Source organism: Brevibacillus sp. BD137, assembly GCF_041644655.1.
Classification (GTDB): Bacteria; Bacillota; Bacilli; order Brevibacillales; family Brevibacillaceae; genus Brevibacillus; species Brevibacillus brevis_D.
Genome location: NZ_JAOTNO010000013.1, coordinates 1 through 163,725 on the forward strand (window position 1 = coordinate 1; position 163,725 = coordinate 163,725).

General features: G+C 49.1%; 147 protein-coding genes, 2 pseudogenes and 1 riboswitch. Of the genes and pseudogenes, 105 read left to right on the plus strand and 44 right to left on the minus strand.

The annotated features are described in order from the left end of the window. Positions 1–118 precede the first annotated feature (118 nt). Entirely contained in the window at positions 119–670 is a 552-nt protein-coding gene (locus tag ODZ53_RS22980) for a nitroreductase family protein (RefSeq protein WP_372680316.1), read from the plus strand. A gap of 41 nt (positions 671–711) precedes the next feature. On the opposite strand, the gene ODZ53_RS22985 is transcribed toward ODZ53_RS22980, so the two are convergent. After that, positions 712–1,194, minus strand: a complete 483-nt coding sequence (locus ODZ53_RS22985; RefSeq protein ID WP_087346193.1) for a DinB family protein — start codon at positions 1,192–1,194, stop codon at positions 712–714. A gap of 145 nt (positions 1,195–1,339) precedes the next feature. Between ODZ53_RS22985 and ODZ53_RS22990 the strand changes: the two are divergent. Further along, positions 1,340–2,261: pseudogene (locus ODZ53_RS22990) on the plus strand (LysR family transcriptional regulator). Here ODZ53_RS22990 and ODZ53_RS22995 read toward each other — a convergent pair. Further along, a complete protein-coding gene (locus ODZ53_RS22995) occupies positions 2,193–2,345 on the minus strand; it encodes a hypothetical protein (RefSeq protein ID WP_372680519.1) in 153 nt (50 codons plus the stop codon). The pseudogene ODZ53_RS22990 and the gene ODZ53_RS22995 overlap by 69 nt on opposite strands. An 85-nt stretch (positions 2,346–2,430) precedes the next feature. Here ODZ53_RS22995 and ODZ53_RS23000 point away from each other — a divergent pair, with 85 nt between their 5' ends. Beyond that, positions 2,431–3,201 (plus strand): ANT(4')-I family aminoglycoside nucleotidyltransferase, encoded by a 771-nt coding sequence (locus tag ODZ53_RS23000; protein ID WP_372680318.1) that lies wholly within the window; start codon positions 2,431–2,433, stop codon positions 3,199–3,201. An 88-nt stretch (positions 3,202–3,289) separates the two neighbouring features. Here the strand turns inward: ODZ53_RS23000 and ODZ53_RS23005 are convergent, their stop codons facing one another. The 5 genes from ODZ53_RS23005 to ODZ53_RS23025 form a co-directional block, all read right to left on the minus strand. Beyond that, on the minus strand, positions 3,290–3,664 hold the full coding sequence (locus tag ODZ53_RS23005; protein WP_372680320.1) for a YybH family protein: 375 nt from the start codon (positions 3,662–3,664) through the stop codon (positions 3,290–3,292). A 534-nt stretch (positions 3,665–4,198) separates the two neighbouring features. Further along, positions 4,199–4,933: an amino acid ABC transporter ATP-binding protein gene (locus tag ODZ53_RS23010; protein ID WP_015892560.1), complete on the minus strand. Its 735-nt coding sequence runs from the start codon at positions 4,931–4,933 to the stop codon at positions 4,199–4,201. Between the two features lie 17 nt (positions 4,934–4,950). Next, on the minus strand, positions 4,951–5,646 hold the full coding sequence (locus ODZ53_RS23015; protein WP_015892559.1) for an amino acid ABC transporter permease: 696 nt from the start codon (positions 5,644–5,646) through the stop codon (positions 4,951–4,953). Beyond that, positions 5,633–6,463: a transporter substrate-binding domain-containing protein gene (locus ODZ53_RS23020; protein WP_199927944.1), complete on the minus strand. Its 831-nt coding sequence runs from the start codon at positions 6,461–6,463 to the stop codon at positions 5,633–5,635. The genes ODZ53_RS23015 and ODZ53_RS23020 overlap by 14 nt, the downstream gene beginning before the upstream one ends. Before the next feature lie 109 nt (positions 6,464–6,572). Then, on the minus strand, positions 6,573–7,400 hold the full coding sequence (locus tag ODZ53_RS23025; protein WP_173607447.1) for an amino acid ABC transporter substrate-binding protein: 828 nt from the start codon (positions 7,398–7,400) through the stop codon (positions 6,573–6,575). A gap of 810 nt (positions 7,401–8,210) precedes the next feature. Here ODZ53_RS23025 and ODZ53_RS23030 point away from each other — a divergent pair. The 4 genes from ODZ53_RS23030 to abc-f all read left to right on the plus strand — a co-directional run bounded on the left by ODZ53_RS23030 (position 8,211) and on the right by abc-f (position 12,846). Continuing rightward, positions 8,211–8,612, plus strand: a complete 402-nt coding sequence (locus ODZ53_RS23030) for a hypothetical protein (protein WP_016743057.1) — start codon at positions 8,211–8,213, stop codon at positions 8,610–8,612. Between the two features lie 13 nt (positions 8,613–8,625). Further along, the gene (locus ODZ53_RS23035; protein ID WP_372680323.1) at positions 8,626–9,564 is read left to right on the plus strand and encodes an AEC family transporter; all 939 of its coding nucleotides are present in this window, start codon (positions 8,626–8,628) and stop codon (positions 9,562–9,564) included. 99 nt (positions 9,565–9,663) lie between these two features. After that, complete coding sequence (locus ODZ53_RS23040; RefSeq protein ID WP_372680325.1) at positions 9,664–10,461, plus strand: stalk domain-containing protein; 798 nt, start codon at positions 9,664–9,666, stop codon at positions 10,459–10,461. A 456-nt stretch (positions 10,462–10,917) separates the two neighbouring features. Continuing rightward, positions 10,918–12,846 (plus strand): ribosomal protection-like ABC-F family protein, encoded by a 1,929-nt coding sequence (gene abc-f / locus ODZ53_RS23045; RefSeq protein ID WP_372680327.1) that lies wholly within the window; start codon positions 10,918–10,920, stop codon positions 12,844–12,846. Positions 12,847–12,910: 64 nt separating this feature from the next. Here the strand turns inward: abc-f and ODZ53_RS23050 are convergent, their stop codons facing one another. After that, complete coding sequence (locus tag ODZ53_RS23050) at positions 12,911–14,248, minus strand: MFS transporter (RefSeq protein WP_372680503.1); 1,338 nt, start codon at positions 14,246–14,248, stop codon at positions 12,911–12,913. Positions 14,249–14,270: 22 nt separating this feature from the next. Here ODZ53_RS23050 and ODZ53_RS23055 point away from each other — a divergent pair, with 22 nt between their 5' ends. From ODZ53_RS23055 to ODZ53_RS23065, 3 genes are all read left to right on the plus strand, one after another. After that, positions 14,271–14,669: a hypothetical protein gene (locus ODZ53_RS23055; protein ID WP_016743052.1), complete on the plus strand. Its 399-nt coding sequence runs from the start codon at positions 14,271–14,273 to the stop codon at positions 14,667–14,669. Continuing rightward, complete coding sequence (locus ODZ53_RS23060; RefSeq protein ID WP_015892550.1) at positions 14,666–14,872, plus strand: YqgQ family protein; 207 nt, start codon at positions 14,666–14,668, stop codon at positions 14,870–14,872. Before ODZ53_RS23055 ends, ODZ53_RS23060 begins: the two co-directional genes overlap by 4 nt. A 189-nt stretch (positions 14,873–15,061) precedes the next feature. Beyond that, positions 15,062–15,649 carry a DedA family protein gene (locus ODZ53_RS23065; protein WP_372680329.1) on the plus strand — a complete coding sequence of 196 codons (588 nt, stop codon included), beginning with the start codon at positions 15,062–15,064 and terminating at the stop codon, positions 15,647–15,649. 157 nt (positions 15,650–15,806) lie between these two features. Here the strand turns inward: ODZ53_RS23065 and ODZ53_RS23070 are convergent, their stop codons facing one another. Beyond that, positions 15,807–16,262, minus strand: coding sequence for an NUDIX hydrolase (locus tag ODZ53_RS23070; RefSeq protein WP_372680331.1), 456 nt, complete (start codon positions 16,260–16,262; stop codon positions 15,807–15,809). 16 nt (positions 16,263–16,278) lie between these two features. Then, positions 16,279–16,434: a hypothetical protein gene (locus tag ODZ53_RS23075; protein ID WP_235442425.1), complete on the minus strand. Its 156-nt coding sequence runs from the start codon at positions 16,432–16,434 to the stop codon at positions 16,279–16,281. A 129-nt stretch (positions 16,435–16,563) separates the two neighbouring features. Between ODZ53_RS23075 and tkt the strand changes: the two genes are divergently transcribed. The 4 genes from tkt to ODZ53_RS23095 all read left to right on the plus strand — a co-directional run bounded on the left by tkt (position 16,564) and on the right by ODZ53_RS23095 (position 25,266). Beyond that, complete coding sequence (tkt, locus tag ODZ53_RS23080; RefSeq protein WP_015892539.1) at positions 16,564–18,570, plus strand: transketolase; 2,007 nt, start codon at positions 16,564–16,566, stop codon at positions 18,568–18,570. 166 nt (positions 18,571–18,736) lie between these two features. Next, positions 18,737–21,253 (plus strand): PBP1A family penicillin-binding protein, encoded by a 2,517-nt coding sequence (locus ODZ53_RS23085; RefSeq protein ID WP_372680334.1) that lies wholly within the window; start codon positions 18,737–18,739, stop codon positions 21,251–21,253. A 101-nt stretch (positions 21,254–21,354) separates the two neighbouring features. After that, positions 21,355–21,705, plus strand: coding sequence for a hypothetical protein (locus ODZ53_RS23090; RefSeq protein ID WP_015892537.1), 351 nt, complete (start codon positions 21,355–21,357; stop codon positions 21,703–21,705). Between the two features lie 243 nt (positions 21,706–21,948). Continuing rightward, on the plus strand, positions 21,949–25,266 hold the full coding sequence (locus ODZ53_RS23095) for a collagenase (protein WP_372680336.1): 3,318 nt from the start codon (positions 21,949–21,951) through the stop codon (positions 25,264–25,266). A 144-nt stretch (positions 25,267–25,410) separates the two neighbouring features. Here ODZ53_RS23095 and ODZ53_RS23100 read toward each other — a convergent pair whose 3' ends face one another. Further along, positions 25,411–26,835, minus strand: coding sequence for a L,D-transpeptidase (locus tag ODZ53_RS23100; protein WP_372680338.1), 1,425 nt, complete (start codon positions 26,833–26,835; stop codon positions 25,411–25,413). A gap of 96 nt (positions 26,836–26,931) precedes the next feature. Between ODZ53_RS23100 and ODZ53_RS23105 the strand changes: the two genes are divergently transcribed. The 8 genes from ODZ53_RS23105 to ODZ53_RS23140 all read left to right on the plus strand — a co-directional run bounded on the left by ODZ53_RS23105 (position 26,932) and on the right by ODZ53_RS23140 (position 35,249). After that, positions 26,932–27,642, plus strand: coding sequence for an AAA family ATPase (locus ODZ53_RS23105; RefSeq protein ID WP_372680340.1), 711 nt, complete (start codon positions 26,932–26,934; stop codon positions 27,640–27,642). Between the two features lie 101 nt (positions 27,643–27,743). After that, on the plus strand, positions 27,744–28,292 hold the full coding sequence (locus tag ODZ53_RS23110) for an RNA polymerase sigma factor SigX (protein ID WP_142497827.1): 549 nt from the start codon (positions 27,744–27,746) through the stop codon (positions 28,290–28,292). Further along, the gene (locus ODZ53_RS23115) at positions 28,289–29,464 is read left to right on the plus strand and encodes an anti-sigma factor family protein (RefSeq protein ID WP_372680342.1); all 1,176 of its coding nucleotides are present in this window, start codon (positions 28,289–28,291) and stop codon (positions 29,462–29,464) included. The genes ODZ53_RS23110 and ODZ53_RS23115 overlap by 4 nt, the downstream gene beginning before the upstream one ends. 89 nt (positions 29,465–29,553) lie before the next feature. Then, the gene (locus ODZ53_RS23120) at positions 29,554–30,516 is read left to right on the plus strand and encodes an ABC transporter ATP-binding protein (RefSeq protein WP_372680344.1); all 963 of its coding nucleotides are present in this window, start codon (positions 29,554–29,556) and stop codon (positions 30,514–30,516) included. Next, positions 30,488–31,354, plus strand: a complete 867-nt coding sequence (locus ODZ53_RS23125) for an ABC transporter permease subunit (protein ID WP_372680346.1) — start codon at positions 30,488–30,490, stop codon at positions 31,352–31,354. Before ODZ53_RS23120 ends, ODZ53_RS23125 begins: the two co-directional genes overlap by 29 nt. A gap of 179 nt (positions 31,355–31,533) precedes the next feature. Then, positions 31,534–32,841 (plus strand): CitMHS family transporter, encoded by a 1,308-nt coding sequence (locus ODZ53_RS23130; RefSeq protein ID WP_372680348.1) that lies wholly within the window; start codon positions 31,534–31,536, stop codon positions 32,839–32,841. 100 nt (positions 32,842–32,941) lie between these two features. Next, positions 32,942–34,573, plus strand: coding sequence for an ATP-binding protein (locus ODZ53_RS23135; protein WP_483862222.1), 1,632 nt, complete (start codon positions 32,942–32,944; stop codon positions 34,571–34,573). Then, the gene (locus ODZ53_RS23140; RefSeq protein ID WP_372680352.1) at positions 34,551–35,249 is read left to right on the plus strand and encodes a DUF977 family protein; all 699 of its coding nucleotides are present in this window, start codon (positions 34,551–34,553) and stop codon (positions 35,247–35,249) included. Before ODZ53_RS23135 ends, ODZ53_RS23140 begins: the two co-directional genes overlap by 23 nt. Before the next feature lie 345 nt (positions 35,250–35,594). Here ODZ53_RS23140 and trmB read toward each other — a convergent pair whose 3' ends face one another. Then, positions 35,595–36,239 carry a tRNA (guanosine(46)-N7)-methyltransferase TrmB gene (gene trmB, locus ODZ53_RS23145; RefSeq protein ID WP_016743027.1) on the minus strand — a complete coding sequence of 215 codons (645 nt, stop codon included), beginning with the start codon at positions 36,237–36,239 and terminating at the stop codon, positions 35,595–35,597. Positions 36,240–36,686: 447 nt separating this feature from the next. On the opposite strand from trmB, the gene ODZ53_RS23150 reads away from it, so the two are divergent. Continuing rightward, positions 36,687–37,187 (plus strand): C40 family peptidase, encoded by a 501-nt coding sequence (locus ODZ53_RS23150; protein WP_015892523.1) that lies wholly within the window; start codon positions 36,687–36,689, stop codon positions 37,185–37,187. A 140-nt stretch (positions 37,188–37,327) separates the two neighbouring features. Here the strand turns inward: ODZ53_RS23150 and ODZ53_RS23155 are convergent, their stop codons facing one another. The 3 genes from ODZ53_RS23155 to ilvD all read right to left on the minus strand — a co-directional run bounded on the left by ODZ53_RS23155 (position 37,328) and on the right by ilvD (position 41,120). Beyond that, entirely contained in the window at positions 37,328–38,584 is a 1,257-nt protein-coding gene (locus ODZ53_RS23155; RefSeq protein WP_372680355.1) for an MFS transporter, read from the minus strand. A 120-nt stretch (positions 38,585–38,704) separates the two neighbouring features. After that, positions 38,705–39,307 carry an ArsR/SmtB family transcription factor gene (locus ODZ53_RS23160; RefSeq protein ID WP_372680357.1) on the minus strand — a complete coding sequence of 201 codons (603 nt, stop codon included), beginning with the start codon at positions 39,305–39,307 and terminating at the stop codon, positions 38,705–38,707. Positions 39,308–39,443: 136 nt separating this feature from the next. Beyond that, positions 39,444–41,120 carry a dihydroxy-acid dehydratase gene (ilvD, locus tag ODZ53_RS23165; RefSeq protein WP_372680359.1) on the minus strand — a complete coding sequence of 559 codons (1,677 nt, stop codon included), beginning with the start codon at positions 41,118–41,120 and terminating at the stop codon, positions 39,444–39,446. A 221-nt stretch (positions 41,121–41,341) separates the two neighbouring features. Here ilvD and ODZ53_RS23170 point away from each other — a divergent pair, with 221 nt between their 5' ends. Further along, a complete protein-coding gene (locus ODZ53_RS23170; protein WP_372680361.1) occupies positions 41,342–41,830 on the plus strand; it encodes a PaaI family thioesterase in 489 nt (162 codons plus the stop codon). A gap of 46 nt (positions 41,831–41,876) precedes the next feature. Here ODZ53_RS23170 and ODZ53_RS23175 read toward each other — a convergent pair whose 3' ends face one another. Next, positions 41,877–42,254 carry a hypothetical protein gene (locus ODZ53_RS23175; protein ID WP_016743021.1) on the minus strand — a complete coding sequence of 126 codons (378 nt, stop codon included), beginning with the start codon at positions 42,252–42,254 and terminating at the stop codon, positions 41,877–41,879. Between the two features lie 142 nt (positions 42,255–42,396). On the opposite strand from ODZ53_RS23175, the gene ODZ53_RS23180 reads away from it, so the two are divergent. The 13 genes from ODZ53_RS23180 to cysC all read left to right on the plus strand — a co-directional run bounded on the left by ODZ53_RS23180 (position 42,397) and on the right by cysC (position 53,797). Continuing rightward, positions 42,397–43,173 carry an inositol monophosphatase family protein gene (locus tag ODZ53_RS23180; protein WP_016743020.1) on the plus strand — a complete coding sequence of 259 codons (777 nt, stop codon included), beginning with the start codon at positions 42,397–42,399 and terminating at the stop codon, positions 43,171–43,173. A gap of 109 nt (positions 43,174–43,282) precedes the next feature. After that, the gene (locus ODZ53_RS23185; RefSeq protein ID WP_016743019.1) at positions 43,283–43,729 is read left to right on the plus strand and encodes a hypothetical protein; all 447 of its coding nucleotides are present in this window, start codon (positions 43,283–43,285) and stop codon (positions 43,727–43,729) included. A gap of 10 nt (positions 43,730–43,739) precedes the next feature. Further along, positions 43,740–43,994, plus strand: a complete 255-nt coding sequence (locus ODZ53_RS23190) for a hypothetical protein (RefSeq protein ID WP_372680364.1) — start codon at positions 43,740–43,742, stop codon at positions 43,992–43,994. Positions 43,995–44,004: 10 nt separating this feature from the next. Then, positions 44,005–45,246 carry a glutathionylspermidine synthase family protein gene (locus ODZ53_RS23195; protein ID WP_372680366.1) on the plus strand — a complete coding sequence of 414 codons (1,242 nt, stop codon included), beginning with the start codon at positions 44,005–44,007 and terminating at the stop codon, positions 45,244–45,246. A 21-nt stretch (positions 45,247–45,267) separates the two neighbouring features. Beyond that, entirely contained in the window at positions 45,268–45,705 is a 438-nt protein-coding gene (locus ODZ53_RS23200; RefSeq protein WP_372680368.1) for a DUF350 domain-containing protein, read from the plus strand. Positions 45,706–45,852: 147 nt separating this feature from the next. Next, positions 45,853–46,620 carry a potassium channel family protein gene (locus ODZ53_RS23205; protein ID WP_199927965.1) on the plus strand — a complete coding sequence of 256 codons (768 nt, stop codon included), beginning with the start codon at positions 45,853–45,855 and terminating at the stop codon, positions 46,618–46,620. Positions 46,621–47,050: 430 nt separating this feature from the next. Then, positions 47,051–47,863, plus strand: coding sequence for a sirohydrochlorin chelatase (locus ODZ53_RS23210; protein WP_372680370.1), 813 nt, complete (start codon positions 47,051–47,053; stop codon positions 47,861–47,863). After that, complete coding sequence (locus ODZ53_RS23215) at positions 47,829–49,445, plus strand: nitrite/sulfite reductase (protein WP_372680372.1); 1,617 nt, start codon at positions 47,829–47,831, stop codon at positions 49,443–49,445. The genes ODZ53_RS23210 and ODZ53_RS23215 overlap by 35 nt, the downstream gene beginning before the upstream one ends. A gap of 38 nt (positions 49,446–49,483) precedes the next feature. Then, positions 49,484–49,723, plus strand: a complete 240-nt coding sequence (locus ODZ53_RS23220; protein ID WP_173627394.1) for a DUF3906 family protein — start codon at positions 49,484–49,486, stop codon at positions 49,721–49,723. A gap of 55 nt (positions 49,724–49,778) precedes the next feature. Continuing rightward, a complete protein-coding gene (cobA, locus tag ODZ53_RS23225; RefSeq protein WP_372680374.1) occupies positions 49,779–51,257 on the plus strand; it encodes a uroporphyrinogen-III C-methyltransferase in 1,479 nt (492 codons plus the stop codon). Further along, positions 51,254–51,970 (plus strand): phosphoadenylyl-sulfate reductase, encoded by a 717-nt coding sequence (locus ODZ53_RS23230; protein ID WP_372680376.1) that lies wholly within the window; start codon positions 51,254–51,256, stop codon positions 51,968–51,970. Before cobA ends, ODZ53_RS23230 begins: the two co-directional genes overlap by 4 nt. Before the next feature lie 42 nt (positions 51,971–52,012). Then, the gene (gene sat, locus ODZ53_RS23235) at positions 52,013–53,152 is read left to right on the plus strand and encodes a sulfate adenylyltransferase (RefSeq protein ID WP_372680378.1); all 1,140 of its coding nucleotides are present in this window, start codon (positions 52,013–52,015) and stop codon (positions 53,150–53,152) included. Between the two features lie 39 nt (positions 53,153–53,191). Next, positions 53,192–53,797, plus strand: coding sequence for an adenylyl-sulfate kinase (gene cysC, locus ODZ53_RS23240; RefSeq protein ID WP_015892508.1), 606 nt, complete (start codon positions 53,192–53,194; stop codon positions 53,795–53,797). Positions 53,798–53,861: 64 nt separating this feature from the next. On the opposite strand, the gene ODZ53_RS23245 is transcribed toward cysC, so the two are convergent. Next, entirely contained in the window at positions 53,862–55,136 is a 1,275-nt protein-coding gene (locus ODZ53_RS23245; protein ID WP_372680380.1) for a hypothetical protein, read from the minus strand. Between ODZ53_RS23245 and ODZ53_RS23250 the strand changes: the two genes are divergently transcribed. Together ODZ53_RS23250 and ODZ53_RS23255 are read left to right on the plus strand one after the other, a co-directional pair. Then, on the plus strand, positions 55,030–58,242 hold the full coding sequence (locus tag ODZ53_RS23250; protein WP_372680382.1) for a DNA translocase FtsK: 3,213 nt from the start codon (positions 55,030–55,032) through the stop codon (positions 58,240–58,242). The genes ODZ53_RS23245 and ODZ53_RS23250 overlap by 107 nt on opposite strands. 111 nt (positions 58,243–58,353) lie before the next feature. Beyond that, a complete protein-coding gene (locus ODZ53_RS23255) occupies positions 58,354–58,749 on the plus strand; it encodes a hypothetical protein (RefSeq protein ID WP_372680505.1) in 396 nt (131 codons plus the stop codon). Between the two features lie 56 nt (positions 58,750–58,805). Here ODZ53_RS23255 and ODZ53_RS23260 read toward each other — a convergent pair whose 3' ends face one another. After that, positions 58,806–60,344 (minus strand): glycosyl hydrolase family 28-related protein, encoded by a 1,539-nt coding sequence (locus ODZ53_RS23260; RefSeq protein WP_372680384.1) that lies wholly within the window; start codon positions 60,342–60,344, stop codon positions 58,806–58,808. A gap of 192 nt (positions 60,345–60,536) precedes the next feature. On the opposite strand from ODZ53_RS23260, the gene ODZ53_RS23265 reads away from it, so the two are divergent. The 17 genes from ODZ53_RS23265 to ODZ53_RS23345 are packed head-to-tail and all read left to right on the plus strand — an operon-like array spanning position 60,537 to position 78,556. After that, the gene (locus ODZ53_RS23265) at positions 60,537–61,520 is read left to right on the plus strand and encodes an NAD-dependent epimerase (RefSeq protein WP_372680386.1); all 984 of its coding nucleotides are present in this window, start codon (positions 60,537–60,539) and stop codon (positions 61,518–61,520) included. Next, positions 61,513–62,793, plus strand: coding sequence for a nucleotide sugar dehydrogenase (locus ODZ53_RS23270; protein ID WP_372680388.1), 1,281 nt, complete (start codon positions 61,513–61,515; stop codon positions 62,791–62,793). The genes ODZ53_RS23265 and ODZ53_RS23270 overlap by 8 nt, the downstream gene beginning before the upstream one ends. 40 nt (positions 62,794–62,833) lie before the next feature. Beyond that, positions 62,834–64,729 carry a polysaccharide biosynthesis protein gene (locus tag ODZ53_RS23275; RefSeq protein WP_199927974.1) on the plus strand — a complete coding sequence of 632 codons (1,896 nt, stop codon included), beginning with the start codon at positions 62,834–62,836 and terminating at the stop codon, positions 64,727–64,729. After that, positions 64,726–65,814, plus strand: coding sequence for an LCP family glycopolymer transferase (locus ODZ53_RS23280; protein WP_372680390.1), 1,089 nt, complete (start codon positions 64,726–64,728; stop codon positions 65,812–65,814). Before ODZ53_RS23275 ends, ODZ53_RS23280 begins: the two co-directional genes overlap by 4 nt. Further along, a complete protein-coding gene (locus tag ODZ53_RS23285; protein WP_015892499.1) occupies positions 65,807–66,559 on the plus strand; it encodes a YveK family protein in 753 nt (250 codons plus the stop codon). Before ODZ53_RS23280 ends, ODZ53_RS23285 begins: the two co-directional genes overlap by 8 nt. Further along, positions 66,534–67,229, plus strand: a complete 696-nt coding sequence (locus ODZ53_RS23290; RefSeq protein ID WP_372680392.1) for a CpsD/CapB family tyrosine-protein kinase — start codon at positions 66,534–66,536, stop codon at positions 67,227–67,229. The genes ODZ53_RS23285 and ODZ53_RS23290 overlap by 26 nt, the downstream gene beginning before the upstream one ends. A gap of 23 nt (positions 67,230–67,252) precedes the next feature. Then, positions 67,253–68,650 carry a flippase gene (locus ODZ53_RS23295; protein ID WP_372680394.1) on the plus strand — a complete coding sequence of 466 codons (1,398 nt, stop codon included), beginning with the start codon at positions 67,253–67,255 and terminating at the stop codon, positions 68,648–68,650. A gap of 15 nt (positions 68,651–68,665) precedes the next feature. Beyond that, on the plus strand, positions 68,666–69,493 hold the full coding sequence (locus tag ODZ53_RS23300) for a CDP-alcohol phosphatidyltransferase family protein (RefSeq protein ID WP_372680396.1): 828 nt from the start codon (positions 68,666–68,668) through the stop codon (positions 69,491–69,493). Continuing rightward, complete coding sequence (locus ODZ53_RS23305) at positions 69,438–70,154, plus strand: phosphocholine cytidylyltransferase family protein (protein WP_372680398.1); 717 nt, start codon at positions 69,438–69,440, stop codon at positions 70,152–70,154. Before ODZ53_RS23300 ends, ODZ53_RS23305 begins: the two co-directional genes overlap by 56 nt. Next, positions 70,155–71,357 (plus strand): O-antigen ligase family protein, encoded by a 1,203-nt coding sequence (locus ODZ53_RS23310; protein ID WP_372680400.1) that lies wholly within the window; start codon positions 70,155–70,157, stop codon positions 71,355–71,357. Next, positions 71,317–72,555, plus strand: coding sequence for a glycosyltransferase family 4 protein (locus tag ODZ53_RS23315; protein WP_372680507.1), 1,239 nt, complete (start codon positions 71,317–71,319; stop codon positions 72,553–72,555). The genes ODZ53_RS23310 and ODZ53_RS23315 overlap by 41 nt, the downstream gene beginning before the upstream one ends. After that, positions 72,522–73,532: a polysaccharide deacetylase family protein gene (locus ODZ53_RS23320; protein ID WP_199927981.1), complete on the plus strand. Its 1,011-nt coding sequence runs from the start codon at positions 72,522–72,524 to the stop codon at positions 73,530–73,532. The genes ODZ53_RS23315 and ODZ53_RS23320 overlap by 34 nt, the downstream gene beginning before the upstream one ends. After that, positions 73,516–74,163 carry a sugar transferase gene (locus ODZ53_RS23325; protein WP_372680402.1) on the plus strand — a complete coding sequence of 216 codons (648 nt, stop codon included), beginning with the start codon at positions 73,516–73,518 and terminating at the stop codon, positions 74,161–74,163. Before ODZ53_RS23320 ends, ODZ53_RS23325 begins: the two co-directional genes overlap by 17 nt. Further along, complete coding sequence (locus ODZ53_RS23330; protein WP_372680404.1) at positions 74,132–75,160, plus strand: GNAT family N-acetyltransferase; 1,029 nt, start codon at positions 74,132–74,134, stop codon at positions 75,158–75,160. The genes ODZ53_RS23325 and ODZ53_RS23330 overlap by 32 nt, the downstream gene beginning before the upstream one ends. Then, positions 75,160–76,332, plus strand: a complete 1,173-nt coding sequence (locus tag ODZ53_RS23335; protein WP_372680406.1) for a DegT/DnrJ/EryC1/StrS family aminotransferase — start codon at positions 75,160–75,162, stop codon at positions 76,330–76,332. The genes ODZ53_RS23330 and ODZ53_RS23335 overlap by 1 nt, the downstream gene beginning before the upstream one ends. Continuing rightward, complete coding sequence (locus tag ODZ53_RS23340; RefSeq protein ID WP_372680408.1) at positions 76,325–77,596, plus strand: type III PLP-dependent enzyme domain-containing protein; 1,272 nt, start codon at positions 76,325–76,327, stop codon at positions 77,594–77,596. Before ODZ53_RS23335 ends, ODZ53_RS23340 begins: the two co-directional genes overlap by 8 nt. Continuing rightward, positions 77,597–78,556: an ATP-grasp domain-containing protein gene (locus ODZ53_RS23345; RefSeq protein ID WP_372680410.1), complete on the plus strand. Its 960-nt coding sequence runs from the start codon at positions 77,597–77,599 to the stop codon at positions 78,554–78,556. A gap of 196 nt (positions 78,557–78,752) precedes the next feature. Here the strand turns inward: ODZ53_RS23345 and ODZ53_RS23350 are convergent, their stop codons facing one another. Further along, complete coding sequence (locus tag ODZ53_RS23350; protein ID WP_372680412.1) at positions 78,753–79,292, minus strand: NAD(P)H-dependent oxidoreductase; 540 nt, start codon at positions 79,290–79,292, stop codon at positions 78,753–78,755. Positions 79,293–79,555: 263 nt separating this feature from the next. Between ODZ53_RS23350 and ODZ53_RS23355 the strand changes: the two genes are divergently transcribed. The 4 genes from ODZ53_RS23355 to ODZ53_RS23370 all read left to right on the plus strand — a co-directional run bounded on the left by ODZ53_RS23355 (position 79,556) and on the right by ODZ53_RS23370 (position 82,555). After that, positions 79,556–79,909, plus strand: coding sequence for a winged helix-turn-helix transcriptional regulator (locus ODZ53_RS23355; RefSeq protein ID WP_142497791.1), 354 nt, complete (start codon positions 79,556–79,558; stop codon positions 79,907–79,909). Between the two features lie 410 nt (positions 79,910–80,319). Then, positions 80,320–81,177, plus strand: a complete 858-nt coding sequence (locus tag ODZ53_RS23360) for a putative RNA methyltransferase (RefSeq protein ID WP_372680414.1) — start codon at positions 80,320–80,322, stop codon at positions 81,175–81,177. Positions 81,178–81,310: 133 nt separating this feature from the next. Continuing rightward, positions 81,311–82,063, plus strand: coding sequence for a sigma-70 family RNA polymerase sigma factor (locus tag ODZ53_RS23365; RefSeq protein ID WP_372680416.1), 753 nt, complete (start codon positions 81,311–81,313; stop codon positions 82,061–82,063). Positions 82,064–82,141: 78 nt separating this feature from the next. Then, positions 82,142–82,555 (plus strand): VOC family protein, encoded by a 414-nt coding sequence (locus ODZ53_RS23370; protein WP_372680418.1) that lies wholly within the window; start codon positions 82,142–82,144, stop codon positions 82,553–82,555. Positions 82,556–83,341: 786 nt separating this feature from the next. Here ODZ53_RS23370 and ODZ53_RS23375 read toward each other — a convergent pair. From ODZ53_RS23375 to ODZ53_RS23385, 3 genes are all read right to left on the minus strand, one after another. Then, positions 83,342–85,588, minus strand: a complete 2,247-nt coding sequence (locus ODZ53_RS23375; protein WP_372680420.1) for a M56 family metallopeptidase — start codon at positions 85,586–85,588, stop codon at positions 83,342–83,344. Between the two features lie 45 nt (positions 85,589–85,633). After that, complete coding sequence (locus tag ODZ53_RS23380; RefSeq protein WP_015892481.1) at positions 85,634–86,035, minus strand: BlaI/MecI/CopY family transcriptional regulator; 402 nt, start codon at positions 86,033–86,035, stop codon at positions 85,634–85,636. A gap of 210 nt (positions 86,036–86,245) precedes the next feature. Further along, entirely contained in the window at positions 86,246–87,466 is a 1,221-nt protein-coding gene (locus tag ODZ53_RS23385) for a hypothetical protein (protein WP_372680509.1), read from the minus strand. 762 nt (positions 87,467–88,228) lie between these two features. Here ODZ53_RS23385 and dpaL point away from each other — a divergent pair. The 9 genes from dpaL to ODZ53_RS23430 all read left to right on the plus strand — a co-directional run bounded on the left by dpaL (position 88,229) and on the right by ODZ53_RS23430 (position 99,976). Beyond that, positions 88,229–89,473 (plus strand): diaminopropionate ammonia-lyase, encoded by a 1,245-nt coding sequence (gene dpaL / locus ODZ53_RS23390; RefSeq protein WP_372680422.1) that lies wholly within the window; start codon positions 88,229–88,231, stop codon positions 89,471–89,473. After that, positions 89,470–90,630, plus strand: coding sequence for an ArgE/DapE family deacylase (locus tag ODZ53_RS23395; RefSeq protein WP_372680424.1), 1,161 nt, complete (start codon positions 89,470–89,472; stop codon positions 90,628–90,630). Before dpaL ends, ODZ53_RS23395 begins: the two co-directional genes overlap by 4 nt. Positions 90,631–90,704: 74 nt before the next feature. Beyond that, positions 90,705–92,486, plus strand: coding sequence for a sigma-54-dependent Fis family transcriptional regulator (locus ODZ53_RS23400; RefSeq protein ID WP_372680426.1), 1,782 nt, complete (start codon positions 90,705–90,707; stop codon positions 92,484–92,486). 98 nt (positions 92,487–92,584) lie between these two features. Beyond that, a complete protein-coding gene (gene lepB / locus ODZ53_RS23405) occupies positions 92,585–93,142 on the plus strand; it encodes a signal peptidase I (RefSeq protein ID WP_015892475.1) in 558 nt (185 codons plus the stop codon). A 98-nt stretch (positions 93,143–93,240) separates the two neighbouring features. Continuing rightward, positions 93,241–94,737 carry a helix-turn-helix domain-containing protein gene (locus tag ODZ53_RS23410; RefSeq protein WP_372680428.1) on the plus strand — a complete coding sequence of 499 codons (1,497 nt, stop codon included), beginning with the start codon at positions 93,241–93,243 and terminating at the stop codon, positions 94,735–94,737. Positions 94,738–94,900: 163 nt separating this feature from the next. After that, entirely contained in the window at positions 94,901–96,571 is a 1,671-nt protein-coding gene (gene hutU, locus ODZ53_RS23415; protein WP_372680511.1) for a urocanate hydratase, read from the plus strand. A gap of 5 nt (positions 96,572–96,576) precedes the next feature. Next, entirely contained in the window at positions 96,577–97,851 is a 1,275-nt protein-coding gene (hutI, locus tag ODZ53_RS23420) for an imidazolonepropionase (protein WP_372680430.1), read from the plus strand. Between the two features lie 72 nt (positions 97,852–97,923). Beyond that, complete coding sequence (locus tag ODZ53_RS23425) at positions 97,924–99,264, plus strand: YjiH family protein (protein ID WP_372680432.1); 1,341 nt, start codon at positions 97,924–97,926, stop codon at positions 99,262–99,264. A 73-nt stretch (positions 99,265–99,337) separates the two neighbouring features. Then, positions 99,338–99,976, plus strand: a complete 639-nt coding sequence (locus ODZ53_RS23430; protein WP_372680433.1) for a pyridoxamine 5'-phosphate oxidase family protein — start codon at positions 99,338–99,340, stop codon at positions 99,974–99,976. Positions 99,977–100,030: 54 nt separating this feature from the next. On the opposite strand, the gene ODZ53_RS23435 is transcribed toward ODZ53_RS23430, so the two are convergent. The 3 genes from ODZ53_RS23435 to ODZ53_RS23445 are packed head-to-tail and all read right to left on the minus strand — an operon-like array spanning position 100,031 to position 103,549. Beyond that, positions 100,031–101,467 carry an eCIS core domain-containing protein gene (locus ODZ53_RS23435; RefSeq protein WP_372680435.1) on the minus strand — a complete coding sequence of 479 codons (1,437 nt, stop codon included), beginning with the start codon at positions 101,465–101,467 and terminating at the stop codon, positions 100,031–100,033. Between the two features lie 2 nt (positions 101,468–101,469). Continuing rightward, positions 101,470–103,143 (minus strand): MORN repeat-containing protein, encoded by a 1,674-nt coding sequence (locus tag ODZ53_RS23440; protein ID WP_372680437.1) that lies wholly within the window; start codon positions 103,141–103,143, stop codon positions 101,470–101,472. 19 nt (positions 103,144–103,162) lie between these two features. Beyond that, on the minus strand, positions 103,163–103,549 hold the full coding sequence (locus ODZ53_RS23445) for a DUF4280 domain-containing protein (protein WP_015892467.1): 387 nt from the start codon (positions 103,547–103,549) through the stop codon (positions 103,163–103,165). A 170-nt stretch (positions 103,550–103,719) separates the two neighbouring features. Between ODZ53_RS23445 and ODZ53_RS23450 the strand changes: the two genes are divergently transcribed. The 22 genes from ODZ53_RS23450 (at position 103,720) to ODZ53_RS23555 (ending at position 132,961) form a co-directional block, all read left to right on the plus strand. Further along, positions 103,720–106,476, plus strand: a complete 2,757-nt coding sequence (locus ODZ53_RS23450) for an adenylate/guanylate cyclase domain-containing protein (RefSeq protein ID WP_372680439.1) — start codon at positions 103,720–103,722, stop codon at positions 106,474–106,476. Positions 106,477–106,494: 18 nt separating this feature from the next. Continuing rightward, on the plus strand, positions 106,495–108,651 hold the full coding sequence (locus tag ODZ53_RS23455) for an AAA family ATPase (protein WP_372680440.1): 2,157 nt from the start codon (positions 106,495–106,497) through the stop codon (positions 108,649–108,651). A gap of 130 nt (positions 108,652–108,781) precedes the next feature. Further along, positions 108,782–109,336, plus strand: coding sequence for a Pvc16 family protein (locus ODZ53_RS23460; protein WP_372680513.1), 555 nt, complete (start codon positions 108,782–108,784; stop codon positions 109,334–109,336). Beyond that, a complete protein-coding gene (locus ODZ53_RS23465; protein ID WP_372680442.1) occupies positions 109,336–110,142 on the plus strand; it encodes a hypothetical protein in 807 nt (268 codons plus the stop codon). Before ODZ53_RS23460 ends, ODZ53_RS23465 begins: the two co-directional genes overlap by 1 nt. 181 nt (positions 110,143–110,323) lie before the next feature. After that, positions 110,324–112,081, plus strand: a complete 1,758-nt coding sequence (locus ODZ53_RS23470; protein ID WP_372680444.1) for a phage tail sheath subtilisin-like domain-containing protein — start codon at positions 110,324–110,326, stop codon at positions 112,079–112,081. Positions 112,082–112,121: 40 nt separating this feature from the next. Then, positions 112,122–112,553, plus strand: a complete 432-nt coding sequence (locus ODZ53_RS23475; RefSeq protein ID WP_372680446.1) for a phage tail protein — start codon at positions 112,122–112,124, stop codon at positions 112,551–112,553. A gap of 88 nt (positions 112,554–112,641) precedes the next feature. After that, positions 112,642–113,019 carry a hypothetical protein gene (locus tag ODZ53_RS23480; RefSeq protein ID WP_007721338.1) on the plus strand — a complete coding sequence of 126 codons (378 nt, stop codon included), beginning with the start codon at positions 112,642–112,644 and terminating at the stop codon, positions 113,017–113,019. After that, complete coding sequence (locus ODZ53_RS23485) at positions 113,016–113,207, plus strand: DUF6760 family protein (protein WP_015892461.1); 192 nt, start codon at positions 113,016–113,018, stop codon at positions 113,205–113,207. Before ODZ53_RS23480 ends, ODZ53_RS23485 begins: the two co-directional genes overlap by 4 nt. A 5-nt stretch (positions 113,208–113,212) precedes the next feature. Continuing rightward, positions 113,213–113,677 carry a phage tail protein gene (locus tag ODZ53_RS23490; protein ID WP_016742059.1) on the plus strand — a complete coding sequence of 155 codons (465 nt, stop codon included), beginning with the start codon at positions 113,213–113,215 and terminating at the stop codon, positions 113,675–113,677. 33 nt (positions 113,678–113,710) lie between these two features. Then, a complete protein-coding gene (locus ODZ53_RS23495) occupies positions 113,711–117,712 on the plus strand; it encodes a hypothetical protein (RefSeq protein ID WP_372680449.1) in 4,002 nt (1,333 codons plus the stop codon). 57 nt (positions 117,713–117,769) lie between these two features. Continuing rightward, on the plus strand, positions 117,770–118,405 hold the full coding sequence (locus ODZ53_RS23500) for a CIS tube protein (protein WP_372680451.1): 636 nt from the start codon (positions 117,770–117,772) through the stop codon (positions 118,403–118,405). Positions 118,406–118,412: 7 nt separating this feature from the next. Further along, the gene (locus ODZ53_RS23505) at positions 118,413–119,528 is read left to right on the plus strand and encodes a phage late control D family protein (protein WP_372680453.1); all 1,116 of its coding nucleotides are present in this window, start codon (positions 118,413–118,415) and stop codon (positions 119,526–119,528) included. Beyond that, on the plus strand, positions 119,525–120,250 hold the full coding sequence (locus ODZ53_RS23510; protein WP_372680455.1) for a phage baseplate assembly protein V: 726 nt from the start codon (positions 119,525–119,527) through the stop codon (positions 120,248–120,250). The genes ODZ53_RS23505 and ODZ53_RS23510 overlap by 4 nt, the downstream gene beginning before the upstream one ends. A 16-nt stretch (positions 120,251–120,266) precedes the next feature. Further along, positions 120,267–120,668 carry a GPW/gp25 family protein gene (locus tag ODZ53_RS23515; RefSeq protein WP_015892455.1) on the plus strand — a complete coding sequence of 134 codons (402 nt, stop codon included), beginning with the start codon at positions 120,267–120,269 and terminating at the stop codon, positions 120,666–120,668. Between the two features lie 46 nt (positions 120,669–120,714). Then, positions 120,715–123,789: a putative baseplate assembly protein gene (locus ODZ53_RS23520; protein ID WP_372680457.1), complete on the plus strand. Its 3,075-nt coding sequence runs from the start codon at positions 120,715–120,717 to the stop codon at positions 123,787–123,789. A gap of 17 nt (positions 123,790–123,806) precedes the next feature. Next, positions 123,807–126,050, plus strand: coding sequence for a putative baseplate assembly protein (locus tag ODZ53_RS23525; RefSeq protein ID WP_372680458.1), 2,244 nt, complete (start codon positions 123,807–123,809; stop codon positions 126,048–126,050). Between the two features lie 33 nt (positions 126,051–126,083). Further along, complete coding sequence (locus ODZ53_RS23530; protein WP_372680515.1) at positions 126,084–128,183, plus strand: phage tail protein; 2,100 nt, start codon at positions 126,084–126,086, stop codon at positions 128,181–128,183. A gap of 36 nt (positions 128,184–128,219) precedes the next feature. Continuing rightward, positions 128,220–129,851, plus strand: a complete 1,632-nt coding sequence (locus tag ODZ53_RS23535) for a hypothetical protein (protein ID WP_372680460.1) — start codon at positions 128,220–128,222, stop codon at positions 129,849–129,851. An 84-nt stretch (positions 129,852–129,935) separates the two neighbouring features. Further along, positions 129,936–130,760, plus strand: coding sequence for an aldo/keto reductase (locus ODZ53_RS23540; protein ID WP_372680462.1), 825 nt, complete (start codon positions 129,936–129,938; stop codon positions 130,758–130,760). 186 nt (positions 130,761–130,946) lie between these two features. Further along, positions 130,947–131,693 carry an IclR family transcriptional regulator gene (locus ODZ53_RS23545; RefSeq protein ID WP_015892448.1) on the plus strand — a complete coding sequence of 249 codons (747 nt, stop codon included), beginning with the start codon at positions 130,947–130,949 and terminating at the stop codon, positions 131,691–131,693. A gap of 122 nt (positions 131,694–131,815) precedes the next feature. Beyond that, on the plus strand, positions 131,816–132,448 hold the full coding sequence (locus tag ODZ53_RS23550) for a TetR/AcrR family transcriptional regulator (protein WP_372680464.1): 633 nt from the start codon (positions 131,816–131,818) through the stop codon (positions 132,446–132,448). Between the two features lie 9 nt (positions 132,449–132,457). After that, positions 132,458–132,961, plus strand: coding sequence for a DUF4188 domain-containing protein (locus tag ODZ53_RS23555; RefSeq protein ID WP_015892444.1), 504 nt, complete (start codon positions 132,458–132,460; stop codon positions 132,959–132,961). 83 nt (positions 132,962–133,044) lie between these two features. On the opposite strand, the gene ODZ53_RS23560 is transcribed toward ODZ53_RS23555, so the two are convergent. The 5 genes from ODZ53_RS23560 to acnA all read right to left on the minus strand — a co-directional run bounded on the left by ODZ53_RS23560 (position 133,045) and on the right by acnA (position 139,712). After that, positions 133,045–133,368 (minus strand): DUF3892 domain-containing protein, encoded by a 324-nt coding sequence (locus ODZ53_RS23560; protein WP_372680466.1) that lies wholly within the window; start codon positions 133,366–133,368, stop codon positions 133,045–133,047. A gap of 70 nt (positions 133,369–133,438) precedes the next feature. After that, complete coding sequence (locus ODZ53_RS23565) at positions 133,439–133,894, minus strand: hypothetical protein (protein ID WP_372680468.1); 456 nt, start codon at positions 133,892–133,894, stop codon at positions 133,439–133,441. Next, entirely contained in the window at positions 133,891–135,483 is a 1,593-nt protein-coding gene (locus tag ODZ53_RS23570) for an alkaline phosphatase family protein (RefSeq protein WP_372680470.1), read from the minus strand. The genes ODZ53_RS23565 and ODZ53_RS23570 overlap by 4 nt, the downstream gene beginning before the upstream one ends. Positions 135,484–135,562: 79 nt before the next feature. Then, on the minus strand, positions 135,563–136,744 hold the full coding sequence (gene alr, locus ODZ53_RS23575; RefSeq protein WP_372680472.1) for an alanine racemase: 1,182 nt from the start codon (positions 136,742–136,744) through the stop codon (positions 135,563–135,565). Between the two features lie 238 nt (positions 136,745–136,982). After that, positions 136,983–139,712 (minus strand): aconitate hydratase AcnA, encoded by a 2,730-nt coding sequence (gene acnA, locus ODZ53_RS23580; RefSeq protein WP_372680474.1) that lies wholly within the window; start codon positions 139,710–139,712, stop codon positions 136,983–136,985. Positions 139,713–139,999: 287 nt separating this feature from the next. On the opposite strand from acnA, the gene ODZ53_RS23585 reads away from it, so the two are divergent. The 3 genes from ODZ53_RS23585 to ODZ53_RS23595 are packed head-to-tail and all read left to right on the plus strand — an operon-like array spanning position 140,000 to position 143,496. Continuing rightward, the gene (locus ODZ53_RS23585; RefSeq protein ID WP_372680476.1) at positions 140,000–141,757 is read left to right on the plus strand and encodes an ABC transporter ATP-binding protein; all 1,758 of its coding nucleotides are present in this window, start codon (positions 140,000–140,002) and stop codon (positions 141,755–141,757) included. A gap of 3 nt (positions 141,758–141,760) precedes the next feature. After that, complete coding sequence (locus tag ODZ53_RS23590) at positions 141,761–142,435, plus strand: response regulator transcription factor (RefSeq protein ID WP_142497758.1); 675 nt, start codon at positions 141,761–141,763, stop codon at positions 142,433–142,435. Beyond that, complete coding sequence (locus ODZ53_RS23595) at positions 142,432–143,496, plus strand: sensor histidine kinase (RefSeq protein ID WP_372680478.1); 1,065 nt, start codon at positions 142,432–142,434, stop codon at positions 143,494–143,496. Before ODZ53_RS23590 ends, ODZ53_RS23595 begins: the two co-directional genes overlap by 4 nt. A gap of 71 nt (positions 143,497–143,567) precedes the next feature. On the opposite strand, the gene ODZ53_RS23600 is transcribed toward ODZ53_RS23595, so the two are convergent. The 5 genes from ODZ53_RS23600 to ODZ53_RS23620 all read right to left on the minus strand — a co-directional run bounded on the left by ODZ53_RS23600 (position 143,568) and on the right by ODZ53_RS23620 (position 147,485). After that, the gene (locus ODZ53_RS23600; RefSeq protein WP_372680480.1) at positions 143,568–144,593 is read right to left on the minus strand and encodes a ThiF family adenylyltransferase; all 1,026 of its coding nucleotides are present in this window, start codon (positions 144,591–144,593) and stop codon (positions 143,568–143,570) included. Between the two features lie 4 nt (positions 144,594–144,597). After that, entirely contained in the window at positions 144,598–145,305 is a 708-nt protein-coding gene (locus ODZ53_RS23605; protein WP_016742078.1) for a molybdenum cofactor biosynthesis protein, read from the minus strand. Between the two features lie 103 nt (positions 145,306–145,408). After that, positions 145,409–146,227, minus strand: coding sequence for an SPL family radical SAM protein (locus tag ODZ53_RS23610; RefSeq protein ID WP_372680482.1), 819 nt, complete (start codon positions 146,225–146,227; stop codon positions 145,409–145,411). A 12-nt stretch (positions 146,228–146,239) separates the two neighbouring features. Beyond that, positions 146,240–146,953: a 2OG-Fe(II) oxygenase gene (locus tag ODZ53_RS23615; RefSeq protein WP_372680484.1), complete on the minus strand. Its 714-nt coding sequence runs from the start codon at positions 146,951–146,953 to the stop codon at positions 146,240–146,242. Beyond that, positions 146,946–147,485 carry a methylated-DNA--[protein]-cysteine S-methyltransferase gene (locus tag ODZ53_RS23620; RefSeq protein ID WP_372680486.1) on the minus strand — a complete coding sequence of 180 codons (540 nt, stop codon included), beginning with the start codon at positions 147,483–147,485 and terminating at the stop codon, positions 146,946–146,948. The genes ODZ53_RS23615 and ODZ53_RS23620 overlap by 8 nt, the downstream gene beginning before the upstream one ends. A gap of 172 nt (positions 147,486–147,657) precedes the next feature. Here ODZ53_RS23620 and moaC point away from each other — a divergent pair, with 172 nt between their 5' ends. From moaC to ODZ53_RS23645, 5 genes are all read left to right on the plus strand, one after another. Further along, positions 147,658–148,140: a cyclic pyranopterin monophosphate synthase MoaC gene (gene moaC, locus ODZ53_RS23625; protein WP_015892432.1), complete on the plus strand. Its 483-nt coding sequence runs from the start codon at positions 147,658–147,660 to the stop codon at positions 148,138–148,140. A gap of 3 nt (positions 148,141–148,143) precedes the next feature. Beyond that, on the plus strand, positions 148,144–149,400 hold the full coding sequence (locus tag ODZ53_RS23630) for an MFS transporter (RefSeq protein WP_372680488.1): 1,257 nt from the start codon (positions 148,144–148,146) through the stop codon (positions 149,398–149,400). A gap of 60 nt (positions 149,401–149,460) precedes the next feature. Further along, a riboswitch (SAM riboswitch) is annotated at positions 149,461–149,575 on the plus strand. 82 nt (positions 149,576–149,657) lie between these two features. Next, complete coding sequence (locus tag ODZ53_RS23635) at positions 149,658–150,839, plus strand: pyridoxal phosphate-dependent aminotransferase (protein ID WP_372680517.1); 1,182 nt, start codon at positions 149,658–149,660, stop codon at positions 150,837–150,839. Positions 150,840–150,993: 154 nt separating this feature from the next. Beyond that, entirely contained in the window at positions 150,994–151,464 is a 471-nt protein-coding gene (locus ODZ53_RS23640; RefSeq protein ID WP_016742085.1) for a hypothetical protein, read from the plus strand. Positions 151,465–151,660: 196 nt separating this feature from the next. Then, complete coding sequence (locus tag ODZ53_RS23645; protein WP_015892428.1) at positions 151,661–152,869, plus strand: aminotransferase-like domain-containing protein; 1,209 nt, start codon at positions 151,661–151,663, stop codon at positions 152,867–152,869. Between the two features lie 54 nt (positions 152,870–152,923). Here ODZ53_RS23645 and ODZ53_RS23650 read toward each other — a convergent pair whose 3' ends face one another. The 3 genes from ODZ53_RS23650 to ODZ53_RS23660 form a co-directional block, all read right to left on the minus strand. After that, a complete protein-coding gene (locus ODZ53_RS23650; RefSeq protein WP_372680491.1) occupies positions 152,924–153,742 on the minus strand; it encodes an alpha/beta fold hydrolase in 819 nt (272 codons plus the stop codon). Positions 153,743–153,885: 143 nt separating this feature from the next. After that, entirely contained in the window at positions 153,886–154,734 is an 849-nt protein-coding gene (locus tag ODZ53_RS23655; protein WP_007721249.1) for a family 1 encapsulin nanocompartment shell protein, read from the minus strand. A 37-nt stretch (positions 154,735–154,771) separates the two neighbouring features. Further along, positions 154,772–155,371 (minus strand): IMEF encapsulin system ferritin-like cargo protein, encoded by a 600-nt coding sequence (locus ODZ53_RS23660; protein WP_372680493.1) that lies wholly within the window; start codon positions 155,369–155,371, stop codon positions 154,772–154,774. A 330-nt stretch (positions 155,372–155,701) separates the two neighbouring features. On the opposite strand from ODZ53_RS23660, the gene ODZ53_RS23665 reads away from it, so the two are divergent. Both ODZ53_RS23665 and ODZ53_RS23670 read left to right on the plus strand, forming a co-directional pair. Next, on the plus strand, positions 155,702–155,983 hold the full coding sequence (locus ODZ53_RS23665; protein ID WP_016742090.1) for a DUF2325 domain-containing protein: 282 nt from the start codon (positions 155,702–155,704) through the stop codon (positions 155,981–155,983). Between the two features lie 63 nt (positions 155,984–156,046). Next, positions 156,047–156,193: a hypothetical protein gene (locus ODZ53_RS23670; RefSeq protein WP_015892424.1), complete on the plus strand. Its 147-nt coding sequence runs from the start codon at positions 156,047–156,049 to the stop codon at positions 156,191–156,193. A 29-nt stretch (positions 156,194–156,222) separates the two neighbouring features. Here ODZ53_RS23670 and ODZ53_RS23675 read toward each other — a convergent pair whose 3' ends face one another. The 3 genes from ODZ53_RS23675 to ODZ53_RS23685 all read right to left on the minus strand — a co-directional run bounded on the left by ODZ53_RS23675 (position 156,223) and on the right by ODZ53_RS23685 (position 158,404). Next, positions 156,223–156,501, minus strand: coding sequence for a S1C family serine protease (locus ODZ53_RS23675; RefSeq protein WP_015892423.1), 279 nt, complete (start codon positions 156,499–156,501; stop codon positions 156,223–156,225). Between the two features lie 22 nt (positions 156,502–156,523). Continuing rightward, positions 156,524–157,972, minus strand: coding sequence for a recombinase family protein (locus ODZ53_RS23680; RefSeq protein ID WP_372680496.1), 1,449 nt, complete (start codon positions 157,970–157,972; stop codon positions 156,524–156,526). A 111-nt stretch (positions 157,973–158,083) separates the two neighbouring features. Continuing rightward, the gene (locus ODZ53_RS23685) at positions 158,084–158,404 is read right to left on the minus strand and encodes a winged helix-turn-helix transcriptional regulator (protein ID WP_016742092.1); all 321 of its coding nucleotides are present in this window, start codon (positions 158,402–158,404) and stop codon (positions 158,084–158,086) included. Positions 158,405–158,605: 201 nt separating this feature from the next. Between ODZ53_RS23685 and ODZ53_RS23690 the strand changes: the two genes are divergently transcribed. Further along, positions 158,606–159,700 (plus strand): YheC/YheD family endospore coat-associated protein, encoded by a 1,095-nt coding sequence (locus tag ODZ53_RS23690; RefSeq protein ID WP_372680498.1) that lies wholly within the window; start codon positions 158,606–158,608, stop codon positions 159,698–159,700. Between the two features lie 16 nt (positions 159,701–159,716). Here ODZ53_RS23690 and ODZ53_RS23695 read toward each other — a convergent pair. Next, positions 159,717–159,968, minus strand: a pseudogene (locus ODZ53_RS23695) (S1C family serine protease); the annotation flags it as partial. A gap of 450 nt (positions 159,969–160,418) precedes the next feature. On the opposite strand from ODZ53_RS23695, the gene ODZ53_RS23700 reads away from it, so the two are divergent. After that, complete coding sequence (locus tag ODZ53_RS23700; RefSeq protein WP_047071910.1) at positions 160,419–160,952, plus strand: PadR family transcriptional regulator; 534 nt, start codon at positions 160,419–160,421, stop codon at positions 160,950–160,952. Between the two features lie 53 nt (positions 160,953–161,005). Here ODZ53_RS23700 and ODZ53_RS23705 read toward each other — a convergent pair whose 3' ends face one another. Beyond that, on the minus strand, positions 161,006–162,118 hold the full coding sequence (locus ODZ53_RS23705; RefSeq protein WP_015892417.1) for an aminopeptidase: 1,113 nt from the start codon (positions 162,116–162,118) through the stop codon (positions 161,006–161,008). A gap of 173 nt (positions 162,119–162,291) precedes the next feature. Then, a complete protein-coding gene (locus tag ODZ53_RS23710) occupies positions 162,292–162,384 on the minus strand; it encodes a YjcZ family sporulation protein (protein WP_017250455.1) in 93 nt (30 codons plus the stop codon). A 226-nt stretch (positions 162,385–162,610) separates the two neighbouring features. On the opposite strand from ODZ53_RS23710, the gene ODZ53_RS23715 reads away from it, so the two are divergent. Further along, positions 162,611–162,844: a hypothetical protein gene (locus tag ODZ53_RS23715; protein ID WP_015892416.1), complete on the plus strand. Its 234-nt coding sequence runs from the start codon at positions 162,611–162,613 to the stop codon at positions 162,842–162,844. 444 nt (positions 162,845–163,288) lie between these two features. Beyond that, on the plus strand, positions 163,289–163,687 hold the full coding sequence (locus ODZ53_RS23720) for a hypothetical protein (RefSeq protein ID WP_372680501.1): 399 nt from the start codon (positions 163,289–163,291) through the stop codon (positions 163,685–163,687). Positions 163,688–163,725 lie beyond the last annotated feature (38 nt).

Consider the following 163,725-nt stretch of genomic DNA (forward strand, 5'->3'; position numbering starts at 1 on the left):
TCATGATGGTGTGCAGTTTCGTTTACTTCTTACTTGATTTTGCCGAGTGTACACGATAACATATGTTCTAAATAAGAGTGATAACCATTATCAAAGTGTGTAAGTCTAAGAGAAGAGGGTGACCGTTGTGTCCATTGCCAAAATCATTCGAGAGCGCCGCTCTATTAAAAAAGACTATAAACCAGATACTGTGTCCGAAGAGCTTGTTCTGGAGCTGTTGAATGACGCCGTATACGCGCCAAACCATTGTATTCGTGAGCCATGGAGATTTATGTTTGTATCTTCAGAGAAAAAAGAAGCGTTTGTCGAGAAGTTGATCACCTGCTATCCGCCAGAAGCCCATCAGGCGCGCAGAGACATGTACAACCAGCCAGCAGCTTATTTGGTTGTTATTATGAAAGAAGATCCGCGCCAAAAACAATGGGAAGAAGATTTCAGTGCGACGGCTGCTCTCATTCAAAACTTCCAGTTGCTCGCATGGGAGCGTGGACTAGGCGTCGTCTGGAAAACAAACGCGCACAACTGGGACCCGAAGGCACACGCTATTTTGGGTGTTGCGCCAGGAGAGAAAATCGTTGGTTTCCTGCACCTCGGTTTTTTCGATCAGGAAAATGTACCAGCAGCACGCACACGCACACCTGCCGAAGAAAAGTTCACTCGGTTCGAATAAACGAAAAAACGAGACCATTCGAGGGTCTCGTTTTTTTGTAACTACTTTGCTGCGGCTTCCTGTGCGATGACTTTTACCATACTGGAAATGATTCCTAGATGGATGGACTCGTGCATGAGGGCAAAGTTAAAGACTTCTCCTACCGTCGTAAACTGGAAGGGACCCATTGTAATGGGGGCAGGCAAAGCTGCTTCTAGCTGCTCAGGGGTGACGGAGGCCAGCAGATCTAGCTGTACGGACAAGTAGTGAATCAGTTCATCTTTCGAGGGAGGTGCAGTCGTCCAGTCAGAAGGCTTCGTTCCCGTCTGAAAAAGAGTAGCGTAAGAAGCGGGCAGGTCAGATTGGTAAGGCAAGCCGATGGACAGGAAATGCTGAAAACAAAAGACGATATGCCCGATATTCCAGCGAAGTGTATTTGAAAAAGCGGGGGATTGAACATCCAATAGCTCCTCAGGAATCATGGGAATCTGCTGCAGACCAATTTGACGAACGGATGTGGCAGAAGTGATCATGCTTTGAGACATGAGACAAAACCTCCCTATTATTTTCCTATGATTGACAGCGCTCTTACCGTCATCTAAAGTGTACGTCGAAGGGGAAAACGCAACAATCATGCTTTTCCGATTAGAATGATTAGTAAAAATGATCATGGGCGCAAGGGGTGAAGCAATGGAGCTCAGGCAATTGGAGTATTTTATGGCAATATGTGAGGAAATGCATTTTTCCCGGGCCTCAGAAAAGCTATGTACCTCTCAGTCCAATCTCAGCCAGCAAATCAAGTTTTTAGAGAATGAGCTGGGTGTCCCGCTGTTTGACCGCTTGGGCAAGCGAATCACGCTGACAGAAGCAGGAAAGGTATTGCTGGAACAGAGTCGGCATGTTTTTTCCCATATCGACTACGCACGTGAAGCAATTGCAGCCATGAAAAACAACGAAGGGGGCACGCTCACGATCGGTGTCCTGCCTGGTGATGCCGATTTGTTGTTTGATGCTCTTCTTGTAGAATTCCACCGCTTGTATCCGAAAACATCCTTATCCGTCATAGAGTCTACACGAATCGTGGAGCAAATCACATCCGGCGAGATTGATTTGGGCGTGACGGTGTTACCTGAGCCGGATGAGAGAATCACTGTCATTCCGCTATTTCACGAAGAGTTCGCGCTTGCCGTTCATCGCGCACATCCACTCGCCAAGGAAAAGGCAATCAAGTTTGGGCAGCTTCAAGATGTAAAAATGGTGATGTTTCCGCCGGATCATCAAGCGAGACAGCTCATCAATCGCTATTGCATACAGGAAGGCTTTCGTTTGCAGCCTCATATCGAAACAACTACACTCCAGTCTCAATTGAGTCTTGTAAAAAAGGGGATCGGGGGCTGTCCTGCCTAGCTTACTGCTGCAAAACGTAAACGACGACGAGATTGCGATCATCAATCTCTTGCATCCGACACCCAGCCAAGACATCTGTCTGGTTTATCGCAAGGACAAATATATGGGGTTCGCCGCTCGTACCTTCATCGATACGCTACAAGCGTATATTCAATCGGCCATCGACAACGCCCAGGCTTCCGCCATCAATAATAATCACTCGTAAGATTTTCCTTTCCTTGGTAAAATAAATGCATATCATGACGAACAGTACGATCTGGTCGATGGGAGGAAGTTCACATGCATCCAAAAAAAGTCCCCCGTTAATCCCGAGGTCCTCCATTCATGTATTTGTGTCAGCTCACCTCTAAAAATATCAAGGGAGATGTACGTAAATGAACATGAATGGACCTGTAAAAACGTCTCGAATTGAACGATTTCAAACCTGCCAAGAAATTGCTGCGAGATTGCATGACGTGTACAAAGAAAAGATTCTGGCCATTGGGGTGTATGGTTCTATTTCTCGTGGGACAGACGGCCCTTATTCGGATATCGAGATGTTTTGTGTACTAGAAGAAACAGGGGAAGAAATAGAATTTAGCTACGAATGGTCAGCGGGACCTTGGAAGGCGGAAGTGAATGTGTGCAGTGCAGATGTTTTGCTGAACACTGCGTCTACTGTCGAGGATGATTGGCCGCTGACACATGGCCCATTCTTTTCTCCGCTGAGTCTGTACGATCCGAAGGGCTTTTTTGAAACGCTCAAAAAAGCAGCGGAATCACCGTCGCAGGAAGAGTTCACAGAGAATATCAACGGTATTCTCGTAGGGGAAATGTACGAGTTTATTGGCAAGTTGCGAAACGTAAATCTAGACGGCCCACATACCTATCTGCCTTACTTGGCTATGGAGTTTGCCCAATATGGTGCGATGTTGATCGGGCTGCATAACCGAAAGCTGTACTCGACAGGGGCCAAGGTTTTTCCAGAAGCGCTGGAATTGCCGCATCGCCCGGCTGGATACGATCAGGTAGCCAGATTGGTAATGGCGGGGGATCTGACTGATCCAGTAAAAATCGTTACCGCTTGCGAAGCATTCTGGGATGGTCTCCAAGAGTGGGCTGCACAGCATCACTATGTGATTCATTCAGAGCGAATTCCTTTTTAATGGATAAAAAACAAATGAGACCCCTTGTACGTAGGGGTCTCAACTTTCCAAGAAAGCCTTGCTTCCTAGCGAGGCTTTTCTTTTTTGCTTACTCAACTTTGCCGCTCAAATGCTCATGAATGAGTTTCCATTCATCTGTCTCTGTTTTCGTGAAAATATTCGTGGCTCTGCCACTTCCCTTGACGAATTCCCCGTTGTAATAGCCTTGGTATTGATACGTATATAAACAGCTAGCGGATCTTTGATCGACAGCAATCCACTGGACATCCGTAGCCGCATAGACTTCATCCTTGATCAAATGCCATGCATTTTCAAAGTAAGCGCGGATCTCACTCATGGATGTACAAGTCTTGTCGGAAAACCAGTAAATAGCATTCGGATGAAGCACTTTCTCTACATTGGCAAAGTCATGTGTATTAGTAGCATCCATATATTGCGCGAACGCCTGTTTATACCCTTCCACAAATGATCCCTCTTCCGCTGAAAATGGTCTATTTATCCATATTTTATAGGTTTGCGGCAAAGAAAAAAAGCCCGCCCGATGTAGAAGGGGGCTATTCGGGCGGAAATGGAGGACGTAATGTCCATCGTAGGGTCTGACACATTCATGATAGTTGTCTGATGTTAAGGAAGAGTAGAGAGAACATGAAGCATTTGTTAATTTTTAGGTTTTTTATAAATGCCGAGGGGCAAGCACCCGTTTTTTTTCTTTTTGATTGCGGGAATAGACAGGCATCCATACAGGGGAGATGCGACTGTCATAAGCTGAATGCAGTACTGATCCTTGCCAGCAGGTCGGTGCTTCCATCTGATCTCAATGAGAGGAGGAGAGAAGATCATGGGTTGCAATCGCGATGGTTTCGGCTTTTTTGGTGGCGGGTTCATTTGGATTCTCATTATTATTTTTCTAGTGATTTGCTTCTTTGATGATTAAGGTACGATTGCAAAGAAAAGACTCTGTGCTCTTATACGAGAGACAGAGTCTTTTTTCTGGTTACTACTTCAAATGCTGCAAAAACTGACGTGTGCGTTCCTCACGCGGCTTTGCGAACAAATGGGAAGGGGTATCTCGCTCCACGATGACGCCTTGGTCCATGAAAATCACCTCGTCGGCTACTTCACGGGCGAACCCCATCTCGTGCGTGACGACGATCATTGTCATTCCTTCCTGGGCTAGCTCCTTCATCACCTTCAACACTTCGCCAACGAGCTCTGGGTCGAGAGCGGAAGTAGGCTCGTCAAATAGCATGACTTGTGGGTCCATCGCTAGTGCGCGGGCAATCCCTACGCGCTGCTGCTGTCCGCCAGATAACTGTGCAGGAAAATGGTCCAGCTTGTCACCGAGACCAACCTTTGTCAGGAGAGCAGCGGCTTTCGCACGTGCTTTTTCTTTGTCTTCTTTTTTGACAGTGACGGGCCCCTCCATCACATTTTCAAGGGCTGTCATGTGCGGGAACAGATTGTAGTTTTGAAACACCATTCCGGTTTGCTTCCGTAGCTTCGGAATACTTGTTCTCTCTACTTTTTTGGAAAAGTCCAGCTTGACGTCCCCGATCTGGACGCTGCCGCTGGTCGGAACCTCAAGTGCATTCAGGCAGCGAAGCAAGGTTGTTTTCCCAGAGCCAGAAGGACCGATGATAACGACTACCTTTCCTTTTTCCACCGAGAGGGAAATGCCTTTGAGCACATGTAAGGTGTTGAATTGTTTATGCACATCCGTGATCGTAATCATTCGTTTTCACCTGCTTTTTAGACATAACGGTCCAGCTTGTTTTCGATGCGATCCTGGATAATGGAGAGTACGAAGCAAATCACCCAGTAGATAAGGGCCGCTTCCGCATAGACGAGCAACGGCTCATATGTCGCAGCAACGACTTCTTGGGCTTTGCGAAACATCTCCGGTACGAGAACGACCGAAGCCAGCGATGTATCCTTGACCAAACTGATAAACGAGTTGGACAAAGGAGGAATGGAGACCCGAGCTGCCTGAGGGAGCACGACCCTGCGCAGTGCTTGCCAGTAGGTCATTCCCAGAGAGTAGGCTGCTTCCCATTGCCCTTTTTGAATGGACAAGATCGCGGCACGTACTACCTCGGAAGAGTAGGCACCGACGCTGAGAGAGAAGCCGATGATTGCCGATGGTATCGGATCGATCATCAAGCCGATGCTCGGTAAGCCATAAAAAATGATGAACAATTGGACTAATAAAGGAGTACCGCGAATGATCGATACATAAAAGCGGGCGATGCCAATCAGCGGCTTAATGCCGGATAGTCGTGCCAGCGCAGTGAGAACGGCAAGGATCAGACCAATGAAAAAGGCAGCGATGGCGATTGTTAAAGAATAGAGCAAGGCTCCTTTCAACAGAGGAAGAAAGGAGCTTTGCGCGATATCGATCCATCGGTTCAGGCGTTCTGGGTTTTCAAAGAAGCTACTTAGAGACATCTGCACCAAACCATTTCTCTGATATTTTTGCGAGGGTACCATCTTTCGTCATGTCATCCAGTGCTTTGTTGAATGCATCAACCAGCTCTGTGCTGCCCTTGCGGAAGAGGAAGCCGTTTTTCGCTACGTTCGGATCTTTTGCGATAATTTTGATCGGAACATCAGGCTTTTGCTTCATGAAGTCTAACAGGGAAATCCCATCGTTGATCGTAACGTCTACACGCTTGGAAACAAGCAGGTCAATCGCTTGGTTAAAGCCTTCCACACCGACGATTTCCGCTCCGTTTTTCTTCGCGATATCTGTGAGGTTGCTCGTCAATGTTTGCGCTGCCTTCAGACCTTTAATGTCCGCAAAGCCTTTTACGGTCGTGTTGTCTTTATGGGTCACAAGGACTGCTGTGGAAACGGTATATGGATTGGAGAAATCGTATTTTTCCTGACGATCAGGGCGAATGCCTACCTGATTCGCTACGACATCAAAGCGCTTGGAGTCAAGTCCAGCGAACATGGCATCCCATTGTGTTTCTTGAAACACAGGTTCGACGCCGATGCGCTTCGCTACCTCTGTCACGACCTCCACATCATAGCCTGTCAGCTTGCCAGACTGATCGTGGAACGTAAAAGGCGCGTATGTGCCCTCGGTTCCGATCAGCATTTTACCGTCAGCTTTTACTTTTTCCAACAAGTTTTGTTCTTTTTTCTCTTCTGTTGGGGCAGGAGCGGCACTATTTTGCGGCTGTCCTGTTGAAGACGACCCGCAACCTGCCAATGCGACTAACAGAGTGGAAGCGAGAAGGGAAAATAATAGTTTTTTCATAAAGTAACCCCCACTAAACCGATGTGAAATTGAATAGGATCATACTAAAAGGGACAGACAATTTTGTCAACGAGTTTTCCTCGATAAAGGTTTTCTTCATGAGTAAGGATTACTTCGTGATATCCTCGCCGAACCATTTGGTGGAAATTTTGGAAAGGGTACCGTCCTGCTGCATTTCATCGAGCACCTTGTTAATCGCGTCAGTTAGTTCTGTGCTTCCTTTACGGAACATGAAAGCGGTTGGTTGACCCTCTGTATTTTTGGCCACGACTTTGATTGGCGTATCCGGCTTTTGCTTCAGGAAATCAAGCACCGACAAATTATCATTAATCACAACGTCCACGCGTTTTTGCGCGATCAGGTCAATCGCTTGATTGAAGTTGTCTACACCGACGATTTCTGCTTCATGGGAGCGTGCGAGATCAGCGTAGTTACTGGTCATGGATTGTCCGGCTTTTAAGCCTTTAATATCCTTGAAGTCTTTGACGGTGTTATTGTCCTTGTGCGTAACCAAAACCGCACGGGAAATCGTATATGGCTTGGAGAAATCGTATTTTTCCTGACGATCAGGACGGATTCCTACCTGATTGGCAATGACGTCAAAGCGCTTGGAGTCGAGTCCCGCAAACATGGCATCCCACTGGGTTTCCTGGAACACAGGCTCTACACCAAGTCGCTTGGCAACCTCCGTAATTACTTCCACATCATAGCCAGTCAATGTACCCGACTGATCATGGTACGTAAACGGAGAGTATGTACCTTCCGTACCAATGACGAGTTTCTTCTCGGCTTTCACTTTTTCCAGCAAATTTTGCGAAGCTGCTTGATCAGCAGGCGGAGTCGTATTATTCGGCTGAGAAGGAGAACCGGAAGTGCTGCAGCCAACCATTCCCAGTAGTAGACAAGAGAGCAAGGTAGAAAGAATGACTTTTTTCATGTTGTAATCCCCTTTATGTTAATCGGATTTCATGGATTCATAGTAGTGGTCGTTCATGCCTTTGTCAATCTTTAAATTACTAAATCCTATTTGATTACTTTGAATTGAGGTTTATGCCGCTGCGGTGAAGAGAAGAATATTTCCAGTCTAGGCTCCAGGCTACGTCCTGCTGGGGGTAAAGACTGTCCGCTCCGAAGGGATTCGCGGGGAAACGCAAAAGTGGTAGCCGCTACGTCGCGTGGGCACGGTTGCGTTTCTTTTGCCCGCAAATCCCTTCTCCGCTTGGTTGGACTCCACAAGTCGCTACGTCTGGAAATATTCTTCTCTGTCGTAACTGATGACATTTCTTCCATTCTTTTAAATCTCTAAAAGCCTGTTTAAACACGGAAAGCTTCGTAGAGGAAACAGGAGAAAACAGCGAAGATCTTTGGTACACCGACCTAGACGGAATGCAAAAAGCGAAACACGCCTTTAAGCGTCCACCTCTGAAATACATCCTGAAAGGACCACTTTGGACGCGGTTTCGCTTTTTGCATGGAGGCGGGCAGTTCAACCCCACAGCGGGTGGGACAAGAATCTGAGCGTTTTCTCCTGTTTCCTCCCCACCACTACAGTACCTTTACACTTTTTATCCCTTTTAAGTTTCTCCATTCAGGCAGTAGCTATGTGCAAGAGACGAAAACTTGGAGCAGAAGAAGAGGTTGAGGTTCCCCGTCAAGAAGCGTACAATTAGTACGAATTGAAAGGCCTACAAGCAATGACGTGCTTGTTCTTCATAGGAGAGCGCACCGACAAAAGGAGTCAATCAACATGTTAAACGACTGGCGTATGTATACAGATGGAAGTGGAATCGAGCAAAAGCATGTAGCCTGGCATGAAGTGCTGAAGGAAATCGCTCAATTGGATGGAGTAACCCGAACGTTGGTTCACGCAGCGTATGGAGACCATGTGGATTTAGTCGTAGCAGGCGGGAACAACGGCAAAGTATTGGTGCAATGGAAAGAACACGAGCCGGCTGAGCAGCACTTTGTCCTTGCGGCAGACAAGCAATCGGCGGTGATGTCCACACTCGTCATTGAGGGTAGTGAGGTTGCCTTTCCCCTTTCCTGGTGTGTTCCGCTTGAGCAGGTTGTTCCCTTGTGCGGGGATTTGCTCCGAACATGTGAAAAAGGGGAGCCGACAAAACTCGAATGGCTTCCGGTAGAAATGTAGGCAGGAGGGCAGCATGGAACTACAAACGTTGCAGCAGTCCATCCTCATCATGGCCGTCATCATTGGGATCGGTAGCTTAATCGGCTACCGACAACCCTTGACTACGGACTCACGCCAACTCGTCATCACGATTATTATTAACGTAGCCATGCCGTGCATTATTTTAGACGGGATCTTTCAGACAACCATTGATCAACAAATTTTATACCAAATTTTTGCAATATTCTTCATTTCTATTATCCTGAACTGCTTGGGTATTTTCATCGGCTGGTTAGGTGCGCGTGCTCTTCCGCTTCCTGTGAAAAAACGCCGGGAAATCGCGCTCTTGTCTGGCTTGGGGAATACAGGCTTCATCGGTTTACCGCTTTGTGCGGCATTGTTTGGGCCAAAAGGGGCACTTTTGGCAGCGATTTTTGACGCAGGTGTGGATGTTGTGCTATGGACAGTAGGGGTGATGATGCTCCAGGAAAAAGGAAGCTTTTCCTTAAAAGGGCTCAAGACACTCATCAACATCCCGATGATCGCGATTGTATTTGGACTCGGTTCTGCCATCATCGGGTTTGTGCCGCCTGAGCCTGTGAAGCAGCTGTTTGGAACGCTGTCCAAGCTCGCCTCTCCGCTAGCCATGATGTATATTGGTATGCTCTTGCCGATGTTTTTGCGCAACAAACCGCAAGTATCCTTGAAGCTTTTGAGCATGCCACTCACGTTTAAACTAGTTGTTTTTCCGCTGATGACGGCGTTTCTTTTGTCCGTTTTTTCAATCGACAGCGATATCGTCAGCGTTTCCCTTGTGCAAGTAGCAATGCCCACCCTGACATTGGCCTCGATTTTGTTCGGGCGTTATGCGGCGGATGAGGAGATGGGTGCCATGACGACGGTTTGTTCCACCTTGCTGGCGCTCTTGTCCATCCCGGTTGTTCTGGTCATGGGAAATTGGCTTTTGCACTAATCCCTCACAAATCTCAGTCATAGTGAAACGAATCAGAGGTAACCTATGTCTAACAAGTAAAGAATGACGAAAATGATGATTAGGGATGGAGGAACAACAATGAAAGGCAAATCGATTTTGGCTGTTGCCCTGACACTGCAAGTGTTGGCGGCTTATCCGGTGCAGGCGGCAGTGACTAGCACACCACAAACAACGACAAATGCGATACTGGTAAACGGAGAGCAATCTTCCTTGGCAAAAGCACCGATTCTCGTCCAGCAGCGTACCTATGTATCTGCCGAGGATGCGAGCCGGATTTTAGGAGGCACTTGGAAACAGGATGCAACGAATGGAGAAATGAAGCTGGCAAAAGGGACGCTGACGTTCCAACTCGTTACAGGAAAAGTAGCGTTGAATGGCAAGTGGCTGTTAGATGGGCAGGGCGCAATCGTGCGTGACAAGCAAGTGTATGTGCCGTTGAGATGGATGGCAGAGCAGGCCGGACATCAAATCACGTGGAATGCCGAGAAAAAGGCGGTGGAAATTGTGATGGCTGGGGAAGAGAGTGCCTTTACGCTTGTCGATGCCGATAAGCTGACAGAACAGGAACGTACGTTTATTGAATCGGTAAAAGAACAGCAAGGCATTCACAAGCAGGGAGATCTTTATGTCATCGCACGCGGGTCCTCACCGAATCCTGGCTACGGACTGCAGGTAACCAAAGTCGAGCAGAGCTTGGAGCAGCTTTTTGTGTATGTCAAACAAACGCAACCTGAGCCGGGCAAAATGTATCCGCAAGTGATTTCCTATCCGTATTTGGCGGCAAAAGTGAAGCTGCCACCTTACACAACGATTACCTTTCTAGATGCAGAGACGAAGAAGCCGCTGTTCCCCACAGAGGGCAACGGAAGCCGATAAATAAATCGAACAAACGACGCAGAGGGCCTGCTAACGAGGAGAACGTAGCAGGCCCTCTTGTTTTTATGTGACTCCTGATGTAAGATTATGGTTGTGATTTCCTATCCCTTGAGAAATGGAGGTGTGTGTACGTGTCCGGAACTCTTCAAGCATGGTTTGTGGTAGAAACTTCCAGTATGACGCATGATTTTACATTCAACGGGACCAGTCTGTCCTTTTTTGCGCATACAACTGAACGGAGTTTCCATAGGCGTACCATGCATCGATCAGGGGCGGTTTGTTCTTGTCTATAATGGGTAACTGACGTAAGGTCGGTCCCTTTCACGATGCCGCAGGTAATGGCCTGCGGCTTTTTTGCGTCCACTCGTACGTGCGGTGTGGTCTCAAAATTGTGCCGGGGCCACCAGGAAATCCATTATTTTGAACCGTTACCAACATTTCGAGGAGGAAACAATCATGATTATTGTCGCGACACAGCAATTGCAGAAATCGTACGGAGCTGATCCGGTTTTACAAGATATCACATTGGAAATCAAAGCTGGAGAACGCGTCGGGATCGTCGGACCGAATGGAGCAGGCAAAACCACATTGTTCAAGCTGTTGGCAGGTATCGAAAGCCCTGATTCTGGTGAGCTTTTTCGGGCAAAAGGAACGATATGGGCGTACCTGCCGCAAACGCCGAAGTATCCGGCGGAGTGGACGGGGGCGGATGTTGTAGCCAGTGCTTTTGTGGATGTCATCAAGCTGCAGGAGCAGATGCGCGAACTCGAGCAACAGATGGGTTTGCTTTACGAAAATGAACAAGAGCTAAACCGCCTCATGCTACGGTATCAAAAGCTGCAAGATGAATTTGAACAGCGGGATGGTTATCAGTGGGAGACGAAAATGACCCAGGTGACACAGGGCTTGGGAGTTAGTTCGGAGCTGTTAGCGACACCTTTTGCCCAGCTCAGTGGTGGGGAAAAGACGAAGGCTGGCCTTGCAAAGCTACTCTGCCAACAAAGCGATGTTCTGCTCTTGGATGAGCCGACCAACCACTTGGATGTGGAATCGATGGAGTGGCTAGAGGAGTTTTTAAAAAATTATCAGGGCACAATCCTGATCATCTCCCATGACCGTTATTTTTTGGATGCGGTCGTCACGTCTGTCTATCATGTGGACGGAGGGGAAGCCGAATTTTATATCGGTAATTACAGTGCATTCGCTACGGAGCGTGAAGAGCGCTTGCTGCGCCAGTTTGCCGCTTATCAGGAACAGCAGAAACAAATCAAGAAAATGAAAGAGACAATCAAACGGCTCAAGGAATGGGGCAATCGCTCCAATCCGCCGAACGAAGCCTTTCACCGAAGGGCAAAAAGCATGGAAAAAGCGCTGGCCCGGATTGAACGTATCGAGCGACCGAAAATGGAAGCGGATCGCATGGGCTTGCAGTTTATGAAAACCGACCGAAGCGGGCAGGATGTGCTAAAAGCGACGGGGGTACAGAAAGCATTTGGCGGGAAACAGTTGTTTGCGGACGCTAGCTTTTTATTGCGCTACGGGGAGCGAAAAGCGCTGCTTGGACCAAATGGCTGCGGTAAATCCACGTTGATTCGCATGCTGCTGGGAGAGATTGAGCCAGACGCAGGTACGCTCAAAATTGGCAGCAGCGTAAAGGTTGGCTACTTGTCACAGCAAGCTTTGGAAGGGGACCAAAACCAACGTCTGATTGACGTTTTCCGCGAGGTAGCCAGCGTGACGGAGCCGGAAGCACGACATTTGCTGGCGCGGTTTATGTTTTACGGCGAACAAGTTTTCAAGCGGATCGGGCAGTTGAGCGGCGGAGAGCGGATGCGGCTGCGCTTGGCCCAAATGATGCATCAGGAAATCAACCTGCTCATTCTGGACGAACCGACCAACCATCTGGATATTGAAGCGCGAGAAACATTGGAGGAAGCCTTGGCAGATTTCCGAGGGTCGTTGTTTATCATCTCGCATGATCGCTATTTCCTGCAGAAGATGGCAGATGGTGTGTTTTGGGTAGAAAATAAGCGACTGGTTCACGATGTGGGTTCCTATCAGGAAGCAAGGGAGAAGCAAAAACAAAGGATGGCTGCTTGTGCGGGTAAGCCAGAAGAAGAAATAGAGCGAAAGCAGTCAGTAGTCAAACAAGTCCAAGAGACGGCCGTGACGAATGCGACAGCAAAACGTCCAAATCCTTACAAACTAGCAGAGCTTGAACAAAAAATAGCCTCGTTAGAAGGAAGAAAAGGCGAACTGACGGCCTTGCTCCAAAGTGAAGGGGCTGATTACGAGCAGTTAATGGCTTGGCAACAGTCGATTGACCAGGTACAGCAGGAGATAGAGGTAACCTTTTCAGTTTGGATGGAGCTACAGGAACAGTAGGCTGCGATAAAAATAGCACCGCCAGCAACTTGTTGAATGCTGGCGGTGCTTCTTTTTGTATGACTTACGATTGCGCATGTGTGCTTGGTTCTGGAAGGCGGCGATAGCTGCTTACGAACCATAGGAGGAGGAGCACCATCAAGACCCCTCCGAGGAAGAACGGACCGCCGTGGGAGACCTGGTAAACCGCTCCACCAGCTAATGGACCCAAGATACGTCCTAGGCTGTCCATCGAGCTGATTGCTCCACTTGTCACGCCTTGGCCTTGCGTGGTTCGCTGGGTGATCATTGCGGTGGCTGTCGCTCTGATCATGCCTTGTCCCGCCCCGAATAAGGAGAGGATCAGCGCTAACACCCAAAAATTACCCGATAACGGAATGGCGAAAAATCCAATGCCGTAAAGAATCATCCCGATGACGAGGACACTTGCTTCCCCTAGCTGCTTGACCATTCTTCCGATCAGCCCGCCCTGTACAGCGGCAGCGATCAAGCCCATGACGAGAAACATGTAGCCGAGGTCTGTGGAGGTAAAACCGTACAAATCACTTATGTACAGGGCAAAAGTCGTTTCCAGTCCGGAAAAAGCAAAGGAAACGGTGAACAAAATACCGTACAGCAAGGACATAGAACCGAACAAAGAGACAAGCGGATTTTGCCGCTGTTCTTTTTGCAGATTCGCCCGTTTTTCTTTCGGCAGGCTTTCTGGCAAGGAAAACAGGATCAGGAAAAATGTAAGCAACGCCACGATACCCGAAGCGTAGAAGGGAACGGCAAAGCCGAATTTGCTGAGCAGTCCACCAATGACCGGACCGAAGACAAAGCTAAGTCCAATCCCTGCGCCAATGACCCCCATCCCTTTTGCCCGTTCTTCTGAAGGGAAGAGATCCGCTACCATTGCGGTTACGGTTGGCAATGCGGCAGCCGAGACGATTCCACCCAAAATGCGATACAGGAGCATTTCTGTATAACTGTCAGCGAGTCCAAACAGGATAAAGGTGATGGAAAAGCCGAACAGCCCAAATGATAGGAGTGGCTTTCGCCCGATTCTATCTGAAAGTGCCCCCCAAATCGGTGCAAACACCAGCTGCATAATATTGTAGCTGGCAAAAAGTACGCCGATTTGTAACGAAGTCGCACCCAATTTTTCCGCGAAAAAGGGAAGAATGGGGATAATGATGCCAAAACCGAGCATGATGAAAAAAGCAATAAAGAACAAGAGGGCAAGGTGCTTCTTATTCACTACGTCTACCTCTTTTCGCACAGAAATCTGTTCAAGCGAATTGTTTGCTTTTTCCACCTTACGTGAAGGAAATGGCGAAGTCAAGCCAGCAGCGTGGGCAGTTATAGCGAGACGTGCTATAATAGAAAAGAAACAAGAATGGCTACCTATATTGTCAAGTATATATCCATGAGGTGTTTGTTACATGTCTACTGCGATGCTTTACTACCTGGCCTGGCATGAAGATGATTGGCTGGATGAAGTGCTCGATCGTTTTCCTGAGATCAATGCCATTGTGCCTTCGGTCAAAACGTTTGAGTTGCTAGCTAAACAAAGAGAGTCCGGAGAAGTTGAGCGAGCTGTCCTCGTTCTGAATGCGGCTGTCGAACAGGAGAGATGCAAAGAGTTTTTACGCTTGTGTCAAGAACACCCGCAGCTATCCGCGGACCCTTTGTATATCGTCGGATTGAAACCGGAAGAGGAGGAGGCGTGGCAAGAAGCGTATCCACACGCGAAGATCATCGTCATTACCGGCTTTGCTGTCGAGTTTGATTACGATGCCGTCCTCGCAAGGATGGAGATCGATCTGGAGGGAGCTCATTGAAAATAAACCCGAATGAATTCGATTTGAAGGCGTTTCTGCACCGTTTCGGATTGGTTATTTATACAGGTGATCCTGAAGGGGATTTGCTGTTGATAGAAGATGAAATTCGGGAGCTATATGAGCTGAATGTCATTGACAAGGAAGAGTTCATTGAAGCCATGTCAGCGTTGCGCAGCAAGCGTAAGGCTGAGGGAAGAGAATAGAGCGTAAGAACGTGTTTGCCAAGCCGTGTGTAAGCGGTAGTTGGTGAACACGTTTTTTTGTTTGGGCATCTCGAATTGTATTTTGTAAGAAATTCTTCAGAAATACTTATCCTTTTCTTAAGGATTTCTGTCTTCTTTTGAAAGGTTTACCCGTTAGGATAGAGTGCAGAGAGAAAGGAGGCGGCACAGGTGGAGTTTACAGGGTATTACGAGCTATTCTGGGAGATGGTTACAGGCATGCTGGGAAAATTTATTCCTGATGAGATTATGGTCATGACCATGGGGGCACAGGTTGCCAATACAGGAGCGGACTTTTTTACAGCATTTGCCGTCATATACCCCGTTTTTTTCATCGTTTCTTGCGTGGGATACTTGCTGGGAGCGAAGGCATTTGGCTGGATGACCCGGAGGCTGGGCTTGCGTACTGATAGACTGTCGGTATTGCGCGGGTCAATGGGCTGGCTGCTTGCTTTTGGTATCTTTCTTCCGATTATTCGTCATACCGTGCCTATCCTCGCTGGTGCCAGCCGAATGTCGTTTCGGCAGTTCCTTCTATTCTTTTTGCCGAGCAGTATCGTTTGGACCTTGCATTACTATGTGGCAGGCTACTTGTTCTATGATCAACTGGAAATAATGATTGCGGGCGTTTATCAATATAGCAAAATTACATTGACGATTGTTTGTTTGGCAGGGTTTTCGTTCCTCCTGATTCGCCAGTTGCAGCGTCTTGGTGGAATGAAAGGACCTCGAACGAATAAGCAACCACCTGTGTCATAGATTCCCATTTTAACCTGAGCAGGTGGAAGCAGTAGGTCTGGCTAATCAGGGGGAAAAGGTCCTCTTCTGAGATTCGGTAAGCGAAGGGTAACGTAAAAAAGCAACCAACTGCCAAAGCGGGCACAAGGCGCCTGGCGGAGGGGTTGCTTTTTATGATTTATTCCACTCGAATGGAACGCTCCCAGCCAAAGCTGTCAAACCACTCTTTACGTCTAAAGTTCAAGAGAGCTTGTCTCACATATGGAATGACGTTCGGGGGTAATTTATCCATGTCCACCCATACGAGCTCATCGCATTTATTCGGCTCGGCATTGATAATTTCTCCGCGCCATTCGGTTGTCGCAACAAAAAAGTCAATGCGTTCATCTGTAGAGCGACGATGCATGACGCCTACCATCTCCAGGCTTGCTGGATCGATGTCAATTCCGCATTCTTCTTTGGCCTCGCGGATCGCGGCTGTCTTCACTTCTTCATTCCCATCGAGATGTCCGGCGGGAACACTGTAATTGCCGTCTTCGTAGCCGGTATTGTAGCGGCGTAATAATAAGACTTGCGAATCTTTTACCAGGAAAAGGTGAACGGCTACCCGCATCGCGAAGCGCTCTTTCAGCATGGGAATTCTCCTCTATTTAATGATACTCTTCCGGACGATGATTCTCGGCAGCCTGTCTCCGGCGTTCCAGTCTGTTTTTTTTCAAAATAGGAGAACTGGTCATCGCGAAGAGCAGCATTCCAATTCCAGCAACCCCTAAAACGATCCCGATAGTAAGATACAGCGAATTCATTGAAAAAGACCTCCTTAATTCATGCAAAGCGAACATGATTATGAATGGGAACTATGCTATAATGGCACAGTGTGTTTTTACCTGATTCTCGGTAGTAATTTCTAGAAAACGCAGGGAGGATTTTGCGAGATGACTCAGCATACGTCTGTTGATCAGCTATCCATTAATACCATCCGCACGCTGGCGATTGATGCCATCGAGAAGGCGAATTCCGGTCACCCGGGAATGCCGATGGGTGCAGCCCCTATGGCACATGTACTGTGGAGCCGCTTTATGAAAGTAAATCCGAGCAATCCAAAATGGATTGACCGTGATCGTTTTGTCCTCTCAGCAGGACATGGCTCTATGCTATTATACTCGATGTTGCATCTGATGAAATACGATGTTTCACTGGAAGACCTACATAATTTCCGTCAATGGGGCAGCAAAACGCCTGGTCACCCTGAGTTTGGACATACAGCGGGTGTTGACGCGACAACGGGTCCTTTGGGACAAGGGATCGCGATGGCTGTCGGTATGGCGATGGCTGAAAAGCACATGGCAGCTGTTTACAACCGCGACAATTTTGACATCGTTGACCATTACACATACGTAATTTGCGGCGACGGTGACCTGATGGAGGGTGTATCCAGCGAGGCTTCTTCCCTGGCTGCTCACCTGAAACTGGGCAAAATGATCGTGCTCTACGATTCGAACGATATCTCTCTGGATGGCGAGCTTTCCCGTTCCTTCTCTGAAAACGTTGCGGGTCGCTACCAAGCGTATGGTTGGCAATACATTCGCGTAGAAGACGGCAATGATCTGGCTGCGATTGACGCGGCTATCGCAGAAGCGAAAAAAGATTTGGACCGTCCTACCTTGATCGAAGTAAAAACTGTCATTGGATACGGTAGCCCGAACAAAGGCGGCTCCAGCTCTTCTCATGGCGCTCCTCTTGGAAAAGACGAAGTGAAGCTGACAAAAGCAAACTACGAGTGGCATCATGAAAGTGAGTTCCACGTACCACAAGAAGTGACGGATTTCTTTGCAGGCTTGGCTGACGCTGGCGAAAAAGCAGAAGCTGCTTGGCGCGACCTGTTTGCTGCATACGCAAAAGCGTATCCGGAACTGGCGCTGCAATTTACGACTGCAGAAGAAGGTCATCTGCCTGCTGGTTGGGACAACCATATGCCGACGTATGAAGCTGGCGCAAAGCTGGCGACACGCGTTGCTTCCGGTAATGCGATCAATGCATTGGCAAACAGCGTTCCGTTCTTCCTGGGCGGCTCTGCTGACTTGGCACATTCCAACAACACGGTGATTAAAGAAGCGGGCAACTTCCTGCCAGGTTCTTACGATGGCCGGAACATTTGGTTTGGTGTTCGCGAATTCGCGATGGGTGCAGCCCTCAACGGTATGGCTCTCCACGGTGGCGTTAAAGTATACGGGGGTACATTCTTCGTGTTCTCCGACTACGTTCGTCCGGCAATTCGCCTCTCTGCACTGATGAAGCAGCCAGTTGTCTACGTATTTACACATGACTCGATCGCAGTTGGTGAAGACGGACCGACGCATGAGCCGATTGAACAGCTCGCTTCCTTGCGTGCAATGCCAGGCTTGACCATTCTTCGTCCGTCTGATGCAGTGGAGACAAACGAGGCTTGGAAATATGCTGTATCCCGTACAGATGAGCCAGTCGTTCTGGTACTGACTCGTCAAAACCTGCCAGTTCTGCCTGAAACCATTGAGAAAGCGGCAGAAGGCGTGAGCAAAGGTGCGTATGTTCTCGCAGACGCTCCAAGCGGCAATCCGCAGCTCATCCTGCTCGCAACAGGATCTGAGGTATCCCTCGTGATGCAGGCGCGTGAGCAATTGCTTGCGAAAGGTATTGAAACACGCGTTGTTTCCATGCCGAGCTGGAACCTGTTCGAGCGTCAGCCAAAAGAGTATCGCGACGCTGTGATTCCACCGTCTGTCAAAGCGCGTGTGGCGGTAGAAATGGGCTCTCCAATGGGCTGGGAGCGTTATGCTGGTGATAACGGTACGGTCATCGCAATCGATCAGTTTGGCGCATCTGCACCAGGTGAGCGTATTATGAAGGAATACGGCTTCACGGTAGAAAATGTTGTAGCTGAAGCAGAAAAACTGCTGAAATAGTAAACCTTTAGGAAAAAGCCTATCTTCTGTTTCAGGAGATAGGCTTTTCCAGTGACAAACGGAATTTTGTATGGAATGATAGACTACAACCCAAAACAGAAACTTTTTTGAAATGGGACCGTCTATATAAGATGTGGGGGAGAGAGAGAATACCAGGAGGTAAATAATGGCAGCAAAGGCCAAGAAGAAAGTCAAGAAGAAAAAGAACAACTTGCTGATGATTGCCGTATCGTTTGCAATTTTCCTTGTCCTTAGTGTGATTGGGGGCTACTTCGCCCTGTTGTATGCGGGAGACCGGATGATTGAGCAAAACGTACAAAAGCTACAGGACTTAAAAGCAGAACCAACTGTCATTTACGACAAAAACGGGAAAGAGATAATTAGTCTGATTCGTCAGAAGAACCGTGTATACAAACCGATTAATGAAATGCCAAAGACCCTGATCGATGCGTTCCTCGCTGTAGAGGATAAGCGCTTTTATGAACATAAGGGCGTGGATATGGTTCGGATCGGTGGCGCCATAGTCAATGACATCAAAAAAGGATCGCTGGCTGAAGGGGGAAGTACGATTACCCAACAGTTGGCAAGAAACGTCTTTCTCACCCTAGATCAAACATTCTGGCGCAAAACAAAAGAAATGAGTATTGCGATTGGCTTGGAGCGTAAGTACTCCAAGGATCAAATTTTAGAGATGTACTTGAACCGCGTTTATTTGGGCGAAGGGGAATTTGGGGTAGCGGATGCTGCCCAGTATTACTTCGGCAAGTCGGTAAGCGATGTTACCGTTGCAGAAGCAGCGATGCTGGCGGCGATTCCAAAAGCACCGAGCACCTATTCACCATTTAACAATCCGGAAAAAGCCAAGCTACGTCGAGATACTGTTATACGTCTAATGTCTGAGCAAGGCATTATTACCAATGAACAAAAGGATGCAGCTCAAGCAGAGGCGTTGCCGACCAAACCGCATGAAGTGGCCGGTGGCAGCTTGAAAAAAGGCTATCGCGCGTTTTTTGACAATATGTTAAAAGAGTCCGAAGCAGAGTTCGGTGTAACGGAAGAAGAACTGTACCGCGGAGGCTGGGACATTTACACGACCTTTGATCCGAAAGTACAGGATGCTATGGTAGAGGAATATGCCAATGCCAAAAACTTCCCGAAAGACGGCGCCAAGCGCGGTGTAGAATCATCGATGATTGTCATCGACGCGAAAACGGGCGGAATTGCCGGGATGGTGGGCGGACGCAACTATGCGCCAAAAGGCTTTAACTATGCGACAGACATGAAGCGTCAGCCGGGCTCCAGCTTTAAACCGATTGCTGTGTTTGCTCCGGCAGTCAATAAAGATATCAACAAATGGAACGCAAATTCGCAACTGAGCAACAAAAGGCAGAGCTTCAATGGCTATGAGCCGCGCAACTACAATAACCGCTACACTGAATCAGTCAGTATGAGCCGGGCGATGATCGACTCTGCAAATATCCCGCCTGTTTGGCTGTTAAATGAAATTGGGGTATCAGAAAGCTTGGCATACCTCAAGAAAGTCGGCATAGAGCTGACACCGAATGACCGAAACCTGGCGATTGCTCTCGGGGGATTGAATCAAGGTATATCACCGAAGCAAATGGCTCAGGCCTATACACCTTTTGTGAATGCAGGGGTAGTTTCCGAGGCACACTCGATCAGCAAGGTCGAGAATAAGGATGAGGGTGTCGTCCGTGAATACCAGCCAAAACAATCTGAAGCACTGAAGCCGGAAGCAGCTTGGGAGATTCATACCATGCTGGAGAAAGCGGTTCAGGAAGGGACAGGGAAGGCAGCGCGTATCTCTGGCCGCCATGTTGCGGGTAAAACCGGTACGACCCAATCGATAGCAGGGGACAGCAAAGCAAACAAGGATGCTTGGTTTGTGGGCTATACTCCGGAATATGTCGGTGCCGTTTGGATGGGCTTCGATCCGGAGGACAAACAGCATTTGATGCACCAAGGAAGTAGCATGACAGCGCAAATGTTCTCCAAAGTGATGGGAACCGCCTTAAAAGGTGTGCCGTCATCGGACTTCGTTCGACCAGAAGGCGCCGTACAACATAAAAAAGAAGAAGTTGAACCAGAAATCCAATTGGCTGCAGACATGACATTGGACACAAGTACGAATAAATTGATGGTCGTGCTTAGCTGGATTGGTGGGCCTGACGGCGATACGTACGATCTTTACCGCATTAGTGAAAGCGGCGAAAGGAAACTCATCTCTGCGGGTATGAAGGAAACCTCTTATGTAGATGTGTTGGATAGTCCGAAACAGTATCAGTATCAAGTCGTTCCACGAAATGCACAAGGCGAAGAAGGCACGCCTTCAAAAACAGTCCCAATCGATTCCAAGAAGCTGGAGAATATGATCAATCAAGATCCAGGTCATAACGATGAAAGCAGCAATCAGGGACAAAATCCGGATGGTACGGGAAATGGCAACGGGGAAATTCCACCTGACCAAGGTACCGGAGAAACTGGTGAGCATACTAATAATGGAGGCAGTAGCCAACCGCCAAATCCGGGAACAGGTGAGGTTCCACCGGACATCATGAATCCAGAGCCTGGTCAGACAAATGGTTCTTCCAATGAAATTCAATTACCACCACCTCCACAAGAGGATGGGCAGAACCAGTCCCCAGATGCTTCAAACGGCTAAAGATTAGCCCAGCAAGAACGATTCAAAACCGATTCGACTATTTGCACAGCTTCTTTCGCGTGGTACAATACCATTAAATCGGGAGACAGGGGGGACAGTCCATGTCTAGCTACGCACAAAGGGATCTACCCACATTTTTCAAAGAACAGTTACGCCAAACCAAGGTGAATTTTGAGCGAGCACTTGACTGTAAACACACCGATTTCGATGATCTTTACCCATACATGAACGAGCAGCCACAGTTCTTCTGGTACAAACGTTACGTGGCTTGGTCAGAACTGTTGACCGTCGTACGTCTAGCTGAACAATTGGGTATTGAGTGGACAGAGGATTTCAGTGAGCAGCAGGTAGAATTCATTCAAGGCAAGGTTCTGCAAGGAAAAGTGCTCGATTATTGGAACCCAGAAGAAGAACAAGAAGAATCGATGAGGGAATTGGAAGAAGAAAAATAAATGTGATCGTAAAAACATGGCGCGTTCCCATTGCGGGAACGCGCTTTTTTGCGTGCGCGAAGCTAGGCTCACTTTTGAAAGGAATAGTGTCTAATATTACATACATGTTTATGTATTTTTGTAAAAAAAATGTATACACCCTTGCTCTTCTTTTCTGTTATATGCATTGGCACCATAATTGCAATTTCTAACAGCGTGTCATTTATCTCATTCCGTTACCATTCAAAGGAGGTTTGCTCATTCATGAAGAAAAAGCGCCACACGGTACACACAAGCCGCATGATGGCTGGTGTTCTTCTCTCAACATCCTTTCTATTGGGGACAGTTGGTACTCCTGCCCAAGCCTTGGCAGTCAAGGATTACTCGAGTGCGATCGGAAGGGATGCACATCAAAACGTTCCGCCTTCTGGGAAATATGTAGAGGGAAGGCTGGACCCAGTCACCTCGTTTCAGCATCAATCCAGTGACAAAGCAGGGGAATATCCCCATCCAGTGGAGCCGACCTGGCGTGTAGAGGAGCAAGAGTCTTCGAACAAACAGCAACGGAGCATAAAGGCAAATGCCGAAAAGTACGCGATGTCCGATTTGAACAAGCTCAGTTATGACGAATTAGTCAATGTACTGGTGACGGTCAGCTGGGAGCAGATTCCTGAATTATTCGATTTTACCCCCGATTCGTATGCCTTTTACAATGATCGGCAGCGCGTTCAGGCCATCATTGACGCATTGCAAGTCAGAGGCACACAATACTCCAGCAGCGATTCTAAAGGAATAGACACCTTGGTAGAGGTTCTTCGCTCTGGATATTACCTCGGCTACTACCACCAGGAATTATCCTATCTTAATCAGAGAAGCGAGCATGAAAAAGTGTTCCCTGCTCTACAAGCCATTGCCGACAATCCGAATTTCAAATTAGGGACAGATGCCCAAAATGAGGTGGTAGGTGCATTTGGTGGACTTATTGGAAACACGTTTGTAAGCGCTTCCCTTGTGGAGAAAGCTGCACCGATCATCCGTCAATACGAAGAACAAATGGATACGTTCATCACGCAGCGGAGTGCGGGAGATGCTGTATTCCGCATCATGAGCCAGTTTAGCTATATTCTGATGTGGAAAGTGGATGAACCAACCAAGAAACAGGAGTTTTACGGCAAAATCGATACGTATCTGAACGAGTTGGGAAAACTCGCGTTGCATGGCGATACGGATGAAGCGAAGGAATGGGTCCTCGACAATGGGTTTTATCATAGTGCGTATTTGGGAGGATACCATTCCAATCCGAATAAGGGCAACGAGGTCCTCACAGAAGCATTAGAGCTTTATCCGTATGTGGGACTCCAATATATGCAGGTAGCGAAGCTGATCCAGACGGTCTATGGCGGAAAAGACGCTAAGGGAAGGGACATCCAGTTCAACAAGATTCGTGAGGATGCCATGGAAAAGTATTTGCCCAAAGAATACACATTTGATGACGGAAGCATCGTCATGAAAACAGGAGCGGATGTCACAGAAGAAAAAGTCAAACGGTTATACTGGGCGGCAAAAGAGGTAAAAGCGCAGTTTCATCGGATGGCAGGGCGAGATGAACCGATGGAGGAAGGGAACCCCGACGATATTTTAACCATGGTCCTTTACAATAGTCCTTCAGAGTACAAGATGAACAACCCCCTGTATGGCTATGAGACGGACAACGGGGGCATGTATATCGAGGGGAAAGGAACTTTCTTCACCTACGAACGAACACCGCAGCAGAGCACGTACACACTGGAAGAATTATTCCGCCATGAATTCACGCACTATTTGCAAGGGCGCTATGCCATACCTGGCTTGTGGAATGAAGGACCGATTTACAGAGACGAGAGACTGTCGTGGTTTGAAGAAGGAGGAGCGGAACTGTTTGCAGGCTCCACGCGAACAACAGGCGTTTTGCCTCGAAAATCCATGGTCAACAATCTGATTCGCTTTGGACAAAATAATTGGTATACAGCCTCTCAAACTTTGCATGCACGCTACGGCACGTGGGATTTTTATACGTATTCATACGCCTTGCAGTATCACATGATGAAAGAGGACTGGAACAAGCTCGATGATATCATGGATTACATAGAGGCCAATAACGTGGATGGTTATGACCAGTTCATCCGTACGCTCAGCAATGATTCAGAGCTAAATCGGGATTACCACCGAACAATGGAATCTTTGGTGGACAGCTATCCTGATCTGACCGTGCCGCTGGTGTCAGATGATTATTTGGTCACACCATCCCCCAAAGCAAGTGCAGAAATCTTCCAAGAAATTGAGGATGTCGCTGGATTGAAAAATGTGTCTACAGACAGGCATGATTCAGAGTTTTTCCAAACCTTTACGTTAACCGGGACGTACACGGGTACGCAGGCACAAGGGGAGAAGCAAGACTGGGAAACGATGAGTCGCATGACAGACGAGTTTCTAACTACACTTACTTCCCACCCGTGGAACGGCTACAAAACCGTAACCGCCTACTTTACCAACTATAGAGTAAATGCGTCCAATCAGTTTGAGTATGATGTCACGTTCCACGGAGTACTTCCAGAACAAGGGGATGGTGAGAACAAGCCGCCTGTTATTGTCATGAACGGACCGTCAAAAGCAGCTGTAAACGAGGAGGTTGCATTCAGTAGTAACGGAAGCTCCGATCCGGATGGGAGCATCGTATCCTATCTGTGGGAATTTGGAGATGGCACAACTAGCAGTGATGCCAACCCTACGCATGTCTACGAAAATCAGGGAGAATATACCGTAAAACTGCGAGTAACGGATGACAAAGGAGCGGTTACTGCGAAATCGATGACGATCGCGATCGAGGAGCAGGGTGGAGAAATCGGGGAAAAGGAACAGGAGCCAAACAACAGCTTTTCAGAGGCAAATCCGTTGAAAAGCAATGTGGAGCTGAGTGGTCAAACAAGTAAACAGGACGACAAGGACATTTTTGCCTTGAAGGTATTGGGCAACGGAACAGTGAAAATCAACGTAACGAGTGAGCATAATACTGGTTTGAACTGGGTCGTTCATCACGAGGATGATCTGAATCATTATTTCGCTTACCCCAAAACCTCAGGAAAAACGCTCTCTGGTGAGTTTGAAGCAACTCCGGGTACCTATTATTTGTCCGTGTACAACTTTAACGGTGAAACCATTCCATATAAAGTAACCGCGGAATGGCCAGAAGAAAATACAGAACCAAGCGAAACGGAGCCAAACAATTCATTTGATGACGCTAATACGCTACAGTTGGGCGAAGAGATAAGTGGTCAAACCGATCGTACAGATGACAAGGACACGTACATGATTCAGGTCGAAGAGGAAGGAGTCGTTCAAGTTACGGTAAGTAGCGAGAAGGACGAAGGCTTAAACTGGGTGGTGTTCCATGAAGATGATCTCGAAACGTATTTCGCCTACCCCAAAACCACAGGTAAGAAACTGACTGGAGAATTTGAGGCAAAACCAGGGAAATATTACTTGTTAGTCTACAACACTAACAACACGAAGATTCCGTACAAAGCTATAGTGAACGCAGAGTAATCCCCTATTCATAGGAAGAAAAGCCCTTTCTACCCCTTTTTAAAAAGGATAGAAGGGCTTTTTTTCGCTTGATAAGCGTCTGGTAAAAATCAGCGCGTAACGTTGTGACGTTCCGCACGTCTTTTCTTTACGTAGCTGAAAGAATCAATGGAGCCAATTGTAAATGACTTGTGGCGTCTCTTCCTCAGGACCAGCCGGGAGGACGAATGGAACAGGGTTGCTCCAAGGCTGGGCAGGGGACGGGGCATTGGAGATCATGAATTCTGTCCCCAATGAAACAAAGCTGTACAATTCCTCGATAGCGGCATTGTACAAGCGAACACAGCCGAGTGAAACGGATGAGCCAATGCTCTCGGGATGGTTTGTCCCGTGGAGGGCATAACCGTTCTCCTGAAAGACCATGCCCCTCGTACCATAAATATTGTCATGTCCGCGAGGCTGATTGATTTTTTGTTGAATGGTATAGTAGCCTTCGGGTGTAGAACCGTTTTTTCCTATGGCGACCGGATAGCTGCGTACCAGATGGGAACCGCTGATGAGCTTCATCGTATGTGTCGATGTAGTCAATTGAAGCTGTAACGGTTCGAAAGGCGCAACTGGCTCCGGATAGCCGGGAAGCGGCAGTACATTGCGCAAGCTGTCCCATGCGGACTCTGGCAAGAAGGCCTTGGGATGATACGGATAGCTTTTTAACAAAAGTCTTTTTGGCGGTACTGGAATCTGCGGCAAATAATTGCCTGGATAAGCGCCGGCCAGATCAGACAGCTGGGCAGGCAATGTACCCGTTTGCTGATAGTAGCGATACAAGGCGTTTCGCAAGATCAGTACATGCTGAAGGGTTAGCTGCTCATCCGTGAGTTCTGCCTTACTTTTAGCAAGCGTCGGTTCTCGTTCCAATTGCACAGGTTTATCCCACCATTTTTCACTGAGAACAGTTCGACTCGTCGGATTGTAACGCAAGATGCCTCGGACTTCGCGAGGCTGATAAAACAGCAAGGGACGGAATAGCGGTGAACCAGGTACTTCTGGGACAACCATCACTGTAAAAGGCTGTGTCAGAGCTGGACGCCGGGACTCAACATACCGCCGGACCTGTTCAGATAGCTCACGGGCACTGAGTGTAGGAGGGACTGCAATGACCTCTACATGTGGCTGTGTTTGAGCTGTTGTCGGTACGGGCTGTTTGGAAGCCAGCGGTATTGTCTCGGATGACGCATCTCTCAACGGTCCGGGCGAAAAAGCGAATTGAAAATAGAGAAACAAGAGCGAAGCCAAGAGTAAACGTGTTCGACTGCCCAAGGAATGGCGCTGTCGCTCACGCAGCAGTCTGTGATAAGCGTCACGCGTCTCGTTGTAATACGGGCCTTGCTTGGATACGAGACCACGCCTATACGCTTCGAGAGCTTGTTCCGAGTTTCCTTGTGCTTCTCGTTGTTTGCCAAGGTGAAACCACCCAATGGCTTCGTTTGGATACTGAGTCGTATACCACCGGTAAAAGGCGAGGTCGCTCTGATCCGGATATTTCATATGAAAGGTACTTTTTTCCTGAAGAAAGGAAACCTTGTCCACGGATGCTTCTCCCCCAAATAAATGAGCGTTTAAAAAGGCGCCCTTATTAGGATGTATCGGCGGGAGACGGGAAAATAATGAGAGTGGAGGTCAAAAATGGTTTACTTACGAACGATCAAGCTGCTGCGGGAGAAATTTCCCAACACGAAAGAATATCCATTTCACTTGCCTTCCTTGCGCAAGCTGGAAGAGATTGAGCTTGCGAGCAGTGTCACTTTTTTTGTAGGAGAGAATGGCTCGGGTAAATCTACCTTATTGGAATCCATTGCTTATCAATGCGGTTTTAACACGGCTGGAGGATCACGTCACAACTTTTATGCGGTGCATCGCTCGGAGGCGATTCTGGGTGACTACATACGCCTTTCCTGGCTGCCTAAAATAACGAATGGCTTTTTCCTACGAGCGGAGAGCTTCTATCAGTTTGCCAGCCATATCGATGAGATGGGCCCGAAAAGCTATCAACATTACGGCGGACGCTCGCTGCATGAGCAGTCGCACGGAGAATCTTTTTTCTCGTTGTTTGCCAATCGCTTCAATGGCAGGGGAATCTACCTGCTGGATGAGCCTGAGGCTGCTCTTTCACCGAAGCGTCAAATTGCTTTTTTGTACATGATGCGTGATTTGGTGGAAGAAGGAGCACAATTTATCATTGCGTCGCACTCGCCGATTCTATTGGGCTATCCTGGAGCGACTATCCTTAATTTTGACGAATCGCCGGTACAAGAGGTGAATTATCGCGATACAGAGCACTATCAATTGACGCGCCGTTTCTTGGAGAAGCCCGATTTATTTTTAGATGAAAAATAATTTTCATTCTTCCTGTCACAAAAATCCCCTTGGCGGTTTCTATTAGATGAACGAAGCAGTAGAGGCATTCGTTAATGGCGCACGCGGGAAGGAGGAATCCAGTGGAGGTGCAAGCAAACCTGGTGATGAACCATGCTCGAGTAGAGGATCATACAGATTCCTTTCAAGAATTGTTTACGACTTATTATCCGTTTGTAGTCCGACAGATCATGCGAATTGTGAAAGATCAACAAACGGCAGAAGACATTGCACAGGATGTATTTCTCTCCTTTTACCATACCGATCGCACAGTGATCGAACATATCCCGGCATGGCTGTCCAAGTCCGCGCTCTACGCAGCGTACAATTATCTTCGTTCAGAAAAACGCAGGTACGCCAGACAAGAGCGAAGTGCATCCGAGCAAGAACACGTCAGCCCTTCTTCAGAAGAGATGTGGCTTGCAAAAGAGTCCCAGAGTATCGTCCGCGATGTGCTAGAGGAGCTAGACGAGCGGGAACGAACCTTGCTGGTCATGAAATATTCCGGATTTCCTTATGCGGAATTGGCGAAAGCGACTGGCACGCAGATCAGCTCGGTGGGAACACTCCTCGCGAGAGCGAAAAGTAAATTTCGTACCATATATGGCCGGATGAGGGGGGAAGAGGAATGAAATGTGCCGATACAGGCTTTATCCAGACGTTCTTGGATGGGGAATGCAGTTCAAAAGAAAGTAAGCAATTCCTGCTTCATCTGGAGTACTGTGAAACCTGCCGCACACAGCTGAACGAACTGTCCGCGTTGGATAGCTGGACTCGTGAGAAGATGGAGCATGCTTTTTCCGAGACAAACGGTGGGAAGGTCAATACGGAAGCAGCGTGGCAGCGATTTTCGCAATCCATCGAGAAAACAACTGACACCTATGCACAAGAGCGACAAATGATAACCAATCGAGCAACAATGAGAAGGAGCTGGAATCAGATGAACAAGCAAACAAAAAGATGGGTAACAGGTGCTTCGGCAGCAGCAGTATTGGCTGTGTCCCTTTCTTTCCCCCAAGTACAAGCAGCAGCGAACGATTTTCTGTCCATTTTCCGCATGGATAAAGTAGAGTTTGTCAAAGTGACGCAAGAGGATCTGCGAGAGGTCGAACAATGGATCGCTAACGGCAATTGGGGCGAGACGGAACTGCCTGGGATCGGGAAAATCTGGATGGATAAAAACGATCAAGAGAAACTTGAGCAAAGAAGCTACTATTACAACAACAAGGAATCCGCTGAAAAGGCGGGCGTGAAGCTGCCACAGCTGCCGCAGGACGTCACGGTGGATAGTGTAGAGATCCAATCACCTTTTACTATGCACATGGAGATCGATGCCGATCGTGCAAACAAGCTACTGGCCCAATTGCAGGTAGAGGCGCGCTTTGATGAAAAACTGAGTGGCAAACGCTTCTCCTTGAAGATTCCACAGATGCAGCAGGTCAGGATGCTTATCGGAAAATATAATATTAGCTACTTTGTCGTAGACGCTCCTGAGCTAAGCGCACCAGAGGGAGTCGATCTGGCACAGCTTCGCGAGACAATCTTGGCCCTGCCGTTCATTCCTGATCAAGTGAAAAAGCAGATGATTAGCATCGAAGACTGGCAGCATACCCTCCCTGTACCATACATGGCAGACGGCGAGAGTAAGATGAAGGAAGTAAAAGTGAACGGTCAAAACGGAATGCTGATCACAGGTAAATACAATGCGCATCTGATGTGGCAGCAGGATGGACAGATTCACATGCTGGAAGGCAGCGAAAAGAGCGCCGATGGGCTGTTGGATTTTGCCAATCAACTGAAATAAGGAAATAAATAGTTGGGAATTGGCAGAGTTTTCCTGAAAAGGGAGGGCTCTGCTTTGTCCCGTTTGTCATGGAGAAAGTGAGGTTAGCGATGTCAGATTATGTGATTGAGACCTGGGACTTGACCAAGCAATATAACGGCAAGGCCGGCTGCAAAAATATTACGCTACAAGTACCACGTGGCTCCGTATTTGGTTTCCTCGGGCAAAATGGAGCGGGTAAAAGTACCTTTGTCAGGACGATGCTCGGGTTATTGCACCCAACGAATGGCAAAGCAGTTATGCTTGGGCAGCCGATTGGTAGTGTCGAATCGCGAAAAAAGGTAGGGTACTTACCAGAGCTATTCCGCTATCCGGATTGGTTGACAGGTCAACAGCTTTTAGAGCATCATGCCGAGTTGTGTGGATTAACACATCGCGAGAGTAAAACAGTCATAAAAAATGTCGTTGAGCTGGTCGGAATGGCTGGACGTGAGCGTGAACGCATCCGTGGCTATTCTAAAGGCATGCAGCAGCGTATCGGGATTGCCTGCGCCCTCTTATCCGATCCAGAGCTGATCTTCCTCGATGAGCCGACCTCCGCACTGGACCCAATCGGGCGAAAAGAAGTGCGTGAGCTGATCGCGCGGCTTCGTGACCAAGGAAAGACGGTCTTTCTCAACAGTCATCTCCTGAGTGAAATGGAGAGCGTGTGCAACTACGTCGGGATCATTCACAGCAGTGAGCTGGTCGTACATGGCGACTGGCGCAAGCTGAGCAGCGTCCAACCGCAAATTGAATTGACTGTGGAAAAGGATAGCGCTGGCTTGCCTAACGAGCTTCCTTCTTTCGTCACAGAGAGTCGTCTCGTTAGACAAGAGGAAGACCGTGATACATGGTTAATAACGCTGGATCAGGACAATCGGGTACCCGCTCTGTTGCAACAATTGGTTGCATCCGGGGCTGGAGTACATGAAGTCGTGCGCAAACAGCAATCACTGGAAGACGTATTCCTGTATTGGGTGCAGAGAAAGGAGGGAGAACGACATGTGGCCGATCATCAAAATCACGTATAGAGAAATGATCTCCAAGCGTATTTTCACGATTACGCTGATCATGTCGCTGGCCTTCTTGCTGCTGTTTGGACTTGCCACAGGCTATGCCGTCAAGGAAATGAAGGACTCATTCGGGGGCGCAGGTCCAGAAGCTTTGCTGCAAAAAAACTTTTTTTCCACGCAGCTCTTGGGAATGGGCTTGTACTTTGGCTCCGTCATTACGGCACTCCTGGCGATTTTGAGCAGTGTCGGGAGTATTGCATCTGAAATCGAGAGCCACCAAATCGACACGTGGCTAGCCCGTGCCCTTCCTCGCTACAAATATGTATTGGGGAAATTTTTCGGGTTGGCAAGTATGTTGGGGCTTTACGCACTCCTGATGTTTGCCGGACTTTTGGCGATCAACCAATGGGTGGGTGGCGGTGCGTTGGCTGTTCAGGTAAGTGGAGCCCAAATCCTGAAAGCAGCAGCTTTCTTCGTAAGTATGCCGATCATTCTTGTCTGTGTAGCCATGCTCTTGAGCAGTATAACTACAACAGTAACAGGCGGTATTATCCTGATCATTTTGTACGGGATCAGCTTCATCGGTGGCTTTATCGAGCAGCTTGGTGTTGCCTTTAGCAACAGCTCACTCACGAACATCGGGATTATTTCCAGCCTGGTTTTTCCAACCGATTCGTTATTCAGGCAAATGACGCTCTCACTATTTGACACGGCAGACGATCCGTTGTCCTTTGCTTCGCAAGGAATTTTCGGGACGACATCTCCTCCGAGTACTGCCATGCTCATCTACACCGTTCTCTATGGCATTGTGGCGTTGGGGCTGTCCATCCGGGTGTTTCAAAAGCGGGATGTATAAAATACAAGAAAGAACGGCTTGATTCGTGCCGTTCTTTTTCTTTTCCCTTGATTTTTATGACGTTAATAGAGGAAATGCGGTTAAAACAGTTTATGCGCATATTCTATTCGGATTTTTACGAACATTGCTATAATGACAGCACAATATGAAAGCGCATTCTTGCAAGGGGGAACTCGCGTATGCTGGCATTACTTGGATTTCTCATGGTAGCCGTTTTTATGTACTTGATTATGTCGAAACGGCTCTCGGCATTGGTTGCTTTGATTGTTGTTCCTGTTGTATTTGCGTTGATTAGCGGATTCGGTACAGAAATTGGCGACATGATGCTTGCAGGCATCAAGAAAATTGCGCCTACGGGAATCATGCTGTTGTTCGCCATTCTGTACTTTGGAGTCATGATGGATGCAGGTCTGTTTGATCCATTAATTAAAAAAATCGTAAAAATGGTGAAGGGTGACCCACTGAAGGTGATTGTAGGTACAGCGATTCTCGCTACCTTGGTCGCACTGGATGGAGATGGAACCACGACTTATATGATTACCGTTACCGCGATGCTGCCTTTGTATCGTAAGCTGGGAATCAGACCGATGATTTTGGCAGCCATGGCGATGCTCTCACTCGGTGTTATGAACATGACGCCTTGGGGTGGACCGACTGCACGTGTTATGAGTGTACTCCATATGGATGTTTCCGAGATTTTTGTCCCTGTGATTCCTATGATGATTGGCGGAATTGCGTGGGTGATGATCGTAGCCTGTATTCTGGGCAAACAAGAGCGTAAGCGTCTGGGGATTATTGAGATACCAGATGAAGATTTGAAATCGCTTGCAGGACAAGAAGTGGCGGCGACGGATGAGACCGCTGCACTGAAACGTCCGCGCTTGATCTGGTTCAATCTGTTGTTGACCGCAGCCCTGATGATCGGCCTGATTACGAGCTTTTTGCCACTGCCGACGCTGTTCATGCTCGCTTTTGCGATTGCCCTGTTTGTGAACTATCCGAAAATGCAAGATCAGAAAGAGCGAATTGCCGCCCACGCTGCTAACGCACTGGCTACCGTGTCCATGGTTTTCGCGGCAGGTATCTTTACAGGCATCCTGACTGAAACGAAAATGATCGATGCGATGGCGAGCACACTCGTTTCCTGGATTCCGGATTCACTTGGTTCCCATATGCCTCTACTCGTAGCGTTGACAAGCATGCCATTCACGTATTTCATGTCGAACGATGCGTATTACTTCGGGATCGTTCCAATCCTGGCAAATGCAGCAGCCGCTTACGGAATCGATCCGGCGGAAATTGGTCGCGCTTCCATCCTGGGTCAACCGCTGCATGTACTCAGCCCGTTGTTTGCAGCACAGTACCTGCTGATCGGAATGGTTGGGGTCGATTATGCAGAAACCCAAAAGTTCATCCTGAAATGGGCGTTTGGAACATCGATCGTGATGATTGCGCTTGCTCTTCTTACCGGAGTTATCTCATTTTAGTCAAAGATAAGAAGGAAAAAAGGAAAAAGAGGCCTACTCATGGCCTCTTTTTCGTCATCGAGCGAAATGAGATACAATGAGAAGAAGAGGAGGGAACGATGTGCGTTTTCACAGCAAGCTGATGTTGATTATTTGTTCGCTCCTTTTTGGTGTGACGGTCATACTCGGTACAATGTTTGAGCAGATGCTGGCGGGCGTATTGGAGCATGAGATCGGGACGCGCGCACTGCATACCGCCAAGACCGTCGCGCAGATGTCCGAGATCAAACAGGCGTTTGACACAGAAGATCCCGCCAAGATTATCAATCCAATCGTGGAAAAAATACGCGTGGACACAAATGCGGCTTTTATCACAGTAGGAAATTTGCAAAGCATTCGCTATTCCCATCCTGATCCAGAGCAGATTGGCAAAAAGATGGTGGGAGGCGACAATGAGGCAGTATTTAAAGGGCAATCTATTATCTCTGAGACAGTCGGTTCGCTTGGCCCTGGACTCAGAGGAAAGACACCGATCTATGATGAGGAAGGAAAGGTGATGGGGGTCGTTTCGGTCGGCTTCTTGTTTGAGGATATAAATGAGACGATCGAATCGTATCGCAATCGAATCTTCGTCATCGGCATCGTCACCTTGCTCTTGGGTGTGGTGGCTACGCTCATTCTTTCACAAAATGTAAAAAAAGCCATATTTGGTTTGGAGCCTGAACAAATCGGGCGATTGTATCAGGAAAATCAAGCCGTGCTGGAATCGATTCGCGAAGGCATTGTGGCGGTCAATAAGGATGGAGCGATCACACTCGCGAATCAGACCGCTCTCCATATGCTGGGGCAAGCGAAGAATAAAGACAAGATCATGGACAAACAGGACGAGCTGGTTCGGTCGTTGGGCCTTCATGAGGTGATTGAGACAGGGAAAGCCGAATTTGACCGCGAAACGAAAGTGGACGAGCACATATTAGTGGTGAACCGGGTCCCGATTATGGATAAGGAGCGCCATGTTTTGGGCGCGGTAGCGAGCTTTCGCAATCGGTCCGAGCTGTTCGAGGTCACACAGGAGCTGTCACGAGTGAAGGAGTATGCGGAAGTCCTTCGTTCCCAGACGCACGAGTATTCCAACAAACTACACCTCATATCAGGACTCATCCAGCTCGAATCGTATCAGGAAGCCATTGAAACGATCTCTTCTGAGTTGAATGTACATGTCCACAATACGACGTTTATTATGCAAGAAGTCCCCGACCCACTGATAGGTGGCTTATTGCTCGGGAAGCTGAATCAAGCCAACGAACGCAAAGTGGAATTGAAAATTGATCCAGAAAGCAACTTCCGTGACATTCCTGCCTCGATTGATCGCTCACAGCTGATTGTCATTCTTGGCAATTTGATAGATAATGCGATGGACGCTGTAAAAGCTCCGGGTGCATTTGTACCAGAAATCACCATCTTTTTGCTCAATATGGAAGAGGTCCTGCTCATCGAGGTAGAGGATAGAGGGCCAGGCATCTCCGAAGAAAATGCTGAACGAATCTTTGAGCTGGGCTTCTCTACCAAACAACAGCCGAATCATGGCTACGGACTGCACTTAGTCAAACAAGCTGTTTTACATGTACACGGCAATATTACGCATACAGGTAATCCGGTAGGTGGAACAATTTTTACTGTGACGATACCAAAGGATGCACACACGGCAGAATGGAAGGAGGCCGTACTAGATGATACGGGTACTCATTATTGAGGACGACCTGAGAATCGCAGAGGTAAACCGACGCTTCGTGGAAAAAGTGGAGGGGTACGAGGTGATTGGCATTGCCACGAATGGACAAGAGGCCAAAGACCAAATGGAAATTTTACAGCCCGATCTCGTGTTGCTCGACATTTATTTTCCGGATATGGACGGCCTCGATTTTTTGTCGATCATAAAGGAGCAGTTCCCTACAACGGATGTCATCATGCTGACAGCTGCCAAAGAAGTAGATGCAGTTGTAGAGGCGATCCGCTACGGCGTATTCGATTTTATTACCAAGCCGCTTATCTTTGCACGCCTGCAACAAACATTACGGAATTACCAGGAGTTCAGGCAAAAGGTCTGTGATTGGAAAAAAGACACCGATCAGATCAGTCAAACCCAAATCGATGAACTCATTGCCCGGACAGGCCAAAAGAAGACACCCGACACAAAGGCAGTCAAAGGAATTGATCAAATTACGCTGGACAAGATCTCTGGCTTTCTCATGCAGACACAGGAGGCCACAACGGATTTAGTCAGCAAAGAAACAGGCATTAGCCGTTCAACAGCAAGGCGATACCTCGAATATTTGGTTGCCAAAGGAGACGCCATCGCAGACCTTTCGTACGGTGTCGTCGGACGTCCAGAACGCGTGTACAAAAGCGTCGGGCGGCCAAAAGAATAATAAAAGACCCTCCGTGCCCACAAGTAAGCTTCAAAACCTACTTGAGAGTGCGGAGGGTCTTTTTGTATTAAATAGGCATTTAAAAAGTACCGATGAACCAACAAAGCTGGCGAGAAGAAAAAGCACAGATCTCGCAGACCTTGACAACGCCTACCCAGTCGGAACTTCCAAAAGGGGACCCGATTGTCGAACACTTCTTCTATGGGAAACTTCCGCCCGTAGGGTGGCTTTGGCTCGACGGTCCCCTTTTGGAAGTGGAGACGGCCAGTCAATCCCCCTTGCGGGTGTGTCAGAGTCGAAGAGAACTGTGCTTTTTCTTCTCCTCCCCTATGTTGACTCAAACGCTTATTTAATCACACAGCTCGCTTCCACCCGATAAATACGCTGCCCACGAGAAGAAAAGCGCTCCTCGTACTCCGTCATCACATTATCCGCCGCCAGCTTGGACTGGTGCAGGTCAAAGGTGATATTGCGCATCTGGAAACGCTCCGCAGCAAATTGGTTGAGTGAAAACTCAAAAAGGTTCTCATTGTCTGTCTTCATATGAAGCTCGCCGTCTGCCACAAGCACCTGACGATACGTGTTCAAGAAGCTTTTGTAAGTAAGACGGCGTTTCGCATGACGGGTTTTTGGCCACGGATCACTAAAGTTCAGATAGATGCGAGAAATTTCATGATCGGCAAACAACTCGGTCAACTTGGAAGCGTCGTACTGAACAAAAGCCAGATTCGGAATAGCTTTGTACTCCGTACGCTGGACAGCGCGCAGAACGACCTCCGCCTTCAGTTCAACCGCAATGAAATTGATGTCAGGGTGACGCTCGGCCAATGTATTAATGAAACGTCCTTTTCCACAGCCGATCTCCACGTGAATCGGATTGTTATTCCCGAAGCGTTCCTTCCAATTTCCTTTATAGGAAAGGGGATTGTCTACGAACGTCGGATATTCTCTCAGGGCCGCTTCGGCACCTGGAATGTTACGCAGTCGCATATGTGCCTCCTTCAAAACGAACTCCTATCTACTTTACGATGACTCCCTGCTAGTTGCAAGTAGAGAGAGAAGAAAGAGAAGCGAGATTCCGGAGGCAGATTACGTTAGAAAGGTGCGAAAAGGGGTTTTTTGTAAAAGGTACTAGGACGAAAGTCGCATACATCGCGGATTTTAACATAGGATGGCTGGATAAATTTTGCCAATTTGAGAGGGACATTCTGGCAGGAAAATAGACTGAAAATTTGAGGAATGCCTGTTAAATCAAGCGCGAAGGCGTCAAGCGGTAATCGTATCCAGTTGAAAAAATCATTTTTGGCAAGTTTTTGGTAATTTCATAGTGTGTGGGCTTTGGTAAAGTAGAGAACAAGTGAGAGGTCAGCCAAACTTTGCATAAAATGGTCCCCTGAGAGAGGGATCTTTTTCAAAAGAAAAGGGAGGATGAACAGCATGAAATTACATAAAGCCCTCATAGGAATCGTAATGGGAGTAGCATTGGGAGTCACAGCGATTGTCGCTCCGCTGCCAGGAGAGAAAAATGTAGCTGAGGCGGCATGGACGCAATCCAAGGCGGACAAAGTCATTGCCACGGGAAGAAAGTATATGGGTACTCCTTATAAATTCGGTGCGAGCAGCAATACCACAGCCGTTTTTGATTGCTCTTCCTTTACAAAGCGCGTATTTAAAGTCGCAGTCGGCAAGAGCTTGCCACGCACTTCTCGCGATCAAGCCAAGGTAGGAACGAGTGTGTCCAAGTCGAACCTGAAAAAAGGAGACCTGGTGTTCTTCAAGGCGAGTAAAACGACGACGTCCAAACGGATCACACACGTGGCGATCTATGCAGGTAACAACAAACTCCTTCATACATATGGAAAACCAGGAGTGACGTATTCGACCTTTAAGGGCACGTCCTGGGAGAAACGCTTCGTTTCGGCACGGCGAGTCTTGTAATCTACCCGTCTGGCTCTCTACTTACTAATACGTCTCGCACGCGGTAAAGTTGCGATGAGCGAATAGGCAAGTTTTGTAAATAGGATAGGGGAAAGGGATGATCCATTGCAGATCATCCCTTTTTTGCTGTCGCGCGAAACTCAATCGAATCTCTTTGCAGGCCGAGCATACTTTTGCCGCCAATAAAAGAAACAGGAAGCAAGAAAGAGGGGGATGGAGGCAAGCAGCATCACTTCCTTGGCCGTAAGTCCGCATGCGATCAATAGACTCGTTATCGCCTGTGAAATCGGCTGCAAGCCTAAAGAGGAGAGCGAAACCAAACTCATGACTTTCCCCAGCGAGGCTTGTGGCACCTTTTCCTGAACAAAAGAGAGAATCGGAACATTAATGAGAGAAAACGTGACGCCGAGCGTAAATAGAATAAGCAAGCTGAGCCAGAACTGTTGGGTGAGACTAAAAGCAAAAAAGACAAGTGCTTGCATGATCATGAAAAGAAAGGCGATCTGCAACCTGTTTTGGCCTAGTGTCGTGAGTGTGAGCACGATTGCCCCAGCAAGCATGCCAAAAGCGAGTGCCCCTTCCAAAAAGCTGTACTGCAGCGTAGAACCAGCTAGCACCTGATCTACAAAAATCGGCAAGCCGATATATAAGGGGCCCATCAAAAATACGTTCAAGCAGATGATGGAGGTCAATAGCAAGGGAAGGAAATCCGATTGTTTGACATAGCAGAAGCTTTCCTCTATAGATTCCTTAAGCCGTTGCTGTGGTTTGGAAGGAACTGCTGGTTCCTGTTTCGGCATGCACCATGCAGATACACCTGCAACCAGCAGAAGCAAGCCAACAAAGCCGTATAAAAGGGGGTAACTTCCCCACTCAATTACAAAACCGGCAAGAACAGGACCGAGCAGTTGTGAGGTTTGGTTTGTCGTTTGTAGCACAGAATTCGCTCGCAAAAGGGAGGAAGAGGGTACGATTGACGGAATGAACGAATTTTGAGCTGGCCAATAAAAGGCATCAATGGTACCGAAGAAGAGAGCGAACCAAATAAATAGCGCCAACGAGGAATACCCCCACCAGATGATTCCTCCAAGCAACAGCATCAAAAATGCTTTCAACATGCTTGTGATCGACAGGATTCTCTTTTTGCTCATCCGATCAGCGAGCGTTCCGCCTATCAGCATGAAGACGATCCTGGGAATGGTTGCCGCCATAAATACGATGCCTAATGAGGCCTCCTGAGATAAAACCTGGATGATATACCAGGTTTGCGAGAAAAGAAAGAGTGAGATGCTGAGTCCGGAACAAAGGGCGGACATCCAAAGAAGGGTAAAAGGTTTCGTAAACAAGCGGGATGTATCCGCTGAGGGAAGGCTAGATTGCTTGGGGACAGCTTCCATGGAAATTCACTCTCCTTATTATTAACCGGTTAAAAAATATTAACCGTATGTCTGAAAGAAAAACCTACTCGAATAGGCTTTTCATACACATGTGGACTTATCGGATTACATGTTCCTTTGTTACTCCTGTCTATCCTTTTTAAATAACGGTTCATCAATTTGAAATCCCGTAATCATCAGGTAGTAATCCTGCTTCGAAGATGGGTCATCCAAGGAGCTTTGCTGCAATTCGTGGAGTAGGCTCCGGTATTTTTGCAAAAAGGACACAAACGCTTGCTCACTGACTCTGACTTCAGACTGTAGGGAGATGCGCGGCCATTTCTCGACTTCCGTTGATGTCAGTGCAAAGGCTTCTTCAGGAGCACTGAGCGCTCTTGTTTTCGCCCGTTGCAACACTTCGACATAGGATTGTCTGGTAGCCTCCTTCGACTCCGTATACGTGAGCAGATGATCAGCGGGTATGAAGCCTCTTGCCACCGCCTGATAGTATTTGAGAATGTTGCCGCCCTTCTCTTCCTTTTTAACCAACTGGATGATGCCATGCTTCTCCAACTCACGCAGGTGGTACAGAATCTTCGCACGAGACAGTCCAAAAAGCTGGGAAAGCTGTTGCCCCGTGTGCGGCTTTTCCACCAGATGCATCAGCATTTTCGTGCGTAACGGGTCACTGATCACTTTTAGCTGATCGTAGTTTTCGATGATAAAAATCGACTTTTGTTCCAATATGTATCACAATCCTTTTAACCAGTTAAAATTTATTAACTCGATTGTATAAGGGGATATATGGAAAAGTCAATACAAAAACCCTTCCTGAGTGACGGTGATTCACAAAGGAAGGGTTTTGGCTTTACTTGCAACACTAGATTTTCAAAATACCACCCATGCTCGCATTCGTTACCAGCTTGGAGTAACGAGCCAGATAGCCTGTTTTTACTTTCGGCTCGAATTCTTTCCAGCCTTCTTTGCGGCGAGCCAGCTCGGCTTCATCCACGAGCAGATGCATCGTGCGCTCCTCGAGGTCAATCGAGATGATATCTCCGTCCTGTACGAAGGCAATTGGACCGCCTTCTGCGGCTTCTGGAGACACGTGACCGATACTGATTCCGCGAGAAGCACCGGAGAAGCGTCCGTCTGTAACGAGCGCGACTTCTTTACCGAGACCCATACCCACGATTTGCGAGGTAGGAGCCAACATTTCTGGCATACCTGGTCCGCCTTTAGGACCCTCATAGCGGATGACGACAACATGACCAGATTTGATTTTGCCAGCAGCGATTCCTGCCAGAGCTTCCTCTTGGGAGTCGAAGCAGATGGCTGGACCTTCGTGCTTTTTAATAGAAGGATCGACACCGCCTGTTTTGATGATCGAGCCTTGTTCCGCCAGGTTACCGAACAGAACTGCGAGACCGCCAGAAGCGCTGTACGGGTTGTCGAGGCGACGAATGACTTGATCGTTTTTGATTTCAGCGTCAGCGATGTTTTCGCCAAGGGTTTTGCCCGTGACTGTGATACGGTCCGGATGGATCGCGCCTGCTTTTTTCGCGATTTCTTTCAGAACCGCAGATACGCCGCCTGCCTCGTGGCAATCCTCGATATGATAGTCGGAGGAAGGAGCCAGCTTGCAAATATGTGGAATGCGCTTTGCTACTTCGTTGATGCGCTCGATTGGGTATTCGATACCTGCTTCTTGTGCGATAGCCAGTGTATGAAGAACTGTATTGGTTGACCCGCCCATCGCCATGTCGAGAGCGAATGCATCGTCGATTGCCTCGAGTGTCACGATGTCGCGTGGCTTGATGTCGCGTTCAATCAGATTTTTCAGTTTTTCAGCAGATGCTTGTACCAGCTCGCGACGTTCAGGAGAGACAGCGAGTACGGTACCGTTGCCTGGCAGAGCCAATCCGATGGCTTCGAGCAGACAGTTCATCGAGTTCGCTGTAAACATACCGGAACAAGAACCGCAAGTCGGGCATCCATATTGCTCCAGCTCTTCGAGTTGCTGGTCGTTGATCAAGCCTGCTTGGTGAGCGCCGACACCCTCGAATACGGAGGAAAGCGAGATGGAGCGGCCATCACTCGTTTTTCCGGCTTTCATAGGACCGCCGGTTACAAATACGGTTGGAATGTTGACACGAAGTGCGCCCATGATCATCCCAGGCGTGATCTTGTCACAGTTTGGAATACAGATCATGCCATCAAACCAGTGAGCAGCGACAACGGTTTCCAAGCTGTCTGCGATGATCTCGCGGCTCGGGAGGGAGTAGCGCATCCCGATATGTCCCATAGCGATTCCGTCGTCAACACCAATCGTATTGAATTCGAATGGAACCATGCCAGCAGCGCGAACGGCTTCCTTGACCAGTTTTCCAAACTCCTGCAAGTGCACGTGACCTGGAATAATGTCGATGTACGAGTTGCAAATAGCGATAAACGGTTTATCGAAATCCTCATCCTTTACACCTGCTGCACGAAGCAAGCTACGGTGTGGTGCGCGGTCGAATCCTTTTTTGATCATATCACTTCGTTGTCTGGCCAATTTGAAAAACTCCCTTCCAATACGGTTCATGCCTGTCTTATGTTTTGAACTATCTTATCAATTTTTAATTACAGAAACAACCGTAAAAGTCTGAACATTCGCTCAGCCCCGGGTGGTTCGGACAGCTGCTCTCGATTGGGATACGTTTAGGAATCATAGCGAAATCAGCTTGTTTGGGATAAAATAGAAGAATCGACTCTATTTCGGTTGGAGTGAACAAAATGTTAGATGAGTTAAAAAACATCTGGTCGGACGGGAATGAAGAGGAGCGGCGCATTCTCGAGCTGGCTGTTGCTGCCATTCGTCAAAAGCGGGAACGGAAAAGTGCGTTTATCTCTGGGTTTCTCGGATTAAAGGGAGAGTTTATAGACGAAGAAAGACAGTCATATCGCTTTGAATTGCCTCTAACCCCTTTTATGCACAATTCAGGGGGAGTTGTTCATGGAGGAATTCTTGCCACCTTGATCGATTCAGCGATGGGCTCCTTGATCAATCGGTCCTTGCCATCCAATCAGTATGCAGTGACGACAGAGCTAAAGCTCAATTATTTGCTTCCGGGAATAGGGGAGCGGCTACGCGCTGAAGCGAGCTTTTTGCATCGCGGACACACATTGGTCGTCATGGAGGGCAGTGTTTACGATGATCGGGATAGGCGGATCGCCCACGGTACAGGAACGTTCATTGTTCTCACCAAAAATGGACGGAAATAAAACCCCTCGCTCTACACCAAAAAGGTGAGAGCGAGGGGTGACGGCGTTATTTAATGACAACGAGACCACTGTATTCCGAGATATAGGTGAGCATTTTGGTGGAAAGCGGCACGATAAACTCCATGTCTTCTTTTTCTGCGATACCGGATCGTGAAACGATCCGCGCCCACTTGGCGGTCAGCTTGTAGTAATCGGAACCAAACGAGGCGTGAACCGTCTCACTCCGATGCCGAAACGTGACTGGGCTTGTGTCCAGCTTCATCGGGACCATGCTGATGATATCCTGCAAAAACAAATGGTAGGTTGTGTGTGGCTTGAAAAAAACGAGCTCCTTTGTGGTAACAGAGAAGCCGTAGCTATTGTTCATTTGGGTGAATTTGAGTTCACCTTCCATATTTTTCAGCCGAATGAAGTCGGTGTTCATGTTTATCCCCCTCCTTCGGGTATCTCTCTATGATAGTAATCTTTCCTATACAAGTGCAAGTGGAAGGTTGTTCAAAAAGTCGTCTTTTGACATCGAATATTATTTAGGAAGTTGTTCCAAAGGGAAAAAGGAGCGAAATGTCATGATCGAAATTGCAAAAGAAGCAGCAAGTGTCGCGGGTGCGTTTTTGAAGGAACGTTTTCTCGAACAGCTCGTGCCCGATGAGGAATTGCATAACGACGTGAAGCTGCCAGAGGATAAAGGCAGTGAACAGCGCATCATCGAGGTACTGCATCGCCACTTCCCGACACATACTATTTTTTCTGAAGAGGTTGGAATGGTTTCCCGCGAGGAAGAGTATCTGTGGATTATCGACCCTTTAGATGGAACGAATAACTATTTTATCGGCTATCCGTATTTCTCGATCTCGATTGCGTTGCAGCATAAGGGCGAGCTGGTGCTGGGCGTCGTCTACAATCCGGTAGCAGGTCAAATGTTTTGGGCGGAAAAAGGAAAAGGAGCCTATTTGAACGGAAAACGATTGAATGTCAATAACCGCCAAGACCTCACACGTGCAGTCGGTACGTACATCCGTGGACGCAACACGGTAACGAAGGAAGAAGAGATGGCTTTTACGGAACCATTCGTATTCCAGACCAAGCGACTCATGCGAAATATTGCGCCTGCACTGGACTGGTGCTTGCTGGCAAACGGATGGCTCGATTATATCGTGATGCAACGCTCCAATATTATGGATGTGGCCGCCGGAATTGTTATCGCCCAGGAGGCGGGGGCAACGATTACGGACTGGTCTGGAAAGCCGTATCAGCATGAACCATTCCAACAGGATCACACTCCTTCATTCGTGGCGAGCAACGGACATTTGCATGAAACCATTCGCGGTATGATTCGACAGTAACGGGAACAAAAGAAGCACGACTTATGTAGTGCAACCAAATGTTTCGGCTCACGTATAAAAAAGTTGCGAATGATTTGTTATTCTGGGATAGGTAAAAGAGGTGAGAAAAATGGCACGATTGGAATATCGGCTGCTGGATGAGGCGCGGGGATACCCTGTTCAGTTTTACTACGACAACGTGGACAAAGATGAGGTCTCCTTACGTTTTGCTTGCGATTATTTGGTGAAAGGGCATGTCGTTTATGAAAAGACGTCCTGTGCAATCGAAAACGGTACGTATGTCATTTACGTCAAGCGCTCAACAGAAGAGCAAGCTGTCGATTATGCGGAGGCAGTGTCTGCACGCTGGGGCAGCATCCAGATCGAAATGCGTGAATATCAAGAAAATGCAAGCGTTTATCCGCTCGTTCACACGTTTTATTTCAAGGACGATGACGATGCTCTCTTGCATTTGCAAAGCGACTACTTGTATGTGAATGGACGCGAATGGGAGAAGACATCGGCTGAGGTGGATGAAGATCGGCAGGTTTATGTTTACTACGCGAAGCCAGTGTAGGAGGAAAAAAATGGCACAAACGAAATCGAAGAAAGTAGTCGGTCTGTTCGTCGCAGCAGCACTTGCGATCAGTGGTTGTTCTTCTGAGGACGACTATAATGATTGCTACGATAATGACAATGACGGCTATTGTGACGATAGCAGCAGTGGGGGTTCGAGCTCTACTTACAGGTCTTACAAGAGCAAATCCGGAGTATCGAGTGGGATAAGCACGAGCAGCTCCAAGGGCGGTATCGGCAGCTCGGGCTATTCCAGCTCCGGGTGAGGTGAGGGAAGTGGAAGCCCATAACCAACGAGAACGTGAGGCGCTGTACGGCCCGATGCGGGAAGAGGGCGTATTTACCTGGGATTGGATGTATGGCGAGGAGTATGCTCTATATGATATCCACCTGATCTCTCCCGCTTTTCGAGAAGAAATCGCGATGGCAACCGAGCGGCTTGGGCAAATCTTTACCAAGGTCGTTCCCGTATTGCAGCGTGCAGAGGACTCCCTGTTGCTAGAGCTAGGAGTGCCAAAGCAGGCATTGCAGGCAGTCAGGGTCGTCGTTTCCCAAACGGTGCCGACTGTGATTGGACGCTTTGATTTTGCCCAGACGACAGAAGGATTGAAGATGCTCGAGTGCAACAGCGATACCCCTACCGGAATCGTCGAGGCTTTTTATGTGAACGGCCGTGCTTGTCGCCATTTCCTGCGCGAGGACCCGAATGAAGGGATGGAGCGGCAGTTGCGTTCGGCATTCAGTAAGGTGTTCGACGCCTATCGGGTGCAAGGCTATGATACAGATTCTATCTGGTTTAGCTCACTCGACTGGCATGAGGAAGACAAGGGAACGACGTTGTATTTACTGGACCAATCAGGTCTGCCTGCCCGGTTTGCTGCTTTGGAGCATTTGCGTGTTTGGCAAGATCGTCTCTATGTAAAGGAGAATGAGGAGCTATTGCCAGTCGATGTGCTGTACCGCCTGCATGCTTTGGAAAAACTGGCGGTAGAACAGGATGAAGATGGTTATCCGACAGGTGAGCATGTGCTCTCGCTGATTGCCCGCAAAAAGCTGGCCATTATAAATCCTCCTTCTGCGTTTCTCATTCAGACGAAGGCTTTGCAGGCGCTCATCTGGAACTTACATGAGGCGAATGAGTTTTTCACCGAAGAAGAGCACGCGATCATCGAAGCTTACATGCTGCCGACTTATTTTGAAAATCGGTTTGCAGGCAGGGAGGACTACGTCACGAAGCCGATTTTTGGGCGGGAAGGTGGCGGTGTCATGCTGTTTGCATCAGATGGTACGCTGCAAGAGAAGGATCAGGAAGAGTTTTACTGGGAGCAGCCGATGATTTATCAGAAACGGGTAGAGCTTCCAGAGATAACGGTTCAGACGATGAAGGGAGCATATGCTGGACGGCTGCTCTGGGGGTCCTTTTGGATCGGTACAGAGGCATCGGCTATTGTAGCTCGTGTCGGGGGACCGATAACAAACAACCTATCCTATTATTTGCCGATCGGCATAGACAAGTAGTGAAAGGAGAGGACAACGTACATGTTGGGACAATTGGATTACGTAGTAAACTTTTTATTGTATTTGGCAGTGACCATTCCCATATTGGCTGTAGGGATTTTTGTATTTACGATTACGACTCCTTACAAGGAGTTTGATCTGATCAAGCAGGGAGCACAGACTGATGATCCGAAGAAAATGGCAGCGGCAAAAGCAGCCTCGCACGATTTGGGAGGGAAAATCATCGGTTTGGCAATCGTCCTCGCTTCGGCTGTATACCACTCGGTTAACTTGTGGGATTTGGTCATCTGGGGTATTGTAGGAATGGTATTTCAAGTCATCGTTTTTTATTTGTTCGAATGGGTCACACCATTTAAAGTCGTGTCTGAAATTCCGAATGGAAACGTATCCGTCGGTATTTTCGCTTCGCGGTTGAGTATTGCCGCGGGCTTGCTGATGGCTGCGCTGATCAGTTACTAAGCATGGAAAGAGGCGTTCACCTTCGAAGTCTGGTGCTCATGTAGGTTCTCTACATTTGGCTCCTCCCGCTTCAGGTTTCCGCCTCTTTTTCGATGCGGAAGCGATCCTATTTTGAATAGGCACTTATGAGCACAGGGAGGAGTCTTTTTGTTCTGGCGCGTCATGTATGAGATTTTTATCATTATGCTAGTGATTACGTATGCGATCCTGTTGTTCGCAGACTTCTCTAATCATCCTCTCTTGACGGATGAGCTGATGGACAAGGTAGACACTTGGCTGATCATCATGCTGATTGTTGAGTATTTGGTCCGGCTATGGAGGGCGGAAGACAAGCGGAAATTCGTCTTGGCCAACTGGTTCGATCTGATTGCAATGATTCCATTGGACTCTTATTTGTATTTAGCCAGAATCATGCGCGTGCTTCGGCTGGTGCGCATCGTGCGCGCTTCACCGTTTTTGTTGGGAATCATTCGTTCAGGTCCGATGCGTCAAGTATTTGGTGTCGTCACGATTATCATGTTGTGGAGCTCGACTGCGATTTATTTGCTGGAATACGGTGTAAACGAGAACATCAAAAGCTTCCCGGATGCGTTGTGGTGGTCGATTGTGACAACTACGACAGTCGGCTACGGTGATATTTCGCCTGTGACGTCAGGTGGAAGGATCATGGCGGCGATCTTGATGATCACGGGGATCGGAATGCTGGGAGCCTTGACGGCAAATTTTGCTACGCATTGGACAGAGACACATGAAAGCAAAAGCCCAGATGAGAAAGATCGTTTGACCGAAGAGATCAAAAAGCAGACGATCACAAATATCCGACAGATCGAAAACTTGACCGAGCGAGAGTATGAGACGCTCAAAGAAAGTATGGATTTGCTGTATCGTCGAACGAGGAAAAAGAGTGAAGAATAAGCGGAGGCAACTAGCTGTCAGGCATCAGGCTTGGCAGCTTTTTTCTTCTCCATTTTGAATCACTTTCATAATGTTTACAAAGGCTGCGTAGGAAGAAGTTCATTTCCAGTCCAAGCGCCTCTGGAGCCCGACCAAGCGTAGGAATAAATGGCGGGGGTTTTCAGCTTCACTTATGGAATACCTCTCCGAAACTTCTACGTTTGAAGCGCTCCCGCCATTTATTCCGAAGCGGACAGTCAATCCCCCTTGCGGGGCGTAGGCCGAAGCGCAGACTGGAAATGAACTTCTTCCCTTCACAACAGCATCGTCCCAAACCACTATGTTCAAGTGAAATATGATTTTGTTATTGACGAGGCAATCCATCCCAATTATAATTCCGAGTAAACATATATGAATTACAAAAAATAAGTTTGGATAAAGGGGTTATCCGATGGCGAAAACAGCGGTTTTGGTAATTGCTCACGGTTCACCCGATCCTGACTGGTTGGCGTTGGTGGAATCAGCCGTATGGCAGTGCCGCACTGATTTGCCAATTCGGGTAGCTTACTTGGGAGGAGTAGAAGGACGAAGCATCAGCGACGAAGTGAATCGTCTGGAAGCATCAGGAACCACAACAATTGTCGTCGTTCCCCTATTCGCCACGGCAGGAAGCAATCACGTAGGGGAAATCCGGGCGATGCTTGGACTAGACCCGTGGCCTACAGGAGAGACAGACCTGATTCGCGTTCCGGTTCAGGCAAGAATTCTCTGGTGTCCGCCATTGGAGGATCACGGAAACGTCGAGCAGATCGTGGCGGAGCGAATCGCAAGTCTATCGCGTGTGCCTAGTCGGGAGGCTTTGTTGCTCGTCGGGCACGGCAGTGACTTGCCTGGATGTCATGAGCGCTGGGAAAAGCTGCTCTTGCGTCTGACATTCCGCTTGCAAAACCGCTATGCATTTGCTGCTGCCGGATATGCGACACTGAGGCCCGATACACTGTACGAACAAGCCTGTTCACTGGCACAAAAAGGGGATGTCCTCGTGCTTCCTTTGTTCGTCAGCCAGGGCTACTTCACGCGACAAGCAATCCCGAAACGGCTCGCTGGCTTGGCTTATCGCTATGAGGGCAGTGCGTACTTGCCCCATCCACTGATTGCGGACTGGATGAGCCAATCGATTCGAATGGCATTGGTAACGGACATCTTTACACAAAGGAGCATGTACGAGCATGGCAGAGAGAAAGCAGTGGAAGTGGGCTGCTGATCCATCCCTCAACAAAATGGAGTTTACGAAGCTGGAAAAAGACGGACTGGATGTCATCGGAACGATCGTAAACACCTATTCAAAAGAAGAGTTTGCACCGATTGAATCTTCTGACATGGATCGATTTAAATGGGCGGGCGTCTATCAGCAGCGGCCAAAGGACGGACACTTCATGATGCGTGTACGCATACCTGGAGGCATTTTGAATAGTGAACAAGCGCGGGTGCTCGCCAACATCGCGGAAGATTATGGACGTAATCTGGTGGATGTCACCACGCGTCAGGCCGTGCAATTTCACTGGCTCACGGTAGAATCGCTCGCTGACATTTTTGAACGGCTCGCATCAGTCGGACTCTCCTCTTTTGAAGCATGTGGAGACTGCCCGCGACAAATCATGGGGAACCCACTGGCAGGAATTGATCCTTATGAAGTGTTGGATACGCGTCCTATCGTAGCCGAGTTAGAAAAATTTTTCTTGCTCAATCGCGACTTCTCCAATCTGCCACGCAAGTACAAAATATCGGTTTCTGCCAACATCCATAACGCCGCGCATGCGCAAATCAACGACCTAGCTTTCACCCCGGCCCAAAAAGTCATAGCTGGCGAAGATGTGATCGGCTTTCATGTATGGGTAGGTGGCGGCTTGTCAGCGAAGCCATACTTGGCGAAGCAACTCGATGTTTTCGTGCGACCAGAAGAGGTCGTCAAAGTAGCGGCAGGAGTTACGACGCTGTTCCGCGATTTCGGCTACCGTCAAAAACGTACGCATGCACGTCTTAAGTTCTTGGTCGCTGACTGGGGACCGGAAAAGTTCAAGGAGCAATTACTAGAGCTGGTGGGCGAGCTTGAGCCCTGTGGTACCGATTTAACCTCGGGCTGGAATGGTGGATATTTTTACGGCATTCACGAGCAGCGCCAAGCAGGACGATACTACGCAGGCTTGTCTGTTCCCGTTGGGCGGATGAATGCAGGGGAACTAAATGAGCTTGCCCGTCTGGCGGACGAATATGGCGATGGGACAATTGGCACCTGTAACACGCAAAATGTCCTGATACGCAACATTCCCGAAGCGAAGGTAGCAGCTTTCCGCCATGAGCCGATGATTGTGAACCGCTTTAAATTGCAGCCCACTACGTTTGTCGGGTATGCCGTATCGTGCACAGGTATGGAATTTTGCAATCTAGCAATCGTGGAGACCAAGGAGCGGATGCGTTCGCTGGCTCAATATTTGGATGATACGGTTGTTCTCGAAACACCGCTGCGCATTCATGTGATTGGTTGCCCGAATTCTTGCGGTCAGCGCCAAATTGCGGATATCGGCCTGCAAGGTGCATTGGTCAAGACACCGAACGGGATGGTTGAGGCGTTTGACATCTACGTAGGCGGGACACTGGAGGAACCACAATTCAACCGCAAGCTCAACGCGCGGATTACTGTGGACAGACTCGGTCCCTTCCTTGCCCAATTGATCACACTGTACAAGGCGGATCGTCAGGAAGGAGAACCATACTGGCGCTACGTGGAGCGGGTAGGACTTTCCCATATCCAAGCACAGGTAGACTCCATCCTGCAACCAGCGTAATACTCGTGCAGGTAGGGCTAGATTAAGGGAGGAATGTCATGGCAGAGGAACATGCAGAGAGCTATCTTTATAAGCTGGAAGCCGTGCTAGAGGAAGGGCGGTTACTGACGGTTGTGGTGATCGCCCAAACGGATGCGCGAGCCTTCTCTTCCGCCGAGAACAATCTTTTGCGACATACGATAGCGCCACCTCGTATCAGAGAGCTGAGCTTGGTGGAAAAAAAGCCGCTCGGACGCCAAGGAGTCGGGTTCGTAGTGGAAACCTCTACGTTTGCTTAAAACGGCCAAGACTCTTCCTGTGAAGGAACAATGCAGCAAGGAGGACGGATTCGCAATGAACGCAGGCAGAGTCGTTTTTGTCGGAGCAGGGCCTGGTGACCCAAAGCTGCTGACGATTCGCGGCATGGAGTCGCTTCGTCTTGCGGATGTGATTGTGTACGATCGTCTAGCAAACCCGCAGCTTCTCTCGTACGCAAAAAAGGGAGCCACCCTCATCTATTGCGGGAAAGAGGCCGATCATCATACATTGCCACAAGAAGAGATCAACCTTCTGCTCATCCGGGAAGCCCAAAAAGGGAAATACGTCGTTCGTCTGAAAGGCGGCGATCCGAGCATGTTCGGGCGGGTAGGAGAGGAAGCGCAGATGTGCCGTGACTATTCTATTCCGTTTGAGATCGTCCCAGGGATTACTTCCGGGATGGCGGCTCCGCTCTACGCAGGTATTCCGCTGACGCATCGTGACTACAACTCTTCCGTCGCTTTTGTCACCGGTCACCTGTGTGAAAAAAATGCAGGAAAGGAGCCGGACTGGGCAGCCCTCGCTTCGATGGAAACGTTGGTCATCTACATGGGTGTGAAAAATCTGCCTCGCATCAGGGAGCGCCTTCTTGCGCATGGAAAAGACGCCCATACGCCCGTTGCTCTCGTGCGCTGGGGGACGGTGCGTGAGCAGGAGACGTTGATCGGCAAGCTTGGGACGATAGATAAGGAAGTCGAGCAGGCCCGTTTTACCGCACCTGCCATCATTATCATAGGTGAGGTCGTCCGTCTGCGGGAATCGCTGAACTGGTACGAATCACGCCCCTTGTTCGGACAACGGGTAGCCGTTGCAAGAAGAGCAAGCGATGAAGGAAATAGCGAACTCGTGATTGCCTTGGAGCAGTTGGGCGCCGAAGTCATGCCGATTCGTTTGGTCGAGCACTGCACGTTTGACACACCATTGACGGAGCTTGCCACTTATCGTTGGCTCGTCTTCGAGAATGAGCAGCAAGTATCCTTTTTTACTTCTGCCTTGCGACAACAACGTTATGATGTACGGCGCTTGACGAGCAAGCTGGCTGTTTGTGGACAACGGGCTTCTGAGGCTTTCGAGAAACAGGGGATTTATCCGGACTTGATGCTGGATGAAAATACATCTCTGCTGGCACTCCCCGACCTGCTTGCCTTGGAAAAAGAAGAGCAGGTGCTTTACGCAGGGGAGCGGAAGCCGCAAAAAATCACGCTGGACCACGGCAAGGCGATTCACGTGATCCAAGCCGGCACGCTCGTATGGGATGGGAAGGACCTTAGTGCGAAAAAGGAGGGATGGTCATTTGACTCGCTAGCGACGGATGATGTCTACACGCTGTCAGCGCTGGCTCAATTCGCTGGCGATGCCTGGTCACAGACACCGATTGTATGTATCGGAAAGGAAACAGCAGTTGCAGCGAGAGAAATGGGCTGGCAATCCGTGAGCAGTCATGAAGATCACGCGATCAATATAAACGAGCTGAAGGATGTTCGTACGCTGAATGATCAAGGAGGGGGCACATGAGCCAACTGAATTTTGCGTCAGCGACAGAGGAAGAACTCGCTTCCATCAATAATCGTCTCGCAAAGGGTGACACCATAGACGTCATCAAATGGGCATACAAGACGTTTTCGGATGATTTGATTTATTCGTGTAGCTTTGGGGCCGAAGCCATGGTGCTGCTCGATATGATCAGCGATGTGAAAAAGGATGCCAAGGTCACTTTTTTGGATACCAATCTCCACTTTTTCGAGACGTACAGCTTGATTGAGCAGGTGAGAGCGAGGTATCCCGCGCTGCGGATAACGGTCAAGCAGCCGGACATCACGCTGGCCCAGCAGGCAGACCTCTATGGCGAAGAATTGTGGAGTAGGCAGCCGGATATGTGCTGCCATATCCGCAAGGTACAGCCGATGGAAGATGTGCTGACCGGAGCGGTTGCATGGATGTCAGGACTACGCAGAGAGCAGTCTGCCACGAGAGCGAATGTCGCGTTTATCAACCGCGATGAAAAATTCCAGTCACTAAAAATTTGCCCACTCATCCATTGGAAGTCGGAAGAAGTGTGGCAATACATCCGAGCATTTGAATTGCCGTACAATCCCCTTCACGACCAGAGCTATCCCAGCATCGGCTGCGCTCCTTGTACCCGCCCTGTAAAAGAGGGCGAGGATTCGAGGGCAGGGCGCTGGGCGCAAGCAGGGAAAACGGAATGCGGCCTGCATCTCGCAAGGTAACGAGAAAGAGAAGAACAAATCAAGGATAGGAGGGGCTTTTGTATGAGTGGGAAACCTCACGGGGGAGAGCTGGTAAACCGTTTTGATCCACAGACAGACCTGTCGGTGACTACGCATGAGGTGGAGATAGATGCATTTGCACTCGCAGATCTGGAGTTAATCGGGATTGGGGGCTATAGTCCGCTTACCGGATTTTTGAATCGGGAGGATTATATATCCGTCGTTGAGCAGATGCGGTTGGCAGATGGTACCGTTTGGAGCATTCCAATTACACTTCCGGTCTCGACCACTGTCGCAGGAGCCTTGCAGATCAAAGACAAGGTGCAGTTGAGCCATCAAGGCTCGGTCTACGGTATTCTTGAAATCACTGATATTTATTCACCTGACAAAGAGAGAGAAGCCCGCCTCGTCTATGGCACCGACGATACGAATCATCCTGGGGTGAAAAAGCTGCTGGAGCGTCCCGCTGTTTATTTGGCTGGCCCGATTACGCTGGTAAAGCGCACCGAAAAAGGGCGTTTTGCCAGCTATCACTTCGATCCGGCACAAACGAGAGAAAGATTTGCCGAGAAGGGCTGGAAAACGATTGTCGGCTTTCAGACACGCAACCCAGTCCACCGTGCGCATGAATACATCCAGAAGTCAGCTCTCGAAATCGTCGATGGTCTGTTTTTGAATCCTCTTGTGGGCGAAACGAAGGCAGATGACATTCCTGCTGATGTGCGGATGAACAGTTATCAGGTATTGCTGGAAAAATACTATCCGGCTACCCGGGTAGAGTTGGCTGTTTTCCCGGCTGCCATGCGTTATGCGGGACCACGGGAAGCGATTTTTCATGCTTTGGTGAGGAAAAATTACGGCTGCACACATTTTATTGTAGGTCGGGACCACGCTGGTGTTGGCAACTACTACGGGACGTACGATGCCCAGCATATTTTCCGCCAATTTCAGCCGGAGGAGCTAGGGATTACGCCATTATTTTTCGAGAACAGCTTTTATTGCAAGAGCTGCGGAAACATGGCCTCTACCAAAACGTGTCCGCATGATAGCGAGCATCATGTCGCGCTGTCCGGGACGAAGGTGAGGGAAATGCTGTCGCGCGGAGAGGCGCCGCCACCTGAATTTAGCCGTCCTGAGGTTGCGCGGGTATTGATCGAAGGGCTGAGACCTGTGTCCGTTTAATCGGCGAGAAGAAAGCGGTTGATAGAGAGGAGAGAGACGATGAGTAGAGAGGGCACCGCGAATATCGTATGGCATCCGACGACGATAACCAAACAAGACCGTCAGAAGCGTGCAGGCCACAAAAGCTGTGTCTTATGGTTTACGGGGCTGTCTGGTGCTGGCAAATCGTCGTTGGCCAATGCAGTCGAACACGAACTGCATCAAAGAGGGCTAGCCAGTTACGTGCTGGATGGTGACAATATACGCCACGGCTTAAACCGCGGATTGGGGTTTGGGGCAGAGGACAGACAAGAAAATATTCGCCGAATTGGCGAAGTCGCGAAGCTATTCGTGGACGCAGGAGTGATTACCTTGACCGCGTTTATCTCTCCGTATCGGGAAGACCGGGAGCTTGCGCGTAATCTGGTAGAGGCGGGAGAATTCATCGAGGTATATGTAAAGTGTTCATTGGATGAGTGTGAGCGCCGGGATGTGAAGGGACTGTACCGAAAAGCGAGAAGTGGAGAGATTGGTCAGTTTACGGGGATTTCAGCACCGTATGAAGAGCCTCTTCGAGCGGAGTTGGTCATTGAGAGCGACAAGCAGACGATTGAAGAATCTGTCCAGATGGTCCTTACATACCTGGAAGAGCTCAAGATTCTCTAGTTCTATGGATAGGTAAAAAAGCACGACGCGAGAGGCGCCGTGCTTTTCTTCGTGAGGAAAAATATTACTTCGTAGTGGTCGCTGGTTCTTCAGCTTCCAGATCCTCAGCCCATTCTTCCATCCATTTTTGTTGATCAACCATGTTTTCAGCGATTGGACGAACAAAGCCTTTGTCGCTAAAGCTGTTGATTGCTTTTTCATCTTTCACCAGCTGTTCTACAGTCAGACTAGCATCTTTTGCTGGCGCACTGAACTTGGTTGCTTTTCCGAAGTTGTATGCATATTGATCAGCAGACAGACCAATTGTTACAGGTTGCTTCATTTCAGGCGCTTGGAAAGTTACGCTCAGATCGCTTGTTTGTTTTACAGGCATTTTGTTGCTGTCGATGTAGAAGTCGAGGTTCCAAGCGAGCTTGTGGAAGCCTTCTTTTTTCATTTCTTCTACGATTTTTTCAGGTGTGTATGCTTTACCTGTTTCTTCCAGCCATTTTTTCGCTTCAGCCATGCCTTCGTTTACCATTGCTTCTGCATTTGCGCGCTTCTCAGCTTCTGTGGTTTTCTTGCCCATTTCCGGATACAGATCTTCTGTCATGGAAGTGGTCAGTACCATCATATCGATCGCAAAATCTTTTACTTCTTTGCTAGCTACTGCATCGTTAGCTGTGAAGAAGAACATTTTTACCAATTCTTTTGCGTCGATTTTTACAGTTACATGAGTTGCTTCTACCTTATCACCGTTTGGCAATGTAACGGATTGTTTGCCATGGTTTTTCGCGTCTGCCAATGTATAGCCATATTTACTTACATACTTTTTCACAAAGTTGAAAGTAAGATCGTTCATTTTGTCTTGGTATTCTTTCAGCTTCGCAGCGTTAGCAGCATCGGAGCCGCCAAGCTCAGCCATGAAAGGATTGGATGCGTTCGAATCGAGTACCAAGTACTTGCTGTCCAGTGGAGACTTCACGTAGACTTTATCTTCGTCAACGATTGTTTCTACGGATGCTTTTTTGTCACCTGTCCAGAGCTTGTTGTCGCGCAGGAGCTTGTCGTCTTTTACTTCTACTTCAAACTTCACAGTGTCCAGATCCAGCTGGGAGCCTTTTACTGTTACGCCTGCTTTCAAAGCAGACAACAACGCTTGCCCTTCTTTGTCAGCCGGTTCTCCGAATGCTTCAGGCAATTTCTCAACGTCGCCTGTCAGCTTCAAGGAGCCTTCAAAATCATAGTTTGGCTTGTCAATTGTCGCTACGATAGAATCACGCACCAGGGATGCCTCGCCTGCACAACCGGTGAGCAGTACCGTACCTGCTACCAGAAGAGCGCTACCTTTTTTCCACATGATGTGTTCCTCCCCTATGTATATTATTTTTTATTCCCCCTTTGTTCTACGCACAAATAGAGAAAAGGTTTCGCAAAAACGGAAAAAAATCACAATCCAGCTAATTCTGTCCCACTTTCATGGTAAAATGAAGGGGAAAAGATGGTTAGTGAAGAAAGGGCGTTGCAACATGTGGTCGTGGCTTCAAAAGCTGATGAACTTTTTTCAGGGAGAAAGAGAAGAAGAGATAGAGGAAGAAGGCCGTCCAGCAGGTAGCGGTAACCAAGCAGATAATCCTGTTCCCCGTCAGCCCCAGCCTCAAGCGAGAACAAAAAGCATATACCCAAAAGAACGGGTAGACAATCGAGATATAGAAGACAATGTGCGTCAAAGAAGAGAGCGTCAATTTCGTTTTCCAGTTGTCCCGGATGACTATTTGGAGAAGAAGCGCAATCGTAGCGAGAATCCTGCCGAATCGAATGATCGCAGTCGCCAGCAGGCACCTCGTGAGCGATTCGAGCCCAAGCGTGAAACGATGCGACCAGTAAATGATCGCGGGTTGGAAGCAAAGACAGAGCCCGTCTTCGAGAAAAAGAAGCCTGAGCTTGTTAAAAACAACATCGAGATACCGCAGCGTCCAAACCGTGCGCCGCAAAAAGAAGCGGAAAAAGTAACGAGACCCGTTTTTTCTACAGAAGAAAAGCGTGCCTACCAGCCGTCTGAAATCGTTTCTCCTGTTTATGGGAAAATAACCCCGGCGACGCGTGAGGCAGAGCATCGGATTCATACGACTGCGGGAATCATTTATCCGCGTCAGGAGCAAGAAGAGCATTTGCAGCAGATGAAGCAGTGGGAACAAGAGATCAGCGAGCGATATTTTCCAGAGGAGCAAGAGGCTGCTTTTTTTGAGCAAAATGAACCGCAGCATGTTGTTATTGCGAATGATTCTGTACATAACGAAGGAGAAAATACTGTTGCAAAGACTGTCGTGGTAGAAGCTCTTGATTCAGAACGAGAGGTTGCTGCTTCCGTACAAGTGGAAGAGACAGTAGTAGAAGAAATAGAAGAAAAAACGCTGGTGGATACGGAGCCAAAAGCCGAAGAGACGGTGGCTGAAGTGCATCAGAATGAAGAGCCACAAATAGAAGTAAGCGAACTCGTAGAACCAATGACGAGCGTGGATGCGGAAGAAGAGGTATCGGAGTCTCAAACGATGGAAGAGCGACTAGCCGATGAGGAAGCCGAGCATAGAATGATTCCTACACTTAGTGCGGTTGTGCAGGTGGAGAGCGAGAATGATGGCGATACCGTGCAGTCTCCTTCCGTGGGGGAGGAGAATCAAGCAGTCGATACGGAGCTAGAGAGCGATGACGTCGAAGAGCCTGCCTATGCATCTGCTATCAGCCGTTTGCTAGAGAGAGCAGAAATAGATTCACCACAGGAGCTCAGTTCAGCAGGAGCGGGTTCAGGTTCCGAAGAGTCGCCTGAGCACGCAGAACCAGCAGAACCAAGTGAGTCTGAATCTATTGCTCAACCAATTGTGATATCCGTTGTGGAACCGATTGAAGAACCAGTTGCAGAAACCGTACCAGTCCCTGTTTCATCCGCAACACAGTCCGTGAACCTGTCTCAGGCATCCAAGTCGATGCAGCCTGTGTCAGCTCCGGTAAAAGACTCGTCCAATGAAGCGGACCAAGGAACAGAGCTCGCACAGCCGCCATACGCCTTGCCGGATTTGGGACTGCTGAATCCAAGCCCACCGGTCAGTGATGATGACGATGAGCATACGCAAATTCAAAAGCTATTATTGGAAGAGACGCTCGTGAATTTCAATGTCAGCGCTCAAGTAGTAGGGATTGTCAAAGGCCCATCCGTGACACGCTTTGAGTTGCAACCGGCTCCGGGCGTAAAAGTGAACAAGATTACAGGATTGGTTGACGATATCAAGCTGAATTTGGCTGCCAAAGATATTCGTATCGAGGCACCGATTCCAGGACGCAATGCCATCGGAATCGAAGTCCCGAATATGTCCAGCCAACCTGTATTAATCGAGAAGATTATCAGTTCAGACAAGTTTCAGGAGCATTCCTCTCCGTTGGCAGTCGCACTTGGTATGGACATCGGGGGAGAGCCGATTATTGCGGATATTAAAAAGATGCCGCACGGTTTGATTGCCGGCTCGACAGGCTCGGGTAAAAGTGTCTGCATCAACTCGATCATCGTCAGTCTGCTGTACAAGGCGACTCCTGAGCAGGTGCGATTGCTCTTGATCGACCCGAAAATGGTAGAGCTCGCCCCTTATAATCATTTGCCGCATCTGGTTACGCCTGTCGTGACAGAGGCCAAGCAGGCAACGGCATCTCTCAAGTGGGCCGTGGAAGAAATGGAGAAGCGCTATGCGTTGTTCGTAGATGCGGGTGTTCGCGATATTGACCGCTACAATCAGACGACAGATGATCAACTGCCTTATATCGTGATCGTCATCGATGAGTTGGCTGACCTGATGATGGTTTCGCCGCAGGATGTGGAGGATTGCATTATCCGGATCGCTCAGAAGGCACGTGCTTGCGGTATTCATTTGCTTTTGGCGACACAGCGCCCATCTGTGGATGTCATTACCGGAAACATCAAGGCAAACGTACCGACTCGTCTTGCTTTCGCCGTGTTCTCCCAAGTTGATTCGCGTACGATTCTCGATCAATCTGGGGCAGAACGACTGTTGGGTAGAGGGGACATGCTGTTTCTTGAGAGCGGTACGACCCCGGTTCGTCTGCAAGGGAACTTCGTCTCGGATGACGAGATCGAGCGAATCACGCACATGATCAAAAAGCAAAGAAAGCCTGCGTACATTTTCAGCAAAGAAGATTTGGAGCAGCAAGTTGCATCGTTTGACAGCGGAGATGATCCGTTGTATCAGGAAGCCCTTGTGTTCGTAGCCGACCAGGGTCAAGCTTCTGCATCTGGATTGCAACGCCGTTTCCGCGTCGGATATAACCGTGCTGCCCGTCTCATCGAAATGATGGAGGCAGATGGGTACGTCGCAGGACAAAGCGGCGGTAAGGCTCGCGCCGTCCTTATTTCCAAGGAGGACGCCCAAGCCGTAGTGGAGGGATCGACTCTCCTGTAAAATACGAGGGTCTTGCATGGAGCAAGGCCCTTTCTATACGGACGAGTTGCCTAAATATTCAGTAAGGTAGTATGCTATAAAATAGATGTGAAATGGAAAGGAACGATGACGATGAATCCGCTGGCGAAAAAGTATCAGGAAATTGACGACAAAATTGTCTTGTTCAATGAAGAGTATTATTTGAGCGTGGAGAAAATTGACATTACCGCACTGACGCAGGAAAAAAGGGAGTCGCTCTTTAACCAGCTGTACGATTTCGACAGTCCGGACATGGAACTGGAGATCGATGTCTCCGAGGAAGACGAGGGCGTTTGGTACCTGCAATTGCTCGTACCGCATGTATTGACACTGCCTGAGGCAGCCAAAAGACGCATCGAAAATGGAACCAATCAACTCACCCAGCATTTGAGTGAGCAGGCAGATGGGCTAGTAAGAACGCAATTGCTTGGGGAAGAAATTTATACCTATGTGAAACGGTACAATCCGGATTTGGAGCGTATTGCCTAATAACAAACATCCATCTATCCCACAACGAGGGGCCAGATGGATGTTTTTCATTCCCTTTAGCTTTTGGCCGTTTTGGTCACTAACCAGGTGCAGGCAGTCTTATTTGTCGTAGTCGCAATCCATTCACAGGGTTGATTGTTTACAGGAGTGATCAAGCGCAGAGTATCGCCTTTGATACCGCCGTATTTGACGGAGGCGCTGGGGGCTGTTGCGACATACACAACACGTTCGTTGATGGAAACAATGGGGGTAAAGGAAGAGTTTTCGGATTTGTAGCCGCTTGTGAGGGAAACAGGAACAGGGAGGTTTTTCATGGAGAGGGTTATTTTATCCGAAGACTTGTGATAGAACATTTTTCCAGTAACCTGGCTGAAGTCGCCACCATCCACGGTGACTACCAATGGGTACGTTCCAGTGCCGTAGAGCATGATGGCGTGATCGGACCCGGAGTACCGGTTGTTTATGAGGGAGACATTTCCGCATCGGTTCAACGAAATGTTTTGGGTCAGTCGAGGGTCAAACGAACAGTTTCTCACAGTAACTTGTCTCTCGGCGAGCACTTCCCATGGCTCCAAGCTCAAGGCGTAGCCGCCGATGGAAGTCGCTGTATCAGTGGCCTCGAAGCTACAGCCATCAAATACAAGTCCTACATCTGAATAATCCACGGTGAGACCAGTACCAACTGTCTTGGTGCTTCCTTGTGCGGTCGTATGCAATACCCAGCGACAATTGCTGAACGTCATGTCTTTCATAAAGTTCACCCGATTTTTCTGTTCAGGTGCCGTATAAAATACCGAGGAGCTGATACAGCCTGTCATGCCAGTAAGACTGAAGCTAGCGAGCGAAACAAGATGACTACCTTGCACGACCATTGGGGAGGACAAATCTCCTTCCAAGTCGAGCTGTTGACGGCAAGAGATATTGGTCAGGTTTACGAACATGGGTGTAGCTCCGTCGTACCCTTGATTGAGCTCGATCTCAAAACGATCACACGCTACATTCGCTGCATTCAGCCGCTCTAGGCCACCCGTCACGGTAATGTCTGAGCGTGTACGCTTGCGGTTGTCGCTGTAAAAATCGGTAATTTGCACAGTGCGGACATAGCAGTTTTTTTCTCCAGCAAAGTAAAAATGGTCGGCGACTCCATCCGTACACCATACTTGTTGTAGCGCTACGTAATTGATATAGCTGCTAGGACCGCCACCACGAATGTAGAAATCGGTGCTATGCTCGTAATCGTAAGGGTCGGGTGGCAGCGGGTTTGCTCTCGCATTGGAATCGATCTTCAGGTTGGCCACCACAAAAGAATCAGCATCCCCACCCGCGGACGTAATCGAGAACAGCCAGCGCCAATCTGCGGCAGTTGAATTCGCTTTCCTCTTTATTACGGAAAAAGGACCGATTCCCTGCATCACTAGGCTTTTTCCTGCTCCTAGGATGACCTCCAGTCTGTTTGGCTCAATGATATAGGTGCCAGCAGGGAAAAATAATGGAATTTGCAGGTTCAGAGCAGCAGTTAATGCAGTCTGGATTGCTTGGGTATCGTCGGTCACCCCATCCCCCTTTGCTCCGTACGTTTTTACATCAATCCACATAAAAGCATTCCCCTCCAAAAAATGGGTAGACAAGATTGTCTTCTTTTCATTTCATTCAACCATTTCTCAAATGTTGACAACCATTTAGTAAAAAGGGCATGGACTCCATAAAAATGTGTTCCATAAACTTTGGGCAACGACTGGCATATTTGTCCTAGAACCTCCGTATGAATAAGCAAAGAGGTGGATAGTATGTCGATTTTGGTGACAGGTGCAGCTGGATTTATCGGTTTTCATGTAGCACGACGGCTTTTGGAACAAGGACAGACGGTGTGGGGGGTAGATAATTGCAATGAGTATTACGACCCGGTCTTGAAGAGCAACCGACTGGAAATCCTTCAAGCGTATCCATTATTTCGTTTTATCAAAGCGGATATTGCAGATCAGAGCAAGATGGACGAGTTGTTCCGAGAAATGGAGCCGGAGACTGTCATTCACTTGGCCGCTCAGGCGGGTGTCAGGTACAGTCTGGAAAATCCTCATGCCTATACGACTTCCAATATCGCCGGGTTTCTAAACATTTTGGAAGGATGCCGACAGTCGAGGGTCAAGCATTTGCTCTACGCATCCTCTAGCTCCGTCTACGGAGGGAATACAAAGCTACCATTTGCGGAGTACGATCCCGTAGATGAGCCGGTCAGCTTGTACGCAGCAACGAAAAAAGCCAATGAACTGATGGCCTATACCTATAGTCATTTATACGGCTTGCCTGCGACGGGACTGCGCTTCTTTACGGTATATGGGCCGTGGGGCCGACCCGATATGGCGCTCTATACGTTTACCAAGGCGATTTTGTCGGGAGAGCCTGTCCGTATCTTCAACTACGGCAACATGACAAGGGACTTTACGTATGTGGACGATATCGTCGAAGGGATGCTGCGACTGATGAATCGAATCCCCCAAAGGGAAGGGTATAAGGCGCCGCATGAGGTATTCAACATCGGGAATCACCAGCCGATCGATTTACTTACGTTTCTCTCGATCTTGGAGGAGAAGCTGGGGAAAAAGGCTGTTCGCGACTATTTGCCCATCCAGCCGGGGGATGTTCCTGCTACCTATGCGTCAGTAGAAGCTTTGTATGAGGCGACAGGTTTTCGCCCAAAAACACCAGTCAATGTGGGGATATCCCGCTTTGTAGACTGGTACGTCAGCTATTATGGTGTCGCTCATGCGTAAAAAAGTGGGAGTAGTAGGTCTTGGATATGTAGGACTGCCTGTTGCGATTGCTTTTGGCCAAGTGCTTCCAGTAGTGGGTTTTGATATTGACGAAAGACGCATACGAAGTCTGGAGAGCGGAATGGATGAAACCGGAGAGATGTCTACAGATGAGCTGATGCGAGCCAACATCACGTATACAGATGACCCCGCAAGTCTCGAAACGTGTGATTTTATCATCATAACGGTACCCACACCTGTCGATTCTGCGAAACGACCCAATATGCGCGCACTCATTCTCGCGTCTGAAAGCGTTGGGCAATATCTGACTTCAGGGACCATCGTTGTCTATGAATCGACCGTGTATCCAGGGGCAACAGAAGAAATTTGTATTCCTGTATTGGAACAAGCGTCTGGAAAGCTGGCGGGAATTGATTTTTTCGTCGGCTACTCACCTGAACGAATTAATCCGGGGGATCAGGAACGGAGATTGTCTCAGATCGTCAAGGTCGTTTCAGGGCAAGATCGCCAGACGTGTGAAACAATTGCCGAGATGTACGGGTTGATTGTAGAGGCGGGTATTCACAAAGCGCCCTCGATTCAGGTGGCTGAGGCAGCCAAAGTGATTGAGAACACGCAACGCGACATCAACATCGCCTTGATCAATGAGCTCTCGATTATTTTTGACCGCTTGGGCATTTCTACGGCAGATGTGCTCCAAGCCGCCGGGACCAAGTGGAATTTCCTTCCGTTCTCTCCAGGACTCGTCGGTGGTCATTGTATTGGCGTCGATCCTTACTATTTGACATACAAGGCGGAGAGTGTTGGTTATCATCCACAGGTCATACTGGCTGGACGACGGATCAATGACGGAATGGGCAAGTTCGTCGCGACCTCACTCGTGAAACAAATGATCTGGCAAAATATTGCGATTCAAGGCTCGCGGATTACGATTATGGGCATCACCTTTAAAGAAAACGTTTCGGATATCCGCAATAGTCGGGTCATCGACATTATTCAGGAACTAAAGGAGTTCGGAGTAGAGGTCCAAGTGACAGATGAATTGGCTTGTCCAGAGCGGACGAGAGAGGAATACGGCATTCAATTGCGAGAGTGGGAAGACCTGCAGCCTGCCCACGGAATCGTATTGGCTGTACCTCATGAGCGATATCTGCACCTGGGATGGGAGGAGCTTGCAGGGCTCTTGTATCAGGGGCAAGGTGTCATCGCAGATGTGAAAAGCGTGCTCAATCGCGAGACATGCCCGGCAGAAATTAGCCTGTGGCGTTTATGATGACCATTTTTTGAATAACGATCACCTGGAGCGGATGAATATGAGCTACCGGAAGAGAAGATTCTGGTTAAGCTTATCGGACGCAGGAATTATCAGCTTGGCTGTCTGGTTGGCCTGCCTGGTTCGATTTGATTTTTCTTTCACGGAGATAAGCGACTATCAACCTATGTATTTGATGATTGGCCACGTACTGTTCGTCGTGACAGGCATGCACTTTGCTCAGCTCTATCGACCTGTTTTTCGCTATGTCAGTGTTCGCGAACTGGTCTCGATTATTTTTGCCACGAGCTTTTCTGTTTTGGCTCTCTATCTGGTACTAAAAATGACGTACCTGCTTGGTTGGTCCGTCCGATTTCCAACCTCACTCTTTCTCATGACACTAGCCTTTGTTTTGCTCGGGATCACAGGCTCTCGGTTTGTATGGAAGTGGTGGTATGAAGAGCGGGAGAAAAGAACGCAGGATCGCAGGCGCACATTAATTATCGGGGCAGGTAGCGCAGGGGTGCTCGTAGCCAGAGAGATGAAAACCTCGCCTTTGTCGGAGCTGCGTCCAGTGGCTTTTATCGATGATGAGCCCAGTAAACAAAATCTGCGTGTGTACGGCTTGCCCGTTGTAGGGAATCGGGCTGACGTTGCCCGTGTCGTTCAACGACTTTCCATCTCGGACATCGTGATTGCCATGCCATCTGCTTCCCGACAGACGATTAAGGAGATTTTCGATATTTGCAAAACGACGAGAGCAAGCGTCAAAATTTTGCCGCATGTAGCAGATATCATCAGCGGAAAAATCACGATGAACATGATTCGGGATGTAGCGTTGGAGGATTTATTGGGAAGAGAGCCTGTTCAAGTCAATCTGGAAGAGATTACGGGGTACTTGCGGCAGCAAGTCGTACTTGTGACAGGAGCGGGCGGCTCGATTGGGTCTGAGCTTTGCAGACAAATAGCTAGATTTGGCCCAAGGAAACTTCTTCTCTTGGGGAACGAAGAGAACGGTATTTTTGAAATGGGCCTGGAGCTCTCGCGTTTGTTTCCTGAGCAGGAGACGGTCAGCTTGATTGCAGATATTCGTGACAGACAAAGAATTGCTTCGATTATGCATGAATATCGTCCCGCCGTTGTTTTTCATGCGGCAGCGCACAAGCATGTGCCGTTAATGGAGAACAACCCGTGTGAGGCATTAAAAAATAACATCTTGGGTACGAAAAACGTTGCGGAATGCGCGCTGGAAACAAGCGTCTCTCATTTCATCCTGATCTCGACGGACAAGGCAGTGAATCCAACCAGTGTGATGGGAGCAACCAAAAGGATCGCTGAGTTACTGATCCAGGGTTATAACCATTTCGGACTTACCCGGTTTGCGGCTGTTCGCTTTGGAAATGTCCTGGGGAGCAGGGGGAGCGTCGTTCCCGTTTTTCTCAATCAAATACGGGCGGGTGGACCGATTACCATTACACATCCAGATATGGAGAGATTCTTTATGACCATTCCTGAGGCTGCCCAGCTTGTTATCCAGGCGGGAGCACTCGCTCAGGGAGGGGAAATATTCATTCTCGATATGGGGAAACCGGTCAAGATTGTCGATATGGCCCTCGACCTGATTCGCTTGGCAGGCTTGGAGCCCGGGAAGGATATACCGATCGTATTCACAGGAATTCGTTCGGGTGAGAAGCTGTACGAAGAAATTTTGACGGCGGAAGAAGGCTTGTCGTCTACTTGCCATAATCGCATCTTCATTGGGAAGCCCCTCGATTTTTCCTGGAATGAGCTCTTGGCAGGGATCGCCCGGTTGGAGCAAATTGCAGAAAAGGGAGCGACGATGGAGGATAAACAATCCATCATCGAGATTTTGCAAGGGATCGTGCCAGGCTATCAATCCACTTCTTACGTGAAGGAAGAGTCTACGCCAGTCCCTTATCCAGTGGCGATCGGATGAGCGTCAGCAAATGGAAGGAAAAGATCGCCACGATCAAGTGGAAGCGGCTGCTAGCATGGGGAGGATTGATTTGTCTCATCAGCCTGAGTGGTTATGTTGTGTACGTCTATCTGTCGTTAAAAGAAACGGCCAGCAAAATGTACCTCCCTGTCCGCACGCAGAAATCTGTCGAGATACCTGTAGCGACTGAACCAGCATCTGTGAGACAAACACCGACCATGAATTCCCAAGGAGCAACGACACCGCCTGCGGCTGAAGTGGAGAACTCCGCTATCTTGCCCAAAGAACCGATCACCCTGTTGCTTCTCGGTGTTGATGAACGAGAGAATGACAAGGGGCGCTCAGATGTCATCCTCGTACTCTCCGTCAACCCGAAAACGAAATCTGCGCTGCTCATCAGTATACCGCGTGATACACGAACCGTTATCGCGCACAAAGGTACCCAGGATAAGATCAATCACGCGTATGCATTCGGGGGCGTGCAGCAGGCAGTAGACACCGTCGAGCAGTTTCTTCAATTACCCGTTGATTACGTGGTGACCGCAAATATGGAAGGGTTCGCAGGTGTGATCGATGCGCTGGGCGGAGTGGAAGTCAACAACAAGCTTGCCTTTACTTATGCCGATTACACCTTTCCGGTCGGTCCCATCCAGCTAGACGGGAAGCAAGCCTTGGTCTACGCTCGCATGCGCTATGAAGATCCGAGAGGCGACCTCGGGCGCAACGAAAGACAGCAGGAAATCATCAAGGCATTGCTGGACAAAGGGGTAACTCTTGCATCGCCTACTCGATTGAATGATGTCCTTACGACGATGGGGAAATACGTGAAAACGAACATGACCTTTGATGTGATGAAACAGCTTGCCCTAAGCTACAGTACGGTAGTTACCTCCGTCGAGACGATTCGTTTGGAAGGAAAGGGTCAAATGATCAATGGAATCTACTACTATATCGTCAGCCCGCAAGAGCGCGAGAGGTTGACCGAGAGTCTTTCAACTTTTCAAAAACAAATCGAACCTCCCGTACAACTGCCAAAAGAAGGAAGTGACAGCATAGCGGGGCAAAGGGGGAAGCAGGATGAATGAGGAGCTTAATCTTCGTGAAATACTCCTGATGTTGTTGAAGCGATGGAAGCTGATCCTTTTGATTACCTCTTTATGCACCATCGGAACAGCGCTCGTGAGCTTCTATTTGCTGACACCGATTTATCAGGCGAAGACGGAAATATTAGTGAATCGCTCGCTGGATTCAACCGTAGAGAGCATGCTATCCGTCGCAGAAATTGATTCCAATCTGAAATTGATTGAGACCTATCGCGTCATTATTGAAAGTCCGCGGGTGATGGAGCGCGTACTCGAAGTGATCGGGGCGGGTTCTACGATGGAGGAGCTGCTGCTTCAAACAAAGGTAGAGCCAGTTAAGGACTCGCAGGTCATTTCCATTACGGTAGAAGACCCGGATCAGGGCAGAGCTGTGCTCATCGCCAATACAATCGCGAAGACCTTTCAGGAAGAAGTCGTCAAAATGCTCAGCATGAACAACGTGCATATTTTGGCGGAAGCCCGAAACAATCCGGCGGCCATTCCAGTGAGTCCAAAGCCGATCCTCAATTCGGTGATCGCTTTTGTCCTCGGGTTGGCAACATCTATGGTCGTCGTCTTCTTACTCGTGCAGATGGATACCCGACTCCAATCGGAAAAAGAAGTGGAGGAGTATTTAGGCTTACCTGTACTGGCAACCATTGCGGTGATTGATAAAAAAACGCGGAAGGCATTTCGCCAGCCCAAGGTGGAGGAAGTGAGGAATGAGTATGAGAAGGCAGAAGCCTGATGATCGTTACCAAAAGCTGATCGCTCATTGGGAGCCGCTGTCTCCGCTGGTAGAGGGCTACCGTACCCTTCGCTTAAACATTCAGTTTTCCATGGGCGACAAGCTGATGCAAACGATTTTAGTCACCAGTCCAGGGGCTTCTGAGGGAAAAACGATCACGGCTGCCAACCTGTCCTTGATGATGGCAAAGGATCACAAGAAAACGGTGCTGCTTGATTTTGACTTGCGCAATCCGCGGGTACATTTCACTTTTGATATGCCCAATCTGTACGGGATCAGTTCTTACTTTTCGGATATGTGCCAGATTCCCGATATCATCCAACCGTCTGGGGTGTCAGAGCTGTCGATCATTACGGCAGGGCCAATCCCGCATAATCCAGCGGAAATGCTCGGGACGCCACGGCTATTGGAATTGATGGACTATCTGCGCCACAATTATGATTTTGTCATTGTCGATAGCCCGCCATTAATCGTAAGCGACGCAATGGTGCTGGCGAGGGAAATGGACGGTTGTGTCATGGTGGTGGATGCTAGCAAGACGAAGCGGGATTCTGCTATCAAGGCGGTAGAGCAGTTAAAAGCAGCAGGAGCCAATCTGCTTGGTGTTGTTCTCAACAACAAAAAGGTAGGGAAGAGAGAAGGCTACTACGGATATGGGTACAACGCATAGCAGAAAGCGGGGCGTTTGTAGGCATGCATGCCCTCAAATTAGCTTGGCAACGACAATGGGGCCGTCTCAATAAAGATCGCGATGTTCACGAAGTGATTCGCGGCTCGGCCTTCACGTTTTTGTTTCGGCTCCTTGGCTTCGTACTGCTCTATCTCTTGCAGTTCTACATTGCCAGAGAGTATGGAGCCGAGAGCTTGGGCATCTATTCGCTGACGCTCACCCTGATGAACATCGGAATGGTGCTGGCCGTTTTGGGGACGGATACAGCCATCATCCGCTTTCTCTCGGAGTTTCGTGCGAAAGGCTCGCTTTATCAGATTTCCGAAGTATTCAACAAAGTAGTGCTGTGGGCGACGTTGATTTCAATTGTGCTAGGGGTACTTTTGTATGTGTTCTCAGAGCAGATGTCTGCCTACGTGTTTGCAGGGGAGCTGCCAGCAGAGGCATTGCGAGTCGTCGCGTGGATGCTTCCGTTTGTGTCGCTCGCAAGGCTGTATGCATCTGCATTTCGGGCGCTACATCGGGTTGTCATCTCGATCACTGTCGATATTGTCGGTATGCGTTTTCTGCACTTGGCGTTTCTCTTTATCGCCATTCCTTTTTTCGAACCCAGTACGATGCTCTTGATTCAACTGCTCGCAGCTGCTGTTTTCTTGAATGCTGTCTATGGGATGGGGCAGTGGTATGCCACAAGCCGAGGATTCCGTAACAGTGTACAGCCGACTGCGGGAGAGCCTGGTGTTGGGTTGAGGGAAATTATTGCAGTCGCACTCCCGATGTATCTGAGTGCGTCGATGGAATTGATCATGACGTGGACAGATATGATCATGCTGGGTATTTTTACGGATGCCAAAACTGTTGGAGTATACAGTGTGGTCATTCGTCTGGCAATGGTGACGGGCTTTGCGCTGATTTCCATCAATACGATCCTCTCTCCCAAGTTTTCTGAGCTGTACGCACGTAATGATATGGACGGCTTGAAAAAGATGATTGCGTTTGCCAATCGGCTCATTTTCTTCACCTCTGCTCCTCTCAATCTGCTGGTGGCGATATTCGCCGTTCCGTTGCTCACTTTCTTTGGCGAAGAGTTTGCGAGCGAGAGTCTCGTCCTTGTGATTTTGTGCATGGGGCAGTTTGTCAATTTTTGCACAGGCAGTGTTATCCCTTTATTGACAATGACCGGGCATCAAAAAACGGCCCGCAATATTCTTGTTTGTTCAGCTGCACTAAACATAATCGGAAACGCTTGTCTCATTCCGCAGTATGGAATTATCGGGGCGGCCATTGCAACTTCAATCAGTCTGATCTGTCGAGATCTTTGTGCTTCGTATTGGGCATCCAAATATTTTGGCTTTCGCACATGGTACATCCCGTTTTTGTCTGAAAAATATTCCGTCTCGCTCCAGGAGACGAGGTCATGAAGAAGGTGGCTTACCGTGAAGGATGAGCTGTATCCGTCTATGTTTTGGGATAGTGAAGAGACACGCCATTGCCGTGTGCAGGTGCAGAAGCCGTGGAGCAGGGAAGAATTTTGGTCGTACTACTTTACTCGTCGCATCTCGATCTACATGAGCTTATTGCTGATCCGAAAAACACGCATATCTCCCAACGCGATTACAATGGGGGGGATTGTCGCTGGACTCCTTAGTGCTGCAGCATTTATGTACGGAACGGCGGCATCCTTTCTGCTCGGCTGCTTCTTCTGTCAGGTGTGCTACTTGGCAGATTGCGTCGACGGGGAAGTAGCCCGCATGCGTAATCAGAAGAGCAAGGGAGGAGAATGGCTGGACATCGGACTCAATTATGCACTCTACCTGGTGTCATTCGGTGTGATTTACGGAATCACGGATCATCACGCGATGTTGGATCCGTGGCTACTCTATTTGATTTTGCTCTCGATTTTTGCCGAGATTTTGGCGACCAATGGTTCCGATCTCGTCTTTAGCCAAGGGAAAATCTCTCACGAAACAGTCTCCATGAGAAAGCGTAGCAAATGGATCGATGCGTTTGTCTTCCTTTTTCTTACCCAAACGGGCTATCAGTTGGGCGTACTCGTTACCGCGTTTCTATGGGCAATCAGCGGTCAGATGCTATTTTTGCTCTTATGGACCTTCTACCACCTGTTCGTCGGACTGGCCAGATCGATGTACAAGCTGAAGCTGAACATCAAATACGTCATGCCAACTCTGAAAGAAGGAGGGGAGTCGGATGAAGGCACTGCTCATGGCGGCAGGTCTCGGGTCACGAATCAACGCGCAAATTGACGGTATTCCCAAGTGTACCGTGGATATCGGGAACCAAACGCTCATTGAAAATACGATAGCGGAGCTAAGGCGCCACGGAATTGAAGAGATCGCGATGGTGGTGGGCTATCAAGCCAACATGATTTTCAAACTGCTCAGAGATGAACCTATTCGTTTTTACCACAATCCTTTTTATGATCGGACGAATAGTATCGTGTCCCTCTGGTTCGCCCGCGATTTTTTGCAAGGGAGCGATTGCTTGCTGTTGAACGCTGACGTTTACTTTGAATCAAAGGTGCTGGAAGTCGTGTTGCAAGAGACCACATGTCCCGTCATGCTTGCTGATCCAGTCCGTCGCTATGAGGGAGATTATAAATTTGGTTATGAAAACGGACTGCTGCTTCGCCACGGAAAGGGACTCTCTCTGGAAGAGACAACTGGCGAATACGTTGGAATTGCCAAGCTTCAAGAGAGCTTTCTGCCGATATTTTTGCGTCGATTACAAAGGTTGATTCAGGAGAAGCAGTATGATTTATGGTGGGAAAATGTCCTCTATTCTTTTTTGGGCGAAAAGAATGTGTATGTCGCACAAATACCACCGGGATTGTTTTGGGCAGAGGTTGATACGTGGGAGGATTATCGGCGAATCCTGCAATTCACTAACCATCTGGCACACAGGTAAATGATGGTCAAGGAAAAGCTCTCCCCGGACAAGATCCTTCTTTTGCTATATGTGGTGCTTAAGCCCTTCTACTTCTTCCCAAGTGGCAATCCGCAAATCGCCGATTTTCTTATGCTGATTTTGATCGCCTACAGCTTCTTGTTTCGCCTGGGGCGGGTCAATCGCAGACTCGGATTGTTTCTCTTCCTTACCCTTCTGTTTTTGTACGACATCATGATGGTGAATGGCATATGGGCGATTGCATTAGGCGGGGAAATGGATGTATTCAGCTCGACCAAATGGTACATGTACAACGGAGCCGTGATGCTTGCCCTGATTATATTGTTCAGGCGCAACCCGCAAGAGTACGTCAAATGGATCTTCCTGGCTACATCTACTTCCTTGCTCGTTCAGGCATTCCTTCTCGTGTCAGGTCTGTCACCGGATAGCGGAGAGTTCAGGCAATCGTTGTTCTTTAACAATCCGAACCAGCTCGGCTATTTTGGGCTCTTGTGCATGGGAATATGCCTGCTGTGTGCTCGCTTTGTGTCTGTGAAGACCATTCCTCTTTTTATTTCGATCGGCACGGCGTTTAGCATCATTGCAGCGTCCCTGTCGAAAGCAGCGATCATTAGTGCCGTAGGGATGTACCTCGTTTTTTTGCTCCTCTCCATCAAAGAACGAACGGGCTTGTTTTGGATAAATCTGCTTTGCGTGCTCGTCTCGTCCTTCACTGTCTTCTTCATCTATTTGTACACCAACGAAAACGTGCTGAGCGATGCATCTATTTACACGCAGATAGAAGAACGAATGATAACACTCGGCGAAGATTCGGATGACAATTTGGCAGCGAGGGGCTATGACCGGATTGCCAACCATCCGCAGTACATTTTGTTCGGAGCAGGGGAAGGGATGTACGAGCGATTTAACAGCAGCATTTCGTTGGAGCTGCATTCTACCTTAGCCAATCTGTTCTTTTCCTACGGCGTAATAGGCACGGTGTTGTTTATTCTCGTGATTTATGGGGCGGTCCGAGGGCATCGATTGGTTGCTTGGTATCCGCTTGTCTTCCAAGTTTTGTACGGACTCACGCATAACGGAATCCGCGAAACGTTTTTCTGGATCATGCTCGCGCTGTATTTCGTGACAGCCGAAATCAATACGCGTCAGATCAAAAATGGCGGTGATCTGCTTGAAAAAAATCTTGCAAGTATGCGCAATTGACCGCTCTGTAGAAAGCTTGCTGTTTCCCCTGATTGAAAAGCTGATGGATGAAGGCTACGAGGTGCATACTGCGTGTTCGGATACAGGACGCTTTGATGTGCTAACAGCAAAGGGATTGACGCTTCGAAGTATCCCCATTAAGCGAAAGATCGACCCGATTTCCAATTTGGGCACAATTGGAGCCTTGTATCGGCTGATGAAACGGGAGAAGTATGATGTCGTGCATGTCCATACGCCGATTGCTGCTGTTCTCGGGCGCGTGGCAGCAAGGCTGGCAGGAGTGCCGCATGTCATTTACACAGCGCATGGCTACTTCTTTCATGAGGGAATGAGCAAAAGTACGTATCAAATGTACTACACGCTGGAAAAATGGTTTGCCCGGCATATGACCGACTATCTTTTGCTTCAGAGTCGAGAGGATTACGAATTGAGCGTGCAGGATGGCTTCTCCTCCCAGACGGAGCGGATTCTGCACATTGGCAACGGTGTTGATCTCACAGAACGCTTTCACCCACGACACGTTACGAGAGAAAAGGTCCAGTCTATCAAATCCTCACTGGGGCTGCAGGATGATCATGTGGTGATTACCTATGTGGGACGTATGGTCTCGGAAAAAGGGATTTTTGAGCTGTTGGAAGCCTTTCGCAAGCTGGCGGGCGAATTTCCGCGTCTGCGCCTCTTGTTGGTGGGGGACGTGTCTTCCAGTGAACGCGATCAGCGGGGGCAAAACTTTGTGGAGCTTTGCCGACAGCATCCGCAAATCATTTTGGCTGGATTTCGCACAGACATCCCGGAGCTGATGGCCACAAGCGATATTTTTGTTCTTCCCTCTCATCGTGAAGGGCTGCCTCGATCCATCATTGAGGCGATGGCGATGGCAAAACCGATCGTCGCCACGAATATCCGTGGATGTCGGGAAGAAGTCAGGGATGGTGTGAACGGATTTTTAGTAGAACCAAAACAAGTAACTCCCTTGTATGCAGCCTTAAAAAAGCTCGTAGTGGATTCGAGACTCAGAGAAGCATTCGGACAGAATAGCCGCAGCATCGCGCTTGAGCACTTCGATGAGCGGACAGTCCTTGCGAAGCAGGCGGCGTTATTTGCCAAACTGACTGGTCAGCTGCGAGAAGAAAGAGAGCAGGAGAAAGGAGGCAGCGGAGAAGATTGGACAAGACGGGAGCATTCGTCATTTCCCTAGACTTTGAACTTTACTGGGGCGTCCGAGACAAGAGAACCATTCCATCCTATGAGCAAAATTTGTTAGGCGTTCGTCGAGTGATCCCCGCACTTTTGGAGCTGTTTGCCAAGTATGAAATGCACGTCACCTGGGCTACTGTCGGTTTTTTGTTTTGCGAGTCGCGCAAGGAGTTGGCAAGTGTCGTCCCACGGCATCTCCCGGCGTATTCCGATGAAAAGCTGTCACCCTATCCCTATATGGAGACAGATGCGATAGGAGAGCATGAGCAAGTCGACCCGTATCATTTTGCTCCTTCCTTAATCAAGCTGATATCCTCTTACCCGCATCAATTCATCGGAAGCCACACCCTTTCCCACTACTATTGTCTAGAGCCAGGACAGACTCCCGAAGCTTTTGCTGCTGACCTTGATTCTTTTCATAGATTAACTCGCAAAAAAGGGTACGCCCCATCCAGCATCGTTTTTCCGCGAAATCAGGTGCAGTCCGCTTATTTATCTTTGTGCAAGAAAAAGGGATTCCGTTCCTATCGCGGCAACGAGCAGTCTTGGATGTACCACACAAGAGGGGCTGCCGAAGAGACATTGTTCAAAAGAGCCATGCGGCTGATGGATGCGTATGTGAATCTCTCCGGCCATAACAACTACGTTTCATTGCAGCGTAGTCCAGATGGAATGATCGATGTTCCATCCAGCCGGTTTTTGCGTCCTTATCATCCTCGACTACAGAGGTTGGAAAAATGGCGCATGAAAAGAATCAAATGCGACCTGACTCATACGGCCGAGCACAATCGTTTGTACCATCTATGGTGGCATCCGGAGAACTTCGGGAGCCACATGGAAGAGAATCTCTCCTTTTTGGAGGAAATCCTCCAGCATTACTCCATGTTACGCGAGAGGTACGGCATGCAGAGCCTCAGTATGGAGGAAGCGGCAGCGAAGTGGAATCATCAGGAGGTGCGGCATGAAGTCCTTGTTTGATCGTTGCGTATCCTTCCTGATGCTCGTCATACTGTCCCCACTGATCTTGCTGGTGAGTCTGCTCATCCGCTGGAAGCTGGGGTCTCCGGTTTTGTTTGTACAAGAGCGACCAGGTTTGCACGGAAAATCGTTTTTCATTTACAAATTTCGCACGATGACGAATGAGCGTGATGAGAGTGGAGTGCTTCTCTCTGATGAGCAGCGACTGGGTTCATTCGGTACGCTTTTGCGCAAGTATAGCTTGGATGAACTGCCGCAATTATGGAATGTGCTCCGTGGTGAAATGAGTCTCGTAGGGCCGAGACCACTGCTAATGGAGTACCTGCCGCTGTACACGCCACGGCAGTTGAAGCGACACGACGTAAAGCCGGGGATTACAGGCTGGGCGCAGGTCAATGGGAGAAATGCAATTGACTGGGAGCAAAAGTTTGAGTTGGACGTCTGGTATGTAGAAAATAGCAGCTTTTTTCTGGATATGCGGATTATCGGTCTGACGATCAAGCGTGTTTTTCAATCGACAGGCATAAATCAGCAGGGCAGCGTCACGGTAGAAGACTTCAGAGGGAGTGAAAACAGAGAGCGCGCTGGGAGGGGAGCATGTGAGCCTGATCGTACTGTCGGAACAGGATGATTGGACCGAATATTTGCGGCGTTTTTTAAAATTAGACGTGTCCTACACGAAAGAATTTGTGCAGCTATACGCCAAAATGGAGCAGGGCACGCCAGAAGCTGTTTTTTTCAAGAGTGGGGAGAACGAGGTTTTCTATCCCTATTTGGTCAGACGTCTGGATGGGTGGATTCCCGGCTATGCTGATTTGGTTTCGATTGGATACGGAGGGCCATTTGTCGTGGGAGGACAGACGGCTGCCCGATTGTTCCAGGAGCAATTCCACGTCTACTGTCGGTACAAAAACTATCTGACAGAAACGGTTCGCTTTCATCCGTTGCTGGGGAATGCGGAGCTGTTCGCGGATCAAATGCAACTGGATCTGGTGAGGATGGTAACGGCGGTCGATTTACGCCCCACCCTTGCCTTCATCCGCGCCCACTATACACAAAACGTAGGAAGAAATATGAGGAAGGCCGCGGCAAATGACGTCCGGGTTACATTGGGCGGAACCGATCGGTTGCATTCTTTTATCCAGCTGCATCGGGAGACGATGGACCGTAACCATGCCGCGGCGCACTATTACTATGCTCCTGAGTTTTTTTGGGGACTCATGAAAAAAACAGCGCTGTGCAAGCCGCGGCTTCTGCTCGCCATGCATGAGGATCGCCCGGTGGCGGGAGTGCTTTTGCTCAGTGGAAAACAATTCGCCCATTATCAGCTAGGGGCATCCCATACGGAAGACATGGCGCTTGGGGTCAACCACCTCCTCTTCGACGCCATGATCCAGCAGGCAAAGCAGGATGGGGCACAGCTACTTCTCCTTGGAGGTGGAAATATGGATGGAGATGGCTTGTTCCGTTTCAAGTCCTCGTTTGCAAACGGCAATCATTTTCCTTACTGGATGGGCAAGAAAGTTCACGATGAGGAAGTGTATCTGGCTTTGTGCCAAAAACTACAGGTCGATCAGGCTGGCGAGCAAGATTTTTTTCCTGCCTATCGCAATGGGGGGACGTCGTAATGATTGCGAAGCAGCGGATTTTTTTATCACCGCCACATATGGGGGAGGATGAGCGGGAGTTGGTGGCGGACGCCTTTGCCTCCAATTGGATTGCACCATTGGGGGAACACGTCGATGCCTTTGAGCGAGAAATTGCCCAGTATGTGGGCGTAAAAGCTGCGCTGGCTGTGTCCTCTGGTACGGCTGCTATCCATCTCGGGCTTCGGCTAGCAGATGTCGCTCCGGGTGACACGGTGTTTTGCTCCAGTCTCACCTTCGTCGCCAGTGCCAATCCGATTTTGTACCAGGGAGCGACTCCTGTATTCATTGATTCCGAGGCCGGGTCTTGGAATATGTCTCCGCTGGCATTAGAGCGTGCCCTGCGGGAAGCGGCAGCAGCGGACAAGTTGCCCAAGGCGGTCGTCATCGTCAATTTATATGGACAGAGCGCCGATATGGGACCGTTGATGGCGCTTTGTGAGCAGTATGGGGTTCGCGTGGTGGAAGATGCAGCCGAATCGTTAGGGGCTGTATACAAAGGGAGAATGAGCGGCGCCTTTGGTCATGTTGGGACCTTTTCATTTAATGGCAATAAAATCATGACGACTTCAGGTGGGGGAATGCTCGTCTCCGATGACGTTGAGGCAATCGAAAAGGCGCGCTTCTGGTCGACGCAGGCGAAGGAGCCAGCCAAGCATTACCAGCATGAAGAGATGGGCTACAACTATCGGTTGAGCAACGTACTGGCCGCAATTGGCCGGGGGCAACTGCGTGTTTTGGAGGAGCGAATCGAGGCAAGGCGAGGGATTTTCAAGCGCTATGAGCAAGCCCTCGGGCAATTGCCAGGTATTTCGTTCATGCCCGAGCCGACGACAGGGCGATCCACACGATGGCTGACAGTGATGACACTGAATCCGGCGGACACAACCCTCTCAGCTGCACGATTGATCGATGAACTGGGCAAAGAAAATATCGAAGCCCGCCCTGTGTGGAAGCCGATGCATCTTCAACCGTTGTTCGCACAGTGCCAATACTATCCACACCAACCTGATGAGAGTATATCAGATCGGCTATTTGCCCAAGGTGTTTGCTTGCCGTCTGGTTCCAGCTTAACCGCCGAACAGCAGGAGCGAGTCATCGGTGTGATCACGAGCAGCCTCCTGAATCAGGAACAGGGGGTGCGCCATGTATAGTTATGAGCAGCTAGAAAAATGGCGTAGTCTTTGCTCGTCTTCATTTTACGTGCTGGATACAGTGAAGCTCTCCGAGAACTATCGTCGCTTCCAACGGGCGTTTACTCGGCGCTATGAGCATGTAGTCGTCGCGTATTCGTATAAGACGAATTACTTGCCGTTTTTATGCCAAGAGCTGCATCAGTTAGGGGCGCATGCGGAAGTCGTCTCTCGATTGGAGTACGAATTGGCACGGAAGCTCGGCGTCGATCCTGCGTCCATCATATTTAACGGCCCGCTCAAAACGGAAGACGACATTCACTTTGCCTTAGAGCAGGGGAGTCTGATCAATCTGGATTCTTTTTCGGAAATCCCGTGGGTGGTGGCCTACGCCATGCAGTATCCCGAGCAGACATTTCGGATTGGACTGCGGATTAATGTGGATTTGGCCAGGGGTGGAGTGAGTCCTTTGCAAAATGGGTACGAGGTCAGCCGATTTGGTTTTTGCGTCGAAAACGGCAATTTGGAAAAAGCCCTGAGCCAGTTGGCTGTCGCCCCGAATGTGCATGTAGTCGGATTGCATGGACACTTTTCCACCAATCGCAGTGTCGGTGTGTATCGCCAAATTACGCGCCATCTATGCCGTTTGGGGAAGCAGCATTTGGGAGAGCGGCTTGCTTTTATCGATATGGGAGGCGGATTTTATGGCGAGCTCCCGACCTCATTCGGGATGACGGCTGCTCCAACCTTTGAGGAGTACGCCGAAGCGATTACGTCAGTTGTGAAGGAAGAGCTGGCAGAGCTGGATCATATGCCATTGCTGATACTCGAGCCGGGTATTTCCCTTGTGGCAGATGCCGTTGATTTTGTTTGCCGAGTCATCGATGTAAAAGAAAACAGAGGCGAGCGATTTGTTCTCGTGGATGGAAGTATTCACAATGTCAAGCCGACGATGCATTCGCACCTCTTGCCAACCCGACTTGTGTGCAACCGCAAGCCAGTTCCCGAAGCGACATATCATGTTGTCGGGTATACGTGCATGGAAAAAGATTATTTGCTTCAAGGCTACACGGGGCCTCTGCCTGATATCGGGGATTATTTTGTCTTCGGGCACGTAGGAGCTTATACGCTCGTCTTTAATCCACCATTTATTCGGGAGAGACCGCCTGTTCTTGCCATCGATGGAACTGAAGTGTTCATGGTTAGGGGAAAAGAGACTCTTCAACAATTCATTCCCGAATCGGTTTATCGTTTTCACGTTGACAAGCAGGAGGTAGTGAACTGAATGAACGTACTTGTGACAAGTGTAGGCAGACGAGTTAAGCTGCTCCACTATTTTGTACGCGAATGGGGGGACACTGGCAAAATCATAGCAGTGGACTGTGATCCGACGGCCCCGGCCTTGTACGCTGCCCATCATCACGAGCAGGTGCCGCGTATCGATGATCCTGGTTATCTCGATGCCCTGCTGCACATTTGCCAACGATACGAGATCAAGGCAATCCTCTCTTTAATAGACCCTGAGCTGACGTTGTTGGCAGCGCATGCAGATCGCTTCTACATGCAGGGCATCGAGGTGATCGTGTCCAGCCGGGATGTAATCCAGATGTGTTTGGATAAGAGGGCAACGTATGATTTTTTGTCCGCGCATCAGATTCCCGCCATTCCTACCTTTACCAAAATGGACGAGGTACAAGCAGCGCTTTTTGCAGGGCAGATTACGTATCCATTGATCGTCAAGCCGCGGTATGGAAGTGCCAGTTTGGGCATCACACGTGTGGAGAATGACCAAGAATGGCCCGTGCTCATGGAAAAAATGGAGGATGTCGTCATTCAACCGTTCCTACAGGCAGAGGAGTACGGAGTGGATGGCTATGTGGATCTGATCTCGGGGGAGCTGGTGACACTTTTCACCCGCAAAAAGCTGCGAATGCGGGCAGGGGAGACGGATCGCTCCCTCGCGGTAAAAGATCCGCGTCTGCTATCACTTGCGAAGGAACTCATCCGTGTCCTAGAGCCGCGTGGGCCCATTGACATCGATTGTTTTTTGGTCGGAGATCAGTACGTTGTGTCGGAGATCAATCCCCGTTTTGGCGGAGGTTATCCGCATGCTCACGAAAGCGGAGTGAACATCGTTCGTGCGCTTCTCCAAAACATAAAGGGTCTGGTGAATGTGCCTAAAGTGGGGGAATACAAGGAAGGAAGCATCCTGATGAAATACGATGAGGTCATGCTGTTTGAGTGAAGGGGAAAATTTCCTTAAGGAGCGGGAGTGGGCAGGTAAGTTAAAAACAAGAGAATAACTGCGTACCTGCCCCATATTGTATCGTGCCCGAAGATGTCAGATGAAAAGAAGTAGTAGACTCGCGCCTGTTGGTTAAGCTAACGGGATAGTTCAATGTTATAGCGTTTTTTAGGATGTTAATTTCCGTATATTCCGTTTATTCAATAAGTTCTTCTGCGGAAGCGCGGATATGTTCCAGGTACTTATGTGCTTCCAATTTCAACTGCTCATCTGTAACTTCCATGGTATCGTACACCACGAAAGCAGGCAGATAGATAGCGCCGGTGTACTTGAGGGACAATTCAAGCGGCCTCATAAGCTCGCTGATCGTGTATTTGTTGCTGCCTCCTGAACGGTAACTCCGCTCACTGGCACCTGCTGTTGTTGCCACGATGAACTCCTTGCCTTTCAGATGATCACCTTCAGATCCAAATGCCCATCCGTATGTCAATACATCGTCAAACCATTTCTTGAGCAACGGTGGGGTGCTGTACCAGTACAATGGGAATTGAAGTACGATCCGGTCATACTTGTCCAGCAGCTGCTGTTCCCTCTCTATGTCGATGTTCCCATCTGGGTACTCCCCGTAAAGGTTGTGGACATCAATGTTATCATGGAGGCTCAGTTCTTGAATAAGAGCATGGTTGGCCCGGGACTGCTCCAAGGACGGATGCGCGACAATTACCAGTGTTTTCATGAAGATCTTCCTCTCTCTTAAAAGATGGCATCAGGGCTTCTCACCTGACAGCCCTTATTATTCAGGGAGCATCGAGCATTGTAAAGTACGCTCTTTTTCCGTACTATGTCGGGTTGATCGTACTATTGATCAGACCTGAGTTCCTGTAGGATGGTATGGTAAACCGTACTAAGTACGGTTTTTTGGAGTAGTTGGTTAAACCTGTAGCATTTGCTACAATGACTACATCCGAAGAAAAATGTCAGTAAGCGAGGAATAAGTATATGTCCGAAGATTTAAGCAAGTCCTTTCTATCAGAAGGAATCATGGTTACCCTTCAATTAATCGGGGGCAAATGGAAGCCAATCATCTTATACATTCTATTAAATGAAGGTACCAAGCGCTTTGGAGAGCTGAGACGGATGCTTCCGTCGATTAGCCAAGGAATGCTTACCAGCCAGCTTCGCGAGCTGGAACAGGATGGACTAATCATTCGGCAGGTGTATCAAGAGATTCCGCCTAAAGTCGAGTACTTCGTTTCTGAGCACGGACATACGCTCAGTAAGGTACTTGGTGATATGTGTGAATGGGGTTTTCATCACATGGAATACAAGAAGATCGGCACCCCAAACGGATAAGCCCAGCGATGGCATACCCGGTCGTCTAACGTGAAATCTACCAGCCGATGGAAAGTGCTTGGCCTACCATTGCCAGCAGCGGAGACGGACCTTCATTCATGGTCGACTTCGCACGGCTCCGGCGTCGTGGTGCTCCGCTACACGCCCGTTCGTTAACTGCTTGGCTGATCACCGAGGCTTTGGCGCTGAAGTATATACTGAAATGTGCTACAATTGCAGGTGAGCGTCCACGTGATGCCTACTTAATCAAAATGCAGGAGTGTTACACACCATGATCATCCAGTTCATTCGTCTACGGTAATGTGAGGTACAGATCAACGTAATCCCGCATTTTTGTTAAAATGCTTGGGGTTTATTTGACTGTGCCTTTTTTCATTCACCGAAATTCGAATGAATGGGGTGCTTTTTTGATGTCTACAGCTATCTCCCAGCATGTGGGGATTTTTCGTTGTCCAATTTGCCAAGCGGCTATGCGCAACGTACCTGCAACTAGCTTGGTATGCAACAATCATCATTGCTTTGATTTATCCAAGCACGGCTACGTTCACTTGGCTACACGAACCTACAAAACAAAGTATGACAAGCAATTGTTTTGCGCAAGAAGGGCGATTATGGAGCAAGGTTTTTTTGATCCATTGTATGACGTGTTGAGCGAAGTCATCCTGCAAACGACAGAACCTGAGGAAAACCGGATGTACGTGCTGGATGCAGGATGCGGCGAAGGCTATCATTTGACGCAGGTTCGGCAGAGAGTGATGCAAGCAAGCGAAGTCCCCATTATCGGAGTGGGTGTCGATCTCGCTAAAGAGGGAGTTATGCTTGCGGCGAAGAATGATTCAGAAATAGTTTGGTGCGTCGGTGATTTGACGAATGCACCGTTTGTGGATAGACAGTTTCCTTACATTCTCAATCTGTTATCTCCATCCAATTCGGATGAGTTTCATAGACTTCTGGCTGATGAAGGACGAATGATCAAAGTCATACCAGAGGCGAACTACTTGCGAGAGCTACGGGAAGTCTTGTATCAAGAGACACCCAAAACACAATATGAAAATCATCGTACGATCGATCACTTCAAAACCAGCTTCCAACTAATCGGTAAGGAACGGGTTCAGTATCAGTTTCGACTGGATGAAGAGGGTCTAGCTTCCCTGCTTCAGATGACGCCGTTGGCATGGGGGGCGACACCTGAGCAGTTGGAACGGGTGTCAAACTTGGCTGGAATGGATATGACGATAGACTTGGTTGTGTTGATTGGCAGGAAATAAAGCAGCGACTGTCCTGAGCGGGAAAATACGTTCTGGACGGTCGCTTTCCTATTTTTACACGGTCTTTGTTGACAGCGTTCTTTCTTTTTTTGAAAATAAGTATGAATACTCGAAAAAGTCTCGGAGGGATAGTATGGGGGCTGATCAGGATAAGGCTTCCTTTTTGCGCGTAAAACCTTTTCTAGCGGATATCCAAAAGCATTGCTTGTCCCTCACGAAAAACGACTGGGATGCGGAGGATCTCCTGCAAGAAACATTGACGAAGCTATATCGTTCCTTGCAGAAGGCTCCAGACAGAGAACTAACCAAGGCATTTTTGAGGCAAATTGCTACGAATGCTTGGATCGATCATTGCAGGAAGGGAAAGGCGAATGAGCATCTCGCCCTGTTTGATGAAGCGATCTATCTGCACCAGTCCCGTGTATCCGATGCATTTGTGCAAAGAGAGGTGTTCGAGCAACTGGCTGATCGTCTAAATGCCAGACAGATGGTGCTGATTCTCATGATGGACATTTTTTCGTTTACGGCGCAGGAAACAGCTACATTACTGCATACGACCGTAGGGGCAGTGAAGGAAGGGGTGAAGAGGGCACGACAGCGCTTGTTCGTGTTAGCAGAGCAATCCAGACAGGATGAAAGCCCGTCCAACAAAAAGAAAATCGACAAAGCTGGACATCGTGATTCGTCCGGATTTGTATCAAAAGAAGGGTTTGAGCAATTTTTGGCTGCCTTTCGTGCGGGGGATGCCTATGCGATTTGTCAAACGTACCTGCGTCTCACCGAACAGGGTATGAGCGTGGAAAAGGTTTCGGTAGCAGGCGATCGCCTTTTCTTTGCTGTTCGTGACCCGGATGGACATTTGCTGCATTTTTTTCAGAAATGGTAGAAGCACCCGTTTCTTTTTGTTCTTTTCTTTCGTTTATGAGGGTGAAAGTACATATTTGAAATAAAGGAGCGAACACAAATGAGTATCCATGTGCGTAATTTTGCGGTTGTACAGCTGCCCGTCAAAAACTTGGAGGTGTCCATAAAGTGGTATCGCGATGTGCTCGGCATTCCGTTTACCTTCGAATTTTCACCTGGAGACAATGAAGCGTGGTTGAACGTAGGTGGAGTAGGTCTCGGGCTTATTCGTAGTCCGGAAGTTCCTCGTTTGGACTTTACCGATATGGCAGGACAAGCCCAGCCGATCATCTCTTTGCAGGTAGACCAAATCCATGAGGTTTATGAGGAGCTGAAAAGCAAAGGAATCGAAGTAAGTGAAATGACGTACAAGCGAGGCGGGGGCTACAGCTTTCGATTTCGTGATCCAGATGGGCACTTGAACCACCTATGGGGTGGCTGGCCTTCAGCTGAGGATGAAGAGAGAAACGCATAGAGATACCCGATTCTATAAACCCACCTGTGAAAGTTATGCAGGTGGTTATTCTTATCAACGGGGCAGCGGTGGAGAGAAGAATATTTCCAGTCTACACTCCGGGCTACGTCCTGCTAGTGTGTGGGAACTGTCCGCTCCGCAGCGATTTGCGGGGAAATGCAAAAGTGGTAGCCGCTCCGCCGTTAGGGCACGTTGCATTTCTTTTGCCCGCAAATCACTGCGAAGCTGGGTTGGACTTCGAAAGTCGCTAGGACTGGAAATATTCTTCTCTGGCGTGGCTAATGATTTGTCTCAATCTTTCAAAGCCTATCTGAAAACCAACAGCTCGCAAGGAAACAGGAGAAATAAGCGAAGATCTTTGGGGCACCTGCCGAGGCGCAATGGAAAAAGCGAAACAGGCCTTTAAGCGTCCACCTCTGAGAAGCATCTCTGAACCTCTGCTTTGGACGCGGTTTCGCTTTTTCCATGGAGCCGTGCAGTCAATCCCCCTAGCTGGTGACCCAAGAAGCTGGAGCGTTTTCTCCTGTTTCCTCCCACCACGACAGCTTGAAAGCGAGGTTTTTCACATGTAGCTGCGGTGGGGAGAAGAATATTTCCAGTCTACGCTCCGGGCTACGTTCTTCTAGGATGTTTCGCATCATCGATGACAAGCCGGATTTTCCGTGATCAGTGCATTTTTGAAACCGTACTTTTTGACGGATGCCACTACCAAAGCAACTAGGCTTGCTCCTGGAGTGGCACCCAAAACCATTTTCTCTTCTACCGTACAGTACTAGTACGTCCTTACTACTTCAAGTTCTGAAAGTCTACCGCTTTTTGGCTCATCAGGTAGGAAACAATCTCTTCCTCATTGGACACTCCGTCCGTAAACGTGACTTTGAAACAAACGTCATTTTCTCTCCAGAAATAGGAGATGAGAGTTGGATCCGCTGCGGTGCTCGCCTCTCCGTAACGCTTGTATTTCTCCGTTTTGAACACTTCATTTCCAGCGATTTTCAGCATGTTTACCTTAACTTTGTACGCTTCGTCCATAGATTGGTAAAATGCTACATTCCCATTCTTTTTCATATCTTCGTATATTTTCGTGTCTTTGATTTGATCCAACGAGATTCTATTTCCCCCGCTCAATCTTTTGTTTTTCTCAGCAACATCATAGTAAATCCCAAGGTACATGGTCTTATAATCTTTCTCATTTGCCGGCATGCTGAAATTTACCTTTGAGCTTATATCTGCTGCTGTACCTTTGAACTGTCCCGGCAGTTCCAAAGGAAATTTGGGAGTAAACCCTATTGCTTTTGAGCCATGCTGTACATCTTCCGTATCATATAAGCCCATGACGTAACTCGTATAGCCTACATAGCGTTCTTTCATCGCTTGATCCGGGTATTTCACATTCGAGATCATTTTCACAATGTCTTCTTGAAGATCGCTTGCGAAACTATTAAGGCTATACTGTATGCCGTTATCTTGCCATAGATAGTAAACGGAGTTAATGTTGTTATCTGCGCCAATAAAAGTCACTTTCACTACATCTAGCTCTTGGACCTTCAAATTTTGCTTCTCTATTTTTTGTTCCCCATATCCCTTTGTTTGTTCATCCACGATTATTTTGTAAGCAGCCTCTAGTCCATTTAGTCCGCTACTTGCAGAAAAACGCACATCTTTAGATGAGGGATCTTTTTTGCTAAATTCAATATAAACGTGAGTTTCTTTATTGGTACGCAACTTTTTCTGATCGATATACATCCCTTTAAACTCATAGTCCATAGCAAGCACATCAGGAACTTTAAAGGCAAAACCAGTTGTCTGTATTCCTTTTGACAGACGGTCGTATGTTCGCTCATCCGAATCAAACAAAAATCTAGCCTCTTGCTCTGTATTAGCCTGATCGGAAGCGACTGACTTGACGGTACTCTCTACCTTCACTGCGGCATTCGTAAGGGTCACCGAACTCATCAAAGCTACGCACAAAACGGCAGCAACCGAAAGCTTGTAAGATCCTGCTTTAAAGCTTTTTATCATTTGAATTCTCCTTATCATTTGATTCTTGTTATTTGCTTCGGTAAAGGGAAGCAAGTGAAGCTGCTGGTGGTTGGTAGAAAAACGCTGCAAAAATTGAATAATCGTCATCCCGTAGGGCACAGACTCAGCTTCACCCAGAACGTTCAACACATAAGCGTCACACGCAAGCTCCCGGTCGGCCTTCATCTGTTTTACACACATCCAAATAAAAGGGTTCATCCAGTGAATGGCCAGAGCAAGTAGACCCAGTAGGTTCCACGCGATGTCTTTTCTTTTGTAGTGGGCAAGCTCGTGGGAGAAGACGTGGGTAAGCGCAGAGGCGTTCGATTCCTTGCATATCTCTTCGGGACAGTAAATCCAAGGATGGATCAACCCGGCGATATGTGGACTTTTTCTATAGCTTCCTGAATAGATAGGGATTGGTTTGGTGATGCCAAATCTTTTTCGGCAATCATCCATGATGGAAATGACTTGCGGGTCTGTCACGATTTTGAGGCTGCTCATTCTGCGTCTGGTCCGCAACAGGTAGGCACACATAAATCCAAGCAGGGAAATACATCCGATTAGCCAGACGATGGCTGCTATTTTTACGCCAAGGGTGTGAGTGTCCTCGACAGGGTCTGGATCGATCTTGATTGGGTGGGATATGGAGGGATCCAGAAGTTTTTGATTTTCTGGCTGTTTTGTCTTATCATTTTGAGGTGAGTTTATTTGTTTGCTGTTTTGCTCTCTCTCTTTTTGTGACGCGTCATTCGCAACAGGGGAGTGGGGGGAAACAGCATTTTTTATGCTGTCTACGCCTAGTTGCCAAATATTGAAGATGCTTACCGAACTGTTAGGGAGAAAAGGGAACAGAAGCCGTATTAACACGATCAGCCAAAGCGCGTGGTGAAGCCGAGCGCTCATTCGGTAATGAAAGATTTTCTTGATGGCTATCACCATGAAAGCGACGAGGCTAGCTCCAATGGTGGCATCAAAAACCCATAAAAAAATATCACATAGCATGTTCATGCCTTCTACCTCTTTACAGTAAGATCTGCTGCTTTGTCATTCTTCTCATCTGTCATCGCCTCTGCTGCCCATGTCTCTCTGCTTTTCATTCAGAATCTTTTGGAGATGCTCGATGTCCTTTTGGGACAACTTGACGTCTTCTAAAAAATTGGTCATCATCATGTCTGCCGCCCCGCTAAAGACTCTTTTCAAAAACGACTGGCTCTCTGCCCGGATGCATTCTTTTTCGGAAATCAATGGAAAATACTTATAGCCCCTTCCCGATTTTTCAAAACCGATCACCTTTTTCTTCAAAAGTCTGTTGATGAAGGTACGAACGGTTTGATCGGTCCACTCGATTTCATCAGGCAAGAGAAGTGCGATATTTTCAGCGTTTATAGGATTGTTCTTCCAAATGATCTTCATGATTTCCCACTCTGCTTCCGAAATTTTGGGGATATTGGGCATGTACTCACCTCCTCATTCACCTTTTGATTTACAGATGTAAATATAATCTGTTGGGTTAATATTACAAATGTAAATGGAGTGTGTCAAGGGGAAATTTCCATTTTTAACCATGGTGTCTGCCGGATGCAGACCAGATAGAATAACGACAGTTATCTGGTGATCACATGAGAGCAGCGAACGCAAAAAAGGCCATCCCGCAAAGGATGGCCTTTAATAATCGCGTGCTGCGTCGAACCAGCTTTGAGCCATTTCCTCCGTAATAGGCTGGCCAATTTGGTGGTCAGACTGGCTTAGTTGCCATACGGCTTCACCCAAGTCTTCTCGTTCAGTCGTTTCGATACCTTTGAGGGGGTTGAAGCGCACGGTGAAGGCGGTAATGGCTGCCTCGGCATCAGCAAGGCTGCGGGCTTGGGCCAAGGCCGCTTGTGCAACATCATAGGCTTCATTAGCCAGCTTGGCCAGACGTTTCGGCCAGGACGAAAATGGGCGGCCAAACTCGGTTGTCCACCATTCGGGCTTCCGTAATTGGCTCACGGAAGCGTAGCCAGTCCACGGGCGAGTCTTAGCTCGTGCTTTCATTTGCTGCCTCAGTCGCTTACCCGTAATCTCCTCCACGTTATAGGCGATAAATCTGTCAAGCAACGGCCACACATTTAATGGCGGCAAATCACCCAGATCAGGCATAAAGCGCAGCTCCAAATTCGTTAACTGGGACTGACGAGCTAAGAGCTCCAAATCGCAGAAATTCCCCCACAAGCTCAGTGATGTAAGATTTTGAAATCTCTCTAGACACGCAAGCGAGATAGGCTGCGCAAGCGGTTCGTTTCGAAGCGTCAGGGTTGTGACCTGGTGTAGTGCGCCCAGATCGGGAAGCAAGAAGGGCTCATCATTCTTGCGGCGGCTGGTGCGCGGCTTCAGTGTCAGAGAGTAGGGCATGTCGCCAGCGACAGAAAAACGCGATAGATCACCAGCTACACTCAGACGGAAATATTCAGAGACCTGGCGTTTCGGGAGCTTCAGGTGCAAACGGCTTTCAAACTGGTCCAGTTCAATATGCAAGCCGTGCAATTTGGATTGGCTGGCGTCCACGACTATGTCTTTAGGCAGGATCGGAACCCATGTCATTTCTTCAATGGGGCGTTCTATGGCCCAGTCGAAGAAGCTCGTGTCACTCCCAGCGTAGTACAGAACTCGCGGCCAAGGCGAGCCAGCTGGCGTGGCGAAGGAATCGAATACATTCCAATTAATGGGTGTATAGGGATCGACGTGTAGGTCTGTTTTATTGCCCGCTTGTGAAGGTCCAATGGAGAGGCTGCCTACGCCGGGCTTGAGAACAAGTGTGTGGCTGTGAGGGCCAGTCAGGTCGATAGGATAACGACCATCCTCTCTGATAGAACCAGCAGGAGAACCAACTTTCTTATGAATTGGCATTTCCTTCATCCTTCCTTCTTAACTCCTGACTTATCCGCTATGTATCACGATATCAATACCTTTGGGCTTACTAAAAATAATAGCATAGAAAGCCAAGCCGAGGTTCCAGTTGCTGCGGTGGAGAGAAGAATATTTCCAGTCTACGCTCCGGGCTACGTCCTGCTGGGATGTATAGACTGTCCGCTCCGCAGCAATTTGCGGGGAAATGCAAAAGTGGTAGCCGCTACGTCGTTTGGGCACGTTGCATTTCTATTGCCCGCAAATCACTGCGAAGCTCAGTTGGACTTCGAAAGTCGCTAGGACTGGAAATATTCTTCTCTGACGTTGCTGTTCAATGATTATCAATCTTTAAAACCTACTTGAAAACCCAACAGCTCGCAAGGAAACAGGAGAAATAAGCGAAGATCTTTGGGGCACCCACCGAGGCGCAATGGAAAAAGCGAAACACGCTTTTAAGCGTCCACCTCTGAGAAGCATCCCTGAACCTCTACTTTGGACGCGGTTTCGCTTTTTCCATGGAGCCGTGCAGTGAATCCCCCTAGCTGGTGACCCAAGAAGCTGGAGCGTTTTCTCCTGTTTCCTCCCACCACAGCAGCAGGAATAACAAGTATCAAATAAAGACTCAAAGTATCAAATTGATACAACAAAATCTCATTTTGATACGATCATCACCAAAACAATAAGCCATCCACGTCCTCATACCGTTGGCACGATCCTTGCTGTATCAGTTAGGATGAAACCAACCGAGGAGGTACACATCAAATGGATAAACGTAATCAACCATCAATCTACGTCGTGAAAAATAAGAGAAAAAATAGCGAGAGTGCTCGCATTCCTGCCTATTTAACCCCAATAGAATCCCGTTTTGCCAAAGCCTTTCATCAATCTCTCGCAAACTACGAGCCGACTCCTCTCCTTACATTGCCTGCGTTAGCACGTGAGCTGGGAGTAGGACAAGTACTTGTAAAAGATGAGTCCAAACGCTTCGGCCTCAATGCCTTCAAAGTTCTGGGAGCTTCTTACGCGATGGCGCGTTTCTTGTGCGAGAAGCTGGGCATATCGACAGAAGAGATGACCTTCGAGGCACTGTGCTCCCGAGAAGTGAAAGAGCGAATTGGAGAAGTCACTTTCGTTACGGCGACAGATGGCAATCACGGAAGGGCCGTTGCCTGGGCTGCCAAGGCGCTCGGACAGCATGCCGTTGTATACTTGCCCAAAGGCTCCGCCCAACAACGGGTAGATGCGATCCGCGAGGCCGGCGCACAAGCTCACGTCATCAATGGAAACTACGATGAAGCAGTGCGTCTCTCAGAACAAATGGCCAAGGAACATGGTTGGCAAGTGATTCAAGATACGGCATGGGAAGGCTACACGACCATTCCCACGTGGATCATGCAGGGCTATACGACGATGGCAGCAGAGGCGATGGAACAACTCTCAGCCACCGCGGACGCCAAACAGCCGACGCATCTATTCTTGCAGGCAGGTGTCGGTTCCATGGCTGCCGCAGTCTTGGGACATTTTGTAGTAGCGCAAGCAAACAAAAACCTAACAACCGTGATCGTCGAACCGCATAGCGCCAATTGCATGGTCCTCTCAGCAGAAGAGAACGACGGACAACCACATGCTGCTACAGGAGAGCTAGGAACCATCATGGCAGGTCTGGCATGTGGCGAGCCGAATCCGCTGGCATGGGAAATCTTGCAGGAGCATGCAGACTTCTTCGTCAGTTGTGCCGATTACGTGGCGGCAAACGGCATGCGTATACTTGCGGCACCGACTGGAGGCGACCCTTCTATTGTGAGCGGGGAAAGTGGTGCAGTCGGCGTAGGGCTACTCGCTGCCTTGATGAGCAAACCAATGTATCATCAACAGCGTGAGCAGCTTGGTTTACATGAAAATTCCGTTGTTCTGTGCTTTAGTACGGAAGGGGACACGGATCAGGATATATACAAACGCATCATCTGGGAAGGCGCATGCCGGGAAGAGGGGGAGATGACAAAATGAACGTGACGATCAATCGAGACGAACTGATTTCATTGGTGCAGAACTTAATCCGTATCGACTCCGTAAATCCATACCTCGATGAGGATGGGCCGGGCGAAAAGGAGATTGCTGCTTTTATTCGAGATCGTTTACAGAAGGCAGGACTGGAGGTTCACGTCACGCCGATTAACGACACAGCGGTCAATGTCGTCGGGATTTTGCGCGGAACAGGCGGTGGCAAATCCTTGATGCTCAACGGGCATATGGACACCGTAAGTGCCAAGCGCATGGAGATTCCGCCGTTTGAGCCTACCCTTGTAGACAACAAAATTTTCGGCAGAGGCAGTCAGGACATGAAGGGAAGTCTGGGGGCCATGATCGCCGCAGTAGAGGCGATCGCACAAGCAAAGGTTCCGTTGACAGGAGATGTCATTTTGACTTTTGTCGCTGACGAGGAATATAAAAGCATCGGCACGGAGGAGCTGGTAAAAGCGTACAAAGCAGATGCGGCGATATGCTGTGAGCCTTCCGACCTGGCGATTGGCGTCGTACACAGAGGTTTTGCCTGGGTCAAATGCGAGGTGCTGGGCAAGGCAGCTCACGGAAGTCGTCCAGCAGAAGGGATTGATGCAATCGTTCGGGCGGGCAGGGTCCTGCAAGAGCTGGAGCGTCTTTCAGACAGGTTGGCTCAAGGGCCAGTTCATCCGATACTAGGTGCGGCATCTGTTCATGCTTCACTCATTCAGGGTGGAACGGAGCTGTCGACCTACCCAGACTATTGCCGCATCGATTGGGAGAGAAGGACGCTGCCAGGCGAGACAGAGGTAGACGTGGCCAATGAAATCGAAGCATTACTACAGAAGCTGAGCGCTGAAGATGAGACGTTTCAAGCAAGCGCCGAGCTGTCATTTTTGCGAGAGCCATTTGAGGTCGGGCTGGATGAACCCGTTTATTTAGCCCTTCAGGCAGCGTGTAAGAGCGTGATGGGTAAAACTCCCGAAGTATGCGGATTCTCGGGATGGACGGATGCAGCATTGTTGCAGGAAGCGGGAATTCCCACTGTCTTGTTTGGACCAGTGGGAGCCGGTTTGCATGCAGCAGTCGAATATGTAGAGGTGGATAGCTTGGTAAACATGAGTGCCATCTTGGTGGAGACAATTTGCGATTTTTGCCAGTAAAAACGGCATAGAGGGCTGGCTTTCCCTGTGATACGTTATAATGGAGGCAAGAGATTGACGGGAGGGGAAGCCAGATGCCCTTGCGAGAAATACAAGAAAGTGTGCAACAGATTGCTTCGGCTGTTGCATCCGTTCTGCGCGTAGAGGTAGAGATTGCAGACAGTCAGTTTTTGCGGATCGCAGGGACGGGAAAGAATGAGGCTGGCGTCTTGCGGACGATGGCAGGAGAGGATCATATATACCGAGAGTCGTTGCTCGCCGGACATCCTGTTGTGATCATGAATCCGGGGCAGGATGAGCGGTGTCGACCCTGTATGCATTATGGAAATTGTACAGAGACGGGAGAGATTTGCTGCCCGATACAATTAGACAATGAAAATATTGGGGTGATCGGCCTACTCGCTTTCGATGAGGAGCAGCGCGAGCGGTTGTTTGCAGATGTGGACGCGATATTGACCTATTTGCAAAAAATGGCCGAGCTGATCGCCATTAAGCTAAAAGAGCACTACTTGTACGTCGAGCAGCTGCATACGGTAGAAAAGCTGCGTGTCGTCATGGATGAAATGGATAAAGCCGTCTTTCTCGTCGATCAAGACAATCGGATTATTCAGGCGAACCAGCGTGCCCGTCAATATTTGCAGCTCGATCATGACGACAGTCAAACGGCAGAATGGATAGATGCCATCCGACTTGCAGATGCCGCGCAGTCAGCGCCAAAGCAGGTCGTTTTGTCAGTCGGGCAGGAAGACAAGACATTTTTGTTTGCCATCAAGCCCATTCTACTGGCCGGAACGGTCAAAGAATGGGTGATTACGCTTGATGATGTGCAGGAAGTCGTGCAAATCGCAAGGCAGGTAAGTGGATATTCGGAGCCCGACCCTTTTCGGATGATTGGTGGTAACAGTCCTGCGATTGTACAGGCAAAGGAAGTGGCAAGACGTGTGGCGGCAAGTGATTCGACTGTCCTGCTCCAAGGTGAAAGTGGAACAGGAAAGGAGCTCTTTGCCAAAGCCATTCATCAGGCAAGCCCTCGACGTGAGGAGCCGTTCCTTTCGATTAATTGCGCCGCAATCCCTGAGCATTTAATGGAAAGCGAGTTGTTCGGTTACGAGGAAGGCTCATTCACAGGAGCACGAAAAGGTGGAAAACCGGGTTTGTTTGAGGTAGCAGGTACAGGCACACTGTTCCTCGATGAAATCGGGGATATGTCTATGCATTTACAGAGCAAGCTGCTGCGCGTTTTGCAAGAAAAGGAACTGTACCGAATAGGAGGGAACGGCAAGCCCATACGCTTAGCGGCAAGGATCATTGCAGCGACCCATCTGGATTTGCAGCAGCGGGTAGACGCGGGGCTGTTTCGGCTGGACCTGTACTATCGGTTGCATGTGATTCCCATCCGCTTGCCCTCGCTACGAGAACGAAGAGAGGATATCCTGCCTTTGGCAAACGATATCCTTTTGGCGCATGCGAATCGGGTGGGGAAGGGGTTGCACGGCTTTTCCAAGGAGACACAAAACATCCTGTTCCATCACGACTGGAGAGGAAACGTCCGAGAGTTGGAAAATGTCATCGAATATGCGGTCAATATGGAGGCAACCTCTTGGGTTCAGCCTGCGAGCTTGCCCATTCGAACGGGAAGGCTACGTGAATCTTCTCCGCATTCCGTAGACGAAAGTCAGGGACCATTTGATTGGCAAAAGCAAGGACTCCTGCTGAAAGAATTGGAACGAGCGGCAATCGATACTGCGATGCAACAAATCCGTGATAGAAACGGAAGAAAAGAAGAAGCAGCTGCGCTATTAGGCATAAGCCGGGCAACGCTGTTTCGGAAACTGCGCGAGTACGGTATCACCTGATCCGACTTCTGGCCGATTTTTTGGGATTGAGCGGATAATGTGGTATGATGGTTTCGATACCGGAAGTAGAGTGGTAAAAGGAAGGAGTGCCAAAAGAAATGAGAGAAGTATTAGGATGGATTCGATCGATAACCTTTGCTGTCGTTTTCGCTCTTGTCCTCGGAATTTTTGTATTTCAACCGTTCAAGGTTGATGGGCATTCCATGGACCCTACCTTACAAGACGAACAGCGCATATATGTGTCTAAACTATCACACACGTTTTCCTATTTGCCAGATTACGGCGATATTGTCGTGATCGACAGTCGGGTAGAACGAAACCGTACATTGATGGACGATATCATGGGGCATCCCTTGGTGTCGCTGGTCACAGGTCAAGCTGATGATCACACGATGTATGTCAAGCGCGTCATTGGAAAACCAGGCGACGTACTGGAGTTCAAAGACAACAAGGTGTATCGAAACGGTGAGGCATTGAACGAACCATACATTAAAGAAACGATGGAATATGTAGCAGACGGAAAGATCACGGTTCCAGCCGATCATATTTTTGTCATGGGAGATAACCGGAATCACAGCACAGATTCCCGCGATATTGGCTTTATTCCGCTGGATCATGTGATGGGAACCATGATCGAAAATCCTCTTAAGAAGTAAGACCGTGAAGGAGAAAAGGTTGTCCATTTATGGGCAACCTTTGTTTCATAGGGAAAGATGTCTCACTTTTCTGATCGCTCTAAAAAGGAGGCCAGCTTATGCCCAGTATTTTGATAGCGGATCGAGACCCGAACGAAAGAATCGGGATCGGATGGCTCGTCAACAGCTATGCCATTCCGTATGATAAGGTGCATAGTGCCGGGACCATGGAAGACGTTTTTGAAATGATGGAAGCGCATACACCGGAAGTGCTCTGTATTGAACTGGACATGATCGGGCGCGGGCAGTGGGACCGACTGAAGCTTTTGGTGGATCAATATCGTCCGACTGTTGTCGTGACCACATCAGAGGCGACATTTGAGCGCGCGATGCAGGGGATTGGACTTTTTGCACGCGATCTATGGTTAAAGCCACAGACACCGGAATACATCAGGAGAATCCTGACGAGATGCTGTCAGGAGCGCTTGGATCGGAAGCGAGTGAACGAAGAGAAGGGAACAGGAGCGGACAAACACAGGGATGTCTCGTATCTTGACCTGTTTTTCCCCGGGCATGTACAAGCCAAGTCTTATTCGCTCATGCTGGCTCAATTGGAGGACCCGAAGCGGCATCTCGAGCTGCTGCGCTTCTTTGAAGAATATCCGTTTCGCGACAAACCCGATCTTTTGCCGTTAGGGGAGACCATTGTGGGGGTTTTTCCAATGGATGCTGCGGTCTCGCCTTCTACGCTCCACCAAATGGGCAAGCGTTTGCTGATGGACTGGGAAGCAAACCATGATGCGCCACTCTTTTTGGTCATGTATGACGCAAGTAACCATGAGCAGAGCTTGAACGAAAATTATGCGGAGGCGAGCCAAGCCCTGCAAGTGCGCTTTTTCAAAGGATATCGGCAAGTGACGGTTATGGACAATCCCGTGAATTGGACGATGATAGACCCATTTTTGACGCCCGCCGAACAGCGCACCTGGGTAGAATTGCTGGATGAAGGTAATCGGGAAGAGTTGAAGCAGTGGCTGTATACACACTTCTTTTACAAGGAAGAGCCTTATCCAGAGCCGGGATTGTTGCGTATTCGGCTAACGAGTATTTTGGCCCAAGTCAGACGGTACATGATATCACGTGGTCTTGACTCCGCACCTTTGGAAGAAGAGTATCACCGGGTTTTCGAAACGATTCTGTACTCGCCGATCTTGTATCGGATCGTAGTGGAACTGCTGCTGTTCATCAATCAGCTTCTTGATGCTGCTCATCATCCCATCGACGAATCCCGTGTGGATGTCGTGGAACAGGCGATTCGCTATATAGAAGGACGTTATACCGATCCGGCACTTCGCCTGGAGGAAGTTGCACGCTATATCGACCGGAGCCCTTCCTATTTCAGTACGCTGCTCGCTCAAAAGCAAGGAAGCTCTTTTCGCCAGATTCTCACTTCGTTGCGGGTAAAAGAAGCACGCCGATTGCTTCTCGAAACATCCTTGTCTGTCCAAGAGGTGGCAGAGCGATGTGGATTTATTAACGCGAATTATTTCAGTAAAATTTTTAAGGAAAAGACAGGGACAACCCCACGTTTGTTACGAAATCAGAAGAAAAGATAGAAATCGAAAGAAAAGGCAGATTTTTTTGTCAAACCATGAATGCGGTTGCAAGTGAATCGAAATTAGAGGCACCAAATCGAAAGCGCGGTGTCTTTTTTGTCTTTCCGTGCTTTTTTACAATGGAGCTAAGAAGTACATCCTTTTAGAAAAGCAGGTGGAAATGATGAAGACGACACAATCCGTTGAACAATTGATCCAAGCCTTTTCAGGTACCCAATTACATACAAAGGGATGGGTGCAGGAAGCTGCGCTGCGCATGCTTTTGAACAACCTCAATCCTGATGTAGCGGAGCGTACAGAGGATCTGGTCGTATACGGCGGAATTGGCAAGGCGGCACGGAACTGGGAATGCTTCGATGCGATTGTCAAAACATTGCAAACGTTAGAGAGCGATGAAACACTCCTCATCCAGTCTGGGAAGCCAGTTGCTGTATTCAAATCGCATACCGATGCACCGCGTGTGCTGCTGGCAAACTCGAACCTGGTGCCTGCCTGGGCGAATTGGGAGCATTTCCACGAGCTGGACAAAAAGGGTTTGATGATGTACGGACAAATGACTGCGGGAAGCTGGATTTACATTGGCAGCCAGGGCATCGTACAAGGAACGTATGAGACGTTTGCAGAGCTGGCACGCCAGCATTTTGAAGGCACGCTTACTGGAACGATTACCGTCACAGCAGGCTTGGGCGGCATGGGTGGTGCGCAACCGTTGGCCGTATCGCTCAATGGCGGTGTGAGCATCAATATCGAGGTGGACCCGACCCGTATCCAACGCAGACTGGACACGAAATACCTGGATGTAATGACAGCTAGTCTGGATGAAGCGATCCGCTTGGCGGAAGAAGCGAAACGTGACAAAAAAGGCATTTCCATCGGTTTGTTGGGGAATGCTCCCGAAGTGCTGAATGCCATGCTGGCTCGCGACTTTATCCCGGATGTGCTGACGGACCAGACCTCCTCGCATGATCCACTCAATGGCTACATTCCCATCGGCATGTCACTGGAGGAAGCAGCTGAACTACGGACACGCGATCCGAAAGCGTACGAATCTCGGGCAAAAGCAAGCATCGCTGAGCACGTACGCGCGATGCTCGCCATGCAGGAAAAAGGAGCCGTCACTTTCGACTATGGCAACAACATCAGGCAGGTGGCAAAAAACGAGGGTGTGGAGGATGCGTTCCGTTTCCCTGGCTTCGTGCCAGCCTATATCCGTCCACAGTTTTGCGAGGGCAAGGGGCCGTTCCGTTGGGTAGCACTGTCTGGCGATCCTGAGGATATTTACAAGACAGACGAAGTCATCCTGCGCGAGTTTTCCTACAACACGCATCTGTGCAACTGGATTCGCATGGCACAGGAGCGCATTCAGTTCCAGGGACTGCCTTCCCGCATTTGCTGGTTAGGCTATGGCGAGCGTGCGCGTTTTGGCCAAATCATCAATGAGATGGTGGCACGCGGTGAGCTATCGGCCCCAATCGTCATTGGACGTGACCATCTGGACTCCGGTTCTGTTGCTTCGCCAAACCGTGAGACAGAAGCGATGAAGGACGGCAGCGATGCGGTTGCAGACTGGCCGATTCTTAATGCCATGATCAATGCGGTAGGCGGAGCGAGCTGGGTATCTGTGCACCACGGAGGCGGTGTTGGCATGGGATACTCTCTCCACGCAGGAATGGTCATCGTGGCCGATGGTACTCCAGAAGCAGCACGTCGTCTGGAGCGTGTCCTCACGACCGATCCAGGCATGGGCATCGTCCGCCATGTGGATGCAGGCTACGACCTCGCGATTCAAACAGCCAAGGAAAAAGGCGTCAACATTCCGATGATGAAGGAGTAAAAGCCATGACAAAACCTGTATGGATTCGCCACGCCAGTCAGCTTGCCACGCTGGCTGGCGGCTCCTCTTCCCCGGTTGTAGGAGCGCAAATGAACGAGTTGTCGATCATCGAGGACGGAAGCATCTGGCTGGAAGACGGCGTTATCCAGCGTGTGGGACCAGATGAAGAGCTGGCGCTTCGCTATCGAGACCGTGCGCATGAGGCGCAAATCATGGATGCTTCGGGCAAGCTGGTCACGCCAGGGCTGATCGATCCGCATACACATCTGGTGCACGCGGGCAGTCGGCAAAACGAGTTTAACATGCGGCTAAATGGTGCGACCTATATGGAGATTATGAACAATGGCGGCGGAATTCACTCGACTACCGCAGCGACCCGTGCAGCTACCCATGAAGAGCTGTTTGCCCAGAGCAAGCATCGTCTTGACCAGTTTCTGTTGCATGGAGTCACAACCGTCGAGGCGAAAAGCGGCTACGGCCTGACATTGGAGGATGAGCTGAAGCAGCTTGAGGTCGCCAAGCAGTTGAACGAAGCACATCCCATCGACATCGTCAGTACTTTTATGGGTGCACATGCTGTGCCACGTGAATACAAGGAAAATCCGGATGCGTTTGTAGACGTGGTCATCGAGGAAATGCTCCCGGAGGTCGCTCGACGCAAGCTGGCTGTTTTTAACGATGTATTTTGCGAAAGAGGTGTGTTCACCCCGGAGCAATCCCGACGCATTCTCGAAGCAGGGGTCCGTCATGGGCTATTGCCGAAGATTCATGCGGACGAAATCGAACCGTATGAAGGGGCAGAGCTGGCAGCTTCGGTTGGAGCGGTATCTGCGGATCATTTGTTGCGCGCCTCAGACAAGGGGATTGAACAGATGGCGGAAGCGGGCGTCATCGCTGTGTTACTGCCTGGTACGGCATTCTTCCTGATGGCAGAGTCAGCAAATGGCAGGAAAATGATCGATCGTGGCGTGGCTGTCGCGATTTCAACGGATTGCAATCCGGGCTCGTCTCCAACGGTTTCGCTTCCACTCATCATGAATCTGGGTTGCCTGAAAATGGGGATGACGCCAGCTGAGGTGCTGACAGCAGCTACCATCAATGCTGCTCACGCAATCCGCTGCGCGCATGAAGTCGGCAGCCTTGAGGTGGGGAAAAAGGCGGATGTCACGATTTTTGATGTTCCTGATTTCATGACCTTGCAATATCGGTATGGAATCAACCACGTAAACACGGTCATCAAAAACGGAACGATTGTCGTTGCTCGGGGCAGACTGGCGTAATACGAGAGAGAGCAAAAGAAAAACGGATAGAAGTGGAGGAGACCGGCTTGTCTTTGAAATGGGGGGACATGTATGGGCAATATTTCGAACAGCAATCTTGCGCCGCATCCTAGTCAGCAAGCCGTATCCACCACACATGCTTGGAAGTTTTTTGTTTTTAGCCTTATTGGTATTTTCGTCTTTTTTATTCCTGTTACCGTTAATGACACAAGCTCAATTATGCTCGATCACATCGTGACATGGGTTCGTCAAATCATGCCGGGTGCAATACCGGTGTACGCTTTGCTTGTGATTGTGCTTGGGGCCATTTATCCGTTTGTGACGGGCAGTTGGAAGCAGAGCAAAGTAAACCTCGTCTTTTCGGCGCTAAAAGTACTGGGTGTGCCTATCGCTCTGTTGATTTATTTTCAGGCGGGTCCTGCATGGTTGCTGGACAAGAATATGGGGCCTTTTCTCTTCGAAAAGCTGGTGATTCCCGTAGGCATGGTGGTTCCGATCGGCTCCGTGTTCTTGGCTCTGCTAGTTGGCTACGGCCTTTTGGAGTTTATTGGGGTATTGGTACAACCGATCATGCGCCCGATTTGGAAAACACCTGGCCGCTCTGCAGTAGATGCGGTGGCATCCTTTGTGGGAAGCTATTCGATCGGTCTTTTGATCACGAACCGGGTATTCAAAGAAGGCAAATATACAATAAAAGAAGCAGTCATTATTGCAACCGGCTTTTCCACCGTTTCTGCGACATTTATGATCGTGATTGCAAAAACATTGGATTTGATGAATTACTGGAATCTTTACTTCTGGGTGTCGCTCGTGGTGACGTTTCTCGTAACCGCAGTGACTGTGCGTATTTGGCCGCTGTCCAAGATGAGCGATGCGTATTACCAGGACAACGGCGATCCTGAAAAAGTAATCAAGGAAAAACGGCTGCGTCAGGCGTGGATGGAAGCAATGGATGCAGCGGGAAAAGCACTGCCGCTTAAACGGAACATTTGGGAGAACTTGCGGGATGGTTTTATCATGACCATGAGTATTCTTCCGTCCATCATGTCGGTCGGTTTGCTTGGGTTGGTACTGGCCGAATTTACCCCTTTGTTTGACTGGCTGGGCTACTTGTTTTATCCACTAACATGGCTCTTGCAAATTCCAGAGCCGATGCTGGCGGCAAAAGCGTCAGCGATCGAAATTGCCGAAATGTTTTTACCCGCACTACTAGTGGTAAAAGCGCCTCTGGTCACCAAGTTTGTCATTGCCGTTGTTTCGGTTTCTTCTATCCTGTTCTTTTCCGCGACGATTCCTTGCATTTTGTCTACCGAGATTCCGATTAGTATTCCAAAGCTTCTGGTGATTTGGGTAGAGCGTACGATCCTAACGCTGCTGTTTGTTACCCCGTTAGCCTTCCTGCTTCTGCCCTAATCATGAATAGCCAATGGACAATTATGGTATGATGGTGGCAGGTTCGAACATGCAGAGGAAAGAGGGGCTAGTCATGTCAGGATTCGGAATTTTCCGTGATGTTATTACGTCAGAGCAGCAACTGCGCGAAATGGTCGGAGAGCCAAGTCGTCTCGTACAGAACAAGGCGATACCCCAGCTGGATGACCATAGCCGAAATTACATTGCCCAAGCACCATTTCTCATCATTGCCACAGCAGACAAAGATGGCCATTGCGATGCTTCGCCACGTGGAGATGCGCCTGGCTTTGTACATGTCATCGATGATCACCATCTGGTCATCCCCGAGCGCCCAGGAAACAAGCGGATGGACTCTATCACGAATATTTTGGTCAACCCGCATATTGGGCTTATCTTTTTGATTCCTACGCTGGAAGAGACGTTCCGCGTGAACGGTAAGGCTTGCATTATTCGCGATGAAGAAATACTGGCGAAGATGGCGGTAAACGGGAAGGCGCCAACGCTCGGAATCGGAGTAAAGGTAGAGGAGTGCTTCGTCCACTGTGCGAAGGCATTTATGCGCTCTGGTCTATGGAAGCCGGAGTCCTGGCCGACAGAGGGGACGACTCCTAATGTCGCACAAATGCTGGCGGATCATGTGAAGCTTCCGGGTGTGACGGCAAAAGAAGTGGCAGAGGGCTTGCAAGACAGCTATACGAATCGATTGTATTAAGCATAGGAAAAACGGCAGTTCTCCCATTTCGTTGTGGAGCCTGCCGTTTTCGGTTTATTCAGGGATAGGGTCGCCTACCAACCACCCAGTATTGGAGCTGCCACAGTAATAGCATTCGACTGTATAAGAGGGCATGTTCGAATAACGTATATGTTCCGGGATTATGAAGACCGGGTCGACGTTTCCGGTTCCCCCCGTTGGGGTTCCTTTTGTAATGCCCCGGAAAATGACCTTGATATCATACCCTGGCAGACTGTTCATATTGCCCAATCTAGCGGTCAGTCTAGCCTTGAGATCACCCAGTGGGGCGTTGGCTTTATTTTCGGCAGCGGTGTACGGCCAAGGGTTTTCAGGATGATACTTTTGAATGACAATGACATACTCTTTATATCGATTCGTATCCCGCCGCTTGTCTAATTGACCGATCGCTTCATGAATCCGGGAGCCAATTTGGGAATCGTCATGAGAGCTGATTGTCTTGATCTCCATAGCCACACGTTTTTCCTCGTAGGAAACGGTTGAATCATCCTCATCCTCCTCCAGCATGCGGTCTTCCTTAGGCGTGTCGTTTTGCTGCTCCTCCAAATAAGTGTAATCAATGTCAGGATCGTCGTCCTTATCCTTTCCGAAAAAGGGCGTGATATTTTCTCCGAATAGACGCTGTGCCTCCTCCAGTTCTGTATAATTCCCACCCGTAACCGAGAAAATATCGGAAATTTTGGCGTGCAGACTGATACCGTAACGTACTTTGGCAAAGTAGTTATCTACGTCGTCCACTTGCTCAAAAAGCTCATTTACCGTTCCTTCATCCAGGTTATTTGTTTTTTCCACATGTTTGTCCCACATTCTGCGTGCATCTTTTACATCTTCGTCCCAAGTGCCTTGGATAATCGGAGATGATACGGAACTACCAGTATCCGTACCTGTGCGTTCTGTCATGGTGCCTGTGGCAGCCAGTGACCCATAGCGATCCGCTTCCGCTTCCAGAGCCGGATCATCATTGATGGGCAAGCTGGAATCTGGAACGTTCGCTTGTACCCGTCCTTGTCGTTGCTGAACCACATGTGTCAGCTCATGACCGAGTAGCTGCTGACCGCTTTGCGTCTCTGGCTGATACGTCCCCGGGGCAAAGTGAATGTCATTCCCTTGGGCAAAGGCAACCGCCCCGATTTGGGAGGCAACAGACGATTCTGGATGAATCTGTACATCTGAAAAATCAGTGTGAAAAGCATTCTCCATTTTTGCTTGGACGGAATCAGGGAGGGAGCGACCGCTGCCGGCAGAGAGATTCTCCGATTTTTGCAAGGGAGTCTTCGCTAACATGCGCTGCACAGCCTGATTGCCAAGAGTCTTTTGTAGAGAAAGGATGTGGGAAGAGTGACTCGCCTTTCTTTGGACCTGATTCATTTGGAGCATGGGTCTGGAAACAGGTGCACCCGGTTTTTCACGGGTCGCATCCATAGACGGCTTGCTAGTTTCATAGCGTCGCATGATTACACCCCCTCTACTTTTGTCACGTCCAATTGTACGGGTTCCTTTTGCTGTGCTTGATAGAAATAGAGATACAGATACGGGTCGACCAAATAGCTCGTGATAGCGCCAGTGCGGTTAGCGTACGTGGAGGATGTCTTGGGCAAAATGGCCGCTTTGCTGTCGAGCTCGCTCCGATCTTCTTTGACGATCGAGATGACCTGTGGGTGATAGACGTGGACGGCAGTGACAATCTGTTTGCCAGGGTGTCCGGGTGCTGGTTCAAGTGTAATAGCCATGTTCATTTCACGATACGCCAGCTTTTGTGGTAATAAGGTGGTACCTTTCGCTGGTGGAACTTCGGGTGCTTTTTGATCAGCAGGAGGAGGGGCAGCACCTTCGACTTCCTTCGGTGTGTCATCGTCGGGCTTGCCCATGATTTCCTCCAGCTTGCTCCGGGAGATGCCAATGAATCCTGGCAAATCAATGCGCCCTTCGCGGAAGTACCCCTTGTACAACGGCAAGCCTTCCTTGTCGTAGAGTACCCCGATGCCGTCGTATGCACCTGCCCGAAATTGCCCTTGATACAACAGTGCGTCTTCAGCAGAACGAAGCTCTCCCGTTCCGTGATAATGCCCTTCGGCAAAGCCGCCTTTATACAGCGTTATGCCACTTGCATCTTTCAGCTCGCCCTGCCCATGATACACACCCAGCAAAAAATCACCTTGATAAACGATGCTGCCATTGGTGGAGAATTTGGTTCCGGCTCCATTGAAGTGCCCGTTTCGAAAATGACCTTCATACACGAGCTTGCCATCCCGATCAAAAAGACTCCCGGCCCCGTTGTATCTGCCGTCCACAAATTGACCTTTATACTGAGCGAGCCCGTTTTCGTAGTAATCAGTTCCTTCGCCGCCGTAGAATCCATTGTCAAACATTCCGTCGTAGAGCAGCTTTCCATCCTTCGTAAAAAGTCTGCCAGCTCCGTTATACACCCCATTTTTAAAAGCGCCTTCGTATTTGATTACGCCATTTGTGTACAATTCCTGACCGGCTCCATCCAGCTCCCCATTTTTGAAATCTCCCTGAAAAACAACTTGCTGGTTGTCGTTGTACAATGCTCCTTGACCAGCGTATACCCCATTTTCAAACCCGCCTTGATAGACGAGAACGCCTTTCCGGTATCCTTTGCCGAAGCCTTGCGGAGTGCCGCTTTTAAACTCGCCGCTGTATAGAAGCTTCCCATTGTCGTCATAGAGCTCGCCTTTTCCGTCATACAGACCGTCCACGAGCTGGCCAGAATAGATCATCGTGCCTTCCGGGTTGTAAATGATCGCCAGACCCGTGTCGGAAATCTGTTGATTGGGAGTTTTTAAATGAATGACGATGGGACGTTGCAAAAAGCGGTTAAGGGCATCGGGAGGGTTGATGAAAAGAAAGTAGGTCAGGACAAGGAGGAATAGTCCTGTCAAAATGAGAAAGCGTTTGGCGATGTAAAAACGGCCGATATGCATGTAATCGTTGAGTGAAGTTTCTTTTTTGGTGAATAGTCCGGCAATGCCGTTCTTGATCCAATCGAGGGCTTGTTTGGGGAGGGCGGCTCCTTTTTTTATCCAATCCTGCCCCCATTTTTTGAGCGGCTGGGTGAGCGGGTCGACAATTGTTTGTTCCGTTAGCTTTTGGAGTTGTTTGTCCATATCGTAACCTCCCTACTCGTCAGGGAACCTGAATCGTCGCTTGTCCGGGGTTCGTGATCGAAATGACGCCACCCCAGCTACACATGAGCTTGGAGGTTTGGTTGAGGGCAGGCATGTTGGCTACGAGAACAGTAGGGGAGCCAGGAACCCAAGGGGCGGCTGTGACAGGAACGCAGGGGACCGGAGTGAAAACGCCCAGCTTCGCCGCTGTGGCTGCTGCGACCTGAGGGTTGGACATCGTATTGCACATCCCGAATGGAAGGACGTTTACCATCGGTTTATTGTCCATAATGTTTGCGATCGGCATACTGGTTGTGACGCGATTCACCGGGAGCACCATGAGTGAACTGGGAGCAGCACCAAAGCTGCACTGTAGCATAGCTCCTCCGCAGACGAGTTGTCCCATGAAGCCAACTCCTTTTCATAAGTCATCTGGTAAGATATTGAAAATCAATCTGTATAGTAGTATAAATGTCAAATAGAGAAGATGTATAGCGAAATTTGTAATTTTTAGTATAATGTTGCTTGGTATCATTTTCGAAAATACGTTTTCGAGAGATGGGAGAACCGCAAACGATGGGAAATAACAAGAAGTATTCCTGGTTGACCGGACTGCTGATTGTATTTGTTGGGATCGGCTTGCTGCTCGCTTGGAACATGGATAGAAGCGGGAAGCAGGACGAACCGTTTCAAGGGATCAACAGCATCGCGGCCAATAGTCAAAAGGATGTCGTCCTCATAACGGATGGACACCAAAAGCTGACTAGCCTTTACCCCGATCGGACGCTACGGTACCAGCAAGTCCTGGAGCAGAATCCAGAAGAGGGCTTGGAAAATTTCACAGAGGTAGCCATCGACGAAGAAGGATATGCGTACGTGCTGATCACAAAGCTTGATAGCTTTGGCTTGCGGACCGTATCCGAGAGAATCGTGCGAATGACGCCAGAGGGAGAAATCGTACAAGTCGTGTATGAAGATTCCTATGGAGCGAACAGCCCGTACAAGCGAATTGGCAAGGTACGCTCCCTGCAAGTTGCGAAAGATCGTCTTTATTTTTATGTTTATCAACATCCTGAAGTGATTGCCTATCAATTTGTACCCTCTGATTCACCCCCCACACAACTCTATCAAATCCAATTGCCTAATGAAGTATACGTGAATGAAATCACAGGAGTAGACCCGCGTCATACCTATGTCACTACCAAGCGTGGAGAGTTTTTTCAGGTCGATGTTCCCCAAGGAAGTGGGGAAGCTCAAGTGAAAGGTCCGCTCTACATTCACTCCGAACGCTCGGAAACGAATCGTACCGTCCCCGATCATGTCAAAGTGGGGCCAGCAGGTCGTCTTCTTTTCTACAATTCTGATCAAAATGTCATTGAACGCTTCGATCCCGCACATCCAGATGAAATCGCCTTGATGGTGCCTTCCAAAACATTCGAGCAGATCAAGTCGAGTGATAGCAGTGTCCTAACGGCGTTTGCTGTAACTCCTCAGTATGAGATCGTAGTCGCCACAGATGGTCAACTTGCCTTTCTGGATCAACAAGGAAATGTGATGACCAAGCTCACGTCCCCGTCTGTATCCGAAAAAGACCGCTTGAAGGAATGGACCTGGTGGACAGGATTGGGCGTGGCAATTCTCCTGTTTTGTGTCATTCAATTTCTGTTGTTTCGCCTCTTCCGGATTCCGTTGATTATCAAGCAAACGATTGTGATAGCTCCGCTCATTGTTGTCCCTGTATTCCTTCAACTGGAGGGAACGAAGCTGACCTTCTCGTTTATGGAGCAGGAAAATCAAACCGATCTTCGTCTCCAAGCCTATGTGATTTCAACGCTGATTGAAGGGGACAAGCTGGATGGAATCAATGGAGCGATTGATTACATGAATGCGGACTATCAAGCCGTACAGGCCAACCTGAAAAAACTGGAGGTCCCCGATGATGTGAATGTGAACAGGGGGCTGTATAAAACGATTTACAAATACACAGATGGCGAATTGTTTCTCATGATGGACGACAATGACAGCGCAGAAGTGTTTGAGAATGTGGCTATTGATGACGAATTCCGCAGTGTGGTCATGAAACGGGAGATCGTCTCGGGTAAAGCCCAGGATCGGACAGGCTACTGGATGTACGCGATGGCCCCGATATACAACTCCTCAGGTAAGCTATCCGGTGTGTTGGAGCTAGGCAGGGAAATGAACGGGGTCCGCATCCAGCACAATGAAATGTCACGTGAGCTAGGCCGTGGCGCTGCGCTAGTCTGGTCGATTTGTGCGAGTCTATTCTTCCTTTTCTCGTGGCTGACATACCGAAACATCCGCAATCTCCAAACGAACGTCTCCCATATGGGAAAAGGCGACTACAATGTGGTGGCCAGGGTTCGCTCCATGGATGAAATTCAAAAGCTGGCAGAAAGCTTCAACCAAATGGCAAAGCGCATTCGTCAGTACATTTCGAATATCACGAGGATGAGCGAGGCGAACAATCGCTTTGTGCCGCAGCAGTTTATCCATTTTCTCGGGAAGGAAAGCATACTCGACGTGGAACTGGGTGATCAGGTGGAGCGGGAAATGGCCATTATGAGGATGAGTCTGCAATCGTTTCATGCCATCTCGCATCGTCTGCGACCAGAGACGACCTTCCGTGTCATCAATGCGTTTCTCAAGCGTTTTGCTCCGATTGTAAACGAGAATCAAGGGATGATTACCGAATATCTCGATCCCGGGGTGCTTGCTGTTTATCCAAAAGAGGCAAAAGATGCGTTGGATGCGGCGGTACAGATGCGCCGTACGCTAGCAGACTATAACGAGCAACGGGCGGAAAAAGGATACGATCCGATTGAATTGCGGGTTGCGCTGCATCATGGTCCGCTGATGCTGGGGATTATTGGCGAGGCGACGCGTCTGGAGGCTGCGATTATATCGGATCATGTCCGCGTGGTGGAGAAAATGGAAAAGATGGCGGAAACACTCGGGGCCTGCATCCTGATGTCCGATTCGCTATTTGCCGAGATGGGAGAGAGTACGTCGTATCGATATCGTGATTTAGGCTGGGTGCATATCGAGGGAGAGGCTCAGTCGATGCATTTGTACGACGTATACGAGGGGGACGCAGACCAGATTCGTGCGCACAAGGATGAGACGAAGGAATTGTTTGAGCAAGCGATTGTGATGTATCAGAATGGGAGATTTCACGATGCACGATCCGCTTTTCTGTCCGTCATCAAGCAAAACCGCTGGGATCAGGCGGCGCGACAGTATTTCTACTTATGTGACGAATACGCGCAAAAAGGGGCAGAACAAGATTGGTCTGGCGAGTTGAAAATATCGTAGGAGCGGTGAAAAAGCGAAATGACGAATCTCGAACCGAATCACAACCAGTGGAACTATTACGAAGAGATGCTTCGATGGCTGGATATTCATCTGATGCGCTTGCTGGCCGTGCGAGCACAGAAGGGGGAAGATTATCCGCTGGATCAAATGAGGGGGGTGATTGTCACAGAGGAGGAAGTTGTGCAATTGCTCGAGGCAGCTCCGCCAGCAACGCAGCTATGGGAAGCGTTCGCAGAGCGGTTGGCAGCATGCGAGGAACGACTTCATGCCCTGCACATACAAGAAGCGGGTAGCATACCGATTTTGGCAGTGGCAGACGCTTTTTCACTCAACCGCTTCGAGCAGGGGTGTTTATTTCTTTGCCTGTCAGTCGAGCTGGATCGGAAGTATGAAAAGCTGTTTGGCTACCTCCTCGATGATATTACGTGCAAGTCACCTACTCCCGAATTGGCAATGCAGCTATTTTGCCGGACAGCGACCGAGAGGATAGAGGTCTGGACTACATTTACGCAAAAAAGCAAGCTGGGCCGACTGCTGCTTTTTACCGAGGGGGATATGGGTGGCAGCGGCTCTTGGCTCTCTCGACCGTTAAAGCTGGATGAAAGACTGCTGCACTTTTTGACGACAAGGGATGGAGGTGATGCCAGTCTGCCGCCTTGGCTATCCTGGAGCTTGCCAGATCAAGGGCTGGAACCGTTGGTAGGAGAGAGCGCGATTCATTTGCAGGAGCGCTTTGACACATTGTGGGAAACGGCAGGAGCAGATTCAAATCGGCTTCTCCTGCATTTGTATGGTCCGACTGGCGTTGGAAAAAGGCATCGGGTGAAGCATCTGTTTCACCGCGTCAGGCGACCGGTGCTGTTCGTCGATGCAGAGCGCTTGATCCGCGAGGAAGCTTTTTCGCGCAGATTACAGCAGGTATTGCGGGAGGTGCAGCTTCTTCGGGGTGTGCTGTGCTTGCATCAGTTCGAGGTTTTTCTGACAGAAGAAGTCCAAACAGTTGGGCGCAAGCAGCTGGTGATGGATGAACTCGAAAGCTTTTCTGGTCCCATTGCCATTGTGGCGAAAAGTCAATGGAAGCCGGAAAACGCACTGGGGAAGCGGATTTGGCTGGAAATGGAGGTGCCAAGTCCAGATGAAACGGAAAGGAGGCGATTATGGGAGACAGGCTGTGCAGGCATGAGCTTTTCTCAAGAGATTGACGTAGGCGTTTTAGCAGGGAAATTCAAGCTGAATGCCGGGCAAATCAATCAGTCGCTTCACAGAGCAAACGAGATGGCGATGCAGACGAAAGACGGGATCATTACGAAAACACATCTCCACGAAGCTTGCTTCCTGCAAATGAGACATGCGCTAGAAAAGCACGCCACACGCTTGAGACCCAAATACAGCTGGGAAGATCTGATTTTGCCTGAGGAGCAACTGACTTTGTTGCGGAACGCCTGCAATCAGGTGACCTATCGAAATGTTGTTTTGGGAGAGTGGGGTTTTGGGAGAAAGCTTTCTTATGGGAAAGGCGTCAGCATGTTGTTTGCAGGTCCTCCGGGTACGGGCAAGACGATGTCGGCGGAAGTCGTAGCAAAGGAACTGGGTCTGGAGCTTTTTAAAATTGACTTGTCGCAGGTGATCAGCAAGTACATTGGGGAGACGGAAAAAAACCTCCACCACATCTTCTCGGAAGCGAGAATCGGTAATGCCATCCTCTTCTTTGACGAAGCCGATGCCCTTTTTGGCAAGCGCTCAGAAGTGAAAGATTCGCACGACAAATACGCAAATGTGGAAACGGCCTACTTGCTGCAAAAAATGGAGGAGTACGAGGGGGTCTCCATTTTGGCGACGAATCTTCTGCAAAATTTTGACGAGGCCTTTATGCGTAGAATCAACTACGTGGTCAAGTTTCCTTTTCCCGAACCGTACTATCGCGAAGAAATATGGCGCAGCATGTTCCCGGCCGATACACCACGAGCTGCTGACATCGATTTTGAGTTTCTCGCATCCAAGCTGCATATTGCGGGAGGCGGGATCAAAAATGTGGTGCTCGCTGCCTCTTTCTTGGCTGCATCGGAGGGCATCTCCGTTTCCATGCGTCATTTGATTGAGGCTGCAAAGCAGGAATTAAAAAAGACGGGTAAACTGCTGTTGAAAGAGGATTTGGGGGAGTATGCCAACAGGTAGCGTGTCGAAGAAAGTGTGTAATTTTACAAAATTAGATAAAAATGCATGTAAAACCATTAATTTGAATGTTATGATAAGTGTATTCTGTCAAATAATGTCGAGGTGAACGGGTATTAGCCAGTACACCGCCATTGCTGAAGTAGGAGAGACACTGCTCGCTCTTTTGCGAAAAGAGATGACGCCGGAGCCGATTAGCCAACCGGAGTTGATTGGTCTAAGCTCGCCTGCTCAGCCAGGAGATTTGGCGTTAGCCTTGTTTTTATACGAAATCCGGGAAAGTCAGGAGAGGCAGCATATGATGATCAGTGAAGGTACTGATCAGTTGCGATATCCCCCAATGACGGTCAATCTATCCTACATATTGACCGCCCATTCCCCAGCAGAACAGCATACCCGCATGCTGGACGAGCACCGCATCCTCGGGCGTGCCATGCAGGTTCTCTACGACAACGCCATTTTGCGTGGCGATCAGCTTCAAGGCTCCCTTGCAAACATGGATACAGAGCTTCGCGTCGTCGTGGAGCAGCCTCCCGTTGATAAACTCATCCAACTCTTTCCACATGTTCCGTACAAGCTATCCATCGGCTACTCGGTAGGGCCGGTTCATATCGATTCCACCCGAGTTCGTTCAACGAAGCGCGTACTGGAACGGGATATTCGCATACGAGGGGAAGGTCAACGTTAATGGATCAGCATTTCCAGGTGCGCATTCGTTCCGTTTTCTCGTATGCCGTCCGTCTGGTGGACATGTATACAAGGGGAGCCCCTTTTCGCACGAGCTTGTCTGTTCGCTTGGCGAATCATCCACAAGTGCCCGTATGCAAAGGGGACGGATGGTATATCTTTACTGACTTGCCTGATGCGATATACACGCTCAATATAAGCAGCCGGGAGTATATGGATCGCTCCGTGACTTTCTCCGTGATCACCGGGAGCACATCTTACTCCGAACGAATCATTTACTTGCATCCGAGTCCAGCCTATCCATTTCGGGCAGGAGACTCCCTTATTCGAGGGAGAGCTTGCGTGGAGGATGGTTCTCCAGCTGGTGGTGCCTATGTGCAGGCTGTCATCTCATATGAGGGGGATGCCCCGGTGAAATTGGCTGAGGACGCTGCCAAAGAGGCCACGGAGCTAATCGTAGCCAGTAAAAAGGGTCAAGTCGATTTGGCTGACGCTTTTCTTCTCGAAACACCCACATGCAAAGGGACGATCATTCGTTTTGCAAGTCCCCCAAAAGGTCGGATTTATCCCTTGACCGAACCTCTTTCTTTTGCCTACCCAAGAGGCACTGTCTTACTCCCACTGCTCGAAACGAACTGCGACGACAGAGGAGAATTCGTAGTTGCCCTTCCGTTGTTTCTGGAAAAAACTCATGCGCGTATGAAAATTGAAGTGTGGCGGGAAGAAGCCGCTGGTTTTGCCGAGCTTTCCATTCAAGCCAATACGACCCAATCCATAGGTATCATCCAAATGAACAGACCCAAATAGGGTGATCCGGCAGTTGTTTGGCGTCGGTCCATGCCATCCTGCTGCCTGATTATAGAGCAAGACTCACGTATCAAAACGGCTTTTTTGTAAGTGGTAAAGCAAGTGATGAAATTAATCGGAGGGAGGGACTGATTGTAGGTTTCTGCTGCTGATACACGCGGAACTCTCCAATCAGGTTACGATGCCAGAGTACTTATCACCAGGGGTGTATGTCGAGGAATTTGATAGTGGCCCCGTTCCCATGGAGGGAGCGAGCACGAGCACGGCCGGCTTTATCGGGCTTGCCCAAAAAGGACCCGTTGCAGGATTGCCTGAGCTGATTACAGGTGTCAATGATTTCCGCAAGATGTTCGGTTCCTATTTGTCTGAAAATGCGTTTGGCGAATACCGCTATCTCGCTTATGCGGTGGATCACTTCTTTCTGAATGGAGGCTCCCGTTGTTATGTGATGCGGGTAGCGCCAGCAGATGCGAAGCCGGCTTCTAATGAAGGCAACAGCGAAGGGGCTGTCCTTCGGATTACGGCCAAAAACCCGGGTGCATGGGGAAATCAGGTCCGCGTAAATTTGATTCCGTCGAGCAAGGCGAAAACGCAGATTTACGAGCAGCTAGGAGAGGTTCCTAAATATCGCGTGAAAAACAGTGCAGGCTTTCAAGCGGGTGATGTCGTTTCTTTCTATGACGGTGAAACCAAGCAGTACAGCGAAGTGGTTTCTTCCCAAGACAATGTGATCGAGTTGTCTGCCGTGCTCACAGGAGACGTCATCGATAACAATCTGCTGCCGGTCAAAATTTTGTCCACATGCGAATTCACGGTGCAAGTCTTCTACAACGATGAGGCCGAAGAGTTCGACAAATGCTCGCTCAATGTCTCTGCTGCCAATCATGTCAGCAAGCTGCTGTCCAAAAGCAATATCGTAGAGGTCGAAGCGGGTGCTGCCCCTGCGAGCCCAGAAGTCATACCGCCTTTTACCGTCATTTCAGGGATGGCGGAAGAAACTCAATCTGAGGGTGGAAAGACGGAATTCGGTCTGTATCAAATCTCATTGGCAGGGGGTAGCGACGGTTCTGTCGCCAATCTGTCAGCAGGTGAATACATGGGGGAGGACCATGGACCGGGAAAACGTACGGGAATCCAAGCCTTCATCGATAACGACGAAGTGAGCATTATGGCTATTCCTGGCGTAACAGACCCGAATGTGCAGCTCGCGCTTGTGGCTCATTGTGAAAACCTGAAAAGCCGCTTCGCCATCCTCGATATCCCACGCGACAAGAAAAAAGTAAGCGATGTGTTGACGCATCGCAATATTTTCGATACGCAATACGCTGCCATCTACAATCCTTGGCTGCAAGTGTTCGATCCGCTGGACAAGCGCAACATCTACATTCCGCCATCAGGCTCCATGGCAGGCATTTACGCGCGCTCGGACAACACCCGCGGCGTCCACAAAGCCCCGGCAAACGAGGTCGTACGCGGCTGCACAGGACTGGATTGCCAGTACAATACGGGCGAGCAGGATATTTTGAATCCAAAGGGAGTCAACCTGATTCGCGCGTTTACAGGTCAAGGAATTCGTGTCTGGGGTGCGCGGACGATGTCATCCAACGGGCTATGGAAGTACATAAACGTGCGCCGCCTGTTCATTTTCCTCGAAGAATCGATCAAAAACGGGACAAACTGGGTGGTATTTGAGCCAAATGACGAGAGGCTGTGGGCCCGCGTCCAACGCACGATCGATTCTTTCCTGACGCGAGTTTGGCGAGATGGCGCGTTGATGGGCTCAAGCCCGCAGGAAGCCTTTTACATCCAAATCGGAAGAAGCACGATGACGCAGGATGATATCGACAATGGCAGATTGATCTGCGTGATTGGTGTAGCTCCTGTCAAACCAGCAGAGTTCGTCATCTTCCGTATTACGCAAAAAACATCTGATCAGTAATCATTCACGGGGAAAAACGATGTGAAGAAAGGGGTACAGTATGGCAGATCGCAAGGATCCATACCGCAAGTTTCGGTATCGGGTAGAGATGGACGGCATTCAGCAGGCAGGCTTCAGTGAGGTGTCAGGCTTTGATGCGTCTGTGGACGTAGTCGAGTATCGCGAAGGCAATGAGGTGATTACACCGCGCAAGCTCACAGGCTTGGCCAAGTACGGGAACATCACGCTGAAATGGGGCGTGACAGATTCGATGGATTTGTACAACTGGATGCAGGACACCATCCAGGGCAAGGTCGCACGCAAAACGGTAACGATCATTGCCATTAACGAAGCCGGAGATGATGTCGCTACATGGAAGGTCATCGAAGCATGGCCGACCAAATACACGGCGCCTGATTTTAACGGTACGTCCTCAGAGGTAGCAATTGAGCAGTTGGAAATTGCTCATGAAGGAATGACACGCACGAAATAAGAGAAGATCCGAACGCCTAAGAGTGGCAAGGAAAAGAGGTTTTTCTTTGTCACTCTTGCTGGCCTAGGGTGATGAGGAGGATGACACCATGGCATTTAAAACGGAATACGAATTTGAGCTCCCGCGCGGCTATGTGGATGAAGAAGGAAACCTGCACAAGCGGGGCGTCATGCGCTTGGCGACGGCTGCCGATGAGATTTTGCCGATGCGTGATCCACGTGTTCAGCAAAATCCCGGCTACTTGACGATTATTTTGCTGACGAGAGTGATTACCAAGCTGGGAGATGTACGGGGAATTGACACCAGAGTGGTGGAGCGGCTGTTTACGGCGGATCTCGCGTACCTACAAAACCTGTACAGACAGATCAATGAATTGGACAGCTCAATGTTCAAGACTTCTTGTCCGAAATGCGAGCATGAATTTCAGGTAGACATGGCTTTTTCAGGGGCGCTGGAGGGAGTATGAGTGGGTATCCCGTCGACAAGATCTATGAAGAAGCCGCCTTCATCGCCTACTATTTTCACTGGCCTCACGACGAGATCATGTCGATGGAACACAAGGAACGGCGGCGTTGGTGTGAAGAGATATCCGCGATCAATCGCAGGCAAAATGACGAACCCGAAAATGTTTTTGATGTGTTCAAGCGGAGGTGATTCTGGTGTTCGCCAATGAGAATCCGTATTACACCAACCTCCGATTTCGTGTGGACTTTCTCCCGTTTGGATTGGAGATGGATGGCATATGGGTCGCTGGATTTAGTGAAGTGTCCGGATTGGCCGTCGAAACAGAGCTGGAGGAGTACCAAGAGGGCGGCGTGAATCATTTCGTCCACAAGCTACCGAAACGCAGCAAGTTTCCCAATCTCGTCTTCAAACGAGGGTTTGTGAGATCAAACGAGCTGTGGCGATGGTATGAGGATTTCCACTTTGGCCCGCCAGAAAAGCGCAAGCGCAAGCAAGGGGCAATCATTCTTATGGACGCAAACGGAAATGACGTGGGGGCTTGGGCATTTGAAGGGGCTTATCCGGTCAAGTGGGTTGGACCGGAGTTTCGGGCCACGCATGGAGAAGTAGCCGTTGAGACATTGGAAATCGTGCACCACGGCTTAAAATCGTATTTTTAAGCCTTATCCCGTCTGCAAGGAGCAAAAGAAACGATGATAACGATCAAGGCGCTCCCACTTTCGCGTCGTCCATCACTGCAGCCAAGAGCGTCCAGTCAAGGCTTTGCACAGAGCATCATGCAGAAGTATCGGAACGCGGAAGGTCGCGATCCCGGCTACCTCGCTTTGATCCATCGTGATTTTTCGCCGAGTATCGGAGGGCAGGAAAACCACTTTCATCAGACCTTCATTCATGTGCGCATGCAAGTACAAGTGGACTCCTACCTCGGATTGAATCGAGAAATGTTGCCGAACGGACAGGCTGGCTTACCAGGATCAAAAGAGCACGTAGTCATGACGCAAGCATTGGGATCAGGACGAAAAGTACGACCAGCTGCTTTCATACATGAGCTTTTTCAGAAGTGGGCGTCATCCAAAATAATCGAGAAGGTTTACCTGCCGCAGATCACGGTTGTCTCAAAGGGAAGAGATAGATATCGCTGGTCCAGCAATGTTCAATCTTCGGTTCAGCGAGGAAGCCCACTTGAGAAATGGCTGCCGCTGGGGCGGTTCAAAGAGCAGATACACCCGGCCGATTTTGCTTTGCCTCTTTTGAAAGCAATGGTTTCAGACAGCAAGGAAACTGTCCGTGAAAGTTTTTGGACGCCTGAGACCTCCTATGTTTCGCCGGAATTATGGGTACACACGGCACGTAAGGGTGATCCTGGTGAACTCGGGAGCTTGCAATATGAACGTGAACGGATACGGCTTGAATCAGCAACAGGAGTAGATGCAATTTCGATTCCACGTCTCAGAGCGACGCGTTTTGATGAAGTCCGATTCGAACAATCTGGAGTTCGCTACTTTTTGCAGTTGATCCGCAAAAGGATGGAACCAGAGATTGGGACGTGGTCCTTTCCTGATTTGCTAAAAAGAGCAGAAGAACGGGCTACTGCCTTACCTTTGGATCGCTCGGTGTGGACAGTGCAAGCCGGAATAGACGGTAGAGACATCACGAGACGAATCGTTCATGAAAGTGAAAATATTCATGGGTCTGTAGCTTCTCAGCAGACTGAACTTTGGGGTCGCTGGTGGAAAAACCTGAGTCTGCACTGGCAACAAAGTCGAGAAACACGGCTGCCAATGACGATGATCGCTCATCCACGTCTACATGTTTTACAGCCGATTGTTTTCCCGAGAAGCCGTCAGCATCCGCAAGCAAAAAACGGGTGGATGCTAGAAACACTGTCTGACGTTTCTTTTATCCCATTGGAACAGAGGATACTTCAGAGCAATGGGTTTTCGAAGATGTTCACGTCCTTAATGCCAAGCATGTTTCATCCAGCGGATACTGGTCGGACAAAACAACAGGCTGTAAGGGAACGGATTAAGCAGTTGTTCCATTTGGCTAAACAGTTTCCTCAGGCAGAAAGCGAACGTGGGCTAGCAGCGCTCGGTTCTCGACAGAGGTTGAAGCAGATAGAGAGCGGGCGGAAAGAACAGTCGAGTGCCTTGATGTATTGGTTGCGCCACTTTGTCATAAGTCTAGAGCGACAAGCAACCGCGCTTGCATCTCGGGTAGAGCAGAAGCAGCCGAATCGCATTACATTCCCCCCGTTGCAACTGCTTCCTCTCGAATCCGGCGCAACAAGGAATCAGCGGACATACGAGTTACTTCAACAACTGATATCACAGGAAGCTAGGTTGAACAAGATTGTTAGGGAGCAGTCCATTCGTTTGGAATCAAGCCATGAGCAAACTCATTTTGGCAAAACGAGCGCCATCTCTGCCATGTCCCCTACTTCGTATCGGAAGCCTGACATGCTACAGCAAGATTGGCGGACGGGTTTGTCTTTACACCTTTTACACTCCATGCAGGGGCTACCGTTCCCATTGCAACCAGCCCGTATCACCGATAGCTCCCAAACAGTTCTGCTTCTCTCGCAGTCAGTTGTCAAAAAGTCGATCACTGCTTATTGGATTGAGAGCTTCCCGTCCCGCATTGATCCCGTTTTCTTTGAAAAACGAGGATGGTTGACCCAGCCGTGGATGAAGGAACATCTTGCAACTCAAAACGAAATCGAGCGTGAGCCAGCTGCTATAGCAAGTAATGCACGGTTTGTATGGGAGCGCTTCGTGCCTGTCTTCCGTGTGAATCGCTTCGCGCCTATCTTCCACACAAATCGCCAACGCTGGCAAACGTTACAGAATCGTATCGTCAGTACTGCCCACCACAAGACGAACGGGAAGTCTGTGATGGAGTGGATGCATTTTCAGCAGATGGCGGCAAAACAGCTCAGAACAAGGGAGCTCCATACTACTAGATCTCATGCGTCAAGGAACCTTCTATATGTGCCGGGGAAGCAATCTCTGTATCCTGCTGCAAGTAAGCCTGAAGGCATCTCCCAACCATTTTTCCAGCCAGCTGTTCATTTTCCGCAAAATAAACACGTTTTTCAGATGTCATACGAGATGGTACGTCAGCTACTGCCGTTACAGGGTGGAAGGGACAAGCAGACAGAAGTCGCTTTCTCTTTCTCCAAGAATCATGAAAAGTTCAGCCTGTCCGAACGAAAAGCGACGATCTTAATGGTACACGAGCATGAGCATCGTCCAATACGGCACGACGTCTTCTTGAATAATGAGCGAAGCACAAGTCGATCACTCGTGCTTACTCGTCGTCATGATCAGGAGGCACTTTTCCTCAGGTTGAACAGCTTTGGTCCTGCAATGCTTCGTGCTACAGAGTGGATTGGACCCGGTGGAGCAGATCATCAGCGATTGTACAGCATGTCTGCGAAGCTGCTTTCCATGAGAGAGGACGTCTTTGACAGGAACTCATTGCGACGGATAGCTGCTGGATGGAGTGCGGAACTAGGACTTACGATCCTCATGCAAAAAAGCGCGAAGCTAGTGGCATTACACGATTTTGCAAAGCTCGCATCAACAAGTGGGGTTGCAAAGCTAGGCACCTCAAGCACAAGTAGGAAAGCTCCGCCAAGCACTGAAAAGCAATCGAATGATCAGTCAAGGTCTCGCATGGGCGAAAGCGATCCATTACGAGAAAGCCGTCACTCTCGTGAAATCAGTCACTCTCGCTTCTTTCAGCAAACAGCCAGCTTGAGGACAAGCTTCCTTGCCCTACATGTCCGTCCCTATCTTCAGGTCATGGAGCAAATCAGAAAAGCAATCCAGACCGATTTCCGGACGAAAGCATATGTACAGAAGCATCATTCATTCTTGACTGTTTTGAATCGTCACGATGCACAAATGGTTGTTCAGAAACAATGGGGACCACTTCATAGCTTTGTGCATCAAAGCATGTCGGCGCCCGACAGTTTCATGCATGAGAGTGGAAGCAGTCGTGCAATAGAACTACAACAACGAAAAGATCGATTCAGCATCTTGGAGCCATTATCTCACCACCATCCAATCAGCTCGGCTCCATTCTCGAGAGAAACATCTGTTGATTTTGTCCTGGACAAACTGCATGCCAGACAACTTAGTCGCCGCAGACTTTTCCAACAAACCAAGCATGGTCAGACTCTGACGGTCAACCAGAAGACACAGACGATCAATCGGTTAACGAGTGATAAGACACAGACGATCGAGGTTCGAGACGCTAGGCTCATGTCGCCGCAAAGACCAGGGATATTCAAGCTACAGTCAACAGCAATGACGATGCAACTTCAGCTCCTGCAACGAATGCAACAAGCTCAAAGAAGACCCGGAGAATCCGAGCCGCGTTCCCTGTCCGAAAATGCAACCCATATTCATCGACGAGCGTTACGCAAAGAAGACAGCCACACAAGCCCTGTTGCTACCGTTCAGTCGCCACCGTCCATGGAGTATTTGCGAAAAAGCATCCCTCCTCAAGAAACCGCAGTGCAGCAGGCGACAACACTTCCACCCCAGCGACAAGTCGATCTAGACGTGCAAGAGAGGACTGGGAATCAGACCTCGTTATCCCCACAAGAGGTGGATCGATTGATGGATAAAATGATGAAGGAGCTGGACAAGCGCCTCACGCAAGAGCGGCAGCGACGAGGTCTATAGCCAAAAATTTCCGTACTCACAGACGACTATTTCTTCGATAAAGAGAGGCAAAAGCCAATGATGGGTCAGGAGAAAAAGGCCAAAATTTTAGTGGATCGCAATGGGCAAGGTGACTTCAAAGAGAGTATTTCCGTTCTCTTTAACCCTTCGGAATACAAGGTCGATGCTTCCAATAACTACTCTTGGCAAAAGATATTGGGGCAATCGGTACCAGTCGGGATGTTCACGAGCGGTGATATCGAGACATTATCGGTCGACTTGTTTTTTGATACATACGAAGCTGGGGTAGACGTGCGTGCATTCACGAATCAGGTGCTGGGACTGATGGCCGTAGAAAAGAAAATCAGTACGCCGCCCCTATGCAAATTCGTCTGGGACAGCTTTCAATTCACCGGTGTTGTTGAAAAGGTTTCGCAGCGGTTTACGATGTTTCTCGATCACGGGACACCGGTACGAGCTACGTTAGGCGTCACCTTTAAAGGCACGAGCGTGAAAAAGTCCGCGGACGATATCGGGACTGCAAGAGAAAAGGTCGCACAACAAATGGTCAACCAAGGAGACCAGCTACACTTGATGGCGTATCGCTCGTACAATGATGCGTCGAAATGGCGTAACATTGCGAACGCCAATCAGATTGACAATCCCAGACTTCTAAAACCGGCTACTACGCTGCATGTGCCACTAGTGAGGTGACGAAGGCATGAGCGAATTGAAATTGACGACAGACCGCCATTCCTTCGATGACCTGCGCCAAACATACAACAACTTTCATTCCCCAGCCTTGGAAATACTCGTTGGAGGGAAAAAGCTCATCAGCCAGGTAGGTGTCGCCATTACGAAAGCAACGATCAACTCTAGCCTGGAAGGTAAAGCAGATACGTTCTCGTTTTCGGTAACCAATGCTTTTGATACGGCAGCGTGGGAGTTCCGCTGGGTAGATGATTTTTTGGTTCCTGGCAACGAAATTGAAATTCAGCTGGGCTATGGAACCGAGCTATCCAGCCTCTTTTACGGACATATTACAGCCGTTTCGTTTTCATGCGAGGAGACGCCTACCATAACGGTAAAAGGGATGGACAAATCGTTCCTGCTTATGGTCGATAACAAGTCTACCGCTTGGAATAAAAAGAAATACAGCGATGTCGTGAAAGAGCTGGGACAAAAATACGGATTGTCGACGCATGTGGATGATACGGTTCAGACAATCGAGACCATTACCAAGACGGTGTCCGAGACTGACTTTCAGTTTATCAATCGTCTTGCGAAAATTTGTAACTACGACTTTTTTATCGTCGGGAAGAACTTGTATTTCCGTAAGCCACTGAGCAACATGACACCGGTCATTACCTTGATTTGGGGAGTTTCGTTGCGCAGCTTTTCCGTCGATGTCAACATTGCTTCTCAAGCCTCCTCCTATACGGTGCGATGGGTAGACAAGGACAAAACAACGGTGCTTCAGGAAGCGAAAGCAACGAGCGCAGATATCGGGAAGCTCGGGACGAATTCGAAGACAAGCGCTGATCTGCTGCGAGCAATCGGTGATTATTTTGATAAATACGAGTCTACGAAAAAGCTGGACTCACCTGAGGAGATAAAAGCAGTCGCCAAGGCACGCCTGAATCAACTCGCCATGAACCTTCTCGACGGCAACTGTGAGGCCATTGGTCTGCCAGAAATTCGTGCTGGCCGTTATATCACACTAGAGGGCATGGGGAAAAAGCTGAGTCAACCTTATTACATCACATCTGTTACACACACCATCGATGTGGCATCTGGCTATGTCACGACGTTTCAAGTGAAGGGAAATACGATATGAGCTTTGATCATTGGTTCTACCAGGATGAAATCACAGAAGAAGAACGGGCAAGGATTCACGGTGTCATTGTCGGCATTGTGACGAACAACGAAGACCCGGAAAAGCTATCGCGTGTAAAGCTGAAGCTGCCACTGGTGGATAACGAGCGGGAGACAGATTGGGTGCGGATTGCCACGCTTTTTGCAGGAAAAGATCGCGGCAGCCTGTTTATTCCGGAGGTAGGTGACGAGGTGCTGGTCGCTTTTCACTGGGGAGATGTACGCGAGCCATTTGTGATCGGGATGTTATGGAATAAGGAAAACAAAGGCCCGGAAATGGCGGAGAAAAACAACATCCGAAAAATCACGACCCGAGCAGGCCATGAAGTGATTTTTGGCGATGATCCCAATGACGGGAAGATCACGATTGCCACGAAAAAAGGACAACAGGTGGAGCTGTCGGACAAGGATGAGAGTATTGTGCTGACGGAGAGCAGCGGAAACAACCAAATCTCCATCAAAGGCGGCAGCGCCAATGAAGTTACGGTGAAGAGCGGCTCAAGTTCGATTACGTTGAATGCAAAAGGGCAAGTGACCATTCAGTCAGACACATCACTGACAATCAAGTCCACCCAGCTGAATCTGGAGGCACAGGGAGCCATGTCGATTAAAGCAGGAGCGTCCCTGAACATCAAATCTGACGGTATTGTTGCCATCAACGGTTCGGTGATCAAATTGAATTAATTCATGGGGGGATTCCATGCAGCAGCCATTCGGTGAAAAAGGATGGAAGTTCCCTATTCAGGTGGATCAGGCTACAGGCCGTATTCGTTTGTCCGACTACGAGGATGACATCGCAGAAGCCATTCGCATCATTCTTTCCACAGCAAAGGGTGAGCGTGTGATGCGACCGAAATTCGGGAGCGGATTGCAAGGCTTCATGTTTGATGGCACGGACGGAACGAGCCTGGCCTTGCTCCAGTCGGACATCGCAGAAGCGATCATGATCTGGGAACCACGTGTGCGGGATGTGCAGGTGGAGGCGAAGGTCGACAAGACTCATTCCGAAACGGTGAACGTTACGATCAGTTATACCGTACGTGCGACAAACAAAGGGTATCAGCTATTGTATCCAGTCCATCGTCTCGGTCCACATGGATAGCGCAAGAATCACAGTCGCGTGAAAAAAAGGAAGGGAGGTGGGTAATGTGAAGCCACCTTTGGTCGATCCGCGGGATATGCAGGCAGTCATCCGAAAAATGCGCGAAATGGTGCCCTTCTACACACCGGAGTGGCGCTTCACGCCAGAAGATCCTGATTCAGGTACGGCTTTATTTCTCCTTTTCGCAGACATGCTGATGAATAATCGTGAGCGTTTGAATCAAGTCCCGGAGCGAAATTTTATCGCTTTTCTCAATATGCTTGGTGTCGGAATGTCTCAGGCAAGACCGGCAGAAACCTTTTTGGCATTTGAATTGAGTACGGGCGTGCAAAAGCCAGTGTGGATTCCAGCGGGCACAAAAGTTTCGGGGAAGTCTGCCCTTGGCGATGAAGTGGTTTTTGAAACCGATCAGCCTATGCTGGCTACCCCCTCTCTCCCAACAGACCTGTTGTTTTCCAATGGCAGTCGAGACTTTTTAATAGATGCAACGAGTTGGCTTGGAACAAATGCACCGCTCTCTCTCTTTGACTGCAAGGCTTTGCCTAATCAGCAGGAGCATTGCTGGTATTTGGGGCATGAGGACTTGTTTTGTTTAGGAGATCGTGCTTCGATCCAGCTTACGATGGTTTCTAATCAGGAACGCTACCTGGAATCCTTGCTGACAGAGAAGCTAGCGAATCCCGAACTGGTCGAGTGGACGTATCTGTCAGAGGGCGAATGGGTTTTGTTCGACAAGATCGAGGCTGATCAAAATCGGCTGCGCTTGGAAAAAACGCAGCGGAAAAAATGGGAGTCTAGTCACGTGCAAGGAATCGAAAACCGTTGGCTCCGTTGTCGAGTGAAGCCAGGCATGATTCATGAGTGGATGAAAAATGGCGGGAGCACCTCTCTGACCCAAATCCAGATGAAGACGGATTATTTGCCGACAGATGATCCGGAGGGCCTTGCACCCGACATGCTTTTCTCCAATGATGTGCAGGTTTCTGGGAGTGGTTGCCTTGCGTTTGGCGAGCAGCTCGCACCGTATGGCATGTTTTTTTTGTCCTGTGAAGAGGCGCTGACGAAGCCGGGAAGTACAGTTGCCCTGCGTTTTCGGATGAAGACAGTGCCTTATCCTGCAACGCATCTATCACAGCCGGAACCGAAATGGAAATGGATCATGAAGGAATCTTCCTTTGCCCCTCCTGCGACGACACCCGTCACGGTCAGCAAGGTGGTATGGGAATACTGGAATGGCAGCGGATGGATGGTGCTTCTGTCAGGAGACGACCGTGAGAAGCTGTTTGCCAGCACTGATTCGGATGAGGAGATTGTGGTTGCCTTTACGTGTCCAGATGATTTGCAGCCGACAACTGTGCAATCCCAGTATGGTTATTGGATTCGTGTAAGAATTCTTCAAGTGGAAGGCTTATATGGCCCGAATCCTGTATACATGGCCCCGTGGCTGGAAGATATGCGCCTGACCTACTCGTACAGCGAGTCGCTGCATGAGCCCGAAGCCATTTTCACACAGAACGACTTGGATTGGCAGCAACCTGTCGGTACAAGCAATCATCAGGCTAGCTTCCAGCCGTTTTTGCCGTCCGAATGCTTGCATCCCGCCGTCTACTTCGGATTTGAGCAGCCGCCATTACAAGGGCCGCTCTCTTTCTACTTTTCTTTTCTACCAATGGAAGAATCCCCAGGGGCTGCTCCGGTTGTGCAATGGGAATACAAGCGAGGAGATAGAGGTGCGACGACTTGGGCCAAGCTGCAAACGATTGATCAGACCGCTGGTTTTACGGAAAGTGGTACCGTACGTTTTGCTGGTCCTTTTGATATGGAAAAAAGCAAAATGTTTGAACGGGAGCGTTATTGGATTCGCGCCGTCAACGTAGACAATCGTCTGGGAGGAGTCGCTTCGGATGCACGACACCCCGTGCTAAGGGGCTTTTATCCGAATACGATACGAGCCATTCAACAGGAGACGATTCGCAATGAAATGGCAGAGCGGATAGCAGAGGGACCACAAGCCGAGTACAGACTGATTCGACATCCCGTCATGGACGAAGAGGTATGGGTAGATGAAACAGGCTTCTTTTTGCCGAGTGAACGAAAGAGCTGGCTGGAGCATCCAGAAAATCGGGTGGAGATTCTCTACGATTCTGAAGGGAACGAGCAAAAATGCTGGGTTCTGTGGCAGCGAGTTGAGCATCTGCACGATTCAGGCCCAGATGATCGCCATTACTGCTTGGAGAGTGCTAGCGGAAAAATTTTGTTTGGCGATGGCCGACACGGTAGGGAGCTTCCTCAAACCGGACTCGGTTCCGTGAGGGTGACGTATAAGGTGGGAGGGGGAACAGCAGGAAATCTTCCAGCCGGGCAGTTGAATCAACTGGAACAATCGATTCCGTTTGTCCAAGCTGTCAGCAATCCGGTGCCTGCGAGTGGAGGAAGTAATCGGGAATTGCTGAAGGAAGCTTTGCAGCGCGGTCCACAGACAATCAAGCATCGCTATCGAGCGGTGACGGCAGAAGATTTCGAATGGCTTGTCCGTGAAGCGCATCCGGGGATCGTCAAGGTGAAGTGTTTGCCGAATCGGAACAGCCGCCTGCAAAAAGAAGCAGGACATGTCACTGTGATCGTATTGCCCGCAGCGGGATGCTTCGGTACAACATTTTTGGAGCTTCGGCGTTCTGTCACGAACCACTTGCTGACACATGCGGCAGCGACGATAGCCTCTCCCGAACGGATTCATGTCAGGGAGCCTGTCTACTTGGAAATTGCGGTGACAGCAGAGCTGGCAGTGGGGTCTTTGGACGAAATCGTGGAGGTGGAGCTGGAGACACTCGGCAAGCTCGCGCGATTCCTTGACCCGATATCGGGAAATCTGCACGGTGGGGGCTGGGAAATAGGCCAGCGTGTGCACCCTTCGCTCTTATTTGCCTTATTGAAATCCGTAAAGGGCGTCCGCTTTGTGGATCATCTGACCTTGGCTGTATTTCGAACGGAAAATGGGCAACGAAAGGAAATGCTCGCTTCTGAATACGAAACGATCGTACATGGGATTGTCACAGAGGGTGCGCATCGAATCAGCGTCCGCGTTCACGAAGGCCAGGCTGCCTACCCACCCAAACATTGAAAAAGGAAGTGTGCGCTATGCTTCCATCCAAGAATCTGGATGATCGCTACTTTGAGGAGATCGTCGAACAAGCAAAAAACGCGATCCCCAAGCTGCAGCCAGAGTGGAGTGATCACCGTCATCACGATCCTGGCATTACGCTTTTGGAGATGTTCGCGTGGTTGATGGAAATGCAGCAATACTATCTCAACCGGGTCACGGAAAAGAATGAACGCAAATTTTTGCAGCTCATGGGTGTACACCCAAAGAACCAGTCATGTGCGACGACGGATGTAACGTTTTTCGACGTGTCAGAAGAAGCGATCCTTCCGGAGAAGACGAGATTGTTCGCGGGGAATCTTCCTTTCGAGACGGAACATTCGCTTGTTCTGGTACCAGCCAACCTGGAGCGTGTTCTGGTTCATACAGAAAGCGGGACGGCGGATGTGAGTTCATCTAATGCGCATAATGGTGTTTCCTACTTCGCATTCGGCCAGGAACCAAAGATAGGGAACAAGATTTACTTAGGCTTTGATCGGCCACTGCCAGTAGGGAAGGTAGTCTCGATTGGATTGCGCCTGTTTGAAGACTATCCTGTCCCAATCGCCCCGCTTACGCCCACAGCGCTTTTCGTTCCATCGGCTAGTCTCGAGTGGGAGTACTATGGACAGAACGAACCAACGCAAGAAACGGGATGGGGTCCGTTCCCACTAGTCTCGGATGAAACGATGAATCTATCCTTTTCGGGACGTGTCCTGATCGAGCTGGAAGGGACAATGAAGCCGCTCATGCTTTACCCCGCCAATGATCGCCCTCGATTCTGGCTCTGTGCGACATTGCGTGCAGGTCGATTCGAATTGGCTCCTCGCATGGAAAAAATCGAGTTGAACACCGTGAGTGTGATCCAACGCGAAACCTTCAGTCAAGTGTGGGAGTTCGATGGAACCGGGCAAGCAGATCAGACGATCGTCCTTTCCAGTTCGCTATCGTATGAAGGTACTGTGGAGGTTCAATGCAAAATGGGACAACATTGGCAAAGTGGATGGGATCAAGATGAACCAGACCAAGCCGATACAGGCGTATTTTCGTTTCGCGTTTCGCGTGACCCAGTACAGGGCACCACGATGATTGGATTTGGAGGTGCAATGCCTGAAGGTCGCAGAAATATTCGAGTCATCGCCTATCGGATTGACTTTGCAGGGCAACGGTCCATCGGAGAAAGCAGTGGATTGCCACATCAAGTGTTTCGGTTGAACGTCCAATCGATCTTGCCAGAAACGTTTGTCATTCAGGTGGCCCGTCAGATCGAAGGCAGTCCGTTTCCCGTCTGGGAAGACTGGTGGCTGGTCACTGATTTTGACCGATCAGGGCCACAGGATCGCCATTTTATGCTGACTGATGTGGATGGGGCAGAAATTGCCTTTGGCAACAATGAGCACGGAGCCATTCCCGAAAGGCTGGAAGGCATGGCGGGTATTCGGATCCTATCGTGTCAGACAAGCCAAGGTGCGAAGGGGAATGTGCAAGGAGGCCAAATTACCCGAATCCTGCCACTCGCCCGGCAGCAAACCACCGCGCAGGTGACGAATCCACTTCCAGCCAGTGGGGGAAGCGAGCGCGAAACGATTGATCAAGCGAAGCGCAGGATGAGAATGGAAGGGAAAAAACCGCAGCGGGCTGTTACAGCAGAAGATTATGAGGCCCTCGCTCTCTCGACACCTGGATTGCGAGTAGCCCGCGCAAAGGCAATCCCCCTGTACAGAGTAGGGGAAATGGGAGCTTCCGAGCAAAACGCAGCCGCTCAAACGACTGTCGTCATCGTCCCATTTAGCGATCAGCCGACACCACTGCCAAGTGAAGGCTTCCTGCGGACTGTTCGCCACCAATTGGAACAACGAAGGCTGCTGACGACAGAGGTCCATGTGGCTGCTCCAGCTTATATCAAAGTGACCGTTTTTGCGACAATCGTGGTGGAGTCTGCGTTTGTAGACAAAAAGCAGATGGTGCTACAGGCATTGCAGCGATATTTGACACCATTGGATCTACACAATGCTTCGAGTCAACAAGGAAAAGGCTGGGAATTTGGTCGGCCTGTTTATAAAAGCGATCTCTACGAGGTATTAAACCAGATCGAGGGTGTGCTGTACGTGACGGATTTGTGGGTTTCCGCAGAGGGTACAGGCATCATCAGGGATGAAGGGGGCGATATACAGATTCCGCCCCATGGGCTGGTGTACTCAGGAGAGCATGTTTTGGAGCTCGTTTTGGATAGAGAAAGATAGAAGGGGACAAACGGAGGAGTGGGCGTGGATACAATGAATCGTTTCTTTTCCCTGAACAATCCGTCTGATTGGCAGCGGGGGATCTGGTATAACCTTCACGTCTCCAACGAGGGGATTGCGCTTAACAAATCGCCCGAATATGTGATCGATCATGTGCATCAGGCTGGGACGACACATCACTCTCGAGTCTTGGATTTTGCCATGGCACGCGTTGGCTCATTGCTTTGGCTGGATGAAAGCGGACAGATCACGCATTATGATGACGGCAACAACTTCAAGGAGACTGTGTTTCGCGCTGGACGGGGGTTGTTTTCCAAAGACTCGTTTCTCGTCGCTGACGATGAATACGTGTATATCCTCGACCCCGAAGCAAGGCGAAAAGTCGGTGCGTATTCCATAGCCAACGGCCAGTGCGTTTGGAGCCGGGAGGAGGGGGAGGAACAGAGGCTTTTTCCTTTGGATGCAGGGCTGGATGAAGAAGGACGTCTTTACATCACGACACCTGTGGTCGTAGATCAAGACAACGAACGGAAGGAAATCGCGGCGGGAACACAAGTCGTCGTCCTTCGGCTGAATCGGGCAGGCAAAATAGACGCTACATACGCGCATGAGGAATTGAGAGTAAAAGAGACAGCTACACTCCGTGAGATCAGGCGAAGAAGGTTGTTTCGCCTGTCTGTTGCCGAAGCGGGCAAGGCCTATCTCTTTTGGGCACAGACGAATCAAGTGTTTCGGTTCTCTTCGGAAGGCGCAGATGTGTGCACCCTGGCGATCCCGTCAGGCACCAAGCCCGCGGGATTTGCAGTAGGTCCAGGTCCCATTCTCTATGTGGGTGATCGGCGTTCCATCGATTCGGCTCATGATCATACCCGATTCATTTTACGTTTTCAACCAACGGGGGAAGCACTTGCGCCGTTGACCAACTACCACGGCCGAGCAGACAAGCTCGTTTTTGATAACCAGCAACGGCTGTATGTTTGGGACGCGCAGAAAAATGTTCTGACGATGATGAGACTCGTTTCCCGAACGTCCAATCTGGATGCGACGGGAATACCGATGGGTATCTACTTCTCTCGTGCATTGGATAGCACGGAATATGAAACAGTGTGGCATAAATTCACGCTGGAAGCAGACATACCGGAAGAAACACAGTTACTCATCTCGACGTTTTCTTCTGATCGAAAAGAGCATGTGATTGATGGAGCCGTTCGCAATCTGGATGATGTTTTGCTGGCACCCGACATGGACTGGAGAACCAAGCTGCAAAGGACGGCCAATCTATGGTCAGAGCCGGTAATCAACGCTTCGGATGCGCTGTTTCATTCCGCAAAAGGCCGCTATTTGTGGCTCAAAATCGAATGGCTTGGAACGGACCGCCATTCCCCGTTGCTCAGGCAAATGCGGATTTACTCGCCGCGTGACACATTTTTGCGTTATTTACCAGCGACTTATCAAAGTGAACCTACCAGTGCTGATTTTTTGGAGCGATTCCTTTCCCTTTTCGGGACGTTTTACTTGGAGCTGGAGGAACAGATTGATACCATCTCACGGTTGTTCGATCCTGATACGACACCGGGAGAGTTCGTCCCTTGGCTCGCTTCTTGGTTGGGGATGGGCAGGGATGAGCATTGGACAGAAGCACAGCGACGAGAGCTGGTTCGTCGCGCACCGGAGCTATACGCTGAGCGGGGCACTCGTGCGGGATTGGAAAAGATGGTACAGCTGTATACCGGGGAGCGCCCGATGATCGTGGAGTATTTTCAAATCAGGGACATGAAGGCGATCCCGGAGCTGCACGAGCTAATCTCTTCCTTGTACATGGATCATCCGTATCAGTTTTGTCTGATTGTTTCGCAGGAATGTGCGACAACAGAGCGGGAGCAGTCGGTTTTGCAAAAGATTTTGGAAGATCAAAAGCCTGCTTTTACAGAGGCAAAGCTCATCGTTCTGCGCCCGGGCATCTACGCCGACCTCCATAGCTACGTGGGGATTAATTCTTATTTGACGGAGCCGTCGTTCCTTACGCTTGATCAAAATTTGTCTATTCCATACAACACGGTGCTAAGTGGGAAGGACCGCAGCAGACGAATCGATTATGACACGAGGATTGGGCTGGATGCAGAGCTGGAGTAAGAAGCCGAGATTTATTCGCAAAGTGAGGTGTTCGAGATGAAGAATCTGCGTTATTTTCCACATGAACGGAATGTGTATTTCAAAGGAAAGCTGTTGACCGTCAGAGATTTCGAATCAGAACAACGCTATTTCAATGACAAGCGTCGACTCACCAATCGGCTGCTTCACGGGGGTGGAGTGGTATGCGGTTTGCAGGTGATCGCTGTGGACGAAAAGCAGATTTCGGTCGAGGCTGGAGTCGCTCTTGATTATCTCGGGAGGGAAATTGTGCTTCCTGAACCAGTGAAGCTGAAGCTGTCCATGATGGAAGGCTTTAGCAACAACGATTACGCGAAAAATGTGTACGTCTGCTTGGCCTATGATGAAAAAGGCAAAGAACAGGTCTTCTCCGTATCGGAAACCGTCGAGCAGGAAATGGCTGAATACAACCGGGTGGCAGAAGGATATCGACTTTTTATCAAAGAAGAGCCACCACATCCTGCATCCATCGAAGGGGTACAACTGGTAGAGCAAAGAGTGCTGCTCTATGCAGATCCACAGGTGCGCATTTGGCAGGCAACTCCGCGATACGTCAATCCAGGTGAAGTATTTTCCTTGCAGTTGCACATTGAGAAGACGGTACAAACGTCACGCGTGCAATTCGAATACAAGCTGGATGCACCAGGGCTGACGGTCTTGGAAAGCAGTGACGGTAGCGTATCCTTCTTAGAGCCTGTTGACGGGAAAGAGACCGATTATGTCGTCTCCATTCCGCTCAAGGCTGGCTGGGATCGCGGTACGGTAGAGCTGGCGGTGCTGGGTGGCAAGGCAGAGGTTCGACTCGGCGATCGCTTGGTGCATACCGATCTCGTTTCTGTAGGGAAAATCGAAATCACGCCAGGCGATCTGGTAGAGCGGCTCGTATCCGATTACTACAATCGCAAGTTGGATCATGTGACACAGGCGAACGAACAGCCTTTTCTATATTTGGCAAAAGTATGCTTGCTGCAAATGAATGCGACCTATGTGATTGAGAAGGTTGTTCCTGTTCCGTTTGGGGAGTACGTGTATACGCCAGCGCTTTTGCAAAAGCTTGCGTTGCGTGGACAGAAGGGAAGGCCATTCGAGCAAGGCTCCCATGCGGATTCCTTTCGGGTGACCACGCGAGTGAAAGAAATCGCGGCAACTGATAAGCCGCAGTTCGATGTGAGCTACGATAATCTGGCGTCTGTCTACCAGTTTGAGCTGGGTCTGCCCCGACCAGGAAAGGCAAATGAACAAGTAGCAACGGGCGTGATAGAAATACCGATTGATCCATACTCCTCCAACTGGCCGTTTGGAGTCAAGATCGGCAATCGTTATTTTTCCGAGGAGCTCAAGCATTCCCTCGGAAAAGGGAACGTGTATGTCAGTGCAGGAATGGAGGATTTTCATGCAGATGTGATCGATGAGTTGCTTTCCCAGCATGAGCAAGTGATGTACGGGCATACCAGTGTTTTCGATGATTCGGAGTATGCGATAGATGCAGCGCATTTTGCCGTAGGGGTCATCGTTTATCCGCAGAAAGGAACGTTTCGGATTGGCGTACAGGTGAAGGGACCTGTTCAGACAGATCGGGCGAGGATCAGGTGGTGGGCGATCAAACCGCTGGCAGAGGGGACAGAGGATGTAGCGTTTCAAGATTCATAAGAGTGGGACGGTTTGCTTCATTCTGTATTTATGCTAAACTTTCTAAATGTAAGTACATATCAGCGTTAGACGGGAGGAGATCCAATGGCAACACATATCACAGATCATTCCGTTTTGAACAACGGGGTGAAGATGCCCTGGCTGGGTCTGGGTGTCTGGAAGGCAAAAGACGGAAACGAAACATTGGCCGTCCGATCCGCGATTGAGGCGGGGTATCGCAGTATAGACACGGCAGCTATCTACGGCAACGAAGCCGGCGTAGGCGAAGGAATCCGTCAAGCCGGAATTGATCGCGACCAATTGTTCATCACGACCAAGGTGTGGAATGCGGATCAAGGCTACGAGTCAACGCTGAAGGCTTTTGATGAAAGTATGAAAAGGTTGGGTACTGATACGCTGGATTTGTACCTGATTCACTGGCCGGTAAAAGGCAAGTATGTAGATACATGGAGAGCCTTGGAAAAGCTATACCGCGATGGATATGTACGTGCGATTGGCGTCAGTAATTTTCATAGCCACCACCTCGAGGATTTGCGCCAACATAGCGAGATCATTCCGGTTGTCAACCAAGTCGAGTATCATCCCTTGCTTACCCAAAAAGAGTTGCATGCGTATTGCAAAGAGCACCACATTCAACTAGAGGCATGGAGCCCGTTGATGCAAGGAAATCTCGATCATCCTCTCTTGGTAGAATTGGGACAAAAATATGGCAAGTCTCCAGCGCAAATTGTGCTTCGCTGGGATTTGGAAAATCAAGTGGTGACCATTCCGAAGTCGATCACACCAGAGCGGATTCGTCAGAACGCAGATGTTTTTGATTTCACCCTCAGCACAGAGGATGTAGAAAAAATCACTGCCCTAAATGACAACAAGCGTTTTGGGCCAGACCCCGATCATTTTGATTTTTAAAGGGAAAAAATAACATAAAAAAGGGAAGCCGTAACAGGTCGGCTGCCCTTTTTTTATTCCATTCTGTAAGGTGACAATCGGATTCGCTCTTTACTATGCTTTATTTTTTCGTATACTGAAAAGTAGCATATTCGTTTCATCAGATGAAACGATCGGAACAAAGTAGGAAGCAGGTGTCAAACACTTATGGAAGAAGAACAAAAAGCAAACGTTCGAGCAGTCGATCGGGCTTTGGATATCCTGCTCTGTTTTACAGACGCGACGGATCTGGGCCTGAGTGAGATAGCGAGTCGACTCTCCTTGCATAAAAGTACCGTGCATCGTTTGCTGGCAACGCTGGAGAACAAAGGGTTTCTGATACGAGATGTCCAGACGGAGAAGTATCGACTTGGGTTTCGAGTTTGGGAGTTATCCGCCAATTTGTCGCAAAACGATGATCCAGCGACATTGCTGCTGCCGGAGATGGAGCGATTGCGGGATTTGGTGGAGGAAACGATCAGTCTGTATGTGCGGGATGGAAACGAGCGGATACGCGTACAGGCAGTCCAAAGCAAGCAGCCGATTCGCAGGGTGGCGCCAATTGGAGCGCGTATGCCACTCGCGGTGGGAGCATCGAGCAAGGTACTCGTTGCTTACGCAGAACCTTTCATTTTGCAGGAAGTCATCAGCGATCCGAATTGGCCTGACTTTGTGAACAAGGAGTCCTTCATTGAGCAATTGGATCAAATCAGGAAGCAAGGCTTCGCGACTAGCGTGGAGGAACGGGAGCTGGGGACAGCAGCCGTAGCCGTCCCGATATTCAACCGCAACGGACAATTGGTAGCGTCTATTGCAGCGTCGGGTCCATCCAACCGCCTGACTCCTGAAAAAATGAGCCAATATGCGCCTTACATCATGGAAGCAGCCTACCGAATGGGAAAAATGATGAAATAACGAAGAAGCCAGCACACCGCCACGGATGTGCTGGCTTTTTGTTACTCAAATAAAAAACTTTACCAGAGTTAATTTATATACTATGATAAACACAAGTAGAAAAAGGAAAAAAGGAGTCCAAGATGGCAGAAGCATTACCACTACGTGAGAAAAAGAAAGCCAAAACCAAATTCGCCCTTCTGGACGCTGCCTTGGAGCTAATAGGCGACGGGAGCTTCCGAAATGTACTGGTGGATGACATTTGCGAACGAGCAGAGGTATCGAAGGTCACATTCTTTAAATTTTTCCCGCAAAAGGAAGAGCTCTTGGTTTATTACATGAGCATTTGGCAAGCAGAGTGTTTCATTGAGCTGCAGAGTACTGGCAAGAGAGGCTGGGAAGCGGTGCGGCATATTTTTGCCAAGGTTACGAGCGATGGTGTGAAGCAGCCGGGGATCATGCTTAGCCTTATCAGCTTTTTAGCCGAGCAAAAAATGCACCCGAGTGTCCCGCTTCTATCTGATGCCGAATTGCATTTACGCTTCCCCGCACATGAGGAGAGAGAAGCCATTAGAGCTACTGATCTGCATCAGCTTTTCCAAAAGTGCGTGCAAGAAGCAGCCGAGGATGGTCAGCTTGCCCTTCACCTGTCGGAGGAGGAAGCCGTTATTTTGCTATTCTCGATGTTTTACGGAGCCTATCTGACGGCACATTTGTTTCATGTGTCTGATTATATGGCGTGTTACGAGCTGCATCTCAAATCATTGATAAGGTAGGGGAGTCGGATGGCAAAAGTAGTTCCGGGGCGTTTTACAGCACAAATGGAAGGATCTTTCGTCGTATTTATCATCGGGATGCGAATCAATCGTATGCTTGCGGTTCACAAGTGGATGCCAGTAGCCAATGCGATGGGAGGCATGATGCGGGAGTTGTATCAGCACCCGGAGCTAGGATTATTGGGGCACACTTCGCATTTTAATCTGCGTGAAATCACCCTAATCCAGTACTGGCGATCCTATGAGCATCTGGAAAATTACGCGAGAAAAAACCACAATCATTTGAGCGCGTGGAAGAAGTTCAACCAAGCGGTAGGAACGGATGGAACGGTTGGGATCTTTCACGAGACGTACTTGGTCGATGCAGGAAAATACGAATGCCTATACGGAAATATGCCTGTCTGGGGATTGGCCAAGGCGGGTGAGCATCTACCAGCTGTGGGAAAAAGGGAGACGGCACGCCGCCGTTTGGGTGGTGAGAACGAGCCAGCGCTCCCTACTCCTACTCAATAGTAGAAGATACCTCGAAGCAATTACATTCAGTCGCAAACAAGCACAAGGTCGCCCCGCTTCTGCTGTGGGCGACCCTTTTGCCTTTAAAAGTTAGGCAGGCGATCCAAATTGTTTTCCTTGATGCCGTCTGGCTCACTCCGCAGAATGTCTCTCCCATACTTGTGAAACACGTCTACATGAGCCAGCTTGCCAGCCTTTGCATCGTTGAGTGCGGTGATATAGTCGAGCTCTCGACCAGTGTCCGTTTTAAAGGCGATCAAGTCTCCATCTTCGTTTTTCCTGACGGCCACGATTTGCTCTTTTCCGGTATTCGTCAGCGGACTGTTATCTTCATTTTCCTGGATCGCCTGTTGTTCTCCGGCATTTTTGTACGATTCATAAATTTGTTCAAAGTTTCGTTGATCCATGTATCATCCCTCCTCATCAGTAGGGTGCCTAAAACGGGGGAGAACATGTATTCGTTTTGCTTTTCTGGGACTATGCTCGCTGTGAACTTAGAGGAAGCAAGGTCGCTACAATCCGCTTATATTTTTCCTGGTCGTGGATGCGATAGTACAGGCTCCGCAAAAAGTTTTTCACATTGATTCGCCCCTGTAATACCGCGTCTGTCCCACTTTCACCTATTCGATAAAATAAATGCTGTTCGTCGAGTGCAATCGCTAGCAGTTCTTGCAGTTGTTTGGGGGTGAGCACACCTTCCTCTATCCAATGAGAGAACGTGGAGTAGATGAGCTTATCACGCAGTTGGGGATCGAGTGAACCGATGTGCGCAACCATTTCGAGTGCCAATTCAAAAGCATGGGGCGGCGCCAGAAAGCTATTCGCCCGATTCGCGAGCAAGGTTATTTTTGCAATGCTGGTGACGACGGAATAAAAAGAGTAGAGGGCAGATTTTCCGAAACCCGCCCTTTCTCTAAAAGCTGCCTTACTCACTCGGTTGTCAGGCGCAGCAGCCAATCTTTCAAGTCTACGATACGCAGAGTTTTGGGTTCGGTGGTTGTCCCGGTTACTAGCAGGGGAACGAGTGAGTCGATCTCGTGCAAGGAACCGTGTGCTCCTCCACCAATATGGGTGGGCGAACTTTCCCCAATCAGTTCATATCCAGGTTGAACAGTGGCGATTACATATCTGCCTTCATGGGAATTCATCGCGCCGTATAGTCTCGCCAAAACGTCCGGGTATTTCCCATACGTGATCCGGTTGTTCTTGATCGTCATATCGAGCAGACGCGGATCGCCATCGAAGGTCCATGTTTGACCATATGGATCAGTATAGGGACCGTTTGGCTGGTAGGAAAACTGTCGGCTGATCTTGCCTGCTGTTACGACAATCTTTTGGTCTTCCTTACGCGCAATGATGTCCAGCTTTGGTTCACGCTGCAAGCGTTTTACGATATCGGATAATGGAATACGCGAGTCCAAGGCATAAATATAGGCCATCCGTTCATTGGGCGAAATCACGACTTGGTCACTATGGGTGACAGGCTGACTGATTTTGGCTATACGATAGTCGGTCAATAAGCTGCGCAAGTCAATGGTAGCGGTCTTGCGGTCATCCAGAACAGGGGTCTGTCCACTGTCTCCCATGACGATCCACCGCGCTTCTTTAATTGCCTTGTCCCACGAGCCAAATGCATCGAGTACTTTCTGAAGCGCTTTATCCGCTTTTTCAATCCCTTCGATCGTAGCGGGTCCCTTCTTATGTACTTCCATATCATTTTCCGGCAAGTAGGTGATGGTAAGAGGGGGAAGCTTCTTGTTGGCGATGAGATAGGCAGCCTCCTGCGCGGAAAACTCATCGTTCATCCCGTATTTTCGCCAAATGCGTTTTTCACGCTTTTGATTCGGATCAAGCTGGGCAAATGCTGCATACGACATTAATTTAGGTCCGGTCACATTTAGTTCACTTGGCAAACGTGTGCCGAAATCAATGAGACGGGGGATTTGTAAGGTGTGCGGCGTTTTGCCTCGCCATAGAATCGCATTGATGGAAGCGGTATTCTTGCCTTTTTCTGCCAATTCTTCATGGATGGTTTTCATATGCGGATTGAGCTGGACCAGGTTTAATTGATGAAGGATATCTAGCAGCACTTGCGGCTGATCGATCTTTAGTCCTTCTTTGGGACCATACCCGTAATAAATCATTCGCTTTTCCTTGTTGCTGAACCAGGATAATCCCGGTACATGATGCTGATTGGCATACGTTCCTGTAAGAAGGGTACTGTCGATCGCCACTGACATGGTGGGAAATGAGCTCACAACTTGCGGGTAATAGCGCCCGTTTGCAAGCAAATAACCCAAAGCTGGAGCGCGGCCTTGCCGGATTGCTTCTTGCAGTGGTTTGTCCATTAACGAATCAATGAGAATGAGCAGGACAGGCTTTTGTGATTCGTTCTTCTCAGCTGAGGGTTGAGCCTTAAGGCTATGCTGACGGATTTGGGAAGCTGAGTCTGGCTTACAGCTGATCACAGTCAGACTTAGCGCCAACAGGAGAAGGATGGCGTATGTGAATCGCGACTTCATGTTTCCATTCCTTTTTTGCGAATTTGGTTTTCCCTATTTTTCGTTTTCGGGGAAAAATTATTCTCCAAGCGTGCCTCATTTACCCTTCCGGCAACAGATGAGAGATCTCTACAACCACCCCTTTTTCCAAAAAGAGGCGCGGGATGCGATTACTGAGGGTGGCAACGACCTCATAATTGATCGTTCCGAGCATTTCGGCAATCTCATCGACAGGAATCTCGCGGTTTCCTTGCTTCCCATAAATCACGACTTCATCGCCTTGCTTTCCACTGCCTTCCCCCAAGCTGACCATCATCTGATCCATCGTCACTCGCCCTGCGATTGGCAAACGTCTGCCTCGATACAGAACAAATCCCCGGTTAGAGAGCGCGCGCGAATACCCATCGGCATAACCGATTGGAACCGTCCCGATGACCTCTCCGTGCTTTGCTATGTAGGTAGCCCCATAACTGATGGTATACGGTGGCGTCAGCATTGTCTTTACATAGGAAAAGCGCGATTTCAAGCTGAGTGCCGGAACGAGCTTCACACGATAGAGTTGTCGGATATAGGCGGATGGATACAGCCCGTACATGCCGATTCCGAGGCGGATCATATCGGCGCTGTATTCGGGAAAAGCAATAGTAGCTGCGGTGTTGCACATGTGTACGGTCGGAAGCTCGAAGCCTTTTTCCTTCAGGTAACGAAGATAATCAACAAATAACTCGTGTTGCGCTTTGGTCAATGTGTGATCCGGTTCATCCGCAGTGGAAAAATGGGTGAAGATTCCGGTCCATGCAAGGGAAGAGCTTGAAGTTAACGCCTTCACGACTGAAAGCAACGCAGATTTTGTCCGTACGCCCAAACGGCCCATGCCAGTGTCTACATTGATATGGATGTTCAAACGATTGGAGAAAGTGGTTGCTTTGACAATTTTATCGGCTTTTTTGATCCAATCGGCCTGAAACGCAGACAGCTCAATATTCCAGGCGACCGCCTCTTTGACACGTGAAAGAGGAGTGAATCCCAGCACGAGGATAGGTGCTACAATGCCCGCCTTTCGCAAGACGATGCCTTCTTCCAGGATAGCGACAGCGAGAGAAGTAGCCCCGTACTCGAGGGCATGGCGGGCTACTCCAACAGAACCATGACCGTAGGCATTCGCTTTTACAACCGCCATGATTTTCGTCTGTTCAGGAATATGCCGGCGTATGGCCCGAATGTTTTTCTTGATGGCATCTAGATTGACCTCGATCCAGGTTTCGCGAAACAACTGTTTCATCACGAATCCCTCCCTTTTTGTGGGAAACAATTCCCTCTTCCATGCGTATTCACCGTATCTTCTTCTTAAGCGTGGCCTATCAGGAAGTGAAAATAAAAAGCAGGCCATGTGTAGAGTGGGCCTGCAAACGACGACCATGTTCTGGCTTTGAACGTAAAAAGGGCAGACTGCCGAATACTCGGAGTCTGCCCTTTTTGTTGGGTGGGTGCTGATACGAACTTATTTGTTATTCGTTTGCTTACGCGTTTACTGGTTTGCCTTCATCCAGCAATTGACGCAGAACCGTTTGCAGGATACCACCATTGCGGTAGTAGTCTACGTCTACCATGGAATCGAGGCGCACGATTACTTCGAATTCGAAAGTGCTGCCGTCTTTCTTCGTTGCTTCCACTTTTACGCGTTGACCAGGTTGAACATCATCGGAGAGACCCACAATGTTGAAGGACTCAGTACCGTCGATGCCGAGGGACTTCCAGCTTTGGTCACCAGCGAATTGCAGAGGCAGAACGCCCATACCAACCAGGTTAGCACGGTGGATACGCTCGAAGCTCTCAGCGATAACTGCTTTGATACCCAAGAGGAATGTACCTTTTGCTGCCCAGTCACGGGAAGAACCAGTACCGTACTCTTTACCAGCCAGTACAACGAGTGGAGTACCGTCTGCTTGATACTTCATGGAAGCATCGTAGATGGACATGACTTCGTCAGTTGGCAAGTATTTGGTTACGCCGCCCTCAGTTCCAGGAGCTACTTGGTTGCGGATACGGATGTTTGCAAATGTACCGCGCATCATTACATCGTGGCTACCACGACGAGCACCGTAGGAGTTGAAGTCTTTGCGCTCTACGCCGTTTGCTTGCAGATACAGACCTGCTGGGCTAGTTGGCGAGATGTTACCCGCTGGGGAGATATGGTCAGTTGTCACAGAATCACCGAAGAGTGCGATGGTGTTCGCTGCTTTGATGTCTGCGATCTTAGCGATTTCTCCAGCCAGGTTTTGGAAGAATGGCGGTTCTTGGATGTACGTGGATTTTTCATCCCACTCGTACAGGTCGCCAGTTGGAACGTCGATTTTGTTCCAAGCTTCGTTTTGTGTGAACACTTGGCCGTACTCAGCGCGGAACAGAGCAGGATTCATCGCTTTGTCCATTGCAGCTGCGATCTCTTGTGGAGAAGGCCAGATGTCTTTCAAGAATACAGGTTGACCGTCTTTGCCAGTGCCGATTGGCTCTGTAGTCAGGTCGATATCTACAGTACCTGCCAGTGCATAGGCGATAACCAATGGAGGAGAAGCGAGGTAGTTCGCTTTTACCTGTGCATGGATACGGCCTTCGAAGTTACGGTTACCGGAGAGTACCGCTGCAACTGTCAGATCTTCGTCTGCGATAGCTTTGCTGGTTTCCTCTGGCAATGGACCGGAGTTACCGATGCAAGTGGTGCAACCATAACCTACTACGTTGAATCCGATAGCATCCAAGGAGTCGATCAGACCAGCGTCAGTCAGGTATTGTGTAACTACGCGGGAACCTGGAGCCAGGGAGCTTTTTACGAAAGCAGGCTTTTTCAGGCCTTTTTCCACAGCTTTTTTCGCCAGGATACCAGCACCCAGCATTACGCTAGGATTTGATGTATTGGTACAGGAAGTGATCGCTGCGATTACAACCGCACCCGTTTTCAGCGTAGCTTTTTCACCGTTTGGATAAGCAACTGGTGCGCTAGCTGCGATTTTCTCTTCAGAGAGACCAAATCCGCCTTTTTCGATCGGCGTACGGAGGCTGTTATTGAAGGATTCCTTCATAGCAGTCAGTTCTACGCGGTCTTGAGGACGTTTTGGACCAGCCAAGCTAGGTACGACTGTGGACAGATCCAGTTCCAATGTTTCGGAGAATACTGGGTCAACAGTCTCGTCAGTACGGAAGAGGCCTTGTGCTTTGGTGTAAGTTTCAACCAAGGAGATGAGGTCTTCTTCACGACCGGTTTGACGCATGTAGTTGAGTGTTTCAGCATCTACTGGGAAGAAGCCCATTGTAGCGCCGTACTCAGGTGCCATGTTTGCTACGGTAGCGCGGTCAGCCAGCGAGATGTTGGACAGGCCTGGTCCGTAGAACTCCACGAATTTACCTACAACGCCTTTTTTACGCAGCATTTGCGTAACAGTCAGAGCGAGGTCAGTTGCAGTTGCACCAGCATTCAGTGTGCCAGTCAGTTTGAAACCAACTACTTCTGGCGTTACGAAATACAGAGGTTGGCCGAGCATTCCTGCTTCTGCCTCGATACCACCAACACCCCATCCAAGAACACCAAGACCGTTGATCATAGTGGTGTGGGAGTCAGTACCTACGAGAGAGTCAGGGAAAGCAACCAATTCGCCATCTACTTCACGAGTAGCGATTACAGTTGCGAGGTACTCCAAGTTTACTTGGTGAACGATACCAGTAGCTGGAGGAACCGCACGGAAGTTGTCAAACGCAGTTTGTGCCCAACGCAGGAAGCGGTAGCGCTCTTGGTTGCGTTCGAATTCCAATTTCATGTTGTTGTCCAGAGCGGACGCGTTACCGAAGTCGTCAACCATGACGGAGTGGTCGATAACGAGGTCAACTGGAACCAATGGGTTGATTCGTTTTGGATCTCCACCAGCGCGCTTCATCGCGATGCGCATCGCTGCCAGGTCAACTACAGCCGGTACACCGGTGAAGTCTTGCAGAACGATACGAGCTGGCATGAGAGGAACTTCTTGGTTTTCGTCGCGGCCTTTTGTCCAGGTCGCCAGTGATTGTACGTGTTCTTTCGTGATAGCGCGGCCATCGAACTGACGTACAGCAGCCTCGAGCAGAACTTTAATGGAGAACGGCAGTTTGGAAACATCGCCCAATCCTTGTTCTTCCAACCCTTGCAGGCGATAGTAAGCAAAAGACTTGTCGCCTACTTGCAGGGATGACTTTACTTTGTAAGCATCTTTATTAGCCAATGTATACAACCTCCCTATAATATCTTGGAGTTTCATCTGGTGAAACGTTGTTTCGTTTCTTCATTACGAACCTATTATATACGATTTGTTTCCCGGCTTCTACCCCAAATTCATCATTTATATACAAAAATCACAGGTAAAGAAAATTGGATCAGAAACGTCTTCTTATTAGAAAGAAGATAATTGCACGCACTTCAATATTATCCCGTTTATATTTCGTTTACATTCATGCAGTATCTTATCACTTGTAAGTGAAAATGAGGAGGAAAAAGGGGAGAAATGAACGAATGGAACAAACCAATAGCGTAGCGAAATGGGGAAACTGGCGGCCTTTTTTTCGATTAATAAGGGGAACAAAGCCATCCAAGCTAAAAATCGGTGTCGCATTGTTCATGAGCATCGCCACCACACTGGTGAGCTTAGTGATTCCACTGTTTACGAAGGATTTGGTAGACGGTTTTTCCCTGTCTACGATCACCACACCACAAATTATTCTATTGATTGTTGCCTTTGTCGCACAAGCCATTGCAGGCGGGTTATCCATCTACTTATTAAATCATGTCGGCGAGAGTGTGGTGGCCTCACTCCGTGAACGACTATGGAAAAAATTGCTCGTCCTGCCGATCTCTTATTATGATAACAACCGGACAGGCGATACGATCAGTCGAATGACCAACGATACCGGCGTTGTGAAAAGCCTGATTACAGAGCACCTGTCCAGCTTTTTCACAGGATTGATCACGATTGTTGGTTCTGTGGTGACCTTGCTCTACCTCGATTGGCAAATGACGTTAACCATGCTCATTGCTGTACCGCTGTGCATCGGGATTCTCATGCCGCTTGGCAGTCAGATGTACAAAATTTCGAAAGGTCTGCAAAATGAGACTGCCAGCTTTACAACGATTATGAATCAAGTGCTCCAAGAGATGCGGCTCGTCAAATCATCGAATGCCGAAACCCACGAACTGGGAATGGGAACAAAGGCAATCGGAAATTTGTTCCGATTCGGGTTAAGAGAAGGAAAAGTCCAAGCCGTCATTGGACCGCTAATGTCCTTTATCCTGATGGTGCTGCTCGTGGTTGTGATCGGCTATGGTGGCATGCGGGTGTCCATGGGAGCATTGACAGCTGGTGAACTGGTCGCGTTTATTTTGTATCTGGTGCAAATTATCATCCCGCTGGGGCAATTCACACAGTTTTTCACCTCGTTACAAAAAGCCATGGGGGCAACTGAGAGAATCATTGCGACTCTCGACGCCGAAGAAGAAGATCTTTTGACAGGACAGACGCTTGAAAACGCGGGACTGCCCATCCATTTGAGCCAAGTGAGCTTCGCGTATGAGAACGGGGAAAAGATTCTCGATGATGTCAGCTTCACGATTGGGGCCGGAAAAGTAAATGCGATTGTCGGACCGAGCGGCAGCGGCAAGACGACGTTGTTTTCCTTGGTTGAAAGGTATTACCAGCCAATCAGTGGAGAAATCAGGCTGGGTAATGATCCCGTCACGGATTTTTCCTTGAAGTCATGGAGAAGTCAAATCGGCTACGTGTCCCAGGAAAGTCCATTGATCGCCGGAACTATCCGAGAAAATATTTGCTACGGGATTTCACGGACGATTAGCGACGAAGAGCTGAAGGAAGCGGCAAAGATGGCTTATGCGGATCAATTTATTGAGGAATTGCCGAATGGCTATGAGACAGAAGTAGGGGAGCGAGGCATGAAGCTATCGGGTGGACAGCGCCAACGAATCGGCATTGCCCGTGCACTGCTTCGCGACCCGCAAATCTTGATGCTGGATGAAGCTACCTCTAGTTTGGACAGCAATTCCGAGATGATTGTCCAGAAGGCATTGCAAAATTTGATGAAGGGACGTACCACCCTTGTGATTGCCCATCGCTTGTCGACTGTGGTGGAAGCAGATCAAATCATCTTTTTGGAAAAGGGAAAAATCACAGGTATGGGTACACATGAAGAGCTTTATCAAACCCATGAGATGTACCGGGAATTGGCTAGTCAGCAATTGCTCGTAAAAGAGAGGGTGTAGAACGTGACCACGATTATGGTAGTCGACGACGATCCGCATATTCGCGAGCTCGTCAGCGTCTTCTTGCGCAATGAAGGCTTTACGATAGTGGAAGCCGTTGACGGACAGGAGGCACTGGACAAACTGGAGTCGGTTGCCGCCCAACTGGTGATTCTTGACATCATGATGCCGAACATGGACGGCTGGGAGCTGTGCCGAAAGCTTCGCGAGCATTATGATTTTCCCTTGCTCATGCTGACTGCCAAGGGAGAGACCTCGCAAAAAATCAAAGGCTTTGAGTTAGGGACAGACGATTATTTGGTGAAGCCGTTTGATCCGCAGGAGCTGGTCGTCCGGGTAAAAGCGCTGCTCAAGCGCTACCGGATTGCCGCTTCGCATCAGGTTCAAGCAGGAAAACTCATACTTGATCGTAAAACATTTGCAGTCGCCAGTGGCACGAAAACATGGACGATTCCACTAAAGGAGTTCGAGCTGTTGTTCAAACTGGCCAGCTATCCCGGGCAGACCATTTCCCGTGAGCAGCTGATCGAACAAATATGGGGCTATGATTTTGAAGGAAATGAGCGGACAGTAGACGTGCATATCAACCGATTGCGGGAGCGTTTTCCGGAAGCGATGTACGGCTTTTTGATCCGGACGGTCCGGGGACTTGGTTATCGATTGGAAATTGTCGTATGAAAAAGAGGCGACAAGACGAACATTCCTATATTTTGCTGAAAAAAATCGTAGGAGTTGTGGGCATATGTGCTGTTTTTGCCTTGTGCGGGCTAGGTGCATACGGGATTACGACTCTCTTTTATAGCTATATGGGCTATCATCCCAATGATCTTGTAAAAGTGTTGATCCATTCCGTTTTGAACTGCCTATTGTTTATTGGGGTTGGGATAATTATTTCTTTCTTCACCATGTCAAGGCATCGGGGCAGGTTTCAACCATTGATTGATGCACTCAAACGAATTGCCATGGGGGATTTTCGAGTCAATCTCGACATCAAGCTGGGACATGAATGGGGGGAGCTGGTGGACGGCATTAATCATGTGGCGGAACAATTAAATGAAATGGAGAAGCTGCGTCAGGAGTTCATCTCCAATGTTTCCCACGAAATTCAATCACCTTTGACGTCCATTAGCGGGTTTGCTCGCGCCCTGCATAATGAAAGACTTCGCCCAGAAGAGCGCATTCGTTACCTGGAGATTATCGAATCGGAAAGCAAGCGGCTGTCCAAGATCAGCGACAACCTGCTTAAGCTCACTGCGCTAGAGGGCATCCAGCATGATTTAGAACGGAAGCGGTATCGGTTGGACACGCAGCTACGCGCACTCATCCTCGCCTGCGAGCCGCAATGGATGGCGAAAGAGATTGAAATGGACATAGACCTGGAAAAAGTCGAAATCGTCGCTGACGAGGATATGCTGAGTCAAGTCTGGACCAACTTACTTGGCAACAGCATCAAATTCACGGAGGCAGGCGGGAAAATCAGCGTGAAGCTGAAGACGGTAAATGGAGAAGTGCTCGTGAAAATAACCGACACGGGAATCGGGATATCCAAGGAAAATCAGGAGCGCATTTTCGAAAGATTTTTCAAGGCGGACCTATCGCGAAACAGAGCCAATTCGGGCAGCGGCCTGGGGCTGGCAATCGTGAAAAAAATAATCAATTTGCATCATGCCACGATCGTCGTTGAGAGTGAAGAAGGGAAAGGTACCACGTTTACGATTACCTTTGTTCAAACGGCATAAAAAAGCTGCCCCTTCGTCCGAGTGACGGTCTGGGACAGCTTATTTTTATTACAGGTAGACCAGTAGACCAGTTACGCGCCGATATACTTGGCATGAAGCGAACGTGCCAGGCTGACGTCATCTGTGCCTTGCACGAGGACGCGACCATCCGGGAAAATAACGAGTGTGTACGTATCAACACGGAAACGAAGCAAAAACTTGTTTTGTTCGACTTGTCCCAAAGGGGAAAGTCTAGTTGCCAATGCATACAGATCAAGTGTCATTGCAGCGGCGGGTGAGATTTGTACGGTGTCTCGACCGCAAAGCGAAACGGCTTGTCCATCTTGGGTATCCGGCTGCAAAAACGAAAATTGCTTCTCCCCACATGTCGGACAGTCGTCTCGGCGGGCATTGACCACCTTGATTTGCTGATGGCGGTTATGCCAAATCTCAAAGTGCTCCAGATTCGGATTGAGCTCATCGATTGCGCCTACTAACAGTTTGAATGCTTCCGTTGCCTGATAGGAGGCGACGATGTGAATGATCGGTCCGATGACGCCAGCCGTGTCACAGGTAGGCATCTCACCCGGGTTTGGCGCTTCAGGGAAAAGACAGCGCAAGCAAGGTGTGATTCCCGGACGAATCGCGGTAAAGGTTCCGGTCGCACTCACAGCGCCACCATACACCCACGGAATACTATGTTTAACGCAAACATCGTTCACGAGGTATCTCACCTGAAAATTATCTGTCGCATCCAAAACGAGATCGACATCTGCCAGCAATTCCTCCGCATTGTAAGCGGTGAGGTCTGCGACGATCGGTTCGATGGTAACGGCTGAGTTGATCTTCGTCAGCTTGGCGTGGGCGGCGATTGCCTTTGGCAAATGCTCGGCTGCATCGGATTCATCGTAGAGCATTTGACGCTGTAGGTTGCTCGGCTCGACGAAGTCGCGGTCAATGATGCGGACAAAACCTACTCCAGCCCGAACCATATGATTGGAGAGAACCGTTCCGAGCGCTCCCATACCGACAATGGCTACACGGCTTTGACCGAGTTTTTCTTGTCCACTGCGCCCGATCGGATGAAACAATATTTGACGGGAATAGCGAGTATCCAAGGCGTTACTCCACCTTTCCTTCTGGCATCGCAAGCGGATTCCACGGTCCTTGTTGATGTCCCTTCCACTCGCTTCCATCTTCCCACATTTCTTTTTTCCAAATCGGAACGATCTGCTTGAGTCGTTCGATGGCATAACGGCCTGCTTCAAACGATTCATTGCGATGCGCTGTTGCAACGGCACAAACAACTGCAATCTCTTCCACAGTCAAATGACCGATACGATGGTGCATCGCGACTTGTGCTCCCGGCCAGCGTTCCTCGATCTCTGCTGCGACCTGCTTCATTTTTTCAACCGCCATAGGCGCATATGCTTCATAGGACAAATACACGGTGCGCTGACCATGGGTAAATTCCCGAACAGTTCCGACAAAAGTAAGGATCGCGCCTGCGTGCGGGTTGCTCACCAGACGAACGAGCTTGTCCGCAGAAATAGGCTCCTCGGTAATGGCAAAGCGCGGGTCTTCTTCTCCGCCGCTTACTGGAGGTAAGAGGGCAATCTCGTCGTCGGCTGAAATGACCTGATTTTTCGCTGCATATTCATGGTTGATGGAGACAAAGCAACTGCCCAAAAGCGCAGAGAGCGCAGGATATTCTTTTTCCACTGCTTGCAGAAGATCGCTAACGGTAGCACCTTCAGATAAGGTCAACTGTACTTCCCGGGCATTCGCACGTTCGGCGAGTCCGGCAAATAACAAGATCGTAATGGTCAAGACAATTCCTCATTTCCCTGGATGATACTACTCTCTAGGCTAGACGATATCATAAACCGATCAAAGTTGCCAATGAATGGGGTGTTACAATCAAGGGTTGATGCTAAGGGGCGAAGCCTTCCTGACTCAAATAAATCTGATCCGGGGGAAAAACACGTAATAGTCGATCATAGACGATCCGATAGGCGGAAGGATCGTACCATTGCTCCAGTCCAAGCTGTTCATAGAGAGCGGGAATGCCGTTTCTTTTCGTTCGTTTACCGCCGCTGCCATCTCCCATATAAAAGTCGTCGACACAGACACGGGTGACTAGGGGACGCAAAATCTCCGGGAATGACTCACTGCTCGGTAAAACAGGGGCAATCGTTGCTTGTGTAGGGATGCCTGCTTCCGCCAAACGCTGGAGTGTTTTGAGCCGCGCTTGAATAGGGGGGGCTTGTGGGCTAAAGTGCCTACGAATCTCCTCCAAATCGGTCTCGACGGTCATGCTGACGCGGACGCGATCACCCAGCAGGAGCAACAAATCGGCATCCCGCCAAACCAAGGGACTCCTCGTCTGCACCAGCAAAAAATCGGGTGGATTCTCTACCATGACTTCGAGTAAAGACCTCGTTACCTTTTCCGTTTGTTCGATGGGCTGGTATGGGTCTGTACTCGAAGACATGAAGATAGTCACCTTTCCTTTTTTCTTAGCCCGCAAAAGCTCCTTGCGCAATAAATCAGCAGCTTGCTGTTTGATATCTACCCACGTGCCCCATTGCTCGTTGCGAAACAAAGAGACAGGCATTTGCCGAACATAGCAATAGGAGCAGGCGAAAGAACAGCCTGTATACGGATTGAGCGAATGGGTGTACTCCGCAAGAAATCCGCTTCCTTTATTAAGGAGGGTTTTCGGCACTTTATAGGAAAGGATGCTTTTCATATGGGGCGTTCCTCACTTTGCATCATGAAAAATAATTCCGAGGCTGTAGCGCTTTCCTGAGGTAATCGTGCTGACACCGTGGCGTAGCGTATTTTTATAATAGCCTCGCGTTCCTTGCACAGGACGGTAGGATGTCGGGAAAATCAGACCAGCGCCTTGGTCCAAGGTTATCATATGTCCCCGGCTCTGCGCGCGCGGCCGTTGCTCCATCAGTAGAAATTCTCCGCCCCTGTAGTCCTTCTCCTTCTGATTCAAGGCAAAAACCACTTGAAACGGGAAGAACACCTCGCCGTACATATCTTGATGCAAGCAATTATAGCCACCTGTCTCGTATTTTAAAATTAATGGAGTAGAGCGCAGCTGACCCTGATCGTGACAGTGGGTCAAAAATTCAGGTAGGGTAGCAGGATAAATAGCTTCGCGACCAAGCATTTCCAGCCACCGATTTGCAGTCTGCGCAAGCATCGGATAAAAGCCTTCGCGAAGCTCCTGCAAAAGCGGGGGAAGGGGAGCCTGATAATAGCGATATTCTCCTTCACCGAAACGGTACCGCGCCATTTGGATCGTATTGCGAAAAAGCTCATCCTGTCTGTACGTAGCGATTAATTCTTCGCACGCATCCGCGCTTATTAAGGAAGGAAAAGCAGCATACCCTTGTTCATCCAGATCCTGTTGCATGGATTGCCAGTCAAGTGCAGCAATCCTTTCTGTCACTGATTTAGCCATGCTTCACACCCCGATTTGATTTTTTCTCCAGATCGAGCAGAGTTGTCTTCATGGGCAGTCCTCCGCGATAGCCAGTCAGTGAACCATTTTTACCGACGACACGGTGGCAGGGGACCGTAATGATAACCGGATTGGCACCGATTGCGGCACCGACGGCACGAACAGCAGCGGGTTTTTCAATGATGTTCGCAATGTCGGTGTACGATGCCGTTTGACCGTATGGGATTTGGCGCAGTGCCTCCCAGACAGCGAGCTGAAAAGGCGTTCCAGACAGGTCGCAATCCATGGAAAAATGCTCGCGCGTCCCCTGCAAAAACTCCATTAGTTCTGTTGCAAAAGGCTTTAGCCACGGATCGTCTTGCACCAGTGCACTGTGTGGGCGATGCTTTTCAACCCACGCTTTCAATTCAGCAAAAGGCTGGTTGACTGAGCCGACATAACAAAGCCCGGCAGCCGTTGCAGCCAAATAAATGCTCCAATCCCCATGTCTCAGTATTGACCAACGTACCGTCTGATCCTTCTTCGTTTCCATTTCCATACGCCTCCTTTAAGCTGTGTACGCACAGTATACCTCCCTCACTTCTTCTTCGTACGTTTTTAGGAGTGGATGAGCAAGATAACGAAACTACGCCATCTACATTCCCATTGCTTTTATCCAGCGGCGGGAGTAAGGTAGGAGAAGATAGAGGAGGAACGATACTCGTATGACTGATCAATTAACACATTTTAATGAACAAAATCGAGCTCGGATGGTAGACGTGTCCGAGAAGGACGTCACAAAACGGGTGGCTGTAGCCGAGAGCCAAATCAGCATGAAACCCGAAACCCTCGCTCGAATCCGCGAAGGTCGAATCGAAAAGGGCGATGTACTCGCCGTAGCGCAGGTAGCAGGTGTCATGGCTGCCAAAAAAACGTGGGAAATCATCCCGATGTGTCATCCGCTGCCATTGACTGGCATCGACATACAATTTGCTTTTGAGGACGAAACGACGCTTGCGATTACAGGAACCGTGAAGACGACAGGGAAAACAGGCGTCGAGATGGAGGCATTGACCGCTGTAAGCGTAGCGGCTTTGACGGTGTATGACATGTGCAAAGCCATGGATAAAGAAATGATAATCGGTCCGACCAGTCTGCAATCCAAAACAGGCGGAAAAAGCGGCGATTTCCATCGGGGAGAGAAGTAAGCCATGAGGCAAAAGTGGGAATCTTATCCGAGCAGCATTCGTTTATTGGCGATTGCTGCCGTCATTTTTTCTACCGGAATGGCATGTATTTGGCCGCTGGTCACGATCTATATTCACAACCATCTCGGAAAGCCGCTGACTGTAGCCGGCTTCTTGTTGCTTTTAAACCAAGGCGCATTCTTGATCGGGAGTATAGTCGGCGGGATGCTGTTTGACCGCTGGGGCAAAATGCGCACCATCATTGTCGGTTCCATCGGCGTTATCCTAATTTCGCTCGGATTAGGTGTTACGGAGGATTTTACGATTTATGTTGTGTTGCTTCTGTTGAATGGACTGTTTTATGGATTACTTTCTCCTGTGATGAATGCATTGGCCGTAGTTTTGTGGCCGGACGGAGGACGTAAAGGAATCAATTTGATCTATGTCACCCTCAATGTGGGGGTAGCTGCCGGTTCTGCGTTGGGCGGCTTCTTGGCAAGTGTGTCATTTGCCTGGACGTTTTTCGGTAATGCTATTTCACAAGTGATCGTCCTCGCCATGTTCATGCTCATTTTGCCGCGTCAGTTAAAAATGGTGGAACAACAATGCCAAAACTCGACGACTGGACAAAGCATGCCTGAGCAAGCAACTGATGATGTGCTGCGACAACCACAGCAAGAGCCAAAGGTGGTATGGGGAGCATTACTGCTATTATGCGGGGGGCTATTAATTAGCTGGATTGTCTATGTACAATGGACAACGGTGCTGTCAACCTATATGCAATCCTTGGGCATTTCCCTCCGTCAATACAGTCTGTTGTGGACGCTGAACGGCGGCTTGATCTTGTTTGGTCAGCCATTGATTGCGTGGGTCATTCGACGTTTTGCCCGAACGCTAAAAGCCCAAATGCTCTTGGGCGCCTATATTTTTGCCTTGTCGATGTTGATTTTGTCGCAATCAACGGCTTATGCAGGCTTTGTAGCGGGTATGTTCATCATGACGCTGGGCGAAATGCTGGTGTGGCCAGCGGTGCCGGCAGTTGCTGCACAGTTTACGCCAGCGGGACGAGAAGGCTTCATTCAAGGGCTGATTGCAGGGACTGGATCAGCTGGGCGGATGCTCGGACCACTGCTCGGGGCCTTCATTTTCCAATCGATTCACGCGCAGGGACTATTGTTCGTGATGGCAGGCTTGTGTCTGTTGTCTGTGGCATTCTTTGCCTTCCACACCTCTTTTCACAAAAGAAGGCATCACGTGCCGGTACAGAATCAAGCATCTTGACACGGTTTACGTGCTCAAGTAGTATGGTATAGACGAAAAAACAGTATATTCCGTGTGTTTGACTTATTCAGAGAGGTGGAGGGACTGGCCCTATGAAGCCCGGCAGCGGATCTGTGCCATGTGATGGACAGATGCTGTGCCAATTCCAGCAGGATTTTTTCCTGACAGATAAGGACGTGACCAAGCTGATCTCCCCCTTTTTCTGTATGGAAAAAGGGGGTTTTACTGTATTGGCCCAAGAAAGGAATGGAAGAAAGATGCGCATTCAACCCGCCGATATGATTGATCGACTCCCTACCCAGTTTTTTGCGACCCTGGTGGCAAAAGTAAACAAGGTCATTGCGCAAGGCCATGACGTCATTAACCTGGGGCAGGGCAATCCCGATTTGCCGACACCGCCGCATATTATTGAAGAATTACAGGCGCAAGCGGCACAACCACTCCATCACAAATATCCGCCTTTTCAGGGACGCGTGGAACTGAAGCAGGCAGTAGCTCATTGGTATAAGCAAGAATTTGATGTGGACCTCGATCCGGAGGAAGAAGTAGCGATTTTGTTCGGCAGTAAAACCGGACTCGTAGAGATTTGCCAAGTACTCATGAATGCAGGCGATGTTGCACTGGTTCCAGACCCAGGCTATCCGGATTATTGGTCGGGGGTTGCAGTCGTAGGCGGACGGATGGTCATGATGCCGTTGAAGGCGGAAAATGACTTCTTGCCAGACTACAGCCAGCTGTCCCAAGCTGATTTGGATCGAGCGAAACTGATGTTTCTCAACTATCCGAACAATCCGACAGCAGTCAACGCACCACTCGAGTTCTATGAGGAAACCATTCGTTTTGCCCGAAAACATGAAATCGTCGTCTGCCACGACTTCGCCTACGGGGCGATCAGCTATGACGGGAAAAAGCCGGTAAGCTTCATGCAGGTTCCGGGTGCAAAAGAAGTGGGTGTAGAATTTTATACCTTGTCCAAAACGTACAACATGGCAGGCTGGCGAGTAGGTGCCATGGTAGGTAATCGCGAGCTAGTTCGTCTGATTAACCTCATTCAGGACCATTACTTCGTCAGTCTGTTCGGTGCAGTACAGATGGCGGCAGCCAAAGCGATGACGGATTCGCAGCAGTGCGTCCGCGATCTCGTCGCTGTCTACGAAAGCCGCCGCAATGCCTTGTACTCCAATCTGCATCGGATTGGCTGGCAGGCTCCGCCATCTCAAGGTTCGTTTTTTGCTTGGCTTCCTGTTCCAAGTGGCTTCACATCTGAGGAGTTCTCTGACCTGCTTTTGGAAAAAGCGCATGTCGTCGTAGCGCCAGGAAATGGCTTTGGCCCGACAGGTGAGGGCTATGTGAGAGCGGCTTTGTTATCCAATGAAGAGCGTCTCGCGGAAGCGGTTCAGCGGATTGAGCGGTTAGGGTTATTTACGAAAACAAAATAAAAGCGAGGCAAATTGGCCACACTACCATACAAATGGAGTGTGGCTTTTTTCTTCTAGAATAAAAATCATTCTCATTATTGACAGATAATGATTTTCATTATACGATGTCATTGTTGTTAATGATAATTAGTCTCAGCGAGAGCGGGAGGGTACCATGCGCTATCAGATTAACGGTTACACGGATATGTATACGGTGATCGCCAACGAGCGAAAAATCGGCGGAGCCATTGAAGCAGGCCAGATTCGCTTGCGGACGGGAGAAGTTTACGCCAATGCTGTTCTCACTCGTTTGGAAATGTCAGGTGCGCATTTTTGCTCGATCGGATTTGTTACGGAAGAAGGCAAACGGCTGATTGTCCATGTGAATGATATCAGCATGATCGCTGATGCTCGTCACGTCAACGTATGTGAGCTGACGAACGAATGCATGAGAGTAGAGAAGTCAGCAGAGAGACTGAAGCGATTGAAGCGACTCTGTGAGCTGAATGAAGGTAGCTGTACGCCGACCTTCCAGGAAGAGGCATTGCTATTGGCAAGCGATATCGGTATGGAAGAAGCGTCCAATCATGTCGACCTCTCTTTCCTTCCACAAACAGAGAAACCACGTGTGTTCCGTATTGCTTAGCGAAAATAAAGCCGATACATATGAACCCCTTTTCGTTTCATACGAAGAGGGGTTTTTTGCATGCAGTGTGTGAAGACTATTGGTTGAACAACCGCTCGACATAGTCAAAACCTATCTGCTCATAGCTAGCAAAGATTGGACTTACGCTGTTGACAGTGATAAAACAAGGATAAGCAAAATCAAGGGGGAACGGAACATGGAGTACTCATTTTCAAAATCTGTCGAAGCACTATCCTCCTCGGCTGTCCGGGAAATCTTGAAGCTGACCCAAGGCAATCAAGTGCTCTCGCTCGCAGGTGGACTGCCAGCAGAGGATTCTTTTCCAATCGCAGAGATGCGCGAAGCGTTTAACCGCGCATTTGAAAAAGGAGCAAAAGCTCTTCAGTACGGATTGACTGATGGATACCTGCCGCTTCGTGAGTGGATTGCATCCCGCATGAAGCAAAAGCATATGAACGTCGGTGCAGATAATATGATCATCACTACGGGCTCTCAGCAAGCAGTTGACTTGTTGTGCCGTGTATATTTAGACGAAGGCGATGTCGTTCTCGTCGAAAACCCTACTTATTTGGCAGCGGTTCAATTGTTCCAATTCCGGGGAATCAAAGCGATTCCGGTAGACGGTGATGCCAATGGGATGGATTTGGACGATCTGGCGAAAAAAATTGCCCAATATCGCCCGAAAATGGTATACGTCATTCCTACCTTTGCCAATCCGACAGGAAAGGTATGGAGCCTTGAGCGCCGTCTTGGCTTGCTTCGTCAATGCAAGGCGCAAAACATTCTCATCCTGGAAGACGATCCATATGGAGAGATCCAATTTGATGGGGAAGCTCCGTACCGTTCCATTTTCTCACTGGATGAGCATCCGACCGATTGCTGTGTGGTGTACACCAGTACCTTTTCCAAAATTGTCGCACCAGGCTTGCGTACCGGATGGGCCATCGGAGATACACGCGTGATTCAAATGATGGTGAAGGCGAAGCAAGCAGTTGATTTGCAGTCGAGCACAATCGACCAGTACGCTCTGTATGAACTGCTGTCCCGCTTTGATCTGGAGCGTCATATTGAGAAAATCCGCGAGTCCTACAAGGCGCGCATGGAATGGATGCATGAGCTCTTGGTTGCGCAAAACTGGGAGGGCGTACAGTGGGAAAAACCAAGAGGCGGGATGTTCCTCTGGGTGAATCTGCCTGAACACTTCGATGCAGAGAAGCTGCTGGCCCAATCCGTAAAGGAAGGCGTGGCATTCGTGCCAGGGAAGCCGTTTTATGCAGCCGAGCCGCATCTCAATACGATGCGCTTGAACTATACGCTCTTGAATCGGGAAGACACGGAGCTTGCGATTTCACGACTGGGCAAGGCATTTCACGCCTACAGCGAATCACTGGTGACAAATGTTTAATAGAAGCAAAAAGACAACCATTCTCAAGGGCCTGGTTGTCTTTTTTATGCATGTTTACAGGGCTTGCTCTCTTTGTGCCCGATCCAGCCATTCATTTACAAGCTCTGTAAAAAGAAGCGGCTGCTCGATCTGCAAATTGTGACCTGCACAATCGAGAGCGGCAAAAGAAGAGCGGGGATAGGCTTCGATGATATCCCAAATATCGCGATAACCGACAGACTGGTCTTGTTTCCCCACAACAAATAGACTCGGATGGGGGAAGGGGGCCGTATCTAATGGGAAGGAGACGCCATACGCTTGTCTAATTTTCATGAGAAAAGCAGGGTCAGAAAGCATGTAGCCGTCGATAATCTCTTTTTTATAGCGATTCCACGTATAATCGGTAGCGACTACCGCCATCGACTCAAACTCCGCACGTTCCGTCTCACTCAACTGCTCCCAGAGGGAAGGCTCCCCTACTAGGACCGGTTTATCCGGCAATGTGCGTTTTTCTTTGTCAGGAATGATATTTGGGCAGATGAAAAGGGCACCCTTTACTTGTTCCCGACGCTTCTCGATAACTGCTCGTGTAAGATATCCGCCGTATGATTCACCTGCAATGAAAAAGGGCTCACCTGGAATGAGTTGATCGATGAACGCGAGCACAACCTCGAGAATATCGTCCGTGGTGTGGATATGTTCGTAGTTTTCCGTTTGTCCCATTCCTGGCAGGTCTATGTAAAGCCGTCGGTACCCCGGACGATTCTCAAAAATCGGTTCCAGACAACCAGTCATGCAGCGGTGATCAAGTGAAAAGCCGTGAATCATCACGACAGGAAAACCGCTTCCGATCTCCTCATAATAAAGGTTGACGCCATTGACCTCGCATCTCATAAAAAGCCCCCCAACGACATTTGTGTCAGACTGTTTGGAAAATTTGGAACGTACGTTCTTATTATAAGCAATCTGCTACATATTTCAAGGATAAAAAAACACACCCACAACGAGAATCGTCACTGGGTGTGTCAAAGAGCTTCCTATTCTTCTGTTTCTTCCAAGGTGCAAATGGCGCTTGGACGCTTGATACGCAATACAACGCACTCATAGACACGGAACAGACTGTTCATTTGTTCGTCTCCAAGAAATGCGGAGTCGAAGTCTTCCGCAATCGCCAGATCGAGATTGTGGCGGCCAGTGGCTACCAATACGCCGGAACGGCCTTTAATGGTAGGGGATTGGAAGACACCATCTGTAACGAGATTGCGAACGTGCTCGATCTCAAGCACGTTGGTGCCTTTGTGCACGCGATGCAAGAGAGAGTAGAGCTCAGGAGAAACAACCAGTGCATACGGACCGCTATGGCCCATTTTCAACAGCTTGTTGCGTGCTTCCACGATGTCGGCAAATGCATTGCCAGATTCCATCCAATCGCTCTTTAGATGAGTCAGGCGTCCTTTTACGTTCATCAGACCAGGAAGGTCGAATTCCGCAGCACCGTTGAAGATCAAATCGTCTTCCATCAGTGCACCACCAGCAGCTGCGTTGGCAGCCGCGCTCATGTCCAAAGGCATGCCCAGTGTGCGTGCTTGGGCAACGTCGCGCCAGTAGAGCATGAAATCCTTGTACAGGATCGGAATCGTCATGCTGACACGGCGGCTAGGCTGTGTCATTTCCAGTGATTCTCCGCGCAGGGAGAGACCACCAAAACGGGATTCCTCATATACATCGTTGGTAATGGTTTGGATACCTTCACCCAATGGTCCATAAATATCGATAAAACGACGTCCCACTAGCTGACGGCGAGCCATGTCAACAACAGTTGCGTCCAGTTGATTCCATTCTTCCGTCGTCAAGGGAGAGTCTGGGTATTTACGAAGCTTGTCCATAGTGTAACCTCCATGTCATTTCAGGATTTCCGATTCTTTACATTCCTTTCAAGCTGCCAACTGTCAGTCCTTTTTTACCGGAAACGGCAGGGGCGGAATGCTTGATCACGGAAGCAACACCGTGAGGAGCGGAAGCCGAGGCTTTCAAATGATCTACCTGGTGAATGTCGTGCCCCTCATCGTGATCAGTGAGATCAGGATGAGCCGCATCAGAGAATCGTTGGCTCATGTTCGCCATGATCTCTTTGACTGTCAAATAGTCTGTATGCGTCTTTTCACGCATGCCATCCAGGAGCTGACGTGTTTCGTTATCCTTGAATTCGTACAAAGAGAGCTCCAGATGCTCGCGGAAATTGTGCAGTCCAAAACGTTCCAGATTCACATCGGACAGCATTTGCGAGAGGTCCCGATCACTTAGCTGATCCAGGCTTTTTCCTGCTGACAGCTTCTCCAGGTAGGGAACCAATTCCTGCAAGCGACCCATGCGCTGTTCTTCTTCTTCCAAAATGTGATGGTAATAAAGACGAGTGTGCTCGTCCGTTGCCGCATCGATAATCGGCTGGATAACGCCCATGAAGCTGTTGATGTAACCTCTGGTGCGATCAAAAATGGCGTGCAGCTGTGTAATTTCTTGCACCCTACGCCACCTCCTCATTCACAATCTATTTTTTCATTATACCGTTGGAAAAAACACCCGGGCAACACCTATGTACATTTTCTTATGACTGCGAAGGATATGATGCGGTGTAATTTGGAAAAGAGAGCGGGAACGCTAGGGCGCCGTGGCTTTGCCTTTAGGCTTAGTCTTTAGTTTTGTTTTTTGACAAAAAAGTTATCATGGAGAGTATTGTCAAAGACAAATGGGAATGATAATATTTATCAATAAGAGTGATATTCATTATCAATTAGTATTCAGAGAAGAAAACATAAATCTTACATTCACCTAAATTTAAGGAGGTAACAAGTTATGTCATCAATTTTAGTAATAGGCGGAGATCGCCTGGGCAATATTATCGAATTACTGCAAGGGCAAGGCTTCAAGGATATTCACCACGTAACTGGACGGAAAAGCTCGCAAACCGGGGTGAAAATTCCGGCTGGTATCCACATGATTTTGGTGTTGACTGATTTCGTCAATCACAACTTGGCCAAAACAGTGAAAAACCAAGCCAAAGATCGCGAGCTGCCCATCGTTTTCTGCAAGCGTTCGTGTTCTGCGATTGCCAAAGCTTTTGATCTTACTGCGTAAATACATACTCTCCAGATCGGGCAGACTACGATCGTGAGTCTGACACCAACGGAGGAATGTCGCATGGAACAGAATCGTTTGGGTGAACTGCCTATCGCACAGCTTACGGCCGCTCAGCTGCAACAATTAAAACAGGCAGAAGAACAAATCAACACAGAAGGTCCAAATGTATATCTTATTGCATTAGAGAAGCATTCCCCGTCCTCTTAGACGGGGTTTTTTGTTGAAGCGTGTGCTTCTCACTTGAATACATATTGCTCCAGTTGCATTTTGAGGGCGTCAATCCCGATAGCGAAGCCTAAGCATTGGCTGGATTGAATGATGAATGCATTGAGGCCAACGACTTCCCCATTCAAATTAATGAGTGGACCTCCGCTATTACCTGGGTTAATCGCAGCATCCGTCTGAAAAATTTCTTCGTACATTCGCTTCGCAACCTGTAAGCGGCGGTTTTTAGCACTAATGATACCCGCTGTCACAGAATTTTCCAAACCAAGTGGGGAACCACCTGTAAGCATACAAACAAAATCAGAGGAAATTTTAGTGGAAAGACAACAGACGCAGGCACACCTCTCGATTTTTTTGACCAGAGGCAGCGTCTGTTGCTTCCACGTCAACACGTTGGATGAGCATGCACACGAGCAATCGCCGTTCTTTTTCATTTGCATACGCCCAAATAAGGTTCCAATTGGAAAGAGCATCTGGATCAAACCGCTCTACACTTGAAAAAACAGAGTAAGTGCGTTCTCGTTCTTTCGCAACCCGCTCCAATGTATTGATTTTCTCTCGTAGGTCAGCCAACGAAAGGAATCCCTCTTCATAAGCTTGTTCCCAGCGCTGCTTCCGAATTTGCAGCTCTTGCCCGGTTTCTTTCGCGGAGCAGGAATTCGACTGAAACAAGGTCTGAACAACTTCCTGCAACGCAGCGATTGACTCTGGTGAATGCTGCATCAGCTCGTGTACAATGGCTTTTTCCAATCGATCCTCACGTATGGCTGGAGCATCACACGTACCAGCCAGCTTGTTTTTACATAAGTAATAGCGGTGCGTGTAGCGTTTTTCCCCTTTTCCTGTAATGGTGGTTGTTTTCCCGCGCATCGAGGACCCGCAACGCGAGCAGTATAGCAATCCGGAGAAGAGGTAGCGGGAGCTGAGAACGCGGGGGTGGCTTGTTCCGCGAGCAGTCATCCGCTCCTGCACCCGGGAGAAAAAGGATTGATCGATGATGGCCGGGTGAGTTGCCTCTTCGATTATCCATTCCTCGGGGTCATTGCGTTGTTGATCGGCGTCGGTGTAATTCCAACGCAACGCGCCATGATAGACCGGATTTTTTAACAGACGAAGCACGGCACTGGCACTCCAGGAAGCGCCATTTTTCCCGCGTAATCCGGAATGATTTGCCCATTCGGCGATTTGGCGCGGAGATTCGCCTCGATCATAGCGCTCGAACATGCTGCGTACGCCAGCTGCTTCCCTTTGATTCACGACCAGTGTTCCTTGCACCAGATTGTATCCAAATGGTGCAGGTCCTCCTGGTCGTTTTCGTTCTCTTGCCATCTGGCTCATCCCCAGCTTGACCCGTTCTGCCAAGTTTTCCCTCTCCCATTGTGCGAGGGCAGCCACTAAGGTTATAAACAGTCGTCCGATTGCCGTAGTCGTATCGTATACCTCGGTGCAGCTTTTAAAATGTACCGCATGTCGATCGAACTCCTGGAGGAGCTGATACAGATCAAGGACAGAGCGAGTAAGCCGATCGAGTCGATAGACGAGGACGACATCGATTTCACCCGTTCGGATATCTTGCAGGAGCTGACTGAGTGCGGGGCGCTTCGTATCTTTGGCACTGACGCCTTCATCTGCGTAGACTGCTTGGACTTCCCAGCCTTGGGAGTGAACATACGAGAGCAGCTTTTCCCTTTGAGCGGGGATCGAAAATCCTTCACGTGCCTGATCCTCTGTACTGACACGTATGTAGATGGCCGTTCGCATTCCCCGTCCTCCCTTCACCTTGGGTTGCTAGAGTGTACAGCAAAAGGGAGGAGCTTATGCCTGACCGCAATAAAAAACCCCGCTTATCCGTCTTGGACAAGTGGGGTTATGCTACATCCATTTTTGGCCCCATTCGTGAATGGAATCAATGACAGGACGCAGATCTTTTCCTTTATCGGTCAATTCGTATTCAATGCGAACTGGGATCTCTGGGTACACTTTGCGCTCCAAAATCTCGAGCTCTTCCAGCTCCTTCAGTCTTTCCGAGAGCATTTTATCGCTCATATGAGGAACCATTTCCCGGATATCTTTGAATCGTACAGTCCCGCGTAGCAACACATGAATAATCAGGCCGGTCCAGCGTTTTCCAAGGACGTTCATTGCGCATTCATATTTTGGACACATGTGTTCGCCAGAAAAATCTTGACTCATATCGGCGTCACCTCTATCTAGCAGCATTATTGTTGCCCTTTATTCTAACAGATTAGCTTGAAAAAAGTAAGTAACGAAAAACTGGAATGACACTTTATCAATGCCTGAGAGATTAAGCCCGTTTTCATGGACAAATGTTTCCCTATTAGGAGTCCACACATACACTAATCGCGAAAGAAAAGAAGCGAAGAGGGTGTTGCGATGCTTCCAAAACGGGTAATCGGTATTTTAACCTGGCGGGAGGGGTTACGCTTTGAGGAACCAGCCTATTTGCGAAAGCTGGTTCAAACAGGGCAAAGGCTGGGCGCAGAAATCTACCTGTTTTCGCATCAGGACGTCAATGTGTCCGCCAGAAAGATCAAAGGCTTCATCCCCAAACCGAACGGGGGCTGGATGAGTAAATCGTTCCCTTGGCCAGAAGTTGTCATCGATCGGTACCGACGCAGGGTAAAGGAGTATATCCGACTGCGAAATAGCAATCTGTTTTTCTTTGCAAACAGTCCGTTCAGTAAAAAATGGAGAGTGACGAATCTGCTCGCTTCTGATGACCGCGTAAAACGCTGGATTCCGGAGACGCATGTTTACGAAAAAGGCAAGGTCCGAAACATGCTCGCACGCCATGGGCTCGTCTATGTCAAGCCAGGCAATGGCACAGGGGGAAGAAGCATTCTCAGAGTGAAGAGCAGCGGCAAGGATTATAGTCTCTCTGGACGTGACAAAAAGCATAAGCATCATGTAGCTCGAATTGATACGGTGGAAGGCGTGGAGAAATGGGTCAAAACGTGGGTAGAGGAGCAGCGCATTCGCGATGGCAATTTCCTGGTGCAGCAAGGCTTGGACCTGGGACTGCTACGCAAGCATGTCGTCGATGTACGGTTATTGATCCAAAAGGACGAGCGTGGGGAGTGGACGGTGACAGGGTGCGCAATACGCATGGGGGAGAAGGGCAGTGCTACTTCCAATTTGCATGGAGGAGGCAAAGCGATTCCCTTTGAATGGTTAATGTCCAGGCGATTTGGCGAGGAGCGTGGAGAACTGATCAAACAGGAATGTTATCGACTTGCTTTTGAGGTAGCAAACACGCTAGAGGACTATTTCGGCCGCATGATGGAATTCGGGCTGGATATTGGGGTAGATGTGGACGGACGCGCGTGGTTAATCGAAGTGAACCCCAAGCCGGGGAGAGAGGTTTTTCGTCAGATGGGTGACATGGCTCTATACAAAAAGGCGATAGCCCGTCCTGTTCAATTTGCGCTGTATTTGGCCCGGAACCAGGCTCGTTTTTTGTCTCTTTGAATACAGATGGAGAACCGACGCTAATGACCCATTCTCCTACTTTTGTATGAGAGGAGTTGCCAAGTGGCAGCGGGTATAGCTTGCAGTCTGCATCAATTTTGATGACGGCGTAATCCCGGACTCGATCAGCTATAATGCGTTTGGCTTCAAACACTCTACCGTTATATAGCTTCACGAAAATGTTTTTGGATTTGCCGATGACATGCTCGCTCGTCAAGATATACCCTTTCGGATGAAAAAGAAATCCGGAGCCAAAGCTTCGTTCCATGGGTGGAGAATTATCTTCATGATCAATGAGGCTGCGAATTAACGAATCCACGTCTTTGGAATGGGGAGCATCCTCGGTTACGATGGAGACTACTCCCTCTTGAACTCGCTCGACAATGGGAACGAAGAAATTGAATGGGTGCAGACTGCTGCTGCTCACAGGGTACTTTACCCGCGTATATTGGGACCATTTTTTACTTTTCACCGATCTCTCCCCCTACAGCAGATAGGTATGTATCATCTTATGGGGAGGGGAGAGGGAAGGGACGCCCAATTTCTAGTCGAGTGTATGGTTATATCATTAATTTTGATTGATATGATAAAGAAATAGCATTGGTATAATTATTTAAATGCATTTATAATAACATGTAGTTAAAGAATATTTCGAACATAAAGGCTAAGTCCTAGCCGCTAGAGAGAGAAAAAGAACGGTAACGGAGGATGCGAAGAGATGGATGTTAAAACGATCATACTGGGTTTCTTGAGTTATGGGGAAATGAGTGGCTACGATATTAAGCAAGCGTTTACAAACAGTATTGGATTCTTTTATGACGCTAGCTTTGGTGCTATTTATCCAGCATTGCGCAAACTGGAGGAAGAAGGCTTCGTGACGAAGCAAGAAATCATTCAGTCTGGCAAGCCGAACAAGATTTTGTACCGAATTACAGAAGCTGGGAAACAATCGTTCCGTCAAGAAATCCAGACGCCTATCTTGCCGCCAGTCTTGCGTTCAGACATGCTGGTTAAGATTTTCTTCGGCAAGAGCCGCACGATCGACGAACAAAAGGATTTGCTAGAGGGCTGCTTAGATACGCAACGTCAATTGCTCCAACAAAGTAAGGCCTCTTATAAAAAGCTGGAAGTAAATTTTGACGAATATCAACGCTTTTGCTGGGAGTATACCATTCATCATCTGGAGTCAACGATTTCCTTTATGGAACAAAAAATGACTTCCTTGTTGAAACAACCAGCTTATTCCGTTTAGCAATAAAGCGAAGGGCTCATGTCTTGTGAACAATGAGCCCTTCGCTTATTTATTTATTTCAGATTTTCTGGATTGAGGCATTCGAGCTCTGGTACAACGAAACGTCCGTCTTTGCGGATCAGGCGATCGTCAAACCAAATTTCTCCACCGCCCCACTCAGGACGTTGAATCATAACCAAGTCCCAGTGAATGGAGGATTTATTTCCGTTAAACGCTTCATCATAGGCTTGTCCTGGCGTGAAGTGGAAGCTTCCGTCGATTTTTTCGTCGAAGAGGATGTCTTTCATCGGGTTTTGGATGTACGGATTCACACCAATCGCAAACTCCCCTACAAATCTAGCACCTTCATCCGTATCAAAGATTTCATTGATCTTCTCTGTATCGTTTGCAGTTGCTTCGACGATTTTGCCATCCTTGAAGGTCAGCTTGATATTGTCGTATGTAAAGCCTTGGTAAGGAGATGGCGTGTTGTACGCGATCGTACCGTTGACGGAATCACGGACTGGGGCAGTGAATACTTCTCCGTCAGGGATGTTGGCTTCACCAGCACATTTGATTGCCGGAATATCTTTGATGGAGAAGGTCAGATCAGTGCCTGGCCCTACGATACGTACCTTGTCGGTTTTCTCCATCAGCTCGACCAAGCTGTCCATGGCTTTATCCATTTTGCCGTAATCAAGCGTGCACACTTTGAAATAGAAATCTTCGAAAGCAGCGGTGCTCATATTAGCCAACTGAGCCATGGATGCATTTGGATAGCGAAGCACGACCCATTTGGTATGCGGTACGCGAATGTCCAGTACAGGACGCGCTAGCAGCTTGGAATGCAGCTGCATTTTGTCTCCAGGCACATCAGAGAGCTCACTAATGTTGTCGCCGCCGCGGATGCCAATGTAGCAATCCATTTGTTTCATGAAAGCCACATCTGCTTCACGCATGATACCCAATTGTGTTTCGTTAGCACCCATCAAGAGCTCACGCTGAACGGATTGGTCAATCAATTGGACAAAAGGATTTCCTCCAGCTTCGTATACCTTGGCAATAACGGCTTTCGTCAGATCGGTAACGTTGCCAATAGAGTAAATTAAAACGTTTTCACCAGGCTTGACAGTCACTGAATAATTGACGAGGACGTCAGCTAGTTTTTCAATTCGTGGATCTTTCATAGGAAGGGGATCCCTCGCTTTCCATATCATTCTTGTCCATTGTACACAACTCAAACAGAAAAAAGCTACCCACTGTCGAGGGTAGCTTGCGGAGGAAACGCACTTGAAGGATTCGGTACTTCATGTATATGCAACGGCCTGCTGAATATGGCTATATCTTCGGGGAAGAAAGATTAGTCGCAGCTGCACCCGATAATAACCAGCAGGATGAAAAGAATCAAAACCAGAGTGAAGCCGTCGAATTCTCCATTAAAAATGCCGCTCATCGAATAAACATCCTCCTCATATGTGTGTTAAGCCTCTTGTGCTTACATCTACAACATATGGGTGATCGCATAGGACCGAACCGGGCATCCGCCCATTTTTGAGAAAATTGTTTAGGTAATCTCTCATTTTTCATACTCTTGTCGTTCTCGATGTTTATTATTCTGAAAAGCAGGAAAAGCTAGAGGATACCAAAAGACTTTGCAAGTATGAAAGGATGTTTATGTGATGCAAAGATCATTATCGAGCCTACAGCATGATCTGGTCCAAATTACGATTAATGTTGGAGAAGACTTTAAATCCATTGTGTGGAAAGCGCAGTACGATATGGACTTCAATACAGAATGTCTATTTTGTTTTTCCGAGCAAATTACTGGCTACCGTGTAGAAGACGAAGACGGAAAAGCAGGGAAAGTCGCTGTTTGTCCGCATTGTGAAAAAGTAAACGCGATCTACGCGTGAGATTGAAGTTTGATGTTTAAAAGAAAGACGATGCTGCTTGCTGGCACCGTCTTTTTTCTTTCAAGTTTTAGTAAGCTACCGATGGGCCAACAAAGCTGGTGAGAAGAAAAAGCACAGGGCTCGTAGACCTTGACAACGCCTACCCAGTCGGAACTTCAAAAAGGGGACCCGGTTGTCGAACACTTCTTCTCTGAGAAACATCCGCCCGTAGGGTGGCTTTGGATCGACGGTCCCCTTTTTGAAGTGGAGACGGACAGTCAATCCCCCTTGCGAGCGTGTCAGAGTCGAAGAGAACTGTGCTTTTTCTTCTCCTCCACTATGTTGACTCTAGTTTATATCTGGCTCTATATCCACCAAGTACCACCTGCTCTCTAGCAGGATTGAAAGGAGGACCCTCGAATAGTATGAGAGACATACATAAGTAGATAGGTAGGGGTGAACACCGTGCAAAAGAGATGCACCCGCTGTGGGAACGAAATGGAGATCGAGCTGCGCAACGTCGTGTACCGGAAACGAGTTAAAATCATGAATGTACCTGTACAAGTCTGCGTGGACGAAGACTGTGACCATTCCCAAGTGGTAGATGTGATTAAGGATGATTTGAAGTCACTCATGGAGGAACTGGGCCAACATCCGCAGCGTCAGGCAATCGAATTCGAAGAAATGTCAGAGTTATCCAACTTATTGGTATTGATTGCTAATGAGAAGGTGAATTCGACCGTAAGAGAACTACTTGGTGAAAAAGTCAACGAGCTATTGGATCTGTTTTTGTTGGCGCAGTCCCTTGGCGATGAAAAATGGATGCTGGAGCTACGCGAACGTCTAACGAAAATCATGGTGTAAGGATTAAGAGATGCCTAGAAGATAGGTATCTCTTTTTT

Excerpts from the sequence above, each read along its gene's own strand:
- ODZ53_RS22985 (WP_087346193.1), bottom strand. The coding sequence starts at position 1,194 with ATGTCTCAAAGCATGATCACTTCTGCCACATCCGTTCGTCAAATTGGT.
- ODZ53_RS23000 (WP_372680318.1), top strand. The coding sequence starts at position 2,431 with ATGAACATGAATGGACCTGTAAAAACGTCTCGAATTGAACGATTTCAA.
- ODZ53_RS23010 (WP_015892560.1), bottom strand. The coding sequence starts at position 4,933 with ATGATTACGATCACGGATGTGCATAAACAATTCAACACCTTACATGTG.
- ODZ53_RS23015 (WP_015892559.1), bottom strand. The coding sequence starts at position 5,646 with ATGTCTCTAAGTAGCTTCTTTGAAAACCCAGAACGCCTGAACCGATGG.
- ODZ53_RS23020 (WP_199927944.1), bottom strand. The coding sequence starts at position 6,463 with ATGAAAAAACTATTATTTTCCCTTCTCGCTTCCACTCTGTTAGTCGCA.
- ODZ53_RS23025 (WP_173607447.1), bottom strand. The coding sequence starts at position 7,400 with ATGAAAAAAGTCATTCTTTCTACCTTGCTCTCTTGTCTACTACTGGGA.
- ODZ53_RS23030 (WP_016743057.1), top strand. The coding sequence starts at position 8,211 with ATGTTAAACGACTGGCGTATGTATACAGATGGAAGTGGAATCGAGCAA.
- ODZ53_RS23035 (WP_372680323.1), top strand. The coding sequence starts at position 8,626 with ATGGAACTACAAACGTTGCAGCAGTCCATCCTCATCATGGCCGTCATC.
- ODZ53_RS23040 (WP_372680325.1), top strand. The coding sequence starts at position 9,664 with ATGAAAGGCAAATCGATTTTGGCTGTTGCCCTGACACTGCAAGTGTTG.
- abc-f (WP_372680327.1), top strand. The coding sequence starts at position 10,918 with ATGATTATTGTCGCGACACAGCAATTGCAGAAATCGTACGGAGCTGAT.
- ODZ53_RS23055 (WP_016743052.1), top strand. The coding sequence starts at position 14,271 with ATGTCTACTGCGATGCTTTACTACCTGGCCTGGCATGAAGATGATTGG.
- ODZ53_RS23070 (WP_372680331.1), bottom strand. The coding sequence starts at position 16,262 with ATGCTGAAAGAGCGCTTCGCGATGCGGGTAGCCGTTCACCTTTTCCTG.
- ODZ53_RS23075 (WP_235442425.1), bottom strand. The coding sequence starts at position 16,434 with ATGAATTCGCTGTATCTTACTATCGGGATCGTTTTAGGGGTTGCTGGA.
- tkt (WP_015892539.1), top strand. The coding sequence starts at position 16,564 with ATGACTCAGCATACGTCTGTTGATCAGCTATCCATTAATACCATCCGC.
- ODZ53_RS23085 (WP_372680334.1), top strand. The coding sequence starts at position 18,737 with ATGGCAGCAAAGGCCAAGAAGAAAGTCAAGAAGAAAAAGAACAACTTG.
- ODZ53_RS23090 (WP_015892537.1), top strand. The coding sequence starts at position 21,355 with ATGTCTAGCTACGCACAAAGGGATCTACCCACATTTTTCAAAGAACAG.
- ODZ53_RS23095 (WP_372680336.1), top strand. The coding sequence starts at position 21,949 with ATGAAGAAAAAGCGCCACACGGTACACACAAGCCGCATGATGGCTGGT.
- ODZ53_RS23105 (WP_372680340.1), top strand. The coding sequence starts at position 26,932 with ATGGTTTACTTACGAACGATCAAGCTGCTGCGGGAGAAATTTCCCAAC.
- ODZ53_RS23115 (WP_372680342.1), top strand. The coding sequence starts at position 28,289 with ATGAAATGTGCCGATACAGGCTTTATCCAGACGTTCTTGGATGGGGAA.
- ODZ53_RS23120 (WP_372680344.1), top strand. The coding sequence starts at position 29,554 with ATGTCAGATTATGTGATTGAGACCTGGGACTTGACCAAGCAATATAAC.
- ODZ53_RS23125 (WP_372680346.1), top strand. The coding sequence starts at position 30,488 with ATGTGGCCGATCATCAAAATCACGTATAGAGAAATGATCTCCAAGCGT.
- ODZ53_RS23130 (WP_372680348.1), top strand. The coding sequence starts at position 31,534 with ATGCTGGCATTACTTGGATTTCTCATGGTAGCCGTTTTTATGTACTTG.
- ODZ53_RS23140 (WP_372680352.1), top strand. The coding sequence starts at position 34,551 with ATGATACGGGTACTCATTATTGAGGACGACCTGAGAATCGCAGAGGTA.
- trmB (WP_016743027.1), bottom strand. The coding sequence starts at position 36,239 with ATGCGACTGCGTAACATTCCAGGTGCCGAAGCGGCCCTGAGAGAATAT.
- ODZ53_RS23150 (WP_015892523.1), top strand. The coding sequence starts at position 36,687 with ATGAAATTACATAAAGCCCTCATAGGAATCGTAATGGGAGTAGCATTG.
- ODZ53_RS23155 (WP_372680355.1), bottom strand. The coding sequence starts at position 38,584 with ATGGAAGCTGTCCCCAAGCAATCTAGCCTTCCCTCAGCGGATACATCC.
- ODZ53_RS23170 (WP_372680361.1), top strand. The coding sequence starts at position 41,342 with ATGTTAGATGAGTTAAAAAACATCTGGTCGGACGGGAATGAAGAGGAG.
- ODZ53_RS23175 (WP_016743021.1), bottom strand. The coding sequence starts at position 42,254 with ATGAACACCGACTTCATTCGGCTGAAAAATATGGAAGGTGAACTCAAA.
- ODZ53_RS23180 (WP_016743020.1), top strand. The coding sequence starts at position 42,397 with ATGATCGAAATTGCAAAAGAAGCAGCAAGTGTCGCGGGTGCGTTTTTG.
- ODZ53_RS23185 (WP_016743019.1), top strand. The coding sequence starts at position 43,283 with ATGGCACGATTGGAATATCGGCTGCTGGATGAGGCGCGGGGATACCCT.
- ODZ53_RS23190 (WP_372680364.1), top strand. The coding sequence starts at position 43,740 with ATGGCACAAACGAAATCGAAGAAAGTAGTCGGTCTGTTCGTCGCAGCA.
- ODZ53_RS23200 (WP_372680368.1), top strand. The coding sequence starts at position 45,268 with ATGTTGGGACAATTGGATTACGTAGTAAACTTTTTATTGTATTTGGCA.
- ODZ53_RS23210 (WP_372680370.1), top strand. The coding sequence starts at position 47,051 with ATGGCGAAAACAGCGGTTTTGGTAATTGCTCACGGTTCACCCGATCCT.
- ODZ53_RS23215 (WP_372680372.1), top strand. The coding sequence starts at position 47,829 with ATGGCAGAGAGAAAGCAGTGGAAGTGGGCTGCTGATCCATCCCTCAAC.
- ODZ53_RS23220 (WP_173627394.1), top strand. The coding sequence starts at position 49,484 with ATGGCAGAGGAACATGCAGAGAGCTATCTTTATAAGCTGGAAGCCGTG.
- cobA (WP_372680374.1), top strand. The coding sequence starts at position 49,779 with ATGAACGCAGGCAGAGTCGTTTTTGTCGGAGCAGGGCCTGGTGACCCA.
- ODZ53_RS23230 (WP_372680376.1), top strand. The coding sequence starts at position 51,254 with ATGAGCCAACTGAATTTTGCGTCAGCGACAGAGGAAGAACTCGCTTCC.
- sat (WP_372680378.1), top strand. The coding sequence starts at position 52,013 with ATGAGTGGGAAACCTCACGGGGGAGAGCTGGTAAACCGTTTTGATCCA.
- cysC (WP_015892508.1), top strand. The coding sequence starts at position 53,192 with ATGAGTAGAGAGGGCACCGCGAATATCGTATGGCATCCGACGACGATA.
- ODZ53_RS23245 (WP_372680380.1), bottom strand. The coding sequence starts at position 55,136 with ATGTGGAAAAAAGGTAGCGCTCTTCTGGTAGCAGGTACGGTACTGCTC.
- ODZ53_RS23255 (WP_372680505.1), top strand. The coding sequence starts at position 58,354 with ATGAATCCGCTGGCGAAAAAGTATCAGGAAATTGACGACAAAATTGTC.
- ODZ53_RS23260 (WP_372680384.1), bottom strand. The coding sequence starts at position 60,344 with ATGTGGATTGATGTAAAAACGTACGGAGCAAAGGGGGATGGGGTGACC.
- ODZ53_RS23265 (WP_372680386.1), top strand. The coding sequence starts at position 60,537 with ATGTCGATTTTGGTGACAGGTGCAGCTGGATTTATCGGTTTTCATGTA.
- ODZ53_RS23270 (WP_372680388.1), top strand. The coding sequence starts at position 61,513 with ATGCGTAAAAAAGTGGGAGTAGTAGGTCTTGGATATGTAGGACTGCCT.
- ODZ53_RS23275 (WP_199927974.1), top strand. The coding sequence starts at position 62,834 with ATGAGCTACCGGAAGAGAAGATTCTGGTTAAGCTTATCGGACGCAGGA.
- ODZ53_RS23280 (WP_372680390.1), top strand. The coding sequence starts at position 64,726 with ATGAGCGTCAGCAAATGGAAGGAAAAGATCGCCACGATCAAGTGGAAG.
- ODZ53_RS23285 (WP_015892499.1), top strand. The coding sequence starts at position 65,807 with ATGAATGAGGAGCTTAATCTTCGTGAAATACTCCTGATGTTGTTGAAG.
- ODZ53_RS23290 (WP_372680392.1), top strand. The coding sequence starts at position 66,534 with ATGAGTATGAGAAGGCAGAAGCCTGATGATCGTTACCAAAAGCTGATC.
- ODZ53_RS23295 (WP_372680394.1), top strand. The coding sequence starts at position 67,253 with ATGCATGCCCTCAAATTAGCTTGGCAACGACAATGGGGCCGTCTCAAT.
- ODZ53_RS23305 (WP_372680398.1), top strand. The coding sequence starts at position 69,438 with ATGAAGGCACTGCTCATGGCGGCAGGTCTCGGGTCACGAATCAACGCG.
- ODZ53_RS23310 (WP_372680400.1), top strand. The coding sequence starts at position 70,155 with ATGATGGTCAAGGAAAAGCTCTCCCCGGACAAGATCCTTCTTTTGCTA.
- ODZ53_RS23325 (WP_372680402.1), top strand. The coding sequence starts at position 73,516 with ATGAAGTCCTTGTTTGATCGTTGCGTATCCTTCCTGATGCTCGTCATA.
- ODZ53_RS23335 (WP_372680406.1), top strand. The coding sequence starts at position 75,160 with ATGATTGCGAAGCAGCGGATTTTTTTATCACCGCCACATATGGGGGAG.
- ODZ53_RS23340 (WP_372680408.1), top strand. The coding sequence starts at position 76,325 with ATGTATAGTTATGAGCAGCTAGAAAAATGGCGTAGTCTTTGCTCGTCT.
- ODZ53_RS23345 (WP_372680410.1), top strand. The coding sequence starts at position 77,597 with ATGAACGTACTTGTGACAAGTGTAGGCAGACGAGTTAAGCTGCTCCAC.
- ODZ53_RS23350 (WP_372680412.1), bottom strand. The coding sequence starts at position 79,292 with ATGAAAACACTGGTAATTGTCGCGCATCCGTCCTTGGAGCAGTCCCGG.
- ODZ53_RS23355 (WP_142497791.1), top strand. The coding sequence starts at position 79,556 with ATGTCCGAAGATTTAAGCAAGTCCTTTCTATCAGAAGGAATCATGGTT.
- ODZ53_RS23360 (WP_372680414.1), top strand. The coding sequence starts at position 80,320 with ATGTCTACAGCTATCTCCCAGCATGTGGGGATTTTTCGTTGTCCAATT.
- ODZ53_RS23365 (WP_372680416.1), top strand. The coding sequence starts at position 81,311 with ATGGGGGCTGATCAGGATAAGGCTTCCTTTTTGCGCGTAAAACCTTTT.
- ODZ53_RS23370 (WP_372680418.1), top strand. The coding sequence starts at position 82,142 with ATGAGTATCCATGTGCGTAATTTTGCGGTTGTACAGCTGCCCGTCAAA.
- ODZ53_RS23375 (WP_372680420.1), bottom strand. The coding sequence starts at position 85,588 with ATGAACATGCTATGTGATATTTTTTTATGGGTTTTTGATGCCACCATT.
- ODZ53_RS23380 (WP_015892481.1), bottom strand. The coding sequence starts at position 86,035 with ATGCCCAATATCCCCAAAATTTCGGAAGCAGAGTGGGAAATCATGAAG.
- ODZ53_RS23385 (WP_372680509.1), bottom strand. The coding sequence starts at position 87,466 with ATGCCAATTCATAAGAAAGTTGGTTCTCCTGCTGGTTCTATCAGAGAG.
- dpaL (WP_372680422.1), top strand. The coding sequence starts at position 88,229 with ATGGATAAACGTAATCAACCATCAATCTACGTCGTGAAAAATAAGAGA.
- ODZ53_RS23395 (WP_372680424.1), top strand. The coding sequence starts at position 89,470 with ATGAACGTGACGATCAATCGAGACGAACTGATTTCATTGGTGCAGAAC.
- ODZ53_RS23400 (WP_372680426.1), top strand. The coding sequence starts at position 90,705 with ATGCCCTTGCGAGAAATACAAGAAAGTGTGCAACAGATTGCTTCGGCT.
- lepB (WP_015892475.1), top strand. The coding sequence starts at position 92,585 with ATGAGAGAAGTATTAGGATGGATTCGATCGATAACCTTTGCTGTCGTT.
- ODZ53_RS23410 (WP_372680428.1), top strand. The coding sequence starts at position 93,241 with ATGCCCAGTATTTTGATAGCGGATCGAGACCCGAACGAAAGAATCGGG.
- hutU (WP_372680511.1), top strand. The coding sequence starts at position 94,901 with ATGAAGACGACACAATCCGTTGAACAATTGATCCAAGCCTTTTCAGGT.
- hutI (WP_372680430.1), top strand. The coding sequence starts at position 96,577 with ATGACAAAACCTGTATGGATTCGCCACGCCAGTCAGCTTGCCACGCTG.
- ODZ53_RS23425 (WP_372680432.1), top strand. The coding sequence starts at position 97,924 with ATGGGCAATATTTCGAACAGCAATCTTGCGCCGCATCCTAGTCAGCAA.
- ODZ53_RS23430 (WP_372680433.1), top strand. The coding sequence starts at position 99,338 with ATGTCAGGATTCGGAATTTTCCGTGATGTTATTACGTCAGAGCAGCAA.
- ODZ53_RS23435 (WP_372680435.1), bottom strand. The coding sequence starts at position 101,467 with ATGCGACGCTATGAAACTAGCAAGCCGTCTATGGATGCGACCCGTGAA.
- ODZ53_RS23440 (WP_372680437.1), bottom strand. The coding sequence starts at position 103,143 with ATGGACAAACAACTCCAAAAGCTAACGGAACAAACAATTGTCGACCCG.
- ODZ53_RS23445 (WP_015892467.1), bottom strand. The coding sequence starts at position 103,549 with ATGGGACAACTCGTCTGCGGAGGAGCTATGCTACAGTGCAGCTTTGGT.
- ODZ53_RS23450 (WP_372680439.1), top strand. The coding sequence starts at position 103,720 with ATGGGAAATAACAAGAAGTATTCCTGGTTGACCGGACTGCTGATTGTA.
- ODZ53_RS23455 (WP_372680440.1), top strand. The coding sequence starts at position 106,495 with ATGACGAATCTCGAACCGAATCACAACCAGTGGAACTATTACGAAGAG.
- ODZ53_RS23465 (WP_372680442.1), top strand. The coding sequence starts at position 109,336 with ATGGATCAGCATTTCCAGGTGCGCATTCGTTCCGTTTTCTCGTATGCC.
- ODZ53_RS23470 (WP_372680444.1), top strand. The coding sequence starts at position 110,324 with ATGCCAGAGTACTTATCACCAGGGGTGTATGTCGAGGAATTTGATAGT.
- ODZ53_RS23475 (WP_372680446.1), top strand. The coding sequence starts at position 112,122 with ATGGCAGATCGCAAGGATCCATACCGCAAGTTTCGGTATCGGGTAGAG.
- ODZ53_RS23480 (WP_007721338.1), top strand. The coding sequence starts at position 112,642 with ATGGCATTTAAAACGGAATACGAATTTGAGCTCCCGCGCGGCTATGTG.
- ODZ53_RS23485 (WP_015892461.1), top strand. The coding sequence starts at position 113,016 with ATGAGTGGGTATCCCGTCGACAAGATCTATGAAGAAGCCGCCTTCATC.
- ODZ53_RS23495 (WP_372680449.1), top strand. The coding sequence starts at position 113,711 with ATGATAACGATCAAGGCGCTCCCACTTTCGCGTCGTCCATCACTGCAG.
- ODZ53_RS23500 (WP_372680451.1), top strand. The coding sequence starts at position 117,770 with ATGATGGGTCAGGAGAAAAAGGCCAAAATTTTAGTGGATCGCAATGGG.
- ODZ53_RS23505 (WP_372680453.1), top strand. The coding sequence starts at position 118,413 with ATGAGCGAATTGAAATTGACGACAGACCGCCATTCCTTCGATGACCTG.
- ODZ53_RS23510 (WP_372680455.1), top strand. The coding sequence starts at position 119,525 with ATGAGCTTTGATCATTGGTTCTACCAGGATGAAATCACAGAAGAAGAA.
- ODZ53_RS23515 (WP_015892455.1), top strand. The coding sequence starts at position 120,267 with ATGCAGCAGCCATTCGGTGAAAAAGGATGGAAGTTCCCTATTCAGGTG.
- ODZ53_RS23525 (WP_372680458.1), top strand. The coding sequence starts at position 123,807 with ATGCTTCCATCCAAGAATCTGGATGATCGCTACTTTGAGGAGATCGTC.
- ODZ53_RS23530 (WP_372680515.1), top strand. The coding sequence starts at position 126,084 with ATGAATCGTTTCTTTTCCCTGAACAATCCGTCTGATTGGCAGCGGGGG.
- ODZ53_RS23535 (WP_372680460.1), top strand. The coding sequence starts at position 128,220 with ATGAAGAATCTGCGTTATTTTCCACATGAACGGAATGTGTATTTCAAA.
- ODZ53_RS23540 (WP_372680462.1), top strand. The coding sequence starts at position 129,936 with ATGGCAACACATATCACAGATCATTCCGTTTTGAACAACGGGGTGAAG.
- ODZ53_RS23545 (WP_015892448.1), top strand. The coding sequence starts at position 130,947 with ATGGAAGAAGAACAAAAAGCAAACGTTCGAGCAGTCGATCGGGCTTTG.
- ODZ53_RS23550 (WP_372680464.1), top strand. The coding sequence starts at position 131,816 with ATGGCAGAAGCATTACCACTACGTGAGAAAAAGAAAGCCAAAACCAAA.
- ODZ53_RS23555 (WP_015892444.1), top strand. The coding sequence starts at position 132,458 with ATGGCAAAAGTAGTTCCGGGGCGTTTTACAGCACAAATGGAAGGATCT.
- ODZ53_RS23560 (WP_372680466.1), bottom strand. The coding sequence starts at position 133,368 with ATGGATCAACGAAACTTTGAACAAATTTATGAATCGTACAAAAATGCC.
- ODZ53_RS23570 (WP_372680470.1), bottom strand. The coding sequence starts at position 135,483 with ATGAAGTCGCGATTCACATACGCCATCCTTCTCCTGTTGGCGCTAAGT.
- alr (WP_372680472.1), bottom strand. The coding sequence starts at position 136,744 with ATGAAACAGTTGTTTCGCGAAACCTGGATCGAGGTCAATCTAGATGCC.
- ODZ53_RS23585 (WP_372680476.1), top strand. The coding sequence starts at position 140,000 with ATGGAACAAACCAATAGCGTAGCGAAATGGGGAAACTGGCGGCCTTTT.
- ODZ53_RS23595 (WP_372680478.1), top strand. The coding sequence starts at position 142,432 with ATGAAAAAGAGGCGACAAGACGAACATTCCTATATTTTGCTGAAAAAA.
- ODZ53_RS23610 (WP_372680482.1), bottom strand. The coding sequence starts at position 146,227 with ATGAAAAGCATCCTTTCCTATAAAGTGCCGAAAACCCTCCTTAATAAA.
- ODZ53_RS23615 (WP_372680484.1), bottom strand. The coding sequence starts at position 146,953 with ATGGCTAAATCAGTGACAGAAAGGATTGCTGCACTTGACTGGCAATCC.
- ODZ53_RS23620 (WP_372680486.1), bottom strand. The coding sequence starts at position 147,485 with ATGGAAACGAAGAAGGATCAGACGGTACGTTGGTCAATACTGAGACAT.
- moaC (WP_015892432.1), top strand. The coding sequence starts at position 147,658 with ATGACTGATCAATTAACACATTTTAATGAACAAAATCGAGCTCGGATG.
- ODZ53_RS23630 (WP_372680488.1), top strand. The coding sequence starts at position 148,144 with ATGAGGCAAAAGTGGGAATCTTATCCGAGCAGCATTCGTTTATTGGCG.
- ODZ53_RS23635 (WP_372680517.1), top strand. The coding sequence starts at position 149,658 with ATGCGCATTCAACCCGCCGATATGATTGATCGACTCCCTACCCAGTTT.
- ODZ53_RS23640 (WP_016742085.1), top strand. The coding sequence starts at position 150,994 with ATGCGCTATCAGATTAACGGTTACACGGATATGTATACGGTGATCGCC.
- ODZ53_RS23645 (WP_015892428.1), top strand. The coding sequence starts at position 151,661 with ATGGAGTACTCATTTTCAAAATCTGTCGAAGCACTATCCTCCTCGGCT.
- ODZ53_RS23650 (WP_372680491.1), bottom strand. The coding sequence starts at position 153,742 with ATGAGATGCGAGGTCAATGGCGTCAACCTTTATTATGAGGAGATCGGA.
- ODZ53_RS23655 (WP_007721249.1), bottom strand. The coding sequence starts at position 154,734 with ATGGACAAGCTTCGTAAATACCCAGACTCTCCCTTGACGACGGAAGAA.
- ODZ53_RS23665 (WP_016742090.1), top strand. The coding sequence starts at position 155,702 with ATGTCATCAATTTTAGTAATAGGCGGAGATCGCCTGGGCAATATTATC.
- ODZ53_RS23670 (WP_015892424.1), top strand. The coding sequence starts at position 156,047 with ATGGAACAGAATCGTTTGGGTGAACTGCCTATCGCACAGCTTACGGCC.
- ODZ53_RS23675 (WP_015892423.1), bottom strand. The coding sequence starts at position 156,501 with ATGCTTACAGGTGGTTCCCCACTTGGTTTGGAAAATTCTGTGACAGCG.
- ODZ53_RS23680 (WP_372680496.1), bottom strand. The coding sequence starts at position 157,972 with ATGCGAACGGCCATCTACATACGTGTCAGTACAGAGGATCAGGCACGT.
- ODZ53_RS23685 (WP_016742092.1), bottom strand. The coding sequence starts at position 158,404 with ATGAGTCAAGATTTTTCTGGCGAACACATGTGTCCAAAATATGAATGC.
- ODZ53_RS23690 (WP_372680498.1), top strand. The coding sequence starts at position 158,606 with ATGCTTCCAAAACGGGTAATCGGTATTTTAACCTGGCGGGAGGGGTTA.
- ODZ53_RS23700 (WP_047071910.1), top strand. The coding sequence starts at position 160,419 with ATGGATGTTAAAACGATCATACTGGGTTTCTTGAGTTATGGGGAAATG.
- ODZ53_RS23705 (WP_015892417.1), bottom strand. The coding sequence starts at position 162,118 with ATGAAAGATCCACGAATTGAAAAACTAGCTGACGTCCTCGTCAATTAT.
- ODZ53_RS23710 (WP_017250455.1), bottom strand. The coding sequence starts at position 162,384 with ATGAGCGGCATTTTTAATGGAGAATTCGACGGCTTCACTCTGGTTTTG.
- ODZ53_RS23715 (WP_015892416.1), top strand. The coding sequence starts at position 162,611 with ATGCAAAGATCATTATCGAGCCTACAGCATGATCTGGTCCAAATTACG.